General features: G+C 56.2%; 210 protein-coding genes, 11 tRNA genes, 3 other RNA genes, 1 pseudogene and 1 riboswitch (2 of these 226 running past the window's edge). Of the genes and pseudogenes, 124 read left to right on the top strand and 101 right to left on the bottom strand.

Translation table 11 applies throughout. The features are described 5' to 3' along the window. Positions 1–625: the final stretch of a molecular chaperone HtpG gene (gene htpG / locus ACTJKZ_RS09400; protein WP_161731969.1), read on the top strand. Its footprint begins 1,250 nt before the window's first position; only the last 625 of its 1,875 coding nucleotides appear in the window; its start codon lies off the left edge, out of view; the stop codon is at positions 623–625. 345 nt (positions 626–970) lie between these two features. Here htpG and ACTJKZ_RS09395 read toward each other — a convergent pair whose 3' ends face one another. Further along, positions 971–1,840, bottom strand: coding sequence for a LysR substrate-binding domain-containing protein (locus tag ACTJKZ_RS09395; RefSeq protein ID WP_222924411.1), 870 nt, complete (start codon positions 1,838–1,840; stop codon positions 971–973). Positions 1,841–2,027: 187 nt separating this feature from the next. Between ACTJKZ_RS09395 and ACTJKZ_RS09390 the strand changes: the two genes are divergently transcribed. From ACTJKZ_RS09390 to ACTJKZ_RS09375, 4 genes are all read left to right on the top strand, one after another. Then, entirely contained in the window at positions 2,028–2,903 is an 876-nt protein-coding gene (locus ACTJKZ_RS09390; protein WP_440829478.1) for a DUF6024 family protein, read from the top strand. 114 nt (positions 2,904–3,017) lie between these two features. Next, complete coding sequence (gene adk / locus ACTJKZ_RS09385; protein ID WP_013357027.1) at positions 3,018–3,662, top strand: adenylate kinase; 645 nt, start codon at positions 3,018–3,020, stop codon at positions 3,660–3,662. 113 nt (positions 3,663–3,775) lie between these two features. Further along, positions 3,776–4,735, top strand: coding sequence for a ferrochelatase (hemH, locus tag ACTJKZ_RS09380; protein WP_440829477.1), 960 nt, complete (start codon positions 3,776–3,778; stop codon positions 4,733–4,735). 57 nt (positions 4,736–4,792) lie between these two features. Further along, positions 4,793–6,094 (top strand): inosine/guanosine kinase, encoded by a 1,302-nt coding sequence (locus ACTJKZ_RS09375; RefSeq protein WP_161731979.1) that lies wholly within the window; start codon positions 4,793–4,795, stop codon positions 6,092–6,094. Positions 6,095–6,394: 300 nt separating this feature from the next. Here the strand turns inward: ACTJKZ_RS09375 and ybaL are convergent, their stop codons facing one another. Next, positions 6,395–8,089, bottom strand: coding sequence for a YbaL family putative K(+) efflux transporter (ybaL, locus tag ACTJKZ_RS09370; RefSeq protein WP_440829476.1), 1,695 nt, complete (start codon positions 8,087–8,089; stop codon positions 6,395–6,397). A gap of 606 nt (positions 8,090–8,695) precedes the next feature. Here ybaL and ushA point away from each other — a divergent pair. Then, a complete protein-coding gene (ushA, locus tag ACTJKZ_RS09365) occupies positions 8,696–10,411 on the top strand; it encodes a bifunctional UDP-sugar hydrolase/5'-nucleotidase UshA (protein WP_440829521.1) in 1,716 nt (571 codons plus the stop codon). Between the two features lie 34 nt (positions 10,412–10,445). Here the strand turns inward: ushA and ACTJKZ_RS09360 are convergent, their stop codons facing one another. After that, positions 10,446–10,877, bottom strand: coding sequence for a multidrug/biocide efflux PACE transporter (locus ACTJKZ_RS09360; protein ID WP_161731985.1), 432 nt, complete (start codon positions 10,875–10,877; stop codon positions 10,446–10,448). 89 nt (positions 10,878–10,966) lie between these two features. On the opposite strand from ACTJKZ_RS09360, the gene ACTJKZ_RS09355 reads away from it, so the two are divergent. Further along, positions 10,967–11,836: a LysR family transcriptional regulator gene (locus ACTJKZ_RS09355; protein WP_161731987.1), complete on the top strand. Its 870-nt coding sequence runs from the start codon at positions 10,967–10,969 to the stop codon at positions 11,834–11,836. Here ACTJKZ_RS09355 and ybaK read toward each other — a convergent pair. The 3 genes from ybaK to copA form a co-directional block, all read right to left on the bottom strand. Beyond that, positions 11,833–12,312, bottom strand: coding sequence for a Cys-tRNA(Pro)/Cys-tRNA(Cys) deacylase YbaK (gene ybaK, locus ACTJKZ_RS09350; RefSeq protein ID WP_033731793.1), 480 nt, complete (start codon positions 12,310–12,312; stop codon positions 11,833–11,835). The genes ACTJKZ_RS09355 and ybaK overlap by 4 nt on opposite strands. A 173-nt stretch (positions 12,313–12,485) precedes the next feature. Next, positions 12,486–13,289 carry a TraB/GumN family protein gene (locus ACTJKZ_RS09345; protein ID WP_161731991.1) on the bottom strand — a complete coding sequence of 268 codons (804 nt, stop codon included), beginning with the start codon at positions 13,287–13,289 and terminating at the stop codon, positions 12,486–12,488. A 71-nt stretch (positions 13,290–13,360) separates the two neighbouring features. Beyond that, complete coding sequence (copA, locus tag ACTJKZ_RS09340) at positions 13,361–15,874, bottom strand: copper-exporting P-type ATPase CopA (protein WP_253421239.1); 2,514 nt, start codon at positions 15,872–15,874, stop codon at positions 13,361–13,363. Positions 15,875–15,971: 97 nt separating this feature from the next. Between copA and cueR the strand changes: the two genes are divergently transcribed. Continuing rightward, entirely contained in the window at positions 15,972–16,376 is a 405-nt protein-coding gene (gene cueR, locus ACTJKZ_RS09335) for a Cu(I)-responsive transcriptional regulator (RefSeq protein WP_161731995.1), read from the top strand. On the opposite strand, the gene ACTJKZ_RS09330 is transcribed toward cueR, so the two are convergent. The 5 genes from ACTJKZ_RS09330 to tesA all read right to left on the bottom strand — a co-directional run bounded on the left by ACTJKZ_RS09330 (position 16,364) and on the right by tesA (position 20,149). Continuing rightward, complete coding sequence (locus ACTJKZ_RS09330) at positions 16,364–16,810, bottom strand: NfeD family protein (protein WP_222924402.1); 447 nt, start codon at positions 16,808–16,810, stop codon at positions 16,364–16,366. The genes cueR and ACTJKZ_RS09330 overlap by 13 nt on opposite strands. Next, the gene (locus ACTJKZ_RS09325) at positions 16,810–17,724 is read right to left on the bottom strand and encodes an SPFH domain-containing protein (protein ID WP_161731999.1); all 915 of its coding nucleotides are present in this window, start codon (positions 17,722–17,724) and stop codon (positions 16,810–16,812) included. Before ACTJKZ_RS09325 ends, ACTJKZ_RS09330 begins: the two co-directional genes overlap by 1 nt. Before the next feature lie 57 nt (positions 17,725–17,781). Continuing rightward, positions 17,782–18,639, bottom strand: a complete 858-nt coding sequence (locus ACTJKZ_RS09320; RefSeq protein ID WP_161732001.1) for a thioredoxin family protein — start codon at positions 18,637–18,639, stop codon at positions 17,782–17,784. Between the two features lie 79 nt (positions 18,640–18,718). After that, positions 18,719–19,492 (bottom strand): SDR family oxidoreductase, encoded by a 774-nt coding sequence (locus tag ACTJKZ_RS09315; protein WP_161732003.1) that lies wholly within the window; start codon positions 19,490–19,492, stop codon positions 18,719–18,721. Between the two features lie 30 nt (positions 19,493–19,522). Further along, complete coding sequence (gene tesA / locus ACTJKZ_RS09310; protein ID WP_202604849.1) at positions 19,523–20,149, bottom strand: multifunctional acyl-CoA thioesterase I/protease I/lysophospholipase L1; 627 nt, start codon at positions 20,147–20,149, stop codon at positions 19,523–19,525. Here tesA and ybbA point away from each other — a divergent pair. Together ybbA and ybbP are read left to right on the top strand one after the other, a co-directional pair. Continuing rightward, entirely contained in the window at positions 20,117–20,803 is a 687-nt protein-coding gene (ybbA, locus tag ACTJKZ_RS09305) for a putative ABC transporter ATP-binding protein YbbA (protein ID WP_010259059.1), read from the top strand. The two genes, tesA and ybbA, sit on opposite strands and share 33 nt — an antisense overlap. Beyond that, on the top strand, positions 20,800–23,217 hold the full coding sequence (gene ybbP, locus ACTJKZ_RS09300) for a putative ABC transporter permease subunit YbbP (RefSeq protein ID WP_440829475.1): 2,418 nt from the start codon (positions 20,800–20,802) through the stop codon (positions 23,215–23,217). The genes ybbA and ybbP overlap by 4 nt, the downstream gene beginning before the upstream one ends. Before the next feature lie 84 nt (positions 23,218–23,301). Here ybbP and purK read toward each other — a convergent pair whose 3' ends face one another. The 4 genes from purK to ppiB all read right to left on the bottom strand — a co-directional run bounded on the left by purK (position 23,302) and on the right by ppiB (position 26,210). Further along, a complete protein-coding gene (gene purK / locus ACTJKZ_RS09295; protein WP_161732005.1) occupies positions 23,302–24,366 on the bottom strand; it encodes a 5-(carboxyamino)imidazole ribonucleotide synthase in 1,065 nt (354 codons plus the stop codon). Continuing rightward, positions 24,363–24,869, bottom strand: a complete 507-nt coding sequence (gene purE, locus ACTJKZ_RS09290; protein WP_161732007.1) for a 5-(carboxyamino)imidazole ribonucleotide mutase — start codon at positions 24,867–24,869, stop codon at positions 24,363–24,365. The genes purK and purE overlap by 4 nt, the downstream gene beginning before the upstream one ends. Before the next feature lie 130 nt (positions 24,870–24,999). Then, on the bottom strand, positions 25,000–25,716 hold the full coding sequence (lpxH, locus tag ACTJKZ_RS09285) for a UDP-2,3-diacylglucosamine diphosphatase (RefSeq protein ID WP_440829474.1): 717 nt from the start codon (positions 25,714–25,716) through the stop codon (positions 25,000–25,002). Further along, positions 25,716–26,210 carry a peptidylprolyl isomerase B gene (ppiB, locus tag ACTJKZ_RS09280; RefSeq protein WP_013357047.1) on the bottom strand — a complete coding sequence of 165 codons (495 nt, stop codon included), beginning with the start codon at positions 26,208–26,210 and terminating at the stop codon, positions 25,716–25,718. Before ppiB ends, lpxH begins: the two co-directional genes overlap by 1 nt. Positions 26,211–26,422: 212 nt before the next feature. On the opposite strand from ppiB, the gene cysS reads away from it, so the two are divergent. Next, entirely contained in the window at positions 26,423–27,808 is a 1,386-nt protein-coding gene (gene cysS, locus ACTJKZ_RS09275) for a cysteine--tRNA ligase (protein WP_440829473.1), read from the top strand. 33 nt (positions 27,809–27,841) lie between these two features. Further along, positions 27,842–28,948 (top strand): AAA family ATPase, encoded by a 1,107-nt coding sequence (locus ACTJKZ_RS09270; RefSeq protein ID WP_285086222.1) that lies wholly within the window; start codon positions 27,842–27,844, stop codon positions 28,946–28,948. A 27-nt stretch (positions 28,949–28,975) separates the two neighbouring features. Here the strand turns inward: ACTJKZ_RS09270 and ybcJ are convergent, their stop codons facing one another. Then, positions 28,976–29,188 carry a ribosome-associated protein YbcJ gene (ybcJ, locus tag ACTJKZ_RS09265; protein ID WP_013357050.1) on the bottom strand — a complete coding sequence of 71 codons (213 nt, stop codon included), beginning with the start codon at positions 29,186–29,188 and terminating at the stop codon, positions 28,976–28,978. Continuing rightward, complete coding sequence (folD, locus tag ACTJKZ_RS09260) at positions 29,189–30,055, bottom strand: bifunctional methylenetetrahydrofolate dehydrogenase/methenyltetrahydrofolate cyclohydrolase FolD (protein WP_161732013.1); 867 nt, start codon at positions 30,053–30,055, stop codon at positions 29,189–29,191. A 173-nt stretch (positions 30,056–30,228) separates the two neighbouring features. On the opposite strand from folD, the gene ACTJKZ_RS09255 reads away from it, so the two are divergent. The 3 genes from ACTJKZ_RS09255 to ACTJKZ_RS09245 all read left to right on the top strand — a co-directional run bounded on the left by ACTJKZ_RS09255 (position 30,229) and on the right by ACTJKZ_RS09245 (position 31,572). Then, complete coding sequence (locus ACTJKZ_RS09255; protein WP_222924399.1) at positions 30,229–30,732, top strand: DUF1198 family protein; 504 nt, start codon at positions 30,229–30,231, stop codon at positions 30,730–30,732. Between the two features lie 94 nt (positions 30,733–30,826). Beyond that, positions 30,827–30,903: transfer RNA gene (locus tag ACTJKZ_RS09250), tRNA-Arg, on the top strand. Positions 30,904–31,248: 345 nt separating this feature from the next. Next, complete coding sequence (locus ACTJKZ_RS09245; protein WP_285086219.1) at positions 31,249–31,572, top strand: hypothetical protein; 324 nt, start codon at positions 31,249–31,251, stop codon at positions 31,570–31,572. Here the strand turns inward: ACTJKZ_RS09245 and ACTJKZ_RS09240 are convergent. Together ACTJKZ_RS09240 and ACTJKZ_RS09235 are read right to left on the bottom strand one after the other, a co-directional pair. Beyond that, entirely contained in the window at positions 31,569–32,387 is an 819-nt protein-coding gene (locus tag ACTJKZ_RS09240) for a DUF4225 domain-containing protein (RefSeq protein WP_440829472.1), read from the bottom strand. The genes ACTJKZ_RS09245 and ACTJKZ_RS09240 overlap by 4 nt on opposite strands. Before the next feature lie 544 nt (positions 32,388–32,931). Further along, positions 32,932–33,258, bottom strand: coding sequence for a SymE family type I addiction module toxin (locus tag ACTJKZ_RS09235; protein WP_440829471.1), 327 nt, complete (start codon positions 33,256–33,258; stop codon positions 32,932–32,934). A 513-nt stretch (positions 33,259–33,771) separates the two neighbouring features. On the opposite strand from ACTJKZ_RS09235, the gene ddpX reads away from it, so the two are divergent. After that, complete coding sequence (gene ddpX / locus ACTJKZ_RS09230) at positions 33,772–34,353, top strand: D-alanyl-D-alanine dipeptidase (protein ID WP_440829470.1); 582 nt, start codon at positions 33,772–33,774, stop codon at positions 34,351–34,353. 169 nt (positions 34,354–34,522) lie between these two features. Here the strand turns inward: ddpX and ACTJKZ_RS09225 are convergent, their stop codons facing one another. Further along, positions 34,523–34,759, bottom strand: coding sequence for a DUF2171 domain-containing protein (locus tag ACTJKZ_RS09225; RefSeq protein ID WP_003854080.1), 237 nt, complete (start codon positions 34,757–34,759; stop codon positions 34,523–34,525). Between the two features lie 355 nt (positions 34,760–35,114). Here ACTJKZ_RS09225 and ACTJKZ_RS09220 point away from each other — a divergent pair, with 355 nt between their 5' ends. From ACTJKZ_RS09220 to ACTJKZ_RS09205, 4 genes are all read left to right on the top strand, one after another. Continuing rightward, entirely contained in the window at positions 35,115–35,711 is a 597-nt protein-coding gene (locus ACTJKZ_RS09220; RefSeq protein WP_440829469.1) for a DUF1349 domain-containing protein, read from the top strand. 96 nt (positions 35,712–35,807) lie between these two features. Further along, entirely contained in the window at positions 35,808–36,827 is a 1,020-nt protein-coding gene (locus ACTJKZ_RS09215) for a DUF481 domain-containing protein (protein WP_222924384.1), read from the top strand. Positions 36,828–36,928: 101 nt separating this feature from the next. After that, a complete protein-coding gene (locus ACTJKZ_RS09210; protein ID WP_222924382.1) occupies positions 36,929–37,894 on the top strand; it encodes a magnesium and cobalt transport protein CorA in 966 nt (321 codons plus the stop codon). 497 nt (positions 37,895–38,391) lie between these two features. Beyond that, positions 38,392–38,625, top strand: coding sequence for a hypothetical protein (locus ACTJKZ_RS09205; protein ID WP_222924380.1), 234 nt, complete (start codon positions 38,392–38,394; stop codon positions 38,623–38,625). Between the two features lie 7 nt (positions 38,626–38,632). Here the strand turns inward: ACTJKZ_RS09205 and ACTJKZ_RS09200 are convergent, their stop codons facing one another. Continuing rightward, positions 38,633–39,562: a lipid kinase gene (locus ACTJKZ_RS09200; protein WP_161732033.1), complete on the bottom strand. Its 930-nt coding sequence runs from the start codon at positions 39,560–39,562 to the stop codon at positions 38,633–38,635. A 168-nt stretch (positions 39,563–39,730) separates the two neighbouring features. On the opposite strand from ACTJKZ_RS09200, the gene ACTJKZ_RS09195 reads away from it, so the two are divergent. The 3 genes from ACTJKZ_RS09195 to ACTJKZ_RS09185 all read left to right on the top strand — a co-directional run bounded on the left by ACTJKZ_RS09195 (position 39,731) and on the right by ACTJKZ_RS09185 (position 40,897). Next, positions 39,731–40,003: a cupin domain-containing protein gene (locus ACTJKZ_RS09195; protein ID WP_161732035.1), complete on the top strand. Its 273-nt coding sequence runs from the start codon at positions 39,731–39,733 to the stop codon at positions 40,001–40,003. A gap of 12 nt (positions 40,004–40,015) precedes the next feature. Next, entirely contained in the window at positions 40,016–40,441 is a 426-nt protein-coding gene (locus ACTJKZ_RS09190) for a DUF4186 domain-containing protein (protein WP_161732037.1), read from the top strand. Positions 40,442–40,579: 138 nt separating this feature from the next. Further along, a complete protein-coding gene (locus ACTJKZ_RS09185) occupies positions 40,580–40,897 on the top strand; it encodes a hypothetical protein (RefSeq protein WP_161732039.1) in 318 nt (105 codons plus the stop codon). A gap of 64 nt (positions 40,898–40,961) precedes the next feature. On the opposite strand, the gene ACTJKZ_RS09180 is transcribed toward ACTJKZ_RS09185, so the two are convergent. Continuing rightward, positions 40,962–42,200: an AI-2E family transporter gene (locus tag ACTJKZ_RS09180; RefSeq protein WP_161732041.1), complete on the bottom strand. Its 1,239-nt coding sequence runs from the start codon at positions 42,198–42,200 to the stop codon at positions 40,962–40,964. A 352-nt stretch (positions 42,201–42,552) separates the two neighbouring features. Here ACTJKZ_RS09180 and ACTJKZ_RS09175 point away from each other — a divergent pair, with 352 nt between their 5' ends. Beyond that, positions 42,553–42,882 (top strand): hypothetical protein, encoded by a 330-nt coding sequence (locus tag ACTJKZ_RS09175; protein WP_222924375.1) that lies wholly within the window; start codon positions 42,553–42,555, stop codon positions 42,880–42,882. Between the two features lie 14 nt (positions 42,883–42,896). Here the strand turns inward: ACTJKZ_RS09175 and ACTJKZ_RS09170 are convergent, their stop codons facing one another. Further along, a complete protein-coding gene (locus ACTJKZ_RS09170) occupies positions 42,897–46,658 on the bottom strand; it encodes an NAD(P)-binding protein (RefSeq protein WP_440829468.1) in 3,762 nt (1,253 codons plus the stop codon). 579 nt (positions 46,659–47,237) lie between these two features. Here ACTJKZ_RS09170 and ACTJKZ_RS09165 point away from each other — a divergent pair. Continuing rightward, complete coding sequence (locus ACTJKZ_RS09165) at positions 47,238–47,930, top strand: DUF421 domain-containing protein (RefSeq protein WP_161732047.1); 693 nt, start codon at positions 47,238–47,240, stop codon at positions 47,928–47,930. Here ACTJKZ_RS09165 and ACTJKZ_RS09160 read toward each other — a convergent pair. Next, positions 47,927–48,679 (bottom strand): GNAT family N-acetyltransferase, encoded by a 753-nt coding sequence (locus ACTJKZ_RS09160; RefSeq protein ID WP_260057659.1) that lies wholly within the window; start codon positions 48,677–48,679, stop codon positions 47,927–47,929. The two genes, ACTJKZ_RS09165 and ACTJKZ_RS09160, sit on opposite strands and share 4 nt — an antisense overlap. A 188-nt stretch (positions 48,680–48,867) precedes the next feature. On the opposite strand from ACTJKZ_RS09160, the gene ACTJKZ_RS09155 reads away from it, so the two are divergent. Then, the gene (locus ACTJKZ_RS09155) at positions 48,868–49,074 is read left to right on the top strand and encodes a hypothetical protein (RefSeq protein WP_161732051.1); all 207 of its coding nucleotides are present in this window, start codon (positions 48,868–48,870) and stop codon (positions 49,072–49,074) included. A 65-nt stretch (positions 49,075–49,139) separates the two neighbouring features. On the opposite strand, the gene ACTJKZ_RS09150 is transcribed toward ACTJKZ_RS09155, so the two are convergent. After that, positions 49,140–50,333 carry a zinc-dependent alcohol dehydrogenase gene (locus ACTJKZ_RS09150; protein WP_161732053.1) on the bottom strand — a complete coding sequence of 398 codons (1,194 nt, stop codon included), beginning with the start codon at positions 50,331–50,333 and terminating at the stop codon, positions 49,140–49,142. Positions 50,334–50,483: 150 nt separating this feature from the next. Beyond that, a complete protein-coding gene (locus ACTJKZ_RS09145) occupies positions 50,484–51,074 on the bottom strand; it encodes a hypothetical protein (protein ID WP_161732055.1) in 591 nt (196 codons plus the stop codon). A 363-nt stretch (positions 51,075–51,437) separates the two neighbouring features. Here ACTJKZ_RS09145 and ACTJKZ_RS09140 point away from each other — a divergent pair, with 363 nt between their 5' ends. From ACTJKZ_RS09140 to ACTJKZ_RS09125, 4 genes are all read left to right on the top strand, one after another. Beyond that, a complete protein-coding gene (locus ACTJKZ_RS09140) occupies positions 51,438–52,724 on the top strand; it encodes an HAAAP family serine/threonine permease (protein WP_440829467.1) in 1,287 nt (428 codons plus the stop codon). Between the two features lie 221 nt (positions 52,725–52,945). After that, on the top strand, positions 52,946–54,043 hold the full coding sequence (locus ACTJKZ_RS09135) for an ABC transporter substrate-binding protein (protein ID WP_440829466.1): 1,098 nt from the start codon (positions 52,946–52,948) through the stop codon (positions 54,041–54,043). A gap of 271 nt (positions 54,044–54,314) precedes the next feature. Further along, positions 54,315–54,797 carry an RcnB family protein gene (locus tag ACTJKZ_RS09130; protein WP_253421291.1) on the top strand — a complete coding sequence of 161 codons (483 nt, stop codon included), beginning with the start codon at positions 54,315–54,317 and terminating at the stop codon, positions 54,795–54,797. Positions 54,798–54,898: 101 nt separating this feature from the next. Then, positions 54,899–55,735, top strand: coding sequence for a Cof-type HAD-IIB family hydrolase (locus ACTJKZ_RS09125; RefSeq protein ID WP_285088441.1), 837 nt, complete (start codon positions 54,899–54,901; stop codon positions 55,733–55,735). Between the two features lie 79 nt (positions 55,736–55,814). On the opposite strand, the gene ACTJKZ_RS09120 is transcribed toward ACTJKZ_RS09125, so the two are convergent. Then, positions 55,815–56,963, bottom strand: a complete 1,149-nt coding sequence (locus ACTJKZ_RS09120) for an iron-containing alcohol dehydrogenase (RefSeq protein WP_161732063.1) — start codon at positions 56,961–56,963, stop codon at positions 55,815–55,817. A gap of 291 nt (positions 56,964–57,254) precedes the next feature. Here ACTJKZ_RS09120 and gntT point away from each other — a divergent pair, with 291 nt between their 5' ends. Beyond that, positions 57,255–58,571: a gluconate transporter gene (gene gntT, locus ACTJKZ_RS09115; RefSeq protein ID WP_013357083.1), complete on the top strand. Its 1,317-nt coding sequence runs from the start codon at positions 57,255–57,257 to the stop codon at positions 58,569–58,571. Between the two features lie 173 nt (positions 58,572–58,744). Here gntT and ACTJKZ_RS09110 read toward each other — a convergent pair whose 3' ends face one another. Next, positions 58,745–58,990: a hypothetical protein gene (locus tag ACTJKZ_RS09110; RefSeq protein WP_013357084.1), complete on the bottom strand. Its 246-nt coding sequence runs from the start codon at positions 58,988–58,990 to the stop codon at positions 58,745–58,747. 1,305 nt (positions 58,991–60,295) lie between these two features. Between ACTJKZ_RS09110 and cspE the strand changes: the two genes are divergently transcribed. From cspE to tatE, 5 genes are all read left to right on the top strand, one after another. Further along, on the top strand, positions 60,296–60,505 hold the full coding sequence (cspE, locus tag ACTJKZ_RS09105) for a transcription antiterminator/RNA stability regulator CspE (protein ID WP_006118399.1): 210 nt from the start codon (positions 60,296–60,298) through the stop codon (positions 60,503–60,505). Between the two features lie 227 nt (positions 60,506–60,732). After that, positions 60,733–61,164, top strand: coding sequence for a GNAT family N-acetyltransferase (locus tag ACTJKZ_RS09100; protein ID WP_161732067.1), 432 nt, complete (start codon positions 60,733–60,735; stop codon positions 61,162–61,164). 266 nt (positions 61,165–61,430) lie between these two features. Continuing rightward, positions 61,431–61,589 (top strand): hypothetical protein, encoded by a 159-nt coding sequence (locus ACTJKZ_RS09095; protein WP_161732069.1) that lies wholly within the window; start codon positions 61,431–61,433, stop codon positions 61,587–61,589. A 46-nt stretch (positions 61,590–61,635) separates the two neighbouring features. After that, the gene (locus tag ACTJKZ_RS09090) at positions 61,636–62,424 is read left to right on the top strand and encodes a deaminated glutathione amidase (protein WP_440829520.1); all 789 of its coding nucleotides are present in this window, start codon (positions 61,636–61,638) and stop codon (positions 62,422–62,424) included. 132 nt (positions 62,425–62,556) lie between these two features. After that, a complete protein-coding gene (tatE, locus tag ACTJKZ_RS09085) occupies positions 62,557–62,760 on the top strand; it encodes a twin-arginine translocase subunit TatE (RefSeq protein WP_003854033.1) in 204 nt (67 codons plus the stop codon). A 110-nt stretch (positions 62,761–62,870) separates the two neighbouring features. Here tatE and lipA read toward each other — a convergent pair whose 3' ends face one another. The 13 genes from lipA to leuS all read right to left on the bottom strand — a co-directional run bounded on the left by lipA (position 62,871) and on the right by leuS (position 76,362). Then, entirely contained in the window at positions 62,871–63,836 is a 966-nt protein-coding gene (gene lipA / locus ACTJKZ_RS09080; RefSeq protein ID WP_161732071.1) for a lipoyl synthase, read from the bottom strand. A 169-nt stretch (positions 63,837–64,005) separates the two neighbouring features. Further along, complete coding sequence (gene lipB / locus ACTJKZ_RS09075; RefSeq protein WP_161732073.1) at positions 64,006–64,665, bottom strand: lipoyl(octanoyl) transferase LipB; 660 nt, start codon at positions 64,663–64,665, stop codon at positions 64,006–64,008. A 79-nt stretch (positions 64,666–64,744) separates the two neighbouring features. After that, positions 64,745–65,008 carry a DUF493 family protein YbeD gene (gene ybeD / locus ACTJKZ_RS09070; protein ID WP_440829465.1) on the bottom strand — a complete coding sequence of 88 codons (264 nt, stop codon included), beginning with the start codon at positions 65,006–65,008 and terminating at the stop codon, positions 64,745–64,747. Between the two features lie 100 nt (positions 65,009–65,108). After that, positions 65,109–66,320, bottom strand: coding sequence for a D-alanyl-D-alanine carboxypeptidase DacA (gene dacA / locus ACTJKZ_RS09065; RefSeq protein WP_033732040.1), 1,212 nt, complete (start codon positions 66,318–66,320; stop codon positions 65,109–65,111). Between the two features lie 131 nt (positions 66,321–66,451). Then, a complete protein-coding gene (gene rlpA, locus ACTJKZ_RS09060) occupies positions 66,452–67,546 on the bottom strand; it encodes an endolytic peptidoglycan transglycosylase RlpA (protein WP_440829464.1) in 1,095 nt (364 codons plus the stop codon). A gap of 10 nt (positions 67,547–67,556) precedes the next feature. Beyond that, positions 67,557–68,669, bottom strand: coding sequence for a peptidoglycan glycosyltransferase MrdB (gene mrdB, locus ACTJKZ_RS09055; RefSeq protein WP_033743010.1), 1,113 nt, complete (start codon positions 68,667–68,669; stop codon positions 67,557–67,559). An 8-nt stretch (positions 68,670–68,677) separates the two neighbouring features. After that, the gene (mrdA, locus tag ACTJKZ_RS09050) at positions 68,678–70,582 is read right to left on the bottom strand and encodes a peptidoglycan DD-transpeptidase MrdA (RefSeq protein WP_161732077.1); all 1,905 of its coding nucleotides are present in this window, start codon (positions 70,580–70,582) and stop codon (positions 68,678–68,680) included. Between the two features lie 34 nt (positions 70,583–70,616). Further along, on the bottom strand, positions 70,617–71,087 hold the full coding sequence (rlmH, locus tag ACTJKZ_RS09045; protein ID WP_013357098.1) for a 23S rRNA (pseudouridine(1915)-N(3))-methyltransferase RlmH: 471 nt from the start codon (positions 71,085–71,087) through the stop codon (positions 70,617–70,619). Between the two features lie 3 nt (positions 71,088–71,090). After that, positions 71,091–71,408, bottom strand: coding sequence for a ribosome silencing factor (rsfS, locus tag ACTJKZ_RS09040; protein WP_111139027.1), 318 nt, complete (start codon positions 71,406–71,408; stop codon positions 71,091–71,093). A 92-nt stretch (positions 71,409–71,500) separates the two neighbouring features. Beyond that, complete coding sequence (gene nadD / locus ACTJKZ_RS09035; protein ID WP_161732079.1) at positions 71,501–72,145, bottom strand: nicotinate-nucleotide adenylyltransferase; 645 nt, start codon at positions 72,143–72,145, stop codon at positions 71,501–71,503. Next, positions 72,138–73,169: a DNA polymerase III subunit delta gene (holA, locus tag ACTJKZ_RS09030; RefSeq protein ID WP_161732081.1), complete on the bottom strand. Its 1,032-nt coding sequence runs from the start codon at positions 73,167–73,169 to the stop codon at positions 72,138–72,140. The genes nadD and holA overlap by 8 nt, the downstream gene beginning before the upstream one ends. After that, positions 73,166–73,765, bottom strand: a complete 600-nt coding sequence (lptE, locus tag ACTJKZ_RS09025; protein ID WP_161732083.1) for an LPS assembly lipoprotein LptE — start codon at positions 73,763–73,765, stop codon at positions 73,166–73,168. Before lptE ends, holA begins: the two co-directional genes overlap by 4 nt. Before the next feature lie 14 nt (positions 73,766–73,779). Continuing rightward, a complete protein-coding gene (gene leuS / locus ACTJKZ_RS09020; protein WP_161732085.1) occupies positions 73,780–76,362 on the bottom strand; it encodes a leucine--tRNA ligase in 2,583 nt (860 codons plus the stop codon). 222 nt (positions 76,363–76,584) lie between these two features. On the opposite strand from leuS, the gene ACTJKZ_RS09015 reads away from it, so the two are divergent. Further along, positions 76,585–77,067 (top strand): zinc ribbon-containing protein, encoded by a 483-nt coding sequence (locus ACTJKZ_RS09015; protein ID WP_033731844.1) that lies wholly within the window; start codon positions 76,585–76,587, stop codon positions 77,065–77,067. Between the two features lie 45 nt (positions 77,068–77,112). On the opposite strand, the gene ACTJKZ_RS09010 is transcribed toward ACTJKZ_RS09015, so the two are convergent. The 4 genes from ACTJKZ_RS09010 to ACTJKZ_RS08995 form a co-directional block, all read right to left on the bottom strand. After that, positions 77,113–77,838 carry an amino acid ABC transporter ATP-binding protein gene (locus tag ACTJKZ_RS09010; protein ID WP_161732087.1) on the bottom strand — a complete coding sequence of 242 codons (726 nt, stop codon included), beginning with the start codon at positions 77,836–77,838 and terminating at the stop codon, positions 77,113–77,115. After that, a complete protein-coding gene (gltK, locus tag ACTJKZ_RS09005) occupies positions 77,839–78,516 on the bottom strand; it encodes a glutamate/aspartate ABC transporter permease GltK (RefSeq protein ID WP_013357106.1) in 678 nt (225 codons plus the stop codon). It lies immediately after the preceding gene. After that, a complete protein-coding gene (locus tag ACTJKZ_RS09000) occupies positions 78,516–79,256 on the bottom strand; it encodes an amino acid ABC transporter permease (RefSeq protein ID WP_161732091.1) in 741 nt (246 codons plus the stop codon). Before ACTJKZ_RS09000 ends, gltK begins: the two co-directional genes overlap by 1 nt. Before the next feature lie 280 nt (positions 79,257–79,536). After that, a complete protein-coding gene (locus ACTJKZ_RS08995) occupies positions 79,537–80,433 on the bottom strand; it encodes an amino acid ABC transporter substrate-binding protein (RefSeq protein WP_013357108.1) in 897 nt (298 codons plus the stop codon). Between the two features lie 142 nt (positions 80,434–80,575). On the opposite strand from ACTJKZ_RS08995, the gene ACTJKZ_RS08990 reads away from it, so the two are divergent. After that, positions 80,576–80,704, top strand: coding sequence for a hypothetical protein (locus ACTJKZ_RS08990; RefSeq protein ID WP_256497707.1), 129 nt, complete (start codon positions 80,576–80,578; stop codon positions 80,702–80,704). Positions 80,705–80,869: 165 nt separating this feature from the next. On the opposite strand, the gene lnt is transcribed toward ACTJKZ_RS08990, so the two are convergent. The 5 genes from lnt to miaB form a co-directional block, all read right to left on the bottom strand. After that, positions 80,870–82,393, bottom strand: a complete 1,524-nt coding sequence (gene lnt / locus ACTJKZ_RS08985; protein WP_440829463.1) for an apolipoprotein N-acyltransferase — start codon at positions 82,391–82,393, stop codon at positions 80,870–80,872. A 4-nt stretch (positions 82,394–82,397) separates the two neighbouring features. Further along, positions 82,398–83,279: a CNNM family magnesium/cobalt transport protein CorC gene (gene corC / locus ACTJKZ_RS08980; RefSeq protein WP_013357111.1), complete on the bottom strand. Its 882-nt coding sequence runs from the start codon at positions 83,277–83,279 to the stop codon at positions 82,398–82,400. Between the two features lie 82 nt (positions 83,280–83,361). Then, on the bottom strand, positions 83,362–83,835 hold the full coding sequence (gene ybeY, locus ACTJKZ_RS08975) for an rRNA maturation RNase YbeY (protein WP_222924366.1): 474 nt from the start codon (positions 83,833–83,835) through the stop codon (positions 83,362–83,364). Then, entirely contained in the window at positions 83,832–84,893 is a 1,062-nt protein-coding gene (locus ACTJKZ_RS08970; RefSeq protein WP_161732097.1) for a PhoH family protein, read from the bottom strand. Before ACTJKZ_RS08970 ends, ybeY begins: the two co-directional genes overlap by 4 nt. Before the next feature lie 209 nt (positions 84,894–85,102). Beyond that, a complete protein-coding gene (gene miaB, locus ACTJKZ_RS08965; RefSeq protein WP_253421307.1) occupies positions 85,103–86,527 on the bottom strand; it encodes a tRNA (N6-isopentenyl adenosine(37)-C2)-methylthiotransferase MiaB in 1,425 nt (474 codons plus the stop codon). A 172-nt stretch (positions 86,528–86,699) separates the two neighbouring features. On the opposite strand from miaB, the gene ubiF reads away from it, so the two are divergent. Beyond that, a complete protein-coding gene (ubiF, locus tag ACTJKZ_RS08960; RefSeq protein ID WP_253421319.1) occupies positions 86,700–87,872 on the top strand; it encodes a 3-demethoxyubiquinol 3-hydroxylase in 1,173 nt (390 codons plus the stop codon). 103 nt (positions 87,873–87,975) lie between these two features. On the opposite strand, the gene ACTJKZ_RS08955 is transcribed toward ubiF, so the two are convergent. From ACTJKZ_RS08955 to nagB, 12 genes are all read right to left on the bottom strand, one after another. Continuing rightward, positions 87,976–88,050: transfer RNA gene (locus tag ACTJKZ_RS08955), tRNA-Gln, on the bottom strand. Positions 88,051–88,078: 28 nt separating this feature from the next. Further along, positions 88,079–88,153: transfer RNA gene (locus tag ACTJKZ_RS08950), tRNA-Gln, on the bottom strand. Positions 88,154–88,159: 6 nt separating this feature from the next. Next, positions 88,160–88,236, bottom strand: a tRNA-Met gene (locus ACTJKZ_RS08945). A gap of 22 nt (positions 88,237–88,258) precedes the next feature. Continuing rightward, positions 88,259–88,333 (bottom strand) — tRNA-Gln (locus tag ACTJKZ_RS08940). A gap of 35 nt (positions 88,334–88,368) precedes the next feature. Then, a tRNA-Gln gene (locus ACTJKZ_RS08935) sits at positions 88,369–88,443 on the bottom strand. A 22-nt stretch (positions 88,444–88,465) separates the two neighbouring features. Next, positions 88,466–88,550: transfer RNA gene (locus ACTJKZ_RS08930), tRNA-Leu, on the bottom strand. A gap of 9 nt (positions 88,551–88,559) precedes the next feature. After that, positions 88,560–88,636: transfer RNA gene (locus ACTJKZ_RS08925), tRNA-Met, on the bottom strand. Between the two features lie 218 nt (positions 88,637–88,854). Then, on the bottom strand, positions 88,855–90,522 hold the full coding sequence (gene asnB / locus ACTJKZ_RS08920; RefSeq protein ID WP_013357116.1) for an asparagine synthase B: 1,668 nt from the start codon (positions 90,520–90,522) through the stop codon (positions 88,855–88,857). A gap of 308 nt (positions 90,523–90,830) precedes the next feature. Then, positions 90,831–91,583 (bottom strand): HAD-IIA family hydrolase, encoded by a 753-nt coding sequence (locus ACTJKZ_RS08915; RefSeq protein WP_013357117.1) that lies wholly within the window; start codon positions 91,581–91,583, stop codon positions 90,831–90,833. Positions 91,584–91,622: 39 nt separating this feature from the next. Next, positions 91,623–92,843, bottom strand: coding sequence for a DNA-binding transcriptional regulator NagC (nagC, locus tag ACTJKZ_RS08910; RefSeq protein ID WP_161732104.1), 1,221 nt, complete (start codon positions 92,841–92,843; stop codon positions 91,623–91,625). 7 nt (positions 92,844–92,850) lie between these two features. Next, on the bottom strand, positions 92,851–93,999 hold the full coding sequence (nagA, locus tag ACTJKZ_RS08905) for an N-acetylglucosamine-6-phosphate deacetylase (RefSeq protein WP_161732106.1): 1,149 nt from the start codon (positions 93,997–93,999) through the stop codon (positions 92,851–92,853). 62 nt (positions 94,000–94,061) lie between these two features. After that, the gene (gene nagB, locus ACTJKZ_RS08900; RefSeq protein WP_013357120.1) at positions 94,062–94,862 is read right to left on the bottom strand and encodes a glucosamine-6-phosphate deaminase; all 801 of its coding nucleotides are present in this window, start codon (positions 94,860–94,862) and stop codon (positions 94,062–94,064) included. A gap of 328 nt (positions 94,863–95,190) precedes the next feature. Between nagB and nagE the strand changes: the two genes are divergently transcribed. The 3 genes from nagE to ACTJKZ_RS08885 all read left to right on the top strand — a co-directional run bounded on the left by nagE (position 95,191) and on the right by ACTJKZ_RS08885 (position 99,670). After that, positions 95,191–97,218, top strand: a complete 2,028-nt coding sequence (gene nagE / locus ACTJKZ_RS08895) for an N-acetylglucosamine-specific PTS transporter subunit IIBC (protein WP_161732108.1) — start codon at positions 95,191–95,193, stop codon at positions 97,216–97,218. A 152-nt stretch (positions 97,219–97,370) separates the two neighbouring features. After that, complete coding sequence (glnS, locus tag ACTJKZ_RS08890; RefSeq protein WP_253421323.1) at positions 97,371–99,038, top strand: glutamine--tRNA ligase; 1,668 nt, start codon at positions 97,371–97,373, stop codon at positions 99,036–99,038. 236 nt (positions 99,039–99,274) lie between these two features. After that, positions 99,275–99,670 (top strand): hypothetical protein, encoded by a 396-nt coding sequence (locus ACTJKZ_RS08885; protein ID WP_150037227.1) that lies wholly within the window; start codon positions 99,275–99,277, stop codon positions 99,668–99,670. Positions 99,671–99,735: 65 nt separating this feature from the next. On the opposite strand, the gene fur is transcribed toward ACTJKZ_RS08885, so the two are convergent. From fur to ybfF, 4 genes are all read right to left on the bottom strand, one after another. Then, complete coding sequence (fur, locus tag ACTJKZ_RS08880; protein ID WP_009091454.1) at positions 99,736–100,179, bottom strand: ferric iron uptake transcriptional regulator; 444 nt, start codon at positions 100,177–100,179, stop codon at positions 99,736–99,738. A gap of 347 nt (positions 100,180–100,526) precedes the next feature. Then, positions 100,527–101,057 carry a flavodoxin FldA gene (gene fldA / locus ACTJKZ_RS08875; protein ID WP_013357124.1) on the bottom strand — a complete coding sequence of 177 codons (531 nt, stop codon included), beginning with the start codon at positions 101,055–101,057 and terminating at the stop codon, positions 100,527–100,529. 132 nt (positions 101,058–101,189) lie between these two features. Then, positions 101,190–101,465, bottom strand: a complete 276-nt coding sequence (ybfE, locus tag ACTJKZ_RS08870) for a LexA regulated protein (protein ID WP_161732113.1) — start codon at positions 101,463–101,465, stop codon at positions 101,190–101,192. A gap of 168 nt (positions 101,466–101,633) precedes the next feature. Further along, positions 101,634–102,398: an esterase gene (ybfF, locus tag ACTJKZ_RS08865; RefSeq protein ID WP_253421324.1), complete on the bottom strand. Its 765-nt coding sequence runs from the start codon at positions 102,396–102,398 to the stop codon at positions 101,634–101,636. 250 nt (positions 102,399–102,648) lie between these two features. Between ybfF and seqA the strand changes: the two genes are divergently transcribed. Then, positions 102,649–103,197 carry a replication initiation negative regulator SeqA gene (gene seqA, locus ACTJKZ_RS08860; protein ID WP_013357126.1) on the top strand — a complete coding sequence of 183 codons (549 nt, stop codon included), beginning with the start codon at positions 102,649–102,651 and terminating at the stop codon, positions 103,195–103,197. 26 nt (positions 103,198–103,223) lie between these two features. Then, on the top strand, positions 103,224–104,864 hold the full coding sequence (pgm, locus tag ACTJKZ_RS08855; RefSeq protein WP_033731859.1) for a phosphoglucomutase (alpha-D-glucose-1,6-bisphosphate-dependent): 1,641 nt from the start codon (positions 103,224–103,226) through the stop codon (positions 104,862–104,864). A gap of 339 nt (positions 104,865–105,203) precedes the next feature. Here pgm and kdpE read toward each other — a convergent pair whose 3' ends face one another. Then, positions 105,204–105,878, bottom strand: coding sequence for a two-component system response regulator KdpE (gene kdpE / locus ACTJKZ_RS08850; RefSeq protein ID WP_222924359.1), 675 nt, complete (start codon positions 105,876–105,878; stop codon positions 105,204–105,206). Positions 105,879–106,135: 257 nt separating this feature from the next. On the opposite strand from kdpE, the gene ACTJKZ_RS08845 reads away from it, so the two are divergent. The 11 genes from ACTJKZ_RS08845 to nei all read left to right on the top strand — a co-directional run bounded on the left by ACTJKZ_RS08845 (position 106,136) and on the right by nei (position 115,362). Further along, complete coding sequence (locus ACTJKZ_RS08845) at positions 106,136–106,336, top strand: DUF2517 family protein (protein ID WP_013357130.1); 201 nt, start codon at positions 106,136–106,138, stop codon at positions 106,334–106,336. A 154-nt stretch (positions 106,337–106,490) separates the two neighbouring features. Next, positions 106,491–107,447, top strand: coding sequence for a YbgA family protein (locus tag ACTJKZ_RS08840; RefSeq protein WP_161732118.1), 957 nt, complete (start codon positions 106,491–106,493; stop codon positions 107,445–107,447). A gap of 12 nt (positions 107,448–107,459) precedes the next feature. Further along, complete coding sequence (gene phrB / locus ACTJKZ_RS08835; protein WP_440829462.1) at positions 107,460–108,884, top strand: deoxyribodipyrimidine photo-lyase; 1,425 nt, start codon at positions 107,460–107,462, stop codon at positions 108,882–108,884. A gap of 18 nt (positions 108,885–108,902) precedes the next feature. Further along, positions 108,903–109,646, top strand: coding sequence for a type 2 GTP cyclohydrolase I (locus ACTJKZ_RS08830; RefSeq protein ID WP_440829461.1), 744 nt, complete (start codon positions 108,903–108,905; stop codon positions 109,644–109,646). Positions 109,647–109,805: 159 nt separating this feature from the next. Then, positions 109,806–110,462 carry a 5-oxoprolinase subunit PxpB gene (gene pxpB / locus ACTJKZ_RS08825; protein WP_161732124.1) on the top strand — a complete coding sequence of 219 codons (657 nt, stop codon included), beginning with the start codon at positions 109,806–109,808 and terminating at the stop codon, positions 110,460–110,462. After that, positions 110,456–111,385 carry a 5-oxoprolinase subunit PxpC gene (gene pxpC / locus ACTJKZ_RS08820; protein WP_161732126.1) on the top strand — a complete coding sequence of 310 codons (930 nt, stop codon included), beginning with the start codon at positions 110,456–110,458 and terminating at the stop codon, positions 111,383–111,385. Before pxpB ends, pxpC begins: the two co-directional genes overlap by 7 nt. Next, a complete protein-coding gene (gene pxpA, locus ACTJKZ_RS08815; RefSeq protein WP_161732129.1) occupies positions 111,375–112,112 on the top strand; it encodes a 5-oxoprolinase subunit PxpA in 738 nt (245 codons plus the stop codon). Before pxpC ends, pxpA begins: the two co-directional genes overlap by 11 nt. A gap of 51 nt (positions 112,113–112,163) precedes the next feature. Continuing rightward, the gene (locus tag ACTJKZ_RS08810) at positions 112,164–112,892 is read left to right on the top strand and encodes a DUF969 domain-containing protein (RefSeq protein WP_161732131.1); all 729 of its coding nucleotides are present in this window, start codon (positions 112,164–112,166) and stop codon (positions 112,890–112,892) included. After that, entirely contained in the window at positions 112,892–113,908 is a 1,017-nt protein-coding gene (locus ACTJKZ_RS08805) for a DUF979 domain-containing protein (protein ID WP_161732133.1), read from the top strand. Before ACTJKZ_RS08810 ends, ACTJKZ_RS08805 begins: the two co-directional genes overlap by 1 nt. 6 nt (positions 113,909–113,914) lie before the next feature. Next, positions 113,915–114,562 carry a pyroglutamyl-peptidase I gene (gene pcp / locus ACTJKZ_RS08800; protein ID WP_222924355.1) on the top strand — a complete coding sequence of 216 codons (648 nt, stop codon included), beginning with the start codon at positions 113,915–113,917 and terminating at the stop codon, positions 114,560–114,562. Between the two features lie 11 nt (positions 114,563–114,573). Continuing rightward, positions 114,574–115,362 carry an endonuclease VIII gene (gene nei, locus ACTJKZ_RS08795; RefSeq protein WP_161732137.1) on the top strand — a complete coding sequence of 263 codons (789 nt, stop codon included), beginning with the start codon at positions 114,574–114,576 and terminating at the stop codon, positions 115,360–115,362. Between the two features lie 367 nt (positions 115,363–115,729). Here nei and ACTJKZ_RS08790 read toward each other — a convergent pair whose 3' ends face one another. Then, a complete protein-coding gene (locus tag ACTJKZ_RS08790; protein WP_033731874.1) occupies positions 115,730–117,013 on the bottom strand; it encodes a citrate synthase in 1,284 nt (427 codons plus the stop codon). A gap of 632 nt (positions 117,014–117,645) precedes the next feature. Between ACTJKZ_RS08790 and sdhC the strand changes: the two genes are divergently transcribed. The 25 genes from sdhC (at position 117,646) to ACTJKZ_RS08665 (ending at position 137,812) form a co-directional block, all read left to right on the top strand. Then, positions 117,646–118,035, top strand: a complete 390-nt coding sequence (sdhC, locus tag ACTJKZ_RS08785; RefSeq protein WP_029519433.1) for a succinate dehydrogenase cytochrome b556 subunit — start codon at positions 117,646–117,648, stop codon at positions 118,033–118,035. After that, positions 118,029–118,376, top strand: coding sequence for a succinate dehydrogenase membrane anchor subunit (sdhD, locus tag ACTJKZ_RS08780; RefSeq protein ID WP_009091417.1), 348 nt, complete (start codon positions 118,029–118,031; stop codon positions 118,374–118,376). The genes sdhC and sdhD overlap by 7 nt, the downstream gene beginning before the upstream one ends. After that, entirely contained in the window at positions 118,377–120,143 is a 1,767-nt protein-coding gene (gene sdhA, locus ACTJKZ_RS08775) for a succinate dehydrogenase flavoprotein subunit (protein WP_161732139.1), read from the top strand. Positions 120,144–120,157: 14 nt separating this feature from the next. Continuing rightward, positions 120,158–120,874 (top strand): succinate dehydrogenase iron-sulfur subunit, encoded by a 717-nt coding sequence (locus ACTJKZ_RS08770; RefSeq protein ID WP_440829460.1) that lies wholly within the window; start codon positions 120,158–120,160, stop codon positions 120,872–120,874. Between the two features lie 200 nt (positions 120,875–121,074). Beyond that, the gene (sucA, locus tag ACTJKZ_RS08765; protein ID WP_161732141.1) at positions 121,075–123,882 is read left to right on the top strand and encodes a 2-oxoglutarate dehydrogenase E1 component; all 2,808 of its coding nucleotides are present in this window, start codon (positions 121,075–121,077) and stop codon (positions 123,880–123,882) included. Positions 123,883–123,897: 15 nt separating this feature from the next. Beyond that, positions 123,898–125,121 carry a 2-oxoglutarate dehydrogenase complex dihydrolipoyllysine-residue succinyltransferase gene (gene odhB / locus ACTJKZ_RS08760; RefSeq protein ID WP_222924352.1) on the top strand — a complete coding sequence of 408 codons (1,224 nt, stop codon included), beginning with the start codon at positions 123,898–123,900 and terminating at the stop codon, positions 125,119–125,121. A gap of 67 nt (positions 125,122–125,188) precedes the next feature. Then, the gene (gene sucC, locus ACTJKZ_RS08755) at positions 125,189–126,355 is read left to right on the top strand and encodes an ADP-forming succinate--CoA ligase subunit beta (protein ID WP_003853151.1); all 1,167 of its coding nucleotides are present in this window, start codon (positions 125,189–125,191) and stop codon (positions 126,353–126,355) included. Further along, positions 126,355–127,230, top strand: a complete 876-nt coding sequence (gene sucD / locus ACTJKZ_RS08750; protein WP_161732145.1) for a succinate--CoA ligase subunit alpha — start codon at positions 126,355–126,357, stop codon at positions 127,228–127,230. The genes sucC and sucD overlap by 1 nt, the downstream gene beginning before the upstream one ends. Before the next feature lie 577 nt (positions 127,231–127,807). Further along, positions 127,808–129,379, top strand: coding sequence for a cytochrome ubiquinol oxidase subunit I (gene cydA / locus ACTJKZ_RS08745; RefSeq protein ID WP_161732147.1), 1,572 nt, complete (start codon positions 127,808–127,810; stop codon positions 129,377–129,379). 11 nt (positions 129,380–129,390) lie between these two features. Further along, positions 129,391–130,530 carry a cytochrome d ubiquinol oxidase subunit II gene (gene cydB, locus ACTJKZ_RS08740; protein WP_440829459.1) on the top strand — a complete coding sequence of 380 codons (1,140 nt, stop codon included), beginning with the start codon at positions 129,391–129,393 and terminating at the stop codon, positions 130,528–130,530. 15 nt (positions 130,531–130,545) lie between these two features. Then, positions 130,546–130,650, top strand: coding sequence for a cytochrome bd-I oxidase subunit CydX (gene cydX, locus ACTJKZ_RS08735; protein ID WP_013357150.1), 105 nt, complete (start codon positions 130,546–130,548; stop codon positions 130,648–130,650). Continuing rightward, positions 130,650–130,943: a cyd operon protein YbgE gene (gene ybgE, locus ACTJKZ_RS08730; protein ID WP_440829458.1), complete on the top strand. Its 294-nt coding sequence runs from the start codon at positions 130,650–130,652 to the stop codon at positions 130,941–130,943. The genes cydX and ybgE overlap by 1 nt, the downstream gene beginning before the upstream one ends. Before the next feature lie 177 nt (positions 130,944–131,120). Continuing rightward, the gene (gene ybgC / locus ACTJKZ_RS08725) at positions 131,121–131,525 is read left to right on the top strand and encodes a tol-pal system-associated acyl-CoA thioesterase (protein WP_010260759.1); all 405 of its coding nucleotides are present in this window, start codon (positions 131,121–131,123) and stop codon (positions 131,523–131,525) included. After that, positions 131,522–132,208, top strand: coding sequence for a Tol-Pal system protein TolQ (gene tolQ / locus ACTJKZ_RS08720; protein WP_003853142.1), 687 nt, complete (start codon positions 131,522–131,524; stop codon positions 132,206–132,208). The genes ybgC and tolQ overlap by 4 nt, the downstream gene beginning before the upstream one ends. A gap of 13 nt (positions 132,209–132,221) precedes the next feature. Then, entirely contained in the window at positions 132,222–132,650 is a 429-nt protein-coding gene (gene tolR / locus ACTJKZ_RS08715) for a colicin uptake protein TolR (RefSeq protein WP_013357153.1), read from the top strand. Between the two features lie 27 nt (positions 132,651–132,677). After that, the gene (gene tolA, locus ACTJKZ_RS08710) at positions 132,678–133,979 is read left to right on the top strand and encodes a cell envelope integrity protein TolA (RefSeq protein WP_440829457.1); all 1,302 of its coding nucleotides are present in this window, start codon (positions 132,678–132,680) and stop codon (positions 133,977–133,979) included. 115 nt (positions 133,980–134,094) lie between these two features. After that, positions 134,095–135,390: a Tol-Pal system beta propeller repeat protein TolB gene (gene tolB, locus ACTJKZ_RS08705; protein WP_013357155.1), complete on the top strand. Its 1,296-nt coding sequence runs from the start codon at positions 134,095–134,097 to the stop codon at positions 135,388–135,390. Between the two features lie 51 nt (positions 135,391–135,441). Further along, positions 135,442–135,969 (top strand): peptidoglycan-associated lipoprotein Pal, encoded by a 528-nt coding sequence (pal, locus tag ACTJKZ_RS08700; protein ID WP_003853135.1) that lies wholly within the window; start codon positions 135,442–135,444, stop codon positions 135,967–135,969. Between the two features lie 9 nt (positions 135,970–135,978). After that, on the top strand, positions 135,979–136,773 hold the full coding sequence (cpoB, locus tag ACTJKZ_RS08695) for a cell division protein CpoB (protein WP_161732155.1): 795 nt from the start codon (positions 135,979–135,981) through the stop codon (positions 136,771–136,773). A gap of 164 nt (positions 136,774–136,937) precedes the next feature. Further along, a tRNA-Lys gene (locus ACTJKZ_RS08690) sits at positions 136,938–137,013 on the top strand. A gap of 70 nt (positions 137,014–137,083) precedes the next feature. Next, positions 137,084–137,159 (top strand) — tRNA-Lys (locus ACTJKZ_RS08685). Between the two features lie 46 nt (positions 137,160–137,205). Beyond that, positions 137,206–137,281, top strand: a tRNA-Lys gene (locus tag ACTJKZ_RS08680). A 43-nt stretch (positions 137,282–137,324) separates the two neighbouring features. Further along, positions 137,325–137,458, top strand: a non-coding RNA gene (locus ACTJKZ_RS08675) — RtT sRNA. A gap of 43 nt (positions 137,459–137,501) precedes the next feature. Beyond that, positions 137,502–137,635: non-coding RNA, RtT sRNA (locus ACTJKZ_RS08670), on the top strand. Positions 137,636–137,678: 43 nt separating this feature from the next. Next, a non-coding RNA gene (locus tag ACTJKZ_RS08665) (RtT sRNA) lies at positions 137,679–137,812 on the top strand. Between the two features lie 518 nt (positions 137,813–138,330). On the opposite strand, the gene ACTJKZ_RS08660 is transcribed toward ACTJKZ_RS08665, so the two are convergent. After that, entirely contained in the window at positions 138,331–139,806 is a 1,476-nt protein-coding gene (locus ACTJKZ_RS08660) for an AlkA N-terminal domain-containing protein (protein WP_440829456.1), read from the bottom strand. 158 nt (positions 139,807–139,964) lie between these two features. Between ACTJKZ_RS08660 and ACTJKZ_RS08655 the strand changes: the two genes are divergently transcribed. The 3 genes from ACTJKZ_RS08655 (at position 139,965) to pnuC (ending at position 142,432) form a co-directional block, all read left to right on the top strand. After that, on the top strand, positions 139,965–140,498 hold the full coding sequence (locus ACTJKZ_RS08655) for a methylated-DNA--[protein]-cysteine S-methyltransferase (RefSeq protein ID WP_222924342.1): 534 nt from the start codon (positions 139,965–139,967) through the stop codon (positions 140,496–140,498). A gap of 126 nt (positions 140,499–140,624) precedes the next feature. Beyond that, the gene (nadA, locus tag ACTJKZ_RS08650) at positions 140,625–141,686 is read left to right on the top strand and encodes a quinolinate synthase NadA (protein WP_222924340.1); all 1,062 of its coding nucleotides are present in this window, start codon (positions 140,625–140,627) and stop codon (positions 141,684–141,686) included. 23 nt (positions 141,687–141,709) lie between these two features. Next, a complete protein-coding gene (gene pnuC / locus ACTJKZ_RS08645) occupies positions 141,710–142,432 on the top strand; it encodes a nicotinamide riboside transporter PnuC (protein WP_161736263.1) in 723 nt (240 codons plus the stop codon). On the opposite strand, the gene zitB is transcribed toward pnuC, so the two are convergent. The 4 genes from zitB to ACTJKZ_RS08625 form a co-directional block, all read right to left on the bottom strand. Beyond that, positions 142,426–143,415, bottom strand: coding sequence for a CDF family zinc transporter ZitB (gene zitB / locus ACTJKZ_RS08640; protein ID WP_161736264.1), 990 nt, complete (start codon positions 143,413–143,415; stop codon positions 142,426–142,428). The genes pnuC and zitB overlap by 7 nt on opposite strands. Further along, complete coding sequence (locus ACTJKZ_RS08635; RefSeq protein ID WP_440829455.1) at positions 143,393–146,482, bottom strand: ATP-binding protein; 3,090 nt, start codon at positions 146,480–146,482, stop codon at positions 143,393–143,395. The genes zitB and ACTJKZ_RS08635 overlap by 23 nt, the downstream gene beginning before the upstream one ends. After that, positions 146,464–147,045: a response regulator transcription factor gene (locus tag ACTJKZ_RS08630; protein ID WP_161736266.1), complete on the bottom strand. Its 582-nt coding sequence runs from the start codon at positions 147,043–147,045 to the stop codon at positions 146,464–146,466. The genes ACTJKZ_RS08635 and ACTJKZ_RS08630 overlap by 19 nt, the downstream gene beginning before the upstream one ends. A gap of 100 nt (positions 147,046–147,145) precedes the next feature. Further along, complete coding sequence (locus tag ACTJKZ_RS08625; protein WP_202605056.1) at positions 147,146–147,514, bottom strand: YbgS-like family protein; 369 nt, start codon at positions 147,512–147,514, stop codon at positions 147,146–147,148. Between the two features lie 287 nt (positions 147,515–147,801). On the opposite strand from ACTJKZ_RS08625, the gene aroG reads away from it, so the two are divergent. Beyond that, positions 147,802–148,854 (top strand): 3-deoxy-7-phosphoheptulonate synthase AroG, encoded by a 1,053-nt coding sequence (gene aroG, locus ACTJKZ_RS08620; protein WP_285086145.1) that lies wholly within the window; start codon positions 147,802–147,804, stop codon positions 148,852–148,854. 343 nt (positions 148,855–149,197) lie between these two features. On the opposite strand, the gene gpmA is transcribed toward aroG, so the two are convergent. The 6 genes from gpmA to modE all read right to left on the bottom strand — a co-directional run bounded on the left by gpmA (position 149,198) and on the right by modE (position 155,882). Then, a complete protein-coding gene (gene gpmA, locus ACTJKZ_RS08615) occupies positions 149,198–149,950 on the bottom strand; it encodes a 2,3-diphosphoglycerate-dependent phosphoglycerate mutase (RefSeq protein WP_161736268.1) in 753 nt (250 codons plus the stop codon). A 151-nt stretch (positions 149,951–150,101) separates the two neighbouring features. After that, complete coding sequence (galM, locus tag ACTJKZ_RS08610) at positions 150,102–151,136, bottom strand: galactose-1-epimerase (RefSeq protein ID WP_440829454.1); 1,035 nt, start codon at positions 151,134–151,136, stop codon at positions 150,102–150,104. Then, on the bottom strand, positions 151,130–152,278 hold the full coding sequence (gene galK, locus ACTJKZ_RS08605) for a galactokinase (protein ID WP_260057701.1): 1,149 nt from the start codon (positions 152,276–152,278) through the stop codon (positions 151,130–151,132). The genes galM and galK overlap by 7 nt, the downstream gene beginning before the upstream one ends. Further along, positions 152,275–153,321 (bottom strand): galactose-1-phosphate uridylyltransferase, encoded by a 1,047-nt coding sequence (galT, locus tag ACTJKZ_RS08600; RefSeq protein ID WP_161736270.1) that lies wholly within the window; start codon positions 153,319–153,321, stop codon positions 152,275–152,277. The genes galK and galT overlap by 4 nt, the downstream gene beginning before the upstream one ends. A 236-nt stretch (positions 153,322–153,557) precedes the next feature. Then, positions 153,558–155,030, bottom strand: a complete 1,473-nt coding sequence (gene modF, locus ACTJKZ_RS08595; RefSeq protein WP_440829453.1) for a molybdate ABC transporter ATP-binding protein ModF — start codon at positions 155,028–155,030, stop codon at positions 153,558–153,560. A gap of 69 nt (positions 155,031–155,099) precedes the next feature. Further along, entirely contained in the window at positions 155,100–155,882 is a 783-nt protein-coding gene (modE, locus tag ACTJKZ_RS08590; RefSeq protein WP_222924333.1) for a molybdenum-dependent transcriptional regulator, read from the bottom strand. 136 nt (positions 155,883–156,018) lie between these two features. Here modE and ACTJKZ_RS08585 point away from each other — a divergent pair, with 136 nt between their 5' ends. The 4 genes from ACTJKZ_RS08585 to modC all read left to right on the top strand — a co-directional run bounded on the left by ACTJKZ_RS08585 (position 156,019) and on the right by modC (position 158,837). Continuing rightward, positions 156,019–156,174, top strand: coding sequence for an AcrZ family multidrug efflux pump-associated protein (locus tag ACTJKZ_RS08585; RefSeq protein ID WP_033731900.1), 156 nt, complete (start codon positions 156,019–156,021; stop codon positions 156,172–156,174). 145 nt (positions 156,175–156,319) lie between these two features. Then, the gene (gene modA / locus ACTJKZ_RS08580; RefSeq protein ID WP_161736273.1) at positions 156,320–157,093 is read left to right on the top strand and encodes a molybdate ABC transporter substrate-binding protein; all 774 of its coding nucleotides are present in this window, start codon (positions 156,320–156,322) and stop codon (positions 157,091–157,093) included. Then, positions 157,090–157,779: a molybdate ABC transporter permease subunit gene (gene modB / locus ACTJKZ_RS08575; RefSeq protein WP_161736274.1), complete on the top strand. Its 690-nt coding sequence runs from the start codon at positions 157,090–157,092 to the stop codon at positions 157,777–157,779. The genes modA and modB overlap by 4 nt, the downstream gene beginning before the upstream one ends. Continuing rightward, complete coding sequence (modC, locus tag ACTJKZ_RS08570; RefSeq protein ID WP_222924332.1) at positions 157,779–158,837, top strand: molybdenum ABC transporter ATP-binding protein ModC; 1,059 nt, start codon at positions 157,779–157,781, stop codon at positions 158,835–158,837. Before modB ends, modC begins: the two co-directional genes overlap by 1 nt. Here modC and ACTJKZ_RS08565 read toward each other — a convergent pair whose 3' ends face one another. Then, positions 158,838–159,656 (bottom strand): pyridoxal phosphatase, encoded by an 819-nt coding sequence (locus ACTJKZ_RS08565; protein ID WP_253421362.1) that lies wholly within the window; start codon positions 159,654–159,656, stop codon positions 158,838–158,840. It lies immediately after the preceding gene. A gap of 155 nt (positions 159,657–159,811) precedes the next feature. On the opposite strand from ACTJKZ_RS08565, the gene pgl reads away from it, so the two are divergent. After that, positions 159,812–160,813 carry a 6-phosphogluconolactonase gene (pgl, locus tag ACTJKZ_RS08560; protein WP_161736277.1) on the top strand — a complete coding sequence of 334 codons (1,002 nt, stop codon included), beginning with the start codon at positions 159,812–159,814 and terminating at the stop codon, positions 160,811–160,813. A 333-nt stretch (positions 160,814–161,146) separates the two neighbouring features. On the opposite strand, the gene ACTJKZ_RS08555 is transcribed toward pgl, so the two are convergent. Both ACTJKZ_RS08555 and bioA read right to left on the bottom strand, forming a co-directional pair. Next, entirely contained in the window at positions 161,147–161,623 is a 477-nt protein-coding gene (locus tag ACTJKZ_RS08555) for a kinase inhibitor (protein ID WP_013357177.1), read from the bottom strand. A gap of 75 nt (positions 161,624–161,698) precedes the next feature. Further along, entirely contained in the window at positions 161,699–163,003 is a 1,305-nt protein-coding gene (gene bioA / locus ACTJKZ_RS08550) for an adenosylmethionine--8-amino-7-oxononanoate transaminase (RefSeq protein ID WP_253421368.1), read from the bottom strand. Between the two features lie 86 nt (positions 163,004–163,089). On the opposite strand from bioA, the gene bioB reads away from it, so the two are divergent. Genes bioB through bioD form a run of 4 tightly spaced genes read left to right on the top strand, consistent with a single transcriptional unit; the run spans position 163,090 to position 166,679 of the window. Next, complete coding sequence (bioB, locus tag ACTJKZ_RS08545) at positions 163,090–164,121, top strand: biotin synthase BioB (protein WP_440829452.1); 1,032 nt, start codon at positions 163,090–163,092, stop codon at positions 164,119–164,121. Then, on the top strand, positions 164,121–165,272 hold the full coding sequence (gene bioF / locus ACTJKZ_RS08540) for an 8-amino-7-oxononanoate synthase (protein WP_440829451.1): 1,152 nt from the start codon (positions 164,121–164,123) through the stop codon (positions 165,270–165,272). Before bioB ends, bioF begins: the two co-directional genes overlap by 1 nt. Beyond that, the gene (bioC, locus tag ACTJKZ_RS08535) at positions 165,256–166,011 is read left to right on the top strand and encodes a malonyl-ACP O-methyltransferase BioC (protein WP_161736235.1); all 756 of its coding nucleotides are present in this window, start codon (positions 165,256–165,258) and stop codon (positions 166,009–166,011) included. Before bioF ends, bioC begins: the two co-directional genes overlap by 17 nt. Next, a complete protein-coding gene (gene bioD / locus ACTJKZ_RS08530) occupies positions 166,008–166,679 on the top strand; it encodes a dethiobiotin synthase (protein WP_222924324.1) in 672 nt (223 codons plus the stop codon). The genes bioC and bioD overlap by 4 nt, the downstream gene beginning before the upstream one ends. A 3-nt stretch (positions 166,680–166,682) precedes the next feature. Here the strand turns inward: bioD and ACTJKZ_RS08525 are convergent, their stop codons facing one another. Beyond that, complete coding sequence (locus ACTJKZ_RS08525) at positions 166,683–167,405, bottom strand: ABC transporter ATP-binding protein (RefSeq protein WP_013357183.1); 723 nt, start codon at positions 167,403–167,405, stop codon at positions 166,683–166,685. An 892-nt stretch (positions 167,406–168,297) separates the two neighbouring features. Between ACTJKZ_RS08525 and uvrB the strand changes: the two genes are divergently transcribed. Further along, positions 168,298–170,319 (top strand): excinuclease ABC subunit UvrB, encoded by a 2,022-nt coding sequence (gene uvrB / locus ACTJKZ_RS08520; protein WP_161736233.1) that lies wholly within the window; start codon positions 168,298–168,300, stop codon positions 170,317–170,319. Here the strand turns inward: uvrB and ACTJKZ_RS08515 are convergent. Beyond that, complete coding sequence (locus ACTJKZ_RS08515; RefSeq protein ID WP_161736232.1) at positions 170,303–171,226, bottom strand: gluconeogenesis factor YvcK family protein; 924 nt, start codon at positions 171,224–171,226, stop codon at positions 170,303–170,305. The two genes, uvrB and ACTJKZ_RS08515, sit on opposite strands and share 17 nt — an antisense overlap. Before the next feature lie 204 nt (positions 171,227–171,430). Continuing rightward, a riboswitch (molybdenum cofactor riboswitch) is annotated at positions 171,431–171,564 on the top strand. Between ACTJKZ_RS08515 and moaA the strand changes: the two genes are divergently transcribed. From moaA to moaE, 5 genes are all read left to right on the top strand, one after another. Further along, the gene (moaA, locus tag ACTJKZ_RS08510) at positions 171,554–172,540 is read left to right on the top strand and encodes a GTP 3',8-cyclase MoaA (protein WP_161736231.1); all 987 of its coding nucleotides are present in this window, start codon (positions 171,554–171,556) and stop codon (positions 172,538–172,540) included. It overlaps the preceding riboswitch by 11 nt. A 14-nt stretch (positions 172,541–172,554) precedes the next feature. Then, positions 172,555–173,070, top strand: coding sequence for a molybdenum cofactor biosynthesis protein B (moaB, locus tag ACTJKZ_RS08505; RefSeq protein ID WP_440829450.1), 516 nt, complete (start codon positions 172,555–172,557; stop codon positions 173,068–173,070). 2 nt (positions 173,071–173,072) lie between these two features. After that, positions 173,073–173,558, top strand: a complete 486-nt coding sequence (gene moaC, locus ACTJKZ_RS08500) for a cyclic pyranopterin monophosphate synthase MoaC (protein WP_161736229.1) — start codon at positions 173,073–173,075, stop codon at positions 173,556–173,558. After that, the gene (moaD, locus tag ACTJKZ_RS08495; RefSeq protein ID WP_161736228.1) at positions 173,551–173,796 is read left to right on the top strand and encodes a molybdopterin synthase sulfur carrier subunit; all 246 of its coding nucleotides are present in this window, start codon (positions 173,551–173,553) and stop codon (positions 173,794–173,796) included. Before moaC ends, moaD begins: the two co-directional genes overlap by 8 nt. Before the next feature lies 1 nt (position 173,797). Continuing rightward, the gene (gene moaE / locus ACTJKZ_RS08490) at positions 173,798–174,250 is read left to right on the top strand and encodes a molybdopterin synthase catalytic subunit MoaE (RefSeq protein ID WP_161736227.1); all 453 of its coding nucleotides are present in this window, start codon (positions 173,798–173,800) and stop codon (positions 174,248–174,250) included. A gap of 89 nt (positions 174,251–174,339) precedes the next feature. Here the strand turns inward: moaE and ACTJKZ_RS08485 are convergent, their stop codons facing one another. After that, positions 174,340–175,125, bottom strand: coding sequence for an OBAP family protein (locus ACTJKZ_RS08485; RefSeq protein WP_440829449.1), 786 nt, complete (start codon positions 175,123–175,125; stop codon positions 174,340–174,342). Positions 175,126–175,231: 106 nt separating this feature from the next. Here ACTJKZ_RS08485 and ACTJKZ_RS08480 point away from each other — a divergent pair, with 106 nt between their 5' ends. Both ACTJKZ_RS08480 and ACTJKZ_RS08475 read left to right on the top strand, forming a co-directional pair. Further along, complete coding sequence (locus ACTJKZ_RS08480) at positions 175,232–176,326, top strand: DUF1615 domain-containing protein (protein WP_440829448.1); 1,095 nt, start codon at positions 175,232–175,234, stop codon at positions 176,324–176,326. Between the two features lie 98 nt (positions 176,327–176,424). Further along, on the top strand, positions 176,425–177,132 hold the full coding sequence (locus ACTJKZ_RS08475) for a Bax inhibitor-1/YccA family protein (RefSeq protein WP_285086102.1): 708 nt from the start codon (positions 176,425–176,427) through the stop codon (positions 177,130–177,132). A gap of 50 nt (positions 177,133–177,182) precedes the next feature. Here ACTJKZ_RS08475 and ACTJKZ_RS08470 read toward each other — a convergent pair whose 3' ends face one another. Genes ACTJKZ_RS08470 through ACTJKZ_RS08460 form a run of 3 tightly spaced genes read right to left on the bottom strand, consistent with a single transcriptional unit; the run spans position 177,183 to position 180,150 of the window. After that, the gene (locus tag ACTJKZ_RS08470) at positions 177,183–178,148 is read right to left on the bottom strand and encodes a lysylphosphatidylglycerol synthase transmembrane domain-containing protein (protein ID WP_222924320.1); all 966 of its coding nucleotides are present in this window, start codon (positions 178,146–178,148) and stop codon (positions 177,183–177,185) included. Continuing rightward, positions 178,148–179,392 carry a cardiolipin synthase ClsB gene (gene clsB, locus ACTJKZ_RS08465; protein WP_161736223.1) on the bottom strand — a complete coding sequence of 415 codons (1,245 nt, stop codon included), beginning with the start codon at positions 179,390–179,392 and terminating at the stop codon, positions 178,148–178,150. The genes ACTJKZ_RS08470 and clsB overlap by 1 nt, the downstream gene beginning before the upstream one ends. Next, positions 179,389–180,150 carry an endonuclease/exonuclease/phosphatase family protein gene (locus ACTJKZ_RS08460; protein WP_440829447.1) on the bottom strand — a complete coding sequence of 254 codons (762 nt, stop codon included), beginning with the start codon at positions 180,148–180,150 and terminating at the stop codon, positions 179,389–179,391. Before ACTJKZ_RS08460 ends, clsB begins: the two co-directional genes overlap by 4 nt. A gap of 179 nt (positions 180,151–180,329) precedes the next feature. Between ACTJKZ_RS08460 and ACTJKZ_RS08455 the strand changes: the two genes are divergently transcribed. The 4 genes from ACTJKZ_RS08455 to ACTJKZ_RS08440 all read left to right on the top strand — a co-directional run bounded on the left by ACTJKZ_RS08455 (position 180,330) and on the right by ACTJKZ_RS08440 (position 184,521). Beyond that, entirely contained in the window at positions 180,330–180,722 is a 393-nt protein-coding gene (locus ACTJKZ_RS08455; RefSeq protein ID WP_031594396.1) for a YbhQ family protein, read from the top strand. 217 nt (positions 180,723–180,939) lie between these two features. Beyond that, positions 180,940–182,310, top strand: a complete 1,371-nt coding sequence (rhlE, locus tag ACTJKZ_RS08450; RefSeq protein WP_253421374.1) for an ATP-dependent RNA helicase RhlE — start codon at positions 180,940–180,942, stop codon at positions 182,308–182,310. A 2-nt stretch (positions 182,311–182,312) separates the two neighbouring features. After that, the gene (gene dusC, locus ACTJKZ_RS08445; protein ID WP_161736221.1) at positions 182,313–183,263 is read left to right on the top strand and encodes a tRNA dihydrouridine(16) synthase DusC; all 951 of its coding nucleotides are present in this window, start codon (positions 182,313–182,315) and stop codon (positions 183,261–183,263) included. A 70-nt stretch (positions 183,264–183,333) separates the two neighbouring features. After that, positions 183,334–184,521 carry an MFS transporter gene (locus ACTJKZ_RS08440; protein ID WP_161736220.1) on the top strand — a complete coding sequence of 396 codons (1,188 nt, stop codon included), beginning with the start codon at positions 183,334–183,336 and terminating at the stop codon, positions 184,519–184,521. Between the two features lie 20 nt (positions 184,522–184,541). Here ACTJKZ_RS08440 and ACTJKZ_RS08435 read toward each other — a convergent pair whose 3' ends face one another. Further along, the gene (locus ACTJKZ_RS08435) at positions 184,542–186,143 is read right to left on the bottom strand and encodes an inorganic phosphate transporter (RefSeq protein WP_222924316.1); all 1,602 of its coding nucleotides are present in this window, start codon (positions 186,141–186,143) and stop codon (positions 184,542–184,544) included. Positions 186,144–186,401: 258 nt separating this feature from the next. On the opposite strand from ACTJKZ_RS08435, the pseudogene ACTJKZ_RS08430 reads away from it, so the two are divergent. The 3 genes and pseudogenes from ACTJKZ_RS08430 to ACTJKZ_RS08420 all read left to right on the top strand — a co-directional run bounded on the left by ACTJKZ_RS08430 (position 186,402) and on the right by ACTJKZ_RS08420 (position 189,765). Next, positions 186,402–188,277, top strand: a pseudogene (locus tag ACTJKZ_RS08430) (phospholipase effector Tle1 domain-containing protein). Continuing rightward, on the top strand, positions 188,268–188,927 hold the full coding sequence (locus tag ACTJKZ_RS08425; RefSeq protein WP_222924314.1) for a DUF2931 family protein: 660 nt from the start codon (positions 188,268–188,270) through the stop codon (positions 188,925–188,927). The pseudogene ACTJKZ_RS08430 and the gene ACTJKZ_RS08425 overlap by 10 nt, the downstream one beginning before the upstream one ends. 181 nt (positions 188,928–189,108) lie before the next feature. Next, positions 189,109–189,765, top strand: coding sequence for a DUF2931 family protein (locus tag ACTJKZ_RS08420; protein ID WP_222924313.1), 657 nt, complete (start codon positions 189,109–189,111; stop codon positions 189,763–189,765). A 209-nt stretch (positions 189,766–189,974) separates the two neighbouring features. Here ACTJKZ_RS08420 and ACTJKZ_RS08415 read toward each other — a convergent pair whose 3' ends face one another. From ACTJKZ_RS08415 to ACTJKZ_RS08405, 3 genes are all read right to left on the bottom strand, one after another. Next, entirely contained in the window at positions 189,975–191,096 is a 1,122-nt protein-coding gene (locus ACTJKZ_RS08415; RefSeq protein WP_222924312.1) for a L,D-transpeptidase family protein, read from the bottom strand. A 214-nt stretch (positions 191,097–191,310) separates the two neighbouring features. After that, a complete protein-coding gene (locus ACTJKZ_RS08410) occupies positions 191,311–193,125 on the bottom strand; it encodes a glycoside hydrolase family 15 protein (protein WP_161736217.1) in 1,815 nt (604 codons plus the stop codon). Between the two features lie 202 nt (positions 193,126–193,327). After that, the gene (locus ACTJKZ_RS08405; protein ID WP_161736216.1) at positions 193,328–193,909 is read right to left on the bottom strand and encodes a DedA family protein; all 582 of its coding nucleotides are present in this window, start codon (positions 193,907–193,909) and stop codon (positions 193,328–193,330) included. Between the two features lie 205 nt (positions 193,910–194,114). Here ACTJKZ_RS08405 and ACTJKZ_RS08400 point away from each other — a divergent pair, with 205 nt between their 5' ends. The 3 genes from ACTJKZ_RS08400 (at position 194,115) to ACTJKZ_RS08390 (ending at position 198,501) form a co-directional block, all read left to right on the top strand. Then, a complete protein-coding gene (locus ACTJKZ_RS08400) occupies positions 194,115–194,702 on the top strand; it encodes a Yip1 family protein (RefSeq protein ID WP_161736215.1) in 588 nt (195 codons plus the stop codon). A gap of 179 nt (positions 194,703–194,881) precedes the next feature. Continuing rightward, complete coding sequence (gene pbpG / locus ACTJKZ_RS08395; protein ID WP_161736214.1) at positions 194,882–195,829, top strand: D-alanyl-D-alanine endopeptidase; 948 nt, start codon at positions 194,882–194,884, stop codon at positions 195,827–195,829. Positions 195,830–196,056: 227 nt separating this feature from the next. After that, positions 196,057–198,501: a DUF3772 domain-containing protein gene (locus ACTJKZ_RS08390; protein WP_253421382.1), complete on the top strand. Its 2,445-nt coding sequence runs from the start codon at positions 196,057–196,059 to the stop codon at positions 198,499–198,501. A 77-nt stretch (positions 198,502–198,578) separates the two neighbouring features. On the opposite strand, the gene ACTJKZ_RS08385 is transcribed toward ACTJKZ_RS08390, so the two are convergent. The 3 genes from ACTJKZ_RS08385 to dld form a co-directional block, all read right to left on the bottom strand. Beyond that, the gene (locus ACTJKZ_RS08385; RefSeq protein ID WP_440829446.1) at positions 198,579–201,230 is read right to left on the bottom strand and encodes a beta-N-acetylhexosaminidase; all 2,652 of its coding nucleotides are present in this window, start codon (positions 201,228–201,230) and stop codon (positions 198,579–198,581) included. A gap of 48 nt (positions 201,231–201,278) precedes the next feature. Then, a complete protein-coding gene (gene chiP / locus ACTJKZ_RS08380) occupies positions 201,279–202,646 on the bottom strand; it encodes a chitoporin ChiP (protein ID WP_285088440.1) in 1,368 nt (455 codons plus the stop codon). A gap of 320 nt (positions 202,647–202,966) precedes the next feature. Beyond that, a complete protein-coding gene (dld, locus tag ACTJKZ_RS08375; RefSeq protein WP_161736773.1) occupies positions 202,967–204,670 on the bottom strand; it encodes a D-lactate dehydrogenase in 1,704 nt (567 codons plus the stop codon). A 155-nt stretch (positions 204,671–204,825) separates the two neighbouring features. Between dld and bglX the strand changes: the two genes are divergently transcribed. Next, positions 204,826–207,123 carry a beta-glucosidase BglX gene (gene bglX / locus ACTJKZ_RS08370; RefSeq protein ID WP_161736774.1) on the top strand — a complete coding sequence of 766 codons (2,298 nt, stop codon included), beginning with the start codon at positions 204,826–204,828 and terminating at the stop codon, positions 207,121–207,123. A gap of 96 nt (positions 207,124–207,219) precedes the next feature. Further along, a complete protein-coding gene (locus tag ACTJKZ_RS08365) occupies positions 207,220–208,092 on the top strand; it encodes an oxygenase MpaB family protein (protein WP_440829445.1) in 873 nt (290 codons plus the stop codon). A gap of 57 nt (positions 208,093–208,149) precedes the next feature. On the opposite strand, the gene ACTJKZ_RS08360 is transcribed toward ACTJKZ_RS08365, so the two are convergent. Next, positions 208,150–208,611, bottom strand: a complete 462-nt coding sequence (locus tag ACTJKZ_RS08360; protein WP_161736776.1) for an NUDIX hydrolase — start codon at positions 208,609–208,611, stop codon at positions 208,150–208,152. Positions 208,612–208,898: 287 nt separating this feature from the next. Between ACTJKZ_RS08360 and ACTJKZ_RS08355 the strand changes: the two genes are divergently transcribed. From ACTJKZ_RS08355 to idi, 3 genes are all read left to right on the top strand, one after another. Continuing rightward, the gene (locus ACTJKZ_RS08355; RefSeq protein WP_440829444.1) at positions 208,899–210,008 is read left to right on the top strand and encodes a suppressor of fused domain protein; all 1,110 of its coding nucleotides are present in this window, start codon (positions 208,899–208,901) and stop codon (positions 210,006–210,008) included. Positions 210,009–210,198: 190 nt separating this feature from the next. Continuing rightward, positions 210,199–212,094 (top strand): methyl-accepting chemotaxis protein, encoded by a 1,896-nt coding sequence (locus tag ACTJKZ_RS08350; protein WP_253421397.1) that lies wholly within the window; start codon positions 210,199–210,201, stop codon positions 212,092–212,094. Between the two features lie 146 nt (positions 212,095–212,240). Then, a complete protein-coding gene (idi, locus tag ACTJKZ_RS08345) occupies positions 212,241–212,783 on the top strand; it encodes an isopentenyl-diphosphate Delta-isomerase (RefSeq protein ID WP_161736950.1) in 543 nt (180 codons plus the stop codon). A gap of 35 nt (positions 212,784–212,818) precedes the next feature. Here the strand turns inward: idi and ACTJKZ_RS08340 are convergent, their stop codons facing one another. After that, positions 212,819–214,294, bottom strand: coding sequence for an MFS transporter (locus tag ACTJKZ_RS08340; RefSeq protein WP_161736954.1), 1,476 nt, complete (start codon positions 214,292–214,294; stop codon positions 212,819–212,821). A gap of 314 nt (positions 214,295–214,608) precedes the next feature. Here ACTJKZ_RS08340 and osmF point away from each other — a divergent pair, with 314 nt between their 5' ends. Genes osmF through ACTJKZ_RS08320 form a run of 4 tightly spaced genes read left to right on the top strand, consistent with a single transcriptional unit; the run spans position 214,609 to position 218,358 of the window. Further along, on the top strand, positions 214,609–215,520 hold the full coding sequence (osmF, locus tag ACTJKZ_RS08335; RefSeq protein ID WP_222924303.1) for a glycine betaine ABC transporter substrate-binding protein OsmF: 912 nt from the start codon (positions 214,609–214,611) through the stop codon (positions 215,518–215,520). A 3-nt stretch (positions 215,521–215,523) separates the two neighbouring features. After that, positions 215,524–216,699 carry an ABC transporter permease gene (locus ACTJKZ_RS08330; protein WP_440829443.1) on the top strand — a complete coding sequence of 392 codons (1,176 nt, stop codon included), beginning with the start codon at positions 215,524–215,526 and terminating at the stop codon, positions 216,697–216,699. Beyond that, complete coding sequence (locus ACTJKZ_RS08325) at positions 216,692–217,639, top strand: ABC transporter ATP-binding protein (RefSeq protein ID WP_161736598.1); 948 nt, start codon at positions 216,692–216,694, stop codon at positions 217,637–217,639. Before ACTJKZ_RS08330 ends, ACTJKZ_RS08325 begins: the two co-directional genes overlap by 8 nt. Then, a complete protein-coding gene (locus tag ACTJKZ_RS08320; RefSeq protein ID WP_161736597.1) occupies positions 217,627–218,358 on the top strand; it encodes an ABC transporter permease in 732 nt (243 codons plus the stop codon). Before ACTJKZ_RS08325 ends, ACTJKZ_RS08320 begins: the two co-directional genes overlap by 13 nt. A gap of 175 nt (positions 218,359–218,533) precedes the next feature. Here ACTJKZ_RS08320 and ACTJKZ_RS08315 read toward each other — a convergent pair whose 3' ends face one another. After that, entirely contained in the window at positions 218,534–219,268 is a 735-nt protein-coding gene (locus ACTJKZ_RS08315) for a MerR family transcriptional regulator (RefSeq protein WP_161736596.1), read from the bottom strand. 149 nt (positions 219,269–219,417) lie between these two features. On the opposite strand from ACTJKZ_RS08315, the gene ACTJKZ_RS08310 reads away from it, so the two are divergent. The 4 genes from ACTJKZ_RS08310 to ybiB all read left to right on the top strand — a co-directional run bounded on the left by ACTJKZ_RS08310 (position 219,418) and on the right by ybiB (position 223,779). Beyond that, positions 219,418–219,981 (top strand): XRE family transcriptional regulator, encoded by a 564-nt coding sequence (locus ACTJKZ_RS08310; RefSeq protein WP_161736595.1) that lies wholly within the window; start codon positions 219,418–219,420, stop codon positions 219,979–219,981. Then, on the top strand, positions 219,978–220,496 hold the full coding sequence (locus ACTJKZ_RS08305) for a GNAT family N-acetyltransferase (protein ID WP_161736594.1): 519 nt from the start codon (positions 219,978–219,980) through the stop codon (positions 220,494–220,496). Before ACTJKZ_RS08310 ends, ACTJKZ_RS08305 begins: the two co-directional genes overlap by 4 nt. Positions 220,497–220,618: 122 nt before the next feature. After that, positions 220,619–222,787, top strand: a complete 2,169-nt coding sequence (dinG, locus tag ACTJKZ_RS08300; protein WP_440829442.1) for an ATP-dependent DNA helicase DinG — start codon at positions 220,619–220,621, stop codon at positions 222,785–222,787. Positions 222,788–222,813: 26 nt separating this feature from the next. After that, the gene (gene ybiB, locus ACTJKZ_RS08295; RefSeq protein ID WP_161736592.1) at positions 222,814–223,779 is read left to right on the top strand and encodes a DNA-binding protein YbiB; all 966 of its coding nucleotides are present in this window, start codon (positions 222,814–222,816) and stop codon (positions 223,777–223,779) included. Position 223,780: 1 nt separating this feature from the next. Here the strand turns inward: ybiB and ACTJKZ_RS08290 are convergent, their stop codons facing one another. The 3 genes from ACTJKZ_RS08290 to hutH all read right to left on the bottom strand — a co-directional run. Then, positions 223,781–224,938 carry a M20 aminoacylase family protein gene (locus tag ACTJKZ_RS08290; protein WP_253421400.1) on the bottom strand — a complete coding sequence of 386 codons (1,158 nt, stop codon included), beginning with the start codon at positions 224,936–224,938 and terminating at the stop codon, positions 223,781–223,783. A gap of 201 nt (positions 224,939–225,139) precedes the next feature. After that, positions 225,140–226,825, bottom strand: a complete 1,686-nt coding sequence (hutU, locus tag ACTJKZ_RS08285) for a urocanate hydratase (protein ID WP_440829441.1) — start codon at positions 226,823–226,825, stop codon at positions 225,140–225,142. A 15-nt stretch (positions 226,826–226,840) separates the two neighbouring features. Then, on the bottom strand, positions 226,841–227,020 hold the 3' portion of the coding sequence (gene hutH / locus ACTJKZ_RS08280; protein WP_161736590.1) for a histidine ammonia-lyase. Its footprint extends 1,371 nt past the window's final position; the window shows 180 of its 1,551 coding nt (coding positions 1,372–1,551); its start codon lies beyond the right edge, outside the window; its stop codon occupies positions 226,841–226,843.

Below are 227,020 nucleotides of genomic sequence, written 5' to 3'. Positions count from 1 at the left end.
AGACTACGTCAGCCGCATGGTGGAAGGTCAGGAGAAGATATATTACATCACTGCTGACAGCTATGCCGCTGCGAAGAGCAGCCCGCATCTGGAGCTGTTCCGCAAGAAAGGCATTGAGGTGCTGCTGCTCTCCGATCGCATCGACGAATGGATGATGAGCTACCTCACTGAGTTCGACGGTAAAACCTTCCAGTCGGTCAGCAAAGCGGATGAGTCGCTGAGCAAGCTGGCTGATGAAGAGACCGAAGAGCAGAAAGAGGCGGAAAAAGCGCTGGAGCCGTTTGTTGAGCGTGTGAAAAATCTGCTGGGCGAACGCGTGAAAGAGGTGCGTCTGACGCATCGTCTGACTGACACGCCAGCGATTGTGACTACCGATGCCAATGAGATGACCACGCAGATGGCGAAGCTGTTTGCGGCGGCCGGGCAGGACGTGCCGGAAGTGAAGTACCTGTTTGAAATCAACCCGGATCATCCGCTGGTGAAACGTGTTGCCGATACGCAGGATGAAGCACGCTTCGGTGAGTGGATTGAGCTGCTGCTGGATCAGGCGTTGCTGGCCGAGCGCGGCACGCTGGACGATCCTAACCAGTTTATCCGTCGCATGAACCAGTTGCTGACGGCATAACGCTTACAGGCCGGTGGTTTTCACCGGCCTCAGACGGCTGATAAAGTCAAAGCAGGGGCTGGACTGCTGTCAGATCGAGCCAGCGCAGAAAACACGGTCAGATCGAAAAGACGCAAAAGCCGTCATCCATGACCCGCTCGGCCCGCGCGATTACGCACCTCATCCCGGAGGTGCGCCCGTTACCGCGCCAACGCTCTGCGTTGTTCAAAAACGCCTGGCGTTTTTGTCCATGGCGCGGGACGCTTTCCTCTTCTGACCGTGTTCCCTGCGAACCGGATTCATTCGATGCGGCCAGAGGCCAGGCGCACTCATAAAAATCAAGCCGGTGATCATCACCGGCTTTTTTTAGGGTTGTGCGGCATCCCGCAGCCAGTCACGAAACAGACTAATCTCCGTATCATGACGCCGGCTCTGCTTCGTCATCATCCAGGTTGCCCGCTCGACGGGGACAAAGCCAAGCGGCGCAAGCAACGTACCATCCTCCAGCTCTTTGCGTACCAGCAGATGCGGTGCCATCAACACGCCAAGGCCGCTTCGTGCAGCCTGAATAGCCAGCGTCAGCGACTCAAAATGCTTACCGCGATTAAAATGGCCACTGTACCCCGTTTTTGCCGCCCACTCTGACCATGCGTGTAGTCGGGTATCCGCGTGCAGCAAGGGCAGGGTAGCCAGATCTTCGCCGACCCGCAGCTGAGAAGCAAAATGCGGTGCGCAGAGCGGTCCGGTCTCATCTTCGCTGACCAGCGTCGCGTCTAAATCAGCTTCAGGTGGCTCACTATGACTGAGGATCAGCACATCCACATGTTCACTGCGCAGTTCCGAAACCTGCGTCAGCGGCTGGAAGTGAACCTCAATCTCCGGATAGCGTTGATAAAAGCTGGCGATACGGGGAATCAGCCATTGTGACAAAAAGCTGGGCGCACAGGAGATCCGAATCTGCTGAAGCAGACCGGTACGAATGTTCTCACAGCTGCTGCGTAACTCACTAAATGCCTGCTGACAGCTCAGCAACAGGCGGTCGCCATGTGAGGTCAGTTTCACCCGGCCATTACTGCGGACAAAAAGTGGTTTGCCCATCCAGCTCTCCAGCTGACGAATCTGGTGGCTAATGGCGCTATGCGTAACATGCAGATGGTCGGCCGCCACACTAAAGCTGCTGTGTAAGGCTGCCTGGTGAAAATAGTGCAGCGCTCTTAGTGGCGGCAGTCCGTTCATCCTCATCTCCTGTGCAAAAAACTAACAGAGATTGTCAATTTATATCATTTTAAAGTCCAGACGCATTGACCTACTCTGAATGGCAAATTCTGGCGGGTTGACTCAGCCTGATATCTGTGGTTTTTCACCGATATTCCGCCTCGCTTCTCCTGCGCTTACGCCGCATCATCACTAAAGCGAGACATACATGGCACACAGCCTTTTATCCTCTGAAACGTCAGCAGAGGCGCGCCATCGGTTACGCCTGGCGCTCTCCCGTTTTTACAGGCTGGAGCAGTTCGATCTCTTCTTTGCGCCTTCACTGCATCTGACGCAGGTGCTGCTTTCTCAGCTGTTTCTGCGGCAGGAGCAGGCACGCAATCAGAGCCGTTATGCGTCTCACTTTCCGGTCACCGAACTCAACATGCTGCCCGCGGTGCCGCTGATAGCGGGCAGCATTATGCTGGTGCCGCATGTCGAAGTGCCCAATGGCCGTGTCCGTTCATTGCGGGAATGCCAGAATCAGGGCGTGACAGAGGCGAGCGAGAGTTTCGCCAGCGTGCTGCATCAGAAGCTGATCGATGAAGCCAATCTGTTTGTTACCCGGCTGGATCGCCACGCCGGGATCTGCAGCGATCTGGTGTTGGTAGCATTGCGGACCCACGACTTCAGTACGCTGGTGCGCAGCGAACTGCGGCTGTTTGAACAGGGGCTGAGCCTGAACGGCACGCACGAGGCACTAAGCTGCTTCGCCGATCCCGAGTGGCGACCCTACAACGCCGCCACCGTTGATGCGCTTTCCCTGTCAGCACCACTGCCGCTGAGTTCCTGCCATCAGCCCGGTTTGCCGTTTGCCAGTTTTAATGTTCCGGCCTCGCTGATCGCTGCGCTGTCAGATGCGGAAGATGTGGTGAAGTGGCCCCAGCAGGCACGGCTGCAGCTGAATGCTAACGTGCGCGGCAGTGGCAAAAAAAGCGTGAATATGACACATCATCTGAGCCGGCGACTGCAATTCCTGCTCAGCACAGGCGGTAAATCTGAAAAAGCGGCAGGCCAGCCAGCCGGGCCGGGTTCAGGGCCATAAAGAGAGTAAAGTCACCCTGAGCGATCCTCGCCCTTCCTTGTGATGAGCGGGTCATAATGGTATGTTCTTCCGCTTCTAAGATAGATCAATGCGATTCGCAAGGGGATTTACGCAATGCGTATTATTCTGCTCGGAGCTCCGGGCGCAGGTAAGGGGACTCAGGCCCAATTCATCATGGAGAAGTACGGCATTCCGCAAATCTCCACTGGCGACATGTTGCGTGCAGCAGTAAAAGCAGGCAGCGAGCTGGGTAACCAGGCGAAAGCCATCATGGATGCTGGCAAACTGGTAACCGATGAGCTGGTGATTGCGCTGGTTAAAGAGCGTATCACTCAGGAAGACTGCAAAAACGGTTTCCTGCTGGACGGTTTCCCGCGCACCATCCCTCAGGCAGATGCAATGAAAGAAGCCGGGATCACTGTTGATCACGTGCTGGAGTTCGCCGTACCGGACGAGCTGATTGTTGAACGTATCGTGGGCCGTCGCGTTCACGCGCCATCTGGCCGTGTTTATCACGTCACCTTTAATCCACCGAAAGTGGAAGGTAAAGATGATGTGACAGGCGAGGAGCTGACCACGCGTAAAGACGATCAGGAAGAGACCGTGCGTAAGCGCCTGGTGGAATACCATCAGATGACCGCCCCGCTGATTGCTTACTACAGCAAAGAAGCGGAAGCGGGCAACACCGCCTATCACAAAATCGACGGCACCCGTAAAGTGACCGAAGTGAGTGCCGAGCTGGCTAAGATCCTCGGCTAAGCTCAATGGGGCCGGTATCACTGGCCCCTTTTGCAGTAATTGCTTTTACCTCCCACTAATTCCGCTACAATTTCCCTGTTTTCACGCATCCCCGTTGTCATCAAGGAACTCAAATGAGGCAAGATAAGCCCGGCGTGTTATTGGTTAATTTAGGTACGCCAGACGCTCCAACCACACCTGCAGTTAAACGCTATCTGAAGCAGTTTTTAAGCGATCCGCGCGTGGTCGATGCACCGCGCTGGCTCTGGTGGCCGGTTCTCAATGCTGTCATTCTGCCGTTTCGCTCACCGCGCGTGTCGAAGCTCTACGCATCGGTCTGGATGGAAGGCGGTTCTCCGTTGCTGGTCTACAGCATGCGTCAGCGCGATGCCCTGGCGGCACGGGTTGATATGCCCGTCGAACTGGGTATGAGCTATGGCAATCCGAGCCTGAAAAGCGCAGTCGATAAGCTGATGGCGCAGGGCGTCACTCGCCTGATTGTGCTGCCACTCTATCCGCAATTCTCCTGCTCCACCGTAGCCGCGGTATGGGATGGCCTGACCGCCGTCTTCAAAGGGTATCGTTCGCTGCCCGATGTGCAGTTTATCCGTGACTACGCCGAACATCCGGCCTATATCGCCGCGCTGAAAGCGACGGTAGAGCGCTCGTTTGAGCGGCACGGTCAGCCCGATCTGCTGGTGTTGTCGTTCCACGGCATTCCGCAACGTTTTGCTAACGAAGGCGATGACTACCCGCAGCGCTGTGCGGATACCACCGTCGCACTGGTCAAAGCGCTGGGTCTGCGTGAGGATCAGTACATGATGACCTTCCAGTCGCGTTTTGGTCGTGAGCCCTGGCTGATGCCCTACACCGACAAAACCATGGAAGGCCTGCCTGCCAAAGGGATCAAACATGTTCAGGTCATGAGTCCGGGCTTCTCGTCTGACTGCCTGGAAACGCTTGAGGAGATCAGTGGTGAAAACTGCGAAATCTTTATGCATGCCGGCGGTGAAAAGTTTGAGTATATCCCTGCGCTGAACGCCGATGAGGCGCATATCGACATGATGGTGCAACTGGTCGACGCACGCCGTTAAAGCGAAGGCGGAGAGTGTGATATCATTCTCCGCCTGTTTTTCCAGACGGCATTCCCGATGAAATTTCCCGGCAAACGTAAATCCAAACACTACTTTCCCGTCAGCGCACGCGATCCCCTGTTACAGCCCGCTCAACACGATGTTGATGCAGGCAGTTGGGTAGTGGGTATCGACCAGACGCTGGTGGATATCGAAGCCAAAGTCGATGACGACTTTCTCGCCCGTTACGGTCTGAGTGCCGGGCACTCGCTGGTAATCGATAATGCTGTCGCGGAAGCGTTGTACAACGAGCTGATGCGCGATGCGCTAATCACTCATCAGTTTGCCGGAGGCACCATCGGTAACACGCTGCACAACTTCTCGGTGCTGGCCGATGACCGCTCCGTGCTGCTCGGCGTGATGTGCAACAATATCCAGATTGGCGGCTACGCCTATCGCTATCTCTGTAACACCTCAAGCCGGGTCGATCTTAACTATCTGCAGGGCGTTGATGGCGCTATTGGCCGCTGCTTTACGCTGATTGGCGAACATGGCGAGCGAACCTTCGCGATCAGCCCCGGCCAGATGAACCAGCTGCATCCGGAGAAGGTGCCAGAAGAGGTGATCGCCGGAGCTTCTGCGCTGGTGCTGACCTCCTATCTGGTGCGCTGTGCCGAAGGTGAACCGATGCCGCAGGCAACGTTACAGGCGATTGAATATGCCAAACGCCACAATGTGCCGGTGGTGCTGACGCTGGGTACCAAACATGTGATTGGCGATAATCCTCAGTTCTGGCGGGACTTCCTGCGCGAGCACGTCAGCATCGTGGCGATGAACGAGGAGGAAGCGCTGGCGCTGACCGGCGAAGCCGATCCGCTGCTTGCTTCCAATATGGCGCTGGACTGGGTGGATCTGGTGCTCTGCACCGCTGGCCCGATTGGGCTCTATATGGCGGGCTACACCGAAGACGAGTTCAAACGCAAAACCAACCATCCGCTGCTGCCTGGCGCGATTGCAGAATTCAACCAGTATGAGTTCAGCCGCGTGATGCGCCAGCAGGATTGCCAGCAGCCGCTGCGTATCTTCTCGCACATCGCGCCTTATATGGGCGGACCTGAAAAGATCATGAACACCAACGGCGCCGGAGATGGTGCGCTGGCGGCGTTGCTGCATGACATCACCGCCAACAACTATCACAGCCTGAATGTGCCGAACTCCAGTAAACATGCGCGTCCGTATCTGACCTATTCGTCACTGGCGCAGGTGTGTAAGTATGCCAATCGCGTCAGCTATCAGGTGCTGAATCAGCATTCGCCGCGTTTAACCCGCGGCCTGCCGGAGCGTGAAGACAGTCTGGAAGAGTCTTACTGGGATCGGTAAAGCGGGTTGCCACAGGACGGCAGACAGTTTGCAAACTTAAATGAGGGTGAATCTGGCAGCAATGGATTAACTCAACGCGCAGGGAACAGGGTCAGAAGAGGAGAGCGTCCCGCGCCATGGACAAAAACGCCAGGCGTTTTTGAACAACGCAGAGCGCTGGCCCGGTAACGGGCGCACCTCAGGGATGAGGTGCGTAATCGCGCGGGCCAGGCGTGTCATGGATGTCGGCTTTTGCGTCTTTCCGATCTGACCCTGTTCCCTGTGCCGTTTCGATATCACAGCTATACGGGCCAGACTGAATCAGCGCACGACATCGCAGGGCTTTAAATCTTCGCCCTGCTTCATCTCATCCTGCAGGATTTGCAGCATACTGCTGGCAATCTCACGCTCACCCATCACGACGCGGGTGGCACCACGCTCCATGATGTACTCCACCTCGTCGTCATAGTGGGCACGGGCGATAATCTCGATATTCTGATGCTTTTCACGCGCCGCCGTCACCACTTCACCCGCTTCATAGCCATTCGGGATGGTCAGTAACAGCCAGCGGGCGCAGTCGAGTCGTGCCAGTTCCATGGTATCCGCGCGGGCAGCATTACCGAGCACCGCCTTGATGCCCTGTTCGCGCAGCGCTTCGACCCGGGTACGGGAGTTTTCAACCACCACCAGCGGAACATTAGCCTCAAGAAGCTTCTGACCAATCAGGCTGCCAACCCGGCCATAGCCCACAATCACGGCGTGATTACAGAAATCCACCGGGATCTGCTTCTCTTCTTCAATGGCTTCTTCCAGCGTCTGCTCTTCCATCGTCTCTGTTTTTGCCAGAAAACGCTCCAGCAGGGTAAACAGAATCGGGTTAAGCATAATCGACAGGATGGCGGCGGCCAGCACCAGGTTGCGGCCCTCATTACTCAGCAGGCCCAGCGAGATACCCAGACCGGCCAGAATAAAGGCGAACTCACCAATCTGTGCCAGGCTGACCGAAATGGTCAGTGCCGTACGACGCGAATGGCCGAGCAGCGTTACCAGCAGCCACGCGGCGACCGACTTACCCACCACGATAATCACCAGCGCGCCCAGCACTGCCAGCGGCTGCGTCACCAGAATCGACGGGTCGAACAGCATGCCGACCGAAACAAAGAACAGCACGGCAAACGCATCACGCAACGGCAGAGTATCCCGTGCGGCACGATGGCTCAGTTCCGACTCATTCAGCACCATACCGGCGAAGAAAGCACCTAATGCAAACGAAACATCAAAGAATTCAACGGCCCCAAAAGCGATGCCCAATGCCAGCGCTAACACCGCCAGCGTAAACAATTCGCGTGAGCCGGTGGCGGCGCTGCGGGCGAGGATCCAGGGCACGGCACGGCGTCCCACCACCATCATCAGCACCATAAAGGCAGCCACCTTACCGATGGTCCACAGCAGATCCCAGGCCAGCAGTCCGGCGCTGGCGTTGCCCTGTTCCATCATGCCCGCAATGGCGGGCAGCAGTACCAGCGTCAGCACCATCACCAGATCTTCAACAATCAGCCAGCCAATGGCTATCTGTCCGCGCTGGCTATCAATCAGCTGTCGTTCCTCTAACGCACGCAGTAACACCACGGTACTGGCGGTAGAGAGGCAGAGACCAAACACCAGGCCGGTCAACCACGACCATCCCAGCGTCCATGACAATCCCATTCCCAGTAACGTCGCGACTGCGATTTGCGCGATGGCACCGGGAATGGCGATCGACTTTACCGACATGAGATCTTTCATTGAGAAGTGGAGGCCGACACCAAACATCAGCAGGATAACGCCGAGTTCTGCCAGTTCAGGGGCCAGATTGGTATCTGCGACAAAGCCGGGCGTAAAAGGACCCGCCAGCACGCCTGCCATCAGGTAACCGACGAGGGGCGAAATACGCAGGCGGTTTGCCAGCATCCCAAGGAGAAATGCCAGAACCAGTGCTCCGACAATGGTAGTGATCAACGGTGTGGTGTGATGCATGCCTGTCTCCTTGTATACAAATGTATCCGCTTGTAACAAATGAGTTTAAAACAAAATCACTTCTTTCGCTGAGCAATTTGCGGGAATACCTTAAAAAACCATGAAAAAAAGTCAAAACCACAATCGAAAGGGTGTTTTTGTCCATTATCCATAATATTGGCTGATTTGACGCTTTAAACAGGGCCGGATAAATAAAAATTCGCATCAGTAAATAACGTCGGTCTGGCACGAATAAGGGAGAAATGTGCATGCAGAGGGGGTAAAGCCTGCCAGCGGCACTTTTGCAGCAGTAAACAATCGGTTAACAACACGCTTTATGGCCTCTTTCTGCTCAGTCGGGAGAAACCGGACCCGGGCTGGAACGAGAGCCCGCTGTTGTATAGGTGTCACTCCGGAGCCACTTTCTTACTCTGCAAACACGGAGCAGAAATAAAAAGCGTAAGCTCATGCATGCACGCAGATGTGCATTGGCCTTGAGTTCGCCGGGGAAATATGCGACACAGTGGGGCAAAGCGGCAGATAATCGGGCCAGAAAGTAAATTAAGGAGAATCACCGTGTTGTTATCAAAATGGACAGGAGCAGGTTTGGCGCTACTGGTGGCCCTGATGCCGCTGTTTTCACAGGCCGCTGAGGCCGATCGCACCTATCGTTTCAGCCTGCTGCACACCAACGATGAGCATGGCCACTTCTGGTTTAATGCGCAGGGCGAATATGGTCTGGCGGCGCAGAAAACGTTGATGGATACCCTGCGCTACGATGTCCAGGCCAGAGGCGGCGGCGCACTGATTCTCTCTGCCGGTGATATCAATACCGGCGTGCCGGAGTCCGACGAGCTGGATGCTGAACCCGATTTTCGTGCGATGAACCTGATTGGCTATGACGCGATGGCGCTGGGCAATCATGAGTTCGACAAGCCGATTGCGGTTCTGCGCAAGCAGGAGAAGTGGGCGCGATTCCCGCTGCTGGCCGCCAACGTTTATCAGAAAGGCACCGATCAGCGCCTGTTTAAACCCTGGGCGGTATTTAACCGTCTCGGGCTGAAAATCGCAGTCGTCGGGTTAATTACCCCGGATACCGCAAAACTGGCCAATCCGGCTGGGCTGACAGATACCGAGTTCCGCGATCCTATTGCAGAAACGGTGAAGGCGGTTGCTGAACTGCGTGCCGCGGAGAAGCCGGACGTGATTGTTGCGCTGACCCACCTTGGCCACTATGACGACGGTAAGCACGGCAGCAACGGCATCGATGACGTCACTCTGGCCCGCAGCCTGCCTGCCGGCACAATCGATCTGATCGTGGGTGGGCATTCCCATGATGCGGTCTGCATGGAAAAAGAGAACGTCAGCGTCAAAAATTATCAGCCCGGCCAGCCCTGCAAACCCGATCAGCAGAACGGCATCTGGATTATGCAGGCCGATAAGTGGGGCAAATATGTCGGACGTGGCGACTTCACCTTCCGTAATGGAGAAGTGTCGCTGGAGGCTTATCAGCTGGTGCCGGTCAACCTCAAACATCAGGTGAAGAATGCCGATGGCAGTGAAACCTGGCTCACCTGGCAGGAAGAGATCCCGAAAAATACCGCAATGATGAAGCTGCTGATGCCGTTTCAGAAGCGGGCAGAGGCGAAGCTGACCCTGAATGTCGGCAGCGTTGACGGCGACTTCAGCGGTGAAAAAGAGCAGGTTCGGTTTGAGCAGACAAATCTCGGCCAGCTGATTCTGCGCGCTCAGATGGCGCATACTAAAGCCGATTTTGCGGTGATGAGCGGCGGCGGTATTCGCACCTCGCTGAAATCGGGCAAGCTGAGCTGGCGTGACCTGCTACAGGTCCAGCCGTTCAGCAACCAGGTGGTCTCGGTCAGCCTGACTGGCGCAGAGGTCAAAAAATATCTGGATGTGGTCGCCAATATTCAGCCTGACTCAGGTGGCTATGCCCAGTTTGCCGGTATCAGCCTGACCGCCGATGGTAAGCATGTCAGTAACGTCCGTATTAACGGCAAACCGATTGAAGATACGCAGCATTATCGCATGGCGACAAACAGCTTTAATGCGGCGGGCGGCGACGGCTATCCGCGTCTGGATAATCATGCCGGGTACGTCAACAGCGGAGCAGTGGATGCGCAGGTGCTGCGCGACTTCATCAAGGCGCATTCACCGGTTAAAGCCAGTGACTATGAGCCGAAAGGGCAGATCGTGCATCTTACCGATGAGCAGATTCGGGCGCGGGATGAGGCAGCAGAGAAAGCGCGGAAGCGTAACTATCCCAAAATGATTCTGGCGTGGATCTGGCCGTGGGGGAACGAAACAGCCGCCACGCATTGAACTGACCGGGAGGCGCTTGCGCCTCCCGTTTTTCTTATGCCCGGCAGGGGTGACGTCTGATCCAGCGCTCGCGCAGTTTGTCCCATCCCCAGTTGTAAGCCATGGTGAAGGGCAGGAAGAAGAGGAAAAAGGCCACTTCAACCAGGAAAGCTTCCCACAGGGTGATATCCAGCATCAGGGCGGCGATCGGCAGACCAATCAGGATAAATCCGCCTTCAAAGCCCAGCGCATGTAACACACGCACGCCCGGACCGCGTTTCTGGCCTGGCGCATAAATCCGATCAAACCCGCTGTTGTAAATCATATTCCATAGCATCGCGGCCGTAGAGAGCATAATCGCCAGCGATCCCATCTGAAACAGCGGTTTATTCATTGCCCATGCCGCCAGCGGCGAAACGGTCAGAATCGCCAGTGTTTCAAAGCAGACAGCATGAAGAATACGTTCTTTAAGTGAGCGGGTACGCATTTTTTGTTCTCCTTCAATAATACGGCGCATTTTCACATGTCAGAATGCTAAGATAAAATGAACACCTATCGAAAAAAGCGATGGAATAAATGCGATACTCCCCGGAATCCCTTGAGGCTTTTATGCAGACCGTGGCGAGTGGCTCCTTTTCGGCGGCTGCGCGTGCGCTGGGTAAAAGTCAGTCCACCATCAGCGCAGCGGTGGCAAATTTAGAAGACGATCTCGGCTTTGCGCTGTTTGATCGAACGGGCCGTCAGCCGATCCTCTCCGAGCAGGGACGTCGCGTTGTTCCTCAGGTTCAGCAGATTCTGTCGGCCAGCGAGCGGCTGGATGCGCTGGCGATACGTCTGTCGCAGGGCGTTGAACCCCGGCTCAGTTTTGCCATGTCCGATTTCTGGCAAACCGATCATCATGAACATCTGCTCAGGCAATTTGATGCGCGTTATCCGGAGATTGAACTGGAAGTCATGATTGCTGAAGATGGTGATGTCCTTGATCTGCTGCAGGCCGGGCGGGTACATCTGGGCGTCGTGCGGGCGCAGCCCAATCTGCCGGTAGATATCGCAGTGGCGCGGCTGCAGGTTGAAGCGCAGATGGCGGTCTTTTTACATCGCGATCACCCGCTGGCACAGCCTGATACCCTGAGCGAAAGCGAACTGGAAGGCGTGCGACATCTGCGGCTTAACACCTGGGTTGAGGCGCATGAACCCGCGCCCATGGGTCGCATCTGGTCAGCGCCCACCTATTTACTGCTGCTGGAGATGGCGGAGCAGGGATTTGGCTGGACGATTCTGCCACGCTGGCTGGTGAAACAGTTTGGGCATGGCGTGCTGAAAGAGTTGTCGATGTCGGGCTGGCCACAGCACATCGCCGTTGAAGTTGTCTGGTCACGACGAACGCCGCCCGGTCCGGCGGGGCGCTGGATGATCGATCAGCTGTGCGCCCAGCCGCGTGTTTAGTCGTGGCGGGCGATATCCGCAAACGGTGCGTCCAGCAGGCGTGAAAGATCCTGAGGTGCCAGTTCAATATCCAGGCCTCGTTTGCCGCCAGAGATAAACATGGCGTCAAACGCGCTGGCTGAGTCATCGATTACCGTGGGCAGCCGTTTTTTCTGTCCAAGCGGACTGATACCGCCCACCAGATAGCCGGTCACACGCTGTGCCAGCTGCGGATCGGCCATATCGGCTTTCTTCGCGCCCAGCGCTTTTGCCACCTTTTTCAGGTCGAGCTGCGTCGATACCGGCGTAATCGCTACCGCCAGCTGTTTCGCTTCACCATTCAGCGCCACCAGCAGCGTTTTATAGACCTGGCGCGCATCAAGATTAAGCTTGCGGACCGCTTCGTCACCAAAATGCGTTTCGTTACTGTCATGTTCATAAGGATGCAGCGTAAAGCTGACCTTTTGTTTTTCAAGTAATTTTACGGCGGGTGTCATACGTATTCCTTACTAAGAAAAATCTTATTACGCAGAATCATGGAAAAAGGTGGCGAAATTTTGTTCTTTGCGTAAAATTGGCCGCGCGCCAGCAATCTGATTGCTGAGCGATAACCAAAATCATAAACAAATTCCTCTTTGACGGGCCGATAAACTTATCGGCTCTCTTTTTTTCAGGGCTTCTTCAGCATCTCAGGCAGATTATCTTCGCCGTAAAGATGCAAAGCACCCACGGCCACCACATAGTTTCCCGCCGCTAACCCCTGCAGCCTGTCACACCACTGCGCATTACGCTGACCGATCAACGTATCATTCAGCGCCTGACTGAACGTCGCGGGCAGAGTGATTTCAGGCTGGCGTGGCGGTGTATCAAGCCACCAGCTCACCATCATCTGCAGCAGTCGTGCATTAGTGTGCCAGTGCAGCAGTGTATCCTGTAACAGCGCCATGCCATCATCCGGTAGCGCGGTTAGCAGGGCGATCTGCGCATCGGCACCTTCCAGTTCAATCACGGGTTTGTTCAGGCCTTTCGCTGCCTGCAACAGCTGATAATCAATGCCGTAGTCAGGCCGTAATCCCAGCCTCTGTGCCTGTTGCGCCTGTAACATCAGCGCCACCTGCCAGGCGGGCAGGTTATCCAGCAGGCTAAGCGTGAGACTCATCTCCTGACACAGTGCGGTAAGCGTTTGCATCGCGCTGCTCTCCAGTCGCTCTGAGAGCGCAGGACGATCGCCTCGGTGATCGAAGGGTGAGCCACCCTGCGTAATATCCGCTTCCACAATCAGCGCATCAGCCTGCTGCAACTGATGCAGCAGGCGAGCGGGCAACGGCTGCATATCGCGCGTTCCCATATGAATACTGCCCACCAGATGCAGTTGACGATTGCCAAGCCGGACATCTATCGCAGGCCAGCGGTAACTGGCGGGAAAAAGTTGGCTGATAAAGCCGCGCAGTGAGCGCCAGATATTGCCTGTCATTCCCGGTCCTTTGCGATTCAAAACCCCATGCTAGCGACTTCAGAGCATTAAAAACAGCGCTGAAACGGCGATTACTGGCGCGGTGGCCGGTAACGCAGCAGGCGGTTAGCATTGCTGACCACGGTAATGGAGGAGAGCGCCATCGCCGCACCTGCAACAATCGGGCTGAGCAGGGTGCCGGTCAGCGGATAGAGCACGCCCGCGGCTACCGGAATACCGATACTGTTATAGATAAATGCGCCAAACAGGTTCTGCCGGATATTGCGCAGCGTCGCGGAAGAGAGCGCTAACGCATCTGCCACGCTGTTGAGATCGGCGCGCATCAGCGTAATTCCCGCAGTTTCTACCGCCACATCGCTGCCGCCACCCATCGCAATGCCCACATCGGCCTGCGCCAGTGCAGGCGCGTCATTGATGCCATCACCGACCATCGCGACGCGACGACCCTGCTGCTGTAGCTGTTCAATGGCCGCCGCTTTGCCTTCAGGCAATACGCCTGCAATCACTTCATCAATGCCGGTTTCGGCAGCGATGGCGCGTGCGGTATCTTCATGGTCGCCGGTCAGCATAATCAGGCGATAACCCTGCTGATGCAGTCGCTTAAGGGCTGCACTGCTTTCAGGACGTAGCTGATCGCGCAGCGCGATCAGCCCGGAGAGCTGACCCTGTTCAGCCAGCAACACCGGGGTGGCACCCTGTTGCGTCAGGCGCATAATCGCTGCTTCTGCCGCCCGGCAATCGACGCCGTTATCCTGCAACAGTGCAGCGTTACCCAGCAGCAGCGCTCTGCCATCCAGACTACCGCTGACCCCTCTGCCGCGTATTGTACGAAATTGCGCTAACGACGCTGGCTGAGTCAGTTTCGCTTCGGCGACAATCGCTTTCGCCAGCGGATGACCCGAGGCGAACTCCAGCGCAGCCGCGGTCGCTAATACCGATTCACGGCTGGCGTTCCCCCAGACCAGCACCTCACTGACCTGCGGCTTTCCGGCCGTCAGGGTGCCGGTTTTATCAAACACCAGGGTGTCGATCTGGCTGGCGCGCTGCAGCGCATCGGCGTCGCGGACCAGCACCCCCAGCTCGGCGGCACGGCCAACACCGGCAATAATCGACATCGGCGTCGCCAGTCCCAGTGCACAGGGGCAGGCGATAATCAGGACGGTTGTCGCAATCACCAGCATGTAGGCAATCTGCGGCTGCGGGCCGAACAGATACCACACCGCGCCGCTGAGCAGCGCAATCAATACCACCACCGGGACAAAAACGGCGGAGATGCGATCCGCCAGACGGCCCACATCGGGTTTGCTGCTCTGCGCCTGACGTACCAGCCGGATAATGCGCGACAGGGTGGTGTGATTCCCGGTTGCCCGGGCGATAAATTCTACTGAGCCGTCCTGCACCAGGGTTCCGGCAAAGATCGCCACACCCGGATTTTTGCTTTGCGGCACCGCTTCGCCGGTGAGCATCGCTTCATCAAACCAGGCTTCACCCGTGATGATTTCGCCATCGACCGGCACCCGATCGCCGGTGACCAGGCGCAGCGTCATGCCGGGCTGGACGTCACTGACCGGGATCAGTCGGTCGCCCTGTTGATCGACCAGCCGCGCCTGGGCCGGTGTCAGATCAAGCAGTCGCTCCAGTGCCTTAGACGATCGCTGACGCGCCCGCTGCTCCAGTGCATGGCCCAGATTGATCAGGCCCAGAATCATCACGCTGGCTTCGAAATAAAGATGGCGCGCCTGCGGCGGGAAAAAGTCGGGCCACAACACCACGCTAAAGGAATAAATCCAGGCCGCGCCGGTGCCGAGTGCTACCAGCGTATCCATGGTAGCGCTGCCATTACATAAACTGCGCCAGGCGCTGCGATAAAAGTGGCTGCCGGTCACGACCATGATCAGCAGGGTCACGAGGCCCAGCGTCAGCCAGATGCCGTGGTTATGGTCGGTGAGCATCATGTTGTCGCCAACCATGCCCCAGATCATCAGCGGTACGCCAAAGGCTAAGGCGACAGCCGCCTGCCAGCTGAAACGCCGCATCGCGCTGCGGGCGCTGTGCTGCTGCTTTTCACGTCGCTCCTGCTCGTCATCCACCACCTGCGCGCCATAACCCGCGGCATCAACGGCAGCCACCAGCTGCTCAGGGTCAGCATCACCCAGCACCAGCGCACTGCGCTCGCCGAGATTGACCCGCGCCTGGCTGACGCCTGCGACCTGCTGCAGCGCTTTTTCCACCCGGCTCACGCAGCTGGCGCAGGTCATGCCTTCAATCAGCAGCATATGGGTGGGTAATGTTTTTTCTGCCGGATGAGAAGCGGTCTCCGTTGTCAGCGCCTCCGGCGGCGGCTCCGATGCTGTCAACGGTTCAGACTTTGGGGACGCGTCCGCCGTTTTCAGCGTCGCGTGATAGCCCGCCTGCTCAACAGTGGCGATCAGTGCAGCCGCATCCGCGTGACCGGAGACCTGCGCTTCCTGTTGGGTAACCTCGGCCTGGTCAACATCGTCGCGCTGCTCAAGTGCCTCTTTGACGCGTTTGACACAGTGGCCGCAGGACAAGCCGTCCAGTGCCAGAGAAATAGTGTGTGACATAATCAACTCCTCTTGTGATCCCATTTGACCAACTGGTCAGTTTCGATTCATGCTTAAGCATAAACCTTCCATCAAGGGGAAGGTCAAGGGGACGAAAATGAACATCAGCGATGTGGCGAAAAAGACCGGGCTGACCAGCAAGGCGATTCGTTTCTACGAAGAGAAAGGGGTGGTGACGCCGCCGTTGCGCAGTGAAAATGGTTACCGCCATTACGACGGTCACCATCTGGATGAACTGAACCTGTTACGTCAGGCGCGACAGGTAGGCTTTACGCTGGATGAGTGCCGCGAGCTGGTGGCGCTGTTTAACAATCCGTCGCGACACAGTGCCGATGTAAAAGCCCGCACTCTGCAGAAAGCCGATGAAATTGCAGCGCACATTGAAGAGCTGCATGCCATGCGCGCTCGTCTGCTGGCGCTGGCGGACGCCTGCCCGGGCGATGAGAGCGCAGAGTGCCCGATTATCAATAATCTGGCCGGGTGCTGCATTCAGCGTGGCTGAATTCGCAGCGTAATCCCCTCAATGCCGACCACGACGACCGGTGTGCCGGCAGGCAGATCCTGTTCTGCCTCAACCCGCCAGCTGCTATCCCCGATGCGTATGTGACCGGTGCGGTTATGCAGCGCGGTATCCAGCGTCAGCTGCAACCCGATCATCTGGCTACCGCGCTGGTTCAGGGCATTGGGCGTCTGATGCGTTTCACGGTGGCGCATCCAGCGATACCACAGAAAGACGCAAATCAGTGTCAGCACGGCAAATAGTGACCCCTGTGTCGTCCAGCTCACTGGCACCAGCCACTCAAAGATGCCGACAATAACTGCCGCCAGTCCGCTCCACAGCAGATAACCGCTGGTGCCCAGCATCTCAGCCGCCAGCAGTAATCCACCCAGCGTCAGCCAGAACCAGTGCGGATGCGCGATGATTTCCATCAGCATCAGCGTGTCGACTCGGTACGCGATTCCTTCAGCAGTTCACCGATGCCCGCGATCGACCCCAGCAGACTGCTCGCTTCCAGCGGCATCATCACGACTTTGCTGTTAGTGCCTTCACCGATTTTTTGCAGCGCATCGGTGTATTTCTGCGCCACGAAGTAGTTGATAGCCTGAATATCACCCGCCGCGATCGCTTCCGAGACCATTTTAGTGGCGTTAGCTTCCGCTTCAGCCTGACGTTCACGGGCTTCTGCCTGCAGAAACGCCGAGGTACGTTCACCTTCCGCTTTGAGGATCTGCGACTGCTTCTCCCCTTCAGCGCGCAGGATAGCCGCCTGTCGTACCCCTTCGGCCGTCAGAATATCGGCGCGCTTGGTTCGCTCTGCTTTCATCTGTGCATTCATCGCGCCGATAAGCTCCTGCGGTGGACGCACGTCGCGAATCTCGATACGGGTGATCTTAACGCCCCACGGGTTGGTCGCTTCATCCACGATATGCAGCAGACGGGTATTAATGCTGTCACGCTGTGACAGCATTTCGTCCAGCTCCATGCTGCCCAGCACGGTGCGCATATTGGTCATAGTGAGGTTCAGAATCGCCTGCTCAAGATTGCTGACTTCATAGGCGGCACGCGCCGGATCAACGACCTGAATAAAACAGACCGCATCGATGGTGACGTTGGCGTTATCTTTGGAGATGATCTCCTGCGAGGGAATATCCAGTACCTGTTCCATCATGTTGATCTTGCGACCGACGCGATCCATGAACGGCACGACCAGACTTAATCCTGGCTGTAGCGTGCGGGTATAACGGCCAAAGCGCTCAACCGTCCATTGAAAACCTTGTGGCACGATCTTGACGGTTGCCCAGACCGCTACCAGTGCCAGAATAATCAGGGCAGGAATGACAGTTATCATACAACCTCCGCATTGTCAGATTAACGGGCCGAGTCGCTTCGGCCCGTGGTGCTGCTGTTAGTACAGCAGGGAATAGAGCTGGCGACGATAACGCGCAGCCAGTGCATCGCCGGTTCCCAGCGCCGCCAGAATCTCCTGCAGCATTTTACGCGCCTGGCCATCTGCGGCATTGAGATCGGATTTCAGAAAGCTGAACAGCAGTTCCAGTGCTTCTTCATTGCGACCCACCTGATGCAGTTGTAACGAGAGTTTAGCAGCCAGCCCGGCGTTAGTCGGGTCCGCTTCCAGCTCGGATTGCAACTGCTGAATCTCCGGCGTATCCGCAGCCTGTTTCAGCAGATCGATCTGCGCCATCAGGCTCTGATAACGGGTATCCTGATCCTGCAAAGGTACGACTTTTAGCACTGCTTCTGCTTCATCGCTGCGGTTCAGGGTAATCAGTACTTCTGCCAGCAGGAAACCGATCTCACTGGACTGGTTGCTCAGCTGCCACGCATCTTTTAACAGCGGCAGCGCCTCCAGCGGTTTATCTTCCTGCATCAGCACCATCGCCTGCTGCGCTTTCAGCTCTTCTTCACGCGGCAGGACTTTTTCCAGCAGGGCGCGGATCGCCTCTTCCGGCTGCGGTCCCTGGAAACCGTCAACCGGCTGACCATCCTGGAACAGGTAGACGGTCGGGATTGAACGCAGACCAAACTGCGACGCGACTCTTTGCTCTTTGTCGCAATCGAGTTTTGCGAGAATAAACTGACCCGCGTACTCCTGCGCCAGACGCTCCAGCACAGGTGTCAGCTCCTGACAGTGCTGACTGCGCTCAGACCAGAAGTAGAACAGCACCGGCAGCTGCATCGACTGCTCAAGGGTCTGCTGCAGGTTAGATTCGTTGATGTCGATGATAGAAGCGTGTGGTGACATGGATAAGTCTCTTTGCAAAAAGTGTTCTAAGAATATGGGGCCAACTGGCCCGGCTTCAAGCGCTATTGCGCATGGCTGATTAATGGCTGCGCAAAATGCGATCCAGCATCCAGCCTGGCAGTAACCGTTTCAGCAGGCTCATGACGTGTGCGATCAGCGTCACTGGATAGCGCAAACGTGGATGTTTACTCTCGAGTGCGTGACGAAGCTTAGGCAGAATGGCTTCCGCTGGCAGGGTAAAGCGTGCCGCGATGCCCGGGTTACGCACCGGGTTATGCTGTTCCCCCTGCGTCACATTGTCGGTAAAGCGAGTCTCAATCGGGCCAGGTTCAATCAGGCTGACCCGGATGCCGCTATTGCGCACTTCGAGCCGCAGCGCATCGCTCCAGGCTTCCAGTGCATATTTGCTGGCGGCATAGGCACCCCGGCCAGGCGTGGAGATCAGTCCCAGTACCGAGCTGGTATTCACAATGCGGCCATCGCCGCTGGCCTGCAGCGCCGGCAACAGTCGCAGCGTCAGCTGATGGACGCCAAAAAAGTTGCTGGAAAACTGCTGCTCCAGCTGCTGACGGGTGAGGGTTCGCAACGGGCCATACAGACCAAATCCGGCGTTGTTGAATAGCGCGGCCAGACGGTTATCGCAGAGCGCGAGCACCGTGTCCGCTGCCCGATCGACACTCTGCGGATCGTCGAGATCGAGCTGCAGGCCCGTATAACCCAGCGTGTTCATGCGGGCGACATCGTCGGCTTTTCGGCAGGCGGCGATCACCTTATAACCGCGCGCCAGCAGATCGTGCGCGGCGACCAGGCCAATCCCGCTGGAACAACCTGTAATCAGAATGGTTTTTTGCATTTCTTTACCCTTTTTGCGCATCCAGGCGCGCTACGGCTGCTTAACTAAGGGAGCCAGTTCTTTTGCCATTAATCCGGCGATAAATGGCTGTGCATCAGGATTGGGATGTATGCCATCCTGCTGCATCCACTCGGGTTTCAGATAGACCTGCTCCATGAAAAAGGGCACCAGAGGAATATCATGCTGCTGCGCGAGTCCAGGGTAGATGCCGCTGAACGCCTCGGTGTAGCGGCGGCCATAGTTGGCGGGCAGACGGATCTGCATCAGCAGCGGCTTTGCATCGGCAGCTTTGACATCGTCGATGACTTTACTCAGATTCTGCGCGATAGCGTCAGGCGGAAAACCGCGCAGACCATCGTTACCGCCCAGTTCGATTAACACCCATTGCGGCTGATGCTGTTTTAATAGTGCAGGCAGGCGCGCCAGTCCCTGTGCGGCAGTGTCGCCGCTGATGCTGGCGTTGACTACTTTTGGTTTCTGCTGCCACTGCTTATCAAGCAGGCTGGGCCAGGCAGCGGTGGCAGACATGCGATAGCCTGCGCTCAGGCTGTCGCCCAGCACCATCAGGGTATCTGCAGCAGCAAGACGCGACACCATCAGAAGAATCAATAACAGGAAGGGATAATGCCAGCGGAAAACATTGTTGAAGTTCATCATCTTACTAAGTCCGTCGGTCAGGGAGAGCATCAGTTAACCATCCTTACCGGAGTTGAGTTGGTTGTCAAACCAGCCGAGACCATTGCGCTGATTGGCGAGTCCGGCTCCGGCAAGTCAACCCTGCTGGGAATTCTGGCCGGGCTGGACGATGGCAGCAGCGGCGAAGTTCATCTGCTGGGGCAGCCGCTGCACCAGATGAACGAAGAACAGCGTGCGGCTCTGCGTGCCCGTCAGGTCGGCTTTGTGTTTCAGTCATTTATGCTGGTGCCGACACTGAATGCACAGGAGAACGTCCAGCTGCCATCACTCCTGCGCGGTGACAGCGACCGCCAGAGTCGCGAACAGGCACGGGAACTTTTGACGCTGCTCGGGCTGGGTGAACGTCTGCATCATCTGCCCGCTCAGCTGTCAGGCGGCGAACAGCAGCGTGTCGCGCTGGCTCGCGCCTTCAGTGGTCGTCCGGGTCTGCTGTTTGCCGATGAGCCGACCGGCAACCTTGACCGCAAAACCGGTGATCGCATCGCCGATTTGCTCTTTTCCCTTAATCGCGACTTCGCCACCACGCTGATTCTGGTGACGCATGACGAGCAACTGGCGGCGCGCTGCGATCGTCGCCTGCGGCTGCGCGACGGAAAATTGTGGGAGGAGCAATGATCTGGCGCTGGTTCTGGCGCGAGTGGCGTTCGCCCTCGCTGCTGATTGTCTGGCTGGCCCTGACGCTGGCGGTGGCCTGCGTGCTGGCGCTGGGGTCGATCAGCGATCGCATGGAAAAAGGGCTGAATCAGCAGAGCCGTGATTTTATGGCTGGTGACCGCACGCTGCGTAGCACCGATGCTGCGCCCGAAGCCTGGCTGGAAAAGGCGCGGGAAACCGGCCTGACGGTCAGTCGTCAGCTCACCTTCATGACCATGACCTTTGCCGACCAATCACCGCAGCTCGCCTCAGTAAAAGCAGTGGATGACCGCTACCCGATGTTTGGCACGCTGCAGACGCAGCCGCCGGGACTGAGGCCGCAGGCGGGTACTGCGCTGGCGGCACCGCGCCTGATGGCGCTGCTGAATCTGAAAGTGGGCGATACGCTGGAAGTCGGCGATACCCAGCTGCGCATCAGCGGGGAGATAATCCAGGAGCCGGATGGTGGCTTTAACCCGTTTGAGATGGCACCGCGTCTGCTGATCAATCTGGCGGATGCTGGCAAAACCGGTGCGATTCAGCCAGGCAGCCGTATTACGTGGCGCTATAAATTCTCCGGTAATTCCGAACAGCTGGCCCGCTATGACCGCTGGATTGAACCGCAGCTGAAGACGGACCAGCGCTGGATCAGCGTGGAGAACTCGGAAGATGCGCTGGGCCGTTCGATGCAGCGCGCGCAGCAGTTCCTGCTGCTCTCGGCCTTACTGACGCTGATGCTGGCGATTGCGGCCGTGGCGGTTGCCATGAGTCACTATTCCCGCAGCCGTTACGATCTGGTGGCGGTGCTGAAAACCCTGGGCGCGACGCAGGGTGCGTTGCAGCGGTTGATCATCGGCCAGTGGCTGGCGGTGCTGCTGCTGGCGGCGATTGCCGGAGGCGTTGTGGGGCAGGGCGTGGAAGCGATCCTGATGGCCATGCTGAAACCCGTGTTGCCCGCCAGCTTACTGGCGGCCAGCGTCTGGCCGTGGATCTGGGCGGTGGGATCGCTGTTTGTCATTTCGCTGCTGGTGGGTTTGCGTCCCTATCGTCTGCTGCTGGCAACGCAGCCGCTGCGCGTGCTGCGGCGCGATGCAGTGGCAAATCTCTGGCCGCTGAAAATCTATATCCCGGTGATGATCGCGGTGGTCGTCACGCTGTTAGCGTTGCTGGTCGGGGGCAGTAAAATGCTCTGGGCGCTGCTGGCAGGTGTGGTGGTGCTGGCGGGATTACTGGCGTTACTCGGCTGGGGAACCCTGTTGCTGCTGCGTCGGCTGGTGGTGCGCAATCTGGCGCTGCGACTGGCGATCAACCGGCTGCTGCGCCAGCCCGGCATGACGCTGAGCCAGCTCGCGGCCTTTTCGCTGTCGTTTATGCTGCTGGCGCTGTTGCTGGTGATGCGCGGCGATCTACTGGATCGCTGGCAGCAGCAGTTACCGGCAGACAGCCCGAATTTCTTCCTGCTCAATATGACGGCGGATCAGGTGCCGCAGGTGCGCGATTTCCTGCAAGCGCACCAGATCAAACCCGAAACCTTCTATCCGATTGCGCGGGTGCGGCTTAGCGAACTCAACGGCAAACCGGCCGATCCGAAACGGGATAATGCCCTGAATCGCGAACTCAACCTGACAGAGCTGGCCGAGCGCCCGGATCACAATCCGCTGGTCGCTGGCAACTGGCCGCCGAAGGCCGGTGAAGTGTCGATGGAGGTAGAACTGGCGGATCGTCTGGGGCTGAAGCTCGGTGATACGCTGACGTTCGACGGCGATACGCAGACCTTCAGCGCCCATATTACCAGTCTGCGTAAAGTGGACTGGGAAAGCCTGAAGCCGAATTTCTTCTTTATCTTTCCGCCAGGTGCGCTCGACAGTCAGCCCCAGACCTGGCTCACCAGCTTCCGCATGGAGGCGAATCCTGTACTGCTGGCGCAGCTGAACCGTGCTTTCCCGGCGCTGAGTCTGCTGGATATCGGCAGCATTATGCGGCAGATCGGTCAGGTGCTGACGCAGGTCAGCCGGGCGCTGGAGATCATGGTGGTGCTGGTCACGGCCTGCGGTGTGTTGCTGCTGCTGGCGCAGATTCAGGTCGGGATGCACCAGCGTCGGCAGGAGCTGGTGGTCTATCGCACGCTGGGTGCCGGTAAACGCCTGCTACGCACGACGCTGTGGTGTGAGTTTGCGCTGCTCGGCGTGGTTTCCGGCGTGGCGGCCGCGATGGGGGCAGAAGCGGCGCTGTGGGGATTACAGACGAAGATTTTCGACTTCCCATGGCAGCCTGACTGGACACTGTGGCTGGCATTGCCGTTGTGTGGCGCGCTGCTGCTGTCGCTGTGCGGCGGCTGGCTGGGGATACGGTTACTGAAAGGAAAGGCGCTGTTCAGGAAGTTTGATGCGGCGTAAAGCAGGGCTGGAATAAGGCGGCACCAGGCCGCCTTTGACCTTTATTCAGACTGCACCCGTAACCTGCAGGCGGATTACGGGAAACTACAGCTTTTCAACGGCCCAGGCGATACCGCTGGCGTACTCTTCCGGTAGCTGAGGCACCAGCGCATTTAGCGCGGCGCTGAGCCGCTCTGCATCGCTGTCGTTCAGATTGAGGTGGCCCACCTTACGACCCGGACGCACCTCTTTGTCATACCAGTGCAGATGCACCAGCGGCTGTTGCAGCCAGCTGAGATTCACGGCAGTGCCGATCAGATTCACCATGACCGACGGCGCAAACACCACCGGCTGCGGTAATGCCAGGCCAAGAATGGCGCGCAGATGCAGCTCAAATTGGCTGATAGACGCGCCGTTCTGCGTCCAGTGACCACTGTTATGCACACGCGGTGCCAGCTCATTGATCAGCAACCCGGCTGGCGTCACAAAACACTCCATCGCCATCACGCCAACGTAATTCAGCGCCTGCATGATCGCGCTCAGCATCGTTTCGGCCTGCTGCTGCTGTGCCGGATCCGCCTGCGGAAACGCCACGCTGGTGCGCAGAATGCCGTCCTGATGCAGGTTATGCGTCAGTGGATAGAACACGACCTTGCCATCGTGACCGCGCGCGCCGACCAGTGACACTTCACCGGAAAAGTTGATGCCCTGCTCAACGATACACTCGCCATAACACGCATCCGGCAGCTGGTCAGTTTCATCAGCACGCAGACGCCACTGACCCCGTCCGTCATAACCACCCGTGCGGCTTTTCACAATTGCCAGCTCGCCCAGTGAATCAAACACCGCTGGCCATTCGCTTTTGTCCGCCAGCAACTGCCACGGCGCGGTAGCGAGCCCCAGTTGATCCAGTAGCTGTTTCTGCGTCAGGCGATCGGCCAGACGTGGGAAAATATCACGGTTAACAAAAGCCGGATGGCTCGCCAGTTCACGCGTCAGCGCGGTCTCCGGCCAGCGTTCGATTTCGGCGGTAATCACGCTATCGGCGATCGGCAGGGCGGCAGGATCGGCATCCAGGCCTACCGGATAGACCGCAATGCCCAGCGGTTCACCCGCCTGACGCAGCATACGACCTAACTGGCCGTTGCCCAGTACGCAAACCGGCTTCATGCATCCACCCGCGGATCGGGATGGTTCAGCACCTCATCGGTCTGAGTCTGACGCCAGGTATTCAGGCGTGACGCCAGCGCGCTGTCATGCAGTGCCAGAATCTGCGCGGCCAGCAGGGCGGCATTAGCTGCACCCGCTTTACCAATTGCCAGCGTACCGACCGGAATACCGCGCGGCATCTGCACAATCGAATAGAGGCTATCGACGCCGCTCAGGGCCGCACTCTGCACCGGCACACCCAGCACCGGCACCAGGGTTTTTGCTGCCAGCATTCCCGGCAGATGCGCCGCGCCACCTGCGCCAGCAATAATCACCTGATAACCGTTGCCGGCTGCCGTTTCGGCAAAGCTGAACAGTTTATCCGGGGTGCGGTGCGCAGAGACCACTTCAACATCAAAAGGGACGTCCAGGCTGGAAAGGATTTCAGCGGCGAACTGCATGGTGGCCCAGTCACTTCTGGAACCCATAACAATGGCGATGCGGGCCGGGGCGTTGGATGACATGCGGTCAACTCCTGTGAATAAACAAACAGACCTGGCCGGGCGGACAGGTTTTGAAGGGCACCGAGAATAGCATGAGACGCACGCAAGGAAAACGGTTGCGTCAGGCTAAGGTTGGGGAGTTAACCGCAGACTAAAAGTCGAAATGGATAAGCTGAATGCCGCTGGCGTCGAGCTGGATCATGGAACCCCGGCTGTGCCAGGCACCCAGCACTGCGCGTTGTGCTGTTTCACCTTTTAAGTTCAGCGTATGAATCGCCGGGCGATGCGTATGGCCATGGATCAGCAAAGGCACCTGCTGGCGCAGCATTGCGGCGGCCACAGCATCCTGATTCACATCCATAATGGTCTGGGATTTATGCTGGTTGGCCTGTTTACTGTCGGCGCGCATCCGGGCGGCGATGCGTTTACGTATCCACAACGGCAGCGCCAGGAAGAGCCGCTGAATCCAGGGATTATGCACGTTGGCCCGAAAACGCAGGTAACCCGCGTCGTCAGTGCAGAGCGTATCGCCGTGCATAATCAGTAGCCTGTGGCCGTAGAGCGTCAGCACCTGCTCTTCCGGCAGCAGCGTCATGCCGCAGGCCTGCGCAAAGCGTCGGCCAATCAGGAAGTCGCGATTGCCATGAATAAAGTAGACGGGAACCGGCAGGGCGAGCAGGGCGCGGGCAATCTGCTGATGCAGCGGATTGGGGTCGTCGTCGCCAATCCAGGCTTCAAACAGATCGCCGAGAATATAGAGCGCGTCGCAGTGGGGCGCTTCGCGCTGTAAAAAATGCAGAAAACCGGCGGTAATCGCCGGTTCTTCCTGACACAGATGGAGATCTGCGATAAACAGCGTGCGCGACATTACTCGCTGACGGTCACTTTCTGGATAACGACGTCATCTTTTGGCACATCCTGGTGCATGCCGCTGCGGCCGGTAGAAACGGCTTTGATCTTCTCGACCACGTCCATACCTTCAACCACTTCAGCGAATACGCAGTAGCCCCAGCCCTGAACGCTTTCGTCACGGAAGTTCAGGAAGTCATTGTCAGCCACGTTAATGAAGAACTGTGCGGTCGCAGAGTGCGGCGCAGAGGTACGTGCCATTGCCAGCGTACCTTTAGTGTTTTTCAGGCCGTTGTTCGCTTCGTTCTGGATTTCATCTTTGGTCGCTTTCTGCTTCATGCCCGGCTCGAAGCCGCCGCCCTGAATCATAAAGCCGTTGATGACACGGTGGAAAATGGTGTTGTCGTAAAAACCTTCACGGCAGTAATCCAGGAAGTTCTGTACGGTTGCCGGCGCTTTATCATCGAAAGTTTTGATTACGATATCGCCATGGTTCGTCTGGAAAGTTACCATTTTTGTTGTCCTGTAAAGGTTGTGATCAGTTGCCGGGATCGCGCTGTTAACTGGCGTACCCCTTTTAGTCGACCGTTCTTATATCATAATTTCCAATGACGCGTCAGCAGCACGGCGCAGTTGGCTTGCTTTGCGTCGCGCGAGCGATAAAAATACGGCACAATGTCTGGATACTTAAAAAAGCCAACCACACGCGAAAACGGAACCGTTCAATGCTTAAGATTTATAACACCCTGAGTCGACAGAAAGAGGAATTCAAACCCATTCATGCCGGTAAAATCGGGATGTATGTTTGCGGCATCACGGTGTATGACCTCTGTCACATTGGTCATGGGCGGACGTTCGTGGCGTTTGACGTGGTGGCGCGCTACCTGCGTTACCTCGGTTATCAGCTTAACTATGTACGTAACATCACCGACATTGATGACAAAATCATCAAACGCGCCAATGAGAATAGCGAGAGCATCGAAACGCTGACCAACCGTATGATCGGCGAGATGCACAACGACTTCGCCGCGCTGGGCATTCTGCCACCTGATGAGGAACCGCGCGCCACCCGTCACATCGCTGAAATCATCGAGCTGGTGGAAACATTGATCGCTCGCGGTCATGCCTATGTGGCAGATAACGGCGACGTGATGTTTGATGTACTGAGCGACACCGATTATGGCGCGCTGTCGCGTCAGGATCTGGAGCAGCTGCAGGCGGGCGCACGCGTTGAAGTCGCTGATGTGAAGCGCAATCCGATGGACTTCGTGCTGTGGAAGATGTCTAAAGCGGATGAGCCCGCCTGGTCATCACCGTGGGGCAACGGCCGTCCTGGCTGGCACATTGAGTGCTCGGCGATGAACTGCAAACAGCTGGGCACCCATTTCGATATCCACGGCGGCGGTTCCGACCTGATGTTCCCGCACCATGAAAACGAAATCGCCCAGTCGAGCTGCGCTCATGACGGTCCTTACGTTAACTACTGGATGCACTCCGGCATGGTGATGGTTGACCGCGAGAAGATGTCGAAATCGCTCGGCAACTTCTTCACCGTACGAGACGTGCTGCAACATTATGATGCGGAGACGGTGCGTTACTTCCTGATGTCCGGTCACTATCGCAGCCAGCTTAACTACGGCGAAGATAACCTGAATCAGGCGCGCGCGGCGCTGGAACGCCTTTATACCGCGCTGCGTCACACCGACAGCAGCGTTAAAGCGCACGGCGGCGAAGCGTTTGAAGCGCGTTTCCGCAGCGCTATGGATGATGATTTCAATACCCCGGAAGCCTACTCGGTGCTGTTTGATATGGCGCGTGAAGTGAACCGTCTGAAAAGCGAAGACGGCGCGTCAGCGCATGGTCTGGCGTCGAAGCTGCGCGAGATGGCTAACGTGCTGGGTATTCTGCAGCAGGATCCTGAGCTGTTCCTGCAAAGCGGCGCGCAGGTTAATGATGAAGAGGTTGCCGAGATTGAGCATTGGGTGAAGGCCCGTGCCGATGCGCGTGCTGCGAAAGCCTGGGCAGAAGCGGATATCGCGCGCGACAAGCTTAACGCGCTGGGGGTCATCGTCGAGGATGGGCCACAGGGCTCCAGCTGGCGTCGAAAATAAACCGGAGAGGGCGAGCAATCGCCCTTTTTTATTATGGCGATTGAACAGATTCAGATCCGCGGTTTCCGCTCAATACGTAACCTGACGCTGTCACTGCAACAGCTGAATGTGGTGAGCGGTCCCAACGGCTGCGGTAAATCCAACCTCTACAAAGCGGTGCGGCTGCTGCACGAGGCGGCCAGCGGTCGTCTCGCGCTGGCACTGGCTGACGAAGGCGGCATTCAGAAAGCGATGTGGGCAGGCGGATTGCGCCGGGGCGATCGCCGACACGATCCGAAGCGGCTGGAGCTGGCCGTGGTGATGGATGATATGGATTACCAGCTGGAGATTGGCTTTCCCGAGCCGCTGTCGACCAGCCTGTTCAATCTTGATCCGCTGGTGAAGCAGGAGCGGCTCTGGCTCAGCGGCCAGCGTCGTCGTCCTTCTGCCTGCCTCATGCAGCGTGAAAATCAGACCGCCTTTCTGCATAACGTTGAGGGCGATCGCGTCGCCTGGGCGGCGGTGCTGCATCCGGAAGAGTCGCTGTTTGGTCAGCTTAGCGAACCCCATCGCTACCCGGAGCTTTCCCAGCTGCGCGAACGGCTGCTGCAGTGGCGCTTCTACCATGAGTTCGCCGTCTGGCCTGGCTCACCGATTCGTGCGCCGCAGATTGGCGTGCGTGCGCCCGTGCTGAGCCATAATGGCAGTAATCTGGCCGCGGCCTGGGCAACTATCGTGGAGCGCGGTCATTCAGAGCTGTTGTTTGAGGTGATGGCGCAGGCGTTTCCTGACAGCCAGTTTGACGTCGAAGTGCAGAACGGCCGCTTTCAGATGCTGATGTCCCGCCATGGCATTCTGCGTTCGCTGGAGAGTGCAGAGTTTTCAGATGGCACGCTGCGTTTTCTGTGTCTGGTTGTGGCGCTGCTCAGCCCGCGCCCGCCCGCCTTTATGGCGCTGAATGAGCCGGAAAACAGTCTGCATGAAGATCTGTTGCCTGCGCTGGCGCGCTTAATCGCCGAAGCCAGTCAGTACAGTCAGCTCTGGATCACCAGCCATTCAGCCCGGCTTGCAACGCTGATTGCGCGGCATACGGCGGTGAATCATATTGCACTGGAACAGCGGGAAGGAGAGACGCGTGTGGCGGGGGAAGCACTGCTGTGACAGCGTCCCCGCAGGGACGCCTGAAAATTACTCGACGACAGTGATGCGAAAACCAGCAAATTCCACAGTCTGACCGGCAACGATCTTGCAGCGCTTACGGGTCTCTACCGCGCCATTGACCTTCACTTCACCCTCGGCAATCACGACTTTCGCCTGTGCGCCGCTCTGAACCCAGCCTTCCAGCTTCAGCAGGTCACACAGATCGACGTGCGGGAATTTACCCAGTGAAAAACTTGCCATTTAAACGTCCTCTTTATCGTGAAACTCTTCGCACGCCTGCAGCGTGTTTTGAATCAGTGTTGCGACTGTCATCGGTCCGACACCGCCCGGTACCGGGGTAATGTAGGATGCGCGCTCTGATGCGCTGTCAAAATCAACGTCGCCCACCACTTTGCCGCTGTCCAGACGGTTAATGCCCACGTCGATGACGATGGCACCCGGTTTAATCCAGTCGCCCGGAATAAAGCCTGGCTTGCCCACCGCAACGACAAGCAGATCGGCATGCTCAACGTGATGGCGCAGATCTTTGGTAAAGCGATGGGTCACGGTGGTGGTGCAGCCCGCAAGCAGCAGCTCCATGCTCATCGGACGACCAACAATGTTAGACGCACCGACCACCACAGCATTCAGGCCATAGGTGTCGATGTTGTAGCGCTCCAGCAGCGTCACGATACCGCGCGGGGTGCAGGGACGCAGGGTTGGCGCACGCTGGCACAGGCGGCCAACGTTATAAGGGTGGAAGCCATCAACATCCTTATCTGGCGTGATGCGCTCCAGCACTTTCACATTATCGATGCCCGCTGGCAGCGGCAGCTGCACCAGGATGCCATCGATTTCAGCGTCCTGATTGAGCTTATCGATCAGCTCCAGAAGCTCAGCTTCGCGGGTGGTGGCAGGCAGATCGTAAGAGCGGGAGTGGAAACCGACCTCTTCACAGGCGCGGCGTTTGCTGGCCACATAGATCTGCGATGCCGGGTTTTCACCCACCAGAACCACGGCCAGACCTGGCGCACGTTTTCCGGCGGCCAGACGCTGCTTTACTTTTTCCGCAACCTCAACGCGCACCTGCTGCGCAATCGTTTTACCGTCAATAATTTTTGCTGCCATCAGAGAGGAAATCCACTGTGTTGTATTGAATCGGGGAAGGGGGCTATTTTGTCAGAAGCGTGGGCTGCTGTCAGTCACAGTTTCAGCCGCGTATGCGCTTTCCGGCTTTTTCGGCGCGACGAGTACCTGCCTCCATGCGTATGATATCTGCAGGACAATCCGGGGACGATGTAATGATTTGGATAATGCTTGCTACGCTGGCGGTGGTGTTTGTCGCTGGATTTCAGCTGCTCACCGCTGGCTCACGCCATGCCGCTCAGCGGCTCAGCAAACGGCTGCAGCTGCCACCGGTACAGGTGGAATCAATGATCTCTATGATGGGGAAAGAGGCGGCGAAAGAGTTTACCGACTATCTCAGCAAGGATAATGAAACGCATCTGCATAACGGCGCAGCGGTATTGCTGATCTGGCAGGTGTTGATTGTTGATGGCAGCGAAGAGAACAGCCAGCGCTGGCATGCGATTCTCAGTCGTGCCGGTTTTCCACCGCTTATCAGCCGCCAGCAGTTGCTGCTCGCGCTGGGCTTTCTGCGCCAGCTGGAGCCGGACAGCCAGGTGCTGCACGCACTTCGTGAGCAATACAATGCGCGTTTCACCTCACAAGGGATTGAGCTGGAAGGAGAATTTACCGGCACCAGTAAACTTGTGTCGCTCAGCGAATGGCGCAGGCGCCACTGACGTCAATTGGTCATTACCGCAGCACTTCGCTGCGGAGAAACGGCAAAAACGTTGACGTACCCGCTTCCCGACGTATAATCCGTGCCATCTCCATGCGCCCTTAGCTCAGTTGGATAGAGCACCGGCCTTCTAAGCCGTAGGTCACAGGTTCGAATCCTGTAGGGCGTACCAAATTCTCTTCTGCATTGCATCCCGAGACTCACTTTTGCTTAACTCTCAGAAGCATACCTCAACGTTTTGCTCTTATTCTTCTCCACGAAATTAATTGTCATCAGTACTTTCATGGCGTTTTGAACAGGGCTTTGATTTTTCGAGGCTTATGATGTGTTTGTTGTTTATCCTGCTGTTTATATTGAGCGCTATTATATTTTGCGCTTTAGGATTTCAGCTTGATTTTCAGGCAGAGCCTGCATGAGTGAGTAAGCATTGATACCAGAGCAAGCCAGTTGGTTAGCATGCGCCGGGTTCACTGTGCTATATTTCGCACGTATCGCAACGTTATTCAGGATGAATCAGATGAATGAATTTGAGCAAGAACTCTACAATAACGGCTTCTCTGCTAAAGACATCGGTAAGCTGAAGAGCATCATTAAAAAAGACGAATCAAAAAAAGATACACTCCAAAGCCTCGTTATTGATCTGAGTAAACGCTTCTGGGGCGGAGTCATTGCTCTTGTTATTTTGATGCTTATTGGATTGGATGGCATTTTCAATGCGGATGCTTCAAATGCCATTCCATATATTATCGTTCTGACGTTTGCATTCCTTGTGGTCTATTTTGTGACTCCACTGAACCTCTCCTGGAAAGCTAACAGGTTTATCAGAAAAACCAGAGGTTAGTTTTGTGCAGGGCTATTTTGCATATGGTATAGGTTCATACCTACTCCAGTTCCCTTATAGGCTGCTCCAGCGCCTTTTAAAGCAAGTGCTGGTTTACTCATAACCTGAACTTTTCGGTAGTAGTCAGTTGGCAGATATTTGTAAAGCCTCCATGCTTCTGGCTTTAAAGTCAGTTTGAAAATACCATAGTATGAGGTTGTCAAATCAACTACCTGATAGGCTAACAATCCGATTCGTTTATCAAAGCCAAAAAAATCTGCAACATCTTCATATTTATCTCTTATTAGGTTTGATGGGTGGGCAACACCGCTGAGTTTTCCTATGCTCTCAATTCCTGATCCCACTCCATTCATCACCAGTGTTGAACCTGCCACAATACCTAAAATATTACCTGTAGTGACAGAACCTGCAATCAGACCGACTCCAGCCACAATCTGTAAGCCACTCAACACTACGCCAATGCCATTGATTACATACCCAATGACCTTTTCGTGGTCATGATAAAACTGCACGGAAGACGATATAACCGCTTCACCCGTTCTGAGCATTCTGGCCTGAATCCTGAGCTGCTGGCTTTCCTGCTTCAGATTCTGAATGCACTCCTGACACTGCTCGTCAGAATTCGAAGTACGAATCGTATGGAGCTGGAGACGAGCGAACTCGCGCACCTCATCCTGAAATTTTAGTCTTACAAGCGCATCCTTAAGATGAAATTGAGAAAGTGAAGTAGCTATGTTAACTAAATGATTAGCTTCCAGATTTGCCATCGTCAGAAAGTAGTTTGAGAGTCTTTTCGTGTCCCAGTAGTTGTCCATAACAGTGCCTCTGTAAAAATTCGGTCTCACTAACGTGATTTTCAGATCCTAAAATAGCTGGAGTTGCAAAGGATCTCAAATTGATGCATGGCATACTTGCGACACTGATCCACTAAACGAAAGTTCACTACAGGGTGGGATTAAGGCCGATAAGGCATAAAACAGATCCCAGATTCAACTGTGGCCTGGGCAGGAAATGCGCACCCATACTTTAATTTTAGCTGTTCCACTAACATGATTCGCGAAATTGTCCGGAAACCGGGTATATGGAAAAGGTTGCATTGAATTATGAGAAAATCACACACCTTTATAAAGACGGTAATCTGCTGGCACATGATGCCTGGAATGAGCGTCCCACAGCATAACTATTGAGGTATTTTCTGGATTAACTGATCTTTTTAGAAAAAATGGTGATTGCTTTAGAATGAATGTTGAATATTAGCGATAGATAACACCATTTAAATAGTGATTTGCACACTTATCATGTGACAACCTCAATCTGCCGCTCCCCAACCCGAAGCGGCATCCTTTCACCTCAACGCCATTAACCCGCAACCACACCCGACAAAGCTAGAACCTGCTTCTGTTTCTTTGCAGGCAGCTTATTCAGCTGCGCTAAAGCATTAACCAGTTGCTCATCGACAGGCTCGGGTGGCTTCACGGTCAGCACAATACGGCCCTCTGTGACGTTCACCTCAACTTCAGTGCTGGTGGTAAATCCGGCGGCTGCCAGCCACTGGCCTTTCATAATGATCGACGGAATACGGATATAGTCTGGATACCGGCTGGCGTAACTCACCGTTAATTTACGCCGGGTAACGGAAGGGGCTTCTGGATTTAAACCAACTGCATTACACTCTGACTCAGTCATGATCTCTATTCCTTGAAAATAGGGTTGTGATTAGCGATGCAGAGGTGCTCCAACACCTCTGCATCGCGCTAAATACCTGTACATATAATCAACTAATACGAATAAAGTCCAGCTGAAAATCGATGTAAATCAGCGAGTTTTCTCACAATTAAAACGCTATTATTTGCGGCGCAGATCGTAAAATAAAGTAATTAACTGCAACACGAAAGCTAATGCAAAACAGAGTGCCGATTTGTATATGGCATAAATAAAATAACGATTTTCACCTGACCACGTTTAATTATAAAGCGCCGTAGATCCTGACGTCATCGGACTGATTATCTCGCTCATAACAATTCCTGAAACCATAAACGCTGCCAGCCAGCATCCGGAGTAAACAAACTGCCACACCCTGCCTAGACTCAAAAATTAAAGACACTTTTTTTCCTCCCGCCGCAGTGCCATGATAACCGCCTCATAACTATCTTCTCCGGCCAGCCCGCCACAGAGCACATAAACAGGGAGCACTTCATCATGGAAAGTAAAAATCTTGTTGATATTGCTGAGGCCTTTCCTCAGTTAGCCATCGACCTGAAATATGCCACCGCCGACAACCTGACCGGACAGCCAATCTACCGCGATGCGCGCTGTCTGCTGCACGTTGATGCGGCAAAAGCGCTGGCGAAAAGCATCGGGATTGCAAACGTGGCGGGCTATTCACTGCTGATCCTCGATGCGTACCGGCCACCTGCCGCGCAGGCAATCCTGTGGCAGGCCTGCCCGAATCAGGACTATGTCGCACCGCTGACGCGCGGATCAAACCACAGCCGCGGCACCGCAGTAGACGTGACGCTTATCGACGAGCAGGGCGAAATCGTTGATATGGGTACCGGCTTCGATGAGATGAGTGAGCACTCCCATCCTTATCACCCTGCGGTGCCCGTTCAGGCACAGCGTAACCGTCTGATGCTTAATGCCATCATGCTGGGTGGTGGCTTCACCGGCATTGCGACCGAATGGTGGCATTTTGAATTGCCCGGATCAGAAAGCTATCTGCTGATCGACGACGTATTTGGCTGTTATTCCTTACCGCAGGCAGAAAATATCAGCCTGTGAGAAGACAGAACAGTTTGGGTATATTCAGGGGAAATGCAGAAAGCGTTGTTTCTTCATCAAATGCAGAAGGGCAGAGCGATAAAATGAGCGGGTTCGGGCAGGGTTATAAGCAAAAATAGCGTAACGCGCAGAAAAGAAATAAGCCGTGGCAGATGCCACGGCTAATGTTTTATGCAGACTGCCACTCACTTTCAACATCCGCTTTGGCTTTAGAAAGGATGACTTTATTATCATCAACCTCTTTCACCCAGCTGAATGGAATAATGTGGTGTTTGCCGCCTGCTTCAGGATCGCTTTTCGCCAGCTTAATTTTGTCGTCGCCTTCGAAATGGTCAACAATACCGACATGTTCGCCATTCACATCAACAACCTGCGCGTGATCTAAAATTTCTGATTTATCTACCATGGTGGCTTAATCCTTATATTTAATGAGTTCAGTTGCCCTCAGACAAAACAAGTCTGGTTGTTAAATGCGATTTGCGCCAGGCTATTAACAAAATGAAATAGTTGAGTGAGCTGGACCTGGTCGCTGTTATTTATTTCCGGCAGAAGAATAAAAGGCATATAAGCGAAACCGCTAACGGAACCGGCGTGTCTGCCGCCACGGGTCTGCTGACCTCACTGCCTGCCACATCGGCATCATCAGATTTGCCGCAATCGTCTGCCGCCCGTTCACCAATCAACGCTATGATAATCAGGTCAATCGCCACGCCGCAGATCGGCCAGAACGCGGGCGGTTTAACTTACCCAAAGGAGTGCCTATGACAGCAGTCAGTTCCATTACCGCTGAAGGTAGCGTCTGGATTAATCAGCCGCCGGTACACAGTCTGGATGGCGATACGCTGAGGTTTGAAACCGCGCTGAACAGCGATTTCTGGCAGCGTACCTGGTACGGTTTCGAACGGCACAGCGGCCACGCTTTTGGCTTCTGGATGGAAAACGACTTTACCGTTCAGGTGCAGGTGAGGGCGGATTTCAGTCAGCTCTACGATCAGGCTGGTCTGTTTATTCAGGATAGCGAAACGCACTGGGTTAAGGCGGGCATTGAGTTTAACGATGATCAGCCTGCCATTGGCAGCGTAGTCACGCGTGAGTTTTCCGACTGGTCTACCGGTGTTTTTCCCGGTGATGCGCGTCAGTTCTGGCTGCGTGCCACGCTGGAAAAGGCGGTATTACGAATCCAGTACTCCACCGACGGCCTGACCTGGCCACTGTTGCGGCTCTGCCCGTGGCCGGGTCAGACGCGGCGTTTTGTCGGCGTGATGGGCTGTTCGCCTGAACGCGAGGGGCTGGCGATCCGTTTCAGCGATTTCACGCTGGGTCCGCCGCTCGGTAAAGCACTGCACGACCTTTCCTGACCTCATTGCATATCATCGCGGAATCCGCTTAATTGTCAGGTCCGAATTTACGGTGACGCGTCGTCCGAACCGAACGACGCCTTTACAGGGAAAGCTATGCGTTGCGCCACCTTATTGACCCGGCTGCTGGTCATCTTCTGCTGTGCCGGATGGGCAGAGCAGGCCGCAGCCGATACCGTCTGGCTGAATAATGGCGATCGACTGACTGGCACGATCCGCTACCTCAGCGACGGCAAGCTGGCGATAGAGACACACTACGCAGGCACCGTCACCCTGGCGTGGAATGCGGTCAGTACGCTTGCCAGCGACAATCCAGTCAATGTCGAAAACAAAAAGACCGGCGAACACTATCAGGTGCGGCTCTCTTCGTCCGATCCCGGTTATGTCTGGGTGGAACGCAATGAGCAGGAGCAGCAGGTCTCCGTCAGTCGCATCGATGAGTTTATGAAAGCCAAAGTGCGCAGCGATCAGCTCGCCTGGACCGGCAATATCGATGCCGGTGTGAAGGTCAAAAAAGCTTCGACGAAAACTGACGACTACAGCTTTGCGCTCAACACCAAACTGAACAAGGGAAAATGGCGGCACGACATCGGCGCGACCTATAACCGTGAGCAGGAAAATGCGAGCGTTAACACAGATAACTACAGCCTGCGCTACGCCTTCGACTATCTGGTCAGTGAGCAGTTCTTCTGGCAGACCCGCGCGACCTACAAGCGCGACTGGGTGGAGAACCTCTCACGCCAGGCGCTGCTCGGCACCGGCCCCGGTTATCAGCTTTGGGACACCGAACTCAGCGCGTTCTCACTCTCCGTGCTCGGCGGGGCCTTTGAGTATGGCTACAGCGACGATCGCGAAGAGCGGCACTTTGGCGGCTCGCTGCGCTGGAACTATCAGCGCTATCTGCTGGGTAAGTCGGTCACGCTTTACAGCAATGGCGATGTCGGCCATTCGCTGGATGATGACGGCGTATTTATGCTGGATGCCGAAGTCGGGCTGCGCTACAGCCTGACGTCGTGGTCAACCCTGCACCTTGGCTATCATCGCAATCTGGTCAGCGGCATTCCCGATACCCTGAACGAAGGCATTTTCTCCACCGGATTAGGCCTGAAGTGGTAAGCCGCTGATAGTGGAGTCGCAGCAAATCCTTACTGTTTTTATCCGGTTACAGGCCCGGCTTTAGCTAAGCTGCATGTACTGTCATAACGGGAATGCAGAAGATGATCGTAAGCAGCAGGGTGTATCGTCCGGGAAGTGCGGGCGAAGAGGTCGACGTCGAAGATATCAGTGAAGTGATCAAAGAACCGGAAGCGTTTATCTGGCTCGGGCTGTGGCAGCCAGATGCTGAATTTATGGCGAAAATTAAAGAGGAGTTCGGCCTGCACGAACTGGCGGTTGAAGATGCGCTTAATGCCCACCAGCGCCCTAAAATTGAACATTACGGTGACTCACTCTTTATCGTGGTCAAGACGGTATGTGCGAAGGATGACAGCTGCGAACTGGGCGAAACCCATTTCTTTGTCGGAAAAAAATTCCTGATCAGCATCCGTCACGGCGCATCTGAAAGCTATACCCCGGTGCGGCAGCGGGCGTGTGAAAATCCGGCGCTGCTGAAGTTTGGCCCAGCCTGGCCGCTCTACTGCCTGCTCGACTTCATTGTCGATCGCTATGCCGCGCTCTCTACCTCGCTGAATGAGCGGGTGGGGCAGATGGAGAACGATCTCTTCACCAGCGAATTTGACCGTAAGTCGGTTCAGTCGGTCTACACCATGCGACGTCATCTGCTGTCACTACGCAATGCAGCGCAGCCAGTGGAAGAGATCTGTAATCAGCTTATCCACCTGCATGAAGATCTGATCCCGCGTCCGCTGCGCGCCTATATCCGCGACGTGCAGGATCACGCCCGTCATGTGGTGACCGACGCGGAAGATATGCGCGAGATGCTGACCAGCGCCATGCAGGTCAACCTGGCGCTGGTGACGGTGCAGCAGAATGAGGTGGTCAAAAAGCTGGCGGGCTGGGGCGCGATCCTGGTGATTCCGACCGTGGTGTTCAGCATGTATGGCATGAACTTCGAACATATGCCAGAGCTGAAGTCGCTGTATGGCTATCCGCTGGCGGTTGGGCTGACGCTGCTGGCCTGTGGCGGGTTGTGGGCTAAACTGCGACGCTCTGGCTGGCTGTGATTGTCGTCTGGCAGGGGCGGATGCCGGGGCGCCTCATCCAATCCTGATACGGCGTCATCTCGCATGCTTAATGCAGCTGCCCGTGTGTGTACCTGATGCGCGCAAAGACGACCATCATTAATTCTGACGACGTGCTGGAAGCGTCACAATCCTGGCGCGATTTGAACGGATGAAACAGGCTGCGATGACATTAAAACGTTCAACGTTCTGTTATTCCGAAGACAGAAGCGCCGGGGATTGATTACAGCGTCTGAGTTGAATGGATTACGTCAGACCAGTGCCTCCGGTAACAGAAGCGCGGGCGTCATTTACCGACATTTGCCTGTCAGGCAAGGCTCCAGACGCCGCAACGATGCTAACCGGTTGACGCTGCGCTTGTTCTGCCGCTTCCCTTGTAATCCTGTGAATTTGGTTCAGACTCAGCACTCTATTCATGTTTTATCATCAGAGCTGGCCTGACTCCCAATCAGCGTTATGCTTTCACAGTCAGGATCAAAGTGAATGAATTTACGAGTTTTACCTTCTATCCGGTTACCGGCTGGCATATTGGTCCCCTGAAATCACATCGGGCACTGGTACTGAAATTCGGTTATATCGACCCCGACGCCCCGCGAGAACAGGGCCCGCAGGAGACGTTGTTTCTGGGGCTGACCCTTGAAATGGCGAAGAAGCTGGCCACCAGTCTTTCTGAGCATATCGACTACGCTGAAAAAAACGGCATCGGACACTAGTTTCTTATTACTCACGCTGGTTACAACGCCTGCTGGCGGGCTGGTATATCGCGCTGTCGCCTGGGGCATAAACCTGTAGCGCACGGGCGATTAGACGGAAATGTGCCGGTGTCTGGCCGATAATCTCGCCGTCTGCATTGATGTAATGAGGACGGCGCGTTTCAATGGTCAGTTCCGTGGTGCTGAACGCCCGCACATCGCGCCAGCGGCCATGCGTGCCGCGCCGCAGAAAGGGCAGCAGCGCAATCAATTGCCAGCTGTGCTGCAACTCCAGGCTGTAGACATCCAGTAGCCCATCGTCGGGTGCTGCGCACTGTTCCACCGTCATGCCACCCCCGTAGAAGCGCCCGTTGCCTACCGATACCTGAACCGTTTTGATCGGTATCCGCTGACCCTGATGCACCAGCGTGGCGCTGAACGGACGGCTCTGCCGCAGCAGCCGCAACGCTGCCAGGGCATACCCGCCCACACCCCAGCGTTTTTTCGATTCCGCCGTAAGGTTACGCGCCAGCTCTGCCGAAAAGCCGATGCTGCAGACGTTGAGAAACAGGTGCTGATTCACTTCCCCCAGATCTACGGCGCGCCACTGCCCGTCTGCGATAATTTTCACCGCCTGTTCAAGGCTGGCGGGAATGCCCAGCGTACGGGCAAAATCGTTGGCGGTGCCCAGCGGTAAAATGCCCAGTGGCAGGCCAGTCTGCATCAGTCCCGGCGCGGCCGCGTTAAGCGTACCGTCGCCACCGCCGACGATCACGGCATCGACGCGACCGGCATACGCCGCGATGAGCTGGCTGTAGGTGCGGGTCTCATCCTCGTCCGGTTGTAGCAGGGTGAAACCAGCCTGAACCAGCAGCGTCTGCGCCCGACTGGCCTCAATGCGTCCTTTTCGTGAGCGCTGATTAATCAGCAGCAGAGCCGTTCTCTGAGGGTTAGACATACTTTTACGTCATCCTGATGTCAAAATGGGGAATGAGACGGCAAGTACAGCATCGGCCTGACCCGTGAACAACCCTGTTTGCGCGACTTTACGTACCCGCTCCGTGCCATAAGCGGCGATAAAGATCGTCTACACTGCTTAGGGTCAGTTCCATATTGAGGAGTTGCAATGACCGAACACGAATTCAGAAAATTGTTAGCCGAACAGGGTTTTGATGAGCCACTGCTGATTGAGCGTGCCGCATCAGCCCAGCTTGATAATCACGTCCATCCTTTTGAAGCGCTGGCCCTGATTCTCAGTGGTGACATCACCATCAGTACCGAGCAGGGCGACACGACCTATCATCCCGGCGAGACGTTTCACCTGCAGCCGAATGAACTGCATCGCGAAGCGTTCGGACCACAGGGCGTCAGCTATCTGGCGGGGCGTAAATATGAGTAACTGGCAATCAGTATGAACGTGTCTGACGATCTGTTTACCCGACTGGCACGTTCGCCGTTTCGTCAGCGCTTTCGACTGGGACGCGCTGAGTACGATTATGCGAGCAGCAAAGGCGAGCCGGTTTTACGACAGCACGCCGCAGAGTTTGTTGCACAGCGGCTGGCGCCTGCTCAGCCAGAAAATGATGGCAAACAGACGCCGATGCGCGGCCATCCGGTGTTTATCGCCCAGCACGCCACCGCGACCTGCTGTCGTGGCTGTCTGAACAAGTGGCACAACATCGGGCAGCATCAGCCGCTGAGCGCTGAGCAGCAGGATTATGTCGTGACGGTATTACTGGCGTGGATCACCCATCAGATGCAGCAGCCAGCACCGCCCGCCCGCGTGAGCCGGAATAAGCCGAAACCGGACGACGATCCGCAGCTGGCGCTCTGGTAATGGATAAAAAAGCTACAGTCAGCGGCTTTTTCTGGTGAAAACTGGCCCTTTTTCATTCCTGGTTTATTCTTAAATCTTTCCTGGAAAGACTATGCCAGGATTAAAACCTACACGGCAACGATGAATACAGAGGGAATTATGAAGAAATCAATTATTGCACTGTCTGCTATTTTGCTGGCCTCGCCAGTATTTGCTGCTACCACCACAGATAACACCGTTGCGGAAGCGCATAAAGGCGCTGATACTGCGAAAGAAAAACTGCATCAGACCCAGAACGAAGGCAAAGAGCTGAAGCTGAAGTCTGAGCATGCCGCTGAAGGCAAAAGCCACACTACCGGTAGCAAGATCACCGAAGGTGCTCAGCAAGGCTGGCACAAAACCAAAGAAGGCACTGAAAAAGGCTGGGATAAAACCAAGCAGGGTGCTGAAGATCTGAAAAACAAAGCGACCAACTAAGACGCTGGTTTTCAGGTTAAAAAAGAACCCACCGGAAGGTGGGTTTTTTTATGGCTGATCCAGATTACGCTTTGTTGTCCGCTGCCTTTCTTTTTGCGGCTTCTCTTTCCGCCGCGGCTAACGCTGACACTTTGATTTCCGCTTCAGCGGCCGCATCGGCTGCAGCAGAAGCGGCTTCCGCTGCGGCTTCTGCCGCTGTCTCTGACTGTTTCTTGCCTTCTTCGATCACTTCTTCGTCAATGACTTCAATATTTTCGCGGTTATCGCGGCCGGAGAGCAGATTCCAGCAGGCGATAAACAGAGCAGCAATGACCGGACCGATCACGAAACCGTTAATGCCGTATATTTCCATGCCGCCCAGCGTGGCGATCAGGATCATATAGTCAGGCATCTTAGTGTCTTTACCGACCAGCAACGGACGAAGGATGTTATCCACCAGACCGACAATCACCACGAAGAAACCAACCAGGAACAGCCCTTTCCACAGTGCGCCGGTGGCGAAGAAGAAGATTGCCGCAGGCACCCAGATGATAGCGGAACCGACCGCCGGAATCAGGGAGAGGAACGCCATCAGCGCGCCCCACAGCAGGCTGCCATCGATGCCGGTAAACCAGAACGCCAGCCCGCCGAGAATACCCTGCACGATACCGACCACCACAGTGCCTTTCACCGTCGCGCGCGCCACGGCAGCAAACTTTACCATCAGGTGATGCTTCACGTAGGTAGAAAGCGGCAGCGCTTCCAGAATCAGATGCACCAGATAGGAGCCATCTTTCAGCAGGAAGAACAGCAGATAGAGCATGATGCCAAAGCCGACGGTGAAGCTGAACGTCCCTTTACCGATGATAAAGGCACTGCCCGCCACATACTGACCGCCCTTAAGCGCAAACGAGGAGAGCTTCTGCTGAATCTGTGCGGCGTTATCCAGATTATTTTCAGCCAGGAAATGCCTTGCCCAGCGCGGCAGATGCTGCAGCAGATCGGCGAACACGGCCGGGAACTGCGACGAATTGGTCTGCAGCTTGTGATAGACCGCGTTGGTTTCAACCACCAGCGAGGAGGCAATAATCGCCAGTGGCGTGAAAACAATCAGGCAGATGCAGAACAGGGTAATTAAGGCGGCCACGCCGTTGCGGTCACCCAGTCGGTTGCGCAACCAGGTTTTCAGCGGATGGAAAATCACCGCCAGAATCGCCGCCCATAAAATTGGCGAGAAATAGGGCGAAAGCACCTCGAAAAACGCGACGGTGGCGATAGCCAGAATTAAAATGAAAAACCCGATGTTCAATCCTTTAAAACGCATGGAGAAACCTCATCTGGAACAAACTCTGATAAACCCGACGCGCAAATTTGCTGTGTCCGGCTTCGCTTGCGCGGCTGCCTTGTCACAAATTAACGCTCAGGCTTTGCTCGTTAAATACTGCTGATGGCAGCATCATGCTGGCTAACTCTCTGAAAGGTCTGGCAGAAGTGATGAACGGGCAATGTGCGTTCGCTGCGTGACTTCCGGTCGGTAGCGGGCTGCCTCTGACTGCAGCGCGCTGAATCCTACATTAGCGTAGCGGTTTCGACCATTATTGGTAGCTCAGAGACTCATGATCTCTGTGTATGTTGCCGATAACCCTGTTAATCGGGCAAAAAACAGGCAATGAAAAATGTGTAAACAGAAAGTCTTAATGGGACTACTGGTGCTGGTGTTAACCGGCTGCGCAACCAAACACTATCCACAAGCGGCTGCGGTGACGCCGCAAGAGACAGCGACGCTGAACTGCAACGTCCTGGATCAGGAGCTGAGTAAAGCGTACAGCGTGCAGAGTGATATTGAGCAGACCGGCCAGTTTAATGCTCTGACCGTGCTGGGCTTTGTCGGGGATTTCGGACTGGGCAATGGCATTGCAAAATACAATGCCACCCGGAAAGTGGAAAAGCGGGTCACTGCGTTGCAGTCGCTGAAAGCCGCAAAGTGCAGCCAGCGTCTTTCATAACGGTCGGCGTCAGATCAGCCAAGCGTCCCTGCGCTGACATGTTGCAACTGGACATTTTCGGCCGCGCGTTTACCGGCCAGGAAGGCGTGATCCGAGTTGTAATATTCCCACTCGCTGTAACGACCCGACAGATGGATATCCTGGGTCAGCAGCCACTGGCGGATCAGCGCCACGTTATCGCTGCGCGCATGGTCATAGACCACGTAGGCGTAAGGCATATCAACCTCAGATGCGCAGAGCAGCGGATCGTCCGCGGTGATCATGCCGACCCGGATGCAATCCTGACGGCAGCGCTCAATCAGCGCATCGCCCTGAAGCGGCAGCGGATTAGCCGCGTTGTAAGTGATTTCACAGGTTAAGCCGAAGCCGCCCGGCGGATTGCAGTGCGGACTGGCATTACCCTGCACAAAAATGCGATGAAACAGCGTATCGCCAGGATAGTAAATCCAGTGTTTTTCAGTCAGGTCAGCCCGGCCAATGCCCAGATTCACACAGCGCACCGACACAAACTGCAGCTGCTGCGCCGCCAGCCGGACGCTCTCCGGCACTTCATCACCCATCAGCTTAATCAGCTCCGGCAGCGGCATGGTGCTGATCAACTGCTCATACCGGTAGTGGCGACCATCCGCCAGCAGGGCGACATGCGCCTGCGGGTAAATGCGGGTCAGGGTGGTGTCCGTTTCCAGCGTACATTTCAGGTGCGGTAAAAAGCCCGACATCAGTGCCTGGAAGCCACCGCGCAGCGGATAGCCGAAACGGGCATTTGGGCCGACCGGTTTCGCCAGCGGTTGCAGCGCACCATCAATGATCTGTGACAGATCGGGCAGCGGCACGCGTCCGCCCAGCCACGACGTTTCCATGTCGGTCAGCGGCACTTTCCACAGTTTCTGGTTATAGGGCAGGGCGAAGTGACGCGCGATGCCTTTACCCCAGGTGCGCATAATGAAATGCTGGAAATCCTCTTTGCCCTCCACGGCAGCGAGACTGCTACCCTCATCGGGGATCGCGCCATCTGCACAGCAATCCCGCCGCGCCCGCGCCCGATCCAGTGGCACGGCAGCCGCCGCGGTTTCGCCGTAACGCGCTTCGATAGCGCCCAGCACGCACTCTTTTACCACCCCGACCGGCAAGCCGTGCAGCGCTGACTGGAAGGGATAACGGGTATAAACACCGTCGCTGTAAACCCAGGCTTCGCGCGCCTGCCAGTGCAGATTGTCGCCCAGCAGCAGCTCATAGAGCTGCAACACGTAGGGATCCTGCGAGAACATGATGTGACCGGCATAGTCGAAGGTGAACCCCTGATCGTCAATCGATCGGCACCAGCCGCCGGGCGTGCTATTTTTCTCCAGCAGCACCGCGCCTTCGCCATAGTGATACCCGGCGCTCAGACCCGTCGGTCCGGCGCCAATAATCAGGCAGGGCACCGCATCGCTCTCCAGCATCGCTGGTGTGAGTGGCATGACATCAGCCTGCGCGCGGGCCTGACTGGCAGACTTCAGTGCGGGCTGACGCTGCGTCAGCGCCTGCTGGATCAGGCCATGTATCTGCTCTGCGGTGCGATCCCAGGAAGTAACATCCACTTTGGCCTGCATCCGTCCCGCCAGCGCCAGCCGTTCTGCGGCACCGATCGCCATTGCCTGTTCACAGGCGGCAATAAATTCCGCGTGCGTCTCTGCTACCGCCACTTCCTCAGCGTAGTGGCGCGCCACATCGACAATGGCAGTACTGACAATCGGCAGCTGCGCCGCCATATACTCCAGCACCTTGGTCGGGGAGATGTAGCGGGTCGAAGCATTAATGGCAAATGGCATCAGACAGACATCCCAGCCCGCCAGAAACTGCGGCAGAGCCTGATAGGGCTGCTGACCGAGCCAGTGAATATTGTCGCGCTGCGGCAGGCTGGCAGGATCAATTTTCACCACCGGTCCGACCATAATGATCTGCCATTCGGGATGGCTGTCTGCCAGCACGGCTATCAGCGGCAGGTCGATACGCTCATCCAGCACGCCGTAATAACCCAGACGCTGCGACGGAATGGCATCCTGTAACGGATGACGATTCGTGCGATCGCGCGCCTGTTCAAAATGAATGGCATCAACACTGCTGGGGAAGCAGTAAACCTGAGCGTGTTTGTCACGCTTCGCTTCATAGAGGCTGGAGCCGCCGGTAAAGACCAGATCGGCGCGGGTCATCAGCGCAGATTCGCGCTGCTGCAGCTGGCGTGGCGCATTCTGGAAGGCTGAAAGCTCATCCATACAGTCGTAAATCACCAGTGCCGGATCAAACGGCGTCAGCAGCGGCAGTGCCATTGGCGTATAGAACCAGATCAGCGGCTGTTCGCCCTCCTCCAGCAGCGGCGTCAGCAGCAGCAGCAGTGGGGCGATCTGGCTGTCGTGAAAGCCGGGCGCGTCGCTGTCGGTGTGCGGCTGAATCACCGTGATGTTGGCGGCAGGCGAACTCTGATGCAGACCTGGTGGCCCCGCCTGCCAGACCGGCTCCTCGACAAACAGCACGCGATAGTGCTGTGCCAGTCGTGTCAGTAGCTGCTGCGGACGCTGAAAAACAAAACCCCAGCGTAAATGGCTGAAAACGATAAGAACAGGTGGTTTCATGGTGTGCTCCTGGCTGGGATGTAATGGGGACTGGATGTGCTGCAAAAAGCGCTGCGCCTGGCGCAAGGCGTCAGCATAGGGCTGCTGTAACTGGCGGGCGTAAGGATCGGTGCCGAGTAGGTCAAGATCCCACAGGCCGCTGCGGGTCCAGAAGGTGGTCTCTTCCCACAAGGGACGATCAAGAATCGGATAGAGGCAGATGCCGAGCAGGTCCGCGCCCGCCAGCTGCGCCTGTGCAACCTGTGTGGCGATCTCACGGATCCAGGCGCCGCGGCCGCTGCCGACGTGGCTGGTTTCTGCGAGCAGCAGCGGCCGCTGATAGCGCTGCCAGACCTGCAGCAGCAGCTGATGCAGCGGCTGGCGTCGGCGGTCGCCCAGATGCCAGTAAAGCCGCCGGTTGGAACCCTGTTCCCACTGGTTGTCGTGGTAGTAATTCACGCCAATCAGATCGAGATAGCGGGGTGCGCCGCCCAACTCCGGATTGCGGCGACCACTGAGCATGTCCCACGCCTGATACTGGGTGTCACACATCTCACGCGCCAGACGGTCGCTGTCGGAATCGGCGGGATCGGGCGCGATATGGATCAGCGGATCGCAGTGCAGCACACGGGCGCGCGGATCGGCCTGCCAGATCGCATCACAGCCAGCCAGGGTAGCGCGCACCAGTTGCTGCTTGGCGGCATCGGCCCGGGCCGGCTCCGGGATCGCCTCACAGGCGAACAGCCCGACCGAGATGCCCCAGCTGACAAAGGAGATCTCATTCATCGGGGAGTAGATCGGTGCCTGCTGATACCAGGGCGCCAGGAAGCGGGCCAGTGCGCCACAGAAGGCAGCGAAACGGGGGACAAAGTCGTGATCAAACAGGCTGACACCCGCGGGCCAGCCGTAGTGGCAGATTGTCCAGCTCAGCTGAATACCCTGCTGCTCTGCTGCCTGAATCCGTGCAGCGACCGTGGAGAAATCATAGCGGCCGTCGCGTTCACATAGCCGCCAGCCGACGCTTTCGCGCACCGTGCGAATGGCAAAGGGCCCCAGCGCGGCATAATCCTCTGCCGCGCGCGCCTGATGCTGGTTCAGATCGTTCATCGACAGCGCAACACCAGCCGGATTAATATGATCAGCTCCTTCGTAGCCGGCCTGCCAGAAACTGGAAAAGGGCGTCATGGCATCTCCCGAAAAAAAAGCAACACGCTTCCCGCTGACGAGCCGTCGCGAAACGGGTCAGGGCGTTACAGGTATGCAAAGCAGACTGGCGATCCTTGCCATAAGTCACAGACGCTAAATTGCAGGCAACAGAGCCTGTGACGGTTTGGATGCGTGAGATAGCAGAACTAAACGTGCGGCGCTATCGGCAGGAAAAAGAGTGGCTTCTCTGAATGTTAACGAATTTTGCGGAAGCCTTACTGGAAAGTATAGGCAGGGAGGGGTTATTCGCAACTTATTGAAGTGAAGAGAAAAAAGCGCAGCGGCAAAAGTCATCCATTCAGAAACAGGAATTTTTAACTTTTGTTTATGCTGTCGGATTGATAAGCGAGGCGTGAAGAGAGTCAACACTATTTTCAGCTTTGTTAACCTTTTCCTCAACATGCAGAGCAGACAGACTTACCTGTTTTAGCGTTACTGCTTCGCTTGCCTTTTAACGGACTGGCGACAAGATTTACTTATTGCTGGCCTGAATCTGCGGGCTATTAACGGGCGGCTGGTTAAGCGGCGCGCCGCTTAAAACAGGATGTTTAACCGACTATGTTCTCATTCGACTGGCACCGTTTCTTACTTAACGACCAACCGGCCACCTTTTTGTTTGAGGTGGTGGCGCGGGTCCTGATCGCTTATCTGGTGGTTTTTACGTTTCTGAAAGTCTCAGGACGACGCGGCGTGCGTCAGCTGTCGCTGTTCGAACTGGTGGTGATCCTGACGCTGGGTTCCGCGTCCGGTGACGTCACTTTTTATGATGATGTGCCGGTGCTACCGGTCATTATGGTGTTTGTGGTCCTGCTGACGCTCTACCGCTTCACCACCTGGCTGACGTCACACAGCCCACGCTTTTCGCGGCTGATTCAGGGCGACGTCATTACCCTGATTAAAGACGGATTGTATGTGCTGGAGAGCCTGGATCGGCTGAATATTTCTGAAGATGAGTTCTTTATGGAGTTGCGGCAGAGCGGTGTGGAACATCTGGGGCAGATCAGGCTGGCGCTGGTGGAGGTCGATGGTCAGCTCAGCCTCTATTTCTACGATGACGATGAGATGCGCGCCGGGTTAAGCGTACTGCCCCCAGAGCACCGGCAGGATTACAGCACTGTACCGATCAGCACGCTCTATGCCTGCACCCATTGCGGCCAGACGCAGATCATTAAGGCTGAGCAGCAGGCAGTCTGCCCGCGCTGTCAGCGACAGCGCTGGTCTGCAGCACTGACCGTGCGTCGGCTGCATTAATCGCCCGTATCCGCTCCGCGCTCAGAACTTGTCGCGTTTGCATCCGCCGGGTTAACGTCGGCGAAGCAGGCGCTGAGCGGGCGCTTTTGCTGTCCCCCGGCAGCGAAATTATCCGCACTCAGCCAGGCACTCAGGGCGCGCTGAACATCCGGCCATTCACGGTCAATAATTGATAGCCAGTCGGTATCGCGATTACGCTGTTTACGCGTCATCACCTGACGAAAACGGCCCTCAAAGCGGAACCCCAGCCGTTCTGCTGCGCGTCGTGATGCGATATTGGTCGAATCACAGCGCCATGCTACCCGCCGATAGCCGCGCGAGAAAGCCTGTTGCAGCAGCAGATAAATCGCCTCGCTGCCGATGACACTGCGCTGCATCAGCGGCGACCAGGTGACGTGACCGATTTCAAGCGTGCCATGTCCCGGCTCAATGCTGGCGAAGCAGACCACCCCACAGGGCTGCTGATTTGGCGAGCAGACCGTGAAGGGCACCAGGGCCTTATCCGCCACTTTATCTGCAATCCATTGCTGCATCTGCGGCAGGGAGGCGGGCCGCTCCGCGCTCAGCCAGGTCCAGTCGCGATCATCCGGTGCCAGCATAAATGCCTGCAATAGCGGTTCTGCATGATCGATGCTCAGCGGCAGGAGAAGGCAGTACTGACCCGTGAGTGGCATACAGGGGGGCCTTGTGACCGGTTGCCAGTCGGGCAAGGCCTCACCGACCGGCTGATCAAACTGATTGATGTTCAACAACATTCTCCTCAAAGAATACGGACGGTATTCCGGAAAACGTATGATGCCGGGCTGACTGGCTATCCGGAACCGCGGTTAAACCCGTCGCAGCTTGTTCCCGCTTAACACATAACTTTGCCTGTTACTGACAGAAAATGAAAACCCTTCGGGCAGCATAGCGACACCGTTACTAAAGAGGTGTGCGTATGAAAGTGAGGGCGGCCAGTGCATTACTGTTTTTACTGTTGTCATTTGGTGCATTTTCACAACAGGTGATCAGCGAAAGTCATCCTCATTCACGCAGTGCGCGACTGCTGGAACAGGGGAGTCAGGTGGATACGGCGGACTCGCCGGATGAACATCTGCTGGAGAGGCGGGAGTGGCGAAGCAGCCTGCAACGCAAGCCGTTCTGAGACGAGAGCCCCGGCGTAAAACAGCCGGGGAGCCAGGGGTGAAGCGTTACAGACCCGTTGTGAAATTATATTGTGGCCTGTGTCGCTGCCATGCCTGGCACCAGAATCACCTTGCGGCACTCCTCTTCGCGTTTGGCAAAAATATCGTAGCCGCGTGCGGCATCTTCCAGCGGCAGATGATGGGTTACAATCTCTTCCGGCGTCAGATGCCCCTGCTCAATCAGCTTCAGCAGATCCGGCAGATAAGCATGCACATGCGTCTGTCCCATTTTAAAGGTCAGCCCTTTGTCGAAGGCATCACCAAACAGGAAGCCATGAATGAATCCGGCGTAGACGCCTGGTACGCTGACGATACCGCCACGCCGCACTGCAGCAATACACTGACGCAACGCTTTACCACTGCTGCCTTCCAGCTTGAGATTGGTGAGCACGGTTTCAGTCAGGCTCCCTTTCGCCTCGAACCCGACGGCATCGATCACGGCATCCACACCGCGATTGCCGGTGCTGTGCTCGATAATCCAGCCAGCCGGGTCATCGATCTCATCGAAGTTAATCGGGATGACGCCGTAGCGATCGCGGGCAAAGTTTAAGCGGTAGTTGTTGTGGTCAATCATGTAGATCTGCTCGGCGCCCTGCTGCCGGGCGCAGGCGGCACTGAGCAGGCCAACCGGTCCGGCACCGAAAATCGCCAGGCTGGAGCCGGGTTTAACTTCGGCATTTTTGACCGCCTGCCACGCGGTGGGCAGAATGTCCGACAGGAACAGCACTTTCTCATCTGACAGTACCGACGGCACTTTAAACGGGCCGGTATTGGCTTTCGGCACCCTGACATACTCCGCCTGTCCGCCGGGCACACCGCCATAGAGCTTGCTGAAACCAAACAGCGCCGCGGGCGGCGTGATGTTCTTGCGGTTCAGAATAGCGCCCCGTCCGCTGTTGGTATTTTCACAGGCGGCATACTGGCTCATCAGGCAGAAAAAGCAGTCGCCACAGGCGATCACAAACGGAATGACTACCCGATCGCCTTTGGCGACGGCAGTCACTGCGCTGCCCGCCTCAACCACTTCGCCCATAAACTCATGACCAAAAATATCGCCATGCCCGGTGCCTGGAATTTTGCCGCGGTATAAGTGCAGGTCTGAACCGCAAATGGCGGTGGCGGTCACGCGCAGGATAATGTCATCGGCCGCTTCCAGACCCGGGTCGGGCACATTATCCACGCTGACTTTATGGGGGCCATGATACGTTAATGCTTTCATCTGTTGATCTCCTACTGACGAGGAAAGGGCAGCCAGACCAGAAGGTATGGCTACCTGCGAGGAAGACTCAGGGAATCTGAAATCGAAACCTGCCTGAAGTGTAGTAATCCTTTGAAGAGTAAGCAGAGCGGTGCTGAAGGCGGGGCGCTTTCAGACCGGCGGGCTCGGGGACGGCATCTGAGCTGTGGCGGTGTTGACGGGCAACGCATCCGGTTGCCAGCCGGTAAGATCAGCCAGTGCGCGCCGGTAAGCGGTATCGATTTGCGCCGGAACCTGTTCAATGTAGTGAAACGCGTGCTCACGTGTTTCGCCGGTAAGATTCTGCAGGTAATGTCGCGCGTCATCCAGTGTGGGGGTCAGGCCTTCGACACGCGCCATGCGGGCAGGCAGATCGGTCCAGATCAGACCTTCAATGCCTTTGGCCTGCGCCCACGTTGCCAGCGGTCCGGCTGAGCTTTCTGTCACCGTCATCATGCCGACGCCATCGACGCGGCTGTCCGGTATCCCTTCCCGAATGCGCAACGCGCGGCAGGCGCTCTCCAGAGAAGCGGTGTTCAGCCAGGCCCAGAACACCGGCACCGGGCGGGCGTTGAGACAGATCGCCGTTGATAGTTCCCCGCCGTCAGCGATGCGCACAAACTCAATTGGTACGGCAGGTCCATCATGATGCCACTGACTGGCCACCGGCAGTGCGCCAGGTTTCCAGATTAACGATCCCCATCCCAGACAGGCAATTTTCATTCTTTTCTCCTGTGTACCTGTCGGCATAATCGCGACAGCGTCAGTTAAAGCGTAGTCCGTTACGCTTAATCGTTACAGGGATCACCTTTTCAGGGGCAGTAAAACGGGCGCAAAAATGGCATGATCGCCGCGCAGTCACTTTGCACAACCTGACGGTTTTTTCAGCAATCCATGCGTGTTTATCTTCGCGGCTTGAACTTTTATCGTCAGGTAGTGTAAAAAGTGGCGCACGCAATCGATTACCTATGCGCGGGTGGATCACTTTTACGCTTCACCGATCCGTCTGCAGCTGAGGCTGAGCGGGGCATACGTTTATCTGCCTGACGGCTCAGGTTACTGGCGGCTTTTAACACGGACTATCTGATGAAAACCACGCAAACTGGCACGCTGGGCGCGCTTGAGAGTGACGTCGATACGGGATGGCGTAAAACCGACACGATGTGGATGCTGGGTTTATACGGCACCGCAATTGGAGCCGGTGTGCTGTTCCTGCCCATCAATGCCGGTGTCGGCGGGCTGATCCCACTGATCATTATGGCGGTGCTGGCCTTTCCGCTGACCTTCTTCGCGCACCGCGCCCTGACACGCTTTGTCCTTTCCGGCAAAAATCCGGCGGGTGATATTACCGAAGTGGTCGAAGAGCATTTCGGCGTCGGCGCGGGCAAGCTGATTACACTGCTCTATTTCTTCGCCATCTACCCGATTCTGCTGATGTACAGCGTAGCGATTACAAACACGGTTGAGAGCCTGATGGTGAACCAACTCGGTCTGGTGCCGCCGCCACGTATGCTGCTGTCGCTGCTGCTGATTGTCGGCCTGATGACCATTGTGCGCTTCGGCGAGAAGATGATCGTTAAAGCGATGAGCGTGCTGGTCTATCCCTTTGTGGCGGTGCTGATGCTGATGGCCTGCTATCTGATCCCGCACTGGCATGGCGCTGCACTCTCTACCCTGAACGTTCAGCCTGCGGGCAGCAGCCTGTGGATGACGCTGTGGCTGGCGATACCGGTTATGGTCTTTTCGTTTAACCACTCACCGATCATCTCCTCCTTTGCACTGGCAAAGCGCGAAGAGTATGGCGACGCCGCTGAGAAAAAATGCTCGCGCATTCTGGCCTGCTCACACCTGATGATGGTGGTAACGGTGATGTTCTTTGTATTCAGCTGCGTGCTGAGCCTGTCGCCTGATGATCTGCACGCCGCCAAGGCGCAAAACATTACCATTCTCTCCTATCTGGCGAACCATTTTCAGGTGCCGATGATTGCCTGGCTCGGGCCGCTGATTGCCATTGTGGCGATCACCAAATCGTTCCTCGGCCACTATCTGGGAGCGCGTGAAGGGTTTAACGGTATGGTCAATAAGGCGCTGCGCAGTCGCGGTAAAACCATCACGCCCGCCAGACTGAATCGCCTGACGTCACTCTTTATGTTGCTCACCACCTGGCTGGTGGCAACACTGGACCCGAATATTCTCGGCATGATTGAGACGCTGGGCGGGCCGGTGATTGCGATGATCCTGTTCCTGATGCCGATGTATGCGATTCAGAAAGTCCCGGCAATGCGCAGGTACAGGGGTAAAATCAGTAACCTGTTTGTGGTGCTGACAGGTCTGATTGCTATCTCCGCGATTTTCTATTCGCTGGTGAAGTAACCGATCACTCAACAGGCGCTTCTCAGCGGTATTGAGAGGCGTCTGCTGTTCGGCCCGCTACCCGTCATTTTCTCCCTGTATCGCCTCCCTGTTTTAGCCTGCCGCCACACAGCAAACCCTCTCCGTCAGACGCATCTCGTCAGCAATATTTACATTTGTTACTTTTTCACATGGTAGAGTTAACGCGAATAATTATTATTCCTTTAAAGGACAGGAGAAAAATGAAAATCGGGATTGTTGCTGCCACCACGCTATTGCTGTCAACCGCCTGCGCGGCGACCACCTATCCGGTCACGGTGACCGACATGGATGGTCAGAAAATTACGCTGCAAAAGGAGCCGCAGCATGTGATTTTGCAGGATGGACGCGACGTGATGGCGCTGGCCTTACTGGATCGACAAAACCCGTTTCAACGGGTGGTCGCCTGGAACAACCTGCCGAAAAAGCAGGATACCCAGACCTGGGACCTGCTGAAGCAGCGCTGGCCGCAGGCGGCATCGATTGTGGATATGGGCTTTAACGATCAGGGGCAGGTCAATCTGGAGAGCGTGCTGGCGAAGCAACCCGATCTGATGATTGCGCAGCTGCGCGCTAAACCGGCACTGGCGCAGTCGGGCGTGCTCGCGACCCTGAAAAATCTGCATATTCCGGTGCTGTTTCTGGATGATGAGCTTCATCCTAAAGAGAACACCCTGAAGAGCGTGAAAGTGTTGGGTACCGTTCTGAATCGCGAAACCGAAGCGAAAGCCTACGCTGATTTTTATCAGCAGCGCTGGCAGATGATTCAGCAAAAGATTGCCCAGGTGCCGCACAAGCCGACGGTATTTATTGAACCGATTGCCGGTAACAGCGATAACTGCTGCTTTACCCATGGTCATAACGGCTGGGGCGCGCTGGTGGAAGCGGTCGGCGGGAAAAATATTGGCTCAGCGCTGCTGCCCGGCAGTTCAGGTTTTGTGTCGCTGGAGAAGATTATTGCCATGAAGCCGGACGTGTACATCATGACCGGCTCGAAGCGTCCGAACAGTAACGTGCTGCCGTTTGGTTACGGTGCCAGTCAGACCGACGTGACCGCCACTTTTAATCGCCTGCAGAGTCGCACCGGCCTGGAGCAGATCGAACCGGTGAAACAGAAACGGGTTTATGGCGTTTATCATCATTTCTATAATCACCCATACAACATCATCGGTATGGAAATTCTGGCAAAAGATCTCTATCCGGAACTGTTCCGCGATCTGGATCCGACGGCCGATTTCCACCACATCGTAAAACAATTCACGGGATTGCCGGATGCGCCAGTGATCCTCAGCACGCCATAACCGGGTAAAGCATCGGGGTGCGTTTCAGCACCCTGACGTTGAACAGGTTTTAACGGGGCAGCCTGAGGCGCGATGCTCAGGCTGCGCGGTTGAAATCTGAATTGCGTCAGGAAAGTTGTAAGGATATGACCCGTGTTAAGAAAGCGCTAAGCAAGCGTAATAGTGTGTAAGTTACCGGATTTTAAGACTTTTACAGATGTCCCCCGCCAGGATTATTGCCATGATGCCGAGCAACGGTGCCTGAACAGCCGTTATTTCCGGAGGCAGTATCATGAAAAAAACAACACTCACGCTTATCGCTTCACTTTTAACCTGCAGCACGCTCTTCTCTCAGGTTTCACTGGCAGACGATCATGATGACGGACACCGCATGCCTGTGCCGCATCAGAACAGTGATAAACGTCCTGAAAATCGCGGTCCTGACCAGAAGCGAGACCGCGGCAACAATCGCCATGATGATAAAAAGCCTCACGACATGGGCAATAACCGGCATGATGATGATAATAACCATCGTGGCAGAGAATCCCGCAATGACCGTGACCATTTCGCCTGGCAGGGCCACGATTTCCGTCGCGGCCATCCTGTCCCGCAGGAATTTCGCGGCGACCGTTACCGTGTAGCCGACTGGCATGAACGCGGTCTGCGTGAACCGCCGCGTGGTTATCACTGGGCAAACATCGACGGCAACTATGTGCTGATTGCTGCTGCGACCGGAGTGATTACCGCGCTGGTGCTGAACAGCGCTCTGAATTAATCCCCCGGGGATGGCTGCGGCCATCCCTGTTTCTTTCCGTTTTGCTGCGCCAGCGGCTATCCTGAGACTCCACGCTGAAATTTCCTGTGTAAGGAGTCATGATGACGACGGTTAAGATGGTTGCGGTAGATATGGATGGCACGTTTCTGGACGATAACAAGCAGTACAACCGATCCCGCTTTCTCGCCTGCTATCAGCAACTCACCGCCCGCGACATCAAATTTGTGGTGGCCAGCGGCAATCAGTATTACCAGCTCAAATCCTTTTTCCCGGCGATCGCCAGCGATATCGCGTTTGTGGCGGAAAATGGTGCATGGATTATTGACCGTGATGAGGAGCTGTTTTGCGGTGCCTTTGAACGCTGCGACGTTGAAGCGGTAATCAGCACCCTGCAAAACGGCGACTATCCCGGCCTGCGTTACCTGCTGTGTGGTCGTAACAGCGCGTATTACTTCGACGGCATGGAAGAGAGCTGGCTGAAGAAGATGCGCCATTACTGTCACCGGCTGAAGCCGATTCATCATCTGGATGAGGTGCAGGATGACCGGCTGTTTAAGTTCGCGCTGAATCTCTCTGACGACTACATCGAGCCATTGATGGCGGATATTGAGCGACTGCACCAGGGACGCGTGGCCGCGACGTCAAGCGGTCATGGCTCGGTGGATCTGATCGTGCCGGGAAATCACAAAGCGCACGGTCTGGATCTGCTGGCAAAACGCTGGGGGATCACGCATGACCAGGTGCTGGCCTTTGGCGATGGCGGTAACGATCTGGAGATGCTGAAACAGTCCGGCTTCAGTTTTGCCATGGACAATGCGCCGCAGCGGGTGAAGCAGGCGGCACGTTATGCCGCGCCGTCTAATAATGAGCAGGGCGTGTTGCAGATCATTGAGCAGATGCTGGCAGGCGAGGGGCCTTTTGCCGCCCTGAGCCGCTGAGAATGAAGGCGCCAGGATAGCGCTGAGCTGCTGCATGACCTGCCAGCCTGGCAGGTCGAAAGGCCAGCGCGCCCCTGGATCACGCCGTGATTTGCCAGGCCTGCGCAATCATTGTCCGCATCTGTTCGCGGCTGTAATTCACCAGCGAATTTTTGCTGTTGGCACGCGCCAGAATCCACTCCACCTCAGTGCGGCTCAGCGACGGGCCATCCTGCCAGAATGGCGTGATAGCCTGCTGCTGCAGCCACTGTTTCAGAAACTGTGCCGGTGAATCTGTGGATTCGCTGAAGAGCTGCGGGTGCAGTTCCGCCATCAGCGTATGCTGCAGCGGTTGCTGGCTGTCAGACAGCAGATCCAGGAACGGAAACAGCAGGCGTCCGCACACTTCACCGTGATGGTACGGTTTAATCGCGCCCACTTCCCCGGCAATACCGTGGATCACCCCCAGACCCGCGCTGCTGAGAGTGACGCCCCCCAGCCACGATGCCATCATCATTGCTTCACGTGCCGCATCACCCGCCGCATCCTCGCGATTGAGTGCAGGCCACGCCTGAACAAACTGACGCAGACCGGTCAGCGCCAGCTGGCGGGTGAACAAGTTGCCTTTGCCGGAGAGATACGCTTCAAACAGGTGGGTAAAAGCATCGATGCCGCAGGTCGCCAGCACGTGATCAGGCGCGCCTTTCAGCAAATCCGGGTCAAGAATCGCTACCTCCGGCACAAAGACCGGATGACGCAGTGACGCTTTGATCTGAATATCCTGCTGGTCGGTTACTACCGCATTTTGCGTGACTTCGCTGCCGGTCCCGGCAGTCGTCGGGACCGCAATCAGCGGCAGCGTGATGGGCTGAACTGCGGTATCACCCACCTTCTCCAGATAGCGAGCGGTGGGCAGCGGGTGTTGGATCATGGCGCTAAAGGCTTTCGCCGCATCCAGCACGCTGCCTCCGCCAATCGCTAATACCCGATCAACATGACCACGCCAGCGGGCAACCCAGCCATCGATCTCAGCGGGCGAAGCTTCATGGCTGACAATTTCGTAGCCGAGGATGTGATCGTTGAGTTCAGCTTTTATCCGGGCATAGGCCGCCCCCTGGAGGAAAGATTGTCCGCAAAACAGCAGGGTAGGTTGTGGCCGGGCGGCCAGCAGCGGCACCAGTTTATCCAGACTGCCGCGGCCAAAGAGGGTTCGTTGATTACTGTACAGCTCACTCAGGTTCTCACTCACCAGCGCATCCTTTTTACATTTCGCTAAAATCTGAGTGTAACGAAAAGCGCGGCGCCAGCATGGGCAAACTTTCTGATAACACGCTGGCAAAAAGTTGATCATCTTCGCAAAACAGAAATTCACCGTCGGCAGGGTGGTGCTTTCCTGCGGATGTTACCCTTAACATGTTATCGGTAACAGCGTTTGTCGGGATGTGTAAGCATCTTACAGCGCACTGTTTTGTAGCCCTCAGGGGATCATGATAATAAACCGACACTGAATACCCTTCAGTGTGCAAGGTGGAGAAAACCTATGCCATTACTCTATGTGGCGATCGGCGTCGCGTTACTGCTGCTGCTGATGATTCGCTTTAAGCTTAATGGATTTATCGCGCTGATCCTGGTGGCGCTGGCGGTCGGTGTGATGCAGGGCATGCCGGTTAATAAAGTCATTACCTCAATCAAAGCGGGTGTGGGTGGCACGCTTGGCAGCCTCGCGCTGATCATGGGCTTTGGTGCCATGCTCGGTAAGTTGCTGGCCGATTGCGGCGGCGCGCAGCGTATTGCCACCACTCTGATTGAAAAATTCGGCACTAAGCATATTCAGTGGGCGCTGGTGCTGACCGGTTTTATCGTCGGCTTCGCGCTGTTCTACGAAGTTGGCTTTGTCCTGATGCTGCCGCTGGTGTTCAGCGTGGCGGCGTCGGCGCGTGTACCGCTTCTCTATGTCGGGGTACCGATGGCGGCGGCTCTTTCAGTGACGCACGGTTTTCTTCCGCCACACCCCGGCCCGACGGCTATTGCCACGCTGTTCAATGCTGACATGGGTAAAACGCTGCTGTTCGGTACGCTGCTGGGTATCCCTACGGTGATTCTGGCAGGTCCGGTTTATGCCCGTTTCCTGAAGAATATCGACAAACCGATTCCGCAGGGGCTTTACAACCCGAAAACCTTTACCGAAGCGGAAATGCCCAGCTTTGGCGTTAGCGTCTGGACGGCCCTGGTTCCGGTGGTGCTGATGGCGCTGCGTGCCGTGGCGGAGATGCTGTTGCCTAAAGGGCACGTACTGCTGCCCTATGCGGAGTTCTTTGGTGACCCGGTAATGGCAACGCTGATTGCGGTGCTGATTGCGATCTTCACCTTTGGTCTGAATCGCGGTCGTACGATGGAACAGGTGATGGACACCCTGACCGACTCGATTAAAATCATTGCCATGATGCTGCTGATCATTGGCGGTGGCGGTGCTTTCAAACAGGTGCTGGTGGACAGCGGCGTGGATAAATATATCGCCAGCATGATGCACTCTACCCAGCTCTCACCCATCTTTATGGCCTGGTCGATTGCTGCCGTGCTGCGTATTGCCCTGGGGTCTGCCACGGTAGCGGCGATTACCGCTGGTGGCATCGTGGCACCGTTGATTGTCACAAGTGGTGCCAGCCCGGAACTGATGGTGATCGCTGTGGGGTCCGGCAGCGTGATCTTCTCACACGTTAATGACCCTGGCTTCTGGCTGTTCAAAGAGTATTTCAACCTGACGATTGGCGAAACCATTCGCTCCTGGTCGGCACTGGAGACCATTATTTCGGTCTGTGGTCTGGTAGGTTGCCTGCTGCTCTCCTGGGCGATTTAACCTCTGGCCGCTGGCAGGCCTGCCAGCGGCACTCCGCTTTTGCTTCTCTCCAGCCCGTTTGCTTGTTTATCGCGGACGGCATCGTTGGCCATTTATTCACAGCCCATAACCACGACGATAAAAAGGGCCGCAAAGCGCGGCCCACAGGTCTGTAACCGTGTAAATCTGGCCCCTTAATGAGGCGGTTCAAATCCGGCTTTGACCATCTGTTCCCGCAGCGCACGCGCAATTTCACGGTTGCCGCCGGTGACCGGATAGATAACGTTGTTTACCACATCATCAAGATAGTGCTCGTCAAACTCCTGCATAGAGAGCTGCGTGCCGCCTTCATCGTTGATGGCGAAAGAACCTTTGATGTGGTTACCGCTGTTTTTTGCCTTGAGGCTGTAGCGGCCCATGCTGGTATTAATCGTGCTCATAAGATCTCCTCGCGACTCATTTTCAATCTCATCACTACTAAGGCATGCCTTACCGCCTAAATTTTAGCCAGGAGTAGTCTGTAAAACGAAGAAAGAGGGCCGGTAAAAAGTGGTGTTGCGATCGTTATCTCAGAACATAAATAAAAGCGAAATCTGCTGAACTTATGAGCAGTTGAACCCTGAGTGAAGCAGCATGACATATTTTTCTGTCTATACTGCTTACAGGAAAAATGTTTAATCAGTGAGGGGAAAAGGAAATGAAAATTATTCTGTGGATTATCGCGATCATATTCGTCGTGGGCTTGCTGACCCTGACAGGGGTGTTCAAACTGATTTTCTGATGTCATATTTTTTTAAAGCTTCAGCGACAGCGGGCACCTAATCAGGTGCCCGCGCTGTTTTCTGGCTGGCCAGCAGATAGTGCGTAATGGGATCTATCGGCGTATTGGGCAGCAGATCCTGCGACCCCAGCGGCTTTTTACAGCTTGCGCAGCAGGCACCATGAAAGTTGCGATCACCTTCTCTGTAATCAGTAAATATGAACCTGGCGCTTCCACACTGGGTACAGCGTATTTTCATCACCATCTTAGGTTTATCCTCCATTTCACTGAGCATTCACCCATGCCCGTCCCTGACATCTTAAGAAAAATTTATCTATTGCAGCGCAATATTATTCCAGCCTGCAGTGAGGAAAGTAGTGGCTTATCAGGTTAATTGTTTGTTGCCAAATGCGAATTTATTCTCTAAAAGGCAGTTCATTGATCCTGCTCAATGTTTATGGTTTTTTGTCTGACTTATCCGCGAATAGCCTGCTCTGACTGGGCTGAACAGCGCTCAGAATTAAATTTTCCCGAAAAAACCGGCTTCGGGGTGCGGAAAAAATGCGCTGTTGTGATCATTAAAAGGTCAGAATTACAGCGGTGCCCGGTAACGCCTGAAAAAACCTGCGTGTTTCAGGTTTTTTACATGCCTGATAAAAGTGGAAAATAGTGCTGTTTTGCCAGCTAAAGTGTCAGGAAAAGCAGGTGCAACTCTTAATGAGATTTTTCTTTTTAACGTGAATGGCATATCTGTATGAAATAAAAAAGATATGCCTTTCCAGCGGGTTAGCGTGTGGGAACAGCCCCATCCGCGTTACCCGTTCAGGCGGGTTTCGCAAGTTGAAAAGCAGGAAAGTGTGATGGATGCACAGAAAGTCGATATTTATCACTTTTTCATCAAATCATGCTGGACAAATCCCTCCACAATTGCTGTACTAGACAGCGACACAGTTTAGTGTCCATTTTTCATGTAAAGGTAATATAGATGTCTAAGATCAAAGGTAACGTTAAGTGGTTTAATGAATCTAAAGGATTCGGTTTCATTACTCCTGAAGATGGCAGCAAAGATGTATTCGTACATTTCTCTGCAATCCAGAGCAACGGCTTCAAAACTCTGGCTGAAGGTCAGCGCGTAGAGTTTGAAATCACCGACGGTGCTAAAGGCCCATCTGCTGCTAACGTTATCAGTCTGTAAGTTAACAGTCAGAATTCTAAAAACCCGCCTTATGGCGGGTTTTTTTATGCCTGTCATCTGCACTTCATCCTCTTCATCGTACCCTCTGTATCGTCCCTGAGGCCGCACAAACTGCGCGGCGGCTCACCATAAATCCTCGTAACATATTCATAACAACCCGGCATACAGCTTTTTAGCGTGTGACGCTATATAACTGAGCGACAGAATCTGGTGAGTGAGGAGGCAGGATGAAGATACGTCAGGCGGAGTTAAAAGACAGTTTTGCGTTGAGTGCCCTGTTAAGCGAGTTAGGCTACGGCGGTACCGAAAGCTTTATTGAACAGCGCCTGGCACAGTTATGCAGCGATCCCAGTGAAGTATTGCTGGTGGCTGAACATGGCAGCCAGGTGCTGGGTTTCCTTTCCCTCCATTTTATCCCTCAGCTTGCCCTGGCCGGCGATTTCGCCCGCATCAGCTATTTCTGCATTGCAGAAGGTGAGCGCAGTAAAGGCGTCGGCCAGCAGCTGCTTCAGCACGCTGAAACGCTGGCTGCGCGTCATGGCTGCGACCGTATGGAAGTTCATTGCCATCAGTCACGTCTTAAGGCGAATCAGTTCTACGCTCGCGAAGGCTATACTGAGTCACCCTGTTATCTCATCAAAGATCTGCAAGTGGGTTAACTTCCCGACCAGAGTGACGATCCGCACGTCGGCGATATTTTTCCACAGTGCCTTCCTGAGGCTGGCGACAGAAATGATGACTGATCGCTGCATCCTGTGCCTGTCAGCACTTTCTGCTTTCACGGTGGCAACCGGACAGCAGAAACGGTTGCCGTGAGGGTTCGCTCTCTGGCGGACAGCAGGCCTCTGCAAACCGGTGGCACGCTGTCGAAGGTAAAGCCATACACAGGCCGCCAGCACTATTAAGCTGGGGGGGGCGAGCATACATGAATAAGGACGATACGTTGCCGTGGCTGGCTAAGGATTTGCGGTGCATGACGCAGGAATGTCTGCTTTGCTGGCAGCACAATGGTTTTAGCGCCAATGAGAAGATGATGGCTCACGCCGAATACGGGCACTATCAGCAGGGGCTGATCCACCGATAACTGACGCCGGGAGTAATATTGCCGGCGCTGCAGGAGAAGAACAATGATGAAAGTGGCGTTAGGGCAATTTGCAGTGAGCCGTGAATGGCAGGAGAACGCTGATACCTGTCTGGATTTAATGCAGCGGGCGGCAGAAGGCGGCGCCGATTTGCTGGTGCTGCCGGAAGCGGTGCTGGCGCGCGATAATGCCGATCCCGATTTAGTGGTGAAGGCGGCGCAGCCACTGGATGGCCCTTTCCTCAGCCAGTTGCTGGCCGCCAGTGAACACAATGCGCTGACTACCATAATGAGCGTTCATGTTCCCACCGGGCAGCATAAAGCGCTCAACGTGCTGGTGGCTATTCGTAAGGGTAAAATCATCGCCGCCTATGAAAAGCTGCATCTGTACGATGCCTTTGCGATGCAGGAGTCACAGCGGGTCAATCCGGGCCACATCATTCCGCCGCTGATTGACGTCGCGGGAATGACAGTCGGATTGATGACCTGCTATGACGTGCGCTTCCCGGAACTGGCGCGTCGGCTGGCGCTGGATGGTGCGCAAGTGCTGGTGCTCCCTGCTGCATGGGTAAAAGGTCCGCTTAAAGAGATGCACTGGGAGCTGTTGACCCGTGCCCGTGCGCTGGAGAACACCTGTTATATGGTGGCGGTAGGTGAGTGTGGTCCACGCAATATTGGTAATAGTCTGGTCGTCGATCCACTGGGCGTGGCGGTGGCAAATGCGGCTGAGTCTGCGGCACTGCTGTTTGCCGATCTTGATCCTGAGCGTATTGCCTATGCCCGCCGGGTATTACCGGTTCTTGAAAACCGGCGTTTTGAACGGCCTGAGCTGAAGTGATTGCCTGAACCGGGAAACACCACATATTCGCTACAGCAAAGATCTTACTCTGTTACAGATTCCAGTTGTCGTCACAGGCAAACTGCGCGTAAATAACAGTCACCGTGATTCAATAAAGTCGAAAGGTTAAATATGGAAGGTATCAGTATTGCCAAGCTGCTGATTATCGGTGCGCTTATCGTACTGCTTTTTGGTACCAACAAGTTGCGCTCACTGGGCGGCGATCTGGGCTCTGCAATCAAAGGCTTCAAAAAAGCCATGAAAGATGAAGATACCAGCGCAACCCGAACGACGGCAGAAGACGTGCCAGCAGAACGCGTCGTTCATAAAGATTAATCGGTTATTTGCTGCAAATAACTGTTACTTTTTATTTCAGGCACACCTAAAAAAACCAGGCTGTTTCCAGTCTGGTTTTTTGTTTTCACTCTTCTGACCGCAAAGGCTACTTATTTCACTTCTTCGCCTTTAGCCTGCATATCCGCATGATAGGAGGAGCGGACAAACGGACCGCACGCGGCATGGGTAAAGCCCATCGCCATCGCTTCTGCTTTCATCTCATCGAATTCGGCCGGGCTGACGTAGCGCTGAACCGGCAGGTGATGGCGGCTCGGCTGCAGATACTGTCCCAGCGTCAGCATGGTGACGCCGTGGCGACGCAGATCGCGCATTACCTCAACGATTTCGGCATTGGTTTCACCCAGGCCCACCATCAGACCCGATTTGGTCGGAACATCAGGATGAGCTTCTTTAAAACGCTCCAGCAGCTTCAGTGACCACTCGTAGTTCGCGCCTGGACGCACCTGACGGTAGACGCGCGGTACGTTTTCCAGGTTGTGGTTAAACACATCTGGTGGCGTCGCGGTGAGAATCTCCAGCGCACGATCCATACGGCCACGGAAGTCCGGCACCAGCGTTTCAATTTTAATGGTAGGATTTTTTTCACGAATCGCGCTGATGCAGTCGGCAAAGTGCTGAGCGCCGCCATCACGCAAATCATCGCGGTCCACCGAGGTGATCACCACGTAGCGCAGGCCCATATCGGCAATCGTCTGTGCCAGTTTTGCGGGTTCGTTGGCATCAGGCGCATTAGGACGGCCATGAGCCACATCGCAGAACGGACAACGACGGGTGCAGATTGCGCCAAGAATCATAAAGGTGGCGGTGCCGTGGTTAAAGCATTCGGCCAGGTTAGGGCAGGATGCCTCTTCACAGACCGAGTGCAGGCCGTTTTTGCGCATCGCGGCTTTGATGCCCTGAATACGACTGGAGTCGGCTGGCAGCTTGATTTTCATCCATTCCGGCTTACGCAACATCTCCTGCCGTTCAACAGCCACGGTTTTTACCGGGATCAGCGCCATTTTGTCTGCGTCACGATATTTGACGCCGCGTTCCATCTGAATTGGTTTACTCATAAATCAGCAGGTTCCGGTCGGATTGCGATTTGAAAGCGTTCCCACTCAAACCGGGAAGGGGGCTTTCAACTTTATTTGAAAAAAGTGCAAAAATTATATCATCACATCGCCTGCGAAGCAGCCATAGTCAGCGCGGATACGTTACATATTTGTAAATTCGCATTCTGCGTTAAGGCTTAACAGGGAGCTCGCCTGCGATCCATTCAACATTTTCATAACCTGCCAGCCGCGCAAACGCACTGACCAGTGGGGAACGCACCTGCTCTGTGGTCACGTCGGGCTGAAAATGTTTCAGCTGGGTCATGCTCATCCCGGCGTAACCACAGGGGTTGATGCGCAGAAAAGGAGATAAATCCATGGCAACATTCAGCGCCAGGCCGTGAAACGAGCAGCCTTTGCGAATGCGTAATCCCAGCGAGCAGATCTTCTCTTCACCGACATAGACGCCGGGTGCATCTGCGCGGGCGCGGGCGCTGACGCCGAACTCTGCCAGAGTGGCGATCACCGTCTCTTCCAGAATAGTCACCAGCTGGCGCACGCCGAGCTTACGGCGTTTTACATCAATCAGGACATACATGACCTGTTGTCCCGGCCCGTGATAGGTGACCTGACCGCCACGATCGCTCTGCACCACGGGAATATCGCCTGGCATCAGAAGATGTTCTGCTTTTCCCGCCTGACCCTGAGTAAAGACCGGAGGATGTTCGACCAGCCAGATTTCATCACGACTCTGGTCGTCGCGCTGGTCAGTATACTGGTGCATGGCGTCGGAGACAGGTTGCCAGTCACGCAGACCGGACTGACGGACAAAGAGGGTTTCAACTGACAAAGCGATAGCCCGCTAAAGGAAAAACGCTGAGGATAACGTCGGCAAACCGTCAGGCAGAGGCGCCTTGCCGACCCGTAAATTACAGTACCATCCGCACAATTTCGATCTGGCCCAGCTCTTCGTACAGGCGTTCGACCTGCTCGATGTGAGTGGCGTTGATAGTGATGTTTACGGAGTGATAGTTGCCTTTGCTGCTCGGCTTAACTTCAGGGCTGTAATCGCCGGGCACATGACGTTGCACCACTTCAACCACTTGATCAACCAGCTCCGGTTGCGCCAGACCCATTACTTTGTAGGTAAACGGGGTAGGAAATTCGAGCAGCTCATTCAGTTTGGTTTTCATATTAACTCCGGTGCATAAAAAACAGGCTCCCGCCTGAGCGGGAGCATCATAATATCTGGTAATGGGGACGAAAGGGTGATTTTTCAATCACCCTTTACGCTTAACCAAACCAGTGATGGAACATCAGTTTGATGTAATCCACGATACGGCCAAAGAAACCACCCTCAGAGATTTCGTTCAGCACCACCAGTGGACGCTGTTCGATAGTCTTGCCATCCAGCTGGAAGTTGATGCTGCCGACAACCTGGTTTTTCTTCAGTGGGGCATGCAGTTCCGTGTTGGTCAGCACATAGCTGGCTTTCAGATCTTTCATACGGCCACGTGGAATGGTCAGGTAAGCATCTTTTTCCACGCCCAGCTGCACACGGTCATTATCACCGAACCAGACCGGCTCAGAGGCGAACTCTTTACCCGCTTTCAGTGGCGCAACGGTTTCAAAGAAACGGAAGCCCCAGGTGAGCAGTTTTTTGCTCTCGGTTTCACGGCCTTTAAAGGTATGACCGCCCATGACGGCAGAAATCAGGCGCATCTGGCCTTCAGTCGCGGACGCCACCAGGTTGTAACCGGCAGAGTTAGTGTGGCCGGTTTTAATACCGTCCACATTCAGGTTGGTATCCCACAGCAGACCGTTACGGTTCATCTGACGGATGTTGTTGAAGGTGAACTCTTTCTCTTTATAGACAGCGTACTCTTCCGGCACGTCGCGGATCAGCGCCTGACCGATCAACGCCATGTCGCGCGCGGAGCTGTACTGACCTTCAGCGTCCAGGCCATGCACTGTCCCGAAATGGGTATTCTGCAGGCCAATCGCTTTGACGTAGTTGTTCATCAGATTAACGAACGCATCCTGGCTGCCGGCGACATAGTCAGCCATCGCAACACAGGCGTCATTACCCGACTGCAGTACAATTCCACGAGTCAGCTGAGAGACCGGTACGCGGTCGCCTGGCTTCAGGAACATCAGGGAGGAACCTTTGAACACCGGATTGCCGGTCGCCCAGGCATCCGGACCCACAGTGACCATATCGTCCTGATGAATTTTGCCCGCTTTCACGGCCTGACCAATGACATAGCTGGTCATCATCTTGGTCAGACTGGCAGGATCGCGGCGTGCATCGGCGTTTTTCTCTGCCAGCACTTTACCCGAGTTGTAGTCGATAAGGACATACGCTTCGGCATCAATGTCCGGCACGCCCGGAATCATGGTCTTGAGATTGACGTCATCAGCAATAGCAGCATGGCTGAGAGAGAAAGCGATCAGTGATCCCACTGTCAGGCGTTTCAGCAAACGAGATGATTTCAGCGTGTTCATGTGTAGGACTACAACATCCGTGAGTTTGAGGTTAAAAATGTCACTCATCATACCCAATGCCAGTGAGTCTGGCACCGGGCGTGATGATTGGGTTGTTAGCAGACGTAACGTGTCGCTGTCCAAGAAACCGATCAGCGACGCGTATTAGTAATAAATGAGGCTGTCTGGCCTTCACTGCTCAGGCGCTGTTGCAGCGCAGCCGCTTCGGCACGGGAGCTGTAAACGCCGAGCTGAACGCGATAAACGTTGTTGCCCGCGTCTTCGACCTTGCCGGGCACACCATAACGCTGGCTCAGGCTTTTCATCATCTGCTGAGCACGCGCCGGGTCATTCAGTGCACCAACCTGCACGACATAGCCGGCTGCGGCACCACTGCTGGCTGCCGGCGCGGCGCTGGCGGCGACCGGAGTAGCACTGCTGGCGACCGGTGCAGTGACGGGCACCGTGGTGGATGGTTCATTACCTTCCAGCACGCCGTTCGCTAATGGCTGAGGTGCGCCAAGAAAGCCGCTGCTCTGTACCGGCGCGCCCATGTTGTCACCGCCCTGCAGCGTGCTGTTACTGATGGCTTCTACGTTTTGGGCAGGGGGTTCAGCGTTTGCGGCGCTGCCGCCATTCATCACCGCGCCCCCACTCAGGTCCGGACGGGCAGGCAGTGAGTAGCTCTGTTTGGCTACCACAGTTCCGATGGTGCCTGGGCCAGAGAGCGTACCGTCGGGAGCCACCTTGATATAGTCGACCCGCACCCGTGAATTATTGGAAATGTTCAGTCGGTCACCGGCTGCCCGCGACAGGTCGATAATGCGTCCTGGCGTGTAAGGGCCGCGATCGTTAACGCGCACCACAATCTGACGACCGTTCGCGATATTGGTTACGCGCACATAGCTCGGGAGCGGCAGAGTAGGGTGGGCGGCCGTCAGCGCATCGGGATCGTAGGCTTCGCCGGTAGCGGTGCGGTTGCCCTGCGCCTCTTCGCCGTACCAGGTGGCCAGGCCGACTTCGCTGTAGTTCGACGGATCTTTGATGATGCGATAGTTTTTGCCGTTAACGCTGTAATCCTGGCTGGTGCCCGGATTGATCGGCTCATAACGAGGCTCAACGCCTGGAATCTCTACTACCGGCCCATTGTAAGCCGGTTGCGGCGGCGCCGTATTTTGGGGTTCGGGCGTGGTACAGGCCGCCAGAACCAGTGATGCCAGTGCAACGCCAAGCCATTCCTTACGCATCTGCAGCCTCTTAGACACTTTTAGATAACATTTTTCGGTGAGTGTGGATCGACATCACAATGCCGAATCCCGCCATAAGCACGATAAGCGCGGAGCCGCCATAACTGACCAGCGGCAGCGGCACGCCAACTACCGGTAAGATACCACTAACCATGCCAATGTTAACGAAAACATAAACGAATAAAATCAGCATTAAACCGCCCGCCATGACGCGGCCAAAGGTGGTCTGCGCGCGGGCTGCTACCACCAGTCCCCGCATGATCAGCAGAAGATAGAGGGCCAGCAGCAGCAGTACGCCGACCAGCCCTAACTCTTCGGCCAGAACCGCGAAGATAAAGTCAGTATGACGTTCCGGCAAAAACTCCAGCTGAGACTGGGTGCCCTGCAGCCAGCCCTTGCCGCGCAGTCCGCCCGACCCGATGGCGATTTTCGACTGGATAATGTGATAACCCGCGCCCAGCGGATCCGTTTCCGGGTCGAGCAGCATCATGACGCGGTCACGCTGATAGTCGTGCATCAGGAAGAACCACAGAATCGGGATAAACGCGGCGACCAACAGTACCGCCACGCTAATCAGTTTCCAGCTCATCCCTGAGAGGAACAGCACAAACAGGCCTGAGGCGGCAATCAGAATCGAGGTGCCGAGATCGGGCTGTGCGGCCACCAGCAGGGTAGGCAGGAAGATCAGAATCAGTGCAATACCGGTATTTTTCAGCGTCGGCGGACAGACATCGCGATTAATAAAGCGCGCCACCATCAGTGGCACCGCGATTTTGGCAATCTCAGAAGGCTGAAAGCGAACAAAGCCAAGATCGAGCCAGCGCTGTGCGCCTTTACTGATCTGACCAAAAGCATCCACCGCCACCAGCAGAATGACGCAGACAATATAGAGATAGGGTGCCCAGCCTTCATAAACGCGCGGCGGCACCTGCGCCAGCACAATCATGATGACCAGACCCATCGCGATCTGACCGAGTTTACGCTCCATCATGCCGGGATCCTGTCCGCTGGCACTCCAGATCACCACGGCGCTGTAAGTCAGCAGCGCGAGAATGATCAGCATAAACATCGGATCGATGTGGATGCGCATCCAGATCGATCGTTTCTGCGGACTATCTTGCATCGACATGTTTATTCACCTTCATAACCGGGCGGCACAGGGGCGGCGTCCGGCAGAACTGTATTGTTATCACCCAACATAATGTGATCCAGAATCTGGCGCATCACGGTGCCGACAGCCGGACCGGCGCCACCGTTCTCCAGAATGATGGTCACAGCCACCCGAGGTTTGTCATAAGGGGCAAACGCGGTCATTAATTTATGGTCGCGCAATCGTTCAGCAATTCTATGGGCGTTATAGGTTTCGTTCTCTTTCAGGCCAAAAACCTGTGCCGTACCGGATTTGGCGGCGATTTTATAAGGGGCATCAGCAAAGCTTTTGTGCGCGGTGCCGTTGGGGCGATTCGCCACGCCGTACATGCCATCTTTGGCGATTTCCCAGTAGCCGGAATGGATATCACCAATCGGGGCCCCAGGCGGCTGGCGATAGGGCACCAGAGTTCGGCCTTCGCGGGTGGCGCGCAGCATGTGTGGCACCTTGACGACGCCATCGTTGATCAGAATCATCATCGCTTTGTTCATCTGCAGCGGGGTCGCCGTCCAGTAACCCTGACCGATTCCCACCGGAATGGTGTCACCCTGATACCACGGCTTTTTAAAGCGCTTCTGCTTCCACTCGCGGGTCGGCATGTTACCGGCGCTCTCCTGCGGTAAGTCAATGCCGGTACGGCTGCCGTAACCAAATTTATTCATCCATTCTGACAGGCGGTCAATACCCATGTCGTAGGCGACCTGATAGAAGAAGGTATCGGCAGACTCCTCCAGCGCTTTGGTGACGTTAAGACGACCATGACCCCACTTTTTCCAGTCGCGGAAGCGCTTCTCTGAACCGGGAAGCTGCCACCAGCCAGGATCAAACAGGCTGGTATTACGGTTAATCACGCCAGCACTCAGCGCAGAAACTGCTACATAGGGTTTAACCGTCGAGGCCGGTGGATAAGCCGCCTGAATTGCACGGTTATAGAGAGGGCGATTTTCATCTTCCAGCAGGCCGCGATAATCCTTGCTGGAAATACCGTCGACAAATAAATTTGCATCGTAACTGGGTGTGGAGACCATGGCGAGAATTTCGCCGGTGCGCGGATCGCTGACGACAACAGCGGCGCGACTGCCCGCCAGCAGGGTCTCGACATACTGCTGCAGTTTGAGATCGATAGTCAGATAGATATCACGGCCTGCCTGAGGTGACTCCTCATGCAGCTGGCGAATGACACGGCCACGGTTGTTGACCTCAACCTCTTCAAAGCCCGTTTTGCCGTGCAGCAGACTCTCGTAATACGCTTCGATGCCCAGCTTGCCGATATCGTGCGTCGCGGCGTAGTTAGGCCATATGCCTTCTTTGTCGAGGCGTGCAACGTCACGATCGTTAATTTTTGAGACGTAACCGACCACATGCGTCAGCGTGGCACCGTAGGGGTAGTAGCGGCGCTGATAACCTTTAACTTCCACGCCGGGAAAGCGGTACTGATTGACCGCAAAGCGTGCCACCTGAACTTCATTCAGACCGGTTTTAACCGGAATGGAGGTAAAGCGACGCGAGCGTTTTCGCTCTTTCTGGAAGTTTTCCAGGTCTTCGTCCGTCAGCTCAAGCACCGGGCGTAAGTTTTCCAGCGTCTGCTGCAGGTTATCGACTTTCTCCGGCACCAGTTCTGCCTGATAGATGGTGCGGTTCAGTGCGAGCGGCGTGCCGGTGCGATCGTAAATAATGCCGCGGCTGGGTGCGACAGGCACCAGTTTAATGCGGTTCTGATTGGAGCGGGTGCTGTAATCATCGAAGCGAAGAATCTGCAGGTGGTAAAGGTTAACCACCAGGATTGAAGAGAGCAGTAAGATACCGACGAAGGCGATGAACGCCCGACGGACAAAGAGTTTCTGTTCGGCGCTGTAATCGCGAAAGGCGTTGCTTTGTAATTTCATCCGCTACTTGTCATGTCTGATGTGGGCTGATCGGTCATTCACGATGATAAGGATGATTAGTCGTTATACTCCAGGCCCGATACAGACTTTCGGCCACCAGCACGCGCACCAGCGGATGAGGCAACGTCAATGCTGACAGTGACCAGCTCTGCTCTGCCGCCGCTTTACAGGCGGGGGCCAGGCCTTCAGGCCCGCCGATCAGCAGGCTGACATCGCGACCATCCAGCTTCCAGCGTTCAAGCTGCTGCGCCAGCTGCGGGGTTTCCCACGGTTGACCCGGAATATCCAGCGTGACGATGCGATTGCCTTTGCCGACCGCCGCTAACATCGCTTCACCCTCTTTTTCAAGGATGCGTTTGATATCAGCATTTTTGCCGCGTTTACCTGCGGTCACTTCGGTCAGCTCAAACGGCATATCTTTCGGGAAGCGGCGCAAATACTCCATGAAACCGGTCTGCACCCAGTCGGGCATTTTTGTGCCGACGGCAACAAGTTGCAGTTTCACCGATTAGCTCCAGAGTTTTTCCAGCTCATACAGCTGGCGACTCTCTTCCTGCATCACATGCACGATGACATCACCCAGATCAACCACAACCCAGTCTGCCGCGCTTTTACCTTCAATGCCTAATGGCATCAGGCCTGCTAAACGGGACTCCTGCTCAACGTGTTCTGCGATCGACGTCACATGACGCGTGGAGGTGCCGGTGCAGATGATCATGAAATCGGTGATGCTGGATTTGCCCTGAACGTCGATGGTGACAATGTCCTGGCCTTTGAGATCATCAATCTTATCAATAACGAACTCTTGGAGTGCTTTACCTTGCAAAAGGTTCCCCTTGGAATCTGGTGGTATCGGGCCGGCTGTAAGCCCGGAGAGTGCAGCCAAAAATTTAAGCGGCGCAGTATAGCATGCCCGGATCAGTCGCGATATAAGCCTTCGCGGTCGATATAGTCGATCACCGCCGCAGGCAACAGGTCGTCGCAGGGCTGGTTCTGATGGCGACGGCGGCGAATTTCGGTCGCCGAAATGTCATAGAGTGGGGTTTCCGCCAGCCAGATATGGCCTGCGGGCTGCTGATGCAGCTGCCGGATATCCTGAGCGAGATGCTGATTAAGCCAGTGCTGCATCTCCGGCGAGTCGAACCGGGTCGCATAGCCGGGACGCTGGCATACCAGCAGATGGCAGAGTGACAACAGATCCTGCCAGCGATGCCATTTCGATAAGCTCAGCAGGGAATCCTGACCGATGATAAAAGCCAGCGGCTGCGCTGCACCGCGTTCGGCGCGCCAGGCTTCCAGGGTGGTTACGGTCCAGGAGGGCGTGTCGCGTTCCAGCTCCCGGGTATCAATCTCAAACAGCGGTAAGTCACGGATAGCACAGCGCAGCATAGCAACCCGCTGGGTCGCGCTGGCTTCCGGTTGTGGACGATGCGGTGGCACATTGTTGGGCAGCAGCGTCACACGCTGTAAGCTGGTCTGTTGAGCCAGTGCTTCGACCGGGCGCAGATGGCCAAAATGAATCGGATCGAAGGTGCCACCAAACAGCGCGTGTAACTCAGACATGGGCAAAACTCGTCGGAAAAGCACGACTGCTGAGCAGCAGCGTCAGGGTCTGTAACTGCGGCCATACCGGCTGCCCATAATCCTGCTTCAGGGTGATCTCAATCTGACTGAGCAGATGAATCGCGCGTTGAAGACGCGTGGCGTCCAGGCGTTGCAGTGCGTCAGTGAACAGCGCGCGGCGGTTCTGCCAGATACGCTGTTGATCCATCAGCGTACGCAACGGCTGCTGCGCCTGATGGCGATGCAGATGCAGCAGCGTCAGCAGATCGCGCTGTAGCGTACGCAGCAGAATCACGACTTCGCTCTCTTCTTTCTCCAGCTGATGCAGGATGTGCAGCGCGCGACGGCTCTTACCCGCCAGCAGAGCATCGACCCAGTGGAACGGTGTGAAGTGAGCCGCATCGCTGACCGCCTCTTCAACCCGGGGCAGGGTCAGCTTGCCGTCAGGCCACTGCAGCGAGAGACGCTCCAGCGCCTGGGCCAGCGCCAGCAGATTGCCTTCATAGCAGTAACACAACAGCTGCACGGCCGCGTCATCGACCGAGAGTTTCAGCGCCTGAGCCCGATTCGCGACCCAGCGTGGCAGTTGTGCCTGTTCGGGCGTCTGGCAGGGCACGAAAACTGCGGAGGCGGACAGGGCTTTAAACCATGCACTGTTTTCCTGCGCGCGGGTCAGCTTTGGCATCCGGCAGATCAGCAGAATATCGGCATGCAGCAGCTGCGACAGCTTAACCAACTGCTCGGCCATTGCGGCATTGGGGCCATTCTCGGGGAATTGCAGCGTCATCGTCTGACGCTGGGCAAACAGACTCAGTGACTGGCAACTGACAAACAGGCTCTCCCAGTCGGTCTGGGCGTCCAGCGTAAAACTAAAATGTTCTTCAAATTGCTGCGCGGTTGCGGCGGCACGGATGGCATCCGCACTCTCCTGCAACAGCAGCGGTTCGTTTCCGGCTAACAGATAACAGGCGCGCAGCCCCTCACGGAGCTGCGCGCTGAGTTGCTCAGGATAAATCCTGATCATTGCAGGCTGGTAGCAGAGGAAGAGGGTGCTTCCTGTGAACCCTGACCCGGAACCGGAATCACTGACGCCGGTAAGGTCTCTTTATTGTTGATCTGTGCAGCATGCACGGTCAGCAGCTTACGTACCAGCTGTTCGGCAGCACGCTGACGCATCTCCTGCGTAATCAGATCCTGCTCGGCATCTTTTGCCAGCGCAGCATTCGGGTTATCGAAGAATGAACGATAAACCGTGGTGCTGATTGGGTAGATTCCTTTGCCCGGCAACAGGACCTGCGCCGTCAGCGTCATGACCAGCTGATACTCAGCAGAGGTGCCGCTGATAAAGACCGATGCGGTGTTACGTCCCGACACTTCAGGACCCAGACGCAGCGTCGGAATATCGGTGCGCTTCTGTTTAGTGTCTTCAACAATAGTGACATCGTTGATACGCAGTTGCTGGCGCACAGTACGCGCCAGCGGTCCATAAGGATCGCCGGTTGAAACAATCAGGGTTTTCAGTTCGCTGGGCACCTGTGTGGTGCCGCGCGGATGAAAACCGCAGCCAGCGGTGATAACCACCGCCAGCATGACAAACAGCCTGATAATCGGATGTCGCACAGTTCCTCCTGAACTTAACCTACGACCAGGTTAAGCAGTTTGCCCGGTACATAAATGACTTTACGGATAGTCACGCCGTCCAGATACTTCGCCACCAGATGCTCCTGAGCCGCGCGTGCCTGAACCTGTTCCTGCGTTGCCTCGGCGGGTACGGTAATTTTGCCACGCACTTTACCGTTCACCTGCACCACGACCAGCAGTGAATCTTCAACCATAGCGGCTTCATCAGCCACCGGCCAGCTCGCTTCATCGATGGTGCCTTCGCCACCCAGCGTCTGCCACAGAACATAGCAGGCGTGCGGGGTAAACGGATAGAGAAGACGGACGATAGCCAGCAGTGCTTCCTGCATCAGAGCGCGATCCTGCTCGCTTTCCTGCGGGGCACGCGCCAGTTTGTTCATCAGCTCCATAATCGCTGCAATGGCGGTGTTAAAAGTCTGACGACGGCCAATATCATCCGCCACTTTGGCGATGGTTTTGTGCAGGTCACGACGCAGCGATTTCTGCTCGTCATTCAGGCTATCCACATCCAGCGCCACGGTCGCACCCTGTGAGGTGTGCTCGTAGACCAGCTTCCAGACACGCTTCAGGAAGCGGTTCGCTCCTTCAACGCCCGATTCCTGCCACTCCAGCGTCATATCGGCCGGTGAAGCAAACATCATGAACAGACGCACGGTATCCGCGCCGTAACGCTCAACCATCAGCTGTGGGTCGATGCCATTGTTTTTCGACTTCGACATTTTACTCATGCCCGCGTAAATCACCTCGCGGCCCTGCGTATCGGTGGCTTTTACAATGCGGCCTTTCTCATCACGCTCAACCTCAACGTCAACCGGTGAAACCCAGTTACGCTCGCCGTTGTTACCGAGATAGTAGAAGGCATCAGCCAGCACCATGCCCTGGCACAGCAGACGTTTGGCTGGTTCATTCGAGTTGACCAGGCCCGCGTCACGCAGCAGCTTGTGGAAGAAGCGGAAATACATCAGGTGCATGATGGCGTGTTCAATACCCCCCACATACTGATCGACCGGCAGCCAGTAGTTTGCGGCGGCCGGATCCAGCATGCCTTCCTTGTAGCTGGCGCAGGTATAGCGCGCGTAGTACCAGGAGGACTCCATGAAGGTGTCAAAGGTGTCGGTTTCACGCAGAGCAGGCTGGCCATTTACGGTGGTCTTCGCCCACTCCGGATCCGCTTTGATCGGGCTGGTAATGCCATCCATTACCACATCTTCCGGCAGGATCACCGGCAGCTGGTCTTCAGGTGTCGGCATTACGGTGCCATCTTCCAGCGTGACCATTGGGATCGGTGCACCCCAGTAACGCTGACGGGAAACACCCCAGTCGCGCAGACGGTAGTTCACTTTACGAACGCCCACGCCTTTTGCCGCCAGAGAATCTGCAATGGCGGTAAACCCTGCGGCGTGATCCAGACCGTTGAACTCACCTGAATTAAACAGCGCGCCTTTGTCGGTCATTGCCGCAGCGCTGACGTCAGGAATAGAGCCATCCAGGTTGAGTACTACCGGCTTGATCGCCAGATCGTATTTAGTGGCAAATTCCCAGTCGCGCTGGTCGTGCGCCGGGACCGCCATGACGGCACCGGTGCCATATTCCATCAGCACGAAGTTAGCGACCCAGACCGGGAGAAGCTCGCCGGTCAGCGGATGAATAACAGACAGGCCGGTCGCCATGCCTTTCTTCTCCATGGTCGCCATATCGGCTTCGGCCACTTTGGTATTGCGGCATTCAGCGATAAAGTCAGCCAGTGCCGGGTTATTCACCGACGCCTGGGTTGCCAGCGGATGACCCGCCGCAACGGCAACATAGGTTGCGCCGATAAAGGTATCCGGGCGGGTGGTATAGACGGTAACTTTCTCTTCGCTGCCAGCAACGTCGAAAGTGATTTCGACGCCTTCAGAACGGCCAATCCAGTTACGCTGCATGGTTTTGACCTGCTCAGGCCACTCTTCCAGCGTATCCAGATCGTTCAGCAGCTCTTCCGCATAATCGGTGATTTTGATAAACCACTGAGGGATCTCTTTGCGCTCAACTTTGGTGTCGCAGCGCCAGCAGCAGCCATCGATCACCTGCTCGTTCGCCAGCACCGTCTGATCGTTCGGACACCAGTTGACGGCAGAGGTCTTTTTATAGACCAGACCTTTTTCATACAGTTTGGTGAAGAACCACTGTTCCCAGCGATAGTACTCTGGCTGGCAGGTCGCCAGTTCACGACTCCAGTCATAGCCAAAGCCCAGCAATTTAAGCTGGTTTTTCATGTAGGCGATGTTGTCGTATGTCCAGGGGGCCGGTGCGGTGTTATTTTTAACCGCAGCGCCTTCCGCAGGCAGGCCGAAAGCATCCCAGCCAATCGGCTGTAGTACGTTTTTGCCGAGCATACGCTGATAACGCGCGATTACGTCGCCGATGGTGTAGTTACGAACGTGGCCCATATGCAGGCGGCCAGAAGGATAGGGCAACATGGAGAGGCAATAGTATTTCTCTTTACCTTCCTGCTCAGTCACTTTAAACGTTTCGTTTTCATCCCAGTGTTGCTGCACACGGGATTCAATCTCTTCCGGGCGGTATTGCTCTTGCATGGCTGCCTGTGGTCCTTTATGAATAACATTTTTCGGGCTCTACGATCCGCATAGCATACCCATAAGGCCGCGTATCAACAACACTTCCCACTTTTGCTGGCACGATTTCTGCTGAAAGCGACAGCCTCTTCACCCTTTTGTAATTCACTGTACAGACGACACGGCAAAAGTCGCATTGCGACTAAACTTAATTCAGCGAGGGTCTGCATAAAGGAGAATAAAATGAATAAAGTAGCTCAGGAATATCGCGAGTCGTTAGCCGTACTGACCGAACGTCTCCGTCAGGGCGATCGGAACCTTGATGAGCTGATTGCCGGGCGACGCAGCCAGTTACGCGTTCGCGATGATATGACGGAAGAAGAGATTGATCAGGCGCTTAGCTCGGTGCGCCGTGATTTAGGCGAATTTGCACGCAGTTATACCGATGTGGAGGAGCCGCTGGCGGATTCACTGTTTATGCGCATTATTCGCGAGAGCGTCTGGAAAGAGCTGGCGGATATCACCGATAAAAGTCAGCTGGAGTGGCGCGAAGTTTTTCAGGATCTGCATCATCACGGTGTATATCAGAGCGGCGAAGTGGTGGGGCTGGGCAATCTGGTATGTGAGAAGTGTCAGTTTACCCGGGCGATCTATACGCCGGAAACCCTGTCGCGCTGTCCGGAATGCGGCAATGACCAGTTTCAGCGTCAGCCTTTTGAACCCTGATAATAAAACCTGTGCGGGCCACTCTGCGTGACCCGCACAGGTTGTTTAGTGCAGAATTTTAGCGAGGAAATCTTTCGCGCGGTCAGACTGTGGATTATTAAAGAAGTCATCTTTGTTGGTGTCTTCGATAATTTTCCCTTCATCCATGAAGATTACACGATTGGCGACTTTACGGGCGAAGCCCATCTCGTGTGTCACCACCATCATCGTCATCCCCTCCTGTGCCAGTTCAACCATCACATCCAGCACTTCGTTGATCATCTCCGGATCCAGCGCGGACGTTGGTTCATCAAACAGCATCGCGATGGGGTCCATGCAGAGCGCACGCGCAATGGCTACACGCTGCTGCTGCCCGCCAGAGAGCTGGCCAGGGAACTTGTCGGCATGGGCTGAGAGACCCACACGCTTCAGCAGCTTCAGTCCTTTATCGCGGGCTGCTGCCTTGTCACGCTTCAGCACTTTCACCTGCGCCAGCACCAGATTGTTGATAATGCTCAGATGCGGGAACAGCTCGAAGTGCTGGAACACCATACCGACCTGACTGCGAAGCTGCGCAAGGTTGGTTTTTTTGTTGTTCACCTCGGTGCCGTTGACCGCAATCACACCCTGCTGAACCGGCTCGAGTCCGTTCACCGTTTTGATCAGCGTTGATTTACCGGAGCCGGACGGCCCGCAGACCACCACTACCTCACCGGTTTTGACCTCGGTTGAGCAGTCGGTCAGCACCTGAAAGTGACCATACCACTTAGAAACATTTTTCAGGCTAATCATTTAAACCGTCCTTTTTCTTTTCAGATAGCTGACCAACAGCGATGCGCTCAGGCTGATAACGAAGTAGACCAGACCTGCAAACAGAACCATTTCAACCTGGGTGCCGTCGCGCTCACCAATGGTGGACGCGGTACGGAAGAAGTCCGCCAGGCTTAAGACATAGACCAGCGAGGTATCCTGGAACAGCACGATACCCTGCGTCAGTAACAGCGGAACCATGGCGCGGAACGCCTGCGGCAGGATGATCAGGCGCATTGCCTGCCACTGTGTCATACCCAGCGCCAGCGCGGCATTGCCCTGTCCACGCGAAATACTGATGATGCCGGCACGAATGATTTCGGAGTAGTAGGCCGCTTCAAACAGCGAAAAGGCAACCATGGCGGAAATCAGCCGGATATCGGTTTTCGGCGACAGGCCCAGGACCTGCTGCAGGAAACTCGGCACCACCAGATAGAACCACAGCAGCACCATGACCAGCGGCACCGAACGGAACAGGTTGACGTAGATTTTGGCGAACCAGCTGACGGGCTTAAAGCTCGACAGACGCATCACCGCCAGCAGGGTTCCCCACAAAATACCGAAAACCACGGCAGTAATGGTGATCTTGAAGGTAATCACTAAGCCGTTAAGCAGGTAGGGCAGGCTGGGTGTAATCGAACTCCAGTCAAAGTCGTACATTACTTGCCTCCCGCATTGCCTGGCAGCCGGACTTTGCGCTCGACCAGACTCATCAACAGCATAATCACCAGGTTAATCGCGACATAGGCCAGCGTAATGGCGGTAAAGGATTCATAGGCGTGAGCAGAATAGTCGAGCAGTTTGCCCGCCTGCGCCGCCATATCGACCAGACCGATGGTGGAGGCGATAGCGGAGTTCTTTACCAGGTTCAGCATTTCCGAGGTCATCGGCGGAACAATCACACGATACGCATTCGGCAGCAGGACATAGCGATAGGTCTGCGGCAGGGTTAATCCCATCGCCAGACCGGCATTTTTCTGTCCTGTCGGCAGTGACTGAATGGCTGCGCGCACCTGCTCGCAGACGCGGGCGGCGGTAAAAAGGCCAAGACAGATCATTGAAGAGAGGAAGAACTGAATGTTGGGGTCCAGCTCAGACTTAAACCACATGCCGAGCTTTTCGCCCACCAGTTCGGGCGCCACCAGATACCAGAAGAAGAACTGGACGATCAGCGGGATGTTACGAAACAGTTCCACATAGCAGGTGCCAATGGTCGACAGCAGGCGATTAGGCACGGTGCGCAGAATGCCGAAAAATGAACCCACGCAGAAGGCGATAATCCAGGCGCAGCAGGAGACGGCTATCGTCACCTGAAAACCGGACCACAGCCAGCCGAGGTAGGTTGTGTTACCGAACGGGGCCTGTTCGAGGAAAATGCCCCAGTTCCAATCGATACCCATAACGAGCTCCGGAAAAAAAGGGTAGCTAAGCTACCCTGAAGATTGATGAACGGCGTTTTATTTCCTGACTCAGGGGAACGACCCGTGTCAGTCTGTCTGTCCATGCCGCGGTTTCAGCAATCGAGAGGGCAGCCAGGCTGCCCTTGTTATACCCGCCGTCTTTCAGGCTGCATTTTTGTTGGCCAGGTTCACTCATCCAAATGACTTACCTGAGTAAGCTCACCGGGATGCATTCTCTTGCCGTCTCAATGCAATCTGAGATCCATTGGGTATTTTTTTGTTAATTCAGTGCTTTGTCATTTGGCGTTTTGAACAGGGCTTTCATGTCATCAGAGAGTTCAAAGTTCATGTTCAGATTCTTTGGCGGAATCGGCTGTTTAAACCAGGTATCGAACCATTTTTCTGCCTGGCCAGAGGTCTGGGCTTTAGCAATGGTTTCATCGACCAGCGCTTTAAACTGCGGATCATCTTTACGCAGCATGCAGCCATAGGCCTCTTTTGACTGCGGCGTACCTAAGATTTCCCAGTTATCTGGCTTTTTAGCTTTGGCGCGTTCGCCAGCCAGCAGAGCATCATCCATCATGAAAGCCACGGCACGACCGGTTTCCAGCGTACGGAAAGAGTCACCGTGATCTTTGGCGCTGATGATGCGCATATCCAGTTTCTGTTCGTCGTTGAGTTTATGAAGCAGCACTTCAGAGGTGGTTCCTGAAGTCACCACCACCGTTTTGCCTTTCAGATCAGCGAAATCTTTGATCGGGCCATCTTTCTTAACCAGCAGACGGGTGCCGATGACAAAAATGGTGTCAGAGAACGCGGCCTGTTTCTGGCGCTCAAGGTTGTTGGTGGTAGAGCCACACTCATAATCGTAGGTGCCGTTTTGCAGCAGCGGAATACGGTTTTGTGAGGTGATCGGGATCATTTTGACCTGCAAATCCGGCTTGTTCAGCTTCGCTTTGATGGCTTCCACGATGGCGTTTGAGTAAGCCTGTGAATAGCCGACGACTTTTTGCTGGTTGTCATAGTAAGAAAAGGGAACTGATGATTCGCGATGCCCGACCACAATGACGCCGTTGTCATTGATCTTCTTCAGGGTGCCGCTGAGATCTTCCGCCTGGGCCGCTCCCGCCGCTGCGCTGATCAGCAGAAGAGATAATGCCACTTTGCGTAGTTGCATGTTCCAACTCCTTCGTATGAAAAAGGCCCAGGCTGATACCTGTGCTGATTATGATGTTGTGTCTGTTTTTTGCTGCGTTTCTGCTCATTCTGCGGGCTAAATGGGCGCAGAAGAGTCACTAACATAGCGGATTGTTAACGCAATGAAACAAAAAAGTTTCTTTTTTGCGAGGCAATCCGCACCAAAAAAAGGCAAATATCTTGCTCTGCGCATTAACGGTGCAGCAGAGGCGACTGTTTTGGTGCAAACGGCCAGGCATCAGCGCCTGTAATCCGCCTGTCGGCGAAAAACAGTGAAACATTCTGCAATCATCGTGCCAGAAAGCGGTGCATGGTGAGAAAGGCAGCAGAGTATGTGGTCAGGGGAGTGAGATATACCGGAGAGCGAGCAAAGAAAAAAGGCGAAGCCTGCGCTTCGCCTTGAAGGATCGGATAGGTTACCGGCGTCGACGCAGCAGAGCTATCAATGCCGCCAGTAGCGTCAGTGACCAGACTGGCCAGATGCCCGCCCGCGCATACGGGGTTTCCCCCTGTGTCGGCGTGACTTTGCTGGTCAGCACGTCGCGGGTAAACTGCGGCAGCATCGCCTCCACATCACCACTGGCATTTACTACTGCCGTCACGCCGTTGTTGGTGCTGCGCAACAGCGGACGTCCCAGCTCCAGCGCCCGCATTCTCGCCATCTGGAAGTGCTGCCACGGTCCGATAGAGTGACCAAACCAGGCATCGTTCGAAACGGTCAGCAGGAAACTGGTGTCGGGATGGAAGTTAGCCCGCACCTGCTCACCGAGCACGATCTCATAACAGATGGCGCTGGTCAGGTTATAGCCTGCGACGCTGAGTTGCGGCTGGAGATAGTTGCCACGGCTGAAAGCCGACATCGGCAGATCAAAGAACGGGGCCAGCGGACGCAGCAGGTCGGCCAGCGGCACAAATTCGCCAAACGGCACCAGATGATTCTTCTGGTAACGATTGCCGCTGAAGTAGTTATAAGGCGTTTTGCCGCCCAGCACGATCACGGTGTTGTAGTCGTGATAACGATTCTGCTCCAGTCGGGAGTCCACGATACCGGTGACCAGTGAGCTGCCATGTTCACGCAGTTCATCATCCAGCGAACGCAGGAACGGCTGCTGATTACTTTCCAGATCGGTAATTGCCGATTCTGGCCAGATAATGATTGGCGCCTTACCCATCAGCGGCTGGCTCAGACCGTTATAGATGCGCAGAGTAGTGAGCAGTTGCTGAGGATCCCACTTCATCGACTGCGGGATGTTTCCCTGAACCAGCGCCACTTCTACGGCACGCTCTGGCATTGGCTGAACCCACTGGATGTAGCGCAGTGGCCACGGCAGGGCCAGCAGCAGCAACGCCGCCACCAGACTTCTGACGTTGCGCTGCTGCAGAGCATAAGCCAGCAGGCCAGCAATGACCATCAGCAGGAAGGTCAGGGTCTCGACACCCGCCAGCGGAGCCAGCCCTTTTAACGGTCCGTCAATCTGGCTGTAACCAAACTGCAGCCACGGGAAGCCAGTCAGCACCCAGCCGCGCAGGAACTCGGTCATCTGCCACAATGCCGGTGCCGCCAGCGCCAGGCGCCATAGCGTCGTGCATGGCCAGAGTCGATTGAGTACACCGGCAAACAGCGCCGGGTAAACCGCCAGATACGCCGCCAGCAGCGCCACGATAAAGACATTGACCGGACCAGGCATGCCGCCAAAGGTGGCAACACTGACATAGACCCAGTTAATACCGCTGCCGAACAGACCTACTCCCCACACAAAGCCGATCGCAGTGGCCTGCGGGCTTGAGCGGTTCAGGGTCAGCAACTGTAAGCCGCACAGCGAGAGCAGAGCGGCAGGCCAGAAATCGTAAGGAGAGAAGGCGAGGGTACCCAGTGCACCCGTTATTAAAGCCAGCAGCAGGCGAACCCGCTGGCGCGGGTAGAGTGAAGCTAAAGCCATAGACTTATTCGTCTTCCAGTTGGGGTTGTGGCGAATTTTCCGGGATAGTCACGTGAACCTGGATGATGCGGCGGCTGTCCGCCATCGCCACCTTGAACTGGTAACCTTCAATCTCAATGCTTTCACCACGTGCGGGGAGATGGCCGAAGCCCTGCATGACCAGACCACCAATGGTATCGACTTCATCATCACTGAACTGCGTGCCAAACACCTCATTGAAATCTTCAATGGCGGTCAGTGCGCGCACCGTGAAGGTGTGGCGATTGAGCTGACGGATATCACGATCTTCTTCATCATCATACTCATCTTCAATCTCACCTACGATCAGCTCAAGAATATCTTCGATTGTGACCAGACCGGAGACACCACCAAACTCATCAATAACAATCGCCATGTGATAACGCTGGGAACGGAACTCTTTCAGCATCCGGTCGACACGCTTACTTTCAGGCACCACCACCGCAGGACGCAGCACTTTCTCGATACTGAACGGCTCTGATTCACTGCTCATAAACGGCAGCAGGTCTTTCGCCATCAGAATCCCTTCCACATGATCTTTGTCTTCGCTGATCACCGGGAAGCGGGAGTGCGCGGAGTCGATAATGACATCCAGACACTCTTCGAGGCTCTGATTACGTTTCAGGGTGATCATTTGCGAGCGCGGGATCATGATGTCACGCACGCGCTGCTCCGCAATATCCAGAACCCCTTCAAGCATGTCGCGGGTGTCCTGGTCAATCAGCTCTTTATTATTCGAGTCGCGGATCAGCTCCAGTAGCTCATCACGGTTTTTAGGTTCACCGTGAAAGAGTTGGTTGATTAACAGGGAGAAAAATCCCTTTTTACTACTGGGTGCATCGCTGTTTTGAGAATGGTCGTCGCTCATGGCGGTTTTTAAAGATCTCTCTGGTGAGGAATAGGTGCTGTCAGCAAACCGTGCTGACAGCCGGATAGCCTGAATTCAGGATTCAGGCGTCTTCTTTCTCCGAAATGTACGGATCAGGATACCCAAGAGCAAGCATTATCTCGGTCTCCAGTCCTTCCATCTCGTCAGCTTCGTCGTCTTCAATATGGTCGTAACCCAGCAGGTGGAGCGTACCGTGTACCACCATGTGTGCCCAGTGGGCTTCAACGCTTTTTCCCTGTTCTGCGGCTTCCTGCTCAACCACCTGACGGCAGATGATCAGATCGCCCAGCAGTGGCAGCTCAATGCCCGGCGGCGCTTCAAACGGGAAGGACAGGACATTCGTCGGCTTATCTTTGCCACGATAAGTCAGATTAAGCTCATGACTTTCCGCTTCGTCAACCAGACGTACTGTGACTTCGCTTTCGGGCTGGAAAGGGGTAACAGCCGCTGAGAGCCAGCGGTGAAACTGGCTTTCATCAGGCAAATCAGCGGTGTTATCACAGGCGACCTGCAGGTCGAGAATCACCTGGCTCATTTGCTCTCCTGCGTGGCATTCTGTGCTGCCAGCGCTTCACGTTTACGCTCTTCAGCCTGCTGGTCACGGCGGGTCTGATCGGCGGCTTCCCAGGCTTCATAAGCGGTGACAATGCGGGCAACGACCGGATGGCGCACCACATCTTCGCTGTGGAAGAAGTTAAAGCTGATTTCTTCCACGTCTGCCAGCACCTCAATGGCATGGCGCAGGCCCGACTTGACGTGACGCGGCAGGTCAATCTGGGTAACGTCACCGGTAATCACCGCTTTGGAGTTGAAGCCAATGCGCGTCAGGAACATCTTCATCTGCTCGATGGTGGTGTTCTGACTCTCATCAAGAATGATAAACGCATCGTTCAGCGTTCGACCGCGCATATAGGCCAGTGGGGCAACCTCAATAACGTTGCGCTCCATCAGCTTTTCAACGCGCTCGAAGCCGAGCATTTCAAACAGCGCATCGTAGAGCGGACGCAGATAAGGGTCGACTTTCTGACTCAGGTCGCCTGGCAGGAAGCCGAGCTTTTCACCCGCTTCGACGGCAGGGCGGGTCAGCATGATGCGGCGAATCTCCTGACGCTCCAATGCATCCACGGCCGCAGCCACCGCCAGATAGGTTTTACCGGTACCGGCCGGGCCGACACCAAAAGTAATGTCGTGGTCGAGCACATTCGCGATGTACTGCGCCTGGTTTGGCGTACGCGGTTTGATGACACCACGCTTGGTCTTGATATTGACCGCTTTTCCGTATTCCGGCACGCTTTCGGCGGTTTGCTCCAGTACCCGGCTCTCTTTGATCGCCAGGTGAATCTGGTCTGGCTCGATATCCGGGATCTCGCCACGCATTGGCGCGGTATCGACATACAGGGTCTTCAGAATATCTGCGGCGGCATTGACGCAAAGTGGGCGTCCTGACAGCTTAAAGACGTTGTCACGACGATTGATCTCAATGCCCAGACGACGCTCAAGCTGTTTTACATTATCGTCGAAAGGCCCACACAGGCTCATCAGACGACGGTTATCAGCCGGTTCAAGGGCGATTTCACGAGTTTCGATATTCAAACGAATCCTTTGGGTCACTCAGGGCCAGTTATGGGATGTGTCTGACGCACCGTTGGGCTTAACCGGATGCACCATAACGAAATTATTTATGCCGTAACGCCTGGGCGCAAGCTTAAGGAGAGATATTTGGGCGACACTTTCAGAAACCAAGTGTCGTGGCGTGAAATTGGCGGCAACGCAATGCGCGCTGCCGCACAATATAGCAGGTATCACGGCTGGAACAGACCCACGCCGATGTCGTTTTCTTTGCGGGTACGGGCAATCACGGATGCCGGGCTTTGCGCCATACGCAGGCCCATCTCTTCTTCAGTACGCACCAGCCTGCCGCGCAGCGAGTTGGTGTAGACATCAACAATTTCAACATCCACAAAGCGGCCAATCATCTCAGGCGTGCCTTCAAAATTGACTACGCGGTTATTTTCGGTGCGGCCAGAGACTTCCATGACGTTCTTGCGGGAGATGCCTTCCACCAGAATACGCTGCACGGTGCCGAGCATGCGGCGACTGATCGCCTGCGCCTGCTGGTTAATGCGGTCCTGCAGGATCCACAGACGCTGCTTTTTCTCCTCTTCACTGACATCATCCGGCAGGTCAGCAGCGGGCGTGCCGGGACGGGCAGAGTAGACAAAGCTGAAGCTGACGTCGAAATTGATGTCTGCGATGAGCTTCATGGTCTGCTCGAAATCCTGCTGGGTTTCACCCGGGAAGCCGATGATGAAGTCAGAGCTGATCTCAATATCCGGGCGCGCCGCGCGCAGCTTGCGGATAATCGCCTTATACTCCAGTGCGGTATGCGCGCGCTTCATCAGCGTCAGAATACGGTCTGCACCACTCTGAACCGGCAGATGCAGGAAACTCACCAGCTCCGGGGTATCGCGATAGACATCAATGATGTCATCAGTGAACTCAATCGGGTGGCTGGTGGTGAATCGAATGCGGTCGATGCCGTCGATAGCGGCGACCAGGCGCAGCAGCTCAGCAAAGGTACAGATCTCACCATCAAAGGTGGCACCACGATAAGCGTTGACGTTCTGACCCAACAGGTTAACTTCACGCACGCCCTGCGCCGCCAGCTGGGCGATCTCCAGCAGAATATCATCGCTGGGACGGCTCACTTCCTCACCACGGGTGTAAGGCACCACGCAGAAAGTACAATATTTGTTGCAGCCTTCCATAATGGAGACAAAGGCTGTCGGACCTTCTGCACGCGGTTCCGGCAGACGGTCAAATTTCTCAATTTCCGGAAAGCTGATGTCGACTACCGGGCTTTTGGTGCCGCGCACAGTGTTGATCATCTCCGGCAGGCGGTGCAGCGTCTGCGGACCAAACACAATATCCACGCAGGGAGCACGCTGACGAATATGATCGCCTTCCTGCGACGCCACACAGCCACCCACGCCGATAATCACATCCGGGTTGCGCTCTTTGAGTTTTCTCCAGCGTCCCAGCAGATGAAACACCTTCTCCTGCGCTTTCTCACGAATGGAGCAGGTGTTAAGCAGCAGAATATCTGCCTCTTCAGGGACCTCGGTCAGCGTATAGCCGTGCGTACTATTCAGCAGATCAGACATCTTGGATGAATCATACTCATTCATCTGACATCCCCAGGTTTTGATATGCAGTTTTTTTGTCATCGCGCTAGCCATTGATTCAGTGCAGTGAAGTGAGGGGCGCGTATTGTAATGCTTTGATGCTGTGGTGACCAGCCTGAGGGCTTTTCTGCCAGCCATCGGGTTTTCCGGTACACTTTGCTCTATTCAGACCCGCAATGCGCAGGCTGGCAGGAATAAGAGAGGGAGTTAAGCAATGCAGGATAATCAGTTTGATGTCGTGATTGTCGGCGGTGGCATGGTCGGTGCTGCGCTGGCCTGTGGACTGACACAGCACCATTTTCGCGTGGCGGTGATTGAGCGTGCCGAACCCGCGCCGTTTGATGCCGACAGCGATCCCGATCTGCGAATTTCAGCAATCGGATCTTCCTCGGTGGCGTTGCTGAAGCAGCTCAATGTCTGGCCGCGGGTCGAAGCGATGCGCAGTGCGCCCTATCGCAGGCTGGAAACCTGGGAGTGGCAGACCGCGCAGGTGAGTTTTGATGCTGCCTCGCTGGGCTTGCCTGAACTGGGCTTTATGGTCGAGAACAGCGTGCTTCAGCGGGCATTATGGGAGGAGATGCAGTCGCTGGGCGTGACCTGCTATTGCCCGGCCACGCTGGAAAACCTGCAGCCAGAAAATGGCGGCTGGCGCGTCGACCTTAACGACGGCATGGCCTTGCATACCCGGCTGGTGATTGGTGCAGATGGCGCAAACTCGCAGGTGCGGCAGATGGCCGGAATCGGGATTCATGGCTGGAGCTATGCGCAGTCCTGCCTGCTGATAAGCGTGACCTGCGAACATCCGGCAGGGGATGCGACCTGGCAGCACTTTACACCTCAGGGACCACGAGCCTTTTTACCGCTGTATGGCAACCGGGCCTCGCTGGTCTGGTATGACGCGCCCGCAAGAGTGCGTCAGCTTCAGGCGATGCCGATTGCCCAGCTGGAAAAAGAGATTGCCAGCCACTTCCCGGCGCGGTTGGGACGGTTTAAAGCCCATGCGGCGGGTGGCTTCCCGCTGGTGCGACGTCATGCTTCACGTTATGTCCTGCCTGGGCTGGCGCTGGTCGGTGATGCCGCGCATACCATTAACCCGCTGGCCGGGCAGGGCGTGAATCTGGGGTATCGCGATAGTGATGCGTTGATAGATGTACTGGTGAGCGCACGCGGTGCTGCGGAGGACTGGGCCTCAGAGCGGGTATTACAGCGCTATCACCGGCAGCGTCGCAAAGACAATCTGCTGATGCAGGGCGGGATGGATCTCTTTTATTTTGCCTTCAGCAATCAGCTGGCACCGCTGCGGTTTGCGCGAAATCTTGGACTGATTGCTGCCGAACATTCTGGCGTACTGAAGCGGCAGGTATTGCGTTACGCGCTGGGGCTATAGCCGCTTACGTGTTCAGGCTCGCCGCAGGGCGGGCCTGTAATCAGGATGGTGGAGAAGGGATAAAAACAACAAAGCCCGCAAAAGCGGGCCTGGTTGTGCAATTTGGCTGGGGTGCAGGGATTCGAACCCCGGAATGCTGGTATCAGAAACCAGTGCCTTACCGCTTGGCGACACCCCAATAATGGGCTTTTCAAATTGTCTTTGTATGGCTGGGGTGCAGGGATTCGAACCCCGGAATGCTGGTATCAGAAACCAGTGCCTTACCGCTTGGCGACACCCCAATTATATGGTGGCTACGACGGGAATCGAACCTGTGACCCCAGCATTATGAGTGCTGTGCTCTAACCAGCTGAGCTACGTAGCCAAATTGTACTGCATTTCAATGATGGCTGGGATACCTGGATTCGAACCAGGGAATGCCGGTATCAAAAACCGGTGCCTTACCGCTTGGCGATATCCCATTCGTCCGTTCTCAGCATACAAGAATCATCGAAATTGGCTGGGATACCTGGATTCGAACCAGGGAATGCCGGTATCAAAAACCGGTGCCTTACCGCTTGGCGATATCCCATCCACGCTGCCGAATAATGAAATGGTGCGGGAGGCGAGACTTGAACTCGCACACCTTGCGGCGCCAGAACCTAAATCTGGTGCGTCTACCAATTTCGCCACTCCCGCAAAAAAAGATGGTGGCTACGACGGGAATCGAACCTGTGACCCCAGCATTATGAGTGCTGTGCTCTAACCAGCTGAGCTACGTAGCCATCTTTTTTTCGCGTTACCTTCATCGGCGTTGCGGGGCGCATTATGCGGAGTTGACCAGACAGCGTCAACAAGTTTTTTACCGTTTTTTGCCAGATAATCGCTGTTTGACTGGCTTATAACCAGCCTGGCGGTTTATTCGGCAATTTTTCAGTGAATACAACGCTCATCGTAAAAAAAATGGGCCATAACAGGCCCATTCCGGTGGCTTTCTGTCAGGTTATTTATAGGCTGACTGATGCACACCCACGGCACGTCCGGAAGGATCGTCCATGTTTTTAAACGCTTCATCCCACTCAATCGCTTTGGCGGAAGAACAGGCAACGGATGGACCGCCAGGCACACACTCTGCCGCACTCGCTAACGGGAACAGCTCTTCGAAGATCTCACGATAGAGATAAGCTTCTTTCGAACCCGGCGTGTTGAACGGGAAGCGGAAATGGGCGGTTGCCAGCTGCTGGTCGCTGATTTGCTTCGCGGCCACTTCCTTGAGTGAGTCGATCCAGCTGTAACCCACACCATCAGAGAACTGCTCTTTCTGACGCCACGCTACGCTCTCTGGCAGGTAAGAGGAGAAACATTCACGCAGAATGTGTTTCTCCATTTTACCGTTGCTGCCACACATTTTGTCGGCAGGGTTGATACGCATTGCCACATCCAGGAATTTTTTATCCAGGAAGGGTACGCGGGCTTCAACGCCCCAGGCGGACATCGCTTTGTTGGCACGAGCGCAGTCGAACATATGCAGCGCCTGCAGTTTACGCACGTTTTCTTCGTGGAACTCTTTGGCGTTTGGCGCTTTATGGAAGTAGAGATAGCCGCCAAAGACTTCGTCTGCACCTTCGCCTGACAGCACCATCTTAATGCCCATTGCTTTGATTTTACGTGACATTAAGTACATCGGCGTAGAGGCGCGAATGGTAGTGACGTCATAGGTTTCAATGTGATAAATCACATCGCGAATCGCATCCAGACCTTCCTGCACGGTGAAATGAATTTCGTGGTGCACGGTGCCCAGATGTTCAGCGACAGATTTTGCTGCTTTTAAATCAGGTGAACCTTCCAGCCCGACCGCAAAGGAGTGTAGCTGCGGCCACCACGCATCACTTTTATCCTGATCTTCAACCCGTTTCGCCGCAAAACGCTTGGTCACGGCTGAAATGATGGAGGAGTCCAGACCGCCTGACAGCAGCACGCCATAAGGGACGTCTGACATCAGGTGGCTTTTCACGGACTCTTCAAGCGCATGTTTCAGGCCTGCCGCATCAGTGGTGTTGTGTTCAACGTTTTTGTATTCCATCCAGTCACGCTGCCAGTAACGACGGATTTCGCCATCGGTGCTGGAGAGATAGCTTCCCGGCGGGAACTCTTTGATCGAACGACACGCCGGTACCAGCGCTTTCATTTCTGACGCAACAAACAGGTTGCCGTGTTCATCGTTACCCATATAAAGCGGGATGATGCCGATATGGTCGCGGCCAATCAGATACGATTTCTTAACGCTGTCATAGAGGATAAAGGCGAACATGCCTTCCAGCTCATCAAGGAAATCGACACCTTTCTCCTGATAGAGCGCCAGAATCACTTCACAGTCAGAACCGGTCTGAAATTCATAGCGATCGCTGAGCTCAGCGCGTAGCGCCTGATGGTTGTAAATTTCGCCGTTAACGGCCAGTACGTGGGTGTGATCGGCGTTGTACAGGGGCTGTGCGCCGTTGTTAACGTCAACAATTGAGAGGCGTTCATGCGCCAGAATAGCCTTGTCATCTGCATAGACGCCTGACCAGTCCGGGCCGCGATGACGCATTAAGCGTGAACATTCCAGCGCTTTCTTGCGCAGCTCAACAGGATCGGTTTTCAGATCCAGCACACCAAAAATTGAACACATAACTGACTCCTGATCTCACCTTACGGCGATGTTATCTTTTGCGTTTGTCCGGCAGCCTGACGCTGCGTGATAGATAAGAAAATGCGCTATTTGGTGCATTCAATGCAAGAGGAATCGTGATTTACTGATAAAAATATTGCTCACATGGCAATAAAATTGAATGAACGATAATTTTAATGTTGTTTTGTTGTTGGATCGGCAATGAAATGGCGTTTGTGAGTAAAAAACAGGCAGTGAAAGTAGGCGGGAACATGCAAAAAAAGGGGGACGCATCACAGATTAACCGGATGCGTCATAAGAAAAATGAATCAGAACAGATCAATATCGGCAACAGAAGGGTAGATCCAGTCCGGACGGAACGGCATGGCATCGATATCACTCAGCGTCGAGACGCCTGACAGCACCAGTACTGTCTCCAGACCTGCCTGGAAACCGGCGAGAATATCGGTTCGCAGGTTATCACCCACAATGACCGTCTCTTCCGAGTGGGCCTGCATTTTATTCAGCGCGGCGCGCATGATGTAAGGGCTGGGTTTGCCCACCACAAACGGGCTACGACCTGAGATCTTCTCAATACCGGCGCAGAGCGCGCCACAGGCGGGTATAAAGCCGCGCGCGTGCGTATCGGGGTTGGTGGCGATGAAGCGCGCGCCGTTAGCGACGAAGAAGGCCGCTTTGTGCATCATGTCCCAGTTGAACGAACGCGTCTCCCCGACAATGACAAAATCGGGATTCACATCCGTAATGGTAAAGCCCGCTTTATAGAGCTCATGAATCAACGCGCCTTCACCAATGACATAGGCCTTTTTACCCTCCTGACGACGCAGGAAGTCTGCTGTAGCCATGGCAGAGGTATAGAAAACGGATTCAGGGACCTCGACACCAGCCGAAGCAAAGCGGTTAGCCAGATCCTGCTCGGTCTGCGAGGGATAGTTCGTCAGCACCACCAGCGGCATCTCTTTGGCCAGAATGCGCTGTAAAAATTCCTGTGCGCCAGGAACGGCCGTGTTGTCGTGCATCAGCACGCCATCGATATCACAAATTACGCTTTTAATGGTCATAGTCAGATCCGATGTGGCCCGCCACAACAGCGGGTTAGCTTAGTCTTCCAGAAGATGTTGCAGCAGAATGCCGTTAAGCATGGCACGTTTAGCCAGCGCAAACGCGCCAATCGCAGAACGGTGATCCAGGGTAGAACGCACCACCGGCAGATTTTTACGGAAAGCTTCTAATGCCTGGGTGTTGATGCAGCCTTCAATCGCGGGCAGCAGCACTTTTTCTGCTTCCGTAATCTCGCCCGCCAGCACAACTTTTTGTGGATTAAACAGGTTAATCGCGATGGCAATCGCTTTGCCGAGATACCGGCCTACCTGTTCGACCACTTCACAGGCCAGCGGATCACCCTGATTGGCTGCTTTGCAGATGTGGGACATCTGGCACGCCTCCAGCGTCAGTACACTGGGGTAGCCCTGATTCAGCAGATGCCGCACCCGATTTTCAATGGCGCCGTTAGCGGCAATGGTTTCAAGGCAGCCAAAGTTGCCGCAGTGACAGCGCTCGCCAAGCGGGTCAACCTGGATATGGCCGATTTCGCCGACGTTGCCGTTGCTGCCGAGGAAAATATGACCGTTAGCAATAATGCCGGCACCCGTGCCACGGTGTAAGCGCACCAGGATTGAGTCAGCACAGTCGCGACTTGCACCGAAATAGTGCTCGGCCAGCGCCAGACTGCGAATATCGTGCCCCACAAAACTGGTGACGTTGAACCGTTTCTTCAGACTGGCGACCAGCGGCCAGTGGCTGACAGAGATGTGTGGCATATAACGGATTACGCCGTTAATCGGGTCAACCAGGCCCGGCAGGATGACGGAAATCGCGATCAGCTCGCGTATTTTACGCTGGTGCTGCTCGATAAAGCCGTTGATGGCGTTAAACAGCGCATGCTCCAGCGTCTCCTGGGTGCGTTCCGGCAGCGCATAATCTTCCTGCGCCAGCGATTTACCGCTGAGGTCGAACAGGGTCAGGGTGGCATCGTTGCGGCCGAGGCGAACCCCGATGGTATGGAAGTGGCGGGTTTCAGTGATAATCGAGATAGCGCGGCGACCACCGGTAGACGCCTGCTGGTCTACCTCTTTGATCAGGCCGCGCTCAATCAACTGGCGGGTAATTTTGGTGACGCTGGCGGGGGCGAGCTGGCTGAGTTCGGCAATCTGAATGCGCGATATCGGCCCCTGTTGATCAATCAGCCGGTAAACCGCTGCGCTATTAAGTTGCTTAACAAGATCGACATTTCCTATTTGTGACTGGCCGCCAGTGGTCATTCAGTGCTTACTCGCTCAGGACGTCGTCTCCGTTGACTAACGTCTTAATGATTTTAAAGTCGCGCGTAAACACAGTCAGGTTCGCGATTTTTCCTGCTTCGATCGAGCCCAACTGTCTTTCCACGCCCATCGCCCGTGCCGGGTAGAGTGATGCCATGCGTAACGCTTCGTCCAGTGCGATACCGACATGCTCGACGCTGTTTTGTACCGCTTCAATCATCGTCAGGGCCGAACCACTGAGTGTGCCGTTTTCGTCAACACAGAGGCCGTCACGATAATAGATTGTTTTTCCAGCAAAAATAAACTCGCTGATGTCAGCGCCAGCCGGTGCTGTGGCATCCGTTACCAGCACCAGTTTGTCGCCTTTGATGCGTTTTGCATTGCGCACGTTAGCGTAATGTACATGTAAACCATCCGCAATAATGCCGCAGTATACATCAGGCGAATCAAACAGCGCACCGATAAGCCCGGGTTCACGTCCGGCAAACGCCGGCATAGCATTGTAGAGGTGGGTCGCGAAACTCACGCCCGCAGCAAAGCCCGCTTTCGCCTCTTCATAGGTCGCATTCGAGTGACCTGCTGAGACAATGATTCCGGCATCGGTCAACTGACGAATCACGTCGCTGCCGGCGTTTTCCGGTGCCAGGGTGACTTTGGTAATGACGTCTGCGTTGTCGCAAAGATACTGCACCATCGCCGCATCCGGCAGGCGAATCAGTGCCGGATCGTGTGTGCCTTTTTTCGCTTTGCTCAGCCACGGGCCTTCCAGATGCAGACCCAGCGCCTGATGCTGATGTTTCTGCAGGTAAGCGCGCATGGTTTCAATCGCCCGCTTCATCAGCGCGTCGCTGCTGGTGATCAGCGTCGGTAAAAAGCTGGTGCAGCCAGACTTTTCATTGGCGCGCTGCATCGTTTCCAGCGTCTCAATGCTGAGCGCATCCAGGCTGTCATTGAACTGCACGCCACCGCAGCCATTAAGCTGGAGATCGATAAAGCCCGGCGCAATAATCGCACCCGCCATATCCCGCTGCTCAATATCAGCCGCGAGCGATTCACGCGGGCAGACGCGCGCAATGTGCCCGTCTGCCACCACGACGGCGTGATTATCCAGAATCTCATGGCCGCTGTAGATCCGGCCGTTTACTAATGCGTACATCTCTCTTCTCCCGTCCTGGCCTGCTGTCACTCAGCGTAACAGCAGGGCAAGGCACTATTCTGTTACACGCCTTTCATATTTTCCGCTTCCATTTCGCGGAAATATTTCACGGTTTTCACTTTCAGTTCCATGGTGGCTGGCTCATCACAGACCACAACCGATTTCGCATGCAGCTGCAGACAGCTGATGGTCCACATATGATTCACGTTACCTTCAACTGCTGCCTGCAGTGCCTGCGCTTTGACATGACCGGTAACCAGAATCATGACTTCTTCGGCATCCAGCAGCGTGCCGACGCCGACCGTCAGCGCATATTTAGGTACCTGATCAACGTCCCCGTTAAAGAAGCGCGAGTTCGCCACGCGGGTGTCATGGGTCAGGGTTTTAATACGGGTACGCGAAGCCAGTGACGAAGCCGGTTCGTTAAAGGCGATATGACCGTCGTTGCCAACGCCGCCCATAAACAGGTGAATTTTACCCAGTGCGCGAATTTTCTCTTCGTACTGACGACATTCTGCGTCAATATCAGGCGCATTACCATTCAGCAGGTTGATATTTTCCGGTTGAATATCAACGTGATCGAAGAAGTTACGATACATAAAGCTGTGATAGCTTTCAGGATGCTCTTTTGGCAGACCGACATATTCATCCATATTGAAAGTCACGACATGTTTAAAACTGACCTGGCCCGCTTTGTGCATATCTATCAGGTGCTTGTACGCCTCCAGTGGCGTGCCGCCGGTTGGCAGACCCAGAACAAAAGGCCTGTCCGCCGTCGGGTTAAACGCATTGATGCGGTTAACAATATGTCGGGCGGCCCATTTACCTACCTGGGTTGGCGTCGCTAATGGAATCAGTCTCATGTTTCACCTCAATTAAAAATGGAAAGGGGATCGCTAAACCGCTGCGTTAGTCATCAGCCTGAGCAGATGATCTATTCTCGCCACGGGCGGAGCACAATTCAATATTTCGGATCATAAAATAAGTTTGTGGTGATAGCCAGATGTTGCCGTGTGACACGATGTTTTTTAGTGATAAAAATCACATTTACCAGGGTTTTAATTTGCGAGGCGAATTAATTTATCATTACACTTCGCTGCGTGATATGAAGTGTATTAACGATCTTTGCAGCTGAGATAACAACATTAAGCAGCGCAAAGCGACAAGTCAGGCTCATAGGGGGAAGGGGATATGTTAGGTTACTTACAAAAGGTGGGGCGCGCACTGATGGTGCCGGTAGCAACCCTGCCAGCAGCAGCGATATTAATGGGGGTCGGTTACTGGATTGATCCAGACAGTTGGGGGGCAGGTAATGCGCTGGCGGCATTACTGATCAAGTCGGGTGCGGCAATCATTGAGCACATGTCGGTGCTGTTTGCGATCGGTATTGCCTACGGCATGTCAAAAGATAAAGATGGTGCCGCAGCGCTGACTGGCTATGTCGGCTTTCTGGTGGTCACCACGCTCTGCTCACCCGCTGCAGTATCGATGATTCAGAAAATTCCTTTGGATCAGGTGCCAGCAGCCTTTGGCAAAATTGAAAACCAGTTTGTCGGCATCCTTGTCGGTATTCTGTCGGCAGAGGTCTATAACCGCTTCAGCCACGTTGAACTGCCTAAGGCACTCTCTTTCTTCAGCGGACGCCGGCTGGTGCCGATTCTCGTTTCGTTCCTGATGATCTTTGTCGCTTTTATCCTGATGTATATCTGGCCCGTGGTGTTTAATGGTCTGGTTAACTTTGGTGAACATATCCAGAAGCTCGGCTCTGCCGGTGCCGGTATCTACGCCTTCTTTAACCGCCTGCTGATTCCGGTCGGTCTGCATCACGCCCTGAACTCCGTGTTCTGGTTTGATGTTGCGGGCATTAATGACATTCCTAAATTCCTGGGCGGTGCACAGTCACTGGCTGATGGGTCGGCAACCGTGGGCATTACCGGTCGTTATCAGGCAGGCTTCTTCCCAATTATGATGTTTGGTCTGCCGGGTGCTGCGTTGGCCATCTATCACTGTGCGCGTCCAGAGAACCGTGTCAAAGTCGGTAGTATCATGCTGGCTGCCGCGTTTGCTGCCTTCTTTACCGGTATCACCGAACCGCTGGAATTCTCCTTCATGTTCGTGGCGCCAGTACTCTATCTGATTCACGCCGTCCTGACCGGCATCTCGGTCTTTATCGCTGCCAGCATGCACTGGATTGCCGGATTTGGTTTCAGCGCCGGGCTGGTGGATATGGTGCTGTCGACCCGTAACCCGCTGGCAACACACTGGTACATGCTGATTCCGCAGGGCCTGGTCTTCTTCGTTATCTACTACGTGGTATTCCGCTTCACCATCAAAAAATTCAACCTGATGACGCCGGGCCGCGAGCTGGCAGTTGCGGGTGATGAAAGTGATGGTTATGACGTCAACGTGGATAAAACTGACAATGGCGAAACGGCCACTGAATCGCTGGCGCGTCGTTATATTGGTGCCGTGGGCGGCTCAGCCAACTTAACCAGCATCGATGCCTGCATTACCCGCCTGCGTCTTAACGTGAATGATTCGGCGCAGGTTAATGAAGGCGTTGCGAAGCATCTGGGTGCATCCGGGGTGATCCGCCTTAATAAGCAGAGCGTGCAGATCATCGTGGGTACCCAGGCCGAAAGCATTGCCTCGGCGATGAAAAAAGTCCTGACCAAGGGGCCGGTCGCAGCCGCGGCTACCAGCAGTGCGCCAGTGGAGCCTGACATTAAACCGCAGGCCGTGCTGAACAGTGAGAAGCGTGTTATTGCGACATTGCTGGCACCGGTATCGGGCGAAGTGGTCGCGCTGGATGATGTGCCGGATGAAGCCTTTGCCAGCAAAGCAGTTGGCGATGGTCTGGCGATCAAACCCAGCGACAAATGGGTCGTGGCACCGATTGACGGTACGCTGGTGAAAATCTTCAACACCAATCACGCCTTCTGTCTGGAAACGGAGAATGGTGTAGAGATAGTGGTGCACATGGGACTGGATACCGTGGCGCTGGAAGGTAAAGGCTTTACCCGTCTGGCTGAAGAGGGGGCCACGGTGGTCGCCGGTCAGCCTGTGCTGGAAATGGACCTTGAATTCCTCAATGCCAATGCCCGCTCAATGGTGAGTCCGGTCGTGGTCAGCAACAGCGATGATTTTGCCGGTCTGACATTACTGGCCCGCGGTCAGGTGGTGGCAGGTGAAACTCCGCTGTATGAAGTGAAAGGCTAATCCCCGCAACATAACCCCACAGGCAGGAAGCGATTCCTGCCTTTTTTGTTTTAAAGGCTTAACAAACGGTTGTTTCCCTCAGACGCTTTGTGGATCATACTCCGTTACTTCGTGGTACAAATCACCCGTTATTCGTATTGAGGATTTTTGAGATGAGTGAGGCTGAAGCCCGCCCAACTAACTTTATTCGTCAGATCATTGACGAAGATTTGGCGAGCGGTAAGCACAGCAGCGTGCATACCCGTTTCCCGCCAGAGCCCAATGGTTATCTGCATATTGGTCATGCGAAATCGATCTGTCTGAATTTTGGCATCGCCCAGGATTATCAGGGGCAATGCAACCTGCGTTTCGACGATACCAATCCGGTTAAAGAGGATATGGAATTTGTTGAATCCATCAAGCGTGACGTCCAGTGGCTGGGTTTTGAGTGGAGCGGTGAGGTCTGTTACTCATCAAACTATTTTGATCAGCTTTATGACTATGCTATCGAGCTGATTTCTAAAGGTCTCGCCTACGTTGATGAGCTGAGTCCGGATCAGATTCGCGAATATCGCGGCACCCTGAAAGAGCCGGGCAAAAACAGCCCTTATCGCGATCGCAGCGTGGAAGAGAACCTGGCGCTGTTTGAGAAGATGCGAAACGGTGAGTTTGCCGAAGGCACTGCCTGTCTGCGCGCGAAAATCGACATGGCCTCTAATTTTATCGTGATGCGTGATCCAGTGCTTTACCGCATCAAGTTCGCGGAACACCACCAGACCGGCAACAAGTGGTGCATCTACCCGATGTATGACTTTACCCACTGCATCTCCGATGCGCTGGAAGGCATTACGCACTCGCTGTGTACGCTGGAGTTCCAGGATAATCGCCGTCTCTATGACTGGGTGCTGGATAACATCACCATTCCGGTTCATCCGCGCCAGTATGAGTTCTCGCGCCTGAATCTGGAGTATGCGGTAATGTCGAAACGCAAACTCACTCAGCTGGTGACCGAGAAGCACGTTGAAGGCTGGGACGATCCGCGCATGCTGACCGTTTCAGGTCTGCGTCGTCGTGGTTACACCGCCGCCTCTATCCGCGAGTTCTGCCGTCGTATCGGCGTGACCAAGCAGGATAACATCGTGGAGATGGCCTCGCTGGAGTCCTGTATCCGTGATGACCTGAATGAGAATGCGCCACGTGCTATGGCTGTGCTGGATCCGCTGAAAGTGGTGATCGAAAACCTGCCAGCAGGCCATAACGAAATCATCACCATGCCAAATCATCCGGGTAAACCGGAGATGGGTACGCGTGAAGTGCCGTTCAGCCGCGAGATCTGGATTGACCGTGCCGATTTCCGCGAAGAGGCGAACAAGCAATATAAGCGCCTGGTGCTGGGCAAAGAAGTCCGCCTGCGCAATGCCTATGTGATTCGTGCTGAGCGCGTCGCTAAAGATGAAGCGGGCAACATCACCTGCATCTACTGCACCAGCGACGTAGACACGCTGAGCAAAGATCCTGCCGATGGCCGTAAGGTCAAAGGGGTCATTCACTGGGTGTCTGCGGATCACGCGCAGCCAGCAGAGTTCCGCCTGTATGATCGTCTGTTCAGTGTGCCAAATCCGGGCGCGGCAGAGGACTTCCTGGCGGTGATCAACCCTGAGTCACTGGCGATCAAACAGGGCTTTGTGGAACCGAGCCTGCGCGATGTGGAACCGACCACTCCGTTCCAGTTTGAACGTGAAGGTTATTTCTGCGCCGACAGCGTTTACTCTACGCCATCGCAACTGGTGTTTAACCGCACTGTCGGTCTTCGTGATACCTGGGCGAAAACTGGCGAATAAATTTTTTTGAGGCTGACCTCATAAAATGACAAAAGGGCGATTTATCGCCCTTTTTTGTTGCCCTGATTTTACTCATTGCCGACATTTATTCTGATCTAACCGCAACCGATTAAATGCGGCATTGTGAGAGAAATCTGAGTTTAAAAAAATTAATCAATTTCCAGATGTGAATTATTCGCTTTCAGGTAGGCTATGCGCTCTCAAAGGTTGCAAAGCGGGTTACAGAAGGAAAAAAAATGACAGTTCTCGCCCAGGAAGCCAGAAACAGTGTGGTCGTTTTACATCAGCTCATTGAACGTATTTTTAACCAGCCTGCCGGATCTGACGACAGTTTTGAGCTGCTGATGTCCTATTTTCATCCTGAATTCCGCATGGTCACCCCAAAGGGCAGAGAGTGCAATCTGAACGAGGTCGAGGCGCTTTTCCGGCAGCTGCAGGGACAGCGCGAAGGGATGCGCATTGTCACCTGCGAACACGTCATCCTCTCTCATCATGAAAAAGAGATCACCGTACAGTATCGCGAGATGCAGATGATGAATGGCAATAATCAGAGCCGTATCTCGCTGGCGATACTGGACTGCAGCAGCTCTATTCCACGCTGGCGCTATCTGCAGGAGACGCTGGTCGCCTGATACAACAGCCGAAGACAGACGAAAAAAAACCGGTGAATTCACCGGTTTTTTTATTTCAGGTCGCGTTACTGGTCGTGCAGGGTTTCGTCTTCCCGGCAATCACCCAGCGTACAGTGTCCATAGAGATAGAGGCTGTGGTTGGTCAGCTTGATGCCATGACGGGTGGCGATTTCACGCTGACGCGTTTCGATCGACTCATCGCTGAACTCAATAACCTTGCCGCAATCCAGACAGATCAGATGATCGTGGTGATGCTGCTGCGTCAGTTCAAAGACAGATTTACCGCCTTCAAAGTTGTGACGGGTCACGATACCGGCGTCATCGAACTGGTTCAGAACACGGTAAACGGTAGCCAGGCCAATCTCTTCGCCGATGTCGATCAGGCGTTTGTACAAATCTTCCGCACTGACGTGATGGCACTCAGGTTCCTGAAGCACTTCCAGAATTTTCAGTCTGGGCAGCGTCACTTTCAGGCCAGCCTTCTTTAATGCGGTGTTATTGTCAGTCATGCGGATTTTGTCCTGTCACTATATTCACTTTTGTGGCTTATCGCCTTGAATGTCGATCTGCGCTCATTCTCATTTGCGTCTCATTATAGAACTGAAGCGATGAAATGAAAACCAGAGGGCGTGCCTGAATCATCACGGGCTGTGGGGGATAGGTCACCGGGCCGGGGAGGATTCTGGCAGATGTCTGTTGGTACATCGCTTAGTCTTACCGCCTGAAAAAATAAGCGGAAGATCGATGCGGGTATTCTACAGATTAAACGGAGAAAGTTAAAAAAATGTGGCTATTATTTCTATAGGAATTTCCATTGCCTCAATGTGAGCTGGCGCTCACATTGAGGCGGGCAGGATCAGGCTTCAAGGATATCTTTCAGCTGCAGTTCATCAGAAATCTGCTTAACCCACTGCTCTACGCGCTGGTTGGTCAGTTCAGGCTGACGATCTTCATCGATGGCCAGACCCAGGAAGTGGGTATCATCGGCCAGCCCTTTTGAGGCTTCGAAGTGATAGCCTTCAGTTGGCCAGTGGCCCACTATTACGGCACCGTGCGGCTCAATGATGTCACGGATCGTGCCCATCGCATCACAGAAGTACTCCGCGTAATCTTCCTGATCGCCGCAGCCAAACAGCGCAACCAGCTTGCCGTTGAAATCGATCTCTTCCAGCGTCGGGAAAAAGTCATCCCAGTCGCACTGCGCTTCACCATAGTACCAGGTCGGAATGCCCAGCAGCAGGATATCAAACGCTTCCAGATCTTCTTTTGTGCTTTTCGCGATGTCATGCACTTCTGCAACGTCTGTACCCAGCTGTTTCTGGATCATTTTTGCAATGTTTTCGGTATTGCCGGTATCGCTGCCAAAGAAGATGCCTACGAGTGCCATGAGTAAAATAACCTCTTAAATCCTGATAATGAGATGTGTGCCGCAGCACATTTCAGCGAATAATAGCAGACGAGAGAAAACCGGTGAACGGTTAAAGCCCCGACATTTGCTCCTGCGTGCGTTTTGCCCGCATTAATCCAGTTGGAGCTGTGCCAGCAGCATCTGTTCAATCAGTTCGCTGCGGCTGAGATTGCGCTGTTCTGCCAGCGTGTTGAGCGCATCGACGGCTTCACTGTTCATTTTCAGTTCGACACGACGAAGTCCGCGTCCTTTGTCACGTTTGAGTTGATTGCGCTTGTTAATGCGCAGCTGTTCATCACGCGAAAGCGGGCTGGTTTTGGGTCGACCAGGGCGGCGCTCATCAGCAAAGAGATCGAGCGTCGTGCGGTCAGTCTGTTCTTTTGCCATGGCTTAGTAAAACTGAATGGGGGCGGGCGCCAGTCACTCACCGCGCAGATTATAAATTATTGGCCATTGCCGCAGCAAAACGGACGCGCGGCAAAATTTTAGCGCGCCATCATACTTCACGCTTACTCCGGACGCCAATCCTAAACCTTTGCCGCCATCTATTTGCTTTTAAAGCGCAAAAAAGCGACGGACACTGCGCAAAACGGCATCGGGTTTCTCTGCATGAACCCAGTGTCCCGCGCCTCCAATGACATGGGCCTGCGCGGCAGGGAACTGCTGCAGTAGCGCATCGCGGTAGCGGTTGTCCAGATAGCTGGAGTCGCCGCCGCGAATAAACAGCGCCGGATGATCCCAGGCCGGAACCGGCTGCCAGCCCGAGATCGTGGTGTAGTTATCCCACAGCACCGGGACGTTAAAGCGCCACTCGCCCGCCTGAAATGACTTCAGCAGGAACTGAATCACCCCTTCTTCATTGATAAGCGTACGCATAATCTTCGCCGCCTCACTGCGTGACGAGACGCCTGCGTCGGTTACAGCTCGAATGCCGGCAAAGATCTCGTCATGGCGGCGGGTCTGGTAGTCGACCGGGGCGATATCGATCATCACCAGCCGCTCAATGCGGTCCGGCACCAGCGCGCTCATGGTCATGGCGATCTTGCCGCCCATTGAGTGACCGATCACCGCGACGCGTTCAATGCCGTGCGCATCCAGCGTATCGACCATGTCCTGCGCCATTACAGCGTAGTTCATCTCGTCAGATCGTGGAGAGAGTCCGTGGTTACGGACATCAACCTGCAGCAGAGGACCGGCATCTTTCAGTCCGCGCGCCAGCACGCCAAGGTTATCCAGACTGCCAAAAAGGCCATGGATAAGCAGGACAGGTAAGGAATCAGCAGGGGATTGTTCAGTTTGCAGACGGGCGTTCAAAATCATAGCAAAGTTCTTAAGTTTGAGACCTGTGCTTAGGTTATCATGGTTTCACCTTTTCAGGCGCGCCGGTTCCGGCGGCATTAGGACATATTCTGACTTTTGCCCGTAAACCGTTTGATTGCTAACAACCCGCCTGAATTTAACTTTATAATCCTGATGTTAGAACCCGCACATCCTTTGAATTGCCTGACTATACTCAGAGCTTTTCAGGAAACAGGTGGTTCTGTCATGAGAAAGAACCGTACGGAATAAGATGAAAACGATCGAAGTTGACGAAGAGCTCTACCGTTATATTGCCAGCCACACGCAACACATTGGTGAAAGCGCATCCGACATTCTGCGTCGTATGCTGAAGTTCACTGCCGGTCAGACTGCACCCGCTTCGCCTGCTCAGCCAGCCTCAAAAGAGGCAGCGAAAGAGTCTCAGCCTGCGTCTGTCGGTTCGCGCCCGCAGGATCGTGTCCGCGCGGTGCGAGAGCTGCTGCTTTCCGATGAATATGCGGAGCAGAAGCGGGCGGTGAATCGCTTTATGCTTATCTTGTCAACGCTCTATCGTCTTGATACTGCAGCTTTTGCTGAAGCTACTGCATCTTTGCAGGGCCGCACCCGCGTCTACTTTGCCGGTGATGAGCATACGCTGTTACAGAATGGCACCCATACTAAGCCGAAGCATGTGCCCGGCACGCCGTACTGGGTGATCACCAACACCAATACCGGTCGTAAATGCAGCATGGTCGAACACATCATGCTCTCGATGCAGTTCCCTGCGGAACTGACCGAGAAAGTTTGCGGCACCATCTAAAACTTAAGCGTCAGGGAGCAGCGCCAATGGCCAATCACCCACGTGCCGGGCAACCCGCCCAGCAGAGCGATTTGATTAACGTTGCACAATTAACGTCACAATATTATGTCCTGCAGCCCGATGTGGCGAATCCGGAACACGCGGTGAAATTTGGCACCTCTGGCCATCGTGGCAGTGCAGGGCGTCAGAGCTTCAACGAGATGCACATTCTGGCTATCGCTCAGGCGATTGCTGAAGAGCGTAAAAAGAACGGTATCACCGGGCCTTGCTACGTTGGTAAAGACACCCATGCGCTATCAGAGCCGGCGATCCTGTCGGTGCTGGAAGTGCTGGCGGCGAACGGCGTTGATGTGATTGTGCAGCAGGACAATGGCTATACGCCGACCCCTGCAATCTCGAACGCGATTCTTGAGCACAACAAAGCGGGTGGACCGCTGGCTGACGGTATCGTCATCACACCATCGCACAACCCACCGGAAGATGGCGGCATCAAGTACAACCCACCTAACGGGGGACCGGCTGATACCAACGTCACCAAAGTGGTGGAAGATCGCGCCAATCAGCTGATCAAAGATGGGCTGAAAGAGGTGAAACGTCTGCCGCTGGAACAGGCGATGGCGAGTGGCCACGTGGTCGAGAAAGATCTCATCCAGCCTTACGTTGAAGGTCTGGCAGAGATTATCGACTTCCCGGCGATCCAGAAAGCAGGTCTGAAGCTGGGTGTTGATCCCCTGGGCGGTTCCGGTATTGCTTACTGGCAGCGTATTGCTGAGCATTATAAGCTGGATCTGACGCTGGTGAACGACGCAGTCGATCAGACCTTCCGCTTTATGCATCTGGATAAAGATGGTGTTGTGCGCATGGACTGCTCGTCTGAAAGCGCAATGGCAGGTCTGCTGGCCTACCGTGACAAGTTTGATCTGGCGTTCGGCAACGATCCCGATTATGACCGTCACGGCATTGTGACCCCGGCGGGTCTGATGAATCCAAACCACTATCTGGCGGTCGCGATCAACTATCTGTTCCAGCATCGTCCACAATGGGGCCAGGATGTTGCCGTGGGTAAAACCCTGGTGTCCAGCGCCATGATTGACCGTGTCGTCAACGACATTGGCCGCAAGCTGGTGGAAGTGCCGGTTGGCTTCAAATGGTTTGTTGATGGTCTGTATGACGGCAGTTTTGGTTTCGGCGGCGAAGAGAGCGCGGGTGCTTCATTCCTGCGTTTCGACGGCACGCCATGGTCAACGGACAAAGATGGCATCATCATGTGTCTGCTGGCGGCTGAAATTACCGCCGTGACCGGTAAAAACCCGCAGCAGCACTATGATGAGCTGGCCGCGCGCTTCGGCGCACCAAGCTACAACCGTCTGCAGGCATCCGCCACTTCGGCGCAGAAAGCTGCGCTGTCGAAGCTGTCACCAGAGATGGTGAGCGCAGATACGCTGGCGGGTGATCCCATCACCGCGCGCCTGACGGCAGCACCAGGTAACGGTGCTTCAATCGGCGGTCTGAAAGTGATGACGGAGAATGGCTGGTTTGCGGCCCGTCCATCAGGCACCGAAGACGCTTATAAAATCTACTGTGAAAGCTTCCTGGGCGCAGAACATCGCGCGCAGATTGAGAAAGAAGCCGTAGAGATTGTTAGTGAAGTGCTGAAAAACGCCTGATTAGTCGGTCAGATAAAGAGGCGCATCGCGCGCCTCAGAGCTGCTGACAAACTCACATCAGGGTAAATCTGACCGCAACGGATTTATTTAACGCGCAGGGAGCAGGGTCAGAAGAGGAAAGCGTCACACGCCATGGACAAAAACGCCGGGAGCGTTTTTGAATAACGCAAAGCGTTAGCCCGGCAACGGTCGCACCTCACGGATGAGGTGCGTAATCGCGTGGGCCGAGCTGGTCATGGATTGGCTTTAGCGTCTTTCCGATCTGACCCTGTTTCCTGAGCAAGCTCGGTCTCACAGCGAACCGGGCCAGAATTTGTTGACAGTCTCTGGCGCCTTTTTTTATGGCATAAAGCGATAGCCGATCCCGGTTTCGGTCAGCAGATGCGCCGGTTGGGTCGGATTCGCTTCCAGCTTCTGGCGCAGATGACCCATATAGATGCGCAGATAATGGCTGTGCTCAACCGCATTGGGTCCCCAGACCTGGCTCAGCAGCTGCCGCTGCGTCAGCACCTTGCCGGCATTATTCAGTAGAATACTCAACAGACGAAACTCAATCGGGGTGAGGTGAATCTCACTGCCGCCGCGCTGTACCCGCCGTGCGGCAAAATCGACACTCACGTCGGCAAAGTGAATCCTGGCATCAGGCTGCTGGCCACTGTGCCGGCGCAGCGCCACCCGCACGCGCGCCAGCAGTTCGCCCACGCCGAACGGTTTGGTCAGATAGTCATCGGCCCCTGCATCCAGTGCGGCGATCTTATCCTGCTCATCACTGCGCGCCGACAGTACAATCACCGGGATAGCGCTCCACTGGCGCAGGTCGCGAATAAAATCGGTGCCATCTCCATCAGGCAGGCCAAGATCGAGGATCACAAGGTCTGGCTTGCGGGTCGCCGCTTCAATTAATCCGCGCTGCAGCGTATCGGCATCAAACACCTTCAGATCTTCATTTTCCAGCGCCAGCCGGACAAAGCGGCGGATCTCTTTTTCATCTTCAACGATCAAAACCGTGGTCACGCAATACCTGCCTTGAGTGAGGGCCGAAGCGCTACTTTATCAATATTTTATGCTGCCGTCCGCGCACTTCATCTTTCGGATATTCAAACCCTCCTGTAACCTGGCGGTAACTTATCTGTAACTAAATTACAGGTTAATTCTTAAACAGCAAAAATAGCGACAATTAAGTGGTCAGATGAGTAGTAAAATTACACTATCTGGCGTAAAGTTGAACACAGATCACATTCGCACACTTTAACTTACCGGGAGGAGAAACCATGTATCAGGCTTATCCACGTTATAAAATACTCGCACGCCGTACGCTGGTGGTTCTTCTCGGCGTTCTGGCTCTGCCTGTCATGTTGTTCCGACAGGATCGGGCGCGTTTCTACAGCTATCTGCATCGCGTCTGGTGTAAGACCAGTGCAAAGCCGGTCTGGCTGGCGCAGTCTGAAGCCGGTGGTGGCGCATTCTGGTAATGCGTCCTGCCACAGAACAGGCCTGGTCATCTGACCGGGCTTTTTTTTGCGTTTTTTCTGAGAATAAGCGGTCCGGAACCGCGTTTTACCCCTTTATTCCTGGCCATTTTGCGCTACACTTAAACCTCTACAAGATTTTAGAGGTTGTACAAGTATGAGCAAAAAAATCCCCGTTGGAATCAGTGCATGCCTGCTCGGCGATAGCGTGAGGTTTGATGGTGGCCATAAGCGTCTTACTTTTGCGACTGAGGATCTTACGCCATTTGTCCGCTTTGAGCCGATCTGTCCTGAAATGGCGATTGGACTGCCTACGCCGCGTCCGGCATTGCGTCTGGTAAAGCAGGGCGATGATGAGTTGCATCTTTGCTTCAGCAAAGACGGCGGCGAAGAAGTCACTGCTCAGATGCGTAACTGGTCTGCCGAGCGGGTCAAATCGCTGCATCATCTCTCCGGTTATATCCTGTGCGCCAAATCGCCCAGCTGTGGGATGGAGCGCGTGCGGGTCTACGAGCCTGACAACAACAACAACCGAAAAGTGGGCACCGGTATTTTTGCGGAGTTCCTGCAGCGTGAAATGCCCTGGCTGCCGCTGGAAGAAGATGGACGCCTGCACGATCCCGCCCTGCGTGAAAACTTTATTGGTCGTATCTGCGCACTGCACGAATTTAATCAGATGTGGGAAAACGGCCTGACCCGTCAGGGACTGATCGGCTTCCACAGTCGTTACAAACTGATGATGCTGGCGCACTCGCAGGAGAAATATCGCGAACTGGGGCCCTTTGTCGCCTCGATGAGCGAGTGGGACTCGCTGGATGCCTTTGCCTTTGAGTACCGTAATCGCATGATGGAACTGATGTCACGTCCCGCCTCACGTCGCAATCACACCAATGTGCTGATGCATGTGCAGGGCTACTTCCGCACGCATCTGAGTTCACCGCAGCGCCAGGAGCTGGCAACGCTGATTGACCGCTATCGTCAGGGCACACAGCCGCTACTGGTACCGATTACCATTCTTAAGCACTACATGGCCGAGTTCCCACATCCGTGGCTGGCACAGCAGCGCTATTTCGATCCCTATCCCGAAGCCTTGCGCTTACGCTACGGACAGTAATTCAGGAGGCGTATGACCACCCATCTGGTCTGGCTGCGTAATGATTTACGCATCAATGATAATCTGGCGCTCCACGCTGCCTGCAGCGACAGCAAAGCGAAAGTGATGGCGCTCTTCCTCGCTACGCCAGAACAGTGGCAGCAGCATGATATGTCCCCCAGGCAGGCGGCGTTTATTCACGCCAGTCTGTTGCAGGTGCAAAGTGCGCTGGCTGAGCGGGGCATTGAGTTGCACTATCAGGCGTGTCACGCCTTCAGCGACAGTATTGATGTGCTGGCAGAATTCTGTGAGAAGCATCAGGTCGATCAGCTCTTCTACAACTATCAGTATGAGGTTAACGAGCGTCAACGCGATGCAGAGGCGGAAAAGCGTCTTGACGATGCGGGCGTGATTTGTCAGGGCTTTGATGACAGCCTGCTGCTGCCACCAGGCAGTGTACAGAGTGGCGATCGCACGATGTATAAGGTCTTTACTCCCTTCAGCAAAGCCTTTGTCCGCCGTTTGCAGCAGAGTCTGCCGGAGTGCGTGCCTGCACCTAAGCCGCGCGACGGTGCGCCGCTGAAAACCGCCCCAATCCCTGCGTTTGACTATCTGACCGAAGCCTTTGATGAGGAACTGTTTCCCGCAGGCGAAGCGGCTGCCCTGAAGCGGTTGCGTCATTTCGCCACTCAACCCGTTATCGATTATCCCGCGAAGCGCGATCTTCCGGCGCTGGACGCCACCAGCCGTCTGTCGGTCTATCTGTCAACCGGCGTGCTGTCGCCACGTCAGTGCCTGCATCGCGTGCTGCATGAACATCCCGATGCGCTGGACAACAGTCGCGCATTTACCTGGCTGAACGAGCTGATCTGGCGTGAGTTCTACCGTCATCTGCTGGTGGCTTACCCGGCACTGTGTCGTCACAAGCCCTTTATCGACTGGACGCGTCACGTTGAATGGCAGCGTGACGACGCGCATTTCGAAGCCTGGAAAGCGGGAAAAACCGGCTATCCGATCGTCGATGCTGCAATGCGTCAGATGAAGGCGCTGGGCTGGATGCACAACCGTTTACGTATGATCACCGCCAGTTTCCTGGTCAAAGATCTGCTGATCGACTGGCGCGAAGGCGAACGCTATTTCATGCAGCAGCTGATTGATGGTGACCTGGCCGCAAACAATGGTGGCTGGCAGTGGGCGGCTTCCACTGGTACAGACTCAGCACCTTATTTCCGCATTTTTAACCCGACCACGCAGGGTGAGCGCTTTGATGAGCAGGGTGAGTTTATCCGTCACTATCTGCCGGAGCTGGCGGACGTCCCTGACAGCCATATTCACCAGCCTCATCTCTGGGCGGAAAAGAACAACAGGAAACTCGATTATCCGGCACCAATCGTGGATCATAAGGCAGCCCGTAAAAAGACATTAGACGCCTTTGAGCGCGCCAAAAGCGCCGCCTGAGGCCTCGAAGGAGCCTGAATGAATCATTACGAATTAGAGACATTGATCAATAAGCACCTCGATAGCCATAGCTTCAGTGATTATGCCCCCAACGGTTTGCAGGTTGAGGGACGTAACGAAGTCAGAACGATTATTACCGGTGTGACGGCCTGTCAGGCCCTGCTGGATGAGGCAGTCACACGTCAGGCCGATGCAATAATCGTCCATCATGGCTACTTCTGGAAAAGTGAACCGGCCGCGATTAAAGGCATGAAGCGCCGCCGTCTGCGGACGCTGCTGGCTAACGATATAAATCTCTATGGCTGGCACCTGCCGCTTGATGCGCATTCAGAACTGGGCAACAACGCCCAGCTGGCCAGACTGCTGGATATTGACGTACGTGGCGAAATCATGCCGCTGGTGTTCTGGGGTGAGCTGGCTGAGCCGATCTCGGGTGAACATCTGGCCCGCCGAATCGGCGATAAGCTGGGGCGTGAACCGCTGTATTGTGGTGATAACGCACCCGCGCTGATTCGTCGTATCGCCTGGTGCAGCGGTGGCGGACAGGGCTTTATCGACCAGGCTGCCGCTGCGGGCGTTGATGCCTACATCACCGGTGAAGTCTCTGAACAGACCATTCATAGTGCACGCGAGCAGGGGGTGCATTTCTTTGCCGCAGGCCATCACGCCACCGAGCGTGGCGGCGTAAAAGCGCTGGGTGAGTGGCTGGCACAACACCACAATCTTGACGTGACCTTCATCGATATACCTAATCCTGCCTGATTGTTTCTTCTGTCCTGCGCGCCTGCGCAGGACCTAAATCTGTTGACACATCCCTGCCACTTTCGCATAACTATTTGCTTTAAGTAGATAAGCCATCGGCTGATCGGGGCATCCGGTCAGGTCGGCCAGGCACGATCTCAATCAGGCAGGAGGTAGCTGTTGCAACGAGCACGGTGTTATTTATTGGGTGAACGCGCTGTCGTGCTGGAGCTGGAGCCGCCGGTCTCACTGGAGAGTCAGCAACGTATCTGGGGACTGAACCAGCGACTGCAGTCGTTTGCGGACGTGCTGGAGGTCATTCCCGGCATGAACAACATCACCCTGATCCTGCGTGATCCCCAGCAGAGTGCACTGGATGCGATAGAGCGGCTTCAGCGCTGGTGGGAAGAGAGTGAAGCGCAGTTGCCGGAGTCACGTCTGGTAGAGATCCCGGTGATTTACGGCGGCGAACATGGCCCCGATCTGACTGTGGTGGCGGAACATGCCGCGCTGACGCCCGGTCAGGTAGTTGAGCTGCACAGCAGCAGCGAGTATGTGGTGTTTTTTGTCGGTTTTCAGCCCGGTTTTCCCTATCTGGGCGGCCTGGATCCGCGCCTTCACATACCGCGTCGTGCGGAACCGAGAGTTGCGGTACCCGCCGGATCGGTTGGCATCGGCGGCAGCCAGACGGGCGTCTATCCGCTCGCTTCGCCCGGCGGCTGGCAACTGATCGGCCAGACGCGCACCGCGCTGTTTAATCCCCTGCAGCAGCCGCCCACACTGCTCCGTCCCGGTGACAGGGTTCGCTTTGTGCCGCAACAGGAGGGCATATGTTAAACATTCTGCGAGCCGGGCTGGCCGCCACCATCCAGGATGCAGGCCGCTACGGCTGGCGTCAGTATGGCATCAGCCCCGGCGGCGTGCTGGATCATCCCGCGATGTTCACCGCTAACGTGCTGGTGGGCAATGCGCCTGATAGCGCGGTGCTGGAGCTGGTGCTCGGCCAGTTTAAAGCGGAGTTTACCCGCGACGGCTGGTTCGCGCTGACTGGCGCAGGCTGCCATGCGGAGCTGGATGGTCAGCCGGTCTGGACGGGCTGGCGTACCCCGGTGAAACGCGGGCAGGTCCTGTCGCTGGCGATGCCGCAGCGCGGCATGCGCAGCTATCTGGCAGTGCAGGGCGGTTTTGACATCCCTGAGGTGCTCGGCTCAGCCAGCACCGATCTGAAAGCAAAATTTGGCGGATTTCAGGGGCGTACCTTACGGGATGGCGATCAGATCCCGCTGGGTAAACCGACGCGTCAGTTCGATCGCAAAGTCGGGGTGCGGCAACTGCTGTGGGGCAACCGCATCCGCGCACTGCCTGGCCCGGAGTATCACGAGTTCAGTCCCGACGCGCAGCAGGCGTTCTGGCGCACCGCATGGAAACTCAGCCCGCAAAGCAACCGGATGGGATACCGGCTTGAGGGACGTGAGCTTAAACGTGAAAGTCCGCGTGAGCTGCTGTCACATGGTGTGATGCCGGGTGTGATTCAGGTGCCGCCGAATGGACAGCCTATCGTGCTGATGGCGGATGCCCAGACCACCGGCGGCTATCCGCGTATCGCCTCCGTCATCGAAGCCGATCTCTACCATCTGGCGCAAATCCGCCTCGGTGAGCCGATTCACTTTATTCACTGCACGCTGCCGGAAGCGATGCTGGCACGCCAGCATCAGCAACGCGCGCTGGACCAGATGAAATGGGGACTCCATGAAAATTGATTTAAACGCCGACCTGGGCGAAGGCTGTGCCAGCGATCAGGCGTTGCTGGAGCTGGTGAGTTCCGCCAACATCGCCTGTGGCTTTCACGCAGGGGATGCGCAGACCATGCTGCAGTCGGTGCGCTGGGCGCACGCATGCGGCGTCGCTATCGGCGCGCATCCTGCTTTCCCCGATCGGGAGAACTTTGGCCGCAGTGCCATGCAACTGCCACCTGAAACGGTCTATGCCCAGATGATCTACCAGATTGGCGCGCTGAAAAGCCTGGCAGAGAGCGAAGGTGCGCGGCTGGTTCACGTTAAGCCGCACGGCATGCTCTATAACCAGGCCGCGGCTGATCCGGTGCTGGCAGACGCCATTGCCCGCGCCATCCGTGCTGTCGACAGTCAGCTGATTGTGGTGGGACTGGCGAACAGCGAATCGATACGTGCCGCGTCGCACTACGACTTACGCACGCGGGAAGAGGTCTTTGCCGATCGTGGCTATCTCAGCAGCGGTGCGCTGGTGCCGCGCAGCGAGCCCGGCGCACTGATTGACGATGAGCAGCAGGCTATCGATCAGACGCTGACGATGGTGCAGCAGGGCAAAGTGAAAAGTATTACAGGAGAATGGGTGGCAGTGAATGCGCAGACCGTCTGCTTACATGGCGACGGCGCACACGCCCTGCAGTTTGCCCAGCGGTTGCGTGATGCGTTTGCCAAACAGCAGATCCGTGTCACCAGCGCCTGAAAACAACACTTAGCCCGGCTTATGTCGGGTTTTTAACTCTGGGGGAAATCCATGGAAAGTGCAGTGAATCTCTGGCCTTTACTGGGCATTGCCGCGATCGTTGTCGGCTTCGTATTACGTTTTAACCCGGTGCTGGTGGTAATTGTCGCCGGATTTGTGACCGGTCTGGCGGCGATGATGCCGCTGGCTGACATTCTGGAAAAGCTTGGCGCGGGGTTTCTTAACACCCGTAACCTGCCGCTGATTCTGCTGCTGCCACTGGCGGTCATTGGGCTGCTGGAGCGTCACGGGCTGAAGGAGCGGGCACAGGCGTGGATTGCTCAGATCAAAACCGCCACCGCCGGACGTCTGCTGATTGTCTACCTGTTTGTGCGTGAAATCACGGCGGCACTGGGGTTAACCAGTCTCGGCGGACATCCGCAGATGGTGCGTCCATTGCTCGCACCGATGGCAGAAGGCGCCACTGAAAACCGCTACGGCGAAATCACACCTGAGCTGCGGCACAAGCTGCGTGCCATGTCAGCAGCCACCGACAACGTCGGCCTGTTCTTTGGTGAGGATATCTTCGTGGCGTTTGGTGCGATTATTTTTATGCACAACTTCATGCAGGAGTCGGCCGGGATTCAGACCGAACCGCTGCACATTGCGTTATGGGGCATTCCGACCGCTGTAGCCGCGTTCCTGATCCACTCGGCACGTCTGGTGCGACTCGATCGTCAGCTGGCGCGTGAGCTGCAACAGCTCAACAGCCAGGCGCTGAAAGCCAAAGGAGGTCAGTAATGTTCCAGCAACAATATCTGATGTGGCTGGCAGGCATTATCCTGCTGGTAGTAGCCATCCTCTCCTGGCGTGACAGCGCTAATCCGCGTCGCTTTACCACCGGACTGTTCTGGGCCTTGTATGGCCTGGTATTCCTGGTGGGTGACTGGACGACGCAGCTGATGAGCAGCCTGATGGGCTCGGACGCGGCGGGCACCCGAATGCTGCACATCACTATCGGTGTCATTGTGGTGATAATGGCGCTGATTGCCGGTCTGGGTGGGGTCCGGCTGGGGCGCTATCATCAGCGCAGCGATGAAGAGAAGCAGGCCAGTGCGCTGCGTCTGCGCAACAAACTGTTTCTGCCTGCGCTGGCCATTCCGGTCGTGACCGTGGTCGGCGTGCTGGCGTTTAATCATATTCCCGGTCTGCAGGATGTGGTGTTCGGTCCCGGGAATCACGCCACGCTGGTGACATTGTTTTCAATGATGGTCGGCTGTGTCATTGGCTGGCTGGTGGCGTTGAAACTGACCCATGAAAAACCGGTGCAGTCGATGCAGGAGACCCGTCGCCTGCTGGATTCGATTGGCTGGGCCTTTATCCTGCCGCAGATCCTTGCCACCCTGGGACTGCTGTTTACCAGTGCGGGCGTGGGCAGTGCCATTTCGCATCTGACCGAAACCTGGCTGGCGGTGGATAACCGCTTTATCGCGGTAACGGTCTATGCCGTCGGAATGGCGCTGTTAACCATGATCATGGGTAACGCGTTTGCGGCGTTTCCGATTATCACCGCAGGCGTTGGCATCCCGATTCTGGTGCTGCAGCACGGCGGAAATCCGGCAGTGATGGCGGCGATTGGTATGTTTTCCGGCTACTGCGGTACGCTGATGACGCCGATGGCGGCCAACTTCAATATTGTCCCGGCGGCGCTGCTGGAGTTGCCCGACCGTAACGCGGTGATCAAAGCTCAGATTCCAACCGGTGTGCTACTGTTAATCGTTAACATTTTCCTGCTCTATTTCCTGATGTTCCTGTGAGGCTGCATGAAAACTGTCCTGATGACCGCCTTTGAACCCTTTGGCGGTGAAACGATTAATCCCTCCTGGGAAGCGGTGCGCGCACTGGAAGGCAAACAGATTGGCGGGGCGACGATAGTGATCCGTCAGCTGCCGGTGGTGTTCAGTGAGGTACTCCACGTGCTGAACCAGGCGCTGGAAGAGGTCAAACCGGATGCGGTGCTGTCGGTCGGGCAAGCGGGCGGCCGCAGCGACATTACCGTTGAACGTATCGGTATCAATGTCGATGACGCCCGCATCCCGGACAACGCTGGTCATCAGCCGGTGGATGAACCGATTGTGGCTGGCGGCCCGGCAGCCTATTTTTCCCGTCTGCCAATCAAAGCGATTGTTGCCGCGGTGCGTAAAGCGGGCATTCCCGCATCGGTTTCGCAGACGGCGGGCACCTTCACCTGTAACCGGGTGATGTATGGCCTGCTGCACTGGCTGGAGCAGCAGAAGAGCCCGGCGCGCGGTGGCTTTATTCATATTCCTTATTTGCCTGAACAGGCGGCGCTCCATCCTGGTGCGCCGAGCATGGCGGTCGCGACCATTATTCAGGCGCTGGAGATTGCGGTAAACGTCACGCTGGAGACCGGCGACGATATCAAACAGGCTGGCGGCGCCACCCATTAAGAGGAAGAACGATGCCTGAAGGACCGGAAATTCGCCGCGTGGCGGATAAGCTTGAAACTGCCATCGTGGGTCAGCCGTTAACCGAAGCGTGGTTTGCGTTTCCTCAGCTTAAAACTTACGAACCCTCGCTGATTGGTGAGCAGGTGCAGGCGATTGAGACGCGGGGAAAAGCGCTGCTGACACATTTCAGCAATGGCCTGACGCTTTACAGTCATAACCAGCTTTATGGTGTCTGGCGCATCGTGAAACCCGATACTGAACTGAATACCACACGCCAGTTGCGGGTGCGGCTGGCGACGGCGAGCAAAGCAATTCTGCTTTATAGTGCCTCCGATATTGAACTGCTCAACGCAGATACGCTGGCGGCGCATCCGTTTCTGACCCGCATCGGACCGGATGTGCTGAACAGCCAGCTTAGCGTGGAAGAAGTGAAAGAGCGGCTGCTGTCACCCCGTTTCCGGCGGCGGCAGTTCAGTGGTCTGCTGCTGGATCAGGCTTTTCTGGCCGGGCTGGGAAACTACCTGCGCGCCGAGATTCTCTGGCTGGCGCAGCTGCTGCCCAATCATCGGGCGCAGGATCTCACTGAAGATCAGCTGACTGCTTTCAGCGAGGCGCTGCTGTCGGTGCCGCGTCATGCCTATCGGATGCGTGGAACCATGAAGAAATATCATGAGGAAGCAGCGTTTCAGTTTGAGGTTTTTCATCGTCAGGGCAAAAAATGCCGGCGCTGTGGCACAGTGATTGAGAAGGGCACGCTTTCATCACGGCCTTTTTACTGGTGTCCGGGTTGCCAGAGATAGAGGCGGCCGCATTGGGGAACAAAACAGGAAAAGGTTCTTACTGCAAACAGCTGACAAACCCGAATCCGGGAGAGTCCAGCCGCTACGAAGAAGTCTGACGCGCAGGGAATACGGTCAGAGGAGGAAAGCGTCCCGCCGCCCGGATAAAAACGTCGGGAGCGTTTTTGAACAACGCAATGCGTTGGCCCGGCTACGGGCGCACCTCAGGGATGAGGTGCGTAATCGCGCGGGCCGAGCGTGTCATGGATGACGGCTTTTGCGTCTTTCCAATCTGACCATGTTCTCTACGCAGGCGCGGTATCACAGCCAACCGCCCCGGCTTTAAAGCAACATCAGGCGGAGATCCCTCTCCGCTATCCACTGAGCCTTACTTTTTCAGCTGTGAGCTGAATTCGCGCTCGGTATAACCGGTGTAGAGCTGACGTGGACGGGCAATCTTCATGCCTTCGTCGTGCATCTCTTTCCAGTGGGCAATCCAGCCAACCGTACGGGCCATCGCGAAGATCACCGTAAACATGGACGAAGGAATACCCATCGCTTTCAGAATGATACCGGAGTAGAAATCCACGTTTGGATAAAGTTTACGCTCGATGAAGTACGGGTCGTTCAGCGCAATGTGTTCCAGCTCCATCGCCACTTCCAGCAGATCATCCTTCATACCCAGTTCATTCAGAACCTCATGGCAGGTATCGCGCATCACGGTCGCGCGTGGATCGTAATTTTTGTAAACGCGGTGACCAAAGCCCATCAGACGGAATGAATCATTCTTGTCTTTAGCGCGTTTAACAAATTCCGGGATGTGCTCAACGGTGCTGATCTCTTCCAGCATACGCAGAGTCGCTTCGTTGGCACCGCCGTGCGCCGGTCCCCACAGGGAGGCGATCCCGGCGGCGATACAGGCAAACGGATTCGCGCCGCTTGAACCGGCGGTACGTACGGTAGAGGTTGAAGCGTTCTGCTCATGGTCAGCATGCAGAATCAGGATACGGTCCATAGCGCGTTCCAGCACCGGATTCACTTTGTACTCTTCGCACGGCGTAGCAAACATCATATGCAGGAAGTTACCGGCGTAAGAGAGGTCATTGCGTGGATAGACAAACGGCTGGCCGATTGAATATTTGTAACACATCGCTGCCATGGTCGGCATCTTAGAGAGCAGACGGAATGCCGCGATTTCGCGGTGGCGCTCAATGTTTACATCCAGTGAATCGTGGTAAAACGCAGCCAGTGCGCCGGTCACGCCGCACATTACCGCCATAGGATGCGAGTCACGACGGAAGCCGTGGAACAGACGGGTAATCTGCTCATGAATCATGGTGTGGCGGGTAACCGTGGTTCGGAACTCATCAAACTGTTTCTGGTCCGGCGCTTCGCCATTCAGCAGGATGTAGCAGACTTCCAGGTAGTTAGAGTGGGTCGCCAGCTGAGAAATCGGGAAACCACGGTGCAGCAGGATACCTTCATCACCATCGATAAAAGTGATAGCAGATTCACAGGACGCTGTAGACGTAAAACCGGGATCGAAGGTGAACAGGCCACTTGAACCCAGAGCGCGGACATCAACCACATCCTGACCCAGCGTGCCTTTAAGCACGTCCAGTTCAATAGATGTTCCATCTTGCAGGGTTAGCGTTACTTTTTTATCTGTCATTTTCGTCTCCATAGCGCCTTATGTAGGTAAGGATCTTTAGACACCTGAAACGCGTTCATGTTGCGGTTGGCAAAACTACACAGTATCACTCTGCGGGGATAAAGCGGGTGCAGGGTACAGAGTGAGCGACGCGTTCCCAGCGGGAACCGGTGAGCCATGGACATGCTGCATATCGCGGTTGTTAAAGATCCGGTCAGGATATAACTTCTTGGTAACCAATAACCTGATGCTTTTTAATGCTCATTATCGCAATGTTACATAACTTGCGCTTAGGGGAAAGTGTATCCCCATAACTTTTGTGCATCATAGGAATTTACAGGCTTAGTTTGTAACTGAATTGTTGAACTATTGTCAAATCAGATAATTAAAATTGTATCAATTGTGAAAATCGTGAGTAGGATCACTGTTCCACCTAAAATATACCAAAGAGTTTGTAGGGGAATTGTAATCAGAATGTGATCCTCCTATACTCCTGGCAGGTCTCCGGAACACCCTGACACCAGGAGCCACCCAGCGTTTACTACCGCGTCAATTAACACTGGATGTTGCTTGTTTGGTGACGGTTAAGTCTGCCACACGTTGTGATTAGACTCCGCCTCAGGTCCGGAGGAAGCAAAATAAAAAAGAGCTGTGTGGGCAAAACCGTGAAAAAACAAAGACCTGTCAACTTGGATCTCTCGACGATCCGGTTTCCCGTTACTGCAATATCGTCCATTCTTCACCGCGTCTCCGGCGTAATCACTCTGGTTGCCATTGGCATCCTGCTGTGGCTGCTCGGTCTCTCTCTCTCTTCTCCTGAAGGTTTCCAGCACGCTGCATCCATCATGGATGGCTTCTTCGCGAAGTTCATCATGTGGGGCATCTTAACCGCGCTGGCCTATCACGCGGTGAGCGGGATTCGTCATATGTTGATGGATTTTGGTTATCTGGCTGAAACGCTGCAGGTTGGTAAGCGTTCTGCTCATATGACTTTTGTGATCACTGTCGTGCTGGCAATTCTGGCGGGAGTCCTCGTATGGTAAGCAATGCATCCGCATTGGGTCGCAACGGCATTCAGGACTGGCTGCTGCTGCGGGCAACTGCAATTCTCATTACGCTCTACATCGTCTACATCCTCGGTTTCGTTGTGATGACAGACACGCTGACTTATGACCTGTGGCGTGGCTTCTTCGCTTCCGCATTCACTAAAGTGTTCACGCTGCTGACGCTGTTCTCCATTCTGATTCATGGCTGGATCGGCATGTGGCAGGTGTTAACAGACTACGTCAAATCACTGCCAACGCGCTTGTTGTTGCAGTTTGTGATTGTCGTGGCGCTGCTGTGGTATGCGATTTATGGATTTGTTGTGGTGTGGGGTGTGTAAATGAGTTTGCCAATCAGAGAGTTTGATGCCGTGGTGATCGGCGCAGGTGGCGCAGGTATGCGGGCCGCACTGCAAATCTCCCAGGCCGGTCAGAGCTGTGCCCTGTTATCTAAAGTTTTCCCGACCCGTTCCCACACTGTATCTGCGCAGGGCGGTATTACCGTTGCGCTGGGTAATACCCATGAAGATAACTGGGAATGGCATATGTACGACACCGTCAAAGGTTCCGACTACATCGGTGACCAGGACGCGATTGAATATATGTGTAAAACCGGCCCGGAAGCAATTCTGGAACTGGAACACATGGGCCTGCCGTTCTCGCGTCTGGAAGATGGTCGTGTCTATCAGCGTCCGTTTGGTGGTCAGTCAAAGAACTTCGGCGGCGAGCAGGCGGCACGTACCGCTGCAGCAGCTGACCGTACCGGCCACGCCCTGTTGCATACTCTTTACCAGCAGAACCTGAAAAACAAAACCACCATCTTCTCTGAGTGGTATGCACTGGATCTGGTGAAAAACGCCGAGGGCGCAGTGGTGGGTTGTACCGCTATCTGCATCGAAACCGGCGAAACCGTCTATTTCAAAGCAAAAGCGACCATTCTGGCCACCGGCGGCGCGGGCCGTATCTATCAGTCCACCACCAATGCACACATCAACACCGGCGACGGCGTGGGTATGGCACTGCGTGCGGGCGTGCCGGTGCAGGATATGGAGATGTGGCAGTTCCACCCAACCGGTATTGCTGGTGCGGGCGTGCTGGTCACCGAGGGCTGCCGTGGTGAAGGCGGTTATCTGCTGAACAAACATGGCGAACGCTTCATGGAGCGTTATGCGCCAAACGCTAAAGATCTGGCGGGCCGCGACGTGGTTGCGCGCTCAATGATGATTGAAATCCGTGAAGGTCGCGGCTGTGACGGTCCGTGGGGCCCGCACATCAAACTGAAACTCGATCACCTGGGTAAAGAGGTGCTTGAGTCACGTCTGCCTGGCATCCTCGAGCTGTCACGCACCTTTGCTCACGCCGATCCAGTCAAAGAACCTATCCCGGTCATTCCGACCTGCCACTACATGATGGGCGGTATTCCGACTAAAGTGACCGGTCAGGCACTGCGTGTGAATGAGCAGGGTGAAGATGTGGTAATTCCTGGCCTGTTCGCTGTCGGCGAAATTGCCTGCGTATCGGTACACGGTGCCAACCGGCTTGGCGGTAACTCACTGCTCGACCTGGTGGTCTTTGGCCGCGCAGCGGGTCTGCATCTGCTGGAGAGTATTCAGGAGCAGGGCGAACTGCGTGACGCTACGGAAGATGAGATTGCCGTTGCGATGGCGCGCTTCAACCGCTGGGAAAACAATACCACGGGTGAAGACCCGGTTGAGATTCGTAAAGCGCTGCAACGCTGCATGCAGAATAACTTCTCTGTATTCCGCGAAGGCGACGCGATGGCGCAGGGTCTGGAAGAGCTGAAAGAGATTCGCCAGCGTCTGAAATCAGCGCGTCTGGATGACCGCTCACCGGATTTCAACACCCAGCGTATTGAGTGTCTGGAACTGGATAACCTGATGGAAACGGCCTTTGCCACGGCGGTCGCGGCTAACTACCGCACCGAGAGCCGCGGTGCGCACAGTCGCTTCGACTTCCCGGATCGTGATGATGAAAACTGGCTGTGCCACAGTCTTTATGTCCCGGAAACCGAAAGCATGACGCGCCGTGAGGTGAACATGCAGCCGAAACTGCGCGCGGCGTTCCCGCCGAAAGTGCGTACCTACTAATTTCGGAGACGATCATGAGACTCGAGTTTTCAATTTATCGCTACAATCCGGACGTCGATGACAAGCCGCGCATGCAGGATTACACCCTGGAGTCGGAAGATGGTCGCGACATGATGCTGCTGGACGCGCTGATTCGCCTGAAAGAGAAAGATCCGACGCTGGCGTTTCGTCGCTCCTGTCGTGAAGGCGTCTGCGGCTCGGATGGCCTCAACATGAACGGTAAAAACGGACTGGCCTGCATTACGCCGATCTCGGCACTGGGCAACGGCAAACAGAAAATCGTTATCCGTCCATTGCCAGGTTTACCGGTTGTGCGTGACCTGGTCGTAGACATGAGCCAGTTTTATGCTCAGTATGAGAAAATTAAGCCTTTCCTGTTGAATAATGGGGAAAATCCGCCAGCACGTGAACATCTGCAGATGCCGGAAGAACGTGAACACCTGGATGGCCTGTACGAGTGTATTCTCTGTGCCTGCTGCTCAACCTCATGCCCATCATTCTGGTGGAACCCTGAGAAGTTCATCGGTCCTGCCGGCCTGCTGGCGGCATACCGTTTCCTGATTGACAGCCGCGACACCGAAACGGATGCGCGTCTCGACAATCTGAATGATGCTTTCAGCGTATTCCGCTGTCACAGTATCATGAACTGTGTGAGCGTCTGTCCGAAAGGACTGAACCCGACGCGCGCCATCGGCCATATCAAGTCGATGCTGCTGCAGCGCGGCGCATAAGCAGTCTTCGCCGGGAACCTCAGGTTCCCGGTGTTTTACGGAAGCCTCTGTAAGCGCGGTGATGACCACGTTTACAAAGGTTCCCTTACGGGCCACGCGCGCTGCGCAGAGTGCTCGTATCGCTGAACTCACTACGGCAAACCGCGAAAGCGGCAACAAATGAAACCTCAAAAAAGCATAGCAATGCTTAAGGGATCACAATGCAGAACAGCGCGATGAAGCCCTGGCTGGACTCTTCCTGGCTGGCCGGCGCGAATCAGTCTTACATAGAGCAGCTCTATGAGGATTTCCTGACCGATCCTGACTCTGTCGATGCAGTGTGGCGCTCGATGTTCCAACAGTTACCGGGCACCGGAATGAAACCTGAGCAGTTTCACTCCACCACACGTGAGTACTTCCGTCGCCTGGCGAAAGACGCATCTCGTTACACCTCATCTGTCTCCGATCCGGAAACCAACTCCAAGCAAGTAAAAGTGCTGCAGCTGATCAACGCGTTTCGTTTTCGCGGTCACCAGCATGCGAATCTCGATCCGCTTGGCCTGTGGAAACAGGATCGGGTGGCCGATCTTGATCCGGCTTTTCATGACCTGACCGAGGCCGATTTTCAGGAAAGCTTTAACGTCGGCTCTTTTGCCATCGGTAAAGAGACCATGAAGCTGGCCGATCTCTTCGACGCGCTGACACAGACGTACTGTGGCTCAATCGGTGCGGAATATATGCACATCAACAACACGGATGAGAAACGCTGGATCCAGCAGCGTCTTGAGTCTGTAGCGGGCCGTGCAGCGTTCAGCAACGAAGAGAAAAAAGGTTTCCTGAAAGAGCTGACCGCGGCAGAAGGGCTGGAAAAATATCTCGGGGCTAAATTCCCGGGTGCCAAACGCTTCTCGCTGGAAGGCGGCGATGCGCTGGTGCCCATGCTGCGCGAAATGATCCGTCACGCCGGTAAGAGCGGTACCCGTGAAGTCGTGCTGGGTATGGCGCACCGTGGTCGTCTCAACGTGCTGATCAACGTGCTGGGTAAAAAGCCACAGGACCTGTTCGACGAGTTCGCCGGTAAGCATAAAGAGCATCTGGGCACCGGTGACGTGAAGTACCACATGGGCTTCTCTTCTGATGTGGAAACCGAAGGCGGTCTGGTTCACCTGGCGCTAGCGTTTAACCCGTCACACCTGGAGATCGTCAGCCCGGTCGTCATGGGTTCTGTGCGTGCCCGTCTGGACCGTCTGGACGAGCCTGCCAGCAATAAAGTCTTACCGATCACCATTCATGGTGACGCGGCGGTGATTGGCCAGGGTGTGGTTCAGGAAACCCTGAACATGTCACAGGCACGCGGTTATGAAGTGGGCGGTACCGTTCGCATCGTCATCAACAACCAGGTTGGCTTCACCACCTCCAATCCGAAAGATGCGCGTTCGACCCCTTACTGCACCGACATCGGCAAAATGGTGCTGGCACCGATTTTCCACGTGAACGCAGATGATCCGGAAGCGGTCGCCTTTGTGACCCGTCTGGCGCTCGACTATCGCAATACCTTTAAGCGTGATGTGTTTATCGATCTGGTCTGCTATCGCCGTCATGGTCACAACGAGGCGGATGAGCCAAGTGCGACCCAGCCGCTGATGTATCAGAAAATCAAAAAACACCCGACGCCGCGTAAAATCTACGCCGACCGTCTGGAAGGTGAAGCCGTCGCCACGCAGGAAGATGCGACCGAAATGGTCAATCTTTATCGTGATGCGCTGGATGCGGGCGAGTGCGTGGTGCCGGAATGGCGTCCGATGAGCCTGCACTCCTTTACCTGGTCACCTTACCTGAATCATGAGTGGGATGAACCTTACCCGGCTCAGGTCGACATGAAACGTCTGAAGGAACTGGCGCTGCGTATCAGCCAGGTGCCTGAAGAGGTGGAAGTGCAGTCGCGTGTTGCCAAGATTTATAACGACCGTCGCCTGATGGCTGAAGGCGAGAAAGCCTTTGACTGGGGCGGCGCGGAAAACCTGGCCTATGCCACGCTGGTTGATGAAGGCATTCCGGTGCGTCTGTCGGGTGAAGATACCGGTCGCGGAACCTTCTTCCATCGTCACGCGGTAGTCCATAACCAGGCGAACGGCTCAACCTATACCCCTCTGCATCATGTGCACAGCGGCCAGGGCCAGTTCAAAGTCTGGGACTCCGTGCTGTCAGAGGAAGCGGTGCTGGCCTTTGAATATGGTTACGCCACCGCAGAGCCGCGCATCCTGACCATCTGGGAAGCGCAGTTTGGTGACTTCGCCAACGGCGCACAGGTTGTTATCGACCAGTTCATCAGCTCCGGTGAGCAGAAATGGGGCCGGATGTGTGGCCTGGTGATGCTGCTGCCGCACGGTTATGAAGGTCAGGGGCCAGAGCACTCCTCTGCGCGCCTGGAACGTTATCTGCAACTCTGTGCTGAGCAGAACATGCAGGTCTGCGTGCCGTCTACCCCTGCGCAGGTTTACCATATGCTGCGTCGTCAGGCGCTGCGCGGTATGCGTCGTCCGCTGATTGTGATGTCGCCGAAATCACTGCTGCGTCATCCGCTGGCCATCTCCACGCTGGATGAACTGGCTAACGGCAGCTTCCAGCCGGCGATTGGCGAAGTCGATGATCTGGATCCGCAGGGCGTGAAACGCGTCGTGCTGTGCTCCGGTAAAGTCTATTACGACCTGCTGGAGCAGCGTCGTAAAAATGAGCAGACCGATGTGGCTATCGTGCGCATCGAGCAGCTCTATCCGTTCCCGCATCACGCGGTACAGGAAGCATTAAAAGCGTATGCTCACGTGCAGGATTTTGTCTGGTGTCAGGAAGAGCCACTGAATCAGGGCGCCTGGTATTGCAGCCAGCATCATTTCCGTGAAGTTGTGCCGTTTGGTGCCACTTTACGTTATGCAGGCCGCCCGGCATCTGCCTCACCGGCCGTGGGTTACATGTCCGTACACCAACAACAGCAGCAAGACCTGGTTAATGACGCGCTGAACGTTAATTAATTAAAAGGAAAGATAATGAGTAGCGTAGATATTCTCGTTCCCGACCTGCCTGAATCGGTTGCCGATGCCTCTGTGGCAACCTGGCATAAAAAACCAGGCGATGCAGTCACTCGCGATGAAGTGCTGGTCGAAATCGAAACTGACAAAGTTGTACTGGAAGTGCCAGCCTCTGCTGACGGTATCCTGGAAGCGGTTCTGGAAGAAGAGGGCGCCACCGTCACTTCCCGCCAGATCCTGGGTCGTCTGAAAGAGGGCAACAGCGCCGGTAAAGAGAGCAGCGCGAAGTCTGAAAGCAAAGAGTCTACCCCGGCTCAGCGTCAGACTGCGTCACTGGAAGAAGAGAGCAACGATGCGCTCAGCCCGGCTATCCGCCGTCTGATTGCAGAGCACAATCTTGATGCCTCACAGATCAAAGGCAGCGGTGTGGGTGGTCGTCTGACCCGTGAAGATGTTGAAAAACATCTGGCCAACAAACCGCAGGCTGCCAAAGCCGCCGCACCAGCGGCAGAAACTGCAGCCGTGCAGCAACCCGTGGCGAATCGCAGCGAAAAACGCGTGCCGATGACCCGTCTGCGTAAGCGCGTTGCCGAGCGTCTGCTGGAAGCGAAAAACAGCACGGCGATGCTGACGACCTTCAATGAAATTAACATGAAGCCCATCATGGATCTGCGTAAGCAGTATGGTGAGGCCTTCGAGAAGCGTCACGGTGTACGTCTGGGCTTTATGTCCTTCTACATCAAAGCGGTTGTTGAAGCACTGAAACGCTATCCGGAAGTGAATGCGTCCATCGATGGCGAAGATGTGGTTTACCACAACTACTTCGACGTCAGCATCGCGGTCTCTACGCCACGCGGTCTGGTGACCCCCGTTCTGCGTGACGTTGATGCGCTGAGCATGGCGGACATTGAGAAGAAAATCAAAGAGCTGGCAGTGAAAGGCCGTGACGGCAAGCTGACAGTTGACGATCTGACCGGCGGTAACTTCACCATTACCAACGGCGGCGTCTTTGGTTCCCTGATGTCCACCCCAATCATCAACCCACCGCAGAGCGCCATCCTGGGCATGCACGCTATCAAAGATCGCCCTATGGCGGTCAATGGTCAGGTCGTGGTGCTGCCAATGATGTACCTGGCGCTCTCTTATGACCACCGTCTGATCGATGGCCGTGAATCAGTGGGTTATCTGGTTGCAGTGAAAGAGATGCTGGAAGATCCGGCGCGTCTGCTGCTGGATGTCTGATTTTCACCGGGCGCGCCTCGCGCGCCCAACCTCAATACTCTTTTCAGACCTGAATGGATAGAACATCATGAACTTACACGAATACCAGGCGAAACAACTGTTTGCACGGTATGGCATGCCGGCACCAACGGGTTACGCCTGTACTACACCACGTGAAGCGGAAGAAGCAGCCTCTAAAATTGGCGCAGGCCCGTGGGTAGTTAAATGTCAGGTTCATGCCGGTGGCCGCGGTAAAGCGGGCGGTGTGAAAGTGGTTAACAGCAAAGAAGAGATTCGCGCATTTGCTGAAAACTGGCTGGGCAAACGTCTGGTGACCTATCAGACAGACGCAAACGGCCAGCCGGTAAACCAGATTCTGGTTGAAGCGGCAACCGACATCGATCAGGAGCTCTACCTGGGCGCGGTGGTCGATCGCGCAACGCGTCGCGTGATTTTCATGGCCTCTACCGAAGGCGGCGTGGAAATCGAAAAAGTGGCGGAAGAGACCCCGCACCTGATCCACAAAATGGCGCTGGATCCCCTGACCGGCCCGCAGCCTTATCAGGGCCGTGAGCTGGCGTTCAAACTTGGCCTGACCGGCAAGCTGGTAGGACAGTTCACCAAGATCTTCATGGGTCTGGCGACCCTGTTCCTGGAGCGCGATCTGGCGATGGTTGAGATCAACCCGCTGGTCATCACTAAACAGGGCGATCTGATCTGCCTGGATGGCAAACTGGGTGCCGATGGCAATGCCCTGTTCCGTCAGCCAGAGCTGCGCGAAATGCGCGATCCAAGCCAGGAAGATCCACGTGAAGCGCATGCGACACAGTGGGAACTGAACTATGTTGCGCTGGAAGGCAACATCGGTTGTATGGTTAACGGCGCAGGTCTGGCGATGGGCACCATGGACATCGTTAAGCACCATGGCGGTCAGCCAGCCAACTTCCTTGATGTCGGCGGTGGCGCAACGAAAGAGCGCGTGACCGAAGCCTTCAAAATCATCCTGTCTGACGATGCGGTTAAAGCCGTCTTCGTTAACATCTTCGGCGGTATCGTACGCTGTGATCTGATTGCCGATGGCATCATTGGCGCAGTCGCTGAAGTGGGTGTGAACGTGCCAGTGGTGGTACGTCTGGAAGGTAACAACGCCGAGCTGGGCGCACAGAAACTGGCGGACAGCGGTCTGAACATCATTGCAGCAACCAGCCTGACAGACGCCGCACAGCGTGTTGTTGCTGCCGCGGAGGGTAAATAATGTCCATTCTGATCGACAAAAACACCAAAGTCATTTGCCAGGGTTTCACCGGTGGCCAGGGGACTTTCCATTCTGAGCAGGCGCTGGCATACGGCACCCAGCTGGTTGGCGGCGTAACGCCAGGCAAAGGCGGCACGACTCACCTTGGCCTGCCGGTGTTCAACACCGTACGCGAAGCGGTAGAAGCGACCGGCGCAACCGCCACCGTGATCTACGTTCCGGCGCCTTTCTGTAAAGATGGCATCCTGGAAGCGATTGAAGCAGGTATCAAACTGATCATCACCATCACCGAAGGTATCCCGACCCTGGATATGCTGACTGTGAAAGTGAAGCTGGATGAAGCGGGCGTGCGGATGATCGGTCCAAACTGCCCGGGCGTGATCACCCCAGGCGAATGTAAGATCGGCATCATGCCGGGCCACATTCATCAGCCGGGCCGCGTCGGTATCGTTTCCCGTTCAGGCACCCTGACCTATGAAGCGGTTAAGCAGACCACTGACATCGGCTACGGCCAGTCAACCTGCGTCGGCATCGGTGGTGACCCGATCCCTGGCTCTAACTTCATCGACATCCTGAAAATGTTCCAGGACGATCCACAGACTGAAGCGATCGTGATGATTGGTGAAATCGGTGGTAGCGCAGAAGAAGAAGCCGCCGCCTTCATCAAAGAGCACGTGACCAAACCGGTTGTGGGCTACATTGCTGGCGTAACCGCGCCGAAAGGCAAGCGCATGGGCCATGCTGGCGCCATCATTGCCGGTGGTAAAGGTACAGCAGATGAGAAATTTGCTGCGCTGGAAGCCGCAGGTGTGAAGACCGTTCGCAGCCTGGCTGACATCGGTGACGCGGTTAAAGCCGTATTACCGGCAAATTAAGTCGGCGTCATCTGAGACTAAGCCACCTCCGGGTGGCTTTTTTTTATGCCGGTAACGCACAGTCTTAACGCAGACAATTAAAAAGAAGAGGGCAGAGTCAAATAACCATTCAGGTATTGGTTGCGTTAAAAAAAAGTATCAAAGGTAAACTATTTTTTCCCCGCCTTATTTCATTAATGACATCTCATTAACAAGAAACCCACCTGACTTTATCTGGAAACTTATTGCGTTAATCCAGATCAATTAATCACGATTTAAATCCAACTATATCGCTGGCAAAGCGCAACGCTAAGAGCGTAAATTGCGCTGCATCAATCCAGCCTTTTACACAAATTTTCAAACGTCTGCTCAACCCGGGATGACACCCGCTTTTCTCCTGTTAAAGCACGCGTTAATGAAAGCGCGGATTGACAATTTTCAGAGCTGCTTCATTCGCTACTCGCCTGTTCGGGCAGCTCACAGATCTGTTCTGCTGGTAATAAAAAAACTGGAATCAATAAACAGCCGTTCCTGACTCTGATTACGTTCGTTCTGATCGCGCGCGTGACAGAGACAAAGCGAGGAGCAAGGAGTCCTTATGTTAGATATCGTCGAACTGTCGCGGTTACAGTTTGCCTTAACAGCGATGTACCATTTTCTGTTCGTCCCTTTAACGCTGGGTATGGCGTTTTTGCTGGCGATCATGGAGACGGTTTATGTCCTGAGCGGCAAACAAATTTATAAAGATATGACGAAGTTCTGGGGCAAGTTATTTGGTATTAACTTTGCGCTGGGTGTCGCCACAGGCCTGACCATGGAATTTCAGTTCGGGACAAACTGGTCATATTACTCTCACTACGTCGGCGATATCTTCGGCGCGCCGCTCGCCATTGAGGGTCTGATGGCGTTCTTCCTGGAATCGACCTTTGTCGGCCTGTTCTTTTTTGGCTGGGATCGGCTGGGTAAAGTGCAGCACATGGCGGTGACCTGGCTGGTGGCGCTGGGCTCGAATATGTCTGCGCTGTGGATTCTGGTTGCCAACGGCTGGATGCAGAATCCCATCGCCTCGGAATTCAACTTCGAAACCATGCGCATGGAAATGGTCAGCTTCTCTGAGCTGGTACTGAACCCGGTGGCGCAGGTTAAATTTGTTCACACCGTTGCGGCCGGTTACACCACCGGCGCGATGTTCATTCTGGGTATCAGCGCGTGGTACATGCTGAAAGGGCGTGACATTGCTTTTGCTAAACGCTCGTTCGCTATCGCGGCCAGCTTTGGTATGGCGGCGGTGCTCTCCGTGATTCTGCTGGGCGATGAGTCAGGCTACGAAATGGGCGACGTGCAGAAAACCAAGCTGGCCGCTATCGAAGCGGAGTGGGAAACCCAGCCAGCCCCGGCGTCATTTACGCTGTTTGGCCTGCCCGATCAGGCAACGCAGGAGAACCGGTATGCCGTGCAGATCCCGTGGCTGCTGGGCCTTATCGCGACCCGGTCCATCGATAAGCCGGTCACCGGTCTGAAAGATCTGATGGCTCAGCATGAAGTGCGTATCCGTAATGGCATGAAAGCCTACACCCTGCTGAATGAACTGCGCAGCGGCAGTCAGGATCCCGCAGTACGTGACGCGTTCAACAGCCACAAGCAGGATCTCGGTTATGGTCTGCTGCTGAAGCGCTATACCGACAACGTAGCGGATGCGACCGAAGCACAGATCAAACAGGCCACGCAGGACTCTATCCCACGTGTGGCGCCGCTCTACTTCGCCTTCCGCATCATGGTGCTGTGTGGCGTACTGCTGCTGGGTATCATCGCGCTCTCCTTCTGGAGCGTAATACGCAATCGCGTCGGCAAAAACCGCTGGTTACTGAAAGCGGCGCTGTTTGGTATTCCCTTACCCTGGATTGCTGTCGAATCAGGCTGGTTCGTGGCGGAGTATGGTCGTCAGCCCTGGGCTATCGGTGAAATCCTGCCGACAGCAGTGGCCAACTCCTCGCTGACTGTTGGCGATCTGCTGTTCTCGATGATCCTGATCTGCGGACTCTACACGCTGTTCCTGGTGGCAGAGATGTACCTGATGTTCAAATTCGCCCGCCTTGGACCGAGTAGCCTGAAAACCGGGCGTTATCATCATGAGCAGATCACGGCAACCACTCAGCCGGTTCAGGGATAAGGAGAGCGACCATGTTTGATTATGAAGTTCTGCGCTTTGTCTGGTGGCTGCTGATCGGCGTGCTGCTGATTGGCTTTGCTGTCGCAGATGGTTTTGATATGGGCGTCGGGATGCTGACGCGCATGCTGGGCCGCACTGATACTGAACGTCGCATCATGATTAACAGTATCGCTCCGCACTGGGACGGTAACCAGGTCTGGCTGATCACCGCGGGTGGCGCGCTATTTGCTGCCTGGCCGATGGTTTACGCGGCAGCCTTCTCCGGCTTCTATGTGGCGATGATTCTGGTGCTCGCGTCGCTGTTCTTCCGTCCGGTCGGTTTCGATTACCGCTCGAAGATTGAAGATAACCGCTGGCGCGGTGCCTGGGACTGGGGCATTTTTATTGGCAGCTTCGTGCCGCCGCTGGTGATTGGCGTGGCCTTTGGCAACCTGTTACAGGGCGTGCCATTCCATGCCGATGCGTATCTGCGCCTGTTCTATACCGGCAACTTCTTCCAGCTGCTGAATCCGTTTGGCCTGCTGGCGGGTGTGGTCAGTGTGGCGATGATTCTGGCGCAGGGCGCAACCTACCTGCAGATGCGCACTACTGGCGAACTGCATCTGCGTTCGCGTACCGCTGCACAACTTGCCGCGCTGGTGATGATGGTCTGCTTCATCCTGGCGGGTGTCTGGGTGAAATACGGTATCGATGGTTATGTGGTGACCAGCACAGTGGATCACTTCGCCGCCTCGAATCCACTGGGAAAAACTGTCGTACGCGAAGCGGGTGCCTGGATGGTCAACTTCCAGAACCATCCTGTACTGTGGCTGTTCCCGCTGCTCGGTTCAGTGCTGCCGCTGCTTACCGCACTCTGCTCGCGGGTTGAGAAGGGCGCCTGGGCGTTCCTGTTCTCCTCACTGACCCTGGCCTGCGTCATCATGACCGCCGGCATTGCGATGTTTCCGTTCATTATGCCATCCAGCACCGTGCCGGGGACCAGCCTGACAATGTGGGACGCAACGTCCAGTCTGCTGACGCTGCAAACCATGACCGTGGCCGCCGCTATCTTTGTCCCAATCATTCTGATTTACACCACCTGGTGCTACTGGAAGATGTTTGGCCGTATTACCAAAGAGCAGATTGAAAGCAACAGTCACTCACTCTATTAATAAAGGAGATGTCGCATGTGGTATTTTGCCTGGATTCTCGGCACGTTGCTGGCCTGTGCCTTTGGTATCGTGACCGCTCTGGCGATTGAACACGTTGAAGCGCAGGATGAGACTCACTGATGCGCACGCCAATTCGGATGCTCTATGATCTGATGGATAAGGGCCCGTTACGGGCCCTTTCACTGCTGCTGGCGCTGCTGACGGCGGGCGGCGTGATGTGGGATCCGACCCGTTTTGCTAATCAGGCGGGCCAGCTTCCTGCTCTGCAGGGGCTGGTGCTGATCTGGGCGGTCTGCTGCGGCGTAATTCACGGTGTGGGTTTCCGGCCACGGAAAACCCGATGGCAGGCGCTGTTTACGCCGTTACCGGCTCTGCTGGTGTTATTGATTGCGCTTGACCGTTTTTACCTTTAATCCCCGCCTCACCCGCGCTGTCAGTGAATATTTGTCAGCGCCGGGTCAATAAATCTCTCTGAAATCGTTCCGTTTGTTACGGAGCGATAATTATTTTCGCCTGGCTCTGGCGACCCATTCCCAACCCCAATTCTCTTGCGTATAGTAGCAACGTTTAAAACGAGGCCGGGATGTAGAGTGAGTACAACGCTGTTTCGCTGGCCGGTTCGGGTCTACTACGAAGATACTGATGCCGGTGGTGTGGTTTATCACGCCAGCTATATCGCTTTTTATGAACGAGCACGTACCGAAATGTTGCGACAGCACCATTTCAATCAGCAGACGCTGTTAGAACAGCAGATCGCTTTTGTGGTACGGCGCATATCGGTGGACTATCTGGCGGCGGCGCGTCTTGATGACCTTCTGGAGATCCAGAGTGAGGTCACATCAATGACACGGGCTACCATGACGTTCACGCAGCGTATCGTGAATACTGAAGGCAAAGTGCTCAATGAGGCAGAAGTCCTGATTGCCTGCATTAACCCACACCTGATGAAGCCGATTGCGCTTCCCAAGTCTATTGTCGCGGAGTTCAAGCAGTGACTGACATGAACATTCTTGATTTGTTCCTGAAGGCGAGCCTTCTGGTCAAACTTATCATGTTGATTTTGATCGGCTTTTCTATTGCCTCCTGGGCCATCATTATTCAGCGCACACGTATTCTGAATGCGGCGGGAAGAGAAGCGGAGGCGTTTGAAGACAAATTCTGGTCCGGCATCGAACTCTCGCGCCTGTATCAGGAGAGCCAGGAGCGCCGGGAAGAACTGGGCGGCTCAGAGCAGATTTTCTATTCCGGCTTCAAAGAGTTTGCCCGCCTGCATCGCGCCAATAATCATGCGCCGGAAGCGGTCATTGACGGAGCGAGTCGTGCTATGCGCATCTCAATGAACCGTGAGCTGGAAGCGCTGGAAAACCACATTCCGTTCCTGGGAACGGTCGGCTCTATCAGTCCTTACATCGGGCTGTTCGGTACCGTCTGGGGAATTATGCACGCCTTTATCGCGCTGGGCGCGGTGAAGCAGGCGACGCTGCAGATGGTGGCACCGGGTATTGCTGAAGCACTGATTGCGACCGCAATCGGCCTGTTTGCCGCGATTCCGGCGGTCATGGCGTATAACCGTCTGAACCAGCGCGTAAACAAACTGGAGCAGGGCTACGACAATTTTATGGAAGAGTTCACTGCCATCCTGCATCGCCAGGCTTTCTCCAGCGATAGCGCTAAGTAAATAGAGGTTAATGATGGCCAGAGTACGTGGTCGCAAAAGCCGCGACCTGAAGTCGGAAATCAACATCGTTCCGCTACTGGACGTCCTGCTGGTGCTGTTGCTGATCTTCATGGCGACGGCACCCATTATTACCCAGAGCGTGGAAGTGGATCTGCCGGATGCGACCGATTCTAAAACGGTTTCCAGCGACGATAATCCGCCGGTAATTGTCGAAGTAGCGGGCGTGGGGCAGTACAGCCTGGTCGTGGATCACGATCGTATGGACCAACTCCCCCCTGAGCAGGTCATCAGCGAAGCGCAGCGTCGACTGGAAGCGAATCCTAAGACGGTCTTTTTGATCGGGGGCGCGAAAGAGGTGCCTTACGATGAAATTATTAAAGCGCTCAACCTGCTGCATCAGGCGGGTGTTAAATCTGTCGGTTTGATGACGCAGCCGATTTAAAATCGAACCGTTTTTTGGGAACCGAGTGTGTCGAAGGCAACCGAGCAAAACGAGAAGTTAAAGCGCGCGATAATCATTTCGGTGATTCTGCACATCGTGCTGATCGCGCTGCTGATTTGGAGCTCGTTTAATGAGCATGTTGACCCCAGCAGTGCGGGTGGTGGTGGCAGTGATATTGATGCAGTGATGGTCGATCCTGGTGCCGTCGTAAGTCAATACAATCGTCAGCAGAACCAGCAGAGTGACAGCCAGCGGGCTGAGCAGCAGCGTAAAAAGCAGGCGCAGCAGCAGGCTGAAGAGCTGCAACAGAAACAGGCCGCTGAACAGCAGCGTCTGAAAGCGCTGGAAAAAGAGCGTCTGGCCGCGCAGGAAACGGCGAAAGAAGAGGCTAAACAGCAGGCTGAGCAACAGAAAGCAGCTGAAGAGGCCGCTAAGCAGGCTCAGGAACAGCAGAAAACCGCTGAAGCAGCGGCAGCCAAAGCTAAAGCGGATGCGAAAGCCCAGGCGGATGCACAGGCAAAAGCCGCCGCCGAGCAGGCGAAGCAGGCCGCTGCCGACGCAAAGAAGCAGGCTGATCAGCAGGCGAAAGCCGCGGCGGCGGCCGCGGCAAAAGAGAAAGCCGTTGCGGAAGCCAAAGCAAAGTCTGAAGCGGATGCCAAAGCGGCGGCTGAGGCCAAAGTGAAAGCGGCCGAAGAAGCGAAAGAGAAAGCTGCAGAAGCCAAAGAAAAAGCCGCAGAGGCGGCGAAAGAGAAGGCCGCTGAAGCCGCGAAAGAGAAAGCTGAGGCGGCCAAAGAAGCCGCAAAAGAGAAGGCAGAAGCGGCTGCCAAGGCGAAAGCCGATGCCGCGGCAAAAGCCAAAGCCGATGCGGCAGCCAAAGCAAAAGCGGATGCCGCTGCTAAAGCCAAAGCAGATGCCAAAGCGAAAGCGGCCGCTGATGCGGCTAACGACAGCGATGTCGATGATTTACTGGGTGGACTCGCTTCCGGCAAAAATGCACCGAAAAGCGGCACCTCAGGTGGCGCAGCAGGGCAGGGCAACCAGAAGAAAGCGGGCGCATCAGGCGCGGAGATCAACTCCTACATGGGTCAGGTTGTGAGCGCGATTCAGAGCCGATTCTACGATGCCGATCTGTATCGCGGAAAAACCTGTGATTTGCGGATTAAACTTGCGCCTGACGGCTTGTTGATTGATGTTAAGTCAGAGGGGGGCGATCCCGCGCTCTGTCAGGCCGCGATTGCTGCCGCCAAACAGGCACGTATTCCGAAGCCGCCTTCGCAGGCGGTCTACGAAGTGTTTAAAAACGCCCCGATGCGTTTTAAACCGCAATAATGCAGTCACGGTCGGCAAGTTGATCTATGTTTAGCTTGCCGTACTTAAGTTGTACTCGTGGTTTCCAGGAACAGTGCCAATTATCGTGGACTGAGGTTCAGATAAGGGAGATAAAATGAAGCAAGCTCTTCGCGTTACGTTAGGCTTTTTTATCCTGCTGTGGGCAGCCATGCTGCATGCAGAAGTTCGAATTGAGATCACCCAGGGTGTTAACACCGCGCGCCCGATTGGTGTGGTGCCGTTTAAATGGGCGGGTGCGGGTGCCGCGCCAGAAGATGTCGGCGGTATCGTGGCGGCTGACCTGCGCAACAGTGGCAAATTTAATCCACTGGATCGCTCGCGTCTGCCACAGCAGCCTGCCAGCGCGCAGGAAGTTCAGCCTGCCGCCTGGAGCGCGCTCGGCATTGATGCCGTTGTCGTCGGTCAGGTTGCTTCTAACCCGGATGGCAGCTATCAGGTTTCTTACCAGTTGGTTGATACCGGCGGTGCGCCAGGTACCGTACTGGCTCAGAACTCGTATAAAGTGACTAAACAGTGGCTGCGTTATGCTGCCCACACGGCCAGTGATGAGACGTTCCAGAAGCTGACCGGCATTAAAGGTGCTTTCCGTACCCGTATCGCCTATGTCGTGCAGACCAACGGCGGTCAGTTCCCGTATGAGCTGCGCGTCGCTGACTACGATGGTTACAATCAGTTTGTGGTACATCGTTCACCACAGCCACTGATGTCGCCAGCCTGGTCTCCGGATGGCAGCAAAGTTGCCTACGTGACCTTTGAAAGCGGCAAATCTGCGCTGGTGGTTCAGACGCTGTCTAACGGTGCTATCCGTCAGGTCGCCTCTTATCCACGTCATAACGGTGCACCGGCGTTTTCGCCAGATGGCTCTAAGCTCGCTTTCGCGCTCTCTAAAACCGGCAGTCTGAACCTCTATGTGATGGATCTGGCGTCAGGTCAGACGCGTCAGGTGACAGATGGCCGCTATAACAGCACTGAACCAACCTGGTTCCCGGACAGCCAGACGCTGGCTTATACCTCGGATCAGGCGGGTGCGCCTCAGATCTATAAAGTCGGCCTTAACGGCGGCACGCCACAGCGTATTACCTGGGAAGGTGGTCAGAACCAGGATGCGGATGTCGCAACAGATGGTAAATCTATGGTGATGATTAGCACCAGCGGTGGTGCTCAACACGTCGCCAAACAGGATCTGGAAACGGGAGCCGTTCAAACGTTAACGGACACGTTCCTGGATGAAACGCCGAGCCTGGCACCAAACGGCACAATGGTAATCTATAGCTCTACTCAGGGGATGGGTTCCGTGCTGCAGTTGGTTTCAACCGACGGTCGTTTCAAAGCGCGTCTTCCGGCAACTGATGGACAGGTCAAATTTCCTGCCTGGTCGCCGTATCTGTAATGTCTGACAGTTCAGACATCGCAAACAATAAACAATAATGGGATTTTTGAAATGCAACTGAACAAAGTGCTGAAGGGTTTGATGCTGGCTCTGCCGGTTCTGGCAGTAGCGGCTTGTAGCTCACACAAAAACAACAACAATGACCAGACTGGCATGGGCGCTGATGGCGCTTACGGTGCAAACTCTGGCATGAACGGTAACGGCGGCAACATGTCTTCTGACGAGCAGGCTCGTCTGCAGATGCAGCAGCTGCAGCAGAACAACATCGTGTACTTCGGCCTGGACAAGTATGACGTTCAGTCTGATTACGCACAGATGCTGGATCAGCACGCGACCTTCCTGCGCAGCAACCCATCATACAAAGTGACCATTGAAGGTCACGCGGATGAGCGCGGTACGCCGGAATACAACATCGCCCTGGGCGAACGTCGTGCTAACGCCGTTAAAATGTACCTGCAGGGTAAAGGCGTGTCGGCTGATCAGATGTCTATCGTTTCTTACGGTAAAGAGAAGCCAGCCGTTCTGGGTCATGACGAAGCAGCGTATTCTAAAAACCGTCGTGCCGTACTGGTCTACTAAGAGAATCACATGGTTAGTAACTTCAGACGTCATCTGTTGAGTCTGTCGTTACTGATTGGCGTAGCGGCCCCCTGGGCCGCTAATGCCCAAGCGTCAATCAGTAACGTTGGCTCCGGCTCGGTCGAAGACCGTGTCACCACTCTTGAACGAATCTCTAATGCCCAGGCACAGCTGATGCAGCAACTGCAGCAGCAGATGAGTGATAACCAGCGTGATATTGATGCGCTGCGTGGGCAAATCCAGCAAAACACGTATCAGTTGAATCAGGTGGTTGAGCGGCAGAAGCAGCTCTACCAGCAGATTGACACGCTAAGCAGCGCCAGCAGCAGCGGCGGGCAGCAGGCTGCCGGCAGCGACGCCGCAGCGGATACAGGCGCAGCAGCAACCGCAGGCGCGGCAGCATCCACGGGGAGCGCACCCGCGCAGACCGGCGATGCCAACAGCGATTACAATGCGGCTGTGGCGCTGATTCTGGAGAAGAAACAGTATGACCAGGCGATCAGCGCGCTTCAGGCGTGGGTAAAACGTTACCCTGATTCGACCTATCAGCCGAATGCGAATTACTGGCTGGGTCAGCTGAACTACAACAAAGGCAAAAAGGACGACGCGGCTTATTATTACGCCACGGTGGTGAAGAATTATCCGAAGTCGCCGAAAGCTGCAGAAGCGTTGTTGAAAGTGGGTGTCATCATGCAGGAGAAGAAAGATACGGCGAAAGCCAAAGCGGTCTTCCAGCAGGTGATCAAACTTTATCCAGACACCGAATCTGCTAAACAGGCGCAGAAACGTCTGGCAGGCCTGTAATTTGTCCGGTTCAGACCAGATATCGTGTGATTTCTGGTCTTGCCGTATGAAAGGTAAGCAACTGAAGCATTTAGCAGAAATAAGAGTTGCGCTACCCCGCTAAATCAGTAATATATGCCGCCGTTGCCGGGACACATTGAAAAGTGTCTGGTCAGCCTGAAGATGGGTCGTTAGCTCAGTTGGTAGAGCAGTTGACTTTTAATCAATTGGTCGCAGGTTCGAATCCTGCACGACCCACCATCTCCTTCAGACGCGCTTTTACCGCGCTGTTTTAAGAAGAACACTTCAGCATTGCTTCACAACCTAAGATGGGTCGTTAGCTCAGTTGGTAGAGCAGTTGACTTTTAATCAATTGGTCGCAGGTTCGAATCCTGCACGACCCACCATCTTATCTCAGCCGCCTGGCGCGCTGAAGGGTTGTAAGCCCCCAGCGGGTCGTTAGCTCAGTTGGTAGAGCAGTTGACTTTTAATCAATTGGTCGCAGGTTCGAATCCTGCACGACCCACCAATTAAGAAAAAAGCGCCTTTAAGGCGCTTTTTTCGTTTCCGGGGCACGGACTTTATCGTGCAGGGTGAGAACCTGCAGCAGGTTCGACTGAATCGCCCGGCGATTCAGGCTGATGCGTTAGCATCACCCGGAGGGTGAGGCCCTGGAAGGGCCGAGGCAATCCTGCACGACCCACCCATTAAGAAAGAAGCGCCCTCAGGGCGCTTTTTTCGTTTCCGGGGCACGGACTTTATCGTGCAGGGTGAGAACCTGCAGCAGGTTCGACTGAATCGCCCGGCGATTCAGGCTGATGTGTTAGCATCACCCGGAGGGTGAGGCCCTGGAAGGGCCGAGGCAATCCTGCACGACCCACCAATTAAGAAAGAAGCGCCTTTAAGGCGCTTTTTTCGTTTCCGGGGCACGGACTTTATCGTGCAGGGTGAGAACCTGCAGCAGGTTCGACTGAATCGCCCGGCGATTCAGGCTGATGCGTCAGCATCACCCGGAGGGTGAGGCCCTGGAAGGGCCGAGGCAATCCTGCACGACCCACCCATTAAGAAAGAAGCGCCGTTAAGGCGCTTTTTTCGTTTCTGCGGCACTAACTCACTTTGAAGAAGCAAAACACCTCAAGTGCTTGAGGTTGTCGCTGCCCGCTGTTTGATCGAGCCTGCGCAGAGAACAGGGTCAGATCGGAAAGACGCAAAAGCCGTCATCCCTGACCTGCTCGGCCCGCGCCGTCCCTGGCGCGGGACGCTTTCCTCTTCTGACCCTGTTCCCTGCGCGTTGAGCATCTGTATTGTTGGGAAAATTACCCTGGTTTGCTTTCCTCAACAGTCTGAAAGCATCACTGGCGTTTTTGTCTTTGGCGCGGGACGCTTTCCTCTTCTGACCCTGTTCCCTGCGCGTTGAGCATCTGTAATGTTGGGAAAATTACCCTGGTTTGCTTTCCTCAACAGTCTGAAAGCATCACTGGCGTTTTTGTCCCTGGCGCGGGACGCTTTCCTCTTCTGACCTTGTTCCCTGCGCGTTGAGCTTCTGTATTGTTGGCAGAGTTGCCCCAAATCTCGCCCTCACGCCTTTTTCTTCACCTTTGCCACCGCCAGGCTCTCCCAGATATGCATCACCGCATAGCTGCGCCAGGGACGCCAGGATTGCGAGCGCGCTTCCGCTTCTTTGGATGACAGGCCGCCCAGGTTGTTACGGATGGCGATATCCTCTTTGGGAAAAGCATCCGGCCAGCGCAGGGCGCGCATCGCGATATAATGCGCTGTCCAGGGGCCAATGCCCGGCAGGCTGACCAGCTTTTTTATCACCTCGTCAGGCTGCTGAGCGGCGCTAAGACGCAGGTCACCGCTGGCGCAGGCGCTGGCAAAGGCGATGATGGCGCGGGAGCGCGCGGCGCTGACAATGCCCATCGGTGCAACATCGTCCACCGTCAGTCCGGCGATACGTTCAGGAAGCGCGGTATAACGGGTGAGATCGGCAAAAGGCGTCTCGCAGGGCTCACCGAAGGCGGCGGCAAAGCGGCTGCTGACCGTGGTGGCTGCTTTGACCGTTACCTGCTGGCCGATAATGGCGCGCACGCCCAGCTCAAAAGCGTCAAACGCGCCAGGCACGCGCAGACCCGGATGCGCGATCAGGCTGGGCGCCAGCAGCGGATCCTGGGCCAGGCAGGCGGCGATACGCTGCGGCTGCGCGTCAAGATCGAACAGGTCACGCAGACGGCGCAGCAGCAGAGGCAGCACTGGCGTCAGGGACGTTGAGAGCGTCACCTGCAATGCGTTCTTCTGCGGCAGATGGGAAACGCTGACCCAACCCCGGCAGCGACCCAGCGCCACGGTGCGTCGCCAGCTGCCATCTTCCACTGCTTCGACCTCCTTCATCAGGTGCGTCTGCAAAAACCAGAGCATCGCTGCCCAGTCGTAGGGTGGGCGATAGGCCAGCCGCAGCGTCACGCGGTCGCCGGGCTGCGCACGTTGAGTGCCCGTATCGTCCCGACGCAGCGCGCTCGGCGTCATGCGGTAGCGCGCCTGGAACACGTCATTAAAGCGACGCAGGCTGCTGAAACCGCTGGCGTAGGCGACTTCTGTAACCGGCAGTTGTGTTTCGGTCAGCAGCTGTTTTGCCAGCAGCATACGCCGCGTCTGCTTCAGCTCCATCGGCGAGACGCCGAGTTCAAGCTGCACGATACGGCGCAGCTGACGCAGGCTAAGGCCGAATTCAGCGGCAATCGCTTCCAGACCTTCGCGCTCCTCCAGCATGCCTTCCTCAATGCGCTGAATCAGCCGCTCCGCCACACGATGCGGCTGATCAACGGGCGCATTGCCGGGTGCCAGTTCTGGCCGGCAGCGCAGGCAGGGACGGAAGCGCGCTTTTTCCGCTGCCTCGGCGCTGCTGAAGAAAAGGCAATTCTTCTGCATGGGTGCTTTGACCGGGCAGATCGGACGGCAATAGATACCGGTTGACGTCACGCCCACAAAGAAAACGCCGTCAAAGCGGGTATCACGAGAGGTCAGCGCCTGATAAGCAATGTCGGGATCGATCATGGTATTTCTCCGGTAAATAAGCACAGCCTACAATGGTGAATCCCGAGAGACTGGCTGTTTTCGGACAGCACAACAGTTTAGAACCATGACCGAAAACAGCCAGTCAGGCTGATGAAAAGTGCGATAATAGGCGATGAAACCGTGACGGGAGAATCACTATGTACTACTTCAAACCGATAGTTACCCCGGTAGGCGAGCTGAAACTGGTCGCCAGCGACAGTGGCCTGGCGGGCATCTTGTGGGAAAATGATGATCCGAAGCGCACCCGATTTTTGCCCCAGACGCGCGATGACGATCATCCCATCCTGCTTGAAACTGAGCGTCAGCTCAGCGAGTACTTTACCGGTGCGCGTCGCTGCTTTGAGCTGCCGCTCGATTTTGTTGGTACCGAGTTTCAGAAAAAAGTCTGGCAAGCGCTGGTGGCGATTCCGTTTGGTGAAACGCGCAGCTACAGCCAGATTGCCAGAGAGATCGGCCATCCGCTGGCAGTACGGGCGGTCGGCGCGGCCAATGGCCGTAATCCACTCTCCATTGTTGCGCCATGCCACCGCGTGATCGGTGCCAACGGCAAGCTGACCGGCTTTGCAGGCGGGCTGGATATCAAAGCTTTCCTGCTGGCGCTGGAAGCGCCGCAGTCGCTTCCCGACAAAGCGGCTCCAGAGCCGGTCCAGTTAGTGATACAGGCGGACTAAAAATCCCACGACACAGTCTGACTTTTCCGTTATCGTGTTTAGCATATAAAACACGACGGCGGATTCATCGCCATTATTCGCCTTATCAGGCGATTTTCGTTAATTAGATAAAACGAGAGCTGTGTCATGAGTGTGATGTTCGATCCTGAAAGCGCCGTTTACCCTTTTCCACCTAAACCTGCTCGTCTGAGTGACGACGAGAAGGCGTTTTACCGTGAGAAAATCAAAGCGCTGCTGAAGGCGCGTAACGCGGTGATGGTGGCGCACTACTACACCGATCCGGAAATTCAGGCGCTGGCGGAAGAGACCGGCGGCTGCGTCTCTGACTCGCTGGAGATGGCGCGCTTTGGCAGCCACCATTCTGCCACCACACTGCTGGTGGCAGGCGTACGCTTTATGGGCGAAACCGCCAAAATCCTCAGTCCCGAAAAAACCGTGCTGATGCCGACGCTGCAGGCGGAGTGCTCCCTGGACCTGGGCTGTCCAATCGAAGAGTTTAACGCCTTCTGTGATGCCCATCCCGATCGCACCGTCGTGGTCTATGCCAATACCTCAGCGGCTGTCAAAGCGCGGGCCGACTGGGTAGTGACGTCCAGCATTGCGGTTGAGCTGATTGAGCATCTCGACAGCCTGGGCGAAAAGATCATCTGGGCACCGGATCGTCATCTTGGCCGCTACGTCACCCATAAATCGGGGGCGGATGTGCTCTGCTGGCAGGGTGCCTGCATTGTGCATGACGAGTTTAAAACCCAGGCGCTGCAGCGTATGAAAGCGCTCTATCCCGACGCAGCGGTGTTGGTGCACCCGGAGTCGCCGCAGGCGATTGTCGATCTGGCGGACGCGGTCGGCTCGACCAGCCAGCTGATTCAGGCGGCGAAATCCCTGCCACATCCGCAGATGATTGTCGCCACCGATCGCGGCATCTTCTACAAGATGCAGCAGGCAGTACCGGACAAAGAGCTGCTGGAAGCGCCGACCGCGGGTGAGGGCGCAACCTGCCGCAGTTGTGCTCACTGTCCATGGATGGCAATGAACGGCCTCAAAGCCATCGCAGAGGCGCTGGAGACGGGCGGGGCGGAACATGAGATTCACGTGGATGAGGCGCTGCGTGAGGCGGCGTTACTGCCGCTTAATCGCATGCTATCCTTTGCAGCGGAACTTAAACTCAACGTGAAGGGCAACGCCTAAGCGTTCCCGGACAGGTGCTCAGCATGGATTTCTTCAGCACACATAATATTCTGGTTCATATTCCTCTGGGTGCCGGGGGCTACGATCTCTCATGGATTGAGGCCATCGGCACGCTGGCGGGCTTACTCTGTATCTGGTTTGCCAGCCTGGAAAAAATCATCAACTATCCGTTCGGTTTGATCAACGTGACGCTGTTTGCGGTGATCTTCTTTCAGATCCAGCTCTATGCCAGCCTCCTGCTGCAGCTCTTCTTCTTTGCCGCCAATATCTATGGCTGGTACGCCTGGAGCCGTCAGACCGCCGATCATCAGGTCGAGCTGAAAATCCGCTGGCTGCCACTGCCCAAAGCGCTGGCCTGGGCGGCGGGTTGTGTGATCGCCATTGCGCTGATGACCCTCTATATCGATCCGGTGTTTGCGCTGTTAACCCGTACAGCGGTGACGCTGATGAACGGTCTTGGCCTGTCGGTAGCGATGCCCGCGTTGCAGCCGGATGCCTTCCCGTTCTGGGATTCCTGCCTGATGGTGTTGTCGATTGCGGCGATGGTGCTGATGACACGAAAATATGTTGAGAACTGGCTGCTGTGGGTCATCATCAACGTGATTAGCGTGATGATTTTCGCCCGTCAGGGCGTGTATGCGATGTCGCTGGAGTATGTGATTCTGACGCTGATTGCGCTGAACGGATCGCGTATGTGGATCCGCAGCGCGCGGCAACAGGGTTCCCGCGCGCTCTCGGCTCAGTGAGTGTGCGCTTCGCCTTTAGCGTGCGCAGGGTCATGATCATGGTCGTGAGAATGACTGTGATCATGGCCGGAGGCAGCAGCGCTGCTTAAGCCGAGTTCACACTCGGCACCGGCACAGGGCTGATACTCCATCTGCACGGTCGCATGCGCAATCTGATAGTGCTGGCGCAGATAGTCGTGGATACGATGCAGCAGCGCATCGTGATCGTAAGGCGGGATGACCTGCGCATGCAGCGTCAGCAGCGGCTTTTCGCCGACCTGCCACAGATGCACATGGTGAACATTGCGCACTTCGGCGATGTTCAGCGTCAGATCCCGTATCAGCCGGTTCACATCCAGCGAATGCGGTGTCCCTTCCAGTAACTCCTGCAGACTTTCACGCAGCAGCGCCCAGGCGCTGCGCAGCACCAGCAGGGAGACCAGCAGTGACAGAATCGGGTCGATAGGCGTCCAGCCGGTCAGCAGAATAATCACCGCCGCCACAATCGCGCCCACCGAACCCAGCAGGTCACCCATGACATGCAGCGCGGCAGCCCGCACGTTGAGGTTCTTTTCTCCACTGCCGTGATGCAGCAGCCAGAATGACAGAATATTGGCCAGCAGGCCGCCAATCGCGATCCCCAGCATCAATCCGCCCGTCACCGGCTGCGGGTCGGCAAAGCGACGCACTGCCTCCCAGACGATCAGCACGGTAATGCCCAGCAGCGCAATCGCGTTAACAAATGCCGCTACCGTGGTCAGACGCAGCAGGCCAAAGGTGTGGCGTGCATTAGGTTTACGGCGTGAGAAATGGACCGCCAGCAAGGCCATCAACAGAGCGGCGGCGTCGGTCAGCATATGCCCGGCGTCCGCCAGCAGCGCCAGTGAACCTGAGAGCCAGCCGCCAATGACTTCAGCAACCATGAAGACGACTGTCACCCCGAAGGCGGCCGCCAGACGCGTGCGATTACTATCCTGCCCGCTATGAGTGTGGGTATGTGCCATAAGATTCCAGTTTTTTCAGTAACCTGTTTGCGAATAATATCAGTAATTGCCACGTCTCAGACGTGTCCTGATGCTGTTTAACCTGCTCCGTCAGCTGCTGGCTGAGTTGCGCGCCATGCTCCAGCCCTGCCAGCAAGCAGCTTCCTTTCATCCGGTGTGCTGCTTCGGCGAACTGCGTCCAGTCTGCGCGTTCGTGTGCCTCACGCATCACAGCCAGGTCCTGTGTCACCGTACTGTGCAACGTCTGGCTCAGACGGCTGAGGAATTTGTCATTCTGCTGCGCCAGCTGCCACAGGTTGTCATCCAGTGTCGCCAGCGGATCGTCCTGCCACTCCTGCTGCCACTCTGCCAGCAGCGCGCTGAGATCGGCTAACTGCACCGGTTTAATCAGCACACGCTCGCCCGCCTCAGGTGACTGCGACAGCAGCTGCGCGTCAGCCGAGCAGAGCACCCGCATCGCCTGACGTCTGCGCTGGCGGTCACGACGACGCAATATGCGCAACAACAGCGTACCGTCAGGGCGCGGCATCATCTGGTCGATAAACAATAGATCATAAGGCTGCTTTGCGTCGGCCTGCAGCAGTGCGCGTCCCTGTTCGAAGATGTCAGCCTGAATTGCAAAGCGCGCCAGCTGCTGCTGCATCACCAGCAAATTGGCTGGATGGTCATCGACAATCGCCACCCTAAGCTGTGGAAAGCCGGGCAGGGTCGTGTCGTCTGCGTGGTTTACCGGTGCGCAGATCTGCAGCGGCAGCGTCACGGTGACCTGAGTACCGTGCCCAGGTTCAGAGGCGAGCCGGATGTCGCCGCCCATCCGCAGCACCATTTCCCGGCAGATAAACAGCCCCAGGCCGCTGCCCTGCACCGAAACCGATTTACCGGACGGCGCCTGATACCAGGGATCAAACAGCTTCTGCTGCTCCTCTGGCGGAATACCGCTGCCGCTGTCGCTCACTGTCAGAATCAACTGTTGTTGCTGTGCGGCCAGCGTCAGGCGAATCGCGCCGTGGCGGGTGAATTTAAGCGCATTGGTCATCAGGTTGTTTACAACCTGCTGAAGGCGGTCGGCATCAATCAATACGGTGCCAGGCAGCGGCGTCAGCGCCTCGACGATCAGACGTGGGCCGTCAGCGCGCATCAACGGATGATAAAAATGCTGCTGTTGATCGAGCCACTGCGCCAGCGCCAGCGGGCGAGGTGCCAGGGTAAAACTGTTGCTCTCGATGCGTGCATGATCCTGCAGGTCATTCAGCAGAGTCAGCAGCGATTGTGCGCTGCTGTGCAGTAGCGAAAGGTTCTGGCTGCTGTGCTGCTGCTTCTCCAGCTCCAGCAGACCCAGGATCGCCTGCATTGGGGTACGCAGCTCATGACTGACGGTCGCCAGAAACTGGCTTTTCATTGCATTGGCATGTTCCGCCTGTTCACGCTGCTGACGTTCCCGGCGCTGTTGCCAGTAGCGGCGCGCCAGCAGCAACAGCAGCAGCACAATGGCCGCACCTGCCACCGCCAGCACCATCATCGGCAGCGAACGCATCGCTATCACGCTGCCGGGCTGCGGCGGGGTTGACCAGCTGTCGCGCATCTGGCTCTGTGTGTCAGCCGGGATCTGCTGCAGCGCGCGATCCAGCAGGGTGCGCAGCACCGGCTGCTCAGGCGTGACGCCCAGCGCGATTGGCCAGGCGATATCGCTGGCGGCAAAGGCGAGATGAATACGGGCATCATCCCGGCTGGCGATGCGCCAGCGGGCGGAGAGCACGTTATCGACCAGCACATCGATCTGCCCCTTTGCCAGCGCGTCATAGAGACTATTACGATCGGCAAACGGCTGTGGCTTGAGATCCGCAGGCAGCAGACGCAGCGCCAGGTCATCCTGCAACACGCCGATCCGCTTGCCCTGCAGGTCGCGCCAGTGAGCCAGCGTATCGGACTGGACGCTATAAATGCCCCACAGCGCACGCCACACCGGCAGCGACGTGCTCTGCATCGCATCGCCATTCAGCGGCTGCATCAGCTGCAGCATTGCCTGCTTTTGCTGAATCAGCGTGCTGGCCTGACGGGGATTACTGACCCACACCGGCTCAAACGCTAATCCGGTGCTCTGCGCAATCGCTTTCAGCAAATCCACGCCATAGCCTCGGGCAGTTCCGCTGGCATCGCGATAACTCCAGGGATAGTTGTCCGGTTCGGCGGTATAGGTAATACGCGGATGATCGGCAATCCAGGCGCGCTCAGCGGGGCTGAGCATCAGAGTCTGGGTGTCCTGATAGCGCGGCAGCGTACTGCTCCAGCGCGCCTGCAGCGTGTTCATCAGTTCTGCAGGCAACTGACGCAGGCTCTGATTTATCCAGCTGATAAGCTGGGGATCGCGCGCCACCGCGCGCAGGTTGAGCTGGCCGGCCTCAATATGGGAGGCGATCTGATAAATCTGGCCCTGTTGCAGCTGGCTCAGCAGAAAACCGGCGCTGGTCTCATCTGCCACCACATAGTCATTTTGCTGATTAAGCAGGGTATAGAGCGCCTGCAGGTCGCTGCTGTAGCGTTGCCAGCTGTGACGGGCCGCCAGCGCAGATGGCAGCTGTGCCAGCGTGCTGTCACTGATAGCAAGCGAGGCATTCTGGCTGTTAAACATCACGGCACGCTGGTTTTGCTGATTGCGGTAAACCCGCAGCGGACTGCTGAACCAGTTTTCGCTGCTCAGGGTGCCGGGTGGCAGTGGGTCGCTCCACATGCCCAGCGCAAAATCGATCTGGCCGCTGGTCAGCGCCTGCATCAGATGTGGTTGATCGCTGTAGAGGTTAAGCGTGAACTGCGCACCGGTCAGCTGTCGCAGCGCGGAAAGATAGTCGGCATTGATGCCATAGAGGTCATTGCCGATGCGCATTGCCCAGGGCGCGTGGTTCTCTTCCAGCAGGCCGACGCGCAGGATCCTGCCCTGCATCGTTTCCGCGTGCGTCACCGGCAGCATCATCGGCAGATTCACGCTGCTCACCGGACGCACCTCAGCCAGGCCGGTGCCGCACCAGAACAGCAGGATCAGCAGAATAACCCTCACTGCTGGGCTTTCCACAGGTCAGCCAGTTCCACTACTGAGCGTGCTCCGGTTTTTTCCAGAATGTTCTTTTTATGAGTACTGACCGTTTTGTTACTGATGTGCAACTGAGCCGCGATTTGCAGATTGGATAGTCCACTGGCCAGCAGTGCCAGAATCTGACGCTCCTTCTGGGTCAGGGGCAGCTCAGGCTCATCATCCATCACCGGAAAGGCCGTCTGACCGCCCAGCACCGCCAGGATGGCGCTGAGTAATTGCGTCATGCGCTGACTCTTTACCACGTAACCGGCCGCACCCAGCGCCTGGGCGCGACGCACATAGTGGCGGGTCTGCTGCGCAGAGTAGATGAGCACCGGGCAATCAGGCCGATGGATCTTCAGACGACGAAGAAACTCCAGGCCATCACTGTCCGGCAGGCCGATATCCAGCACGATAATGTCCAGTGGCTCCTGAAGTAAGGGGCGGGCGGCTTTTTCACTGATGGCAGAGAGGAGTTTAATGGGTATGGGTGACTGGCTCAGGGCAGCTTCCAGTGCCACTTCAACCAGCGGATGATCGTCAATCAGAAGCAAAACGGCCATGAAGGATTTCCTGTAAATTTCACAGGATTAGCATAGCGGAAGAGTGGGGCAGAGGGGAGAAAAACCAGGAGAACGTCAGCTCTCCTGGTTTTAAACAGAATTACTGGGTGGTGCCGTCGGTTTTGGTATCTACGTCGCCGCCGCCCACTTTAGTCTGAACTTTTTTGTTGATGTTCGGACATTTGCCATCTTTACACTGGGCGTTCTGGTCCATTTCGTTAGCAGACATATTACCATGGCTGGTGGTGCTGCCAGACGTTGCAGGATTTGTGTCGGTGCCAGTGTTATTAATTTTGCTGTTATCAACATTATTTGGTGGCAGATTCTCTTTTGCTCCACCCGCCGCTGCACCTGCACTGGCTGCCTGATTCGCTGTACCGTTATTGCTGCTGCTGTCTGCAGCCAGTACCGCGCCGCTGCTCAGTGTCATTGCTGCTGTCAAAAAGATTAAGGCAAACTTTTTCATCATTATGCTCCCGTTAATAAATGAAGAGGCTTTAAGCCCAGAGGTGCAATTTCGGGTAAAAAAATTCCTGACGAAATAAAATTCGCCAGTTGGCTTAAACAGGGTAATTAAATAAGGTAAGCGGGACTTTCCTCAGTGCTTACCATTAAAAAGTCTAGTCGCTAAGCTGATTAATGCAAATATGACCCGCACATTTAACCCGCAGCAGGAATTTACACCCCTGGCGCTTCGGGCTACATTGGGCAGGATGTGTCCGGCGGGCGTCGGGCAAGAAATAATATGGAATCAGTATGAATTACCAGAACGATGATTTACGCATCAAAGAGATTAAAGAGCTGTTACCTCCTGTTGCGCTGCTCGAAAAATTCCCGGCGACCGATCGTGCTGCACAGACCGTTTCACAGGCCCGTCAGGCGATTCATCAGATCCTGCAGGGCAAGGACGATCGTCTGCTGGTGGTGATTGGACCCTGTTCAATTCATGACACCGAAGCGGCGAAAGAGTATGCAGGCCGCCTGCTGGCGTTGCGTGATGAGCTGAAAGGCGAGCTGGAAGTGGTCATGCGGGTCTATTTTGAAAAGCCGCGCACCACGGTGGGTTGGAAAGGGCTGATTAACGACCCCTATATGGATAACAGCTACCAGCTTAACGACGGTCTGCGTCTGGCGCGTAAGCTGCTGCTGGAGATCAACGACAGCGGCTTACCGGCAGCGGGCGAGTTTCTGGATATGATTACCCCGCAGTATGTGGCTGACCTGATGAGCTGGGGCGCGATTGGTGCGCGCACCACGGAATCTCAGGTACACCGCGAGCTGGCATCCGGTCTTTCCTGCCCGGTTGGCTTTAAAAACGGCACCGATGGCACCATCAAGGTCGCGATTGATGCGATTAACGCAGCGGGATCGCCACACTGTTTTCTGTCAGTGACAAAGTATGGTCACTCCGCCATTGTGGAAACCAGCGGCAACGATGACTGCCACATCATTCTGCGCGGCGGCAAAGAGCCGAACTACAGTGCGCAGCATGTTGCAGAGGTCAAAGAGGGCCTGGCAAAAGCGGGTCTGCCACAGCAGGTGATGATCGATTTCAGCCACGCCAACAGCAGCAAGCAGTTCCAGCGTCAGATGATCGTAGCAGACGATGTCTCACAGCAGCTGATTAACGGTGAGCAGGCGATTGTCGGTGTGATGATTGAGAGTCATCTGGTGGAAGGCAACCAGAGTCTGGAGAGCGGCGAGCCACTGGTCTATGGCAAAAGCGTCACCGACGCCTGTATCGGCTGGGAAGATACGGACAAGGTGCTGCGTCAGCTGGCGGCAGCGGTTAAACGGCGCCGCGGCTGATTGGTTATTCAGACTCATTAACAAAGTCTGGCCGGATTCGCTGTGGAGAGTGAGCCTGCTCAGGGAACACGGTCAGATCGGAAAGACGCTCAAGCCAGTCCCTGGACGCTCTGCCCGCGCCATCCCTGGCGCGGGACGCTTTCCTCTTCTGACCCTGTTCCCTGCGCGTCGAGCTAGTTTATTGCTGCCAGACTTAGACGGATTTGAATATGTGATTAGTCTGGTACGTACTCACATCCAGGATTTTACTCTGGCAGTTAAACATGACGCGCAGCATTGTCGGGCGCAGCCCAATAAAAAAGGCCAGACTTTCGTCTGGCCTTTTTGCCTTTTCAGCGAGAAATTACTTCGCTTTACCCTGATTTGCAACGGCTGCGGCTTTCGCAGCAATCTCGTCCTGGTCGCCCAGGTAGTAGCGTTTCAGCGGTTTGAAGTTTTCATCGAACTCATACACCAGCGGAACGCCGGTAGGGATATTCAGCTCGAGGATTTCATCTTCGCCGAGGTTATCCAGATATTTCACCAGCGCACGCAGTGAGTTGCCGTGTGCGGCAATAATCACTTTCTCACCGCTTTTGATGCGCGGCAGAATGGTGTCATTCCAGTAAGGGATAACGCGGTCGATGGTCAGCGCCAGGCTTTCGGTGGTTGGCAGCTGCTCCGGAGTCAGTTTCGCGTAACGCGGGTCATGGCCCGGGAAGCGCTCATCTGAACGATCCAGCTCTGGCGGGGTAACGGCAAAGCCGCGACGCCACTGCTTAACCTGCTCGTCGCCATATTTGGCGGCCGTTTCCGCTTTGTCCAGACCCTGCAGCGCACCGTAGTGACGCTCGTTCAGACGCCAGGTTTTCTCAACCGGCAGCCAGGCCTGATCCAGCTCATCCAGCACATTCCACAGCGTGTGAATCGCACGCTTCAGTACGGAGGTGTAAGCGAAATCAAAAACAAAGCCCTCTTTCTTCAGCAGCTGACCTGCTGATTTGGCTTCGCCACGACCTTTCTCAGAAAGGTCAACATCATACCAACCGGTAAAGCGGTTTTCGTTGTTCCACTGGCTTTCGCCGTGTCGCACCAGAACCAGCTTAGTTACAGCCATAGCTTAACTCCTTAATACTGTGATGTTTCTGTGAGATTGGAAACCTGCTGCTGCCCGCATGAAACACGAGCTGATTGCGCCATACCATAACGGAAAAGCGGGCAGCGCGTAAGCCTGTGTGTGACGCACTGCGCGTTTTTCAGCCGGAGGCTCAGCGTAGCGTGAAGCGATACCGCGTCACGGATTCCCAGCGATCTCCCGGCTGCAGCCAGCAATCAGGCTGAGGCCACTCAGCATGATTAGGCGAATCCGGTAAAAATTCACTCTCCAGCGCAATGCCCTGAAATGCATTATAGCTCGCCTGCTCACGGGCACGGGTGCCGGCCAGGTAGTTGCCGGTATAGAACTGCAGTGCCGGTGCCGAGGTAGTCACGCTGAGCTGCAATCTGCCATCTTCCGACCAGAGTTCTGCCGCAGGCTGACTATCGTCGCCTGCGCTGTTGAGCAGAAACGCATGGTCATAGCCCTTCACCGCGCGCTGATCATCGTCTGCCAGGAAATCCTGCGCCACGACTTTGGCGTTGCGGAAATCAAAGCTGGTATCGGCAACGGCTTTCAGCGGCGCATTCGGAATACCTTCGCTGTCGACCGGCAGATACTGGTCGGCGTGCAGTTGTAAGCGATGCTGGCGTGCGTCGCCATGATGCGCATCAAGGTTAAAGTAGGCATGGTTAGTCAGATTGATCGGGCAGGGCTGATCGCAGCGCGCTTCGTAGCGGATGCTCAGGCAGTTCTGGTCATCCAGTTGATAGCGCACGTCGGCAATCAGATTGCCCGGATAGCCCTGGTCGCCATCCGGCGAGTCGATGCGGTAGTGCACTTCGCTGTCGGACTGGCTGACAATCTGCCAGCGGCGTTTATCGAAGCCCTCCGGCCCGCCATGCAGCTGATGGGCACCCTGGTTTGGCACCAGCTGACGGTTCAGTTTATTCAGTTTTGCCCCGGCGATGCGGTTGGCGTAACGGCCCACCGTGGCACCCAGATAGGCATCCTGGTGCAGGTAGTCAGAGGGCGTGGCGCAGCCAAGCAGCGCTTCACGCACGGTGCCATCCTGCATCGGGACGCGGGCAGAAAGCCAGGTTGCGCCCCAGTCCATAAAGGTCGCCAGCATGCCGTTGGCATTACGCAGCACCGTTATGCGCCACGGCTGACCGTCGGGCGCATGGGAATTGACGTCATTCAGCATTGGCCCGCTCCTTCAGAGGCTTTGCAGACGTAGAAGGTCTCTTTGATGCCGGTCGCGGCTTCATACTGCTCAGCAACGGCGGCTTTCACCTGATCGACCAGATCCAGTGGCATCAGTGCCACGATGCAGCCACCAAAGCCGCCGCCGGTCATGCGCACGCCGCCGCGTTCACCAATCTGCGTTTTCACGATCTCAACCAGCGTATCAATTGGCGGCACGGTGATCTCGAAATCGTCACGCATTGAGGCGTGCGACTCGGCCATCAGCTGACCCATACGTGTCAGGTCGCCCTGAGTCAGCGCATCGGCTGCTTCCAGCGTTCGGGCGTTCTCGGTCAGAACGTGACGCACGCGTTTTGCCACCTGGGGGTCGAGCTGCGCCTGGGCTGCTTCAAACTCGGCCAGTTCAACGTCACGCAGGGCCTTCTTATTGAAGAAACGCGCGCCCGCTTCACACTGCTCGCGACGGGTATTGTATTCGCTGCCGACCAGGGTGCGGCGGAAGTTGGAGTTGATGATCACCACCGCGATATCTTCCGGCATCGACACCGGACGGGTGCCCAGCGTGCGGCAGTCGAGCAGCATCGCGTGATCTTTCCTGCCCAGTGCGGAGATCAGCTGGTCCATGATGCCGCAGTTACAGCCAACGAACTGGTTCTCCGCTTCCTGACCATTCACCGCGATAGCCGCGCCATCCAGCGGCAGGTTATAGAGCTGCTGCACCACGGTACCGACCGCCACTTCCAGCGAGGCGGATGAGCTCAGACCTGCGCCCTGTGGCACGTTGCCGCTGATCACCATATCAATGCCACCGAAATCGGCATGACGCTGCTGCAGATGTTTCACCACGCCGCGCACATAGTTAGCCCACATCGGTTCCTGCACGCTGACGATCTCTTCGTCCAGCGAGAAGGTGTCCTGCGCATTCTCATAATCGGCAGCGACTACGCGAATCTGGCGGTCGTCACGGCGGGCGCAGGCGATGACTGTCTGGTAATCGATGGCACATGGCAGCACAAAGCCGTCGTTATAGTCGGTGTGCTCGCCAATCAGGTTAACGCGGCCCGGCGCCTGAATGGTATGCGTTGCAGCGTAACCGAAGGTGTCAGAGAAAAGCTGCTGCGTGATGGTTTTTAAGCTCATTGTTGTGCCTCACGGAAGTGAACGTCGCTGACAGAACGCAGACGTTCCGCCGCCTGTTCCGCCGTTAAATCGCGTTGGGTTTCGGCCAGCATTTCATAGCCAACCATAAATTTACGTACCGTTGCTGAGCGCAGCAGCGGTGGATAGAAGTGCGCATGCAACTGCCAGTGGTCGTTGGCTTCGCCATTAAACGGCGCGCCGTGCCAGCCCATGGAGTAGGGGAAGGAGCACTGGAACAGGTTGTCGTAGCGGCTGGTCAGAAGCTTAATGGCTTTTGCCAGATCGGCACTCTGCGCTTCACTGAGATCGGTCAGCTGTTTAACGTGCGCTTTCGGCAGCAGCAGAGTTTCAAACGGCCAGGCAGCCCACCACGGCACGACGGCCAGCCAGTGTTCGGTTTCCACCACGGTGCGGCTGCCATCCTGCTGCTCACGTGCCAGATAATCGACCAGCATCGGCGAGCCATGTTTTGCGAAATAGTCGCGCTGATGATCATCTTCGCGCTGCGCTTCATTCGGCAGGAAGCTGTTGGCCCAGATCTGACCATGGGGATGCGGGTTTGAGCAGCCCATCGCCGCGCCTTTGTTCTCAAACACCTGCACCCACGGATAGTGCTGACCCAGATCGGCGGTCTGCGCCTGCCAGGTACGCACCACTTCTTCCAGCGCGCTCAGTGACATCTCCGGCAGAGTTTTGCTGTGATCGGGCGAAAAGCAGATGACCCGACTGGTGCCGCGTGCGCTTTCACAGCGCATCAGGATATCGTCGCTCTCGGGCGCGTCAGGCGTGTCGGTCATCAGCGCAGCAAAGTCATTGGTAAAGACATACGTGCCAGAATAGTCGGGGTTTTTGTCACCGGTAATGCGGGTATTTCCGGCACACAGGAAGCAGTCCGGATCGTGCGACGGTAAGGTATTAACTGCTGGCGTTTCCTGCGCGCCCTGCCACGGACGCTTGGCCCGATGAGGTGAAACTAAAATCCATTGATCAATCAGTGGATTGTAACGGCGATGGGGATGATCGACCGGGTTGAATTTTTCCATGTGAGATCCTGGTAAGCGTCAAAAGCCAGAGAGGCATCGGTAAAAAGTAGCACATCAGCGCGCCCGAAAGCGTGATCAAGTCTGGATAAATGGTATCGTTTACACAAGCTGAATATTCTTATTTCGTGGCATTGTGTGCAGTAATGCGGGATAAAAGGCAGGCCGGAATGGTAGCGATTACACAGGTGTACTTTAAAACGCCGCGATAGCGGCGTTGAGGGGCCGATGTGAACGCGTTAGCGCAACGTTTCCTGCTGAAAAGCGTAGCCGCCTTTATCGGGAACAAAGCTCAGGCGATGCGTGATACAGGCGGGCGCATCTTCGGCATGATGGGAAACAAACAGCAGCTGAGTGCGACCTTCGCCAATCAGCACATCGACGAAGCGCCGCACCAGCTGGCGGTTAATCGGGTCAAGTCCCTGGAGTGGCTCGTCCAGAATCAGCAGCGTCGGATGCTTAACCAGCGCGCGGGCAATCAGCACCAGCCGCTGCTGTCCCCAGGAGAGTGAATGGAACGGCGCATCGCCCAGCCGGTTATCCATTCCCAGCAGTGTCAGCCACTGTTGTGCCAGCGCTTTCTGCCGATCGGATGCCGCCTGATAGAGACCGATGGAGTCGAAGAAGCCCGACAGGATCACCGTCCGCACATTGGTGCTGACGCGATAATCGAGGTGCAGACTGCTGCTGACATAGCCAATATGCTGTTTGATATCCCAGATGGTTTCGCCACTGCCGCGACGACGGCCAAACAGGGTGAGATCATTGCTGTAGCCCTGTGGATGATCGCCGGTTACCAGACTCAGCAGCGTCGATTTCCCGGCGCCGTTCGGGCCAGTAATCTGCCAGTGCTCGCCTGCGTTAACCTGCCAGTTCAGCCCCTGAATGACCGGTCGGTCGTTGTAGGAAACGGTGCCGTTGCGCAGGATAACGCGCGGCGCATCATCCGCCAGTGAGGGCAGCTGATCCGGCACATCCGCTTCGGGCAGCGCCATTCCCATCAGCTGTTCACTGTGTGCCAGCTGTGCCACCAGCGCTTCCGTTAAAATCGTCTGGCGTGGGCCACTGTGAGTAAGAGTACACTCCGCCAGCACACCCACCTGCTGAACGAAATCGGGAATGTCGTCAAAGCGATTGAGCACCAGCACCAGCGTAAACGCCGGGTGCTGCAGGTTGCGCAGCGTATCGGTCAGGCTGGCGCGTGACGCCACATCCAGTCCGTCAAACGGCTCATCCAGAATCAGCAAATCTGGCTGGTTCATCAGGGCCTGACAAAGCAGGGTTTTGCGGGTTTCGCCGGTAGAGAGATATTTGAAGCGGCGTGACAACAGCGGTTCGATACTAAACTGCTGAGCCAGTTGTTCGCAACGTTCTGGCTGCTGCACTTCCGCCTGAATGACCTCTGCCACGGTCAGTCCGGTATCCTCTTCACCTTCGCTGAGCATGTCGGTGTTGTTGCGCTGCCACTCCTGCGCCACCAGCGTCTGTAACTGTTCCAGTGACAGCCGGACCGGCCTTGTGAAATCGCTGCTGACGGAACCCGCAAGCGGGGGCAATTCACCGGAGAGCGCGCGCGCCAGTGAGGATTTACCGCTGCCGTTGGCACCGACAAAGGCCCAGCTTTCGCCGCGCTGCAGTTCCACCTGATTCAGACTCAGTATCCGGGTATCACTGAGATGAAACGTGCCTTGCAAAATATGCAATGAAGCCATGATCTGTTCCATTTTTTGCATCGAATTACTGAGTTGTAACCATTGCCCGCAGTGAAGTCAACTCAACCGCTAGAGCAGGGTAGCGACGATAGCGTTCTCAGCATTGAAACTGGCGATCACCGCATCGCCGGGCTGCAGCTTCAGCTGCTGTAACTGTGCATTACTCAGAGTGGCACACAGGGTTTCGCCGCTGGCGAGCTGCATCAGCACCTCACTCATCTGCTCACCCGGTTCGATGGCAGTGACGATGGCGGTCAGCTGATTGTCTTCCTCTGCGGCGTCACGACTGATACGGATCCACGGCGCTTTGATCAGCACCAGCACCTCTTTACCCGCCGCCAGCTGCAGACGATCGGCGCTGCGCTGGGTCAGCGCAACATTGAGTTGCGTGACGCCATCAGCCAGCTGAATCATCAGATGCTGAACCACCTGCTGCGCATCGTTGCTCACCACGGTGCCGAACAGCTGGTTGCGGGCGCTGGTCTGCAGTGAAAAGCGGGCGATGGCCGCCAGCAGGCTGTCGAGCGGCAGTGTATCCTGCTGCAGTGCATCAAAGGCTTTCTGCTGGATCTGCTCCATCAGATGAAACAGCTGAATCAGGCGTTCACCGTAGCGGGTCAGCGTTGCACCGCCGCCGCCTTTGCCGCCGGTTGCCCTCGCCACCAGCGTTTCATCCGCCATCTGGTTCATCTCATTAATCGCATCCCAGGCACTTTTGTAACTGATGCCAGCCAGCTTCGCCCCCTGACTGATCGAGCCGGTCTGCTGGACGCGTTTCAGCAGCTCAATACGTCGTGGATCGGCAAACAGTTTCTGTTGTAAACGGATATGAAGGGACAGTTCGGCTTCCATGACAGCTCCGGCAAAGGGTTAAGGCGAAGGCCGATGATAGCGGCGTTTTATGTCCAAAGTAAAAGCACGAAAAGGGCTGCGCAAAATTTTACTGACCCGTTACAATCACTTTTTTGTTAGCAGAGTGAGACTCTCCATGCTGGAATTACTGAAAAGCCTCGCCGTGGCTGTACTCATGGTCCCTGTGGTAATGGCGCTGATGCTGGGTATGATTTATGGCCTGGGTGAAGTGTTTAATATCTTCTCTAAAGTGGGTCATCGCGAAAAATCTTCAGCCCGTTCCCATAATTAATTTCTGTGACGCCCGCCATCCTGGCGAGCGTCATCATTTTTGTCCCGCATTGATTCAACCTTCTCTGACACCTGCCGATAATTTACTGAACCTCCCTGATATTGCGTTATATTATTCGCTACACAACGAATAGCCGGAGAGAATCATGTCATCAAATTACACCCGCTGGGGCGTCGCGGCGCTGGTCACCGTATCGCTGGCCGGACAGGCAGTGGCCGCCGATAACATTACCGTGTTCGCCGCGGCTTCGCTGACCAATGCGATGCAGGATATTGCCAGTCAGTATCAGAAGGAAAAGGGCGTGACAGTCGTCTCTTCGTTCGCCTCATCCTCCACGCTGGCGCGTCAGCTTGAACAGGGTGCGCCTGCCGACCTGTTTATCTCTGCCGATCAGCAGTGGATGAATGATGCGGTGGCGAAGAAAAGCGTGATAACCCGCACCCGCTATACCCTGCTGGGCAACGACCTGGTACTGATTGCGCCACGGAGTGCCGCAGCTAAAGCGGTGACGCTGGATCCGCAGACCGACTGGAAAACATTGCTGCACGGCGAACGTCTGGCGGTGGGCGATCCGGACCACGTTCCGGCGGGTATCTATGCTAAAGAGGCGTTGCAGAAGCTGGGAGCCTGGGATGGCGTTGCGCCCGCGTTAGCGCCCGCTAATAATGTGCGGGCAGCACTGGCTCTGGTCGAGCGTAACGAAACCCCATACGGCATTGTCTACGGATCTGATGCGGTCGCCAGCGATAAAGTGCAGGTGGTCGGGCGTTTTCCGGCAACCAGTCACAAACCGGTGGAATATCCGATGGCGATCGTAAACGATCACGACACGGCCACCGTTCAAGCCTTTTATGATTACCTGAAAGGGCCGCAGGCTGCGGCGATTTTCAAACATTACGGATTCACACCGACGAAATGATACTCAGCGATCCCGAATGGCAGGCAGTGCTGCTTAGCCTTAAAGTCTCTGGCATAGCCGTGCTTGGCAGTCTGCCGTTTGGCATTCTGATGGCCTGGATTCTGGTGCGCTGCCGTTTTCCCGGCAAAGCGCTGCTCGACAGCCTGATCCACCTGCCGCTGGTGCTGCCGCCAGTAGTGGTAGGTTATCTGCTGCTGGTTAGCCTGGGGCGACGCGGCTTCATTGGCGAAAAGCTTTTTGACTGGTTCGGTTTCAGCTTTGCGTTCAGCTGGCGCGGTGCAGCGCTGGCTTCCGCCGTTATCGCCTTTCCCTTGATGGTACGCGCTATCCGGCTGGCGCTGGAAGCGGTGGATAGCCGGCTGGAGCAGGCGGCACGTACGCTGGGTGCCGGACGCTGGCGGGTCTTTTTCACCATCACACTGCCGCTGACGTTGCCAGGCGTGATCGCCGGAACGGTGCTGGCGTTTGCCCGATCGCTGGGCGAATTCGGTGCCACCATTACCTTTGTGTCCAATATTCCCGGTGAAACGCGCACGCTTCCGCTGGCAATGTTTACCCTGATCGAAACCCCTGGTGCAGAGGGTGCGGCGGCGCGGCTCTGTATCATCGCTATCGTACTGGCACTGGCGTCACTGCTGGCGTCGGAAGGACTGGCACGCGCAGGCCGCAAGCGGATGGGAAGCTGATGCTATCACTCAATTTTATGCAGCAGCAGGGCGCTCACCAGCTGGAGATCGACCTGCAGATCCCCGCCAAAGGCATCACCGCCATTTTCGGTGTTTCCGGTGCCGGTAAAACCTCACTGATCAACGCCATCAGCGGACTGACTCAGCCGCAGCGCGGGCGGATTGAGCTTAACGATCGTCTGCTGTTTGATGCGGAGCAGAAGGTTGCGCTGCCGCCGGAAAAACGCCGCATCGGCTATGTGTTTCAGGATGCGCGGCTCTTCCCGCACTATCGGGTCCGGGGCAACCTGCAATATGGTATGGCCCCGGCGATGAAAGCACAGTTCGACAGCCTGGTTTCGCTGCTGGGGCTGGAGGCGCTGCTGTCGCGCTTTCCGCTGTCGCTGTCGGGCGGTGAAAAGCAGCGGGTTGCGATTGGCCGGGCACTGCTGACCGCACCGGATATGCTGCTGCTTGATGAACCGCTGGCGTCGCTGGATCTGCCGCGCAAACGTGAGCTGATGCCGTATCTGCAAAAACTGGCGAAGCAGGTCGATATTCCTATGCTCTACGTCTCGCACAGTCTGGATGAGATCCTGCATCTGGCTGATAACGTGCTGGTGCTGGATGCGGGCAAGGTCAAAGCCTTTGGTCCGCTGGAGCGGGTCTGGAGCAGCAGCGCGATGCGGCCATGGCTGCCGGTAAGCGAACTGACCAGCGTGCTGCGGGTGCAGGTGCTGGAGCAGCATCCCGACTATCCGATGACCGCGCTCTCGCTGGGCGATCAACACATCTGGGTCAGCAGGGTGAATCAGCCGGTGAAAACGCCGCTGCGTATTCGCATCGCCTCATCAGATGTCTCGCTGGCGCTGCAACCGCCACAGCACACCTCCATTCGCAACATTTTACCGGCACAGGTAGTTGAGCTGCTGGAGGTCGGAGACCAGGTGGAGGTGAAGCTGCGTATCGGCATCAGCGAACTCTGGGCGCGCATCACGCCGTGGGCGCGGGATGAACTGGGCATCCGGCCGGATCAGTGGCTTTATGCCCAGATAAAAAGCGTTTCGGTAACGCCCTGATTACAACACGTACTGACGGAGGGTGTCGGCAATGCCGGGTTCAAGATTGGTGCCGATTACCTTTTTCACCCGCGCTTTGATCGCCTCGTCGGCATTGCCCATCGCCACGCCCAGACCGGCCGTTTCCAGCATGCTGAGGTCGTTGTAGTTATCACCAAACGCGATCACATCGGACATGCTCAGCCCCAGCGATTCAACCCACTGCGCCAGCCGTTTGCCTTTGCTGTTGCCGCCTCTGGCGATATCCACCTGATCGTGCCATGACCATTCGCAGGCCAGCCCCAGCTCCGCTTCCACTGTAGTGGCGAACTGTTGCAGCTCCTGATGGTTGTCGTGCGACAGGGCAAACTTCCAGATCGAACCGGCGTCACGTGCCGCCTGGGCTAAATCAGGCACCTGACAGAACAGCGGACGCTGATGCTCAGGCAGCGATTCGGCCCACTTCAGGGTGCGCATCACATGACCGGTCGGCGTCTGATAGAGCATGGCATCATCCACGTAGAGCAAACCGTGAATCTGCTGCTGATCCAGCCTATCAATCACCTGTAACGCCAGCTGCGGGTCGAGAGGATCGGACGCCAGCACCTTTTTCGCACGGTAATCATACAAATAGGTGCCATTACAGCAGATTGCGGGTGTATCCAGTTGTAGCGCCTGATAAAAAGGGTGGATAGCGCAGTGATGGCGTCCGGTCACGATAGCGACATGAACACCCGCCTGGCGGGCCTGGTTCAGCGCGTCAATTGACTGCGGCAGAATCGTTTTGGCTGGGGTCAGCAGCGTGCCGTCGAGGTCGAGGGCAATTACTCGGTAGCTCATTCATCCTCTCGTTTTTTCAGGTTTGCAGGGGCTGAAGTCTACACCTGTCCACGGTCCGGAGACAAAAAACAGGGCACAAATGATTCCAGCGTAGGGTAATAAAACGCGCTACAGTGATTCACAGATATGATCAGGCAGCAAAAAAAGGAGAATGCATGAAACAGGTTGTCTACACCGCCAGTCCCGAGAGCCAGCAGATTCACGTCTGGCAGATGAATGATGAGGGTGCGCTGACGTTGCTTCAGGTGATCGATGTCGCCGGCCAGGTTCAGCCGATGGTGGTGAGTCCGAAACGCGATTTTCTCTATGTCGGTGTGCGTCCCAATTTTCGCGTGCTGGCGTTCCGGATTGCCGCCGATGGTACGCTGACCGAAGCCGGTCAGGCAACGCTGCCCGGCAGTCCGACCCACATTTCCACCGATCGCGAGGGCCGGTTCCTGTTCTGCGGCTCCTACAATGATGCCTGCGTCAGCGTCAGCCCGATTGGCGATGATGGCATTCCGCAGGCCCCGCTACAGGTAATCAACGGCCTGGATGGCTGTCACTCAGCCAATATCGACACTGACAATAAAACGCTCTACGTCCCGGCACTGAAGCAGGATCGTATCTGTCTGTTTGCGCTGGGCGCAGACGGTCAGCTGACGCCGCGCAAACAGGCGCAGGTCACGACGGTAGAGGGTGCAGGCCCGCGTCATATGCAGTTCCATCCGGGCGGCCAGTATGCTTACTGCGTGAATGAGCTGGACAGTACTGTTGATGTCTGGGCATTAAATACCGGTGAAGGCGAAGCGGAAAGCGTGCAGACGCTGGATATGATGCCGCCGGACTTCAGCGGTACGCGCTGGGCAGCCGATATTCACCTGACGCCGGATGGCCGTTTCCTCTACGCCTGCGACCGCACCAGCAGCACGCTGGCGATTTTCAGCGTCAGCGAACTGGGCGATGAACTGACGCTGGAAGGGTTCCAGCCGACGGAAACGCAGCCGCGCGGGTTCAATATCGATCACAGCGGACGTTTTCTGGTGGCGGCGGGACAGAAATCGCATCACATCGAAGTGTATGCGATTAGCGAACCGAAGGGGCTGTTACAGCCGCTGGGACGTTATGCGGTAGGGCAGGGCCCGATGTGGGTGGTGATTCACCAGTTGCAGGCGTAACGCATCGTGAAAAAGCCTCTCCCGGGTGGGAGAGGCGTGAAATTGTTGACGGCGTTTGCCACTGCCAGCTGTGAGATCGTGCAGACACAGGCAATAGGGTCAGATCGGAAAGACGCAAAAGCCGCCATCCATGGCGTGCTCGACCCGCGCAATTACGCACCTCATTCCTGAGGTGCGTCCGTTGCCGGGCCAACGCGTTGCGTTGTTCAAAAATGCTCCCGGCGTTTTTTTCCGGGCGGCGGGACGCTTTCCTCCTCTGACCCTATTCCCTGCAGTTTAAGCTAATGCGTTGCTGCCAGGTCACTCAGCTTTGGGTTTGTCAGACGGACTGAATTACTGATAATTCACGGTCAGCGAGGCGCTCGCCAGTGCGTGGAAATGCACATTAAAGCCGACCATTGCGCCACTGGCGCCTTCATCCACCTCAATCGTCTCCACATCCAGCGCATGCACGGTGAAAATGTAGCGATGGGTTTCGCCCTGAGGCGGCGCCGCGCCACCATAGCCCGCCTGACCGAAATCGGTACGGGTCTGGATTGCGCCTGCTGGCAGTGACGCTTTGCCGGAACCGGCACCCTGCGGCAGTGACGTGGTGCTGGCCGGAATATTCGCCACGACCCAGTGCCACCAGCCGGAACCCGTCGGCGCATCAGGATCGTAGCAGGTCACCACAAAACTTTTGGTGCCTTCCGGTGCCGCTTCCCAGGCAAGATGGGGAGAAATATTCTCGCCCTGATAACCCATGCCGTTGAAAACATGCTTTTCTGGCATCTTTTCGCCGTCATTAAAGTCCTGACTAAAAACGCGCATCACATCTCCTTAACTGTCGATGAATAGCCTTTCATCATAACCAAAAGCACCACCAGTGCCAGTGGTCAGCCCGCATCAGGCGGCAAAATGTTGCGAATGTTCCAGCGCGCTGCCCATCGCCTGCACCAGCTGACTCAGCGCCTGCGGCGAGATGATGTAGGGCGGCATCAGGTAAATCAGTCGGCCAAACGGCCGGATCCAGACGCCCTGTTCAACAAAGAACTGCTGTAGTGCCGCCATGTTGACCGGCTGATGGGTTTCCACCACGCCAATCGCCCCCAGCACGCGCACATCGGCCACCTGTGGTGAACGGCGCAGCGGCAGCAGCTCAGCCCGCAGCTGCTGTTCGATCGCGGCCACCTGTCGCTGCCAGTCACCTTCCGCCAGCATGCTCAGGCTCTCCGCCGCCACCGCGCAGGCCAGCGGATTCCCCATAAATGTCGGGCCATGCATAAAACAGCCTGCCGCGCTGCGGCTGATGGTATCAGCCACCTCGCGGGTAGTCAGGGTCGCCGCCAGCGTCATCATGCCGCCGGTCAGCGCTTTGCCGACACAAAGAATATCCGCGGTAATACCCGCGTGTTCACAGGCAAAGAGCTTGCCGGTGCGGCCAAATCCGGTGGCGATCTCATCCGCTATCAGCAGCACGCCATAGCGGTCGCACGCTTCCCGGACCTGCTGCAGATAGCGCGGATGATAGAAACGCATCCCGCCCGCACCCTGCACAATCGGCTCCAGGATCACCGCCGCCAGTTGCTGGTGATGCTGTTCGATCAGTCGGGTAAAATCATCGAAGTCGCGCGCGTCCCATTCATCATCAAAGCCGCAGGCCGGAGCCGCCGCAAAGTGGTGCTCAGGCAGATAACCGCGCCACAGGCTGTGCATCGAGTTCTCGGGATCGCAGACCGACATCGCGGCAAAGGTATCGCCGTGATAGCCGCGCTTCAGCGTCAGGAACTGCTGGCGAGTTTCACCCCGGCCCAGCCAGTACTGCAGCGCCATCTTCATCGATACTTCCACTGCTACCGAGCCGGAATCGGCCAGGAAAACGCACTCCAGCGCCTCAGGTGTCATCGCCACCAGCTGACGACAGAGTGCCACTGCTGCCGGATGGGTAATGCCGCCAAACATCACGTGCGACATCTGCGTGACCTGCTCCGTGAGCGCCCGGTTCAGGCGGGGATGGTTGTAACCATGAATTGCCGCCCACCACGATGACATTCCATCCACCAGCTCACGACCATCGGCCAGCTGCAGCTGAAAACCCTGCGCGGCAACGACCGGATAGCAGGGCAGGGGATCCCGCATCGAGGTGTAAGGATGCCAGATATGCTGGCGGTCAAAACGGGCATCATCCAGGGAGAAAACAGGGGTAGTCATCGGAGTTGTAAACCAAAATAAAAAAATATAGTTTACAAGTATACCCCTGCTTTCTGTCGGGATGACACCCTTTTCTGGAGTACCTAATGGCTCAACGCTGGACAATTGCACAGGCGCAAGCGCTGTTTGATCAACCTTTTCTTGAACTGATGTTTGAAGCGCAGCAGGTGCATCGTCAGCACTTCGACCCGCGCCAGGTGCAGGTCAGTACCCTGCTGTCGATTAAAACCGGCGCCTGTCCGGAAGATTGCAAATATTGCCCGCAGAGCGCGCGCTACAAGACCGGCCTGGAGTCGGAACGTCTGATGGAAGTGGAGGAGGTACTGACCTCCGCGCGTCAGGCCAAAGCCGCGGGTTCAACCCGTTTCTGCATGGGTGCCGCGTGGAAAAACCCGCACGAGCGCGATATGCCTTACCTGGAAAAAATGGTTGAAGGCGTGAAGGCGATGGGAATGGAAACCTGCATGACGCTCGGTACGCTCAGCGATCAACAGGCGCAGCGGCTGGCGGGCGCGGGCCTCGATTACTACAACCATAACCTCGACACCTCACCGGAATTCTACGGCTCTATCATCACGACCCGCAGCTACCAGGAACGTCTCGATACGCTGGGCAAAGTGCGCGACGCCGGGATCAAAGTCTGTTCGGGCGGTATCGTTGGCCTGGGCGAAACCGTGAACGACCGCGCCGGTCTGCTGGTGCAGTTAGCCAATCTGCCGACGCCGCCAGAGAGCGTGCCGATCAACATGCTGGTCAAGGTCAAAGGCACGCCGCTGGCGGACAACGATGACGTAGAGCCTTTCGATTTTATCCGCGCCATCGCGGTAGCGCGCATCATGATGCCAACCTCGCATGTGCGTCTCTCCGCGGGCCGCGAGCAGATGAGCGAGCAGACTCAGGCGATGTGCTTTATGGCCGGGGCGAACTCGATTTTCTACGGCTGCAAACTGCTGACCACGCCGAATCCGGAAGAGGATAAAGACCGCGTGCTGTTCCGCAAACTGGGGCTGAACCCGGAGCATACCCACACCCAACATGGCGATCAGCAGCAGGAAGAACAACTCAGCGAGCAGCTGTTCCATGCCGACACTGAACAGTTCTACAACGCGGCACTGTAATGAGCTGGCAGCAACGACTTCAGCAGGGGCTGGCGCAGCGCCGTGCGGCCGATGGCTGGCGGCAGCGTCGAATCATCGATCAGCAAGCCACCCGCACGTTAGAGAGCGGTGGCCGCCGCTATCTGCACTTCTCCAGCAATGACTATCTTGGTTTAACCCGCCATCCGGCGGTGATTGCGGGCTGGCAGCAGGGCGCGGCGCAGGCGGGGGCGGGGGCGGGTGCCTCGGGACACGTCACCGGTTATCACCGTCAGCATGCCGATCTTGAGGCGCAGCTGGCCGACTGGCTCGGCTACGACCGTGCGCTGCTGTTTATCTCCGGATTCGCGGCCAATCAGGCGGTGATTCATCTGCTGGGCGAGAAAAACGATCGCATCCTGGCCGATAAACTCAGCCATGCCTCGCTGCTCGACGCCGCCAGCCACAGCCCGGCGCAGCTGCGGCGTTTCAGTCATAACGATCCGGAGAGCCTGGCAGCACGGCTCGCGTCACCCTGCGAGGGGGAGACGCTGGTGGTGACCGAGGGGATTTTCAGCATGGATGGCGACAGTGCGCCGCTGGCTGCGCTGGCACAACAGACGCAGCAGGCAGAGGGCTGGCTGCTGGTGGATGATGCACACGGCATCGGTGTAGTAGGTGAGCAGGGGCGCGGCAGCTGCTGGCAGCAGGGCGTTAAACCGGAACTGCTGGTGGTCACCTTTGGCAAAGCTTTTGGCGTCAGCGGTGCTGCGCTGCTGTGCTGCGCCGATATCGCTGACTATTTCCTGCAGTTCAGCCGGCATCTGATTTACTCCACCGCCATGCCCGCCGCACAAGCCACTGCGCTGCAGGCGGCGCTGCGCGAAATTCAGCAGGGCGATGTGCTGCGCCAGCAGTTGCAGCAGAACATTGCGCATTTCCGGCGTGGCGCGGCCTCGCTGCCGTGGCAATTGATGGACGCTGCCAGCGCGATTCAGCCGCTGCTGATAGGTGAAAACAGCGATGCAATGGCGCTCTCTCAGCGACTGGCGGAGGCAGGCTGCTGGGTCAGTGCGATCCGACCGCCTACCGTGCCGCCGGGAACGGCCCGGCTGCGTATTACCCTGACCGCGGCACATCGCCCTGAAGATATTGACCGGTTACTGGAGGCGCTGCATGACGCTGCGGGTTGATAAGCAGGCGGTGGCGCGCGCCTTTGGCCGCGCGGCCAGCCATTATGATGCGCATGCTGCGCTGCAGCGCCTCAGCGGCAATGCGCTGCTGGCACGTGCACCCGTACAGAGCGGACTGCAGCTGCTGGATGCCGGGTGTGGCACCGGCTGGTACAGCAGGGTATGGCGTGAGCGGGGCAAACAGGTCACGGCGCTGGATCTCTCTCCGCAGATGCTGCAACAGGCGCGGGACAACGACGCGGCGCAGCACTATCTGGCGGGCGACATCGACGCACTGCCGCTGGCGGATAACAGCCTCGACCTGGTGTGGAGTAACCTGGCTGTGCAGTGGAGTGAAAATCTGCCCGGCGCGCTGCGTCAGTTCCGGCGCGTGCTGCGCCCCACTGGCACGCTGCTGTTTTCTACGCTGGGCGATGGCTCGTTGCAGGAGGTGCATGAAGCCTGGTCCCATCTGGATGCGTCGCCGCACGCCAACCGCTTTCTCAGCGAGACGCAGATTGCGGCGGCCTGCTACGCAGAGCAACTGCATTGCAGCGCGGAAAAAGTGACGCTGCATTTTCCCGATGCGCTCAGCGCCATGCGTTCGCTGAAAGGGATCGGCGCGACCCATCTGCATCAGGGCCGCGACGGGCAGCTCCTCACCCGACAACGACTCAACCAGTTAGAGGCGCACTGGCCGCGCGACCGGCACGGCTATCGCCTGAGTTACCATTTAATTTATGGAGTAAGTGCATCATGAAACGGCTGTTTATTACCGGCACCGACACCGAAGTCGGTAAAACCGTCGCCAGCGGCGCACTGTTGCAGGCCGCCGCCGCCGCGGGCTACCGCTGTGCAGGCTATAAGCCGGTTGCTTCAGGCTGTGAGATGACGCCAGAGGGGCTCCGCAACAGTGATGCGCTGGCGCTGCAGCGCTTCAGCAGCGTGCCGTTGAGCTACCAGCAGGTCAATCCGCTAGCGTTTATCGAACCGACCTCGCCGCACATCGTCAGCGCTGAAGAGGGCAGGCCGATCACCCATCTGGCACTGTCAGCAGGTCTGGCAGCGCTGGAGCCGCTGGCGGACTGGATTCTGGTCGAAGGCGCGGGCGGCTGGTATACCCCGTTGTCAGAGACGCACACCTATGCGGACTGGGTGGTCAGCGAACAGCTGCCCGTGATTCTGGTGGTGGGAATTAAGCTCGGCTGCATCAATCACGCCATGCTCACCGCCGAGGCGGTGCGCGCGCGTGGCCTGCTGCTGGTGGGCTGGATCGCTAACACCGTCGAGCCGCCAGGCAAACGCTATCAGGAATATCTCTCCAGCCTGAAGCAACGACTACCTGCCCCCTGCCTGGGCACGATTCCGTATCTCACCGATGCAGCGCAGCAGGCGTCCTGTGGACAGTACCTGACGCTGCCGCAGTGAGGTTCAGGCGACCGTCAGCCACTTATCCACGGTGTGGTCATCGAGCTGCTCCATGCTGCCCTGCGCCACATTACGGCCACGGTGCAGCAGCAGGAAATAGTCCGCCACACGCCGGATCAGCGACAGCCGCTGCTCCAGCAGCAGAATGGTCAGCCCGTAATCAAGGTTAAGCCGGCGGATCAGGTTGCCCATCTCCTCTTCCAGCCACGGCGACATCCCATCAGTCGGCTCATCCAGAATCAGCAGTTTGGGCTGCAGCACCAGCGCGCGCGCCAGTGCCAGCTGTTGCTGCTGATCGATGGGCAGATCGCCGCTGCGTTGCTGGCGCAGCGAGTAGAGCGCCGGGAACAAATCAAATACCATTTCAGGAATAGCACGATGACGGTCGCGCTGGCTGGCACCCGCGAGCAGGGCAATCAGCAGGTTATCTTCCACGCTCATCTGGGTAAAAATATGGCGGCCCTGAGGCACATAGCCAATCCCCATCTGCGCCCGCTGTTCAGCCGGTTGCAGCAGCAAATCTTCCGGCGGCGAGCCATCCTCTTTCCAGGAAATTGTGCCGCTGTTAATCGGCAATCTGCCCATAATGCAGTTGACCAGCGTGGTTTTGCCCATGCCAGGACGGCCCAGAATGCCGGTGCAGGTGCCAGGCGACAGATCCAGGTCCACATCCCACAGAATATGGTTCTGACCGTAAAATTGATTTACCGAACGTAGACTCAGCATCTGACACTCTCCTTCCCGATCATTAGCCTGATTGCTTCCGCTCTCTGTCGTCTGGCAAACAAGTCATCAGCAACGGTAGCCTCACCATTGCAGCACAGTGCGCATAAAGCGCGGTGACGTTACTGACTCCTGCAATTCCCAGGCCAGATCTTAAAATGGCCCTGTTTCCTGATACAGTGCGCTGTATCAGGGATAAAAGGTGAGAAAAACTTATCAATTACCCATGGTCATCACGCGCCTGCACTTTTACAGTGCCTGCGGGCGCTGTTTGTGGTGCAGACGTGCTGCAGTAACGCAGAATGTCTGATTAAGAATCTTAGTGGAATGATGATAATTTGCGTGCCACGCCAGAAGACAGATTAAAAATGCAGAATAATCCGTCAGCAGCCGACGCGAAATTTAACGCAAAAAAAATTATTTTCACTGAGGCGGGAGGGCAGGGAAAAATTATACACAGCTGATGGCGGCGGGGCTGCCATCACTTATCCACCATTCCTGTGGATAACCTTGTGCATTAGGTAATGAAAACCGGTTAGAAGCGAGGAAATACGCGGCCTGGTAACATAATGACGAGATTCTGGCCTTATGAGCTTAAATCAATAAAATCAGCTGGTTATCAAAAAACAAGCCTGAGAATTCTCTGTCAGGTAACCGAACTGTAATTTTGTGACGTTCTATTGACAAATGTTAAATCTGATCCCGGTCTGGGGATAACATTGCGCAACTCGCTTTGCGATAACGCCTCCACAATACGGGCAGGCTAAGACTCACCCTGATTGCATTAACTTTGCACGATTACTGTTTTTATATCCAGTATTATTTTCTGGCAAAATCACCATAGCAGAGTAAAATAAGTGCCTGCCCGCCGACTTCTCCAGCAGGAACTGCATTCATGACCAAAGCTTTTAAACTCAATTCCGCCTTTAAACCTTCGGGCGACCAGCCTGAGGCGATCCGTCGCCTGGAAGAGGGGCTGGAGGATGGACTGGCCCATCAGACCTTATTAGGCGTGACCGGCTCAGGTAAAACGTTTACCGTCGCCAACGTCATTGCCGACCTTAACCGCCCGACGATGGTGCTGGCACCGAACAAGACGCTGGCGGCTCAGCTCTATGGCGAGATGAAAGAGTTTTTCCCGGATAACGCCGTCGAGTTTTTCGTCTCTTACTACGACTACTATCAGCCTGAAGCCTATGTGCCGAGCTCCGATACCTTTATCGAAAAGGATGCATCGGTTAACGAACACATCGAACAGATGCGTCTGTCGGCCACCAAGGCGCTGCTTGAACGGCGCGACGTTATCGTGGTGGCGTCGGTTTCGGCGATCTACGGTCTGGGCGATCCCGATCTCTATCTCAAAATGATGTTGCACCTGACCCGCGGCATGATTATCGATCAGCGCAGCATTCTGCGCCGCCTGTCAGAGCTGCAATACACCCGTAACGACCAGGCGTTCCAGCGCGGCACTTTCCGCGTGCGTGGCGAAGTGATCGATATCTTCCCGGCAGAGTCGGACGATATCGCGCTGCGCGTCGAACTGTTTGACGAAGAGGTCGAGCGTCTGTCGCTGTTTGACCCGCTGACCGGTCAGATCGATTCAGTAGTGCCGCGCTTTACCATCTATCCCAAGACGCACTACGTGACGCCGCGTGAGCGTATTCTGCAGGCGATGGAAGATATCAAAGTCGAGCTGGCCGACCGTCGCCGGGTATTGCTGGAGAACAATAAGCTGCTGGAAGAGCAGCGTATTACCCAGCGTACCCAGTTTGACCTTGAGATGATGAGTGAGCTGGGTTACTGCTCCGGTATCGAAAACTACTCGCGCTACCTCTCCGCACGCGGACCGGGCGAAGCGCCGCCGACGCTGTTTGACTATCTGCCCGCCGATGGCCTGCTGGTGGTGGATGAGTCGCATGTGACCATCCCGCAGATTGGCGGCATGTACAAAGGCGACCGGGCGCGTAAAGAGACGCTGGTGGAGTATGGTTTCCGCCTGCCGTCGGCGCTGGACAACCGTCCGATGAAGTTTGAAGAGTTTGAGGCGCTGGCCCCGCAGACCATCTATGTCTCGGCAACGCCGGGCAAATATGAGCTGGAAAAATCGGGCGATGAAGTGGTTGACCAGGTGGTACGTCCTACCGGCCTGCTGGACCCGATCATCGAAGTGCGTCCGGTCGGGACGCAGGTTGACGATCTGCTGTCCGAGATCCGTCAGCGCGTGGCGATCAACGAACGTGTGCTGGTGACGGTGCTGACCAAGCGCATGGCGGAAGATCTTACCGAGTATCTCACGGAGCATGGCGAGAAAGTGCGCTATCTGCACTCCGACATTGACACCGTAGAGCGTATGGAGATTATCCGCGACTTACGTCTGGGTGAGTTTGATGTACTGGTAGGCATCAACTTACTGCGTGAGGGGCTGGATATGCCGGAAGTGTCGCTGGTGGCGATTCTGGATGCGGATAAAGAGGGCTTCCTGCGTTCCGAACGATCGCTGATTCAGACCATTGGTCGTGCGGCGCGTAACATCAACGGCAAGGCGATTCTTTATGGCGATAAAATCACGCCGTCAATGGCGCGCGCCATTGAAGAGACGGAGCGCCGCCGTGAGAAGCAGCAGCTGCACAACGAGCAGAACGGCATTGTGCCGCAGGGCCTGAATAAGAAGATCACCGATATTCTGGAACTGGGCAACAACGTGGTGAAAACCCGTGGTAAAGCGAAACCCGCCCGACCTGGCGAAGCTCAGGCACTGGCCGATTTGCAACTGCTAACGCCGCAGGCGCTGCAGAAGAAGATCCACGAGCTGGAAGGGCAGATGCAGCAGCACGCGCAGAACCTGGAGTTCGAACAGGCAGCCAGCGTGCGCGATCAGCTGCATGAGCTGCGAACGCTGTTTATTGCGGCCTCGTAGCGCCGTCAAAGCCCTGAATGGCGTGTTCCAGCGCCACCCGTAACAGCTGGCGGTCGTGACGATATTTAATGTCAGCGGCCTCCAGCGGTTCACGGACAATCAGCCGGTTCTCAATGCCCTCTGTGGCGACCGCCGGACCGACCACGACCGCATCAATCACCCGCTTGCCGATATAACGTTCCATCATCTGAAGCTTGTCAGCCACCGAAAGACTGGCCGCGGCAGGACTCAGCTCGCGACCCAGATTACCGATAAACACCATAGTGGCAGGCGTGCGACGCAGTGCCTGCGCCATCTCTTCCATCAGCAGAATCGGCATCAGGCTGGTATAGAAACTGCCTGGGCCAATCAGGATCAGATCCGCTTCTGCAACGGCCTGTAGCGCTTCCCGCGTCGGCTGGACGTTGGGGTGCAGCATCAACTCCTGCGGCGGCTGCTTCATCTCGTCAATCGCGGTTTCGCCGTAAACCATATTGCCTTCGGCATCCATCGCCACCAGATCCACTGGCTGCTCTGACATCGGGATTAAAAAGGCGTCGACCTTCAGCAGGTTACGGATGATGTTGATCGCTTCCAGCGGACGAACGCTCAGATGATCCAGCGCCCGCAGCATCAGGTTACCGAGATTGTGACCGGCCAGTTCGCCGTTACCGGCAAAGCGATACTCGAACATCGCGGAGGCGACGCTCGGTTCTGCAATCAGCTGGTTGAGGCAGTTGCGCATGTCGCCCCAGGCGATACCGCCTTCGGATCGACGAATGCGGCCGGTCGATCCGCCGTTGTCGGTGGTGGTGACGATGCCGGTGAGACGTGAGCCCAGCGGGGAAAGAGCCGACATCACGCGGCCTAAACCGTGTCCGCCGCCCAGTGCCACAACGCGATCAAGATCGGCCAGTGTGCGATTCATACTTCTCCTTACTATCCTTTCGCGTAGCGTGGCTCTAAACGCTAAGCCCGCGCGGATGACTTACGTCAAAATCTGGATCGCATTTTAACGTATCCTGTCGCGAAAATGCGGTGAAAATTCGATATGTATAAGAATATATAGCGAAAAGAGCAAATGGAAGAGTGGCGGAATTCACGCTACCATCATGTTTACCGCGCTGATCAACGGGTCAGCGTACACTCAAGCCTGAATGCCTAAGTCTGCGGATAGGGGGTTCAGGCCGTAGCCATCGAGCTGCCAGGGTGCAGGAAGAAATGACTGCATCTCCCAATCTGGAAAGGTGTTCTGGTGTCACAATTTACTGATGCATACGCGCGTAAGTTCTATTACCTGCGCCTGTCGGTCACGGATGTCTGTAATTTCCGCTGTACCTACTGTCTTCCTGATGGCTACAAACCGCAGGGAATTCGTAACAAAAGCTTTCTCTCTTTGGATGAAATCCGCCGCGTCACGCGGGCCTTCGCCGCAGCCGGAACCGAAAAAGTGCGGCTGACCGGCGGTGAGCCGTCGCTGCGCCGTGATTTTACCGACATCATTGCGGCAGTGCGTGAAAACGCCTCTATCCGCCAGATCGCAGTGACCACCAATGGCTACCGGCTGGCCCGCGACGTGAAGCAGTGGCGTGATGCGGGTCTGACCGCACTTAACGTCAGCGTCGACAGCCTGGACGCCCGTCAGTTTCACGCCATCACCGGCCAGGATAAATTCCATCAGGTGATGAGCGGCATCGACGCGGCGCTGGACGCCGGTTTTCGCCAGGTCAAAGTCAACAGCGTGCTGATGCGCGATCTCAATAGCCGTAATCTGGCGACTTTTCTTGACTGGATCCGCACCCGTCCGATTCAGCTGCGCTTTATCGAACTGATGGAGACCGGCGACGGCGGCACGCTGTTCCGCGATCAGCATGTGTCCGGCATGGTGATCCGCGATCAACTCATCGCCCAGGGCTGGCAGCGGCGCGAAAGCGGACGCAGCGACGGCCCGGCGCAGGTTTTTTACCATCCCGATTATGTCGGCGAGATTGGCCTGATCATGCCTTACGCCAAAGATTTCTGTGCCAGCTGCAACCGTCTGCGTGTATCGGCGCAGGGTAATCTGCACCTGTGCCTGTTTGGTGACGGCGGTGTGCCGCTGCGCGACCTGCTGGCATCCGATGCGCAGCAGGCCGAACTGCAGGCGCGCATCGCCAGCAGCCTGGGGCAGAAGAAACAGACGCACTTCCTGCATCAGGGCAACACCGGCATCACACAGAATCTCTCTTACATTGGTGGCTAATTTCAGGAGGAAGTATGGGTAAACCAGCCAGCGAATTTCAGGCCGTGCAGATTGCGGTGATGACGGTGTCAGACCGTCGCGATGCCAGCAACGACACCTCCGGCGACTATCTGCGCGAGGCGGCGGCAGAAGCGGGCCATGACGTCGTCGATCACGCCATCGTGCCGGATAATCTCTACCGCATTCGCGCCACAGTATCGCGCTGGATCGCCAGTGACGATGTACAGGTGGTGATCATTAATGGCGGCACCGGCTTTAACCTGAAAAACAGCACGCCGGAAGCGCTGCTGCCGCTGTTTGACCGCGAAATCGACGGGTTTGGCGAACTGTTCCGGATGATCTCCTATGAAGAGATTGGCGGATCGACGCTGCAGTCGCGCGCCATTGCCGGTCTGGCTAACGGGACGCTGATCCTGGCCGTGCCGGGCTCCACCAGCGCCTGTCGCACCGCCTGGGAGCGCATTATTGCTGACCAGCTTGATGTACGCACCGCGCCCTGTAATTTTGTCTCACATCTGAAAAAACGGTAAGTATGTCTCAACTCACACACATTAACGCCGCGGGCGAAGCGCACATGGTGGATGTCTCCGCCAAGGCTGAAACCGTGCGCGAAGCACGTGCCGAAGTGCTGGTGCTGATGCAGCCGGAAACGCTGCAGATGATTATGGAAGGCAGCCACCACAAAGGGGATGTCTTTGCCACCGCGCGCATCGCCGGGATCCAGGCAGCAAAACGCACCTGGGAGCTGATCCCGCTCTGTCATCCGCTGATGCTGAGCAAAGTGGAAGTGAACCTTGAAGCGGAACAGGACCATAATCGGGTTCGCATCACCTCGCTCTGTCGCCTGACCGGCAAAACCGGCGTCGAGATGGAAGCGCTGACGGCCGCCTCGGTTGCCGCGCTGACCATCTACGACATGTGCAAAGCGGTTCAGAAAGATATTGTCATTGATCAGCTGCGGTTAATCAGCAAGCGCGGCGGCAAAAGCGGTGATTTTCAGGCGGTCGCCCATGATTAAGGTGCTGTTTTTCGCCCAGGTGCGTGAGCTGACCGGCACCGCATCGCTTGAGGTCGGTGCGGAGTATCCGGATGTGGCCGCGCTGCGCGCTGCGCTGGCTGAACGTGACGATCGCTGGGCACTGGCGCTGGAGTCGGGCAAACTGCTGGCGGCTGTCAATCAGACGCTGGTGCCGATGAGTCACCCGCTGCACGCCGGTGATGAAGTGGCCTTTTTCCCGCCCGTGACCGGAGGCTGAGATGGAAACAGAGATTCGCGTCGGTCCCGCACCCTTTGATATGGCGGAAGCGTATCGCTGGCTGGCGGCCTGTGACGAAGATGGTGCCGTAGTGACCTTTACCGGCAAAGTGCGTAATCACAACCTGGGTGCAGACGTGGCGGCGCTGACGCTGGAACACTATCCCGGCATGACCGAGAAAGCGCTGCAGGAGATTGTGGATGCGGCGCGTGAACGCTGGCCGCTGCAGCGCGTTACGGTAATCCACCGCGTTGGCGAGCTGTTTCCGGGCGATGAGATCGTGCTGGTGGGCGTTACCAGCGCCCATCGCGGCAGCGCCTTTTCTGCCGCGGAGTTCATCATGGATTATCTGAAAACCCGCGCGCCGTTCTGGAAGCGCGAAGCGACAGAGCAGGGCGATCGCTGGGTGGATGCCCGCGACAGCGACCATCAGGCGGCCCGGCGCTGGGACTAAGACGACATTATGGCTCAGCGGGCCGGAGGGTTTCTGCCCGCTGAGTTTTCTCTGGACGCCTGCCCGCCCAGGCCTGCACATCCCATCGCTTAAGGTTGCTTCAGCTGCTCTGCCGGGCCAAAGCCGGTCTGACCGTGGCTGTGCTCACCGCCGCCACTGGTACGCTTCAGCTGGATGACCTGACCCTTTTCCCACGCGTTGGCACCAGGTGCCGCCGGATGCGCGACGATATCCGCCCGATCGGCCCGGATCTGTTTGCTGTCCACGCCAAAGCGACGATCGCGATCCGCCAGCAGCCGGGAATCCAGCTGACCATCTTCGGTAAAGCCCATCATCAGCGCCGGAATGCCGATCGGCAGCGTTTTGTCGCGGTCGGTGTGCCAGGTGTGCCAGGTTTTGCCATAGGTATTCACGATGCGCGTCATCAGCGCATGGTCGGCAACTTTCGGTAAGCCTGGCGCAATCAGCGTGCCGGACTTCACCTCATACTGATGGCTGTGCCACAGCTTCTTCTCTTCGGGCGGCAGGGTCTTAAACAGCCGTTCACTGATGATGTACTCCACGCCCATCAGCCGCGCGTCGCGCGTGTTGCCGTCGTAAATCACCGCCTGCATCACATCGTCGTTCAGCACGGTGACATAGTGGTGCGCCTCCATCTGACCGTTCTTGTCGCCATTATAAAAATGGAAGCCATCGAGATAGGTATTGATGGCGTCGATGGGCGGACGTGACTGCATCACGCTGGCGCCGGTCTCCAGTACTTTAAGCGAGGAGGAGGTGGGCGCGCCCGGTGACTGCACCTGGGCAGGCGTATTATTAGCGCCGCAGCCGGTTAATAACAGGCTGAATGCCGCAGCAGGCCAGAGTTTAAACATCGTAAGTTCCTTTAACGTTAAAAAAGGTAACCTTAGTTCAGTTCTCTCCTGCCTGTGTAACTCTGGCGATGATAGAGTAGGGTTTTGGTTCATTCTGAGGACAGGCATGTCATCCACCCCGATTCTGCAACGTCTGACACTGGTCGCCGCACTGGTGCTGGCGGGTTGTAGCAGCAAGAAAACCCTGGAGGCGCCCGTACGGCAGCCTGAAGATGTCAAAGCACAGATCCAGCGGCTGCTGCCGTCGCACGTCAGCAATAAAGCGGCCTGGAGCGACGATATCTACACCACCTTCCGCACGCAGCAGATCGAACCCAGCGCCAGTAACCTCTGCGCGGTGATTGCCGTGGCGGATCAGGAGAGCAACTTCAGCGCCGAAGCTGCCGTGCCGGGACTGCCGAAAATCGCCTGGGGTGAGATCAACCGCCGTGCGGCGCAGGTGCATGTGCCGGCCTTCCTGGTTCGCACCGCGCTGCTGATTAAATCGCCGACCGGCGAAAGCTATGCGGCCCGGCTCGATAAAGTGCGCAGTGAAAAAGATCTCAGCGCCATTTTCGATGACCTGATCGATATGGTGCCGATGGGCCAGACGCTGTTCGGCAATCTCAACCCGATCCACACTGGCGGGCCGATGCAGGTCAGCATTGCGTTTGCCGAAGCGCACGCCAAAGGCTACCCGTGGCCGGTAGATGGCACGATCCGGCGCGAAGTCTTTACCCGTCACGGCGGGATCTACTTCGGCACCATGCACCTGCTTGGCTACCCGGCTGACTACAGCCAGCCGCTCTACCGCTTTGCCGACTACAATGCGGGCTGGTACGCCAGCCGCAACGCGGCGTTTCAGGCGGCAGTGTCAAAGGCTACCGGCATGAAGCTGGCGCTGGATGGCGACCTGATCCTCTATGGCTCAGACGCGGCAGGCGGTACCGAACTGGCTGTGCGCACGCTCTCGAAGCAGATCGATATGAGCAACAGCGCCATTCGCCGCGACCTGGAGAAAGGAGAGAAAGAATCATTCAGCGACAGTGAACTCTGGAAACAGGTCTTTGCCCTGGCGGATAAAATGGCGGGTCGTAAGCTGCCGCGCGAAATGCTGCCGGGCATCAAGCTGGAAAGCCCGAAAATTACCCGTAATCTGACGACGGCGTGGTTTGCGCAGCGCGTCGACAGCCGTTATCAGCAGTGTCTGTCGCGGCGTTAACCGGCATGTTGTGGCACAGTTGAGCTGAGCTGTGCCACACTTAACTCTGGCATGGCTCCCGGCAGGGAGCTGTTCATCCGTTCAACAAGAGGTGCATCATGGACCGATATCCACGCAATGATTCCATCGTTCAACCCGCATCTCGCGGTTTACAAGCCTATATGGCGCAGGTCTATGGCTGGATGACCTGCGGTCTGTTACTGACCGCATTTGTCTCCTGGTTCGCGGCGCGCACGCCCGCAGTCATGGAGCTGGTGTTTGCCAATCGCATTACCTTCTTCGGGCTGATTATCGCGCAGCTGGCGCTGGTGTTCTTCCTGTCAGGCATGGTGCATCGTCTGAGCGGGGCCGTAGCCACCGGGCTGTTTATGCTCTATTCAGCGCTGACCGGCATTACCATGGCGAGTATTTTCCTGGTCTACACCTACTCCTCCATCGCCAGCACCTTCTTTGTCACGGCAGGGATGTTTGGCGCGATGAGCTTCTACGGCTATACCACTAAACGCGACCTGAGCCGTTTTGGCAGCCTGCTGTTTATGGCACTGATAGGCATTGTGCTGGCGTCGCTGGTGAACTTCTGGCTGAAAAGTCCGGCGCTGATGTGGGCGATTACCTACATCGGTGTGGTGGTGTTTGTGGGATTAACCGCTTATGACACGCAGAAGCTGAAAAACATCGGTGAGCAGATCAATGCCCGCGACACGGAAAACCTGCGTCGCTACTCGATTATGGGCGCACTGACGCTCTATCTCGACTTCATCAACCTGTTCCTGATGCTGCTGCGGATTTTCGGTAACCGCCGCTAATTTTCGGTGTAAAAGGGGGAGACGCACAGGTTGCGCCTCCCCCTTTTTTATTATGACTTCTGTAACTTCTGCTCGTTCTTCTGACGCAGATGCTTCGCCCGACTCTCCAGCCCCAGATAGAGCACCAGCGCTAACAGCAGCGGCAGGATAAAGTAGAGCACGCGATAGGCCAGCAGCGCTGCGATAATGGTGCCATGCGAAGCGTGCTGACCGCTGAGCAGTGCCAGGAACACCGCTTCCAGAACCCCAATGCCCGCCGGAATATGAATGATTACCCCGGCAATACTGCTGATCAGCAGCACGCCCAGCACCATCGGATAACCGACGTCTCGTCCCAGCAGCAGCCAGATAATCGCCCCCATCACCATCCAGTTGGCGCAGGAAACCGCAAACTGCAGCAGTGCCATGCGCAGCGAAGGCAGCTGCAGCGTCTGGCCTTTAATGGTCCAGCGACGCTGCTTCGAGAAGGCGCAGGCCCAGAGGTAAACCGCCACCAGCACCAGCAGAACCACACCAATCAGCCGCAGCGTGGTTTCACCAATAAACCAGCCGCCGGGGATAGAGACCATGCCAGCGCTGAACACCACGCCCGCCAGCAGAATATAGCCCAGCCAGTTAGTCGCGATGCTTAGTGAGAAGATGCGGGTGATGGTGCCGCTGTCCAGGCCGAGGCGGGAATAGAGCCGGTAGCGCATGGCGACGCCGCCCACCCAGGTACTCAGCGTCAGGTTAAAGGCGTAACAGATAAACGACACCAGCATGACCTGTCGCTTCGCCAGCTTATGACCGCAGTAGGCGCGGCCAATCAGGTCATAGCAGCCGTATACCAGGTAACTCAGCACCACCAGTCCGGCGGCGGTCAGGACGACAAAGCGGTTGTAGTTAACGATGACGTCGTAAACATCTTCCCAGTTCACTTTGCGGGCATAAACCACCAGCAGAACCACCACCGCGACGAAAAACAGCACGGTGAGGATTTTTTTTGCCAGTTGCCAGCGTGGATGTTTTTTTGCCATCAGGATTTTGCTCCCGGGTTGTCTGCTTCTACACGATCCTGCGTCTCCATTTCAGGCTGTACCGGGGCGCTGACCTGAGCCAGCAGCGGTGTGTGCGCCGGAAGCCAGCCCGCGATGGCCGGGAAATGGCGCAGGAAATGGAATACCACCACGCTTTTACTCAGTTGCCACCAGTTGCGCGGCGGCAGACGATCCTCCTGCACGCGCTGGCAGTCGTTAGCCAGCAGCGCTTCGAGGTTGTCACGCAGCGTCTGGTTGAACGGCCTGTCGTGGATGATCAGGTTAGCTTCCAGATTCAGAGAGAGGCTCAGCGGATCGAGATTGCTGGAGCCGACAGTGGCCCAGTAATCATCTTTTACGGCGATCTTGCCGTGCAGCGGACGACGGATATATTCGTAGACTTCCACGCCACCATCGACCAGATAGTTGTAGAGCAGCTCCGCGCCCACTTTCACAATCGGCATATCCGGCTCACCCTGCACGATCAGCCGTACCCTGACGCCACGCTGCGCGGCATTGCGCATCTCACGCAGAAGCCGGTAGCCGGGGAAGAAGTAAGCGTTGGCAATAATCACATCGCGCTTCGCCTCGCGCAGCATCTCCAGATAATGCACTTCGATATCGTCACGATGCTCGTCGTTATCACGAAAGACATAGAGGACCTGGGCATCGCCGGGTTTAGCATTCACCGCCGGACGATGAGAACGCGATCCCCACCAGCGCCGGGTGTGCTGCTCGCTGCCAATCGCCTGTTGCAGATAGCGGGCGATGTCTGCCACGACCGGGCCTTTTACCTGCACGGCGTAATCCTGCTTCGCCTCCGGGCCGTAATCAGTATTGTGCTCGGCCGAGAAGTTGATACCGCCAACAAAGGCGACCACGTCATCCACCACTACCGTTTTACGGTGCAGACGGCGGAAGACGTTGGTACGCATCCCCATCACCAGCGGACGCGGATCGTAGTAGATGAAACGCACGCCCGCGCTGGTCAGGCTGTTCACAAATTTGTCAGAGAGTTCAGCGGAGCCGTAGCCATCGACCATCACTTCGACCCGCACGCCGCGCTGGGCCGCTGCCAGCAACTCACGATGCAGGGCGTTACCGACCTCATCTTCGAACAGAATAAAGGTTTCGATCAGAACTGAGCGTTCTGCCCGCTGGATCGCACCAAAGACGCGCGGGAAAAACGCTTCACCATTTTCCAGCAACAGCAGCCGGTTGCCTTCCTGCCAGTTAAAATTCATAGATGAATCTCCACCGCCAGCGGCGCATGGTCGGAAAGATGGGACCAGGGTTTTCGCGGCAGTGCCCACGGATGACTGACGGTAGCATTGCGCACATAGATGCGGTCAAGCCGCAAGAGCGGGAAGCGCGCCGGGAAGGTGCGCGCCGGGCGTCCGGTTTTCATACTGAATACCTCTTTCAGGCCTGCGCCCTGTTTTAAAATGGCGTTCGCACGTCTCTGCCAGTCATTAAAATCGCCTGCCACGACGACCGGCGCGTCGGGCGGCAGCGAGTTGACCATTTCACAGATCTTCTTCATCTGCGCGTGACGATGCGCCTCTTTGAGACCCAGGTGAACACAAATGACATGCAGCGTGCCGTGCGGCTCGGGCAGGGAGATCTGACAGTGCAGCATGCCGCGATTTTCACTGCCTGCCACCGAGATATCCCGGTTCTCATAGTCGGTTATCGGGAAGCGTGACAGCACCGCGTTGCCGTGATGCCCCTCCGGATAGACCGCATTGCGGCCATAGGCAAAATCGTTCCACATGGTGTCGGCCAGAAACTCATAATGAGGCGATTCAGGCCACTCTTCATGGTTAAGGGAGTGGATGGCATGTGTGCCCATTACCTCCTGGAGAAAGACCACATCCGCCGAGGTTGCGCGAACGGCTTCGCGCAATTCCGGCAGGATGAAGCGGCGATTAAACGGAGCGAACCCCTTGTGTGTATTGATCGTCAGGACTTTTATTGAAAATCCTTGCGCATTTTGTGGCATACTCGCGACGCACTCCTTTTCATCATCAATAGAATCAAAGTGTAGTCTTTGTCACAAATGGGTGGTGAGAGAGCGCGATATTTAGGGCGTTATCCGAAAATTGTTTTACATTGAGGAAACCGTTTCCGGCTTGTGCCGGTAGCACTTGGGCGACCTGTTGGGTCTGCCAGGAGAATTGAATGAAATGGTCTAATCGTATTCAAATCATCACGGGTCAGACGTTGTTGCATATCGCTATGCATCTGCTGGTGATCGCTGCGCTGATCTGGGGCTGGAAACACAAGGCGCTGGTTGATGTCTGCAGCACGCTGGTGGCGATGTACGCACTGGTTTTTGTTGCCATGCTGGTGACACAGCGTATCGCCCGTTTACGTACGCTCGGCGATTATCTTGAAGAAGCGACCACCACTTACTACTTTGGCGCCGCCATGATGACGCTGTTCCTTGTGTCGCGGATTTACCACAACAACCTGCTGCTGGCCTGTCTCGGCGTAGTGATGTTGCTGGGTCCGGCGCTGGTTTCGCTGCTGGCGAAAGAGCCACCGCGGCGCATCGAAAATAAACGTAGTTAAGTTGAAGGCCACCGCGAGGTGGCCTTCCTGTTTCTGCACCGTTAAGTTATGTCAGTAAATGTGAGCTATCTCGCACACTTCATTTAAAGCTGCTACACTCGCCCGCTTACGCATCGTAGTTTGTGCCCTTTTCACGCGTCAGCCCCAGCTGCCGTCACTATCCCTCTGAAAACTACACCGTGAATCACGGCCAGAGCGGACCGGAGTAAACCACGTAATGTCATTTGACTCTCTCGGCCTGAGTGCCGATATTTTGCGCGCGGTTGCCGAACAAGGCTACAGCGAACCTACACCTATCCAGCGCCAGGCGATTCCTGTGGTGCTGGCAGGCCGCGATCTGCTGGCGAGTGCCCAGACCGGCACCGGCAAAACGGCCGGCTTTACCTTACCGTTGTTACAGAAACTCTCTGCCACCGCGACGCCCGTACGCGGCCGTCGCCCGGTACGCGCTCTGATCCTGACCCCGACCCGTGAACTCGCGGCGCAGGTCGGCGAAAACGTCAGCGACTACAGCAAATATCTCTCGCTGCGTTCGCTGGTGGTGTTTGGTGGCGTCAGCATCAATCCACAGATGGTCAAGCTGCGTGGCGGTGTCGATGTGCTGGTCGCCACGCCAGGTCGCCTGCTGGATCTGGCGCAACAGAATGCCGTTGACCTGTCACAGGTCGAAATTCTGGTGCTGGATGAAGCGGACCGTATGCTGGATATGGGCTTTATCCACGACATCCGTCGCGTGCTGGCCCGTCTGCCGGCTAAACGTCAGAACCTGCTGTTCTCGGCCACCTTCTCGGATGAGATCAAAGGCCTGGCGGAAAAACTGCTGACCAACCCGGAAATGATTGAAGTGGCTCGCCGCAACACCGCTTCTGAGCAGGTGGCGCAGCAGGTGCATTTCGTTGATAAGAAACGTAAGCGGGAACTGCTGTCGCAGCTGATCGGCGAAGGTAACTGGCAGCAGGTGCTGGTCTTTACCCGTACCAAACACGGCGCTAACCACCTTGCCGAGCAGCTGGGCAAAGATGGCATCACCGCTGCCGCGATCCACGGCAATAAGAGCCAGGGTGCCCGTACCCGTGCGCTGGCCGACTTTAAGTCAGGCGGCATTCGCGTGCTGGTTGCGACCGATATCGCGGCCCGTGGCCTGGATATCGAAGAGCTGCCACACGTCGTGAACTACGAGCTGCCTAACGTCGCCGAAGATTACGTTCACCGTATTGGCCGTACCGGCCGTGCGGCTGCAACCGGTGTCGCACTGTCGCTGGTCTGCGTCGATGAGCACAAACTGCTGCGTGATATCGAACGTCTGCTGAAGCGTGAAATCCCGCGTCTGGCGATTGAGGGTTATGAACCCGATCCGAGCATCAAAGCGGAGCCGATCATCAACGGTCGTCAGCAGCAGTCTCGCGGCGGTGCAGGTGGCGGCGGTCGTGGGCGTGGTCAGGGCGGACAGGGTGCAGGCGCAGCGCGTTCATCTTCATCCGGCGACAAACGTCCTCAGGCGCGTCGTCAGAGCCAGGCTGCGCCTCAGGGCGATAAGCCCGCAGCCCGTCCGCGTCGTCCGGCTCCGAAGCGCACCGGAAACGTCTGAGTATGAGGGTTTTACTGGCTCCGATGGAAGGCGTGCTGGATTCACTGGTGCGCCAGCTGCTATCGGAAGTGAATGACTACGATCTCTGCATCACTGAGTTTTTGCGCGTAGTCGATCAACTGCTGCCGGTAAAATCCTTCACCCGTCTCTGCCCCGAACTGCATCACGGCAGCCGTACGCCATCCGGCACGCGGGTGCGTATGCAGCTGCTGGGGCAGCATCCCGAATGGTTAGCCGAGAACGCCGCACGCGCGGTGGAACTGGGTTCCTGGGGTGTTGATCTCAACTGTGGCTGTCCCTCTAAACTGGTCAACGGCAGCGGAGGCGGTGCAACCCTTCTGAAAGATCCCGATCTGATTTATCGCGGCGCGAAAGCGATGCGTGAAGCGGTGCCTGCCGATTTGCCGGTGACGGTAAAAGTGCGGCTCGGCTGGGATTCCAGCGCCCGCAGCCTGGAGATTGCCGACGCGGTCCAGCAGGCCGGTGCCAGCGAGCTGACAGTACATGGGCGCACTAAAGAAGAGGGCTATCGCGCAGAAGCGATCAACTGGCAGGCGATTGGCGACATTCGTCAGCGGCTGCGCATTCCGGTGATTGCCAATGGCGAAATATGGGACTGGCAAAGCGCGCAACACTGTATGGCGGTAACCGGCTGCGATGCGGTGATGATTGGCCGCGGTGCACTGAACATCCCCAACCTGAGCCGGGTCGTAAAATACAATGAGCCGCCGATGGCCTGGCCCGATGTGGTGCGGTTATTGCAAAAATATAGTCGGCTGGAGAAGCAGGGCGATACCGGCCTCTATCACGTGGCGCGTATCAAACAGTGGCTCGGTTATCTGCGCAAAGCGTACGGCGAAGCCGATGGCTTATTCAGTGAAATCCGTGCGTTAAAAAACTCGGGTGACATCGCGCAGGCGATTGACCGTCATGCACATGTTCATGGTTTGTGATAAAAAATCAGGCGACCCTTTAGCAGCCTGACGGTATAGTGGGCAAAATTTCCCACACCACAAGCCTGCTATGTCTGACAACGCTGTGTTGAGCAACAGTCAGCTCAACAAACGAATCCTCTCCGTTATTATCTTCACCTTCTTCTGCTATCTCTCTGTCGGACTGCCGCTGGCCGTGCTGCCGGGCTTCGTCAAAAATCAGCTTGGTTTCAGCTCCTTTATTGCTGGTCTGATTATCAGTATTCAATATTTTGCGACGCTGCTCAGCCGTCCACAGTCGGGCCGTCTCGCCGATCGCCTGGGGCCAAAACGGGTGGTGATGCTGGGACTAATCTGCTGCGGCATGAGCGGGGTGCTGACTATCGTGGCCGCACTGCTGAGCAGCTGGCCCTGGCTGAGCCTGGCGCTGCTGGCTATCGGGCGACTGTTTCTCGGCGTGGGGGAAAGCTTCAGCAGCACCGGCTCAACCCTGTGGGGTATGAACATCGTCGGGCCACTGCAGACCGCGCGCGTCATCTCCTGGAACGGCGTCGCCACCTATCTGGCGATGGCCGTTGGTGCGCCGCTGGGCGTGCTGCTGAACAGTCAGTTTGGCATGAGCGGATTTGCCGGACTGATTGCGCTGATGGGCGTCGTCGGGTATCTGATGGCCAGCCGCAAACCGGCGGTCACCGTCAGCGTGGGTGAGCGCATTCCCTTTCATCGCGTCTTCTCCCGCGTCTGGCTTTATGGCCTGGCGCTGGGCTTCGGCACTATCGGCTTTGGCGTCATCGCCACCTTTATCACTCTCTATTTTGCCAGCCGTGACTGGCAGGGCGCGGCCTATGCGCTGACACTGTTCAGTCTGGGGTTTGTGCTGGTGCGGCTGGGGTTTGGTCGCTTCATTACTCGCTTTGGCGGACTGCGCGTGTCACTTTTCTCTTTTCTGCTGGAGTGTCTGGGACTGCTGATTATCTGGCAGGCTGACAGCGCCTGGCTGGTAGGCGCGGGCGCGTTTCTCACCGGCAGCGGCTTTTCGCTGGTCTTCCCGGCGCTGGGCGTTGAGGCGGTAAAACGGGTTGAGCGTCAGGATCAGGGTTCGGCGCTGGGCACCTATTCCGCGTTTCTCGATCTGGGGCTGGGCTTAACCGGCCCGGTGGCGGGACTGTTTATCGGACACTGGGGGATGCAGTCGGTCTATCTGGCTGCCGCCGTAATGGTACTGGGCGCGCTGCTGATTACGCTGCGGCTTTATACGCAGCAACGGCTCACCACCTGACCGGTGGTGAGCGCTGACTATCAGAAATGGGTAAACGCCCAGTAGAGCAGGGCGGAGAGCAGAATGGAGACCGGCAGCGTTAATACCCAGGCCACAGCCAGATTACGCAGGGTTGAAAACTGCAGACCAGAGCGGTTGGCCGCCATGGTGCCTGCTACGCCGGACGACAATACATGGGTGGTTGACACCGGCAGGCCAAAGCCATCGGCTGCGCCAATGGTCATCATCGCCACCAGCTCGGCGCTGGCACCCTGGGCATAGCTCAGATGGGTTTTCCCGATGCGTTCTCCCACCGTCACCACAATCCTGCGCCAGCCGACCATGGTGCCCAGCCCCAGCGCAATTGCCACCACCACTTTCACCCACATCGGAATAAAGCGGGTGGCGCTATCGAGTTCAGTTTTCACCGCTTTCAGATTGCGTTCGGTCTCCTGCGGCAGTGTGACCTTTGCGGTCTGCAGGTGCTTAATCGACTCCGAGGCCAGATACATCTGATTGCGGGTGTTGGTCACCGCCTGGGCAGGAATGTTATCCATCGAACCGTAGCGGCGAATCTGATCGCCCACCTCGTTAAGCGTCCTGGCCAGCGCCGGTAACACCCCGGCATTCATCTGGTTGCTGCCGACAAAACCGGTCAGCACGTCGCGCGCCGCCGGAGGATGTGCCGTCGCCGGTTGCAGTTGCAGCAGCTGATGGGCGGTCACCTCGGTCAGTGCGGCCACGCGTGGGATCTGATCGGCCGGCAGCGATCGGTTCAGGGCGTAAGCGATCGGCATAGTGCCCACCAGGATCAGCATAATCAGCCCCATTCCTTTCTGTCCATCGTTGGAGCCGTGCGCAAAGGAGACGCCGGTGCAGGTCAGGATCAGCAGACCACGGATCCAGACCGGCGGCGGCTGGTCACTTTTCGGCGCCTGATAAAGCTGGCGATTACGGATAAACATCTTCATCACCCACAGCAGCAGCCCGGCGCAGACAAAACCGACCACCGGCGACAGCAGCAGGGCATAGCCGACCTTAAGTGCCTGATCCCAGTCCACGCCGCTCAGTCCGCTGCGGCCGTGCAGCATGGCGTTAGCCACCCCAACGCCGATAATTGAGCCAATCAGCGTATGCGACGACGACGAGGGCAGACCGAAATACCAGGTGCCCAGATTCCAGATAATGGCGGAGAAGAGCAGCGCATAGACCATGGCAAAGCCGTTGCCGCTGCTGGCCTGCAGGATCAGCTCGACCGGCAGCAGCGAGATAATGCCAAACGCCACCACGCCGCTGGAGAGCAGCACGCCCATAAAGTTACAGAAACCGGACCAGACTACCGCCACGCCGGGCGTCAGCGAATGGGTGTAGATTACCGTGGCGACCGCGTTGGCGGTATCGTGAAAGCCATTGACGAACTCAAAGCCGAGCGCAATCAGCAGCGCCAGTCCCAGCAGAAAGAACGGCAGATAGCTGGTGACCGGCATATTGGTTTCTTCAACATCATTGACCAGGTTAAGTCCGGCGAACGCCAGTCCGGCGACCAGCAGAATGAAAAACAGCGGCTTACTGAAGCGACTGCCCTTGCCGTTGAAATCGGGGCGTCCCCGGGCTGATGAGGAGGAGAGACTGTTTTCGCTCATGGTGTACCTCACGTGGCTGATGCCGGATGCTGATTTGCATCGGGTTAACGGAGTGTGATACGCGCTTTCTATGACAGATTAATGATGGCAGGTCTTGCGGAAAAGTTTCTTTACCTGATGGCGATATTAAAAGCTAACACCATTAACAGCGATGCCACATTCAGGCACTGGGACCGCTAACAGAAGCCTGTAATTTGGGTTAAGTCATAATTAAGGTATGATGCGTTTACTTAATAGCCATAAAGTTCATGAGGGATTATGACTGAAGGATTTTTTTTATATCACCTGGATAAAACCACCTGCGGCGGACGGATTCTTAGCGGCGCGTCTGATGAAACGTATACCATCGGCGGCATCGAGCGCCAGCAGGTCCGGGAGGGCGACCCGGTGACCTGCGGTAAACATGAAGGACGGTTTCGCGTCTGTGGGGGGATGGGGGACACCTATGAGGTGAATGGTGTCCTGAAAGAGTGGGCGGGCTCTCTTCACAGTTACAGCTCCTTGCCCCTGTCGTGCCCGTTTTATTCCCTCCGTCAGCACGCACACTTACGAGATCGACTGCAACGCTGGCCGTGCAGCCGAACGGGCTGAGGCTGCGGAGAGAAAAGCACAGCAGTCAGATCCAGAACAGCGTGCACAGGCAGCGAAGAAGAAACGGGAAATCACGCTCACCATCGGTGTGTTCTTTGATGGAACGGGCAACAATGCGAATAACACAACCGACCGTCAGGCTGTCTGTACCGGCGCACATTTCGGAATGAACGATGCGGAGTCTAAGTCCGTTTTGCAGCAGTGCATACGACTGAATCGCGGAGTAAATGGAACCGCTGCCGGAAGTTATCTTGGCTATTACACCAATGTGCATTGGCTCAACACGCTATATAAGCAAGATGTAACGCCTGATACGGGGGGAGGACAGTACGCTATTTATATCGAGGGTATAGGCACGGAAGACGGGGTGGGTGACAACGCTTATGGTATGGGAACGGGCCGGGGAGATACCGGCGTGGTGAAAAAAACTGATAAGGCTGTTTCGGCGCTGATTAACGGTATTCAGGGCTATTTGAATAGGTACGATGAAGCCCGTACCTGCATTATTAAAGAGCTGCAGTTTGATATTTTTGGCTTCAGCCGTGGCGCTGCGGCGGCGCGGCATTTTGCCAACCGGGTATTCAGCCAGGACAGGACCATTATCTCGGCAATTAAGATCGGGCTGGGTGATGTTGAGTTCTCCGGCACCCCCGGCGGTAGAACCCGATTTCTGGGAATATTCGATACCGTGGCGGCCATCGGAACGCCGGTTAACGGCCTGAACCCGCACAGCGCAGATACAGGTGAGGTGAATCTGGTACTGCGTCCGGGCGTGGCGGAAAAGGTATTTCATATCACCGCGCAGCACGAATGCCGCTTTAACTTTGCACTGAACAGCGTCAAACCAGCCTGGCCTGAGCTGGCTCTTCCCGGTGCGCATTCCGACATTGGCGGAGGTTACAATCCTGAAGAACGCGAAGCCTGTTTCCTTACCCGGCCGGAGTTCGAAACTGTACCACTCTCAACTCCCGATACAGAAACGCGGATTTATCGGCAGACCTGCGCGCAGCTTAAAACGATGGACGGCTATCCGGCGATAGCGCCGCTGCTGAATGCGGTGGAGGTCAATGCAGATGTCTGGCATGACGACAGAATGCCAGCCGATCGTTACGGCACACTACAAAAGCGCAGCGGTGCGGCGCTGGTTATTGACAGACTAACCCGCAATGACTGGTCGAAGGTGGCGCTGCGGGTGATGCTTGATGCGGCGCAGGATGCCGGTGTGGTGTTTGAACCTGTCGATGAAACCAATCCTGATTTTGCGCTGGGTGCAGAAATGAATGGACTGAGTGAAAAAGCGATTGTCATGGGGCGTGCGGTTCGGAATAGTCAATTCGTACAGGGATTTACTACACCGGAAATTCTGATGCTGGCCGAGAAGTATATTCACTGCTCGGCTAACTGGAACAGCGTACTTAGAGACAGTGAAGGAAGGGTCAGCGGTGCAGTCAGACCGGCAAAGCTTGTGACATTTACTAACAGACCGGACGAGCGCTGGCAGCGTACGGTTTACGATATGGACGGAAATAAAATATGGAAATAAAACGTATGGCAGGGCTCCTTACTATTCTGGTATTGACTGGCTGTCAGGTAGAAGCACACACAAATGATTCTCCTCAGAATGGTGAACCAGCAGAATGGACCTTTGATTTTTTCACCCCAAAAGCGCTACCGGCATTAGTGACGTTCGCCGTTGTACAAGATGCTGAAGGTACGATTTATCGCTTTAACACGCTGAACAGCACTCCCGACCTGCCTAAAGTAATCGGTGGATGGAACGATAAAGATCGTGCGCCTGGCGGCTACTGGAATCACGTTGAGCGCCCGCCAAAGCATATTATTTTCTGCTGGGACTCAATTATCGATAAAAAAGTGTATGAGACGGCCCTGACTATTCCTAAAGCCGATCTGGAGAAAATGCTCAGGCCGGCCGGGCAGAAAGACTATTGGGGGAAAAAAGCATATTACGACAGAGTACAGATCGGTCTGGCTCCGGGGGGAAAGGTAGCCGTCTGGTTGCAGGGGATCCGATCTGAGCCTAATTATCGTATCACACCATCAATTCTGAAAACCGTCTCAGGAGACAAACTGGATATCTGTAAAGGAATAACCAAACATCCAAATGGATATAAATATTATGGAGATACACCTGATTTTATCAAAGGGAAAAAATATCCTTACGGCCGATGGTAACGATCCCGATATTTAATTAATTGGCTGAAAGATAGTCATTTCAGCCATTTTAAAAGGGTGGTTAGTGAAACTGTTAAAGAAGAGTCAGCAGTGCAGTCAAACCGGCAAAGCTTGTGACATTTACTAACCGGCTGGACGAACGCTGGCAGCGTACGGTTTACGATATGGACGGCAATAAAATATGGAAATAAGACGCATGGCGAGACTTATTACACTTCTGATACTGACTGGCTGTCACAGTGCAGGCCAGACGGGTCCGGCAGTGGTCAAAACTGATGCTCCCTCAGAGTGGAAATTCAATTTCTTCACGCCAAAAGCGTTACCTGCTCTGGTGACATTTGCCGTGATTCAGGGTGCTGATGGGACGATTTATCGCTTTAATACACTTAACAGTACTTCTGCACTGCCTGAGGTTATCGGTAAGTGGAATGATAAAGATCGTGCCTCTGGTGGCTACTGGAATCATATTGATCGCCCCCCTAAACATTTTATCTTTTGCTGGGACTCGGTAATTGATAAGAAAGTGTATGAGACCCATCTGACTGTCCCTGATGTCATCGTAAAAAAGATGAACAGTGCCAGTGGGAAAACGGACCCCTATAATAATACCTATGACACCATCCAGATTGGCCTGGCTCCGGAGGGGAAGGTAGCGGTATGGCTAAAAGGTATCGGGTTTGAGCCTAATTATCGCATTACACCGTCCGTCCTGAAAACTTTATCCGGAGATAAGCTGGATATCTGTAAAGGGATTACACGTTTTTCTGACGGCTATGAATACGGCAAAGATACTGAGATTTTTATCAAAGGAAAAAAATACCCTTACGGCCAATGGTAACGTTCCTGATATTTTTAATGCGGATTGAAGATATATTCACTTCGGGTAACTGGAACAGCGTATACAAAGACAATCAGAGAATGGCCAGTGTTGCATTCAGACCGGCGCAGTTGATGATCTCCTTTAACTGGCCAGATGAGCGCTATAGACCTAATTCAGGCAATAAAAAAGCCAGCGACAGGCGCCGGCCTCTAAAAGCAGGGCGGCAATTACGAGCTGGTATTGGCCGCGGCTGCCGGTGCTGCTGGTGTTACCGGAGCGGCCGGTGCGGCTGGCTCAGTGGTCGGCTGCTGTGGCTGCGCGGCATCACTGCTGGCACCCTGTGGGGTCACCGGCGTCATCGGTTCTTCCTGTGGTGCAGCCTGCGGGTTTTCCGGCGCCGGGACAGGTGCGGTCTGGATGTTGTTTTCCACACCGTTCACTTTTACCGGCATACCGGTGCGGCCCTGAATAGCGCCGTTAACCTGATCCTGATTGACGCTGGCATCAACCAGCACTTTGCTTACGGCCTGCGTCAGCGTAATCGGCACCAGTTCACGTGAGTTGAACTGCTCTTCGGTGGTCGACAGCGGGTTATGCACTTCAACGTACCGTGAGCCATCAGGCTCTACGGTCGCTTTTACCGGCTGGTCAACGAACTGTACGCGCGTGCCGACCGGCACGTTCTGATACAGCCACTTAATATCGTCAGCGCGCAGACGCACACAACCGTGGCTCACGCGCAGGCCGATACCGAAGTTGGCGTTGGTGCCATGAATCGCATAGAGACGACCGATATAGAGCGCGTAAAGCCCCATTGGGTTATCCGGGCCTGCCGGGAACACGGCTGGCAGCGTTTCACCGCGTGCCGCGTAATCCGCGTGCATACCTTTGGTTGGCGTCCAGGTCGGGCCATCTTTCTTACGTTCTACCGCTGTGGTCCAGTTAATCGGGGTATCTTTACCCAGTTCACCGATACCAATTGGCAACACCACCACGGTTTTGCTACCTTTCGGATAGTAATAGAGACGCATCTCCGCGCTGTTAATCACAATGCCTTCACGCGGTGCGTCAGGCAGGATCAGCTGCTGTGGGATGATCATTTTGCTGCCAGCTTTAGGCAGATAAACGTCAACACCCGGATTAGCTTCCAGCATATTGCTGAGGCCCATCTGGTACTGCGCCGCAAAAGCTTCCAGCGGCAGCTTGCTGTCTTCAGGAACCGTAATTTCAATATTTTCCCCGATCAGACGGCTGTTGGCCGGCGGTAACGGGTAAACCACAGCAAAGGCTGACTGGCTGAACGCTGCCAGGGCCAGAGCGATTGAAGCGAAAGCGCGAATAATTTTCATATTTTACAAGTCTTTATCGCCATATTTCAGGCTGGTCTATGTGTCGAATTCATGCTGGCCAATGTGACCTGCTGCGCATTATATGTTCATTAATCTGACGTTGTGAATCGGGATTTTAACCTGCCTGCAATACTTTACGTAAATTCACCGCGGATGTTAGCGCATTTCCGGAAAGCAGGGCGCTAAAAATGGGGCTTTCCGGGCTTATCGCTGACTAAGGTTGCCACTGCGTCTGTTCACCACTGAGTTTGCGATTCAGGAAAAAGGCGGCACTGATTAACGCCAGATGCGTCAGCGCCTGCGGCGTATTGCCCAGCGCATGACCGTGGCTGTCAAATTCCTCGGCGTACAGGCCCAGCGGATTGGCGTAGCTCAGCAGCTTCTCAAACTCAAAATGCGCCTCCTGAATCCGGCCTGCGCGCGCCAGACACTCGACATACCAGAATGAACAGGCACCAAAAGAGCCTTCCGATCCCTTAAGGCCATCGGCCGGTGTTTCATGCGTGTTGTAACGCCGCACCATACCATCGCTGACCAGATTGGTTTTGATCGCATCCAGCGTGGCAATCCAGTCCGGGTCGGTGGCACCGACGAAGCGCACCAGCGGCATCAGCAGCATGGAGGCATCAAGATGTTCCCCATGACGGGTGGCAGAGAAATGGCCGCGTTCACTGTTCCAGAAGTTTGCCCAGATATCTTCGCGGATCTCCCGACGCGCCCGATCCCAGCGTTCGTAAGGCATCGGCAGGGATCGCTTCATGCCCAGTCGCAATGCGCGATCCAGCGCCACCCAGCACATCAGACGCGAATGCAGGAAGTGTTCCGGCTCGCCGCGCATCTCCCAGATACCGGCATCGGGCTGATTCCAGTTATCACACAGCCAGTCGATCATTTTGACCACATGCTCCCAGCCGCGCTGAGAGATCGCCTCACCATACTTATTGGCCAGATAAACCGCATCCATCAGCTCGCCATAGATATCGAGCTGGGTCTGCTGCCAGGCGTCATTGCCGATGCGAACCGGACGGGAGTCGGCATAGCCGGAGAGATTGAGTAACTCCATCTCATGTAGCTCGGTACCGCTGTCCAGCCGGTACATCACCTGCAGGCGCATCTCATCGTGATGGCTGTTTTCAACACAGCGTCCAACCCAGTGGGTAAAGTGTTTGGCTTCATCGACGTAGCCCAGCCGCATCAGGGCATACATGCTGAACGAGGCGTCGCGGATCCAGGAGGCGCGATAGTCCCAGTTGCGTTCGCCGCCCAGCTCTTCAGGCAGGCCAAAGGTTGCCGCCGCCGCAATCGAGCCGTGCTGATGTGAAGTCAGCAGCTTCAGGACCAGCGCCGAACGCTGCACCATCTCGCGCCAGCGTCCCTGATAGGTGCTGTGGGCGCTCCAGCGTCGCCAGTAGTTAAGCGTCTCTTCGAAACAGTGTTCGGTCGCCAGCGCTTCGATATGTGCATCATCCACGCTGCCAAATTCAAACTGCGCATGTTCGCCGGGCTTTAATGTGAAGTGGGCGGTGGCGCTGTCATCCTCCAGCGTCATGACCACGGAGGCCGCAAGGCGCAATGACGGCTGGCCTTCGGCATGGAAGTCGATGCAGCCGTTGTGCGCTTCGGCACGGGTCTGCGCCCGGGCATAGTCATGACGCGGTGAACAGTGCAGCTGGAAGGTTGCGCTGCCGCGGATCATTTTGACCCGGCGGATCAGGCGCGGCAGTTTGTTCTTATCATCACAAATCGGCATGTAGTCGGTGATTTCCGCTACGCCCTCATCATCCAGCCAGCGGGTCTGCAGAATATTGGTATCGGGCAGGTAAAGCTGCTGACGCCGCGCATTGGGCCAGTCAGGGGCCAGGGAGAAAAGGCCGGCATCATCGCTATCGAGCAGGGCGGCAAACACCGACGGGCTGTCGAGTTCCGGCCAGCAGAGATAATCAATGGTGCCGTCATTCGCGACCAGCGCACAGGTGCGCAAATCACCGATGACGCCGTGGTCTTCAATCTTACGTTTTACCTTACTCATCCTCATCTCCCTGTCAGTGTCCCTCCTAACTATAGCTGAGCCCGCCGATGCGGCTTCGTTTGGGCACAGATGGTTAACGCGGGGGTGAATAAGGACGGAGAGGGTAAGATGGGCGGGTGAGACTTACATTATCGTCAGCAGGTCGCCAGACGCTGTTCAGCGTCTGACGACCGGTGTGTTATCTGGTGAATACGCCGTTCATTTATTGCTGATCGGCCCGGCGGTTGTGCCAGCGGCGGATCACCCAGCGCAGCACAAAGGCGAAGACGACCGCGCCGACCAGCCACAGCAGATGTTTCAGATGCTGATCGAGTTTATGCAGCCACGGTGCGATGATGCCGCCCGCGAAATAGCCCAGCGTCACAAAGATCAGCGACCAGATAGCCGCCCCGATGACGTTGAGAATAAAAAATTTCATCGGGTTGAGGCGGCTGGCACCGATGATGATGGGACCAATCAGCCGGAAGCCATACATAAAGCGCACGCCAATCACGAACAGGCTGGGGCGGCGTTTAATCAGGCGGTTTGCCTTGACCACTTTGTCCTGATGCTTTTTAAAGCGGTGCAGGATCCGCGTGCCCCAGCGGCGACCGATCCAGTAGAGCAGTTGATCGCCAACAATGCCGCCGCCCATCGCGGCCAGCACCACTCCCACGTAATGCAGCAGCCCCTCATGCGCGGCAACACCGCCCAGCAACGTAAATGTTTCCCCCTCGGCGATACAGCCAATAAAAAGTGCCAGGTAACCGTACTGCGTAATTAATGCGTTGATATCCAGATGCAAAATGACCCTCCCTGTTCAGTGACTGTTTCTTCAAGTCTATACGCGATTTAGCTTTGCTTCCGCTCATGCCTCATGGGGCCGTTTATTTATGCTGTTTTTTTGTCCGGTCACCACGAAAATTTCACTGCCGTTTATACTTGAGAAGACGCTGCCCCTAAAGACGGATGCATCATCGGGCAGCCCACTGCATCAGAGGATTGAATCTATGAATCATGTCTGGGGTCTGCTGGCGCATCCGAATCAGGAAATGCGTCATATCAAGCAAGAGAATGAGAGCGTATCGCACCATTACACCCACCATGTTCTGTTGATGGCGGCGATTCCGGTGATCTGCGCCTTTATCGGTACAACTCAGCTGGGCTGGAATCTGGGCGAGGGGCAATATGTGCAACTTAACCTGGCAACCGGGATCGGGCTGGGCATTCTGTTCTATCTGATTATTCTGGGCGGTGTCGCGGTTATGGGACGCGTGATCCACTGGATGGCGCGTGATTTTCCGCAGCGTCCTGGCGTCCAGCGCTGCACCGTGTTTGCGGGATACGTGGCGACGCCACTGTTTCTCAGCGGGCTGGTGGCACTCTATCCGCTGGTCTGGCTCTGCGTGCTGGCCGCCGCTGTGGCGCTGCTCTACACCGGCTATCTGCTCTATATTGGCATTCCGCTGTTTCTGAATATCGATCGCGAAGAGAGTCTGCGGTTTTCCGGCTCTACACTTGCCATCGGCGTGCTGGTTTTTGAAGTGTTACTGGCATTGACCGTGGTGCTGTGGGGATATGGACCGCATCTGTTCTGACTGACCACTGCCGCCGCTCTGGCGGCAGTTCTCTTTTTACGCCCGGAAACAATCTCACCAGGAAATTTCTTAACCTTAAGCGTATGATGCTGCTGCCAGCCCGCGCGCCGACGTGAATGAAGCGGGCGGCCTGTGTCGGTCCGACACAGTACACAATCATAACCGGGTTTTTTTCTACGATGCCTGCAAAAATTCGCTCCACCCTGCTTTCGCTGGCGCTGCTCGTTTCCGGGCAGATTGTTTCACTTCCGGCGCAGGCGACGACTTCGCTGTCGCAACTTGCGCCTATTGCTCAGCCGCAGATCGCTTCTGGCAGTGCGATGATTGTCGACCTCACCACTAATAAAGTGCTCTTCTCCAGCCACCCGGATCGGGTCAGGCCGATTGCGTCCATCACCAAGCTGATGACCGCGATGGTGGTGCTGGATGCGCATCTGCCGATGAACGAGATGATTAACGTCGATGTCAGCCAGACGCCGGAAATGCGTGGCGTTTTCTCGCGCGTGAAGCTCAACAGCCAGATCAGCCGACGCAATATGATGTTACTGGCGCTGATGTCTTCAGAAAACCGTGCCGCCGCCAGCCTGGCGCACGCCTATCCGGGCGGTTATCGCGCCTTTATCCAGGCAATGAATGCCAAAGCGCGGTCACTTGGCATGAAACAGACCCGCTATGTAGAGCCAACCGGCCTCTCAACGCAGAACGTCTCCAGCGCACAGGATCTGGTGAAGTTACTCAAAGCGACGCGGGAATATCCGATGCTTGGCGCGCTCAGCACCACAAAAGAAGAGACGGCGGTGTTTGCCCATCCGAACTATGCGCTGCCGTTCCGCAATACCAACCATCTGGTCTATAAAAACGACTGGCATATTCAGCTGACCAAAACCGGTTATACCGACGAGGCGGGCCATTGCCTGGTGATGCGCACGATGATTAACAATCGTCCGGTGGCGCTGGTGGTGCTGGATGCCTTTGGCAAATATACCCACTTCGCCGACGCTAACCGTCTGCGCAGCTGGATTGAGACCGGCAAAGCCGCGCCAGTCCCCGCTGCTGCACTGGCGTATAAAAAGCAGAAGTCGGGCCAGGTTGCCAGCAATGGTGCCAGCAGTGCCGACGTTGAGTAGAGAATAGCGGGTGTCGCGCACGGCGCGCACTGGCATGACCTGCAGGCTGAGCAGGTCGCCGGGAAGAAGCAGGCAGAGGCGTACAGCGATGTTTACGCCGCTGCCTGTCCCGAATCAGCCCGAAAAATGCCCGTTATTCCTATATTGCCATCCCTTGCAAAGCCCTACACTTACGCGCGACTGGCGAGGGACGATCGCCTGAATTAAGCTGCCGGAATCTTACACATATGTTTATACGATCCCTTTTTGCATTGTTAATGCTGGCGCTGGTAGGGTTTGCCCCGGCGCTGGCGCTGGCCGCAGATGATGCGGCCGGTGCTGCTCAGGAACAGGATGCCCCGCCGAAGCTGAATGCCGCGGTTGAACTGCCGAAAATGCAGAAGATCCTCGACAAAATTAAAAGTCAGGTTTCTGTCGATGCTGGCGAAAACAAGCTGACGCAGCTGAATGAAATGGCGCTGGAGCTCTCCGGCAATGCCGATACGCTGGGTCAGGCGCTGGTTCCCGATCGCCAGCAACTGGAAGCCCAGTTGCAGGTGCTGGGTCCGGCCCCGAAAGCGGACAGCGGCGTCAAAGAGACGCCGGAGGTGACGCGCAAGCGTAACACGCTGGAGAGTCAGAAAAGCAAACTCGACGACCAGATTAAGCAGGCTGAAGGCATTAAAAATGGCGCACTGATGCTCTCCTCGCAGATTGTTAACCTGCGTCGCGATCAGCTGAAAAGCCAGCTGGCGCTGAACTCCGGCAGCATTCTCGGGGCGCGCTTCTGGTCACCGTTGCTCAGCACACAGGATCTGGATGGCGAGAAAATTGGTGAGTTCCTGCAGGAGTTGCAGGACACCGCAGCGCTTTCCTGGGAGCCGGGCTGGCGCGTCGGCAGTGTCTTCTGGCTGCTGGCGGCGCTGCTGGTGATGACGGCTGGCCGTCGTTACAGCGAAGAGTTTCTGGCCTGGATCAGCATTCACAAACTGCCGGAAGGTAAGCTGCGCCGCAGTTTCCTGGCGGCAGCGATAGCCCTGACCACCCTGGTGGCTGTCGTCCTCACCTTTAACTTCATCGCCCTGGCCTTTACCCGCCGTGATGAGGTTTCTGAAAACGTTCAGGACTTTGTGGATCAACTGGTTCGGCTCAGTGTCTTTTGTGGCCTGATTGCCGGACTGGGACGCGCTTTCCTCTCTACCCGTCGCCCCAGCTGGCGTTTACCGACCATCTCCAATGAAGTGGCGATGGCGTTAAAACCGTTTCCACCGATTACCGCCGTGCTGGTCTTTATCTTCCAGACGGTCGAGGCGTTTAACTACAGCGTCGGCACCAGCCTGAATACCACCATTTTTGCCAACGGGCTGACGGCCCTGCTGATCGGCAGCACCGCGCTGGCGATCAGCATGCGTACCAACCGCGTTCGTCGCCGTATGACTCAGGCGGGTACACCACCGGAGGCACGTTCTACGCTGGTCGGACTGATCCAGATGGGCCTGACGCTGACCGGGATCGCCATTCTGGTGTCGCTGCTCATCGGTTACGTCACGCTGGCGCGCTTCCTGAGTTATGAAGTGATCTGGTGCGGCCTGCTGTTTGGCTCGTTCTACTTCCTCAGTCATCTGCTGAAAGATGGCTGTGAGAGTCTCTTCTCAACCAGTAACGCTACCGGTCGTCGCATCCAGAGTTCGCTTAACATTAATGAGCGTCACCTGCAGCAGACGGCCACGCTGCTGGCGGCCATTGGTAAAACGTTCCTGGTGCTGATTGTCGCGCTGGCGCTGGTCAACGGCACCTTTGCCTCCTCAACGCCGATTGAGCTGCTGCAAAAAGTGATCGAGTTCTGGGGCGGTAAAGGACTCGAATCCCTGAACATCGTACCGGCGCACATGGTGAATGCGATAATCTGCCTGATTGTCGGAATCTATGTGCTGCGCTCGGTGCGTCGCTGGCTCGACACCGATTTCCTGCCAAAAACCACCATGGATGTGGGAATGCGGGTGTCGCTGGTGACGCTGTTCAGCAACATCGGTTACGTGCTGATTATCCTGCTTACCCTGTCGATCATGGGTCTGCAGTGGAACAAGCTGGCGTGGATCGTCAGTGCGCTGTCGGTTGGTATCGGTTTTGGCTTACAGGAGATCGTGAAGAACTTTATCTCGGGGCTGATTCTGTTAACCGAGCGTCCGGTTAAAGTCGGCGATCTGGTGAGTATCAGCGGCATCGAAGGGGACATCCGCCGCATTAACGTGCGTGCCACCGAGATCCAGCTGGGCGACAAGTCCACGGTGATTGTGCCTAACTCACAGTTTATTTCGCAGAACGTGCGCAATGCGACCATGGGCAATGCGCAGGGGGTGGTGACGATTACGCTGACTTTCCCCCTCGATATCGATCCGGTGAAGGTGCGCGATATTCTGCTGGAGGTTTACAACGAGAATGAGCGCATTCTGGAGACGCCGGAGCCGTCTGTTTCGTTTAAAGATCTGACCCAGCAGGGGATTGTGCTGAGCGTCACGGGTAACGTGGCGGGTCAGCGCCAGATCTCAGGCGCGAAGAGCGACCTGCTGTTTGATATTCTGACGCGTCTGCGTAAAGAGGGCATCCTGCTCTCGACACCGCAAACCATGATTATTGAGCGCCGTCAGCAGATGGCGGGTGTGGCGCCGGTACCGGAAGAGAAGCTGGTTTAGGTGTGAAAGGGCCGACATCTGTCGGCCTTTTTTATATTCACAACGCTGGCTTCTCAGCTCATGCTTAATCCCGCTTACTACAACGTTTCCACGCGACTGGTGCGCTGGCCGTCACGGCTGACGGAGCGGATTGTCACGGCACCGCTGATCTGCGGCGGTCTGTTAGCATCGTAGCGCTGCCAGTTAGCCCCTTTGTCCAGGCTGTACTCCAGCATCACGCCGGGCAAGGCGACATTCATCGACAGGATGCCATCTACGATTTTTGCTCCCGGCACCGGCAGGCGATAATCGATACCCGCTTTATCCAGCTTCGCCAGTTCCCGTTGTCCCAGCAGGTTGGCAAATCGCTGCCAGTCATGCAGGCGTGCCTGCTGATCGACGAGATGGGTTTTGCCTCCCGTGTATTCCTGACCTGGCTGGTAATCCCGCTCCCAGCTGGCGCGGTGCCAGCTTCGTTCCGCGACCGCAAACAGGCGCGGATAGATCATGTGCTCCATCTGGGCGTCAGTACGCACGGTTTCACTCCACAGCTGGGCCGACATGCCATAAGCACCACTCCACGGCTTCTCTGATTTGGCGCTGAAAAAATTGCCGTCGCGATCCACCGAGGTCTCCGCATTCTGCGGCAGGTTGTCCGGTGCAAAGCCAAAGATTTTACGCTCGTCGTTGAAACGTGTGCCCCAGTAGTAGCCGCGCTCCAGCGGGTTCACCTCATACGGGAAGTCCAGATAGAGGTAGTCAGGACTGGAGATCACGACATCGTATCCTTTCTGTGACCAGTCGGGGGCACTGTCAAAACCGCCCCAGTAGAGGGTATCCCAGAAGTTGACCGCAACGCGCGGGGTAGCGAAGGCTGCGGCATTTCTGGCATCTTTTAAACCATCCTGCCACGCCTGCATTTTGCCAATGCCGTGGCGGTTAACAATTTCACTGACGGACAGGGCGAAATAGCTCGGCAGGTGCGCCAGATCTTCCACTTTGCCGCTCTTCACCAGCGCCTGGCACGCCTGCGATTTCGCCCACGGCAGATCTTCGTTACGCCAGTCGCGCAGGCCGGTACCTGGTTTAGGGTTATTTTTGTCAGAGTAGCCTGCACCCAGGCGGATATTCTTCGCTTCATCCCCGCCGAAATGCCAGGTGCTTAATGGCTGTCCCGCTTCCTGATGCATCGCCTGAACCTCACCGATCACCTTGTCGACAAAGCGCTGAGAACCCGCAATGCAGGGATTGAGATAGCTGGTGCGGTCGTAGAGCTGCACCGAGGTGGTATTGGAGTCGTCGGTGGGATCGATCAGGCGGTACGCGCTGGCCTGTTCAGCGTCTCCCGCTTTCATCAGCCGCTGATAGCGCGCTTCCATTGAGATGACCGCCGCACGGGCGTGGGCGGGCATATCAATTTCCGGGATCACCTGAATGTGGCGCGCCTGCGCATATTTCACAATGTCGATGTAGTCAGCACGACTGAAGTAGCCGCTACCGTTGTTATCGCTGAACGGACCGGAACCGAGCTGCGGCAGCAGACAACGCTGTTCGGTCAGGTCATGACAGCGTTTAGCGCCCACGTCAGTCAGTTCCGGTAAGCCAGGAATTTCAATCCGCCAGCCCTCATCGTCACTCAGGTGAAAGTGAAAGCGGTTCATCTTCCACGCCGCCATCTGATCAAGCAGCCGCATCACCGCCTGCTTACTATGAAAGTTACGGGCAACATCAAGAAACGCGCCGCGATAAGCAAAGCGCGGCGCATCATGGGCTTCCAGCGCGGCGATACGCGCCGCACCTTCGCCAGGTACCAGTGAGAGAATCGACATCAGACCGTAGAAAGCCCCGGCAGCATCGTAGGCCACCACAATGGCGCGGCGGGGCGTGATATCCAGATTGTATGCGCCCGATTTTGCCGTTATGCCGCTGAAGTGGTCCGGCTTGATCTGTGTCGTGATGGCGAATCCATCTGGCGCTTCTTTCAGGCCGAGCAGGGTCAGGCGCTGTTTTACCGCTTCACCGGTTTCAGGTGTCAGCCCGGTAAGCATCAGCCTGACGCCGCGGCTGAGATCGGCATCCTGCGGGCGGAGCTTCATCTCAAGCGGCGTGGGTGTGATTTGACCGCGCAGCGCAGAGACGGGCAGGGCAGCAACATCGCTGTTTTTATCAAACCGGCTGACGGGCTGCATCAGGACATTGTGGTCATCGGCACTGCGTCGCCAGTGATCACCCAGCGGCAACATAAACTGGCTGGGGTCTTCATGGTCGGTGCTGGCAATAATTTTGGGCGTTGCCTGCCCGGACGTGACATACCAGCGCGGCATCACATCAGTGACAAACAGCTGCCAGTATTCATTAACGATGGGAATCTGCACCGACTCACCTGCACCAATGCCGGTAAACTTGTCCGTCGGCTCCAGTCGGGTTAAGTCGCCAACCAGGTGGGTCATTTTAAACTGATCGTTTTCGACCCGCAGCGTCTGGTGAACGTTGCTCATGTAGATGGCCCAGTGTTTGTCGGTCAGTGCCGGGCCGTTATTGGTCAGGGTAATGGTCGCGCGATTGCAGGCGGCATAGTCGGCACCCAGCGCGGCGCAGTCGGTGCCATTCAGAGCGGCCTGGTTGTCATTCACCTGATAAGTGATGCCAGACTGGCTGATTTGGTTCACCACCTGCTGCGCTGACGAGCTGGCGTGGCCTGAGGCTGCAGCGCCCAGCAGAGTGAGCGCGATAAGGCTTAACTTAAACATATTGATTCATCCTTGCTGCTGAAGAGATATCCGGGAGTCTGCAGGGCGTCAGAACAGGGTAAACGGCACGATAACCATAAATTTGATGTCCTTTTCGTCCTGAAAAATGTTGCCGTAACCGCCGCTGTAACTGGGCAGATTGCTGTGGTTGTCGTAGCGGGTGTAATGCAGTTTAAACAGGGTATCTTTGGCGCGGCCCTGCTGGATTTGATAGATCAGATCAAGGTTCCAGGCGGACTCTTTCAGCCGCTGGCTCTGGTCAACGGTGGGCAGGGTGGCGGGTCTGGCATCCCAGCCCCAGACGTATGATGCGCCCACTTTCCAGCCCGCCAGTTGCCACGGCGTTAAGTCGAGCATCGCACCGGCAAAGACCGCTTTTTCGCCATTGGCGTTCCAGTCGGAACGGGCATCCCACCAGATATCCAGTCGGCCATTGGAGCTGGCATAGCCCGGCGTCATGCGCTGCAGGAAGAAGCCCTGATTGCCCTCTGCTTTGACCCAGCTGCCTTCGAGGCGCAGATCCACCGGGCCGACGTTATAACCGATCGTGATTGCCTGTAGCCAGGCGAGGCCATCATAGACATCGCGGGGGTTAGCGGCACCGCCCTGCACGTTGTCGTGTGCGCCGTAAAACTGATAGCTGGTGGAGAGTGCATTGCCATACGGTGTGGCCGACCAGGAGGCTTTGGCAAAATATTGATCCATATAATCCGCCGCCTGACCGAATGCCCCTTCAAGGACCAGATTATTCTTGAAGTCATATTTCATGCCGAATGAGTGCAGATAGCTGATATGCGTTTTGCCATCAGCCTGTCGGAAATCATATAAATCACGATACCAGGGCGCCTTATATTTATCACTCCACATCCACGAGAATGATAATGCTCCGGCTTCCTGGAAATCATATAGCGCACCCACTTCGACGCCGCGATAGGTGCCGGGTAAGAAACTCCAGTGCGGCGCAAGGATTGTCTGGCCGGTGGGCTGAATATAACCGGCGCGTAACCAGTATTCGTTATATTTTAATTTAAGCGCGGCTTTATAAACCGAAGCGCCGCCGCTGTCGCCATTCCACTTTTCATCCCAGCGGGTACGTGCCTTACTGAAGCCAATTTCATTAGGAGCGGCGGGGCCGCTGTTGGCGAGTTCAGCAGCGCCAAAAACGGCCAAGTCCAGACCCATCCACTCCCCGGCGTAACCTGACTGGAAGTCGAGATTACTGTTGAGCGAGGCGTGATGTAAATTAGCCCGATACTGTCCCTGAGAGTCACTGGCGGGATCGGTGTCTCTGCGATCCCGCTGCCGCTGCCAGTAAAAAACATTACCTTTTAGCGATGCGTCATCAATAAATCCGGCCGCATAAGCGGGAGATGAAATTATTGCTGACAGGGCTATTATCACAGTGGCTATTTCCATTAACGCTAAAGCGTAATTATTTTTCCGCATGACTCTTCCTCCCTGAAGAAAATAAAGGTCATTAAACAGCTTTTAGTTTTAGTGGCGACAATCTATTTTTCGCGACGCGAATTATCAATTGGTGGCGGGGTATTTTGTGAGGTGTTGCGCAGAAACCGATGACAGTAAATAAAGCAGGTGCAATCTGGGAAGGAGAATTAATTTTTTGATGAAGATGTGAGTCATCAGCAGAGATAATACGGCAGGCAATTCCAGGAAGTGAGTGGATGGCTGCGTCGTATGACGGTCAGCCTGCTCAGACAGGCTGACCCATAACGCGCTTAAACCTGCTTCACCGCCCAGCCTTTTTGCTTGCTGGTTTTGCCAATGCCAGGATTAAAGCTATTGGTCGGATCGAGCTGGCGATAGAACGCCGCCAGTTGCGGTTTGGCCTGATAGAGATGACCGACGTTATGTTCAGCGGGATATTCTGCGCCGCGCGCCTGCAGGATCTCCAGCATCTGCGTTTTCAGCGCGTGCACATCCACCCCTTTTCTGACGATGTAATCCTGATGGAAGACGTGACAGAAGAAGTGACCATAGTAGAGGCGGTGGCTTAATGATGCGCGAATCGCATCGGGCAGGGTTTCAAACCAGTCCGCATCGTTGCGACGCAGCGCGATGTCCAGCGCCAGAATATCCTCGACCTCATCTGCATGGACTGCGTGGTAGCGCACGGCCGCACCCGCTGCCGCAAAGCGATGCAGAAACGCGTGCGCACCTTCTTTACCTTCACACTCAAAGAACTCACCACCGCCTTCACGAAAGTAGTCGCGCAGATAGTTACGCGCCTCTGCCACGCCATCGCCCGACATCTTCAGCATCAGATGATGTTCATACTTGTCACGATACTGCTTCATGCGTTTGGGCAGATGCGCCGGGAACAGTTTGCTCAGGCGCTGCAACAGCCGGTCGCTGAAGTGCGGTTTAACGAAGGAGAGCTTGCTCAGCCAGGCATCAATCCGACCCTTCAGCGTGAAAAACAGCGGCATCTTATCGGTGCCCAGCTTGTCGATCATCAGGAAGGTATCTTTGCCGTAGACTTCCGCAATGTCATAAATGTCGCGGTGCATATATTCGCCCGCCACCGGCAGATGGGTGAAATGCGCCAGGATGTGACGGCGGATATCGTTAAGCACACCGGGTTCATTGGTGCCGATGTAAAATACCTGCTGCTGCGGTTCGCTGGCGAAAGTATCCAGTCGCACGGCGAAGACCGCCAGTTTCCCGGCACAGCCGGACGCTTCAAACAGGCGACGCGCATCGGCGTTATAACGGGCGGGCGTATCCGCATCGACTTCACGGACGCGATCGGCATATTCATGATCGGAGGCGTGACGGCCATCGTGCTGCACATCTTTGGGTTGCCAGCGGTCGTCATCCAGCCGTCCCAGAATCTCTTCCGGTGAGGTCCCCAGATCGATACCCAGATGGTTCACCAGCTTCAGTCTTCCCTGTGCATCAATCTGCGCATACAGGGCCATCTCACTGTAGGCCGGACCGCGCTTAATCAGCGATCCGCCGGAGTTATTACAGATGCCACCCAGCACCGAAGCCCCAATGCATGAGGAGCCGATCACCGAGTGGGGTTCACGCCCCAGCGGCTTCAGTGCTTTTTCCAGCTGATAGAGTGTGCTGCCGGGGAATGCCAGCACCTGCTGGCCGTTGTCGATCAGCTGAAGCTTATCCAGCCGCAGGGTACTGACAATCACCAGCGGACGGTCGTAATCGTCGCCATGCGGCGTTGAACCTTCGGTCAGGCCGGTATTCGCCGCCTGCATCAGGATGATGACATCCGCTTTCACCAACGTTTGCAATACCCGCCAGAGTTCCAGCAGCGTACCGGGAAACGCCACGGCCAGCGCCTCACCTTCGCCGGAGCGAAAGCCTTTGCGATAGCGGGCAGTCTGTTCAGGTTCTGTCAGCAGATGGGCAGGGCCGACCAGGCGGCGCAGGTCAGAAAGCAGGGCAGAGGTTTGTATCATGAGCAATTCCCTTGTCTTATCAGTGCGTCCTAACTGTAGCACGTCAACTGACCTCAACGCAGTGTGACTCTGGCCGCTACCTGCTATTCTCATCTTGTGGCACACTGCCGCCTGTTTATTCGATATTGCGCAGTTACTTAAGAGAACCCAACCTGATGAAATGGATTTACTCTGTTAGTCTCGCTGTCTCCCTTGCGATGCAACCCGCACTGGCTGAGACAGTGCCTGGTAACCACCCGATGACCGAACAGGCGCGAGATGCCTTCGTTAACCAGCTGCTTAAAAAAATGACGCTGGACGAGAAGATTGGCCAGCTGCGTTTAATCAGCGTCGGACCTGATAATCCGAAAGAAGCCATTCGCGACATGATTCAGAAGAGTCAGGTTGGCGCGATTTTTAACACTGTCACGCGTCAGGATATCCGCGCGATGCAGGATCAGGCGATGCAGCTTAGCCGCCTCAAGATCCCCCTGTTTTTCGCCTTCGACGTGATTCACGGTCAGCGCACTATTTTCCCGATTCCTCTGGCCCTGGCATCAAGCTGGGATCTGGATGCCGTTAAAGAAGTAGGGCGCGTATCCGCCTATGAAGCGGCCGACGACGGTCTGAATATGACATGGGCACCGATGGTCGATGTCAGCCGTGAACCGCGCTGGGGTCGTGGTTCCGAAGGCTTCGGTGAGGATACGTATCTCACCAGCGAAATGGGTCGCAGCATGGTTCAGGCGATGCAGGGCAAAAGTGCCGCCGATCGCTATAGCGTGATGACCAGCGTGAAACACTTTGCGCTCTATGGCGCCGTTGAGGGTGGACGCGATTACAACACCGTAGACATGAGCCCGCAGCGCATGTTCCAGGACTATCTGCCACCATATAAGGCCTCACTGGATGCAGGCAGCGGCGGCGTGATGGTGGCGCTGAACTCGATTAATGGCGTCCCCGCTACGGCGGACAGCTGGCTGCTGAAAGATCTGCTGCGCGATAAGTGGAAATTCAAAGGCATCACCATCAGCGACCACGGCGCAATCAAAGAGCTGATCAAGCATGGCGTCGCCAGCGATCCGCAGGAAGCGGTACGCATCGCCCTGAAGTCGGGCGTGGATATGAGCATGAGCGACGAATATTACAGTAAGTATCTGCCGGATCTGGTGAAGAGCGGTGAGGTCACGATGGCTGAAATTGATGACGCGGCGCGCCATGTGCTTAACGTCAAATATGACATGGGCCTGTTTAACGATCCCTACAGCCATTTAGGTCCGAAAGAAAGCGACCCGCAGGACACCAATGCGGAAAGCCGTCTGCATCGCGCTGAAGCGCGCGATGTGGCGCGTAAAAGCATCGTACTGCTGAAAAACCGTTTGGAAACGCTGCCGCTGAAAAAATCGGGCACCATTGCGCTGATTGGTCCGCTGGCAGACAGTCAGCGCGACATCATGGGCAGCTGGTCCGCCGCAGGCGTGGCGAAGCAATCCGTTTCGCTGTTGCAGGGCATGCGCACTGCCACCGAAGGCAAAGCGACGCTGCTTTATGAGAAGGGCGCTAACGTCAGCGACAACAAAGGGATTCAGGACTTCCTGAACCTCTATGAGCAGGCGGTTTCCGTGGATACGCGTTCACCGCAGCAGATGATCGATGACGCGGTTGCCAAAGCGAAGCAGGCCGATGTGGTGGTTGCCGCCGTGGGCGAAGCGCAGGGGATGGCGCACGAAGCCTCCAGCCGCAGCGACCTGGTAATCCCACCGAGCCAGCAGAAGCTGCTCGCGGCACTGAAAGCCACCGGTAAGCCGCTGGTGATTGTCCTGATGAACGGGCGCCCGCTGTCGATAGTAAATGAAGATCGCATGGCTGATGCGGTGCTGGAAACCTGGTTCAGCGGCACCGAAGGTGGTAACGCCATCGCCGATGTGCTGTTCGGTGACTACAACCCGTCGGGCAAACTGCCGGTTTCCTTCCCGCGTTCAGTGGGTCAGATTCCGATCTACTACAACCATCTGCCAACCGGTCGTCCTTACAACTTTGCGAAGCCGAACAAGTACACCTCGCACTACTATGATGCGGTTAACGGCCCGCTCTATCCGTTTGGTTACGGCCTGAGCTACACCAGCTTCACCGTGTCGCCGGTAAAAATGTCTTCCCCGACCATGCCGCGTAACGGCAGCATCGAAGCCAGCGTGACCGTGACCAACAGTGGTAAACGCGATGGCGCGACGGTGGTGCAGATGTACCTCAACGACCCGGTCGCTTCCATCAGCCGTCCGGTGCAGGAGCTGCGTGGCTTTAAGCGCATCATGCTGAAAGCAGGCGAGTCACAAACTGTGACCTTCAAAATTGATGTGGATGCGCTGAAGTTCTGGAACCAGCAGATGCAGCACGTTGCAGAGCCCGGCAAATTCAACGTGATGATTGGACTCGATTCCGTTCGTACCGAGGATGGGCAGTTCAACTATTTATAACCGTCAGCCTTTTCCCTGACGTCAGGGGAAGGTGATGCGGCGCGTCGTTAGCGTCCTGCTACCGCGCGCCGCGTCATATCCACTATCAGAGCCGCTATGATTAATCTGCGTGATCGCATTCAGCAGCAGGTATTCCGCCTTAACGGCCTGTCGATGAATGAATTTGACCTCTCTCAACCACCTGGCGATCCCGGCCTGTTTGGCCCGGACAGCGTGATCTGGCGCGTCCACGGTGACTTCACCTCCATGATGTGCGGCGGGATCAGCGCGCTGCTGTTGCAGATGCTGCATCCGGCGGCACTGGCGGGCGTCTGGGATCACTCCAATTTCCGCGAAGATATGATGGGCCGTCTGCGCCGCACCAGCCAGTTTATCGCTGTCACTACCTACGGTAATTCGCAGGATGCGCAGACGCTGATCGACAGGGTGAAACGCATTCATCTGAAAGTCAGCGGCGTCGACAGCGCGGGCAAACCCTATGCCGCCAGCGATCCGCATCTGCTGACCTGGGTGCATGTGGCGGAGACCAGCCGTTTTCTGGCCGCCCATCTGCGCTACAAAAATCCTCAGCTTACCCGCGCCGGGCAGGATCAGTACTATCAGGAAGCGGCGCTCATTGCCGAAGCGCTGGGCGCAGAGAAGGTGCCGAAAAGCGTTGTCGATGTGGCGGATTACCTGCAACAGATGCGTTCAGAGCTGCGCTTTGACGAGCGTACCGCTGAAGTGACGCGATTGCTGATGAATGCCCCTGCACCCAGCTGGCAGGCGAAAACGGTGATGAAAATCATGCTGAAGTCAGGATTCGGGCTGATGCCCGCGTGGGCGCAGGCAATGTCCGGTACGGAGATTGGCCGCTTTCAGCAGGCGATGATTGACCAGAAGATTAATGCGATTGCGTTAGGGTTGAGATGGTCAATTCAGCGCGGGGCATGGTATCGGGCGATGGTGAGAATGGGGAGACTGGGATAAGGGGCTATGAATGTCCGCTTTGTGCCAGAAAAGGACGTTCAGGATATTATGACGCATTTAACGTCGAAGATCCGGCCGACTTTTTTCAAGTATGTTAATGATTAAGTCGCGTGGAAAAATTGTCTCATTGGTTTGTATTAGCTCTTGTATTGTCCACCAATGATGATCGCGAATGAGTTCCTTTTCATTGCTACTCCATCCTGAACGATCGAGATCTACTGTATTTGCCTTAATCATAAAGAAACGCTCATCAGCAAGGACTGTCTCTCCACTTGGTAGCATCATTGTGAAGGTTCGGGACGCTACTGCTGGTCCTGTTAATGTTTCTTTCAATCCCGTTTCTTCAAATAATTCGCGTATAGCGGCCTGCTCGAAAGATTCATTTTTTTCAAGCCCTCCTCCCGGCGTTGCCCAGTATGTTTTTCCCTTTAGAGCATCATCTTTATGACAGAACTTAAAGAGCAGGACATGATTTTCAGGCGAAAGAATGATCAATCGAGATGATGGTCTAATGCGCACCTATCCCCCTTAAAAAAGCTTAAATACTGATTTTCAATATTTATATAAACATAAATTGCAGCCTGAATCGCCCTATAGGTCTGTAATTTCTTACAGCTTTAATCTCACTCAACGTCCGCTTTTCGCTCATACCGGCCTTTAAGGCCAACAATGGTCACACTTACAAAGCTCAGTACGCCCCCCAACGCCCACACTTTGAGACTATTACCCTTGTCTCAGATAGCCGCAGCCAGGATCCTGCTCTATTCTCGGGGAAAATGGATTCCTCCAGGCTTTGTCGAGGCACTATGACGTACAAATCCCTGATTGCTGAAGTCCACAATCAGCAGCGCACCCTGACCGCCATTGTCGAGCAGGATGAGCGCACCACTTATTTTTACATCTGGCCCACCGACCTGTTCCGCAGTCAGTATGCGGTGCGCGGCTGCTGGCTTCGTAACCTGCTGCCTGCACCGGCACAGGAAGATCGCGGGGCGATGGAGCAGGGCATCGCCCCGCTGCTCAGCGCCGAGTATTGCCGTAATCTGGAAGCGGAGCCCGCGCTGGACCCGGCAGGTCTGCAGGTGCTGTGGGAGCCTTCTGATGATGGCGCTGCGCTGTGGTATTACGGCCAGCTGCTGGCGGTGATCCCCGGCTGGAGTCTTTATCAGGAGAAGCAGGTGAGCTTCTCTGCGGGCTGCATCAAAAAGAACCGGCTGACGGCCCCGCTGGGTTCAGCATCGACCAATGACTACTATGCCCGTGCGGAGCATCAGCGTCAGTTCTGGCGCGAATGGCACGACGGCAGCGAGTGGGACAGGGTCCAGCAGGATCTCATGGCCTGCTATCAGGCGCGTTTTGGCGAATCAGTGAAATATTACGCGATCGATCAGGGCAGCTGGCCGCCGATGGCGATCTCGCAGCACTGGCATCAGGGCGTGTGGTACTTCCTGACGCTCGGCATGAGTATCAGGCCGATGCCGCAGGTTGATTATCTGTTCGATGAGCTGGCACCGCAGTATCGCCGTATCGAGCTGGGCATGGCGGTCGATGGTGAAGTGATGACCGAAGGCAACGCGGTGCAGATGGCGAGCGCGCTGGCGGAGTTCGTGCATCTGCCATGGGCGCGACTCACCTGGCTGGGGGAGGGCCACACGCTGGCCTCAGAAGTGGCACCGGTCGGTTTTGAAAGCTTCCTGCTGGCGAATGAACTGGCACCTGCGCCAGCACAGTTCACGCTGCCGAAACGCGATGGCGATCGCCCGACGCTGCTCTGGTCCACGCCGATTACGGAAGCCGAGCGGCAGTTCGCGCAGGCTGACGAGCATGGCGGCCAAAAGTTACGAGAATTGTTAACAGCAGAAGGCAATGATCATGTTTTCCGCCCGCGCCTGCAGGTGGTCCATTCAGAAGAGTAAGCCAGTCTTATCAAGTCTCTTCGTCTGTTCCCCGGCAACCGTCGGGGACGTTATAGTAACTCTATGAAATTAAATTTTCACAAAAATCAAACATTTCTCAAATATGTGATCCCGCTCATCTCAAGTTCCCGTTAAGCGAGCCGTTAACCCGATCAGGCAATCGCGCCGCACCAGGTTCAGGGGAACAAAGATGTTTAAAACAACACAATCCCGCTTCACCGCAACAATGATCGCGTTCTTTGTTGCGCTTTTACTCGTTACAGTTTGGGTCATCAATCAGTTCGTCGCGCCACAGCTGGTCGACAGCGAAAGTCGTCTGGTTCGTTATCAGGTCGATTCACTCGCCTCTGGCATCGTTGAACAGATGAACCGCGTGCAGGCACAGCAGCGTGCGATTACCGAAGCCGCCTCTGTCATGGACAGCGCCACTATCGACACCCTGTTACCGACGCTGGTAAACCAGTATCAGGACAGCAACGTGTTTGGTGGCGGTATCTGGCCCCTGCCAAACCGTCGCGATCCGGCCAAAGAGAAAGACAGCAGCTTCTTTGCCCGTAATGCCAGTAATGAACTGCAGGTCAACACCTACTGGAACTCCGACGCCGCCGATAAATACTGGGAGCAACCCTGGTATAAAGATGGCCTGGCTGCCGCGAAAGGGCAGTGTGCCTGGGCAAAAGCTTATCAGGATGCTGCCAGCCCGCAGCCGCGTACCAACTGTGCCATGGCGATCTACCGCAATGGCTCGGCCTGGGGTGTCGCGACTATCGACGTGACGCTGGGGTTCTTCAACCAGCTGGCGAAGCAGATGGGTGAAACCATTCACGGCAATGTGCTGATCGTCGAAGCCGACGGCAAAGTCGTGGGTAATGGCGCGCTGGTCAATGCCGCGCCGAAGCTGGAGAACCTGGCTGACGTGCAGATGCCGATGGCCGCACCGCTGAAAACGTTGCTGAACGGTGTTGGCAATCAGCCGCTGGAAACCACTTATGACAGCAGCGAGGGCGAGCAGACCCTGTTCGTGCAGGCCATTCCTGGCAGCCCGTGGTATCTCGCCAGCAGCCTGCCAACCAGCCTGCTCAAAGCGCAGTCGCATAATATGCTGACCCGCCTGGGCCTGGTGCAGATCCCACTGGCGGTCATCCTGCTGCTGGTCTCGCTGGGCTTTGTCCGCGCCATGATGAAACGGCTTAACGTGCTGAACAGCAACATCGAAGCGCTGTCGACGGGGGGTGCCGATCTGACGCAGCGCCTGCCCGCCAGCAACAGCCCGGAGTTTAACGCCGTGGCGCAGAGCTTTAACCAGTTCATCAGCTATCTGCAGGGGCTGCTCCAGCAGGTGGGCGACAGCGCACTGGCGATTACTGCTGCGTCGCGGGAGATTGCCAGCGGTAACGCCAATCTCTCCTCCCGTACTGAAGATCAGGCCAGCTCGATTGTCGAGACGGCCGCGTCGATGGAGCAGCTGACCGGCACCGTGCGTCAGAACGCCGACAATGCGACGCATGCCAACCAGCTGGCAGCTGATGCCTCGCAGGTGGCCGCACGGGGGACTGAAGTGGTCCGTCAGGTGGTCACCACCATGGGTGAGATTCATCACTCATCCCGTAAAGTGGTCGATATCATCAGCGTCATCGACAGCATCGCATTCCAGACCAATATCCTGGCACTTAACGCCGCGGTAGAAGCCGCACGTGCCGGTGAACAGGGTCGCGGTTTTGCGGTGGTGGCTTCGGAAGTGCGCAATCTGGCACAGCGTTCAGCCAACTCGGCGCGTGAGATTAAAAAGTTAATCGAAGAGTCCGTGGCAAACATCGATACCGGCAGCGCGCTGGTTGAGCAGGCGGGTCAGACCATGGACGAGCTGATGAAAGGGGTAAGCAGTGTGACCACCCTGATGAGCGAAATTATGTCAGCCAGCCGTGAGCAGAGCCTGGGTATCGAACAGGTTAACGTGGCGATTACCCAGCTTGATGGTACTACCCAGCAGAATGCCGTGCTGGTGGAGCAGGTTTCCGCTGCCGCGCAGGCGATGGAATCGCAGAGCACCCAGCTTGAGCAGGTGGTTCAGAGCTTCCGCCTGTAATCCTTCGTCAGGCCAGCCTTGCTGGCCTGATTTCCTCTCTGCTTCATCCGCTTATCTCCGCCTGAGACGCGTAAAAATTCCGCGATGTTCCACCCAGACTGCTCATTCTGTGCCAGAATAGTTGGGAATAATCTCAAGGAAACGCCATGTCTGCTATTGAAGTTATCCTCGTTGACCACCTCGATCGTCCCACCGGCAAAATGGAAAAGCTGGAAGTGCATGAAAAAGGATTACTGCACCGCGCGGTGACGGTCTACGTCTTCAATTCCCGGCAGGAGCTGTTACTGCAGCGGCGTGCCAGCGATAAATATCACTGTGGTGGCTTGTGGAGTAATACCTGCTGTGGCCATCCTTATCCTCATGAATCGACCCGCGACGCCGCCGAGCGCCGTCTGCGTGAAGAGATGGGGATGATCGTGACGCTGACGCCGGTATTTGAGCTGAGCTATAACCTGAAGCTGAGCAATGGCCTGACCGAACATGAATATGGTCACGTCTTCTTTGCCGTCTGCGACACTTTGCCGCAGCTGAATCCGCAGGAAGCCGATGCCTTTGATTATCGTCCGATGGCGCTGATTGAGCAGCAGATGCAGCAGCAGCCACAGCTGTTCACGCCGTGGTTTTTGCATACCTTCCCGCGCATCCCGGACTATCTGGAGCATTTTCCTTTCCCGGTCATTACGGCATAAAAAAACCGCACTGAGGTGCGGTTTGCCTGCGCTCTTTACCCCGGCAGCTCAAAATCTTCTGCATCCACATCATAACCTGACGGTTCCCAGCGGATCGCCAGCAACGCCAGCAGGCCCGCCAGCGGGGCCAGGAAGATCACCCAGAAGACGCCGGTGCCCAGCGCGGCAACCAGCACCGGGAAGAGAAACAGCGAAACGGTCGAACTGCCGCGCATCAGCGTCTGGTTGAAGCCGACGCCCACGCCGCGCAGCGACGTCGGGTAGCTCAGCGACGCAAAGGTCATAGTATGAGACCCCGGCCCGAATCCCTGACCAAACAGGAACAGCGCCAGCATGCCAATCGCCAGCGCGGCTTCCTGACCGCCTTCGGGACGACCAATCAGCGCCAGCCCCAGCAGCGCCACGCACTGACAGCCATAACCCGCCACCGACATCTTCCACGCTCCCAGACGCGGCACCAGCCGCACCGCCAGAATTCCGCCGACAAAGGCGAACAGCAGATTCAGCGCCAGCGACACCAGAATGGTGGTGAGCATCGACTGAGCAAAGAAGCTTGAGATGATTACCGGCAGCCCAAACGCCACTGCGTTATAGGCAAACGACGAGGCGATAGAGGTGATGGTCGCCAGCAGCGTGCGGCGGCGATAAACGCCCTGCAGCAGCGCGCCATAGTTGCGCCAGCTCGCCTTGCGCACGGGTGTGGCAGCGGTCAGCCCGGCGTCGGGTGCCACCTGCGCGTTGATGTTCCAGGCACTGCGTAAAATCGCGGCGGCCCCTTTCAGATCCCCCTGATTCGCCGCCCACACCGGGGATTCGCTCATATAACGGCTGCGGATGGCGATGATGACAATCGCCGGAACGGCCCCAAAACCGAGGATCAGCCGCCAGAGCCAGTCGGTGTGGCTTTCAGGCAGCACCGCATAAAGCAGCAGCACCAGCAGATAAGAGATACTGATTGCCGCATACCAGGTCGGACACCACATCGCCACGCTGGCCGCTTTATTCCCCTTGCCGCGCAGCTTTGAAAACTCCGCCAGAAACGCCATCGCAACCGGCAGATCAATCCCGACGCCCAGCCCCATCACGAAGCGCGCGCCAGCCAGCACATACTCATTCGGGGCAAACGCACAGGCGATAGCCGCCACCACGAAAAAGAACATATCAGCCATAAAGACCCGATAACGGCCAATTTTGTCGGTGAGATAGCCGCCAATCAGCGCGCCGATGATTGCGCCGAAGGTGATGGCCGAGGCGACCATGCCGGTGCCGGTCGGAGTGAGACTAAACTCGCGCGTGATGTCTTTAATGCCAAACGCCAGCGCGCCCAGGTCGTAGGCGTCAAGGAACACGCCTCCCAGCGCAATCGCTACCACAATACGGGCATTGTTACGGGCGCTGTCGCCGCTGTTCACTAAGCGGGAGACGTCAGCTGCGCTGCGGATCCACTGTGTTTCGCCACCGGGCGAACTCCCTGCTGTTGCCACATGGGCGGAAGAGGTCAGGTCGGACATGATGTTGTACGTCTTTTATAATAAAAACAGATTTTCGAGAATAGCCGTTTAGACGCCCAGACGTAAATTCGTTTCGGTTATTGATAATAATTTTTTAATCCCAAATCGTTATAAATTTGCGATAAAGTCAGCTGCAGCGCCGCTGCGCCAGGCTACGCTTTTAAGGCAGATAATTTCCGCTGCACGCCTTGCCAGTCTCCCTTTCAGCGGCAGGCGAGCAGGCGAGCAGGCTCAACGCTAAGGCGTCCCGCGTCTTGCGCGTCATCACACGAAAACATCATGTAAAAACAACAGACTGCGATAAGGAAAAGGCCATGGTCAGAGTTCGGGGTTGGGTGGGAGTCAGCGCGTTGCTGCTCAGTATGGGGATGGTACAGGCGGCGGAGCCGGTGCGGGTCGGCTCCAAAATTGATACCGAAGGATCACTGCTGGGCAACGTAATCCTTCAGGTGCTTGAAAAGCACGGCGTAAAAACCGTCAATAAAATCCAGCTTGGCACAACGCAGGTGGTACGCGGTGCCATCACGGCGGGCGAGCTCGATATCTACCCCGAATATACCGGCAACGGCGCGTTCTTCTTCAACGATGAAAAAGACAGTGCCTGGAAGAATGCCGCTGAAGGCTATGAAAAGGTGAAGAAGCTGGATGCGGAGAAAAACCATCTGGTGTGGCTGACACCGGCTCCGGCCAACAACACCTGGACCATTGCCGTGCGTAAAGATCTGGCTGAGAAGAACCAGCTCACTTCGCTGACCGATCTCAGCGCCTTTCTGAAAAAGGGCGGAACCTTCAAGCTGGCCGCCTCAGCCGAATTTATCGAACGCAGCGATGCTTTACCGGCCTTTGAAAAAGCCTATGGCTTTGACCTCAAGCAGGATCAGCTGCTGTCGCTGGCGGGCGGCGATACTGCTGTGACCATCAGCGCAGCAGCGCAACAGACCTCCGGCGTTAACGCGGCGATGGCCTACGGCACCGACGGCCCGGTAGCAGCACTGGGTCTGCAGACGCTCAGCGATCCCAAAGGCGTTCAGCCGATTTACGCGCCGACGCCGGTAATCCGCGAATCGGTCCTCAAAGCCTATCCGCAGATTGCCGACTGGCTGAAGCCGGTGTTCAGCGCGCTTGATGAGAAGACGCTGCAGCAACTCAACGCCAAAATCGCGGTCGACGGTCAGGATGCCAGCAGTGTAGCGACCGAGTGGCTGCAGCAGAAAAAGCTGCTGTAACCGATGCAGATATCGCGGGACGCGATACGCCGTCCGGCTCAGCAGCCGGTGGCATTGCTGCTGCTGACGCTGCTGAGCCTGGCGCTGGTGGCCTTGCCGTTTCTTAACTTCGCCCCGAACCGTCTGGTGGCGGGTGAACCATTGATGGGCTGGCAGATAAACCGCTTCGGGCTATTACTGCTGCCATTAGTGACGCTTTGGCTGCTGCTGTGGCGTCCGCCCGGGCGCGTCACGCTGATTGTAGCGCTGCTGACGGCTCAGCTGATGCTGGCGGCGATCATCTGGCTCAGCGGTCATCAGGCGACGTTGCTGAGTCAGCAGGGCAGCCGTCTGGCACGCACCAGCTTTGCCAGTGGCCTGTGGTGCAGCGGTGCGCTGATCCTGCTGCTGATAACCGATCAGGTGCGGCAGCTGACCCCGCATCGGCTGGCACAGCTGCTGCTTAATCTGCAGGTCTGGCTGCTGCCGCTGTTGCTGCTGTTCAGTGGCCAGCTCGCCGATCTCTCCCTGCTGAAAGAGTATGCCAACCGTCATGCGGTGTTTGATGCGGCGCTGAGCCGTCATCTCACGCTGCTGGCCGGTACAGTCTTGCCTGCGTTGATGATTGCGCTGCCGCTGGGCGTCATGCTGTTCCAGCGGCCCGGCTGGCAGGGTAGCGTGTTTGGTGTACTGAATGTGATTCAGACGGTGCCGTCGGTGGCGCTGTTCGGTCTGCTGATTGCGCCGCTGGCCGGTCTGGCTCAGCATTTTCCGTGGCTCGGTGACTGGGGTATCAGCGGCATTGGTATGGCCCCGGCGCTGATCGCCCTGGTGCTTTATGCGCTGTTGCCGCTGGTGCGCAGCGTGGTGGTGGGGCTGCAACAGGTGCCGCATGAGGTGCGCGAAAGTGCGCGCGGCACGGGCATGAGCGGCTGGCAGCAGTTTATCGCGGTGGATGTGCCGCTGGCGCTGCCGGTCTGGCTCGCGGGCCTGCGTGTCGTCGTGGTGCAGACGCTGGGTATGGCAGTGGTGGCGGCGCTGATTGGCGCGGGCGGTTTTGGCGCGATTATTTTCCAGGGGCTGTTAAGCAGTGCGCTGGATTTGGTGTTGCTGGGCGTCATCCCGGTGATTGCGCTGGCGGTCGTCATTGATGCGCTGTTCCGCCTGCTGATCTCACTGCTGGAGAGAAAAGATGATTGAGTTTGATGGCGTTTCCCGCGCCTTTAACGGCAAAGCGGCGGTAAAAGATCTGTCGCTACAGGTGGCCAAAGGGGAGTTCTGTGTACTGCTCGGCACCTCCGGCTCCGGCAAATCAACCACGCTGAAAATGATCAACCGGCTGGTGGAGTTTGATAGCGGTGAGATCCGCTTTGCCGGTGAGTCGATTCGCCAGCTGGATGCCCGCATATTACGCCGACGCATGGGCTATGCCATTCAGTCGATTGGCCTGTTTCCGCACTGGACGGTGCGGAAGAATATCGCCACAGTGCCGGTCCTGCTGGGCTGGTCCAGAGCGCAGATCGATGAGCGCATCGCGGCGCTGCTGGCGCTGCTGAACCTTGACGCGCAGCTGCTGAATCGCTATCCGCATCAGCTCTCCGGTGGGCAGCAGCAGCGGGTGGGCGTGGCGCGGGCGCTGGCGGCGGACCCGGAAGTTCTGCTGATGGATGAGCCGTTCGGCGCGCTCGATCCGGTGACGCGCGGCGTGTTGCAACAGGAGATGCTGCGTATTCATCGGCTGTCTGGCCGCACTATCGTGCTGGTGACGCATGACATCGACGAAGCGCTGACGCTGGCGGATCGCATTGTGCTGATGGATAACGGTAAGATTGTTCAGCAGGGCAGGCCGGCAGAGCTGCTGACCCAGCCGAAAAATGATTTTGTGCGCGACTTCTTTGGCCGCAGTGAAATGGGCGTCCGGCTGCTGTCGCTGGAACAGGTCGGTAACGCCGTCCGGCGCGGCGAGTGGCTGGCGGGCGAACCGATTGCTGCGGCGCTGACGCTGCGGGACGCGCTGTCGCAGTTTATCGCCCGGCGCACCGATAAACTGCCGGTCGTTGACGATCAGCAGCAGCCAATGGGCGTGCTCCACTTTGGCGACCTGCTGCAACTGCGCGAGGGCTTCACATGCGCAGGCTAAGGGATCCGTTGCTGTGGCTGGTGCTGTTCTATGGCGCGCTGCTGACTCTGATGCCTTACAGCGGGCCGCTGTTTCACCGCTGGTTTCCGGAACTGGCGCGACCACTCTATCAGCAGGAGAGCTTCTGGCAGCTGACGCTGGCGCATCTGTTCCTGGTGATCACCGCCAGCCTGCTGGCCATCGTGATCGGCATTGGCAGTGGCGTGCTGGTGACCCGGCGAGCGGGACGCGCTTTCCGGCCGCTGATGGAAACTATCGTAGCGGCGGGGCAGACGATACCGCCGGTGGCGGTGCTGGCGATTGCGGTGCCGGTAATGGGCTTTGGCGCGTGGCCGGCGGTGGTGGCGCTGCTGCTGTACGGATTGCTGCCGATTTTACAGGGTACGCTGGCGGGCATTGATAGCATACCCGCCAGCAGCCGGGAAATTGCCATCGGGGTCGGCATGAGTAGCTGGCAGCGGTTGTGGCAGATTGAACTGGCGCTGGCTGCACCGGTGATTATCGCCGGGATACGCACGTCGGTAATCATCAACATCGGCACCGCGGCTATTGCCTCAACGGTGGGCGCAAAAAGTCTGGGATCGCCGGTGATTATCGGCCTGAGCGGATTTAATACAGCCTATGTGATTCAGGGAGCATTACTGGTGGCGCTGCTGGCAATAGTGAGCGATCGCCTGTTTGAACGCCTGCAGCGCTGGCTTAGCGTGAGTGGACAATAAGAGAATATCCCACCAGCATCAGACCGCTGGTGCCGCCGAGAGCCATAATGAAAAACAGCGTGGCGAAAAAGGCTTTTTTGACATTCATGGGTGAAACCTGAGCTTGTTAACAGTGAGGCGGGGATAATAGCGCGCGCAAGGCAGGAGGCAAAGTGCCCGGCGTGCGTTTTTGTTATCAGGTAGGTTCATGTAACCGCACGGCATAGCCCTGTTCCTGCCAGTGTGACAGCTGCTCCTGCTGACGACGGGTCAGTTTTTTACCGGTAAAGACAAACATATTCATGCCGGGAAAGAGTTCAGGACGGGGAACATCCAGGGGTTCTGCCAGTACATCAATCCGCCAGCCATGCTGCGAAAGACGCCAGCCTTCCAGCCAGATACGGGTCCGATCGTCGATGCCCCAGCCAATAATCAGCGCATCTTTACCCGATTTTTTGCGACTGGCGGTCAGACAAAATGCAACATAGTCGATCAGCAGACCATCAAGCAGACTGCACATGGTGCGGGCCGTGTTCTGATCCAGACTCAGCTTCTGGCGCACTGGCATAAAAACGTGATCAATCAGCGCATCAATCGGATGTTCGCGACCAATCGCGGCAATTTTATTACGAAGTTTAGCAGGCCTGACGTGGCGCAGTACGCTAATCAGTTCATCCTGCAGTGTGGTCCAGCCATCGTGTGCATCAACATCGCCACCTTCCAGCAGTGCCTTCACTTTACCGACCGGCACGCCACTTTCAATCCAGCGCATAATCTCTTCGATGCGCTGCACATCTTCTTCGTCAAACTGACGATGTCCGCCTTCGGTACGTTGCGGCTTCAGTAAGCCATAACGACGCTGCCAGGCGCGCAGGGTGACTGGGTTTATGCCACAGCGCTCGGCGACGTCACCGATACTGTATAAGGTCATAAATTCCTCTTTCGATTGGTCTGAGTACGATTACCATAACGAAGCAAATTAAGTTGTACAATACATTTCTCAATGTACAACTTGACTGATACGGCTTTTCCAGGCTATATCTCAAATAAGAGAATTATTCCCAAAAATGAGAGAACACCATGCCGGAGCTGAATACGGAGCAACGACTGGCGGTGCGGCTGGCAGAATTACGCCTGCAACGCGGCTGGTCACTTGATGAACTTTCTGTCGCTACCGGCATCAGCCGCGCGACATTATCGCGCATTGAGCGAAGCGAGACCAGTCCCACGGCGGCACTGCTTAATCGTTTGTGTGTTGCATACGGCTTAACGATGTCGCGCCTGCTCAGTGAAGTGGAAGAAGAGTCCAGTCTGCTGGTCAAAGAGGATCAGCAGCCGGTGTGGCAGGATGACGCCAGCGGTTTTATCCGTCGGAATATTTCACCACCTGCACTTCATTTTAGATGTGAACTCGTGGAGGGCAGGTTACGGCCTGGTGCGCGAATCGATTATGATGTGCCACCCATTCAGGGGCTGGAGCAGCATATCTGGCTGCGCGAGGGCGGTCTTACCGTCACGATGGGGTCTCAGGCGTGGACGCTACAGCCCGGCGACTGCCTGCGGTTTCATCTGGTCGGAAAATCGGCTTTTGAGGCGCACCTGACTGACGGCGCGCGTTACTTACTGGTGGTGGCGAAACCATGACGGATTACGCAACTCTCAGCGCGGCCCAGGCGCAACAGCTGCTGGGTGAACTGACCGACGTTTTGCAGAGCTGCGTGGCAGACGGTGCCAGCGTCGGTTTTATTGATGCTGAAGATGATGAGGTGATGGTGCGATTCTGGCAGCAGCGGAGTGCCAGCATCACCAGCGGCGACAGCGAATTACTGGTCGCGCGTCAGCGCGGGCGCATCGTGGCAACGGTCATCATCAGCCGCAGCGGCATGCCTAATGGCCGCCACCGCGCAGAGATCAGCAAACTGCTGGTGCACCCGCAGGCGCGCCGTCAGGGCATCGCCCGTGAACTGATGCAGCGCGCTGAGCAGCGGGCACGCGCACAGGGCAAAACCCTGCTGGTGCTGGATACGCGCAGCGGCGATGTCGCCAGCGATCTCTATCGCTCGCTGGGCTGGCAGGTGGCGGGGTCGATTCCCTGTTATGCCGAATCCATCGCAGGCGTGCTGGATGCCACCACCTATATGTACAAAGTGCTGGCGTAAAACACCGCTGTCGGACAACCGCTGATTTTACGGCGGGTCACGAAAAATTCGGCGCGAAAGCTGACGCCGCCAGGATACTGTGTAAAAATACAGGCCATTTTTTCGGTGTGGTAACGCAAATCATGGCCCTGACAGCCGCAGTAAAAAGCCAGATAGCGCAGTGGTATAAAGCGCTTCAGCAGCAGGTGCCTGATTTCATTCCACGTGCGCCGCAGCGCCAGATGATCGCTGAAGTAGCGAAATGCCTGGCGGGTGACGACGCGCGCCATCTGGCGGTCGAAGCGCCGACCGGCGTGGGCAAAACCCTCTCTTATCTGATTCCGGGCATCGCAGCCAGCCGCGCTCAGGAAAAGCAGCTGGTGATCAGCACCGCCAACGTGGCGCTGCAGGATCAAATCTTCACGAAAGATCTGCCGCTGCTGAAGAAAATCATCCCCGATCTCACTTTTACCGCCGCGTTTGGCCGCGGGCGCTATGTCTGTCCGCGCAATCTGGCGGCGATGGCGGCCGATGACGATCAGCAGGGCGATCTGCTGCTTTATCTGGATGATGACGCCGTCAGTAGTACCAAAGAAGAACAGACGCAGTGTGGTCGCTTACAGAAGTCACTGGATCGCTACCAGTGGGATGGCCTGCGCGATCACAGCGAGGAGAACGTCAGCGACAGCCTCTGGCAGCGCCTCTCCACCGACAAAGCGAGCTGTCTGGGTTCGCATTGCCACTGGTATCGTGAATGTCCGTTCTTTGTGGCGCGGCGTGAAATCGAGCAGGTGGATGTGGTGGTGGCGAACCATGCGCTGGTGATGGCGGCGATGGAGAATGAGTCAGTGTTGCCGCCCGCTAAAAACCTGATGCTGGTACTGGATGAAGGACATCACCTGCCGGAAGTGGCCCGCGATGCGCTGGAGATGAGCGCCGACATCACGCCGGGCTGGAGCAGCCTGCAGCTTGACCTGTTTATCAAGCTGGTTGAGAGCATCATGACGCAGATGCGGCCGAAGTCGCCGCCGCCGCTGGCTAACCCTGAGCGACTGAAAGCACACTGTGATGAGCTGCGCGAACTGCTGACCATCACCGCGCAGGCGCTGAATCCGCTGCTGCCGCCGAATAACCAGCCGGGCGAATACCGCTTTGTGCTGGGTGCGCTGCCGCAGGAGCTGCTGGATCTCTGCGCCCGGCTGTTCAAACTCAGCGATGCCCTGCGGGGACTGAGTGAAGGCCTGATTAATGCACTGAGTGAGCAGACCGGCAAGGTCGATATGGTGCGGCTGCATCGCAACCTGCTCCAGCTCAATCGTCAGTTTGGCTGGTTCGAATCAATCAGCAAACTCTGGCGGCTGGCGGCAATGGAAAAAGCCTCTGGCGCGCCGGTATCGAAGTGGATTACCCGCGAGCTGCGCGAAGGTCAGGCGCATCTGCTGTTCCACTGCGCCGGCATCCGCGTCAGCGACCAGCTGGAGAAAATGCTGTGGCGCAAAATTCCGCATGTGGTGGTCACCTCCGCCACGCTGCGATCGCTCAACAGTTTTAACCGCCTGCAGGAGATGTCAGGGCTTAGCGAAAAAGCGGGCGACCGCTTTGTGGCGCTCGACTCACCGTTTAACCATGTGGAGCAGGGCAAGCTGGTGATCCCGCAGATGCGACTTGAGCCGCTGATGGCGCACGAAGCGGAGCACATCGCCGAGATGGCCGGTTTCTTCCGTCAGCAGATTGCGGAGAAAAAGCATAAAGGCGTGCTGGTGCTGTTTGCCAGCAACCGGGCGATGCAGCAGTTTGTCGCCTGTCTGCCAGACCTGCGGCTCTCGATGCTGGTGCAGGGCGATCAGCCGCGCAGCCGCCTGGTGGATTTGCACCGTCAGCGCGTTACCAAAGGTGACACCAGCATTCTGATTGGCCTGCAGTCGTTTGCTGAGGGGCTGGATCTCAAAGGCGATCTGCTGAGTCAGGTGCATATCCACAAAATCGCTTTTCCCCCGGTGGACAGTCCGGTAATTTTGACCGAAGGCGAATGGTTGAAAAGCCTGAAGCGCTATCCGTTTGAGGTGCAGAGTTTACCCAGCGCCTCATTTACCCTGATTCAACAGGTCGGACGCCTGATTCGCAGCCATCAATGCTATGGCGAAATCGTGATTTACGACCGCCGTCTGCTGAGCAAAGCCTACGGCAGCCGCTTGTTAGCCGCACTGCCGATCTTCCCGATTGAGCAGCCGGAAACGCCAGAGCCGGCAGCGATACCGGCCATCGTGGTGCCAAAGCATACCGTGCGTAAACGCCGTCCCACGCGGCGCTGAGCCGCGCACTTAACCGGAAGCGAGTGATGGAACTGAATAAAATCATTAAAGAGGTGGGTCGCGGTAAAAATCATGCCCGCGATATCGACTTTGATACTGCCGTGGCGCTCTATGGCGCGATGCTGGCGGGTGAAGTACCGGATCTGGAGCTGGGCGCTATTCTGATAGCGCTGCGCATTAAAGGCGAAGGTGAAGCCGAAATGCGCGGCTTTTATCAGGCGATGCAGGCGCAGATGATGCAGTTGCGTGCGCCGGAAAATCGTCCGATGCCTGTGGTGATCCCCAGCTACAACGGCGCACGCCGCCAGGGGAATCTGACGCCGTTGCTGGCGCTGCTGCTGGTGAAAGTCGGCTTCCCGGTGCTGGTACACGGCGTCAGCGACGACGCGACACGCATCACCAGTGAAGCGGTGTTTGCCGCGCTGGGCATTGCGCCCGTCACCACCGCAGAGGCGGCGCAGGCGAAACTCGATCAGGGCCTGGCTTTTATCACCATCGATCATCTCTGCCCGCCAATGGCGAAACAGCTCTCGCTGCGCTGGCGGATGGGGGTGCGTAACAGCGCGCACACGCTGGCAAAACTGGCCACGCCGTTTGCGGAGCGGGCGGCGCTGCGGTTGTCCAGCGTCTCGCATCCTGAGTATGTACCGCGTGTGGCGAAATTCTTCAGCGACATCGATGCGCCTGCGATACTGCTCAATGGCACTGAAGGGGAAGTCTATGCGAATCCCCAGCGCTGCCCGGCGATCAGTATGATTAAGGGGGCGGGCGCGGAAGCGGAAGTGTGGGTTGAGCGTCAGCCAGAAGTGGCCGTTGAACTGCCGACAGACAAGACGGCAGAAGTCACTGCGCGCTGGATCGAAGAGGTGCTGAATCAGCAGCGTCCGGTGCCTGCGTCACTGCGACTGCAGCTCGCCTGCTGCCTGCGCGCCAGCGGCCGGTGTGACTCGCTGGCGGCGGCGGAGCAGCAGATCCTCGCCGCCGGGTATTAACTCAGGCTACCGGCAGCGCCTGTTCAACCAGGTCCTGCCAGAAACGGATGCCAATTGGCAGCAGCGCGTCGTTGAAGTCATAGCGGGCGTTGTGCAGCGGCGCGGAGGGCGTTTCGCCGTCCGCGCCCAGCCAGAAATACGCGCCGGGACAGGCTTCCATCATGCAGGCAAAATCTTCTGACGCCATTGACGGATTAACCTGCCAGTGAACCTGTTCAGCACCCAGTGTTGAGAGCGCTACCTCGCGCACCTGCTCAGCCGGTGCCACATGGTTGGCGGTGACCGGATAGCCCGGCAGCCAGTCAATCTCACCACTCACGCCAAACGGACGCGGCAGGGTCGCGACAAACTCATCAATCAGCCCGCGCACTTTTTCGCGCACGCTGGTCTGCAGGCAGCGCACCGTGCCGCGTAAAACAATCTGCTCCGGGATGACGTTAATCGCTTCACCACCGTGAATCTGCGTCACGCTGACCACGGCTGACGCCAGCGGCGAGAGCCGGCGAGACGGAATGGTCTGCAGCGCCAGAATCAGCTCGGCTGCTACCACCATCGGGTCGGCACCGCTTTCCGGCATCGCCGCGTGGCAGCTTTTGCCGTGCAGCGTAATTTCAAACGAATCCAGCGACGCCATCATCGCGCCAGGGTTCACCGCCAGTGAGCCGAGCGGCAGTCCCGGCCAGTTATGCATGGCGTAGATCGCATCCATCGGAAAGCGCTGGAACAGTCCCTCTTCCACCATTCTGCGTGCCCCGCCCAGATTCTCTTCGGCAGGCTGAAAGATGAAATGCACCGTGCCGCTGAACTGACGTGTGGCGGCCAGCTGGCGGGCGGCAGCCAGCAGAATGGCGCTATGACCGTCGTGGCCACAGGCGTGCATCACGCCTGGCGTCGCAGAACGCCACTCAGCATCACCTTTTTCCGTAATCGGCAGCGCATCCATATCTGCACGCAGCCCGATAACCGGGCCGGGACCGTTTTCCAGTGTGCCGATGACGCCGGTGCCCGCCAGGCCACGGAACACCTGTAAACCCGCCCGCGCTAACTCTTCCGCAATAAACTGGCTGGTTTGCTGTTCCTGGTAACCTAATTCGGGGTGGCGATGAAACTCAAGGCGCCAGCGCAGGGCATCTTCAAGCAGGGCAGGAGAAAGGGTCATGCAGAATCGCGCTCCATACAGAATGAGAAGATTTCACTTTAGTGGTCGGGTGATGCGGCGTCTATCGCCGTCAGGACTAAATCTGGCTATAGGCTAAATCAAAATGGAATAAGTAATAAGGAAGTGATGTTTATGCCAGGGTGTAAGAAGGAAATAGCGGGCGAGAAAGGGGGCAAGCTGCTGCTCGCCCCAGTCAACGGATTACTTCTGCATGGGCAGGTTCAGGCCATGTTCAGCCGCGCACTGCTGCGCCAGTTCATACCCTGCGTCGGCGTGACGCATCACACCGGTGGCCGGGTCGTTCCATAATACGCGACCCAGACGGGCATCGGCCTCTTTGCTGCCGTCACAGACAATCACCACGCCGGAGTGCTGTGAGAAGCCCATGCCGACACCGCCGCCATGATGCAGGCTGACCCAGGTTGCGCCGCCTGCGGTATTCAGCAGGGCGTTGAGCAGCGGCCAGTCTGATACCGCATCTGAGCCATCTTTCATCGCTTCGGTCTCACGGTTAGGAGAGGCGACCGAGCCGCAGTCGAGATGGTCGCGGCCAATGACCACCGGCGCTTTCAGCTCGCCGTTGCGGACCATTTCGTTGAACGCCAGACCGGCAAGATGCCGTTCACCCAGTCCCAGCCAGCAGATGCGGGCAGGCAGGCCCTGGAAGGCGATGCGCTCCTGCGCCATATCCAGCCAGCGATGCAGCGTTTTATGGTGCGGGAACAGCTCTTTGAGTTTCGCGTCGGTCTTGTAGATATCTTCCGGATCGCCCGAGAGCGCGACCCAGCGGAACGGGCCTTTGCCTTCGCAGAACAGCGGACGGATATAGGCTGGCACAAAGCCAGGGAAATCAAACGCGTTGCTGACACCCTCATCCAGCGCGACCTGACGAATGTTGTTGCCGTAATCCACAGTCGGGATGCCCATATGACAGAAGTCGAGCATCGCCTGGACATGAACCGCCATTGAGGCGCGCGCCGCTTTTTCTACCGCCTTCGGCTGTGAGACGCGCTCCTGCTGCCAGCGCGCCAGATCCCAGCCAATCGGCAGATAGCCATTAATCGGGTCGTGCGCCGACGTCTGGTCGGTCACGATGTCCGGCTTTGGTCCGCCCGCCTGAGCGCGTTTCACCAGCTCCGGCAGGATTTCGGCGGCATTACCCAGCAGGCCGACCGAAATCGCTTTTTTGGCGGCGGTGGCTTCGCTGATTAACGCCAGCGCTTCATCCAGCGTGGTGGCTTTGTAGTCCACGTAACGGGTACGCAGACGGAAATCGATGCGTGACTCCTGGCACTCAATTGCCAGCACACAGGCTCCGGCCAGTACACCCGCCAGCGGTTGTGCGCCGCCCATGCCGCCCAGTCCGGCGGTGAGGATCCAGCGTCCGCTCAGGTCGTTGTTGTAGTGCTGACGGCCCGCTTCCACAAAGGTTTCATAGGTGCCCTGCACGATGCCCTGCGCACCGATGTAGATCCAGGAACCGGCGGTCATCTGGCCGTACATCATCAGACCCGCTTTATCCAGCTCATGGAAGTGATCCCAGGTCGCCCAGTGCGGCACCAGGTTGGTGTTCGCCAGCAGCACGCGCGGCGCATCCGCGTGTGTGCGGAAGATGCCGACCGGCTTGCCGCTCTGGATCAGCAGCGTCTCATCCGGCTGCAGCGCCCGGAGCGAACGCAGGATCTGCTCGAAGCACTCCCAGTTGCGTGCCGCTTTACCGATGCCGCCGTACACCACCAGATCTTCCGGACGTTCGGCGACATCGGGGTCGAGGTTGTTCTGAATCATGCGGTAAGCCGCTTCAATCAGCCAGTTGGCGCAGTGCAGCGTAGTGCCGTGTGGTGCACGAATCTCACGTGCCACAGCCTGAGAAAGAGTTTCGCTCATGAAGGATTCCTTAATTCAAGAAGTTGGGCGCATGCTCGGCAGCAGCGCGGTCAATGCCTGAGGCCAGTCAGCGCGACTTGCCCACTGACGCATTGCCTCGATATCGGGCGCCAGCAGACGATCGTCTTCAAGGAAGGCGACCTGCTCGCGAATGGTGTCGATGGCCTGCTCAATCAGCGAGGAGCTTTTGAGCGG

Source organism: Pantoea sp. 22096 (genome assembly GCF_052045955.1).
Taxonomy (GTDB): domain Bacteria; phylum Pseudomonadota; class Gammaproteobacteria; order Enterobacterales; family Enterobacteriaceae; genus Pantoea; species Pantoea alfalfae.
Note: the sequence above shows the minus strand (reverse complement) of the source record. Positions and strands in the feature narration are given on the sequence as shown.

Bases quoted from the DNA above. Each gene is read 5' to 3' on its own strand.
- ACTJKZ_RS09395 (WP_222924411.1), bottom strand. From the start codon at position 1,840: ATGAACGGACTGCCGCCACTAAGAGCGCTGCACTATTTTCACCAGGCA.
- ACTJKZ_RS09390 (WP_440829478.1), top strand. From the start codon at position 2,028: ATGGCACACAGCCTTTTATCCTCTGAAACGTCAGCAGAGGCGCGCCAT.
- adk (WP_013357027.1), top strand. From the start codon at position 3,018: ATGCGTATTATTCTGCTCGGAGCTCCGGGCGCAGGTAAGGGGACTCAG.
- hemH (WP_440829477.1), top strand. From the start codon at position 3,776: ATGAGGCAAGATAAGCCCGGCGTGTTATTGGTTAATTTAGGTACGCCA.
- ACTJKZ_RS09375 (WP_161731979.1), top strand. From the start codon at position 4,793: ATGAAATTTCCCGGCAAACGTAAATCCAAACACTACTTTCCCGTCAGC.
- ybaL (WP_440829476.1), bottom strand. From the start codon at position 8,089: ATGCATCACACCACACCGTTGATCACTACCATTGTCGGAGCACTGGTT.
- ushA (WP_440829521.1), top strand. From the start codon at position 8,696: ATGCCGCTGTTTTCACAGGCCGCTGAGGCCGATCGCACCTATCGTTTC.
- ACTJKZ_RS09360 (WP_161731985.1), bottom strand. From the start codon at position 10,877: ATGCGTACCCGCTCACTTAAAGAACGTATTCTTCATGCTGTCTGCTTT.
- ACTJKZ_RS09355 (WP_161731987.1), top strand. From the start codon at position 10,967: ATGCGATACTCCCCGGAATCCCTTGAGGCTTTTATGCAGACCGTGGCG.
- ybaK (WP_033731793.1), bottom strand. From the start codon at position 12,312: ATGACACCCGCCGTAAAATTACTTGAAAAACAAAAGGTCAGCTTTACG.
- ACTJKZ_RS09345 (WP_161731991.1), bottom strand. From the start codon at position 13,289: ATGACAGGCAATATCTGGCGCTCACTGCGCGGCTTTATCAGCCAACTT.
- copA (WP_253421239.1), bottom strand. From the start codon at position 15,874: ATGTCACACACTATTTCTCTGGCACTGGACGGCTTGTCCTGCGGCCAC.
- cueR (WP_161731995.1), top strand. From the start codon at position 15,972: ATGAACATCAGCGATGTGGCGAAAAAGACCGGGCTGACCAGCAAGGCG.
- ACTJKZ_RS09330 (WP_222924402.1), bottom strand. From the start codon at position 16,810: ATGCTGATGGAAATCATCGCGCATCCGCACTGGTTCTGGCTGACGCTG.
- ACTJKZ_RS09325 (WP_161731999.1), bottom strand. From the start codon at position 17,724: ATGATAACTGTCATTCCTGCCCTGATTATTCTGGCACTGGTAGCGGTC.
- ACTJKZ_RS09320 (WP_161732001.1), bottom strand. From the start codon at position 18,639: ATGTCACCACACGCTTCTATCATCGACATCAACGAATCTAACCTGCAG.
- ACTJKZ_RS09315 (WP_161732003.1), bottom strand. From the start codon at position 19,492: ATGCAAAAAACCATTCTGATTACAGGTTGTTCCAGCGGGATTGGCCTG.
- ybbA (WP_010259059.1), top strand. From the start codon at position 20,117: ATGCCAGCGGAAAACATTGTTGAAGTTCATCATCTTACTAAGTCCGTC.
- tesA (WP_202604849.1), bottom strand. From the start codon at position 20,149: ATGATGAACTTCAACAATGTTTTCCGCTGGCATTATCCCTTCCTGTTA.
- ybbP (WP_440829475.1), top strand. From the start codon at position 20,800: ATGATCTGGCGCTGGTTCTGGCGCGAGTGGCGTTCGCCCTCGCTGCTG.
- purK (WP_161732005.1), bottom strand. From the start codon at position 24,366: ATGAAGCCGGTTTGCGTACTGGGCAACGGCCAGTTAGGTCGTATGCTG.
- purE (WP_161732007.1), bottom strand. From the start codon at position 24,869: ATGTCATCCAACGCCCCGGCCCGCATCGCCATTGTTATGGGTTCCAGA.
- lpxH (WP_440829474.1), bottom strand. From the start codon at position 25,716: ATGTCGCGCACGCTGTTTATCGCAGATCTCCATCTGTGTCAGGAAGAA.
- ppiB (WP_013357047.1), bottom strand. From the start codon at position 26,210: ATGGTAACTTTCCAGACGAACCATGGCGATATCGTAATCAAAACTTTC.
- cysS (WP_440829473.1), top strand. From the start codon at position 26,423: ATGCTTAAGATTTATAACACCCTGAGTCGACAGAAAGAGGAATTCAAA.
- ACTJKZ_RS09270 (WP_285086222.1), top strand. From the start codon at position 27,842: ATGGCGATTGAACAGATTCAGATCCGCGGTTTCCGCTCAATACGTAAC.
- ybcJ (WP_013357050.1), bottom strand. From the start codon at position 29,188: ATGGCAAGTTTTTCACTGGGTAAATTCCCGCACGTCGATCTGTGTGAC.
- folD (WP_161732013.1), bottom strand. From the start codon at position 30,055: ATGGCAGCAAAAATTATTGACGGTAAAACGATTGCGCAGCAGGTGCGC.
- ACTJKZ_RS09255 (WP_222924399.1), top strand. From the start codon at position 30,229: ATGATTTGGATAATGCTTGCTACGCTGGCGGTGGTGTTTGTCGCTGGA.
- ACTJKZ_RS09245 (WP_285086219.1), top strand. From the start codon at position 31,249: ATGAATGAATTTGAGCAAGAACTCTACAATAACGGCTTCTCTGCTAAA.
- ACTJKZ_RS09240 (WP_440829472.1), bottom strand. From the start codon at position 32,387: ATGGACAACTACTGGGACACGAAAAGACTCTCAAACTACTTTCTGACG.
- ACTJKZ_RS09235 (WP_440829471.1), bottom strand. From the start codon at position 33,258: ATGACTGAGTCAGAGTGTAATGCAGTTGGTTTAAATCCAGAAGCCCCT.
- ddpX (WP_440829470.1), top strand. From the start codon at position 33,772: ATGGAAAGTAAAAATCTTGTTGATATTGCTGAGGCCTTTCCTCAGTTA.
- ACTJKZ_RS09225 (WP_003854080.1), bottom strand. From the start codon at position 34,759: ATGGTAGATAAATCAGAAATTTTAGATCACGCGCAGGTTGTTGATGTG.
- ACTJKZ_RS09220 (WP_440829469.1), top strand. From the start codon at position 35,115: ATGACAGCAGTCAGTTCCATTACCGCTGAAGGTAGCGTCTGGATTAAT.
- ACTJKZ_RS09215 (WP_222924384.1), top strand. From the start codon at position 35,808: ATGCGTTGCGCCACCTTATTGACCCGGCTGCTGGTCATCTTCTGCTGT.
- ACTJKZ_RS09210 (WP_222924382.1), top strand. From the start codon at position 36,929: ATGATCGTAAGCAGCAGGGTGTATCGTCCGGGAAGTGCGGGCGAAGAG.
- ACTJKZ_RS09200 (WP_161732033.1), bottom strand. From the start codon at position 39,562: ATGTCTAACCCTCAGAGAACGGCTCTGCTGCTGATTAATCAGCGCTCA.
- ACTJKZ_RS09195 (WP_161732035.1), top strand. From the start codon at position 39,731: ATGACCGAACACGAATTCAGAAAATTGTTAGCCGAACAGGGTTTTGAT.
- ACTJKZ_RS09190 (WP_161732037.1), top strand. From the start codon at position 40,016: ATGAACGTGTCTGACGATCTGTTTACCCGACTGGCACGTTCGCCGTTT.
- ACTJKZ_RS09185 (WP_161732039.1), top strand. From the start codon at position 40,580: ATGAAGAAATCAATTATTGCACTGTCTGCTATTTTGCTGGCCTCGCCA.
- ACTJKZ_RS09180 (WP_161732041.1), bottom strand. From the start codon at position 42,200: ATGCGTTTTAAAGGATTGAACATCGGGTTTTTCATTTTAATTCTGGCT.
- ACTJKZ_RS09175 (WP_222924375.1), top strand. From the start codon at position 42,553: ATGTGTAAACAGAAAGTCTTAATGGGACTACTGGTGCTGGTGTTAACC.
- ACTJKZ_RS09170 (WP_440829468.1), bottom strand. From the start codon at position 46,658: ATGACGCCCTTTTCCAGTTTCTGGCAGGCCGGCTACGAAGGAGCTGAT.
- ACTJKZ_RS09165 (WP_161732047.1), top strand. From the start codon at position 47,238: ATGTTCTCATTCGACTGGCACCGTTTCTTACTTAACGACCAACCGGCC.
- ACTJKZ_RS09155 (WP_161732051.1), top strand. From the start codon at position 48,868: ATGAAAGTGAGGGCGGCCAGTGCATTACTGTTTTTACTGTTGTCATTT.
- ACTJKZ_RS09150 (WP_161732053.1), bottom strand. From the start codon at position 50,333: ATGAAAGCATTAACGTATCATGGCCCCCATAAAGTCAGCGTGGATAAT.
- ACTJKZ_RS09145 (WP_161732055.1), bottom strand. From the start codon at position 51,074: ATGAAAATTGCCTGTCTGGGATGGGGATCGTTAATCTGGAAACCTGGC.
- ACTJKZ_RS09140 (WP_440829467.1), top strand. From the start codon at position 51,438: ATGAAAACCACGCAAACTGGCACGCTGGGCGCGCTTGAGAGTGACGTC.
- ACTJKZ_RS09135 (WP_440829466.1), top strand. From the start codon at position 52,946: ATGAAAATCGGGATTGTTGCTGCCACCACGCTATTGCTGTCAACCGCC.
- ACTJKZ_RS09130 (WP_253421291.1), top strand. From the start codon at position 54,315: ATGAAAAAAACAACACTCACGCTTATCGCTTCACTTTTAACCTGCAGC.
- ACTJKZ_RS09125 (WP_285088441.1), top strand. From the start codon at position 54,899: ATGACGACGGTTAAGATGGTTGCGGTAGATATGGATGGCACGTTTCTG.
- gntT (WP_013357083.1), top strand. From the start codon at position 57,255: ATGCCATTACTCTATGTGGCGATCGGCGTCGCGTTACTGCTGCTGCTG.
- ACTJKZ_RS09110 (WP_013357084.1), bottom strand. From the start codon at position 58,990: ATGAGCACGATTAATACCAGCATGGGCCGCTACAGCCTCAAGGCAAAA.
- cspE (WP_006118399.1), top strand. From the start codon at position 60,296: ATGTCTAAGATCAAAGGTAACGTTAAGTGGTTTAATGAATCTAAAGGA.
- ACTJKZ_RS09100 (WP_161732067.1), top strand. From the start codon at position 60,733: ATGAAGATACGTCAGGCGGAGTTAAAAGACAGTTTTGCGTTGAGTGCC.
- ACTJKZ_RS09095 (WP_161732069.1), top strand. From the start codon at position 61,431: ATGAATAAGGACGATACGTTGCCGTGGCTGGCTAAGGATTTGCGGTGC.
- ACTJKZ_RS09090 (WP_440829520.1), top strand. From the start codon at position 61,636: ATGAAAGTGGCGTTAGGGCAATTTGCAGTGAGCCGTGAATGGCAGGAG.
- tatE (WP_003854033.1), top strand. From the start codon at position 62,557: ATGGAAGGTATCAGTATTGCCAAGCTGCTGATTATCGGTGCGCTTATC.
- lipA (WP_161732071.1), bottom strand. From the start codon at position 63,836: ATGAGTAAACCAATTCAGATGGAACGCGGCGTCAAATATCGTGACGCA.
- ybeD (WP_440829465.1), bottom strand. From the start codon at position 65,008: ATGAAAACCAAACTGAATGAGCTGCTCGAATTTCCTACCCCGTTTACC.
- dacA (WP_033732040.1), bottom strand. From the start codon at position 66,320: ATGAACACGCTGAAATCATCTCGTTTGCTGAAACGCCTGACAGTGGGA.
- rlpA (WP_440829464.1), bottom strand. From the start codon at position 67,546: ATGCGTAAGGAATGGCTTGGCGTTGCACTGGCATCACTGGTTCTGGCG.
- mrdB (WP_033743010.1), bottom strand. From the start codon at position 68,669: ATGCAAGATAGTCCGCAGAAACGATCGATCTGGATGCGCATCCACATC.
- mrdA (WP_161732077.1), bottom strand. From the start codon at position 70,582: ATGAAATTACAAAGCAACGCCTTTCGCGATTACAGCGCCGAACAGAAA.
- nadD (WP_161732079.1), bottom strand. From the start codon at position 72,145: ATGTCTGAGTTACACGCGCTGTTTGGTGGCACCTTCGATCCGATTCAT.
- holA (WP_161732081.1), bottom strand. From the start codon at position 73,169: ATGATCAGGATTTATCCTGAGCAACTCAGCGCGCAGCTCCGTGAGGGG.
- leuS (WP_161732085.1), bottom strand. From the start codon at position 76,362: ATGCAAGAGCAATACCGCCCGGAAGAGATTGAATCCCGTGTGCAGCAA.
- ACTJKZ_RS09015 (WP_033731844.1), top strand. From the start codon at position 76,585: ATGAATAAAGTAGCTCAGGAATATCGCGAGTCGTTAGCCGTACTGACC.
- ACTJKZ_RS09010 (WP_161732087.1), bottom strand. From the start codon at position 77,838: ATGATTAGCCTGAAAAATGTTTCTAAGTGGTATGGTCACTTTCAGGTG.
- gltK (WP_013357106.1), bottom strand. From the start codon at position 78,516: ATGTACGACTTTGACTGGAGTTCGATTACACCCAGCCTGCCCTACCTG.
- ACTJKZ_RS09000 (WP_161732091.1), bottom strand. From the start codon at position 79,256: ATGGGTATCGATTGGAACTGGGGCATTTTCCTCGAACAGGCCCCGTTC.
- ACTJKZ_RS08995 (WP_013357108.1), bottom strand. From the start codon at position 80,433: ATGCAACTACGCAAAGTGGCATTATCTCTTCTGCTGATCAGCGCAGCG.
- ACTJKZ_RS08990 (WP_256497707.1), top strand. From the start codon at position 80,576: ATGAAACAAAAAAGTTTCTTTTTTGCGAGGCAATCCGCACCAAAAAAA.
- lnt (WP_440829463.1), bottom strand. From the start codon at position 82,393: ATGGCTTTAGCTTCACTCTACCCGCGCCAGCGGGTTCGCCTGCTGCTG.
- corC (WP_013357111.1), bottom strand. From the start codon at position 83,279: ATGAGCGACGACCATTCTCAAAACAGCGATGCACCCAGTAGTAAAAAG.
- ybeY (WP_222924366.1), bottom strand. From the start codon at position 83,835: ATGAGCCAGGTGATTCTCGACCTGCAGGTCGCCTGTGATAACACCGCT.
- miaB (WP_253421307.1), bottom strand. From the start codon at position 86,527: ATGACAAAAAAACTGCATATCAAAACCTGGGGATGTCAGATGAATGAG.
- ubiF (WP_253421319.1), top strand. From the start codon at position 86,700: ATGCAGGATAATCAGTTTGATGTCGTGATTGTCGGCGGTGGCATGGTC.
- asnB (WP_013357116.1), bottom strand. From the start codon at position 90,522: ATGTGTTCAATTTTTGGTGTGCTGGATCTGAAAACCGATCCTGTTGAG.
- ACTJKZ_RS08915 (WP_013357117.1), bottom strand. From the start codon at position 91,583: ATGACCATTAAAAGCGTAATTTGTGATATCGATGGCGTGCTGATGCAC.
- nagC (WP_161732104.1), bottom strand. From the start codon at position 92,843: ATGACCACTGGCGGCCAGTCACAAATAGGAAATGTCGATCTTGTTAAG.
- nagA (WP_161732106.1), bottom strand. From the start codon at position 93,999: ATGTACGCATTAGTAAACGGCCGGATCTACAGCGGCCATGAGATTCTG.
- nagB (WP_013357120.1), bottom strand. From the start codon at position 94,862: ATGAGACTGATTCCATTAGCGACGCCAACCCAGGTAGGTAAATGGGCC.
- nagE (WP_161732108.1), top strand. From the start codon at position 95,191: ATGTTAGGTTACTTACAAAAGGTGGGGCGCGCACTGATGGTGCCGGTA.
- glnS (WP_253421323.1), top strand. From the start codon at position 97,371: ATGAGTGAGGCTGAAGCCCGCCCAACTAACTTTATTCGTCAGATCATT.
- ACTJKZ_RS08885 (WP_150037227.1), top strand. From the start codon at position 99,275: ATGACAGTTCTCGCCCAGGAAGCCAGAAACAGTGTGGTCGTTTTACAT.
- fur (WP_009091454.1), bottom strand. From the start codon at position 100,179: ATGACTGACAATAACACCGCATTAAAGAAGGCTGGCCTGAAAGTGACG.
- fldA (WP_013357124.1), bottom strand. From the start codon at position 101,057: ATGGCACTCGTAGGCATCTTCTTTGGCAGCGATACCGGCAATACCGAA.
- ybfE (WP_161732113.1), bottom strand. From the start codon at position 101,465: ATGGCAAAAGAACAGACTGACCGCACGACGCTCGATCTCTTTGCTGAT.
- ybfF (WP_253421324.1), bottom strand. From the start codon at position 102,398: ATGATTTTGAACGCCCGTCTGCAAACTGAACAATCCCCTGCTGATTCC.
- seqA (WP_013357126.1), top strand. From the start codon at position 102,649: ATGAAAACGATCGAAGTTGACGAAGAGCTCTACCGTTATATTGCCAGC.
- pgm (WP_033731859.1), top strand. From the start codon at position 103,224: ATGGCCAATCACCCACGTGCCGGGCAACCCGCCCAGCAGAGCGATTTG.
- ACTJKZ_RS08845 (WP_013357130.1), top strand. From the start codon at position 106,136: ATGTATCAGGCTTATCCACGTTATAAAATACTCGCACGCCGTACGCTG.
- ACTJKZ_RS08840 (WP_161732118.1), top strand. From the start codon at position 106,491: ATGAGCAAAAAAATCCCCGTTGGAATCAGTGCATGCCTGCTCGGCGAT.
- phrB (WP_440829462.1), top strand. From the start codon at position 107,460: ATGACCACCCATCTGGTCTGGCTGCGTAATGATTTACGCATCAATGAT.
- ACTJKZ_RS08830 (WP_440829461.1), top strand. From the start codon at position 108,903: ATGAATCATTACGAATTAGAGACATTGATCAATAAGCACCTCGATAGC.
- pxpC (WP_161732126.1), top strand. From the start codon at position 110,456: ATGTTAAACATTCTGCGAGCCGGGCTGGCCGCCACCATCCAGGATGCA.
- pxpA (WP_161732129.1), top strand. From the start codon at position 111,375: ATGAAAATTGATTTAAACGCCGACCTGGGCGAAGGCTGTGCCAGCGAT.
- ACTJKZ_RS08810 (WP_161732131.1), top strand. From the start codon at position 112,164: ATGGAAAGTGCAGTGAATCTCTGGCCTTTACTGGGCATTGCCGCGATC.
- ACTJKZ_RS08805 (WP_161732133.1), top strand. From the start codon at position 112,892: ATGTTCCAGCAACAATATCTGATGTGGCTGGCAGGCATTATCCTGCTG.
- pcp (WP_222924355.1), top strand. From the start codon at position 113,915: ATGAAAACTGTCCTGATGACCGCCTTTGAACCCTTTGGCGGTGAAACG.
- nei (WP_161732137.1), top strand. From the start codon at position 114,574: ATGCCTGAAGGACCGGAAATTCGCCGCGTGGCGGATAAGCTTGAAACT.
- ACTJKZ_RS08790 (WP_033731874.1), bottom strand. From the start codon at position 117,013: ATGACAGATAAAAAAGTAACGCTAACCCTGCAAGATGGAACATCTATT.
- sdhD (WP_009091417.1), top strand. From the start codon at position 118,029: ATGGTAAGCAATGCATCCGCATTGGGTCGCAACGGCATTCAGGACTGG.
- sdhA (WP_161732139.1), top strand. From the start codon at position 118,377: ATGAGTTTGCCAATCAGAGAGTTTGATGCCGTGGTGATCGGCGCAGGT.
- ACTJKZ_RS08770 (WP_440829460.1), top strand. From the start codon at position 120,158: ATGAGACTCGAGTTTTCAATTTATCGCTACAATCCGGACGTCGATGAC.
- sucA (WP_161732141.1), top strand. From the start codon at position 121,075: ATGCAGAACAGCGCGATGAAGCCCTGGCTGGACTCTTCCTGGCTGGCC.
- odhB (WP_222924352.1), top strand. From the start codon at position 123,898: ATGAGTAGCGTAGATATTCTCGTTCCCGACCTGCCTGAATCGGTTGCC.
- sucC (WP_003853151.1), top strand. From the start codon at position 125,189: ATGAACTTACACGAATACCAGGCGAAACAACTGTTTGCACGGTATGGC.
- sucD (WP_161732145.1), top strand. From the start codon at position 126,355: ATGTCCATTCTGATCGACAAAAACACCAAAGTCATTTGCCAGGGTTTC.
- cydA (WP_161732147.1), top strand. From the start codon at position 127,808: ATGTTAGATATCGTCGAACTGTCGCGGTTACAGTTTGCCTTAACAGCG.
- cydB (WP_440829459.1), top strand. From the start codon at position 129,391: ATGTTTGATTATGAAGTTCTGCGCTTTGTCTGGTGGCTGCTGATCGGC.
- cydX (WP_013357150.1), top strand. From the start codon at position 130,546: ATGTGGTATTTTGCCTGGATTCTCGGCACGTTGCTGGCCTGTGCCTTT.
- ybgE (WP_440829458.1), top strand. From the start codon at position 130,650: ATGCGCACGCCAATTCGGATGCTCTATGATCTGATGGATAAGGGCCCG.
- tolR (WP_013357153.1), top strand. From the start codon at position 132,222: ATGGCCAGAGTACGTGGTCGCAAAAGCCGCGACCTGAAGTCGGAAATC.
- tolB (WP_013357155.1), top strand. From the start codon at position 134,095: ATGAAGCAAGCTCTTCGCGTTACGTTAGGCTTTTTTATCCTGCTGTGG.
- pal (WP_003853135.1), top strand. From the start codon at position 135,442: ATGCAACTGAACAAAGTGCTGAAGGGTTTGATGCTGGCTCTGCCGGTT.
- cpoB (WP_161732155.1), top strand. From the start codon at position 135,979: ATGGTTAGTAACTTCAGACGTCATCTGTTGAGTCTGTCGTTACTGATT.
- ACTJKZ_RS08660 (WP_440829456.1), bottom strand. From the start codon at position 139,806: ATGATCGATCCCGACATTGCTTATCAGGCGCTGACCTCTCGTGATACC.
- ACTJKZ_RS08655 (WP_222924342.1), top strand. From the start codon at position 139,965: ATGTACTACTTCAAACCGATAGTTACCCCGGTAGGCGAGCTGAAACTG.
- nadA (WP_222924340.1), top strand. From the start codon at position 140,625: ATGAGTGTGATGTTCGATCCTGAAAGCGCCGTTTACCCTTTTCCACCT.
- pnuC (WP_161736263.1), top strand. From the start codon at position 141,710: ATGGATTTCTTCAGCACACATAATATTCTGGTTCATATTCCTCTGGGT.
- zitB (WP_161736264.1), bottom strand. From the start codon at position 143,415: ATGGCACATACCCACACTCATAGCGGGCAGGATAGTAATCGCACGCGT.
- ACTJKZ_RS08630 (WP_161736266.1), bottom strand. From the start codon at position 147,045: ATGGCCGTTTTGCTTCTGATTGACGATCATCCGCTGGTTGAAGTGGCA.
- ACTJKZ_RS08625 (WP_202605056.1), bottom strand. From the start codon at position 147,514: ATGATGAAAAAGTTTGCCTTAATCTTTTTGACAGCAGCAATGACACTG.
- aroG (WP_285086145.1), top strand. From the start codon at position 147,802: ATGAATTACCAGAACGATGATTTACGCATCAAAGAGATTAAAGAGCTG.
- gpmA (WP_161736268.1), bottom strand. From the start codon at position 149,950: ATGGCTGTAACTAAGCTGGTTCTGGTGCGACACGGCGAAAGCCAGTGG.
- galM (WP_440829454.1), bottom strand. From the start codon at position 151,136: ATGCTGAATGACGTCAATTCCCATGCGCCCGACGGTCAGCCGTGGCGC.
- galK (WP_260057701.1), bottom strand. From the start codon at position 152,278: ATGAGCTTAAAAACCATCACGCAGCAGCTTTTCTCTGACACCTTCGGT.
- galT (WP_161736270.1), bottom strand. From the start codon at position 153,321: ATGGAAAAATTCAACCCGGTCGATCATCCCCATCGCCGTTACAATCCA.
- modF (WP_440829453.1), bottom strand. From the start codon at position 155,030: ATGGCTTCATTGCATATTTTGCAAGGCACGTTTCATCTCAGTGATACC.
- modE (WP_222924333.1), bottom strand. From the start codon at position 155,882: ATGGAAGCCGAACTGTCCCTTCATATCCGTTTACAACAGAAACTGTTT.
- ACTJKZ_RS08585 (WP_033731900.1), top strand. From the start codon at position 156,019: ATGCTGGAATTACTGAAAAGCCTCGCCGTGGCTGTACTCATGGTCCCT.
- modA (WP_161736273.1), top strand. From the start codon at position 156,320: ATGTCATCAAATTACACCCGCTGGGGCGTCGCGGCGCTGGTCACCGTA.
- modB (WP_161736274.1), top strand. From the start codon at position 157,090: ATGATACTCAGCGATCCCGAATGGCAGGCAGTGCTGCTTAGCCTTAAA.
- modC (WP_222924332.1), top strand. From the start codon at position 157,779: ATGCTATCACTCAATTTTATGCAGCAGCAGGGCGCTCACCAGCTGGAG.
- ACTJKZ_RS08565 (WP_253421362.1), bottom strand. From the start codon at position 159,656: ATGAGCTACCGAGTAATTGCCCTCGACCTCGACGGCACGCTGCTGACC.
- pgl (WP_161736277.1), top strand. From the start codon at position 159,812: ATGAAACAGGTTGTCTACACCGCCAGTCCCGAGAGCCAGCAGATTCAC.
- ACTJKZ_RS08555 (WP_013357177.1), bottom strand. From the start codon at position 161,623: ATGCGCGTTTTTAGTCAGGACTTTAATGACGGCGAAAAGATGCCAGAA.
- bioA (WP_253421368.1), bottom strand. From the start codon at position 163,003: ATGACTACCCCTGTTTTCTCCCTGGATGATGCCCGTTTTGACCGCCAG.
- bioB (WP_440829452.1), top strand. From the start codon at position 163,090: ATGGCTCAACGCTGGACAATTGCACAGGCGCAAGCGCTGTTTGATCAA.
- bioF (WP_440829451.1), top strand. From the start codon at position 164,121: ATGAGCTGGCAGCAACGACTTCAGCAGGGGCTGGCGCAGCGCCGTGCG.
- bioC (WP_161736235.1), top strand. From the start codon at position 165,256: ATGACGCTGCGGGTTGATAAGCAGGCGGTGGCGCGCGCCTTTGGCCGC.
- bioD (WP_222924324.1), top strand. From the start codon at position 166,008: ATGAAACGGCTGTTTATTACCGGCACCGACACCGAAGTCGGTAAAACC.
- ACTJKZ_RS08525 (WP_013357183.1), bottom strand. From the start codon at position 167,405: ATGCTGAGTCTACGTTCGGTAAATCAATTTTACGGTCAGAACCATATT.
- uvrB (WP_161736233.1), top strand. From the start codon at position 168,298: ATGACCAAAGCTTTTAAACTCAATTCCGCCTTTAAACCTTCGGGCGAC.
- ACTJKZ_RS08515 (WP_161736232.1), bottom strand. From the start codon at position 171,226: ATGAATCGCACACTGGCCGATCTTGATCGCGTTGTGGCACTGGGCGGC.
- moaB (WP_440829450.1), top strand. From the start codon at position 172,555: ATGGGTAAACCAGCCAGCGAATTTCAGGCCGTGCAGATTGCGGTGATG.
- moaC (WP_161736229.1), top strand. From the start codon at position 173,073: ATGTCTCAACTCACACACATTAACGCCGCGGGCGAAGCGCACATGGTG.
- moaD (WP_161736228.1), top strand. From the start codon at position 173,551: ATGATTAAGGTGCTGTTTTTCGCCCAGGTGCGTGAGCTGACCGGCACC.
- moaE (WP_161736227.1), top strand. From the start codon at position 173,798: ATGGAAACAGAGATTCGCGTCGGTCCCGCACCCTTTGATATGGCGGAA.
- ACTJKZ_RS08485 (WP_440829449.1), bottom strand. From the start codon at position 175,125: ATGTTTAAACTCTGGCCTGCTGCGGCATTCAGCCTGTTATTAACCGGC.
- ACTJKZ_RS08480 (WP_440829448.1), top strand. From the start codon at position 175,232: ATGTCATCCACCCCGATTCTGCAACGTCTGACACTGGTCGCCGCACTG.
- ACTJKZ_RS08475 (WP_285086102.1), top strand. From the start codon at position 176,425: ATGGACCGATATCCACGCAATGATTCCATCGTTCAACCCGCATCTCGC.
- ACTJKZ_RS08470 (WP_222924320.1), bottom strand. From the start codon at position 178,148: ATGGCAAAAAAACATCCACGCTGGCAACTGGCAAAAAAAATCCTCACC.
- clsB (WP_161736223.1), bottom strand. From the start codon at position 179,392: ATGAATTTTAACTGGCAGGAAGGCAACCGGCTGCTGTTGCTGGAAAAT.
- ACTJKZ_RS08460 (WP_440829447.1), bottom strand. From the start codon at position 180,150: ATGCCACAAAATGCGCAAGGATTTTCAATAAAAGTCCTGACGATCAAT.
- ACTJKZ_RS08455 (WP_031594396.1), top strand. From the start codon at position 180,330: ATGAAATGGTCTAATCGTATTCAAATCATCACGGGTCAGACGTTGTTG.
- rhlE (WP_253421374.1), top strand. From the start codon at position 180,940: ATGTCATTTGACTCTCTCGGCCTGAGTGCCGATATTTTGCGCGCGGTT.
- dusC (WP_161736221.1), top strand. From the start codon at position 182,313: ATGAGGGTTTTACTGGCTCCGATGGAAGGCGTGCTGGATTCACTGGTG.
- ACTJKZ_RS08440 (WP_161736220.1), top strand. From the start codon at position 183,334: ATGTCTGACAACGCTGTGTTGAGCAACAGTCAGCTCAACAAACGAATC.
- ACTJKZ_RS08435 (WP_222924316.1), bottom strand. From the start codon at position 186,143: ATGAGCGAAAACAGTCTCTCCTCCTCATCAGCCCGGGGACGCCCCGAT.
- ACTJKZ_RS08425 (WP_222924314.1), top strand. From the start codon at position 188,268: ATGGAAATAAAACGTATGGCAGGGCTCCTTACTATTCTGGTATTGACT.
- ACTJKZ_RS08420 (WP_222924313.1), top strand. From the start codon at position 189,109: ATGGAAATAAGACGCATGGCGAGACTTATTACACTTCTGATACTGACT.
- ACTJKZ_RS08415 (WP_222924312.1), bottom strand. From the start codon at position 191,096: ATGAAAATTATTCGCGCTTTCGCTTCAATCGCTCTGGCCCTGGCAGCG.
- ACTJKZ_RS08410 (WP_161736217.1), bottom strand. From the start codon at position 193,125: ATGAGTAAGGTAAAACGTAAGATTGAAGACCACGGCGTCATCGGTGAT.
- ACTJKZ_RS08400 (WP_161736215.1), top strand. From the start codon at position 194,115: ATGAATCATGTCTGGGGTCTGCTGGCGCATCCGAATCAGGAAATGCGT.
- pbpG (WP_161736214.1), top strand. From the start codon at position 194,882: ATGCCTGCAAAAATTCGCTCCACCCTGCTTTCGCTGGCGCTGCTCGTT.
- ACTJKZ_RS08390 (WP_253421382.1), top strand. From the start codon at position 196,057: ATGTTTATACGATCCCTTTTTGCATTGTTAATGCTGGCGCTGGTAGGG.
- ACTJKZ_RS08385 (WP_440829446.1), bottom strand. From the start codon at position 201,230: ATGTTTAAGTTAAGCCTTATCGCGCTCACTCTGCTGGGCGCTGCAGCC.
- chiP (WP_285088440.1), bottom strand. From the start codon at position 202,646: ATGGAAATAGCCACTGTGATAATAGCCCTGTCAGCAATAATTTCATCT.
- dld (WP_161736773.1), bottom strand. From the start codon at position 204,670: ATGATACAAACCTCTGCCCTGCTTTCTGACCTGCGCCGCCTGGTCGGC.
- bglX (WP_161736774.1), top strand. From the start codon at position 204,826: ATGAAATGGATTTACTCTGTTAGTCTCGCTGTCTCCCTTGCGATGCAA.
- ACTJKZ_RS08365 (WP_440829445.1), top strand. From the start codon at position 207,220: ATGATTAATCTGCGTGATCGCATTCAGCAGCAGGTATTCCGCCTTAAC.
- ACTJKZ_RS08355 (WP_440829444.1), top strand. From the start codon at position 208,899: ATGACGTACAAATCCCTGATTGCTGAAGTCCACAATCAGCAGCGCACC.
- ACTJKZ_RS08350 (WP_253421397.1), top strand. From the start codon at position 210,199: ATGTTTAAAACAACACAATCCCGCTTCACCGCAACAATGATCGCGTTC.
- idi (WP_161736950.1), top strand. From the start codon at position 212,241: ATGTCTGCTATTGAAGTTATCCTCGTTGACCACCTCGATCGTCCCACC.
- ACTJKZ_RS08340 (WP_161736954.1), bottom strand. From the start codon at position 214,294: ATGTCCGACCTGACCTCTTCCGCCCATGTGGCAACAGCAGGGAGTTCG.
- osmF (WP_222924303.1), top strand. From the start codon at position 214,609: ATGGTCAGAGTTCGGGGTTGGGTGGGAGTCAGCGCGTTGCTGCTCAGT.
- ACTJKZ_RS08330 (WP_440829443.1), top strand. From the start codon at position 215,524: ATGCAGATATCGCGGGACGCGATACGCCGTCCGGCTCAGCAGCCGGTG.
- ACTJKZ_RS08325 (WP_161736598.1), top strand. From the start codon at position 216,692: ATGATTGAGTTTGATGGCGTTTCCCGCGCCTTTAACGGCAAAGCGGCG.
- ACTJKZ_RS08320 (WP_161736597.1), top strand. From the start codon at position 217,627: ATGCGCAGGCTAAGGGATCCGTTGCTGTGGCTGGTGCTGTTCTATGGC.
- ACTJKZ_RS08315 (WP_161736596.1), bottom strand. From the start codon at position 219,268: ATGACCTTATACAGTATCGGTGACGTCGCCGAGCGCTGTGGCATAAAC.
- ACTJKZ_RS08310 (WP_161736595.1), top strand. From the start codon at position 219,418: ATGCCGGAGCTGAATACGGAGCAACGACTGGCGGTGCGGCTGGCAGAA.
- ACTJKZ_RS08305 (WP_161736594.1), top strand. From the start codon at position 219,978: ATGACGGATTACGCAACTCTCAGCGCGGCCCAGGCGCAACAGCTGCTG.
- dinG (WP_440829442.1), top strand. From the start codon at position 220,619: ATGGCCCTGACAGCCGCAGTAAAAAGCCAGATAGCGCAGTGGTATAAA.
- ybiB (WP_161736592.1), top strand. From the start codon at position 222,814: ATGGAACTGAATAAAATCATTAAAGAGGTGGGTCGCGGTAAAAATCAT.
- ACTJKZ_RS08290 (WP_253421400.1), bottom strand. From the start codon at position 224,938: ATGACCCTTTCTCCTGCCCTGCTTGAAGATGCCCTGCGCTGGCGCCTT.
- hutU (WP_440829441.1), bottom strand. From the start codon at position 226,825: ATGAGCGAAACTCTTTCTCAGGCTGTGGCACGTGAGATTCGTGCACCA.